Origin of the sequence: Natrinema amylolyticum (assembly GCF_020515625.1) — an archaeon.
GTDB lineage: Archaea > Halobacteriota > Halobacteria > Halobacteriales > Natrialbaceae > Natrinema > Natrinema amylolyticum.
The window spans coordinates 1,296,326-1,518,015 of sequence record NZ_JAIWPJ010000001.1; the positions used below are offsets into that span (position 1 = coordinate 1,296,326).

The window sequence follows — 221,690 nt, forward strand, 5'->3', positions numbered from 1 at the left end:
CTGCTTTCGTACTGGACATGGGCGGAAGTATCGGAGAGGAGGCGAACGCAGGTGTGAACATCGAGGTCGACGAGGCAAACAACGAGTCGACACTTGAAGTCACCTCGATGGGTAATTCGGATCAGGTCAAAATTCGTGGGAATGCAGTAAATGCTAGTAATCTCAGCGATGGTGCGCTGACCCTCAACCAGTCGGGAGATGTCCGGACCTATTCTCATGATGAGGGTAATCTTTTTGAGAGTGGTACTATCTCGGCCGTCGCAGTCATCAACGAGAGCGAGACAGAGACGCAGGTTGCGAGTGAGACCTACGACTTCACCAGTAGCTAACGGCCTCTCATAGTACTCCGTTTTTTCACACCAATGCTTAGCACATCGTATCGGCAAGATAGGGGTGTCTCGCCCGTGATCGGCGTGATCCTCATCGTTGCGATTACCGTCATCCTCGCGGCCATCATCGCCGGGTTTGTTATGGATCTCGGCAATTCGATCGGCGAGGATGAGGCACGGGCCGGCGTCGCGGTCGACGTCCATCATGATCCCCAAGAGATCGATATCCGCGTCGTGACGCTGGGGAACGCCGAGTACATCAATATCAGTGGCACGCCGTACACCAACCACGATAATAGCGGTCCGCTCGGCGATCGCAGCGATATGCGTGAGTTGACCGTCGGCGACGAGGTGACCATCGATCAGGACGACCTTGAGCCCGCGGGCCAGGAGGGGACCGTCACCGCCGTCGCAGTCAACGGTGACACTGAGACGCAGGTCGGTAGCGAGGACTATAACTTCACATAAGCGTGACAATCACCGGTATCGAGCCGGAACTCTACTTCTTGCCGTTGGTCGGGATACGAACAAGACAGGTTTAGCCAATGAGATAGATCCAGTTCTAAGACCTTTAGATATCGCTAGCTTTTTGACGAGTCCGGCGTCCTTCACTATCGTCAACGTGATGCTCTCCTCTTGGATCGACCTTTGACGACGCGGCTCGTCGTTTCGTATAGCGTTCTCATATCTTATAGAACTTAGAACGGACCACAGTTCAACGAAGTTGCTCCTATTTTCGAGCCTCGCATCACAGCGGTCGCTCTCTTACTCATTGTGTCGCGAAAAGTGGGACCGCCGAGAATTGAACTCGGGTCCTACGGACCCCATCCGCAGAGGATACCACTACCCCACGGTCCCGCACGTGGACCGATGGCCGTCTGCCGCTTAAGGGTGTCGTTTCGCGGTCGGCACGTCACTCGTTTTCGCACCCGCTCGAGACCGGCCGTCAGACCAGCACGCGCTCGAGATCGACCACAATACCGCTGTCGGCATCGACGGAGCCGGCCAGTTCGCCGAGACACACCGCCGCGCCGTTGGGCGTGTAACAGGCGACCAGCGCCCCCTGGTCGATCCCGTCGTCGGCCTCGAGCACGCCCGGGGCGTAGACGGGCGCGCCCTCGGCGACCTCGCGGGCCGCGTTCTCGGCAATGGTGACGCTCGGAATCCCCTCGAGAATCCGTTCGGCGGGGTCGACGACGTCGTACAGCGGTTCGGGATCCTCGTCCTCGAGCCAGAAACCGAGCGCATCGAGGAAGTCGTGGGCGCTGTGGAGCGTGCGGTCGTCGAACGGATCCGTCGCCGTGCGGCGCAGGTGACCCATGTGCCCACCGGTGCCGAGCGCCAGTCCGAGGTCGTGACACAGTTTGCGGACGTAGGTCCCGCTCTCGCAGCGAATCCGCAGAAGGAGTCGTCGGTCCTCGACCTCGAGCACCTCGAGATCGTAGAGTTCGCGCACGCGCAGGCGGCGCGAGACCGCGCTCTTGCGCGGGGGCTTCTGGTAGATCGGCCCTTCGAACTCGGCGACGACCGATTCGGCGTCGGCGGGGACCGGCGCGTGACACTCGAGGACGGCGACGTACTCCTTGCCGCCCTCGAGGAAGACCTGCGCGAGCCGGGTCGCGTCGCCGAGCATGACCGGGAGACAGCCGGTCACTTTCGGATCGAGCGTGCCCGCGTGGGCGGCGCGGTCGATCGTCGACTCGACGCCGCGCTCGGCCAGTGTCTCGACGACGGCGTCTCGAAGCCAGCCGCTGACTTGGTGGGACGACGGGCCGGGCGGCTTGTCGAGGTTGACGACGCCGAAGGTGAGCAACTCGGCGGGCGATCGCTCCGACGGTGGGCCACGGAGACGCATTAGAACTCGGTCTCGAGGTCGACGAGTGCCTTTCCTTCGTCGCCCTCGGGTGCGTAGCGCTCGACGGCAGTGACGAGCATGTCGAGGACGGCGTCGGGTTCCCAGCGGGCCGTGTTCACCGAGAGATCGTAGATCGTGAGATCCCGAATGTCGATGCCGTAGTACTCCTGGTAGCGCTGGGCCTCGCTGGCCTCGCGGGCTTTCGTCTCCTCAGTCGCACGCGCGGGCTCTTTGTCCTCGCGGTCGGCGATGCGCTCACCCCGAACCCGTGCCGGCGCGTCCAACCAGAAGCGGAAATCCGCCTGTTCCCCGGCCAGCCAGCCCGCGAGCCTGGACTCGAGGACCAGATCGTCTCCCTCGACGGCGATCTCGCGGAGCCGCCGATCGAGGTCGCGATCGATCTCGTCGTTCTCCTCGGCGAGCTTGTTGAACTCGAGGGGGGTGTAGCCGCGTTCGTCGGCCAGTTCCCGAAAGATGTCTCCGCCGCTGACGTGGTCGAGATCGAAGGCGTCGGCGAGCAACTCGGCGGTCGTGCTCTTCCCGCTTCCCGGCGGGCCGGAGACGGTAAGTAACATACTCCCTCTGCGAGGGGGCAGGTAAAATGGGTTTTGAATCGGGGAGCGCGGGCGACGGCCGTCTCTGGGCGGACGACCGATCCGCGAGCCCACGATCCCGCGAGCAAGCGGAGATCGGCGGCGGTGAGCCGATCAGGCGCTCGAGGGCGACATATCGATGTTCAGCGACTTGCGCAGCAGCTGGGAGAACCCCATCGAGCACAGGAAGTACCAGACAATCCAGGCCTGCATCGGACCGATCACCCCTTCCTGCCACTCGATCTCACCGACGAGGGGCATGACGACGGTCTGCTCTGCAGCGCCGATACTGCCCGTTCGGATCGTCCAGTACATCCAGAGGAACAGCGGGATGGTCAACAGCATGATCCAGACCATCGGGCGGAACTGCTCTTTGAACATCCCGAGGTTGTCCGCCATGGCCTCCATCTGTTCCTCGCGGGCGCGTTCGATCTCGTTCTCGAGGCGTTCGATCTCCGCCTCGCTCGCGCCGCGTTCCTCGGCGTCTTTCTTCTCCTGCCGGAGCTCCTTTTGCTCCTCCTGGACGGCCTGCATCCGCTCCTGGTACTTCCCCATGACCTCCGTGTTCATCAGGTTCGCCTGGAGCAGCGACGAGTAGAGGCCGGTGATCAGCGCGACCGAGAGGATCACGGCGTAGAACGGCAACGCCGCATCGAGCGGGCCGAGCACGGCGTTGACCGTCCCCCCGACGACGTTCTGAATCGAATCGAACCAGTAGCCGGGCATCAACAGGAGCGCGCCGACGCCGGCGAGCTTGTCCCACTGCGACCAGCTCGATTCGTCCTCGTCGATGTCGACGTCGGCACCGGCGCCGCTGTCACCATCACCGTCGAGAGCCCGGTCGAAGGCCTCGCGGTCGGCGATCTCGAACCCCTGGTCGCCGTCGACTAACACTCCTTTCTCGATCAGTCGCCCCCACTGGCCGCTCGTCAGGTCGTCGCTGACGTCGGCCCACTGGACCTCGCCGCCGTTCCTGTCGGCTTCCTCGCGGATCGCCTCGAGGGCGGTTGCCATCGAGGAGTCCTCGCTGACGAGGGCGTCGATCTTCTCGGCTGTACGCGTCATCTGCTTGTCCTAGGCGTCGTCCGGTATACAAGTGTTTTTCTTCGGTAGTCACAGCGTCCTCGGGACGCCCAGCGGTGACACGTCGTTCAAGCGGCCGAGGGTCAGTTCGCTGTCGACCGGACGGACCGGCTATCTCGCGCGATAGGGAACAGATACGTAATATTCGCTGTTATTGTATCGATATGAACTGTCTGATCGGTCGAACGGTTTATCATACGGAATCCCGAACTGCCAGTCGATATAAATGGGTTCACGACGCGATGGCGGAGCAGTTATACCGTCGAAACGGGGGGTAACTGCAGTAATCGGCCTCGTTCTCTTGATCGGGATGGTCGCGACCGTCAGCGTCGGTATCCTTCTCGTCGCGGGGGACACGATGACCAGTGCAGAACAGCGCTCGGAGAACGAACGCGTCCAGCAATCGTTCGTCGAGATGAGCCAGCAGATGTCGACGGTCTCGTCGAACAACGATATCTCCCGGACGATGGAGTTCGACGCCGGTGAACGCGGTGCAATCGTCAAGACGGATACCGGCACGATCAATATTTCCGGTCCGGGATTCGATAACACGATCACGATTCCGATTGGGGCTGTCGAGTACGAGGGCGACGACGGGACCCGCATATCCTATCAAGCGGGCGGTGTCTTCCGCGAGACCGGCAACGAAACGCGGGTCGTCTCCGCTCCGCCGGTGTACTACGACAGCAGGGATAATACGTTCTCGTTCCCGATTACCGAAGTTAACGACGATGCACAACTCGGTTCGGGCGAGGTGCGAATGTCCCATGAGAATACATCATCTTACGAAAATGTAACGTACATCGAACAGAGCACCGTGACGATCGAAATCACGAGCGAGTACTGCGTCGGCTGGGAGACGTACTTCCAAGGCCAGACCGCAAACGCAGAGGGGCAAGCGATCACGGAGCGGTGCGGAAACGATGACACGATGATCGTGGAACTCGGCCGGACCGAGGTCGAAGGCGACTTCAGTCAGGCGGTGTACGCCGGTGGCGGCGGGATCGAACTCGGCCACAACAACGCCGAGATCGACGGGAACGTCACGACCGACGGCGAGGTCCACGGGTCGGGCAATGTCACTGGAGACGAAATAGAAGAGAACCAGGAGCCGATTCCGTCGTTCGATAGCGTGATCGAGTCGAAGGTCGAAGACGCCGAGCGAGGAGAGGGCGAACCGATCGACCTCGGCGACAACGAGACGACGCTCGAGGGCGGAACGACCTACTACGATCCGGACGGATTCGACCTTCAGGACGATGTTACCGTCGATCTAGACGATGGAAACGTGACGCTCATCGTCGACGGTGATATGGGATTCACCGATAACGATCTCACGGTGGACACAACCGGTGCCGAAGATAATACCTCGTTCCAGGTGTTCGCGACCGGGAACATGTCCATGGATAACCAAGAAGTGTGTGTCAACGGCTGTGATTACAACTCGGGAGACTCCAAATCCCTGCAGATATACGGAACGTCGTCGATGCTCGTCCACGTCGGGACCGGGAACTCGAAATTCGAAGGGATCCTGTACGCTCCGCGTGACGAGAGCTATGCCGAGTCAGAGGGAATCGATCACTGTAGTCACGATGTGAACGGAACGGAACCGGACGTCTGTATCGACGGCGGTGGCGGGGCGGCCCAGATATACGGGACCATCATGGCGGGGCCGATGTACGTAGACAATAATTTCGAAATCGAACACGACGAGTCACTCACCGGTTTCGAACCGGACGTTCGACACGGCGTTTTGCCGCCGCGACTGACGTACCTCTCGATCGCGGTCCACGAACTCGACGTCAGAAATAGCTGAAACCGGGTTACGCGGCGTCTTCGATCGTTTCCTTCACGTCTTCCCACACATCATCGGGAGCCTGCTCACCGTCGATTCGCTCGAGGTCGCCCTGTTCCTCGTAGTACTCGATAACTGGCTCGGTGTTCTCGTGGAAGACTGAGAGCCGCTCTCTGACCGTCTCTTCGGTGTCGTCGTCCCGCTGGACCAGTCGCTCCTCGACCTCGGGGTCCTCGGGCGGGTTGTACTCGACGTGGTAGATGTCGCCCGTGTCGGGATCCATCCGACGGCCCGTTAGCCGGTGGACGAGTTCCTCCTCGCCGACGTCGAGGTAGAGGACGACGTCGAGGTCGGTCATGTCCTCGAGTTCCTCGGCCTGCTCTATGTTCCGCGGATAGCCATCGAGGACGAAGCCGTCGGCTTGACTGAGCGCTTCGTCGACGATGGCGTTGACGACCTCGTCGGGGACGAGTTCGCCCTGGTCCATGTACTCGCCCGGCGTGTCGTACTCGGTGTCCATGTCGGAGATGTCCATCTCCTTGTTGTTCCGGAGCGCGTCACCAGTGGTGATGTGGTCGACGTCGAACTCTTCGGTGATCTTTGCACTCTGGGTCCCCTTTCCCGCCCCGGGCGCACCCAGGATCAGGATTCGTGGCTGTGCCATACGCCACCGTTCAGGGGCGGCACATAAAGGCTTAAAGAATCGGGCACGTTCGTCCGATTATGACTCGATTCGATGCCGCCGAGCCCGCCGAGCGACGGAAACTCTACGTCGACGCCATCACCGCCCATCGCGAGCGCGGGAGCGCGTTTCTGACACTCGAGGTCGACGAGGGAGCGCTCGAGACGAACGATGAGACGGGGACCGAACGCGAGTCCGACAGCGAATCGGACGATGGATCCGCGGAAGCGGGCGTCCCGTGGGTTCAATTCGGTGACGGAACGATCAATCTCGACTGTACCGACGACGAGTTAGACGCCCTGAAAGCCGTCCTCGAGGAGTTCCCGGCGTTCAAAATCGACGACCTGATTCGACCCGAGGACGCAACGGGCGTCAACGTCCGAATCAGTGCGAAGGCCGATCAGAACCGGATCGCCCAGTTCGTCGACGACGTGTTCCTCGAGGTGTACGACCTGCCGGCGACGGTTCGCGTCTGGGCTGTCGACGTCTGACGAAAGCCCAACTGAAACGAATTACACCGATTTCGCGGTTGCCATCCGATCGGTCGGATACTGGCTCGATCTGCGGTCAGGAACATCCAGCCGTGCGGGCCCGGTCTCGAAAGAAGTCTGTCGAGGCCCGTGAGACCGATTCGGTCGTCTCGGTCGTGTCCGAGACGAATATATTCGGCACAAGATCCGCTTATCGGGCACACGTGTATTGGGTCCTACATGTGCCGGCCCGGACAGCGACAGAAAAAAGAGTACTGGGCCCAACGAGACAGTGATGGACCAACGAGACGGAAATCGGTCGATCAGTGAATCGAGACGGCGATCCGCCGTCCCGGAGACCGATAGACGGCGTCAGTCGGGCGGTTTCCAAATAGATAAGTGCCCCCAGCAATCAATCTCCGACATATAACCGGAGTTCAAAAGAGGTGAATACAATCATCAACCTACTGACTATCCCGATGCAAGGGACACGTGTCGACGTGTTCGAGCGGATCTTCCTGGTCTTCCTGGGACTCGGTGCGCTCGTCGGAATCGTCGTAGTCGCGTATACCTTGTACAACGCGTACAAGTACCGTGACACCGGCGAGGCCGGCGAGGATGAAGATCTGCCATCCGTCGGGGAGTTACCGACAGGCGGAAAGGGCGGTAAGAAACTGTTCCTCTCGTTCGGCATCAGCGCCGTCATCGTCATTTCGCTGGTGATCTGGACGTACGGGATGCTCCTGTACGTCGAAGATCCCGGTGACGGTGGCGATAGCGCGCAGGAAGAAGCGCTCAATGTCGAAGTGACCGGCGATAGCTTCGCTTGGTTCTTCGAGTACGACAACGGTATCGAATCGACAGCTACTCTCCGCGTCCCCGCCGGTGAGCAGGTCTGGATACAGTCGACGTCAGGTGACGTCTGGCACGCGTTCGGCATACCCGAGCAACGGGTAAAAGCCGACGCGATTCCGGGCGAATACGACGAAACCTGGTTCGAGACGAAGGAATCCGAAGCCGGCCAGCAACAGGAGATCAAGTGCTTCGAACTCTGCGGCGAGTACCACACCTCGATGGTCGGGACGCTCCAGATCATGGACTCCGACGAGTTCGACCAGTGGATGGACGACCAGCTGACGATGGAGTTCACGATCGAGGATCAAAACGAGTCCCGCGTGACCGAGGGCTACGAGCTCACTCTCGAGAGTCAGGAATCCGACTTCGAGGAGAGCTATACGGCCGACGAGTTCGAGAACGGCTCCATCGAGATCACCGACATCGAGCAGGGTGGCGAGTACAACGTGACGATCGAACCGACCGACGGTCAGTTCGAGCCGGTCGAAGATCAGTTCGACATGACCGGGCCGGTCAGCGAAACCTACCAGCTCGAGATGAACGCAACGGAAAGTACTGCCAATGAAAGCGAAACGAACGACGGAGGTGGGGCCTGATGAGTGACCTTCCGCCGATGCGGTCGGTCAAGCGCTGGTTGGTCACGACCAATCACAAGGACGTCGGCATTCTCTACATATCGACGGCGTTGTTCTTCCTCGTCTTCGGTGGCGTCCTCGCGCTGCTGTTCCGCACCCACCTGTGGGAAGCCGGCGGTACGGGGCTGCTCACGAACGACCAGTACTACCAGTCCGTCACTGCTCACGGACTCATAATGGTATTCTGGTTCCTGTCACCGGTTGCGAGCGGATTCGCGAATTACTTTGTGCCGCTTCAGATCGGCGCAAAAGACCTCGCGTTCCCCCGCCTGAACGCCCTGAGTTACTGGTTCTATCTGTTCTCGGGGATTCTGCTGGGGATCTCGTTCTTCCAGGGTGGCTCGTTCTCCGGCGGTTGGACGATGTACGCCCCGCTGAACGTGCCGACATATACGGGCGCGATGCAGGCAGTGACTGGCGGAAACGCGACGGTTCTCGCACTGACCCTGTTCGTCATCTCGATCACGATCGGGTCGGTGAACTTCCTCGTGACCATGCATCGGTCCCGTGCTGAAGGGCTCGGCCTGTGGAACATGCCGATGTTCTCCTGGTCGTGGCTGCTTACCGTCTGGATGATGCTGTTCGCGTTCGCGGCGCTGCTGGCAGCGCTCCTGTTGCTGTCGGTCGACCGCCTGTTCCTCACACAGTACTTCGCGACCGACCAGGGATCGGGCCTCCTGTGGGCGCACGTCTTCTGGTTCTTCGGTCATCCGGAGGTGTACATCGTCTTCTTCCCCGCGCTCGGGATCATGTTCGAAATCTTCCAGACGTTCACCGGGCGACGGCTCGTCGGCCGCAAGTGGGTCATCATCGCGATGGTCCTCGTCGCGGTGCAGTCGTTCCTCGTCTGGATGCACCACATGTTCCTGTCGACGATCAATCTCCCGATCAAGACGCTGTTCATGGCGACGACGATCGGGATTTCGCTGCCCTTCGACCTGATGGTCTTCTCGCTGATCTACACGATGGTCAAAGGGCGCGTTCGCTTTACCACGCCGTTCCTGTTCTCGCTGGGTGCGCTCGTGTTGTTCATCCTCGGCGGGATCACCGGCGTCTTCCTCGGTGCCGTCGTGCTCGACTACGAGTTCCGGGGCACCTACTGGGTCGTCGCTCACTTCCACTACGTGATGGTCTCCGGCGTCACCGCGCTGTTCGGCGGCCTCTACTACTGGTGGCCCAAGATCACCGGCAAGATGTACTCCGAGCGACTCGGGAAGCTCAGCTTCGCGGTCTACTTCCTCGGCTTCAACCTGCTGTACTTCCCGATGTTCCTCGCGTGGGAGACGCCACGCCGTGTCTTCCACTACGCCGAGAGCGCACAGATCTATCACCAGCTGGCGACCGTCGGGGCGTTCGTCCTCGGACTGGGTGTCCTTCTCGTGTTCGTCACGCTCGCGAAGAGTCTGATCACCGGCCCCGCTGCGCCGGACAATCCGTGGACCTACTCGCGAACCGCCGAGTGGGCGATTCCCTCGCCGCCGCCGCTCGAGAACTGGCCCGACCGACCCAGCTACGCCAGCGGCAAGCTCGAGTTCGTCGACGACGCCGCGACCGCGACCGACGGCGGTGTCGCACAGGAAGCCACCGCTCCGGCGGCCACGGCACACGAGGAGGAACACGCCGACCACGCCAGCATCTGGCCGCTCGGCATCGGTGCCGCGACCTTCACGTTCTTCCTCGGACTCAGCGGCATCACGCCGTACGTCTTCTCGTTCGTCGAGTCACACATCCACAGCGACGTCGGTAGCTTCGTGACCCTCGACTCGGCGCCCGCACAGAACGTCATCTATCCGGTCCTCGTGGTGCTCGGACTGGGAATGATGGCCGTCACGCTGTTCCAATTCGGTCGCGAGCAGTTCGACGCGCCCGAGATGGCCGTCGCCGAGCGCTGGCCGTTCGGCGGCGTCAGCAACGAGAAGATGGGCGTCTGGGTCTTCCTGGCCTCGGACGTCGTCGTCTTCGGTGCCGCGATCGGCGCGTACGTGTTCATGCGCATCCACATGGGATGGAGCAACTGGCACCTCGACTCGATCACCATGGCCGGCCTGTTCAACACGTACGTCCTGCTGACCTCGAGTTTCACGGTCATCCTCGCACACGTGATGGCCGAACGCGAGAACAAGAAGGGGCTGCTCGGCGCGCTGAGCGTGACGGTCCTGCTCGGACTCGTGTTCATGGGCGTCAAAGCCTTCGAGTACAGCAGCAAGTTCGCCAACGATCACTACTGGTTCAGCGGGATCGAGTACTCGATTTACTTCGTGACGACCGGCCTGCACGCGCTGCACGTCCTCCTCGGGCTGTTGATCGCGCTGTTCATGATCTACCGCGTCGTCTCGGTCGACGCCTACCTCGAGGATCACATGCCGGTCGAGTTCTTCGGGCTCTACTGGCACTTCGTCGACATCGTGTGGGTCTTCCTGTTCCCACTGTTCTACCTGATGTAGCGCTCCGCCGCTACACGGGCTTCCGTTTTCGTTCGGTTTGTGTTCTGGTCCGCGACCGATACCAGCGGATGGTGACCGACATCAGTCCTCTCGATCGAAGACGATACGGAGCGCGTTCCGTACTGGCAGGAGTGACACGTGCGTGACGTCGCCGATCAGTCGCGCTATCGTCGCCGCGCAGTGGCCGGAGTTCTCAGTCACTCGTTGTCGGACGAATAGCTGCGGTCCCGTCTCACCGACTCATCGGAGTCGGATCCGGTTTCGACGATATCTCGGTCGTCGTCGACGGATCTGACTGTCGCTACCGTCGACTCGGATCGGACGCGTCACCGCGTCCCGATTCGGTGCCGAGCCAAGAGAGTGAGAACCAGACTGACCGCGACGAGGACGACGCTGCCGGCGAGGACCGGAATCGGGAGTGGGCCGGATTCCTCGGTCGGGTCGGGATCGCTCGAATTCGCTACCGTCGGTTCGGTCGTTCCGCGGGCGGTAACGAGCGCGTCGGCGGCGACTCTGGCGTCGACGATCCCGTGCCCGTAGCGGGTATCGGTCGGTTCGCGGCTCCCGATCGTCGTCTCCCCAGTGGCCGCATTGCCCTCGGGCACTCGAGCCGTTTCGGTCAGCGTCGTCGTGATTTCGTCGGGAGAAGCGTCGGGCTCGACTGAGAGGAGTAACGCGGCCGTTCCGGAGACGTGGGGCGTCGCCATCGACGTTCCCGGCATCGACTGGTAGCCACCGCCCGGGGCGGCGCTCGTGACTGCAACGCCGGGTGCGACGACGTCGGGGACGACGTACGACGACGGCGCTCCCCAGTCGGTCGGCGCTCCCGTCCAGTCGGTTCGGTTGATCCGCTGTCCGCCGGAGAACGAGGGGACGACACCGGCTCGATCGACCGCGCCCACGCTGATCGTCTCGTAGACATTCCCGGGAGAGCCCGACGTTTCCGCTCCGTCGTTTCCGGTCGCCCCGACGACGACCGCGCCGCTCTCTCGCGCGTTTCGAACCGGATCGATAAAGGGCGCGTGTTTCCCGGTCGCACCGAGGCTCAGACTGATCACGTCGGCGTCCTCCCGAACGGCCCACTCCATACCGGCGACGACCTGCGCGAACGACCCGCTCGTCCCGCCCAATACGAGCCCGTGAAGCAACTCCGCCTCGGGCGCGACGCCGATCGCGGTACCGCTCGCCGATCCGCCGGTGACCGTTCCGCTGACGTGTGTTCCGTGCGTTCCCGTATCGTGTGGCGTCGAGCCCACGACGCGTCCGCCGGTCGCATCGAACTCCGCCCAGCCGCCGGGATAGGTCGGATCCGACGGATCGTCCGTCGCGAGTTCGAGGTCCGGGTGGCTGACGTCGACCCCGGTGTCGAGCACCGCGACCCGGACGCCCTCGCCCCGCGTGTCGTAGGCGTCCCAGACGGCGGACGCGTTCACCTGTGCGAGTCCGGTCGTCGTCGGTCGCTCACCGACCGCCGACGCGGCGGCTCCCGACGCCGTCGCGTTCACGCGATCCGGCGGCTCCGGAACGGACACCTCGAAGTTCTCGTGGACGGCCTCGACCGCGCCGAACCGTTCGAAGACCTCGTAGTCGACGGTATCGGTATCGACCTCGAGCAACACGGCATTGGTCAGCCAGAACGTCTCTTCGACCACTAGCCCGTCTCTCTCCCGTACGTACTCGAGGAGCGGCTCCTGCGTCGACTCGGCGTGGGTCTCGAGCCGGCGCTCCGCCGCGGTCTCGCTCGCGCTCGCAGGGATGCTCGCCTCCTCGAGCCGAACGACGACCTCGACGGTCGGTCCGTTCGTGGGAAGGTCGCCGTCGACGGTGATCGAGTCCTCGGCGGGTTCCTGCGTGACACCGACGACGCCCGCTCCGAGCGCGGCCGGGGCGAGAACTGAGATGGGCAGGAGACAGGCGACGAGGACGACGGTGAGGATGGGCACCGTTCCGTGGCGGTCTGACGGCATGATACGCGTACTGTGTAGTCGTGAAATAAAGACATTCTGGGGGCGACTGTCTGAGTGAGGCGATAGTCAGCCGCGACTGATCGTCCGCTATCCGTCGTGATCGCTGCGCGAATCGGCCTCAGCCCGCCCAGACCAGCGCGTAAATGAACGTAAACAGGAAATAGACGAGAAACACGGAGATGGCCGCCTTGAAGTGGAACGTGAACAGGTCGTACTCCTCGTCGCCACGTTCCTCGTCGAAGGCCTCGCGTTCGGCCTCGGAACACTCCTCGGCGTGATCGACGCCGACGTGGAACGTCACGTATCGCTCGGCTCGGAACGGCCGGCCGCAGTACGGACAGGTCGCGGCGGGCGTCTCCTCCGCGGGCACGTCGTACTCGCGCTCGAGCGCTCGATCGGTCGCCATTCGATCGCCCGTTGTGGTGGCGCGAAGAAGTGTTTGCCGGTCCGAGTCGCGAGCGACGATCGAGGCCCCGTCAGCTCGGGACGTAGGGAGGACTCATCGTCCCCTGCGAGACGAGGTAGAGGCTCACCATGGTGAAGAAGACCATGACGACGATGAGCGGATACTGGCTCCTGATCGCCTGGAGCTTGCCGGGGAACAGGTCGAAGGAAACGGTGTGAGCGACCCACACTGCGAGGACGTGTCCCAGCAGGATGCCGGCGATCTCGACGTAACCGAACCAGCCCGGCAGCGCGTATCGAGTCGGGTTCGGCGGCGGGTGCAACGGCATCGCCAGGGCGTCGAGCAGCGACGGCCACAGCGAGAGCCCGAACCCGACGTAGTGTGCGAGGTGATAGCCGGCGGCGATGGCGAGCAGCGGCGCGGCGAGTCTGTAGCCGAGATATCGGCGGGAGAGATACGTCTCGGCTCGCTCACGGGTTCGGTCGATGGCGGCCCAGTAGACCTTCCAGAACAGGCCGAACCCGCCCACGAGCAAGATGAGATAGACCAGCACCGGCGGCAGTCCGAGTCCGACCAGCGTTTCGACGGTCCAGACGCCCGCCGGCGTGACGATGAACCCACTGTAGGTCAGTTCCCAGACCAGCGCGAGCACGAACGCCACGAGCGACGTGTCCGTGATGAGATCCGGCTCGCTCAGCCGCGATCCGGGATATCGGAGTTCGAACCCGTCGTCGGTTCGCTGGATCGGTGCGACGGCTCCGTAGAGCCGAAACCACAGCGAGAGGGGGTCCCCGCGTCGGAACCACGTCGCCGGCGAAAACACGACCGCACCCGAGATCGTAAACAGCGAGTACATCGTCAGTACGAATATCAGTGCCTGGGGCGACGACGTTAGGGGCGCGACGACCTCGAGCCAGACGAAGGTCAACAGCGCGATGACGGCGGGCCAGGAGTCGTACGACGACGGATAGGATTCGTAGCCGTTCGGGAGCGCCTCGGCGATCCGTCGCCAGGGGTTGAGTGCGGGCCACGGGTTTCCGACGGCGTAGGCGACGATCGTCAGCAGCGCGCGTCCGCCGACGAACGTCACCAGAACGGCCGCGCTGACCAGTCCGATATTCGGCCCGCCGATGCCGGCTGCGAAGACGAGCGCGAGTCCGAGGAGCCCGATCACGCCCAACAGGAGCGAGCCCGCGGTCAGCAGCCGGTCGAGGGACGGCTCGAGCGCGTGGTCGTGATAGGAGCCGATCACGTCACGGTCGGTGACGAGCATCGTCAGCAGGGCCGAGGCACCGACGGCACCGCCACCGGTCGCGAGATAGAGCCACGTCGGGACGCTCACGTCGGCGCTTCCACCGAGGCCGGCGGCGACGTTGCTCGCGGCGACGACGCCGGCACTCGCCGCGAGGGAGACGAGGACGAACCCGAGGACGATACCGGTTCGGCGAGCGAGAGCCGACCGTTCACTCATTGGCGGCGATTCGTCCCGGCGACCCATCTACGTATCGCTTCAACACGGTTCCCGTCGGACGTTCGCATGAGGAAGGTATAAGTATCCGTCACCCACATTCCCCACTAATGGCGAGTCTACGGACGTACACCCTCATTTACGTTGCACTGATACTGCTGGCAACAGGGAAGTTCGTCTTCTTCCACTTCCCCGAGATATTCAACTACCAGATGGCAGTGGGCGGCACGATGATCCTGGCGGTGATCAAGGTGTCGCTGATCGCCGGCTACTTCCAGCACCTGAAAGACGAGCCGCGGTCGATCACCTACCTGATGCTCACCGCGGTGTTCATGGTGTTCCTGCTGACCCTCGCCGCGGGTTACTCGATCCAGTAATCCGCCTCGAGGATTCGACCGTCTCGCGGAGCAGTTCTCCACGTTTCTCGCCGTTTTCCGCATCCCATAGCGCCAGCTCTCCCGGCAATCCGCTGATCTTGGTAGTCGCCGTCTCGCTCGATCTCCGACAGGGCTCGCCCCCAGCCATCGCAAGCGAAAGCGACCGAAACGGCCCCGATCAGCTGCTCGTCACGCCCCGCTGAGAGCGATACGTCCATACGTGTGCAGTGGCTGGCTCACCGAACGAGCGCCCGTTTCTCGAGGACCTGTCGCTGTCAAGCGCGACAGTTTCTCCGCAGTGTCGGCGTCGTACGTCGTGTCCGAAGCCCGACGGTATCTCGCGGTGTTCGCCGTCTGATCACTACTCACCAATCCCTGTCGTCAATTCTACTGAGCGGGCGCTTGGAGACGTTTCACACGCTTCTACAGTACGTACAGATCCTCCTGTACGACCGATTCGGTCGACCGACCACTGGACTCGAGGGGGACTCTTCATAAACCCGTTCGACCGATGGGATCGGCGTGTGCGCTTCGATACCGGTCGTTCTAGACGGCGTTCGTTCGCGGGACTGAACCCTTACATCGGGCTCGAGAGGTCAACGGACGATGGCGATGGTGGTCACGAAACTGGGGCGGCCGACGATCCGAACATCTTCCGGTTGAGCGAAGCCACAGAACGAATTCCGGTCGGGCAGGAGCCACATGTCGTCGCGGGTTTCGATCGCTAACGCAGCAGCTTCCGGGTCCAACGAACGGAAAGAAAACGAGACCGAGTCGTTATTCGCTGCCGAACATCTGGCGCATCATCGGATGCATTTCCATCATCTGCTCCTCGGCGATCTCCTCGTACAGCTTGTACGTGATGGAGACGGCCAGCAGCAGCCCGGTTCCGGTCACGCCGCCGATGGTGCCGAGCATGTTCGCACAGACGGCCAGCAGGCCGACCAGCGCGCCGCCGATGACGGTCACTTGCGGGATGTACCGCTCCATGACCTTCTCGATGACGCCGACGTTCTGTCGGAAGCCGGGGATCTGCATCCCGGAGTTTTGGATCTGTTGTGCCGTCGATTCCGGACCCATGTCGGTGGTCTCCACCCAGAAGATGGCGAAGATCGCGCCACCGACGACCATGAAGGTGACGTCGATGCCGATCCGGATCATTACCTGCCACCACTCCTGGGTGACGGCGGACGTCCACCACATCCAGTCCTGTCGGGAGTAGATCGGGGCCACGTAGTAGAAGAACCCACTGACAGGATTACCCTGTTGGGAGTAGGTTCCGAGCCACCCGGGCATGTTACCCCACTGGCTGTTCAGGATCTGCCCCATGAACTGGACGTTCGCCTGCACTGCGCGAACGAGGATCATGGGCAGGACGCTCGCGTAGATGAGCTTCACGGGGAAGCGCCCGCGAGCACCCTTGACCCGGGCGTGGCTGAGCGGGATCTCGACGCGAACCGACTCCGCGTAGACGACGATCCCGAAGATCAACAGCGTCGTCACCAGCCCGATGAGGTTCCCCTCGGAGACTAACAGGGCATAGAGCCCTTCTCCGGAGGCGATCGACCCGATATCGACCTGTCCGGTCAGAATCTGGTACCAGCTATAGAAGAACCCTTCCGAGTTCGGCTGGATGAAACCGGTGACCAGACGCTGGCTCACGCCGGCGATGATGAACAGCCCGATCCCGCTGCCGACGCCCCATTTACTGACGACCTCGTCCATATAGAGGATGAGGATCCCGCCAATGAGGATCTGGGCGAACATCAGGACCTGGATCTGCGTCGCGGTGAGTGCGATCCCACCGAGTTGCATTGACGTCTGGGCTGGCAGGAAGCCCCCTCCCGGCGGACCGGAGAACACCATCGGGAGCCCGGTCAAGATGACCATCAGGATGACCAGCAGCTTCTGGAGACCCTGATAGAGGACCTGGTCCCGGGGATCGTCCGTGTCGAGTCCGAGTAGGTTCGCACCGCCGAGCAACTGTAAGACGATGCTCGCGGTGACGATCGGACCGATACCGACCTGTAGGACTGATCCGTGTGCTCCGGCGAGGATCGCACGGAACTCCCCGAAGAGGTCGCCCGTCCCGCCGGCCTGATAGCCGAGCAGCGTGATGCTCGTCAGGAAGAAGTACAACATCAGGATGCCGGCCGTCCACATCAGTTTGCGCTTGAAGGGGACGTGCCCCTCCGGACGGCGCACTGCTGGCATCCGCGTGAGGACCGGTTCAGCGGCTTCCTTCCATCCCATATGTTATTCCTCGTCCTGTTCAGCGTCGGCTTCAGCGTCGTCGTCCTCCTGGCCTCGCTCCGAGACAACTGCCTCGCCGCCGGCAGCCTCGAGCTTCTCCTCGGCCGTATCGGAGAACGCGTCCGCCGTTATCTCGAGCGTGTTCCGGACCTGACCGGAGCCGAGGACCTTGACGACGTCGACTTCGTGGCCGTCCTCGACGACGTCGCGTGCATCGAGTCGGTAGCCGTCGTCGGTCTCCTCGGCGAGGCCGTCAGCGACGTAGAGGATCGCGTCCTCGTCTAGCTTCTGGACGTCGATCTCCGCGACATCCTCGCGGATGTCGTGGGGTCGCGTGAAGCCGTGTTTGCCCTTCGGTTCGTAGTTGTGGAACTCGTGTTTGCTGCGCCCGGCACGGCCGCGGCCACCACGGTGGCCCGCACCGCGTCGATTCTTGTGTGAACCGCCGCTGTGGGTCCGCGATCCGCGCTGGCGTCGTTTTTTGCTCGTCATGGTTATCGCATCGATTCTAGGAGGTCGTTAATCTCCCCTGTTGTATGCTTTCCGAGTTGGCCGCCCTCAACGGTCGGCTTCTTGATACCGTCGTGACCTCCCCGCGGTGGGTGAAGTCGAAGGGTCGGTGACAGTCCCTCGTCACGAAGTGTCGTCTCCTCTGCCAGGAGCGCCTCGGCCAGTTCGCCGAAGCCGTCGTACTCCGTGTTGTCGGACAGCCACGCCTCGTCGACGTCCGACTGGTCGCCCTCGAGAGGCTCCGCTCGCTTCGCGAGCAGGGTCTCGAGCACGTCAGCATCGGGCTCGCCGACGGCGACGTAGTCGTTGACCTTCGCGATCATCCCCTCGTAGGCGTCGGTCTCGGGGACGAGCGCACAGTGGTTGACGTTGTGAATGTTGAGCATCGACAGGGTGTCCTGAACGTCTTCCTGTCGGTTCACTTCGCCGCGGATCTGGACGATCGCTTTCATTGGTCAGCCACCTCGGCTTCGTCCCGGTGCCGGTCGCTCCGTCGTCGCGGGTGACGCGACTGGGAGGCGTTTTCGAGCGCGTTGTAGGTCGCTTTCGCGAGATTGACCGTCGTTCGAGTGTTGCCGTGACTCTTTGTCCAGGCGTTCTCGATGCCGGCCAGCTCGAGGACGTGACGGACGGTGTCGCTGGCGGCCAGCCCCAGCCCTTCGGGGGCGGGGATGACTTCGACCTCGACGGAGCCGGCTTTGCCGGTCGTCCGTCGGGTCAGCGAGTGTGGCCGGTCCGAGCGGTCCTCCCAGGAGCCCGAACCGCGCGGGACCTGGATCATGTTCAGTTTCGCGATACCGATCGCCTTCTGGATGGCAGAGCCGACCTGATCGTCTCGGCCTTCGGCGTAGCCGATGAACCCATCGCGGTTGCCGACGGCGACGACACAGCGGAACTTCACGCGTCGTCCGGAGTCGGTCATCCGCTGGACCATGTTGATGTCCAGCACTTCGTCTTCCAGTCCGGGCAGGAGCTGGTCGACGAGTTCGGGTTCCTTCAGCGGCAGTCCAGAGTTGAGAGCGTCCTCCATCGTCTCGATTTCGCCCTCCTGGACCATCCGGCCGAGACGGGTAACGGGCTCCCATCCGCCGTCGTTGTAGTTGTTTCCACTCATTCGAGAATCGCCTCTCGTACCTCGTCGAAGTGTTCGGGGAGATCCGTCGCGTCGAACTCGCCGCTGTACAGCGGCTCGTCTAACTGTTCGGCGTACTCGGCGATGTGCTCGCCGCGCGTGCGCGACCAGTCCGCCAGTACGCTATCGTTGTGCGGGATCTCGAGGCCCGCGTCGATCGCGCCCTCCTGTACCGCGAACACCTTGTTGCCGGGCGTGGCCGTGTTGAGGCCGATGTCGAGGACCGCTTCCTCGAGACCGGCTTCGACGGCCCGCTGGCCGGCCAGCAGGCCAGTCAGATATGCCGCGGAAATGTTACTCGTGGGTGCGTCCCAGCCGTACTCCGCCAGATCGCTCGAGTGTGCACTCGCAAGCGTCTCGTCTCCCTGAGGTCCGGGAGTGATCAGCTGCGCCGTAGTATGCTTGTTACTCTTGCGAGCAACGAGGCGGGGCTTTCCCGATTTCAGCAGGCGCAACCTCTGGTGGTAGTCCGTCCGGACCTCACGGCGACGCCGCATCGGTACTTTGTATCGTGGTCCTGTCGCCATTATTGGTCACCGTAGTTTTCGTCGATGTAGTTCATCAGGTACCGGACGCTACGGAACTCCCCGCCGCCAGCCTTCTTGTAGAGCTCGCGGTACTGCGTGGGCGTCAGTTCGCCCTTGTCGCGGAGTTCGCGCAGCTTCCGTCGCTGTGCGCGAATCTTGTTCTGCCATTCGTCCTTCTCGTTCTGGCGTGCGCCCTTCTTGCCGCGTCGCTTGCCCTGGCCGTTCTGGTGGCCGTAGGCGCGCTTCGCGTTCCGTTCGCGGGCGCGGCCGCGAGAGTTGCCCGAGGCGTCGTCAGCCTGAATGCGACCCTCGTCGACGAGTTCTCGGATCTCGTCGCGCGTGATCGCTTCGGCGATGTCTCCCTGAGCCTCCGGATCGAACCAGACGCGGTTCTTACCGACGTCCATGACGTCGGCAGCCAGTCGCTTCTGTGCTGAGAGATCAGTCATTGGATTCCACCTCGACTTCCTCGTAGGTCGGGTTCAGGACGCGAACGTCCTGCTCTTCGGCGAGTTCTTCGATCCGCTCGCGCTTGCGCGCACCGACAGCGGATGCGATCCGAACCGCCTCACGAGAGCCGTCGACGCCCTCGAGGTCGTCCGTGTTCTCGACGTAGACTTCCTCGAAGCCGCTGGGGTGTTTGCCGCGGACTTCTTTGGGCGTGCGGTAGCCGGCCTCGACTTTCGGGCCCTTGCCCTTGACGCCGCGTCGCTGCTTGGACAGCTGACCGCGAGGTCGCCGCCACGATTTGGGCGTCCGCTTTTTCTTGTGGTAATCCTGCCGGTTGAACTGCGGTTTCCCTTCGCTCTTCCGACGGTTGAGGAGTCGTTCCTCCTTGTCGGAGAGCTCGGGCGTCTTCTCGGTCAGCCCGCGGGGCTGCAGTTCGGTCTCGACGTCTTCGTCGGGTTCCGCCTCCTCCTCGACCCCTTCGTCTTCGATCTCGGCCTCGGTCTCCTCGGTGACCTCGAGGTCACCGACGTCGGCCTTGATACGGGCGGCGAGTGCGTTCCCGACGCCGTCGGCCTCGGCGAGGTCGTCCTGATCGGCTTCCTTGACGTCCTGGATGGACTCGAAGCCGGCGTCACGCAGTGCGTCTGCCTTGCTCGCACCGACGCCGCTGATATCCTCAAGTTCCTGGGGTTCGTCGTCTGCCATCTATCAGGCACCTCCTTTCGCGGGTTTGTTGGTGATGTAGACCCCGTCCTGGAAGACGCGGGTGTCCTTGCCGCTGACCTTCGTCAGCTGCTCGATGTCCGCCGCCGTCTGTCCGACATCTTCCTTGCTGGGGCCGGACAGGACGATCTGCTCGTCGTCGACGGTGACCTCGGTCTCACCGTGGATAGTCGTTCGTCGCGGTGCCTTTTCGCCGAGGAAGTTCTCGATGACGACTTCCTCGCCCTCCACGCGGACCTGCATCGGGAAGTGAGAGTAGAAGACTTCCATCTCGTACTCCCAGCCCTCAGTCACGCCGTGGACGGCGTTTCGGATGTGGCTCTCGAAGGTGCCGACGGTCGAATTCGTCTTCGCGTCCTCGGCACCGCTCTCGATTACCACCTGATCGTCGTCCGCTTCGACGGTCACGTCAGGGTACCAGAGACGGCGCGTAATGGCGCCTTCCGGGCCCTCGACGGTGACGTCGAAACGGTCGACCTCGACGGTTACGTTCTCGGGGATTTCCAGTTCTACTCGCATGGTCAGTAGACGTATGCGATCACCTGACCCCCAATACCCTTCTCGCGAGCCTCGTAGTGGCTCATGATGCCACTGCTCGTCGTGACGACGAGGGCACCGAAGTCTCGAGCGGGGAGATAGCGCTTCTCCCACTTCTCGAAGTCCTCGGAACCAACGGCGTAGCGGGGCTTGATGGGGCCGCACTCGTTGATCGCTCCTTTCAATTCGATCTCGAACTGACCGGCTTTGCCGTCGTCGACGTACTCGAAGCCGTCGATGTACCCGCGGTCGTAGAAGACCTCGAGCACGCTGCCGATTTCGTTCGAGGCGGGCGTTACCTCGTGGGTGAGATGACCCACGCTCTCGGCGTTATCGAGTCCCGAGAGCGCGTTGCTGAGTGGATCGTTTCCGGTCATGTTATCGGTACTTCCTGAATCCCATGTCGCGGGCGATCTCGCGGAAACACTGCCGGCAGAGGTTGATGTCGTACTTCCCGACAAGCCCCTGCTCGCGGCCACAGCGCTGACAGGACTCGATCTGTCCCGTTCGCTTCGCCGCGTGCTCGCCCGTGTGGTCGTTTTCTTCTGTTTCGCTTTCACTCATCGTCTGTGCCCTCCACGGTCACGTCGAAGTTAGCCTCGAGGAAGCCGATGGCGTCCTCGGTAGTCAGTCGATGCTTCGACGGGATCGACCGAGTGGCCTTGTCGCGCTTGGCGATACGGTAGCCCGGACGCACCAGGTTGACAGTGACGTCCAGCCCGAAGATTCCGATGCTCGGGTCGTACTCCTGGCTCGGGAAGTCGGTGTGTTCCTCGACGCCGAAGCTGAAGTTACCCGTATTGTCGAACTGCGCCGCGGAAATTTCCGTCAGCGGCAGCGACTTGTCGAGAAATTCGTAGGCGTCGTCGTCGCGAAGAGTGACCTTCGCGCCGATCGGATCGCCCTGGCGAATTCCGAAGTCGGGTTCGGTTCGCTTGGCCTGGGTCCGGACGCTCTCCTGACCCGTGACCTCCTCGATGATATCCTCGGCCTTACCGAGCTCGCGACCGCCCTGGCCGACGCCCATGTGGACGACGACTTTTTCGACGCGCGGTTCGCGCATCTCGTGGAAGTCACCGGATTCGGCTTCACTCATCGTCCGCACCTCCAGCGCTCACGGTATCACCGTTCGCGTCTTCCGACGCGTCGGCGTCGCCCGTGAAGTTCTCGTCGATAACGACGACGTACTCTTCGACGGTTTCGAAGCCGCCGTCGTCCGTCGAGACGCCGACGCTGTTCGAGCCGCTGCCCGGCGTGATGTCGATCGCGTCGATCTCGCCGACCTTGCCACCGTGGTTGCCACGGACGGCCGTCACGAGCGCACCCTCCTCGTAGGGGAAGTGCGCGACGACGGACTTGTCGTCGTTGTCGATGACGATCGAGTCCTTCGAAGCGTACTCGTCGTCGACGATGACGTTCGTGCCGTCGTGCAGCGTCAGCTGGGTGTCGCCACCCGCCACTTGCTGTTTGTTCACGATCTTGCCGAGGCGGCTCCCCGCCGATTCCTCGTCGATCTCGGTCAGTGCGAGTCGACCACCCTCGTCGGGGAAGACGCGGTAGTACTCTCCGCGACCCGGGAACGCAACGATGTCGAACATGCCGATCGGGCGCTGTTCGTCGTTGATCGGGTCCCCGTTGATGAGGATCGAATCCTCGGAGAGGGCGTATCGTGCTTCCTTGCGCGAGTCCACGTAGCCGAGGACGTCCCGCAGGAGGACGACGAGCGGCACGCCGTCTTCACCGTGCGGTCCGGCGTCGGCCTTGACCGTGAAGGTCTCGGTCTTTCGCTCGACCGGCCAGGACTTCGGTACCGAGAGTCGTTTCTGGTGTTTCGTCATTCGCTATCACCTTCGAGACGCGCCTCGCGACGCTCGTCCTCGAGATCGAGCTCCGTGATCCGGACGTTCGAGGGGTCGAGCGGCCGCGGCACTTCCTCGCCGTCGGCCGTCTCGACGGTCACGTCCTCGACGTGGATGGTCCCATCCTCGAGGATTGCGCGCATGACCTCGCCTTCGTCGCCGGCGTGGTCGCCGCGCATGACCTCGACCGTGTCGCCCGCGTTGACGCGGGTTCGACGGGTGTCGTACTCCTCGCGGAGCTCGTCGGACAGCGTCGCGTGCAGCTGCTTCTGTCGCTCGTGCAGCGGCGCGTTTCTCGTCTGCGTTCGCTGTTTGTGTGGTTGTTCAGTCATATCTATACGATCATCGTCGCCGTACTGGCGATTGCTCCGAAGCGCTCTGCGACTTCGCGGGCGATCGGCCCCTTGATCTCCGTGCCGCGGGGCTCCTCGTTCTCGTCGATGATGACCGCCGCGTTGTCCTCGAACTTGAGCCGCGTGCCGTCGGGCCGGCGGATCGATTTCCGCTGGCGGACGACGACGGCCTCGAGGACCTGTCGGCGCATCTCCGGGGTACCCTTGGTGACCGAGACGGTCACCTTGTCACCGATCCCCGCCTTCGGCTGGCGGTTCTTGGTGCCGTGGTAGCCCGCGACGCTGATGACCTTCAGCTCACGCGCGCCGGTGTTGTCGGCACACGTGATCAGTGAGCCCTTCTTCAGGCCCTGCGTGACGTCGGCCTTCATCGCCTCCATCACTGATCACCCTCGTCTGCGGCCGCGGCGAGGTCCTCGTCGGAGAGCTCCGGCTCAGGCTCGGCCTGGCTCGTGAGCTCTGCGAGGTCCTCTGCAGTCGCTTCTTCGGTTACTTCGACGACCACGTGCGATTTCGTCTTCGACAGTGGTCGGGTCTCTGCGATCTTGACCGTGTCACCGACCGAGAGCGGCTCGAGCACGCCCGGAACGTGTGCCGGGATGCGCGAGCGTCGTTTCATGTGTCGGTCGTACTTCGGGACCGCCACATCGTACTCTCGCTCGACGACTACGGTCTTGTCCATGTCCGTCGAAACGACGGTCCCTTCGAGGATCTGCCCTCGAACGGAGAGTTCGCCGTAGAACGGACACTTTTCGTAGTCGTATTCCTCCGGGTTTTCCGGTTCCGGAGGGGTTTCAACGTCTAGTCCTATTGCCATGGTGAGTCACCACTCGTTTCCGTGCGTCGGGCGGGTCGTGAGAGCAGCCGCGATCCATCGACCGTAACGTAGGCTACGTCCTCGCCAGCAGCGCGACTGCGGTCCCGGGAGGGACCGTCGTCGCGACAGCCAGCGACATTGCCGCCGGCTCGGTCCGCCGAAGTGGATCGCTCCTCCCCAGCGGGTTGAGTATCGGCCAGTTTGGACGCAGTCCCCGATCCCTTCTCGAGATCGGCGGCGTCATCTGTGATCGCGAACTCGAACGTCGAGCCCGATTTCGGCACCATCACGACCCGAGACTCGCCGTCGTCACGAATCTCGATCGACAGGGTCTTCGTCGTCTCGATGACGACGCGGCCCGTCAGACCCACCCGTGAGGAGTCGTCACTCTCGACGACTCGGACGGGGAGCCCGTTGAGTTCGTGTCGCGGCAGCGTCTCGGGTGTCAGTGCCATTGGTGTGTGGTTGTGTTATTCGGCAGTCGCTTCTACGTCGTCCAGGTCGCCTTCCTCTCGCTGAATCGTCTTGATTCGCGCGATGGTGCGACCAAGTTCGCCGATACGGCCCGGATTCTCCGGAGCCCCACCGGCCGCGAGGACGGACTTCGCGTTCAGCAGCTCGGTCTCGAGCTCCTCGAGTTCCTCCTGCCGTTCGGCAGGCGTCATGTCGCGGATCTCTTCGACGTGGAGGATCGCCATCAGGCGTCACCTCCCTCGTCTGCGTCTGCCTCGTCTTCCATCTCTTCGACGAGTTCCTCGGCCTCCGCTTCGACGTCTTCCTCGAGCTCTTCGAGATCTTCTTCGACGTCTTCGTCGCCGCCGGGGACCTCGACCTCGTCGAACTCCTCGTCGGCGTCGGCCTCGACCTCTTCCTCGATGACCTCCTCGACGACGTCTTCGTCGAGGTCGGCCTCGGCGTCGGGCTCTGCGGCCTCGTCAGCCGCGGCCTCGGCATCCGCTTCGGCGGCCTCGGCCTCCTCGGGTTCGCCCTCGAGGAGTTCCTCGACGCCACCTTCCGCGTTGACTTCGACGGCGTCCGGAACGACTTCTTCCGGATCCATGTCCTCGTTGACCTCGAAGTCGTCGGGCAACTCGGCACCCGGCGGGATGATCTTCACGTCGACACCGATGGTGCCGAGTTTCATGACCGCGACGCCCTGGCCGTGGTCGACGACCTCCTCTGCGGGCTCGCCGTTGTGCTTGATGTAGCCGCGGTTGAACTTCTCGACGCGCGATCGCGCGCCGGTAACCTTCCCGGACAGGACGATCTCCGCGCCGAGCGCACCGGCTTCCATGATGCGGTCGATCGTCGTGTGACCGGCCTTCCGGAAGTACCAGCCGCGCTCGAGTGCGTTGGCCAGTCGGTCCGCGACGATCCGTGCGTTGAGGTCGGGTTCTTCGACCTCTTGGACGTCGATCTGGGGGTCCTCGAGGTTGAACTTCTCCTCGAGAGCCGTCGTGACCTTCCGGATGTTCTCGCCGCCTTTGCCGATGACCATCCCGGGCTTTTCGGCCTTGAGGACGATCTGGGTACCCATCGGCGTCTTGGCGACGTCCATACCACCGTAGCCCGCGCGGCCGAGTTCTTCTTGGAAGAACTCGTCGATCTGGGACCGCTGCAGGCCGTTTTCGATGAATTGGTGTTCGTCAGCCATTAGCTATCGTCCTCCTCGTCGGTGTCGGTCTCTTCGACGATGATCTCGACGTCGACCTGTGGCGTATTCCACGAGGACGCACGCCCCATCGCGCGGGGCTTGCGGCCTACGGACTCGCCGATCTTGTGAGCGGCGACGTGGACGATCTCCATGGATTCGCCGTCGAAGCCCTGATGATCCGCGTTGGCTTCGACGTTCTCGAGCAGATCGAGGAATTCCTTGGAGACCTTCTCCGGGTACTTGCCGGCGTCCCAGCCGTCGATGTCGGAGCGGTGTCCGGCACCGGCGTTGTGGGACTTAAACGGCACCGACTGGTTCTCGTCGATGACGTCTTGTAGGTACGCCTGGGCCTCGCCGACGGTTCGGCCCTTGAGTTCGCGTGCGACCTCTTTGCTGTGCTTGTTGCTCATGTGACGCTCCCGAAGCATCGCTTTCGCGGTGGCGTCGGGATCGGCGTCGACTGAGTAGTTGATTCCCATACGATGATCACTTCAGTGGGACGAACTTCGACGATCGGGTCGCGCCGATACCGGCCTGTCCGTGCTCGACGGAGGTCCGCGTCAGCTGGAACTCGCCGAGGTAGTGGCCGATCATTTCGGGCTCGACGCGAACGCGCTCGAACGCCTGTCCGTTGTAGACCTCGAAGGTCATGCCAACGAACTCCGGCAGGATCGGCATATCCCGCAGGTGCGTTCGGATCGGGTCGTTCGCCGTTTCTTCCTCGCCCTTCTCGCGGGCCTCCTCGAGAAGCTTCTCCTTCTCGACGGAGAGACCGCGTTGGATACTTCGCCGCTGACGTGCGGGGAGCAGTTCGACGACCTCGTCGAGCTCCAGTGCCTGCAGCTCCTCGAGCGTGTGGCCGCGGTAGGTGAACTCACCTTCACGGCCGGTTCGGTACTCCTGACTCATTTGTTGCCACCTCGACCGGTACTCCGGGAGGCGATGTCACCGACCTTCCGTCCCGGCGGGGCGTCCCGCGAGACGGACTTGGGTTTGCCGGGGTGTTGCCGGCCGCCGCCACCGAACGGGTGGTCGACGGCGTTCATGGCGACACCGCGGACGCGAGGCCACTTGGTGCCCCGGGACTTCATCTTGTGATACTTGTTCCCTGCCTTGACGAACGGCTTCTCCGTTCGGCCACCGCCGGCGACGACGCCGATCGTGGCACGACACTGCGGATCGAGGCGTTTGACCTCGCCGCTGGGAAGCTGGATGACCGCTGCGTTGCGGTCGTGGGTGATCAGGTCCGCGTTCGTTCCCGAGGCGCGTGCGAATCGACCGCCGTCGCCCGGGTTCGACTCGACGTTACAGACCGGCACTCCTTCGGGGATCTCCGCGAGCGGGAGCGTGTTACCGGGCTTGATCTCCGCGGTGACGCCGACCTGTAGCTCCTCGCCGACGGTGATACCTTCGGGGGCGAGGATGAGGCGCTGATCGCCGTCATCGAACTCGACGGCGGCGATCGGCGCGGATCGTGCCGGGTCGTGTTCGATGTCGACGATCGTCCCACGGACGAGGTCGTCGTCTTCTTCTTTCTTGTGTTCGAGGTCCGCCTTGTAGCGGTGCGAGGGGGCACGGAACGTGGAGGTCCCGCGACCGCGTCGTTGTCCTTGAATGCGTCGTCCCATTCTCAGAACACCCCGATTCGCGAAGCGACTTCCTGTGCGTCGTCCTCCTCGGAGAGGCGGACGATCGCTTTCTTTTTGCCGTTCATCGTTACCTGCGTGTTGATGTTCTCGACGGAGATCTCGAACCGCTCCTCGACCTCGTCCCGAATTTCGGGCTTGGTCGCGTCCGGGTTGACGACGAACTGGAGCTTGTTTTCGAAGTCCATGTCGTTCATCGCCTTCTCGGTCACGAGCGGGTGTTCGATGGCCGAACTCATCGGTCGGCCACCTCCTCGAGTGCGCTCTCGGTCCAGACCGTGAGTCGTCCCGGCTGTGCACCGGGCGCGAGATCCTCCGCGTTGACCTCAGCGGCCGTCGTCACGTCGGCACCCGCGAGGTTCCGGGCCGCACGGGACGGGCCGGTCTCGCTGGAGGTGACGAAGAGGATCGACGTCGGCGTCTTGTACTTGCGGCCACGGGCTTTCCCCTGACCGGAACGGACGCTGCGACCCTCGTCGGCGCGTTCGATGTCGTCCGCGAGGCCGGCTGCCTCGAGGAATTCGACGACCTCCTGTGTCTTATGGAGGTCCTCGAACTCGTCGTCGACGACGACGGGGGTCTCGACGTCTTCATCGAACTCGTGGCCGCGATCGGCGACGAGTTCGGCGTCGGTCGTCGCAGCGATGGCGCTGCGGACGGCCAGTTTCTTTGCTTTCGTGTTGATCGATTCGGACTGGTCTTTCTCGGCTTTCGGCGGGTGTGCCTTTCGCCCTTTGACGGCCTGAGGAACGCGGCGAGCGCGACCCTCCTGCCGTGGGACGTGGGCCATACCGCGGCCGCTACCGAACGATTCGGCCGGCGTTCGAAGGCCGGCGAACTCGTCGGCACCGTAGTCCTGTTTTCGGTTTGCCTGTGCGGCGCGAACGGCACGAGCGATCAGGTCCGGGCGGTACTGGGTCTCGAAGACCGCCGGGAGCTCGATCGTGTCCGCGTCCGAGCCGTCCAGGTTTCGTACTGTTGCGTCCATGTGTTATCCCTGGTTGGATGCGGTGGAGACGTAGCGCACCTCGGGATCGAGGCGCGGCTGGTCTCCGGGTCGGATCGCCGGGCGGAAGCGTACGAGACGCTGCTGTGGCCCGGGGAGCGAGCCCTTGATCAACGCGTGTGGTCCGTCGACCTCGCCGTAATTGACGAAGCCGCCGTCGACCGTCGCGTCTGCACCGTCGCCGATGTCGACGAGGCGCTTGTTCAGTTCCGTCCGCTGATGGTAGCCCATCTGGCCCTGCTGCGGGACCGTCGAGCGGACGCGGGACGGGTTCCAGGGGCCGAGGTTACCGATGCGGCGACGCCAGCCCTGCCGGGCGTGTTTGCCCTTGCGTTTCTGGACGCCCCATCGCTTGACGGGGCCTTGGGTCCCTTTGCCTTTCGTGACGCCGCTCGCGTCGACGTACTCGCCGGCGCGGAACACGTCGTTCATGACGTGTTCGCCGCCGTCCTCGATGATCTCGAGGGCGAAATCGACGCGGTCGTCGACGGAGCCGCCGCCGACGCGCGTTTCCATCACGTCCGGTTTCTTCTTGGGCACCGAGGGAACGTCCCCCGGAACCGTGTGGGTGATGACGCGGACGTCATCGACGCGACCCTCCTCGTGGAGTCCACGGAGCTCGTCCGTGGCGGCGTCGGTGTCGTACCCGTCACCGGGAAGGTCCAGAACGCGATCGAGTTCGGGAACGAACTCGTCGGTCCAGACCTCGGTTATCGGCTTCATACCGTACGGCGTGTCTTCGTACGCTCGCAGAGCGACGGCGCGCATCGGCGGCGTCTCCACGATCGTCACAGGGACGGTCTCTTCCATCCCTTCGGTCGGCGAGTTCGCTTTATCGTCGACCATGACGACGTGGGTCATGCCGGCCTTGTAGCCCGCGAAGCCCTGAAGCGTCGGCTGTCCGTCGTCGTCCGGCCACGAGTTGAAGCGTGGGACCTCGCTGGTCGCACGCTTTCGTGGGCCGAACCCGAGTGAGCCTTTGCGTGGTGTATTTGCTTGTGGCATTCTATCACTCTCTCAGTGAGAGGGGAGCGAGCGTCGCGAACAGAGCCTCCTCCGTTCGCACGACCTCGCTTCCCTGATCCGGAACCGTGTTTAGCCAGAGGTCGAACCCCGGATCGGCAGTGGGTTCGACTCCGTTATCGGCCGCGTCGTCCCGGTTGGACGACGGTTCGACTGCGTCGCCTTGTCCGGACGACGCTTCGATGGCCGATTCCTCGATTTCGAGGATAGCCGGCAGCCCTCTCTCGGGCGCGCCGAAGGCGACGGTCATCCCGTCGCGCTCGGTACGTCCGGCCAGCGTCTCGAGCCGCCCGACGGTGAGCTCTTCACCGAATCGGGAGGCCGCGATACGGACGCCGGCGTCCTCACGGCCGAGTGCTGCCTGCAGGTCCGTCTGCTCGATCGAAAGTCCCGGGAGGGGATCATCGACGAGCTTCGCCCGGACCGGTCGTCGCGAAGAGATCCTGACGGTCACGCGCTCCCCCTCTTCGACCGCCATTTTCGGCGGTACGTTGAGGGAGATCGGGTGTTGCAGTCCGCAATTGACCCGGACGCGCCCTTCAGGTCCGACCTCGGTCACGATTCCTTGTCTTGACGACCCCGAACCGGTAGATTCGGAGCCGGTCTGTGACATGGCGCGGAGCGGCGGCAAGACGCCCGCGTACTCCAGTTCGTCCCGCATCCCCCATGCCTCGTTGCGGAGGTATGGAGGCGTTGCGGCGTATCGCAACACGGTTTGTACGAACCCGCCGTCGAACTGCCCGGTTTCGCCATCCCGATCGGGATAGACGACCAGGCGATCAGCCCGGAAGATCGTCGCCGCGCGGGCGACGTATCCGAGCTTTCGGGTAGCCTCGCGTTTGTCTTCGGCTTCCCGACTGATCGACGACGGCACGAGCACGCTGACAGTCATGCCGAGACGCTTCGACGCCGCGTCACTAGACTGTAGCGATATATTGCGGAGAGGGTCTTAAAAGAATAGCGGATTCGATTCCGGCTGACAACGCCTCACACCCTCGAATTCGTGCCGAACAGACACACACTCACTCACGGTAACTTATCGCAGACGGCCTCCAGGAAGAGGCGGTTGATGTTGCCGGGTCACACCGTCGCCTGCCGGCTCGATCGCTCGAGAATCGGCATGCCGCAGCATGCCGATGCCGGTTCGATTCGCAACCCTTATACACCTATCCGGTGGTAGATATGAGTGCAGCAGGGCGCTGGTAGTGTAGTGGTATCACGTGACCTTGCCATGGTCACAACCTGGGTTCAAATCCCAGCCAGCGCACTTCTACGGCGAACAACTTCGGCGAGCACCGCGTAGCGTGTGCTCGCCATCCGTGAGCCGTAACTTCGTACTGGATTTGAACGAGAGAAGACGCAGCCCGCACAGCGAACGGAGTGAGCGAGCAGGACCGTCTTCGCGTTGTTCAAATCCCAGCCAGCGCATTTCTCCGAACACAACGTCACGAGCGACGCGATAACTGTATCTCGAGGAATCTTCGACCCCTCGAGCAGTCGCCGTTTCGCGCTGACGACCGGGAAATGAGCGTCGCGAACAGTCAGCGCACTTCTCCGAGATCAATTCCAACGCACACCGCTCGAGGTGCTTGCCAGCTGTACAGTCTTTCCTCAAGCCGTACCGATAATATCGAGTCAGCGGCTGCGGCTCCGCGTCGTCCGTAACCGCGAGCAGCGAATCGATTCGCACGGACGGGATCGAGGCGAGCGTCTCGCTCGAGCTTCGTCATTTATAAATAGATGTGGTGCTATCGTCCAGTTACACTCGAGACAGAGTGTGACGGCGCAGCACCGATCGAACGCGCTGGTAGTGTAGTGGTATCACGTGACCTTGCCATGGTCACAACCTGGGTTCAAATCCCAGCCAGCGCATTTCTGTCGCGAACAAATCCGTGAGCGACAGAATCGTTCTGGATTTGAACGAGAGAAGACGCAGCCCGCACAGTGAACGAAGTGAGCGAGCAGGACCGTCTTCGCGTTGTTCAAATCCCAGCCAGCGCATTTCTCCGAACACAACGTCACGAGCGTTGCGTAGCAACGCGAGTAATCGTGTTCGGAGGCATCGTTCTAGATTTGAATCAGACCGAGGTTCTGCGAGCGCAGCGAGCAGGTTCTCGGGCGTAGTTCAAATCCCAGCCAGCGCAGTTCTCCGAACACAACATCACGAGCGTTGCATAGCGACGCCGCGAGTCGAAATCGTCTCGAGCCAGAACGCGAACCGTAACTACCAATCGACGAACCCGGCTCGCCTCGAGTTAATCGATAGTGACGACTTCCGGTCCGCTTTCCGACTGCCCGCTCTCGTCGGCGAGATCCTCGAGAGCGAGCTTCAGGTTCCACTTGTTGGCCTTCCAGAAGGCGTCGAAGACGACGCCGAGGACAGGGACGGAGCCGATAACGGTGTCGACGCCGATGTTCGCGAGCATGCGAAGCAGCGTCGACTGGGAGACGCCCAGACGGGCGGATTCGACGACGAGATACAGCGAGACGGCTGCAGCAGCGGTGTCTCCGGCTCCGGGGAGGATCCCGACGATCGGATCGATTCCGATCCTGAAGTCCGTTCCCGGGACCCGAGCGCCTTCGTCGAGGGCGTGGGCGACGACGTGCATGCGCTTGATCGCCGCCTCGTCGACGGCGGCGGGGAGGTCGTTCTTGAGCGCCTCGAGTTCCGAACTGCTGTCGCTTGAACCGGTAGCCATATTTGTTCGATTGGGCGCGTGCGTGGATAAGCGCGCGGGCGGCCGTGGCAAGCGGCTGACCGATCGACCGTCGTTCGTTCCGGCCCGCCTCGGGCGTTGCCGGGCGAGAGCGCCGACCAGCGGGGGAGAAATCGCTGGTTGCGTCACAAAAGCTCGTATTATCCTGAACGTGCCCGACGACGATCCGCTGAATCGCGAAATGATCGACCGTGAATGACTACGCGACCAGCATTTACCAAATGAATTCATTTTAACTCGAATTTCACGTACGAATACTGTTTCCGGCGACGAGTGGCTTTTATAGCGTGGGTAACTACAGTCTAATACACGATTGAACGATCAGATATAGCAATGCAGACGGAACTCTCACCCGCAGACGGTACCGACGATCTCCAGTACGACCAGCCCAACGACCGCTACGTCTTCCACCACGACCCCGACGGGACCGCGACGATCACGACGACGATCGTCCACGCGCTCGCGTCGATCGCGGACACCGACGTCTCGCAGGGCGAGTTCTCGCTCTACGACAGCGTCGATCCGGACGCGCTCGACCGCATCTTCAGCAAGAAGGCGGACGGGACCGAGCGAACGGGCGGCCACATCGCCTTCACCGCCCTGGAACACGAGGTGTACGTCTACGCGAACGGCGACGTCATCATCTACCCGCCCGCCGAGACGCCCCGGACGCCGACCACGAACTGACGCGGAGGCAGTCACACGCCGCTCGCAGTCGTCCTGATCGTTTTTCTCCGACCGCTTCGCGATCGACCCGCGAGCGACGCGGCCGTCTCGACCCGTGAACTGCGCTGCTGCCGCCGGAAAAACGGTCTACATGACACGGCTTTAGGTTCCTGCCGCTCGTCAGTGACCGCTATGACGGTAGTCGCACTACTGAGCGTCGCACCGGTGATCGAGGACAGTATGGCCGGCGAGGTCGCGAAAGCGGTCGAGGCACTCGAGGAGCACGACGTCACGTACGAGACGAACCCGATGGGGACGGTGATCGAAGCCGAGACGACCGACGAACTCTTCGCGGCCGCACAGGCGGCCCACGACGCCGTCGACGGCGATCGAGTGAGTACGGTTCTGAAGATCGACGACAAACGGACGCGAGACGTCGACGCGTCGGAGAAGGTCGAGGCCGTCGAAGAGCACCTCGGTCGGCCGGCGACGAATCGCGACGAGTAGCGGTCGCGACGTGCGAGCCGGCTCGCGTCGCTACCCCGCGCCGGCGTCCTCGCTCGGCGGTCGCCCGTCGCAGACGGGCAAGTCTCACCTCGTCGGAGCCCGTTGTCCGACGTGGAACAAGCCACGCCCGCAGTCACCGACATGTCCTGGATGGCTGTGAACGGAACGTGGCCGAAGCGCTCGAGGCGCTCGAGGGAGTCACAGCGTACGTGTAGATCGGGAACTCGAGGAGGGACGAGTCGAGGGTCGACGCGGCGTCGCTGGCGGGGACGATCGAAGGTGCGGGCTATACCGTCGGCGAGTAGAGAGATGACCCGTGTCTGACACCGGTCAGACGCCAACGGACAAACGGTTTTACCACGGAGGCTGAACCACGGTGCATGGAAAGTCTCAATCGCATGGCGATCGAGCTGGTCGACGAGGCCCTCGACTACGCCGAGGAGTTGAATATCGGCGGTTACGACCTCGAAAACGATGCGACGGTACTCGACTTCGGGCTCGAGTTCGACGGCGGGATCGAGGCCGGACTGTTGCTGACCGAGATACAGACCGCGGGAATGGCGACGCCGAGCTACGAACTGGGTGAGCTCGGCGACGCCTCGATCCCCTACGTCGAGCTATCGACGGACCAGCCGGCGCTCTCGCTGCTCTGTTCGCAGAAGGCGGGCTGGGAAGTGATGACCGAGGACTTCGAAGGCCTCGGGAGCGGTCCCGCCCGGGCACTGGTGGCCGAAGAGGACGAGTTCCGCCGCATCGGCTACACCGACGCCTTCGACCTGACGGCGCTGGCCATCGAGACGGACATGGATCCGACCGAATCCGTGGCCGAACACGTCGCCGATCGCGCCGAGGTCGAGACGAGCAGTGTCTTCCTGCTCGCCTATCCGACCGCGAGCCTCGCCGGGAGCATTACGAACGCCGCTCGCACCGCCGAACTCGCGACGTTCCGGCTCTCCGAACTCGGCTACGATCCCCGCGATATCGTCTCGGCGACGGGGAAGGCACCAGTCGCGCCCGTCGCGGGCGACGAGCGAACGGCCATCGCCCGGACGAACGACGCGATCGCGTACGGCGGCCGAGCACATCTCACCGTCCGAGAGGACGCCGATATCTTCGATTCGGTCCCGTCGACCGCCGCCGAGGATCACGGCCGGCCGTTCAGCGAGGTCTTCGACGACCTCGACTGGGATTTCTCGGAGGTCCCCTCGGACCTCTTCGCGCCCGCCGCCGTGACGATCGACGTGATCGGCGGTCCGACGTACGTCCACGGCGAGACGGACGAGGAGCTGCTCGTCGACTCCTTTGGCCTGTAGTCGTCTCGTTCGAGCCGGTTTCCGATCCGCCAGCGGACCGCACGTCCTCGAGACGGTCCGACGAGCCCTTTCCCCGCGACCGCTGTCGGCGGCTCGTTCACGTTTCTGCGCGCTCGAGGTTCGCGGTGGAGAAAACGGGAACGGGAGATCGGGTTATCGACTCGCGCATGCGTAGGCGCGAGACGATCGATTAGCAGCTATTCGTCGGCGAGGCGGCCGGGCGTCCACTCGGCGTCGAGTTCCGCGTGCGTGTACGGTTTGGCGTCCTCGCCGGCGTAGGTGGCGACGAGCTGGCCGTCGCCCTCGAGGTGGTACTTGTAGGTGGTCAGCCCCTCAAGGCCGACGGGACCGCGGGCGTGGATCTTCCCGGTACTGATGCCGACCTCGGCACCGAGGCCGAACCGGTAGCCGTCTGCGAAGCGGGTCGAGGCGTTGTGGAAGACGCTCGCGGAGTCGATGCTGCGCATGAACGCGCTCGCGCGGTCGGCGTCCTCGGTGACGATCGACTCCGTGTGCTTCGAGCCGTGGGTCGTGACGTGATCGATCGCTGTCTCGAGCGAGTCGACGACTCGGATCGAGACGATCAGGTCGCCGTACTCGGTGTCCCAGTCGGCATCCGTCGCGGCGTTCACGTCGACGATCTCGCGGGTCGTTTCGTCGCCGCGGATCTCGACGTCGGCGGTCTCGTAGCGGTCAGCGATCGCCGGCAGGAACTCCCCGGCGACGTCCTCGTGGACCAGCAGCGTCTCGACGGCGTTACAGACGGCCGGGTACTGGACTTTGGCGTCGAACGCGATGTCTTCGGCCATCGAGAGATCGGCCTCGTCGTCGACGTAGACGTGACAGATGCCCTCCGTGTGGCCGAGAACGGGAATGCTCGTGTTGTCCTGAATGTAACTCACGAACTCGGAGCTCCCTCTGGGCATGAGGAGGTCGATCGAATCGTCCATCTCGAGGAGGGCGTCGACGTCTTCGCGGGCCTCGATGTGCTGGGCCCAGCCGTCCGGAACGCCGGCCTCGGACGCGGCGTCCTCGATGATCTCGAAGAGGATTCGGTTCGAGTGCAGCGCCTCGCTGCCGCCCTTGAGGATCACCGCGTTGCCCGACTTCAAGCCGAGCGCGGCGATCTGGACGAGCGCGTCGGGGCGAGACTCGAAGACCGTCCCGACGACGCCGATCGGAACGGCGACCTTGTACAGTTCGAGGTCCTCGTCGAGTTCCCGTGCGGAGAGCGTCTTTCCGAGCGGGTCCTCCTGCTCGGCGACGCTGCGGACCATCTCGGCGATGCTCTCGATTTTCGACTCCGAGAGCTTCAGCCGATCGACCAGTGCCTGCGTGTACTCGCCCTCCTCGAGCAGTCGTTCGCCCTCCTCGACGTCCCGCTCGTTTTCCGCGAGGATCTCGTCGGTGCGGGCTTCGATCGCGTCGGCGATCTCCCGAAGCGCCCCGCTTCGCTCCTCGTCGGAGAGTTTCGCGAGCTCGAGAGCCGCGGTCTGTGCCTCCTCGACGTCGTTTTCGATATCGGTTTCAGTCATCGCTCACACCGTTGATAGGGACGAATATGGTCCCCACGGGCTTGGCAGTAGCGATCTTCTCGAGGACGTCGGGTTCGGTGGACTTCGCGATGACGGCGGGCACCCCGTGCTCGCTGACATCGCGTGCGCCCTCGACTTTCGTCTGGATACCGCCGAACCCGTCGGAGGTCGTCTCGCTGATGATCTCCTGGACCGTGTCGTAGTTCGTGCCGACCGCTTCGATGCGCTCGGCGTCGGAATCGTGCTTCGGGTTGCCGGTGTAGACGCCGCCGACGTCGGTCAGCGTGACCAGCAGGTCCGCGTCGACGCCCATCGTCGCTGCCGCCGAGAGCATGTCGTTGTCACCGATCCGGAGCTCCTCGGTCGCGACGGCGTCGTTCTCGTTGATGATCGGGACGACGCCCCAGTCCAGCAACGTCTCGACGGTGTTTCGGAAGTTCGTGAATCGCTCGGGGTTCTCGAGGTCGTGCTGGGTCAGCAGGAGCTGGGCCACCTTCCGATCGTACCGCCCGAAGCTCTCGGTGTAGCGGTGCATGAGGGTGCTCTGGCCGACGGTCGAGAGGGCCTGGGTCTCCTCGAGGGTTTCGCTGCCCTGTTCGATCCGCCCCGTCCCGGCCCCGACCGCGCCCGACGAGACGAGGATCACCTGCTTGCCCCGCGAGAGGAGGTCCTCGATGTCGTCGACCAGTTTGTCGAGTTTCCCGTCGTCCAGGTTGGAGTCCCCGTCGGTCAGGGAGTTCGTCCCGGCCTTGACGATCACGCGGTCGGCGTCGGCCGCGAGCTGTCGCGCCTCCGCGACGGCCGACTCTTCGAGTCCCTTACTCATTGTTGAATTCGGCCGCCAGTTCCGCAGAGCGTTCTTCGGCCGCCGCCACCGCCTCGGCGACGTCCGCCTCGGCGTCGCTGTCCCAGAGGACTTCCATGCCTTCGATGGTCGTCCCGTTGGGCGAACAGACGGCGTCGATCAGTTCCTCGACGTTCCGGTCCGACCGGAGGACGGTCTCGGCCGCGCCCTTGAACGTCTGTGCGGCCAGCGTCTCGGCGTCGTCCGGCTCGAGGCCGCCCTCGACGCCCGCGTCGGCCATCGCCTGAATGAGATAGAAGACGAAGGCGGGGCCGCTCCCGTTGACTGCGGTCGCGATGTCCATCTTCGCCTCGTCGATCTCGGCGAACTCGCCGACGTCGTCGAGCAGTTCCCGTACCTCGTCGGTGACGCCCTCGGCGGTCACGGCCGCCGCCATGTCGCCCGTCTCGGCCGCGAGGTTCGGCATGATCCGGACGACGTTCGCGTCGGTCCGCGCTTCGACGAAGTCGGTAGAGACGCCCGCAGCGATAGAGACCAGCGTCTGCTCCGGCGAGAGATCGAGATCGTCCAGTACCGCGCCGACGATGTCCGGTTTCACCGCGACGATAACCACGTCCGACTCGGCCGCTTCCGATACGTCCGACGTCGTGTGGTCGACGTAGTCGGCGACCGACTCGAGTGCGTCGGGATCGAGATCACACGCGATTACCGTGTGGTTCCCGGCCCGCCAGAGGCCCTTGATCAGGGCGCTCCCCATGTTGCCACATCCGATAACGCTCGTCTGTACCATCTTGTCTAGGGTGAGGAACCGAGGCGGACATACCAACTTTGGTTTCGGTCGGCCCGGCGAGTCGACCGAGACAGCGTGACACGCACTGCGGAGGCAGGTCAGCGATCGCTCGAGCGGTACGGTCAGACGAACCCGAGGACTACGGACGTGATCGCCTCGACGATCGTCTCCCAGACCGAAACGCCCGTGACGAGCTGCAACACCGTGTCGAGCCCGAAGAAGAGGAAGATTCCCGCGCCGGCGAGGTGGGCCAGCCTGGCATCGAAGCGGTGGGAGAACGTGTGGAAGAAGTAGGCGTTGGCTGCACTCACGGGAACGATCGCGAGCATTTCGCCGGCCCAGATCGCAGGGTGGGCGCCGTACTGGACGGCGAGCCCGATAGTGACGAGCTGGGTCTTGTCACCGAACTCCCCGACGGCCATCAGGGCGAAGATGGGAACGAACCCGCGGAGATACGACGGGACGTCGACCCCGAGGACCGAGATATCGATTTCGTCGGCCGTCGCCGCGCCGCCGTTCGTCGCGGCCGGTCGCCGACTCGTCTCGGGCGCCGACCTGACGAGCAGCGCCGCGAAGAGCAAGAACAGCCCCGCCGTGATCGCATCGAGGTACACGGTCGGGAGGACGCCCTGGATCGCCGCACCGAAGGCTATCTCGAGGGCCGTCCAGCCGGCGAAGGCGCTCCCCGCGGCGGCGACCACGATCCAGGGGTCGAATCGAGTCGCGAGACCCGCGATGATGAACTGGACCTTCTCCCCGGGGAGCACCGTTAGCTGCAGGACGAACGCGGCGACGAGGACCTCGAGCCAGCCAGTCATACGTAGAGAGCGGTGGGAGAGCGACGTCGTTCAGTCACGCCACCGAGTACGCCGTGGTTTAGCCCCGTCTAATGTATACATGTTATGGACTAACCCGAGGGAGAGTTGACGATACGGGCCGTAACCGAATGATGATTACTCGTTTGGCTTAATTAGGAGCGGAAACTGAGTCAGATCGGGCGGAACCATTGTCGTCCATCGGAGGGGAAATGACGCCCAGTCTCCGCCGGAGAGAACCGACTCGATCGAGCGGACCGCGGCCGAGGTCGAGGTCGAGGCCGTCACTCCATCGGGGAGACGTCGGTGACCGTGCCGACGCCCTTACTGCGACCCTCGCGGAAGACGAACTTCTGGCCTTCCTCGACGAGGTACGGACGGAACTTGAACCGGACGGTGCTCTTGCCCGTATCGCCCGGCAGGAGGCGGCCGTTCTCGGGATAGAAGGCGGCGGCCTCGCCGATCGTCTCGAGGTGGACGACGGGCTCGTACCCCTCACCGATGCGGGTGGGGTGGTTGAGGACCATGACTTCGGCCTCGAACTCGCGGACCGGCTCGGGGTCGGCGTCGCGGGGGAGCAAGACCATGCCGCGCTCGATGGCGCTCTCCTTGATCCCCTTGAGGGCGATCCCCACGATCCGGCCGGCCTGGGCCTTGTCGACGCGGTGGTAGTGCATCTCGATCGAGCGGACCTCGACCTCCTGGAAGCGACCGTCCGACATCGGGCCGATCAGGAGTTCGTCGCCAGCTTCGACCTCACCGGACATCACCGTCCCCGAGGCGACCGCGCCGACGCCGGTCACCGAGTAGCTCCGGTCGACGTACATCCGGAACTCGCCGGTGTCCTGTGACGTCTTCGGAAGCCGGTCGAACAGTTCGTCCAGCGTCTCGAGGCCGTCCATCGTGATCGCGCTGGTTTCGACGATCGGAACCACGCGCTCGTTGATCTCCTCGACGGCGGCGTCGACGCCGTGGCGGCTGACCCGCAGCGGCGACTTGTCGACCTCCCGCAAGAGGCGTTCGACCTCGCGTTCGACCTCCTCGATGCGCTCCTCGTCGACGGTGTCGGTCTTTGTGATCGCGACGATCGTTGGGAGGTCGGTGGCAAGCAGGACGCCGAGGTGTTCGCGCGTGGTGCGCGTGGGGCCGTCGTCGGCGGCGACGACCAGCAGCCCGTAGTCGAGTTTCTGCCCGACGAGACCGCGGATCGTCGTCCGGAGCCACGGCTCGTGACCGACGGTGTCGACGAACGAGACGAGTCTCTCGGCCTCTTGGACGACTTCAGCGCGATCGGCCTTGCGATTCGGATTCCGGACCCGGACCGGCCCCTCGTCGTCGAAACCGTAGACGGCGTAGGACAGGTCGGCGGAGAGGCCGCGCTCGACCTCGTGGGGCTGAACGTCGAGGAACGCGCGGGTCGCACCGTCCCCGTCGTCCGGTTTGCCCGTCACCAGCGAGCCGACGAGCGTACTCTTCCCGTGGTCGACGTGGCCGGCGGTCCCGACGACGACGTGTTCGTCGTCCGTCTCGAGGACGCCGCCCTCGCGGACCTGCGCGACCCCGACGAGTCCCTCGTTGATGCCCCAGGTCTGGACGTCCTCGATGTGTGCGTCGGCCTCCTCCGCGAGGAGGGAGAGGACGTCCATCGTCTCGGAGAACGTGTCGGGATCGACGCCGGCGAGGCCGCCGTCGTCGGTGACGCCGACGACGTACGTCGCCTCGCCGTCGCCCGAAAGGAGTCGATGTCGGAGTTGCGCGGCCAGGCTCTCCCGCCGTCCACCCTCGAGGTGGACGTCTCGTGACAGTCGTTCCTTGAACTCGACGTTGCCACCGTCCTGTTCGCCACGGTCCAGGGCTCGCTCGAGGAGAGCCCGGTCACGGCTCATATCCCCTGGTAGTGGGGCACACGGCAAAAGGCTTCCCGTGTATTGACAATGTTTCCCATAGTATAACTGCCGAGCCGGAGAAAACTACGTCGCCGGCCGCTCTCCCGATGCTGTGGCTGAGTACCGCCGTCGCGTTCCCTCTCCCGTGCGCCACAGTTCTGGGTCGACGGGCCGGTTCGAACGTGCCGGGCTCGCTTTCAAGCCCCTCGAGCCCGTTTCTCGAGACATGAGTGTCAGCGGCCTCTGTCAGATCTGCGAATCCCGTCCCGCACAGGAACGGTGTTCCAACTGCGGCACGCTCGCGTGCGAGGTCCACTTCGAGGACAGCATGGAGCTGTGTGCCGACTGCGCCTCGCAGGCCCAGCCGGGCCCCGGGAACGACGACGTCGAGATCAACCGGTTCTGAGTCGACCGACCGCGACTGCATCGACCGCGAACGCACTCGATATCGTGACCTCCATCCGCGACCTGCTCGGCGAGGCACTCGGCGTCGGCGAGACCTATCGCCTCCGGCTCGAAGAGCGCGACGGAACGCTCGTTGCCGAGCATCCGAACGACGCCAGTCCGATGGACGTCGCCGTCGTCGAGGGGCTGGACCGGCTCGCGGAGCGGCCGCCGACGGAGCCGGTGACGGTTGAGATCGTCGGTCGGGTCGTCGACGGCCGGATCGCGGCGCGGGTCATCAATGCGGAACGCGAGGCGAAGTCATCCTCGTGACAGCGGGTCGGAGAGAACAGTCGCTCCCGATTTCGTATTCAAATCCGCCTGTGAAGAGGTCGAAGCCGTCGGGACCGTGTCCCATCGATTCCCTCCGTGCCTCGTCGGCCGCCAGAAACCACGGGACGCCTCCATGGGTCGTCCCGATCGGGACTTCCGTCCGTGGCTGTGCCCGACTCGAACCCGGGATTTTTATTCCATTTCTCGTGTTAATTACTATGTTCTTCACTCGGCGGCATTTTATTGGAAGCGCTACACTTCTGCTTGGAATCGCCGGTTGTAGCGGTTCCACCGACGATACCCCGCTCCAAGAGCTATATCTCGAGGTATTGAATCTGACGGATGAGCCACACACGTTCCACTTCGTGCTTGAATCGGACGACGGGCTCGGGCAGTGGCAGGATTTCGAACTCGATGCTGACGCTCTCCGAGAAGTCGTTATCGAGCCCGAAACGGACCGCGAATGGTCGGGATATCAGGTAGTTACGAGCGATAAGCGGGCATCCGGATCACTACTCGGACAGGGAGACGAACAGACTTGCCTGCAACTCAACTGCCGGATCACAGACGACGATATCTCGTCTACGATGTCGACGGATCGCCCGCTGTGTAACTCGTAATCGGGCCGGTCCTGAATACTTGTATTATCCACCCACTGCACTTGTCGTGCAACAATGTAACGTCGAAATTCTGATTAGGATCGATCGTCACGGATCAATCGAATCTTCTCCTCAAACCATCGCCGGGACCGCTACCGGTACTGATTCAGCCGCTTCTTGAGCCGCTTCGCCGCCTGGCCGCTCGCTCTCGCGAACTCCTCACCGTCGTCGTCTCGCGGCTCCGCCGCTCGACTGTTCGAGGCGCTTTGCGCCTCGCTATCTTCCCCCGCGAAGATGATTCCGCGCGAAGAGTTGACCAGCCCGACGCCGTCGGCCAGTCCGTACTCGACGGCCGCCTCCGCGTCGCCGCCCTGCGCGCCGATTCCGGGGACGAGGAAGGGGAGATCGGGCACCTGCTCGCGCAGTTCCTCGAGTTCTTCGGGCTGGGTCGCGCCGACGACGAGCCCGACGTTGTCGTTCTCGTTCCAGAGGTCCGCCAGCGCGGCCACGCGCTCGTAAACCGGTTCGCCCGTCTCGAGCTCGAGGTCCTGAATGTCGGCCCCGCCCGGGTTCGAGGTCCGACAGAGGACGAAGACGCCCGACTCCTCGTCGGCCAGAAACGGCTGCAGGGAGTCCCGGCCCATGTAGGGGTTGACCGTGATCGCGTCGGCCGTCTCGAGCAACTGCGCGTACTGTCGGGTCGTGTTCCCGATATCGGCGCGCTTGGCGTCCAACAGGACCGGCACGTCCTTTCCGTGGGCGTAGGCGATGGTTTCCTCCAGAGCGGCCCAGCCGTCGGGGTCCTCGTAGAAGGCCGCGTTCGGCTTGAAGACGGCGGCGTGTTCGTGCGTTGCGTCGATGATGCGGCGGTTGAACGCCCACCGCGGGAGATCGTGGTCCCGCAGGTGGTCCGGGATGCGCGACGGATCGGGATCGAGCCCGACCGAGACGACGCTGTCGACCGTTCGAATGCGGTCGTGCAGGCGGTCGAAGAAGTTCATGGCGGAACTGGCCCCGCAATGGTCGAAAAGGTTGCTATCCGGTCGGCGTCGATCAGCGGCCGATCGACCGCGGTCGCACTGCTGTCGCGAGCCGAACGTGTGCCACGGTACACCTACCCGTTCCAAATACTTTAGACATCAGTTACTTCGTCCGTATACTAGTTTATCACTGTATGAACCTTCGACAAAATGCAGCGTCGTTCTCGCGTCGACTTCAGGAGCAGGTCCGGTCGACGCTGACGGACGAACCGAAAACGGCGGGCGACGAGACCGCAGAGGGCGACCGCGGGGAAGCGGAGCGCGTCTCGAACGCGTTCGGCAATCTCTTCCACTGCTCGCGGTGTGGCGACGTCTATATCGCTACCGAGAAGCGCGTCTGTTCGGGCTGTGACGAGGAAGTCGAACAGGTGCGCTCGACGCTCGCGTGCAACGGTCGCTGACACCCTCGCGCCACGTTCCGCACATCACGTACCCCTCGCGCCCTACGGTCCTCGCGTCGCGGTTGCGCTCTCGATTCTCGTTACACCTCGAGGACTTCGATCAGGTTCCCCTCCGGGTCGCGCAGAAACATGATCGTGGTGCCGCTCTCGGTCGTTCGCGGTTCGCTGATCGTCGGCACGTCCTCGGGGAGATTCTCGGCGAAGGTCTCGAGGTCGTCGACCGAGAGGCCGACGTGCGACGCGCCTGGTTGATTGAGCCCCGCCGCCGGGGAGCCCCGCGCTTCGGGGTCGTACTCGACGAGTTCGATTCGAGTGCCGTTCGCCTCGAGGTGTGCGAAATCGGCGCTCGCATCCGCGACGCCGACGGCGTCGGCGAAGGCCTCGCCGCCGACGCTGAATCGATCGATGACCGAGAGGTCGAGCACGTCTCGGTAGAACGCGAGCGTCTCCTCGAGATCGGCGACGGTGATACCGACGTGGTGTGCGCTGAGATCCGTCATTCGTCCGATCGTACGAGCGCGCCCGAAAAACGCTTCCGTCTGGGCTCCGGTGGCGGCGGGGACGATCGCTCGAGATCGCCGATCGGTTGGACCGCCCGCATACTCCCGCCGTCTCGTTTTACGTCGTCCCCCGATAGGAGACCGCACGATGGTAGACGCAGCCGTAATCATTCTCGCGGGTACCGAATCGCAAGCCGATACCGGCCGCCTCGTCAACGGACTCGAAGCGGCCAGGGAGTTCGCGGAGACGGCCGGGGACGACTTGGCATTAATCTTCGACGGGGCAGGGACGCAGTGGATCGAGGAGCTCGAGGACGAGGACCACGAGTACCACGACCTCTATCGGTCGGTCCGCGACGAGGTCGCGGTCTGTGACTACTGCGCGGGAGCGTTCGGAGCGGACGAGGCCGTCGACGACGCCGGTCTCGTGCGCGTTGATGAGAACGAGGGACACCCGAGCGTTCGGTCGCTCGTCGACGACGGGTACGACGTACTCACGTTCTGACGGCCGCTCTCGAGCGCGAGTTCGACCCCTCGGGTCGGCCACGGATCACCCTCGCGGTCACGAGTCGGTCCCGATAGCGACGGTCGGCTCGCCAAGCCGAATCCCCATCGCCGGTGGACCGGCCGTCTCGTGTTCCCGGGCGTAACCGAGAGAGAGAGAGGGCGCTGTTGACGATCCCGGTGTGGCTGAACGCCTGCGGGAAGTGTCCGAGGTGCGCATCGGACTCCGGGTCGATCTCCTCCGCGATGAGTCCGAGTGGGTTCAGATAGGCCAGGAGCGACTCGAACCGAGATCGGGCCGCTTCGACGCGACCGGAGAGGGCGAGCGCGTTGACCAGCCGGCACGAGCAGCGGACGAAGGCACCCGAACGGCGTTAGTCCTCGAGGCCGAGATCCGGAAGCCCGTCCTCGATCTCGTCGCGGCGGTCTTCCAGCCACTCGGGGAGGACGAGGCGCTCGCCGAGCGACTCGAGGTCTTCGTCGACGGTGTAGCCCGGCTCCTTCGTGGCGAACTCGAAGAGCACGCCGCCGTGTTCGCGGACGTAGACCGACTCGAACCACTTGCGGTCGATGATCTCGGTGGGTCGGAGCCCCTGGCCCTGGAGCACGTCGCGCCACTCTGACTGGTCCTCGGCGGTCGTCCGGAACGCGACGTGGTGGACGGTGCCGGCACCGGGCTGGCCGCGGGGGGCCTGTGGCTCCTCGCAGATGTCGACGACGTATCCCAGGTCGCCGTCGCTCTCGTACCGCTGGCGGCTGCCGTCCGCATCGGTTTCGCTGTACCCCATCGTCTTCAGGACTCCCGCGGTTGGGTCGGCCGTCGCCAGCGACAGCGTCACGCCGAAGAAGCCTCGAATCGCGTGCTCGTCCGGAACCGGCCCCTCGGGCGGATCGCCGGCGGGTGCGTCGGACCGGGCGACGAGTTCGAGCGGCAGCCCGTCGGGGTCCTCGAAGGAGATGACGGTGTCGTCGAACCGGTCGGATACGTCGGCGTCGACGCCGGCGTCGGCCAGCCGGTCGGTCCAGAACTCGACCGATTCGTCCGGGATCAGAAACGCGACCGCGCTGGCCTGTCCGGTGCCGACCTGTCCGGGACGGGCGTCGGTGTACGGGAAGAACGTCATGCTCGTCCCCGGGCTCCCGCTGTGGTCGCCGTAAAACAGGTGATAGACCGATATATCGTCCTGATTGACGCTTCGTTTCACCAACCGGAGCCCGAGCGTCTCGGTGTAGAACTCGAGGTTGCGACGGGGATCGCTGCCGATGGCGGTCACGTGGTGGATGCCGGGAATATCAGCGGGCATGCACAGATGTATGCGATTCGCGCTGAATAATCCCAGGCCTGGAGTCGGAACGGAGGAGCGGACCGGAGACGGACGGGTCAGTCTCCGTCGAGGAACTCGCGAAGCCGGTCGCCGTAGGCGTCCGGCCGGTCGGCCATGACCCAGTGGGTCGCGTCGTCCAGCCCGACGAGTTCGGCGTCGTCGATATCGTCTGCCAGTCGCTCGGCGTAGGAAATCGCCTGAAACTCGTCGTCAGCGCCCCACAGCAGGAGCGTCCGAGCCGAAATGTCGCTCGGGTCGATCTCCGTCGTGTGGCTCGTGTTCGTTCCGATCGCGTTTCGCGAGAGCGAGACGACCGCTTCATCGGAGTCCCAGGGTGCGAGCATCCCGTCGATGAATTCCTCATCTGGCTCGCCGGTCAGGGTGTCCCGGAAGAGCCCCTCGAGCATCTCCTGTAGGTCGTCGACGCTCATCCCCTCGATCGTCGACGGTAGCCCGAGGTCGACGATCGTCTCGATCGGCCACGAGTCGTAGCTGACCGCGTTCGAGAGCACGAGGTTCTCGACCGCATCGGGATTGTGCGCGGCGTAGCGAAGCCCCACGCCGCCGCCGAGGTCGTGCCCGACGAACGAGAGCGGCTCGAGGCCCAGTTCCGCGACCAACCCGTCGATCATCACCTCCTGGGCCCGTATCGAGCGGTCGAACCCGTCGTGCATCGCGGAGTTCCCGTAGCCGACCATGTCCGGCGCGATCACGCGATAGTCGTCCGACAGTGGCGGTGCGACCTCGCGCCAGAGGAACGAGGAGGTCGGGATGCCGTGGCAAAACAGCACCGGCTCCCCGTCGCCCTCGTCGTAGTAGGCGACCTCGAGGTCGTGCTCGTCGACGGTGACGGTCGCCGTCTCCTGATTCTCGGCCCACGTCTCGTACTCCATACCGTGTCGCGCTGCCACGCCGAGGTCAAAAGAGGTTTCACCGGTCGGAATTCGGACGGGTTCGCGGAATCGGATTCGAGACCCGTCGGCGGGACGACCGGTCCGGTCGCCCCTCTCACGAACGGGGCTCTCGAGCGGACGGGTCCGCGAACCGATCGCCGTTGAGGGAGTAGATATGCTGTCTGGCGTCCGCAAAGGAGATCTGCGAGTCGACGAGGTCGTGCTCCTCGAGTTGCTTCAGCGCGTAGCGGACGGTCCGAGCGGGGAGCATCGTCTCCTCGGCGAGGCGGGACTGCGTCAGGCTACCTTCGTGGGCGAGGACCGTCAGCACGAGTTTGGCACTGGGCGGGGTGTCGTCGACGGCGTCGGGAGCGGTTTCCGCGGTGAGAACGACCTGATCACTCATATATCGGTCCTCTCGCCGCGGACTGCCTTTAATGATACCCTGCAATGTATCGCACTCACACACCCGCGGTAACAACTACCGTTCGAAAGAATCCCTCCGTTCGAAAGTGTCCGCGCGCGACCGACGAGAACACTACTCGCCGAACGGGTCTTCGTAGTCGTTCCGGATGAAGTAGCGAACCCAGTTACCGTAAGTGCGGTCGGTCGGATCGTCCGCGACCTGTTCGTAGCGGACCGTCCCTTCCTCGTCGACGACGTAGACGCCCGCGATGCCGGTGAGACCGTGGCTCGTCTCCTCGGTCCCGCTGTACTGATCGGCGACCTCGCCGTCCGGATCGGCCTGAAGCTGGATCTCGAGGTCGTAGCGGTCGCGCATCTCGGTGAGTCGCGGCAGGGTGTCGGTCACGACCGGCAGGACGTCGACGGTATCGTTGAACCAGAGGTCGTAGGAGACCTCGCTGAACGTCTGGAGCTGTTCCGCACAGAAGCTACACCAGTGGCCGCGGTTGATGATGACGATGGCCGGGCCCTCCTCGAGTCGGTCGGAGAGCGAAACCTCGTCGCCGGCGGTGCTCGGAAGCGTGAAGTCGGGCGCTTGCTCGCCTTCTAATCCCATACGCCGACGATGGCCCACAGCGGGGTATGTCTGGGGGCTGAATGTGGAAGCACGGGGCGACAGACGCCGGCCGCACACGGATATTTTGGAACTGCGCGGTGGAGGGCGTTCCCATGACGGACGACTCGACCGATCAGCGGGAGTACGACGTCGTCGTAATCGGTGGCGGACCGGCGGGGCTGACCGCCGGGCTCTACACCACCAGACTCGGCCACTCGACGGCCGTCGTCGAGCGTGGCGGCGGCCGCGCGGCGATGATGCAGGACGTCCACAACCTCGTCGGCGTCACGGAGGACGCGAGCGGGAACGAGTTCCTCGAGACGGGCCGCGAGCAACTCGAGTCCTACGGCTGTGACGTGGTCCGCGACTTCGTCTCGTCGGCCGGCGAGACGGACGACGAGCGGTTCCACGTCTGCGGCAACGACGCGGATTACGTCGCGGACTGCCTCGTCCTCGCGACGGGGTTCGACGACGTCCATCCCGATCCGCCGCTGCCGCGGACCGGCCGCGGACTCCACTACTGTCTGCACTGCGACGCGTACATGTTCGTCGACGAGCCGGTCTACGTGATGGGGAGCGGCGAGAGCGCGGCCCACGTCGCCGCGATCATGCTCAACTTCACCGACGACGTGGATCTGCTGACGCGGGGTGACGAGCCCGAGTGGAGCGACGAGACCGCGTCGATGCTCGAGGGCCATCCCATCGATATCGTCCGCGAGGAGGTTACCGGCGTCCGGAACGGCGAGGACGGCTGGCTCGAGGCCCTCGAGTTCGCCGACGGGTCGGTCCGGGAGTATAGGGGCGGATTCGGAATGTACGGCTCCGAGTATCACAACGGGCTGGCGGCGAATCTGGGCTGCGAGATCAACGACGACGGAACGGTCGCCGTCGACGACCACGGGCGGACGAGCGTCGACGGCGTCTTCGCGGTCGGCGACGTCACGCCGGGACACAATCAGGTCCCGATCGCGCTCGGCGAGGGCGCGAAGGCCGGCATCGCGATCCACTGGGAACTGCGAGAGTTCCCCCGCGAACTCGAGGAGACGGAGACGGCCGGCCCCGTCAGGGACGAGGAAGTGCCGGGGATTCCGGACGAACTGCTCGAGCAGGCCATCGAGTTCCACACCTACGATTGACCGAGTCGCTCGATCGGCGCTGTCGGCCCGGTCACTCCCAGAGGAAGTCGCTGGCGAGGCTGGGGAACACCGTCTCTCCGAAGTGGACGGTGAGGACGACGACGATCGGACCGAGGAACAGTCCCCACCAGCCGAACGCGAGCGTCCCGAGGAAGTAGCCGAGGAGGACCAGTCCCATGTGAACCCCGCTGCGGGCGGAGAGGAACGACCGCGCGAAGAAGTCGGGAATGGTGTCGACGACGACGAGCGTGAGGGCGAAGAAAGCGACCGGATGCCAGAGCGGCGTCGGCGTCGTCAGCGCGGCGACGAGGATAAGCAACCCGTAGGGGACGTAGACGATCTTCATCCCGACGGCCGGTATCAGCGTCCCGATCCCGATGAGCAGAGAGAGCAACACCGGTGTCCAGACGACGGGGCCGCCCGAGGCGAGGACGTTGAGGCCGTAGTACGTGATTGCGGCGGCGCTGGCCGCCACCAGAATAACCGCCAGGTTACTGAGGAAGATCGTCTCGAGGTCGTCGTCGACCGCCTGCGTGTACGAGACGATCTCGTCGTCGTGGTCGATGCTCTCGTAGAACCACTGGCGCAGCTTCCAGTCGTCCCGCAGGAGGTAGAAGAGGAAGGTGACCATGAGGAAGAACTTCGCGAGGATCGAGAAGACGGACGCGAGTATCGTTCGGAGACGCCCGACGACGCCCGGCAACCCCTCGCGGAGCGCGCTCGTGATCGAGCTAGCCGAGCCGGACGTGATCGCGTCTCGAAGGCGATCGATATTCCCCGCCCTGACGACTCCCAGGTACGGCTGGAAGAGCGACCGATACGCCTCGAGGTCGTTCGCGGCGAGGAGCTGGTTCAGCTCCCTGAGTCCGACGACGATCGCGTAGGCGACGACGGCGAGCATCGGCAGGATGACGAACAGTATCGTGGCCGTCGCCGTCACGTTCGGGTGGTCGATGACCCGATCGAGTCGGCGGTAGAGCGGCCGCGTCGCGTAGTACAGGAAGATCGCGAAGAGGAACGGTCCGACGTATCGAAAGAGAGCGAGTCCGATCAGCGCCGCGACGACCAGTCCGAGCACGACCCAGCCGACGCGCTTGCCGTCCCAGGCGTCGAAAACGGCCATGATCACTGCCACAGGAGCGTGCGGCAAAAACGTCTCCCACGCGAATCGAGACGGGTATTCACCCGTGACAGTCGCGTCGCTGTTTACGCGTACTCATCACCGATCGATCGGGAGGTGTCGGGGAGCGGAGCTCTCGTTTCGGTTCGTCACTCGCCGCTCGACTCGAGTTCGTCCGCGAGGTCGTGGAAACTCTCGATCGTCAGATCGGGATCCGTCTCGTACGGTCCCCAGATGGTGTCCTGGCGGTTGATCCAGACGCCCTGCATCCCGGCGTGGATCCCGCCGGGCACGTCCCACCAGCCGGCGGCCACGAACGCGATTTCCTCGATGGGCGTCCCGATCTCGTCGGCCGCGCGGCGGTACAGCTCGGGTTCGGGTTTGAACCGCTCGACCTCGTCGGCGCTGACCGTGTCTTCGATCAGATCGCCGAGGTCGGCGTACTCGAGCAGCGACTCGAGCATCTCCTCGCTCCCGTTCGAGACGATGTAGCAGTCGTAGCCCGCGTCGCGAAGCCGCTCGATACCGTCGTGGACGTCGTCGAAGACGGGCAGATCATGGTACGTCGAGAGGATCTCCTCGCGCTCGTCCTCGCTGACGTCGGCCCCGACCGTCTCGAGGGCGTACCGCAGCGCGTGACGATTCATCTCGTAGAACGAGTCGTACTCGTCGATGGCGTTGCCCACCATCGCGTAGGACAGCGACCGCTCGCGCCAGAGCTTCGCGACGAGTTCGGGGTCGCGGTCGTCGAGGTGCGCCGAGAGCGGTTCGGCGACGGCGGAGACGTCCACGAGCGTTCCGTAGGAGTCGAACGCGATCGTCTCGACCGCGTCGGGATCGAACGACATGGCTCGGCCTACCCGACCGCCGTCGAAATAGCTTGGCCCGGCACTGCGTCTCCGCGAGCGCAGTTCTCTCGGCCCTCGGGGACGGCGATTCGGACCGGACCGCTCGCCGGCACGGAACTGATAGGGCGTCCCGTGGACGGCACAGTATGGATCGAAGCGCACAGCTGTACGAGCGGGACGCGACCGGCTGGCAACGCGGCATGTACGAGGACATCGAGACGACCTTTCGCGCGCTGATCGTCAACTGGTTCTTCCGGACGCTGACGGCCAACGAGCCGGCCTTCGCGCGGTACATGTGGGGACAGCTCAAACCGCTCTTCCAGACGCGCGCGTTCGGGGACTACACCGTCTCGTACCGAGACGCCGTGCTCTCGGCGCTCGAGGACGGCTCCGCGGACCCGCCGCGCTACCGGCGCGCCGACCTCGAGGTTCAACCGGCGGAGTGGCGCGAACTCCGGGGACAGCTCGCGACGTTCGATATCGTTGCACCGCGACTCGCGCTCGCGTTCGCGGTCTGTGACCGGACGATGAACGGCGACCCGCTCGAGGCCGATCTGGACGACGCGGCCTCGACGGCTCCCCTCCCGCCGTGGCTCGACCGCGACCGCGGTCGGTCGGTGACGATGATCGACGCCGGCGGCGTTCCCGACGACCTCTCGGACACTATCGACGATATCCGCGATTTCCACGGCCTCGAGGGCGGACTGCCCAGCATCTACCGCTGTCTCGCGCAGTGGCCGGGGTATCTAGAGCCGGCGTGGACAGACCTCGAGCCGATCCTCGAGAGTGCGGCGTTCGAACGCGGCTGCGACGACGCCGACGCAGTCATCGACGCGCACCTCGCGGAACTTCCGTACGCGCCTCGGCTCTCGCCGACGGCGCTCGCGGACCGGGGGTTCGACGAGTCGACGATCGAGGAGCTTCGGGACTTCGTTCGGTCGTTCAATCGCGGGGCCATCGAAACGGTCCTGCCGGCCATCGCCATCTACGCCGCGACGCTCGACGCTGCCGGCGAGCGATCGCTCTGAGACGGCGCTCGAACGCCGTCACTCGACGACGGCTCGCACCTGGAGGTACTCGACGCGGATCGCGTTGTCCCCGAACCAGTCCTCAAGCGCGGCGACGGCGTCCCGACGGAGCGCGGCGCGCGCGTCGTCGTCGTCCATCCGCTGGAGCACCGGTGAGAGCGGGCCGGACTCCTCGGCGAACTCCCGCCAGAAGTGATGGGGCGTGGCGTACCGGAACTCGAGCAGCCGGCGCTGGAACGAACAGTCGGTGACGTCCGCGAACTGCTCGCGGACGAACTCGGGGTCGCCCCACTGGAGATGCGACCACGGATCGCTCGGCGGCTCCGTCACGTGCTCGGTCATGACCTCGGTGAGGTCCCCGACGACGCCGTTGGGCGACCACGCGGTGAAACAGACTCGACCGCCGGGTTTGGTCACGCGGCGGAGTTCTGCCCCGGCGCGGGTCGAGTCCGGCGCGAACACGTGGCCGAAGTTCGAGAGGACGACGTCGAACGCGTCGTCCGGTGCGGGGAGGGTCTCGGCGTCGCCGGTGAGCCAGCCGATGTCGTCGTAGCCGGCGAGGGTGGCGTTCTCGCGGGCGAGCTCGAGCATGTCGTGGGCGAGGTCGAGACCGACGACGTCGGCTCCGGCTCTGCGGGCGGTCAGCGCGGCGTTGCCCGTCCCGCAGCCGACGTCGAGGACGCGGTTACCGGGGTCGATGCCCGCGACGTTGACCAGCCGCGCGATGGCGGGCAGCATGTTCGGTGCCATCGCGGGATACCGGCCGGCCGACCAGACGTGTCTCGCGGATCGGTCGCCGGGCTCGGTGGAATCGCTCATACCACGTATCGAGTCGCCACGGACAAAAATCGGCGGTCGCTTGAGGAGACGCGTTCGGAACGCTCGCGGTAGCGGCGAGCGGTCGCTTTTGTGGCATGGCGCGCTAGTCCTCTCTACGATGGGGACCGCACAGGACCAGTTCGCCGTCGGCGGGATGAGCTGTTCGTTCTGCGCCGAGAGCATCCGGAAGGCGTACGACCGCACGGACGGCGTCGATGACGTCGACGTGAGCCTCGCCCACGAGGAGGTCCGCGTCCGGTACGACGACGGGGCGGTGAGCGAGGTCGAGTTGAAGGACACGCTGCGGGACCTCGGCTATACGATCCGCGATCCGGACAAACGAGAGCGGTTCCGAGAACAGCAGAACGAACTCGAGTCGGGCAAACGCAGACTCGCCCTCGCCGGCGGTGCGTCCGTCGTCACCGCCGCGCTGATGCTCTGGATGATCGTCGTGCGGGGCCGGTTCGAGTCGGCGTCGCTCGCGATGGATCTCGCGACGCTGGGCCTCGCGCTGGGGACGATGTTCGGCCCGGGACGATACATCCTCGAGAAGGCAACCCAGAGCCTTCGTCGCGGTATCTTCAATCAGCACGTCCTGCTCGAGGCCGGCGCGTTCGCCGGGCTGCTCGGCGGCGTCCTCGGACTGACGATCTTCCCCGACTTTCCGACGGTCCACTTCTTCGCCGTCTCGGTTTTCGTCACGACCTACCACGTCCTCTCGGAGTACACCAGCCTGCTCGTCCGCACCCGCGCGTCGCAGGCGGTACAGGACCTGCTCGATCTCCGGCCGGACACCGCTCGCCGCGTCGCGGACGACGGCACCGTCGATGAGGTCGCGGTCGACGACCTTGCGGTGGGCGACCGCGTTCGGATCAAGCCCGGCGAGAGCGTCCCCGTCGACGGCGTCGTCCTCGAGGGCCGGTCGGCCGTCGACGAGTCGGTGGCGACCGGCGAGTCGATCCCCGAGGAGAAGCGGCCGGGGGACGAGGTAATCGGCGGGAGCGTCACCCAGACCGGCACGCTCCTCGTCGAGGCGACCGCGACCGGCTCCGACGCGTTCCTGAACCGGGTCGCCCGCGAGATCGAGGCGGCCCGCGCGACGAAGCCCGGCATCGTCCGGCTCGCCGACCGCGTCCTTCGGTACTTCGTCCCCGGTGTCCTCCTGATCGCCGGGCTCTCGTTCCTGTTTTGGCTGGTCGTCCCCGCCGTCTGGCTGGGCGGCCCGTTCGGAACGGAACCGAACGTCCGGCGGGGTGCGTTCGCCGCGCTGGCGGTCCTCGTGCTCGGCTACCCCTGCGCGCTCGGAATGGCAACTCCGCTGGCGCTCATCCGTGGCGGCGGGGCGGCCGCGAATCGGGGCGTCCTGTTGCGGTCGGCCGACGCATTCCAGATCCTCCCCGACATCGATCGCGTCGTCCTCGACAAGACCGGGACCATCACGGTCGGCGAACCGTCGGTCGCCGAGATCGTCTCGCTCGCGACCGAGACCGACGAGGCGGACGTCCTCGCCGCGGCGGCGACCGCCGAGGCGTTCAGCGAACACCCGCTCGCGAACGCCGTGCTCGGGCGCGCAGACGAGCGCGGAGTCCGGTACGACGACCCCGAAACGTTCGACTCGGTGACCGGCAAAGGAGTCCGCGCCTCGGTCGACGGCGCGGACGTTCTGGTCGGAAAGCCCGACTGGCTCGCAGCCGAGGGGATCGACGTTTCCGGAGCGGCCGAGGAGGTCGAGCACCTCCAGAGTCGGGGGCTCACGGTGTCCGGAGTCACGCGCGCCGGCGAGCTGATCGGTCTGGTGGGTATCGGCGACGAGATCAAAGCGGACGCCGCGGCGACCGTCCGACGGCTGCGTGCGGCGGACATCACGCCCGTGATGATCACCGGCGACGACGAACGGACGGCCGAAGCGGTCGCCGACGACGTCGGTATCGAGCGCGTGATGGCCGACATTCTCCCCGACGAGAAACGCGACGAGATCGGTCGTCTCCAGGAGTCGGGCCACCGCGTGGCGATGGTCGGCGACGGGATCAACGACGCGCCGGCGCTCACGCAGGCCGACGTCGGGACCGCGATCGGTGCCGGAACCGACATCGCGATCGAATCGGCCGACGTCGTCCTCGTCGGCGAGCGCCTCGGTGGGGTGATGGACGCCTACGAGATCGGCCGAGAGAGCTACCGGAAGACGCGACAGAACCTCCTCGGAGCGTTCGCGTTCAACGGCGTCGGCGTCGCCGCGGCGACGACCGGACTCGTCCACCCGGTGTTCGCGATGATCGCGATGGTCCTGTCGGTCTCGGTCGTCCTCGCGAACAGCTTCGCCGGGCAGTTGCTCTCGGGAGAGGGAGTCAACGCGGCATTCGCCGTCCGCGAGGACCGATCGGCGGAGCGATCGACTGACGAGTCTTCGACAGCGGCGACGATCCCGGCGAGGGACCGCGAGAAGTGATCGGCGTCGTCACGCGGTGCCGGGGACTTCGTAGCCGGCCTCCCGAACGGCCGCGTGGAGGTCGTCCTCCGTGACGCCCTCGTCGACGACGACCTCGACGGTCTCGTTTTCGTGATCGGCCTCGACTCGAGAGACCGACTCGAGATTCGTCAGAGCGCTCTCGACGGTACGTTCGCAGCCGTCACAGGACATGCCGCTGACGGAAATCGTCTGTCGTTCCATGCCGGAGAAGTGGCGCTCGAGCCAAAAGACGGTTCCGCCGACGACGGCCGCGAGCGGTGCCCTCGTGCTCACGCGGGGTCCCCCGGACAACGTTTTGGGAACCGCGACCGTCTCTCGTCCCATGGCGCACACAGCCGTGATCGCCGGCGTCGGTCCCGGTCTCGGAGAATCGCTCGCGCGGAAATTCGTCGACGAAGGCTGTCGGGTCGGGCTGTTCGCCCGCTCGGCGGACTACCTCGAGGAACTGGCGTCCGATCTGGGCGACGACGCGCTCGCCGTTCCGACCGACATCACGGATCCCGAGGCGGTCGAGGCGGGCTTCCGGGCGGTTCGCGACGCGTTCGGCCCCGTCGACGTCCTGATCAATCACGCGAGCGGCGGTTCGTGGAAGGGGATCCGAGAAATCTCTCCCGACGAGTTCGAACGGGCGTGGCGGACGTCGGCCTACGGGGCCCTGCTGTGCTCACGGGAGGCCGTCGACGACATGCTGGACGACGGCGGGACGATCATCTTCACCGGCGCGACGTCGGCGGTCCGCGGCCGCGATGGCGCGCTCGGATTCAGCGCGGCCAAGTTCGCGGTTCGGGGGATGGCCGAGTCCATGGCTCGCGAACTCGGTCCCGAGGGCGTTCACGTGGCTCACGTCGTGATCGACGGCCAGATCGAGACGCCTCAGGTCCGAGAGTCGCAGCCCGATCGGGACGAGGACGAATACCTCGACCCGGACGCGATCGCCGACTCCTACTGGCACCTCGTCACCCAGGACCGGTCGGCGTGGACGCTCGAACTCGACGTGCGACCGCACGTCGAGGAGTTCTGACCGGCGACCGGATTCAACCACCTGATTCGGGGGGCACTCGGAACGGAACAGCGCTTATCCTCCGCGACGGAGATGGGACCGTATGACACGCGTCGCGCTGATCGCCCACGACGAGAAGAAGCCGGACCTCATCGACTTCGCACGGACCCACGAGTCGCAACTCCGAGCGTACGAACTGATCGCGACCGGAACCACGGGACGGCGACTGATGGACGAGACCGACCTCGAGGTAGAGCGCAAGGAATCGGGACCGCTCGGCGGCGACCTGATGATCGGCTCGGAGGTCGCGGAGGAGAAACTCGACGGCGTCGTCTTCCTTCGGGATCCGCTGCGAGCCCAGCCCCACGAGCCCGACATCTCGGCGCTGCTCCGGATCTGTGACGTCCACGACACGGCGCTCGCGACGAACCTCGCCTCCGCGGAGTTCCTCATCGAGGGACTGGCAGAGTAGACCGCCGCCCGTCGGCGAGACGAGTGCCGACCGAGCGGGGACGCTATTTAATACGTCGGCTTCGAACGTATTCGTATGACAGTCTACGAGAGCGACCTCCCCGGCGTCGGGAAGAAATTCGAGGTCGAACTCGATAACGGCGAGCGGCTCGTCATCGTGACGCACAATACGGGAAAACGAGAGGTCTATCTGAAGCCGGATGCGGACGCCGACAGCGAGAAACTGTTCGAGGCGTCCGACCGGCTCGCACGAAAGATCGGGACGATCCTCGAGGGGGCGTACTTCCAGCCGGTTCAGGCCGAACAGGTAGAGACGATGCTCTCCGAGGACACCTACCTCGAGTGGTACGGCGTCGCCGAGGGGGCCGAAGTCGCCGGCCAGAGCCTCGCCGAGGCGAACGTCCGCGATCGGACTGGCGTCTCCATCGTCGCCATCCAGCGCGGCGAGGAGTTGATCTCGCCGCCGACGCCGGAGACGGTCCTCGCGGTCGGCGACACGCTGGTCGTCATCGGCGACCGCGAGGACTGCGCCCAGTTCGAGGAACTGCTCGGAGCCGGTCTCGACGAGTGATCGCGACGACTGCTCCCGCTCGAGGTGAGGGCTAGTGGCGACTGAGACGGCCCTCGTCGACGTCGGTATCCTCTTTGCCGCGGTCGCTCTCGCCGGCGTCTGCTCGAGTCGGATCGATCAGTCGGTGATCCCGTTCTACATCATCACCGGCGTCCTGTTGGGATCGAACGTGCTGGGCGAACTGCCCGCGCTCGCGGGTAGCGAAGTCGGAATCGGCGCGGTCACCGTCACCGTTCCCGACGTGACGATCGGCGGCGTCGACGTGCTGGCGGCGCTCGGCGGGTTCGCGCTCGGCGAGACCGACTTCATCGTCGTCAGCGCGGAGATCGGGATCGTCCTCCTGTTGTTCTTCCTGGGCCTCGAGTTCAACCTGGATCGGCTGCTCGCGAGCAAGGACCGGATCGGGAAGGCGGGGAGCGTCGACCTCGCGATCAACTTCGGTATCGGACTGCTCTTCGGCTATCTCGTCTTCGGGGGTCTCCTCGCGGCCTTTCTCACCGCGGGCATCGTCTACATCTCCTCGAGCGCGATCATCACGAAGTCGCTGATCGATCTGGGCTGGATCGCCAACAACGAGTCCGAGCCGATGCTGGGGACGCTCGTCTACGAGGATCTCTTCATCGCCGTCTACCTGGCGATCGCGTCCGCGCTCATCCTCGGCGGCGGCGATATCGGTGAGGCGGCGGGCCAGATCGGCGTCGCGGTCGGCGTCATCCTCGCCCTGCTCGCGCTCGTCACCTTCGGGACCGACTTCTTCCAGCGCTTTCTCGACGTCGACACGAACGAGTTCATGGTCGTCCGCGCGCTCGGCGTCACGATCCTCGTCGCCGGCGCGGCGCTCGCGCTGGGGGTCAGCGAGGCCGTCGCCGCGTTCTTCGTCGGGATGGCGTTCGCGTCGACCGACCACGCCCACGATCTCGAGCGGCTACTCGAGCCGCTCCGGGACGCGTTCGCGGCGATCTTCTTCTTCTGGATCGGACTCGTCACCGATCCGGGTCTGTTCACTCTCTCGATCCTCGGAATGATCGCCGCCGCCGTCGTCGTGACGACGCCGACGAAGATCGTCAGCGGCTACCTCGGCGGGCGGATCTACGACCTCGACGATCGCCGATCGCTCCGCGTCGGATTCGGCATGGCCACGCGCGGCGAGTTCTCGCTGATCATCGCGAGCCTCGCGCTCTCCGGGGCCGGCACCGGCATCGCCGCGGAGACGGCACAGACGATCTACGCCTTTACGGTCGGCTACGTCCTCGTTATGAGCATCCTCGGGACGTCGCTCATGCAGTACTCCGACCGGCTCGAGCCCGTCGCCCTCTCGCTGCTCGAGCGGGGACGCAGCGGTATCCCGCGGCCGACCGAGGAGTGAGCGGGCACCGACGGGCCGGTCGGAAGGGATAGCTTCAACCGGCTCGAGCCCTCTGTCACAGCTATGCCACGAGCGGTCGTCTTCGATCTCGATTACACGCTCGCCGTTCCCCAACGGGATCGAACGACCATCCTCGAGGAGGCCACGGCCGCGACGGGCGCGCCCTCGCTCACCCGCGAGTCGTACCTCGAGGCTCACCGACGGAACCTCACCAGCGAGACGCGCGAGCCGATCTTCGCCGACCTGCTCGCGGACAGTGAGAGCGACACCGATCCGGCCGCCGTTGCGACGGCCTATCGCGAGACGATCGCTGAGGCCCTCGAGCCGCTGCCGGGCGTCGAAGCCATGCTCGCGGACCTCCGGGGCGAGTATCGGGTCGGCCTGCTCACGAACGGTCCCGTCCGCGCCCAGCGTGACAAACTCGAGACGCTGGGCTGGGAGGACGCCTTCGACGCCGCGCTCGTGACGGGCGAACTCGAGGCGGGAAAGCCGGATCCGCGCGCGTTCGAGGCGATCACCGGCGAACTGGGCGTCGACCCCGCTGACGCGGTCTACGTCGGCGACGAGGTCGAGGCCGATATTCGGGGCGCGACCGAGGCGGGGATGCGAGCGATTCAGGTGCTGCTCGCGGACGGTCCCGACCCCGATCCGCGGGCGGTCGCCCACGTCGAGCAGGCCGACGTCGCGACCGCGGTGCCGGACGTTCTCGCTGACCTCGAGTGAACCGAATCGGTTCTTAGTCCGTATCGGATCGCTCAGCCACCAAGTACGTCCGTCTCAGTCGCCGAGCTGTTCCGAAGCGACGGGCTCGAGGTCCGACGACTGCGCGGCGGTGGTGGCGGGAGCGGTGGATCCGAGGCGTCGAACGAGCGAGCTACTCACGAGCTGTTGGACGACGTGAAACGCGGTTATGCTGGCGATGATCGCTCCGCCGCCGAACACCGCGCCGACCATCACCGACACGCTCAGGTTTTTCATCGAACTGGCGAAGAGCACGGAGATGCAATCGTCGCTTCCCAGCCCGCGCGTGTACAACGCGAACGCGAGCCCCGCGCTGAGACACAGCGCCGCGACCGCGATACCGGCGACGAGCGCGAGTTGAACGAGGCCGACGGTGAGGGCGGAATCTCCGACGCCGACGTAGATCACGATGCCGAGCGTCGCGACCGAGAACCCGTCCAGTTGGCCCTCGGAAACGGTCCCGTTCGGAACGAGAGCCGCGAGGACGCCCGCACTCAAGACGATAGCACCGAGTTCGACGACCATCTCGGACGCGGAGAGCTCGACCGGCGAGTCGGCGAAGATCGCGATCGTGGTCGGCATCGCGAGGGGAGCGAGGACCATCGAACCGAGCACGATGACAGTCGCCAGGAGCGTGTTTCCGCCGCTCAAGCGCGTCCAGATGATCGAGCTGCCGGCGGCCAGCGGAGCCGACAGGACGATGAGGACGCCGAGCAAGACGTCCCCGGAGAGAACCAGCGCGGCGATCGGGTACAGCGCGATCGGCACGAGCAGGTAGAGACAGACGAGCGAGACGAGAACCGGAATCGAGAACGCCCGCGCCGAGACGTCGCCGAAACTGAACCCGTAAAACGCGGTGAAGATCAGTCCGGCGACGAGGACCGGAACTATCGGCTGCAACGGGGCGGCGAACGCGGGATACGTGACGCCGGCGAGCGTGGCGGCCAGGACGACGACAAGCGAACGCTGTGATCGAACGAAATTTCGGATGCGGCCCATTGGTCGGACGATAGCCGCGAATATTCGAAACGGGGAATATAGGTCTTTTCAAGCGGTTTCCGTTCTGATTCAACTGATGACATCTCTCGAACGGAGCGCGGGAATCCCGATCGCGAGAGGAAGTCACCGATACCGAACGCGAGTTCCGCGAGCGATTTCGATTAGCGAACCCGTCTTAGTCTACCGATCCGCTCGGCGTAGCGCGCGGCTCACGGTCTGTAAGACGTCCGTCGCTCGCTTCACCTCGGCTCCGCTCTCGACGAAGACGAGCGTTCTCGGCGGCCTCGTCGCCTTCGGCCGCACCCGAAGATCGGCGTCTGCCGCCGCTTCGGCCGCCGCGTCTTGACCTGCCTCGAACTCGAGGTGGGCCCTGTCGTCGTGGATGAAGACGCGAGCGAGCCGCTCGTCGCGGCGAGTGATATCGTAGGCGCGAGCGCCGTCGGCCGTCGGTTCGACGTCTCGATCGGCGTTGGTGACGGCGAACGACGCGAGTTCGCCGTCTTCACGGCCGTCGACTTCGCTCGAGAGGAGTTCGGCGATCCGGCGGCCGTCGGTGATCCGGTCCTCGACCATACCCGTCGGTCGGGACGGCGGAACTAACCGTCTTCGGTGTCGAGGACGGCCGCCCGGGCGACCGGCGCGAGGTCGTCGACGTCGATCCCCTCGCGGCGGGCGTAGACTACTGCGGCGGCCTCGATGGTCAGCCCGAGTTCCTGCTGGAGGGTGTTGATCGCACCGACGGCCTCGTGTTTCTCCATCCCTTCGGCGACCAGCGAATCGAGGACGCGTTCGAACGCCGAGCGCTCCCGCAGGAGGTCCTCGTCGGGGGTGAAGTCCTCCGGCACCGTCACCGCTGCGGGGTCGAACGTGACCGCGAGCCCGTCGTCGCCGCGCTCGAGGAGTCCCTCGCCCGTGGCGACGTCGATCAGCCGCTTGGCCTGATCGGGGGAGAACCAGTCCCGATCGAGCGAGAGGGCGACGACGAACTCGTTTTCCTTGAGGCGGCGCGTCCCGTTCTGGATGAACGGGGCGGCGACCGCGACGCGGAGGCTCATCGGAGACGACTTCCTCGAGCGGTGAGAAAACGATGGCGGTTCCGCCCGACCCGCGGTCGGTGCGGGCGGTCGGTGCAGTGCCGTCCGGCGATCAGTCGGAGGCGCGACCGCCGCCACCGCCGTTGCGATCGGCTCGAGACGGCGGCGGGAACTCGCCGGCGCTCGGGTCCGGCGTCTCGGGGAGGACGCAGCGGTCGGGTTCGCGGTTGACGTGACGGTACTGATCCGGTGCGTTGGCGAGCGGGTGAGCGGGGTTCTGATCGCTGTCGATCCGGGCGGCCCGCACCTCGTCGAACCCGCTGAGTCGGGCCCGAATCCCGCGCCAGTGGTACTCCGTCGCGGTCGGGACGGAGACGGGACGCGGCGATTTCCCGTCCGGATGCTGCGTCGCGAGGATGGCGCTGTTTACGTTGCTGGCGAGCGCGTCGTGGTCGATGAGGACGCCGACGTTGGCGTCTCGCGGCGCTCGCGCGGCGAGGACGTCGAGTCCGAGGTGGAGCGCTCGATACTCCGCGACGTTGTTGTCCGGCGGCGTGTCCGCGGTCGCGACGCGTGCGACGCGGGTGCCGTCGCGCGTTTCGATAACGGCCCCCAGCCCACCGCCCGATCCCCGGAAGGACCCGTCGGTCGCGACGTAGAAGTCACGGTGATGGGTGCGAGGAGGATGGGCGATGTGCGGCGTGGGCGACTCGTCGAACAGATCCCGCAGTGCGGACCGGCCGTGAGCGGCCATACCCATAGTATGCGATGTAGGTTTCTTAAAGTTATGCCAGTACTCGATTGCTGCGAGCGGGAACGGACGAGCGTTCCGGCGGTCGACGACGCCGCAGTGGACAGGAGCGTTGTGACGACCGACGGAATGGGGAAAGACGACCGACTTTGGACGAAATAACGCCTCAACGGGCAGAAACGAACATATCCCTCACCAACAACCAGTATATATAAATAATGTCATCGTATTCCATGGCGTATGCAGGGTGCTGACACGACACGACTCGACCGACGAACCCTCTTGAAGATCACGGGTGCCGCGGGGACGACGGGTCTGGCAGCGATGGGTGGCTGCCTCAGCGATCCGGGTAGCGACGACGAAACCAACGAGATCACGATCACGCTCTCGCAGTTCCCGGACACCATCGACCCGCTCGATCACATCACCGGGGACTACTTCGACGTGTACGATCACATCTACGAGCCGCTGTTCGACTTCGAACCCGGTGAGGGAATCTTCTCTCGCGTCGTCGAAGACTGGGAAGCCCAGGGCGACGGCTCGACCGAGCTCTCCCTCCGGGACGGCGTCGTCTTCCACAACGGCGACGATCTGACCGCGGAGGACGTCGCCTGGACGATCAATCGAACCGTCGATCCGGAGATGGGCGTTCCGAGCCCGATCGGAACCTACGGGCTGGGTTCGATCGAGGGTGCGAGCGCGATCGACGACACGACCGTCTCGGTCGAGTACTCCGCCGCACCCGGGCTCGCGGAGTTCGAGTTCGGGAACTACGCCAGAGCGATCGACAAGGAGTGGGCGATCGAGAACCACGACGCCGAAAACGACGCGATCTCCGGCTCCGATCCCGAGGACTTCAACGGGACGGGACCGTACGAGGTCGTCGACTTCACGTCCGGCGAGGAGATCGTCCTCGAGCGGTTCGACGACTACTGGGGCGACGAGCCACCGTTCGAGCGCGTGACGTTCAACGCGGACGGCGAATCCAGCGGCCGAGTGAACTCGCTCGAGACGGGAGAGACCGATCTCACGATCAACATCCTCCCGGAGGACGTCGATACGGTCCGGAGCGCCGACGGCGTCGAGATCAGACAGGTGACGAGCTTCCGGAACATCTTCTGTCCGATGAAGAACACGGTCGAGCCGTTCGACAGTCAGGAGTTCCGGCAGGCGATGAACTACGCCGTCGACAATCAGGAGATCGTCGACACGATCCTCAGCGGGTTCGGCGAACCGCGAGGCCAGCCCGTCGCGCCGGGGATCAACGGGTTCAACGACGACATCGAACCGTACGAACAGGACATCGGGATGGCCGAGAGCCTCGTCGAGGAGAGCGGCTACGGCGGCGTGGAGATCGAACTGACCGCGCCACAGGGGCGATACCTCAACGACGCCGACGTCGGCGAGACCGTCGCCGACCAGATCGATCAGCTCGAGAACGTCAGTTGCGAGTCGAACATCGTCGACTTCGGGGTCGTCTCGGACGCGAATCAGGCGGGGGTCGATCCCGACGGGTTCGAGATCCCGTTCTACATGATCGGGTGGGGGACCATCACCGGCGACACCGACTACGGTGTCCAGGGCTTCTTTACGATCCCGGATAACCCGAACCGGACGTTCGACGACGAAGAGCTCAGCGATGCGATCCTCGAGAGTCAGCAGATCGAGGACCCGGACGAGCGCCGACAGCAACTCGAGGAGGTCAATCAGATGGCTCACGAGAAGGCACCGTTCGTCTTCCTCCACACGCAGGAGAGCATCTACGGCGTCAGGGAGGACATCGAGTGGGAGCCGCGCGAGGACGAGACCGTCTACATCTGGGGCATGGAGACGTAACGGCGGACCACGCCCGAGAACGAAAGAGACGGTTCCGACCGTCCGATTCCATGATACGTCCACATGTCGATGGCTAAGTTTCTCACACGGCGGTTACTGCAGGGGATATTCGTCATCTGGGGAGTCGTAACGATCATGTTCGGACTCCGGGCGGTGGCGCCCGGCGATCCGGCGAACATGATGCTCGCGGAGGGTGCGACCCAGGAGCTGGTCGAACAGGTCAGACGCGAAGAGGGATTGAACGAGCCGGTCTACGTCCAGTACGTGGACTACGTACAGGGGCTGGTCACCGGTGACTTCGGGTACTCCTGGCAGTCGAACCGAGAAGTCGAGGCGATGGTCATCGAGCGCATCCCGGCGACGGTCGAACTGACGATCGCCGCGACGATCGTCGCACTCGTCATCGCGATCCCCCTGGGCGTGATTTCGGCGACGCGCCGGAACGAACCCGCCGACTACGGTGCCACGCTGTTCTCGCTGCTCGGCATCTCGACGCCGAACTTCTGGCTCGGGCTCATGCTGATCCTCGTGTTCGGCGTCTGGGCCGGTCTCTTGCCGACCGGTCGCCGGCCGGTCGGCTTCGGAGAGGCCGTGCTAACGCTCGTCCGGTACGGATCGGTCTACGATCTGCTCGTCTGGCTGAAACACATCGCACTCCCCGCGCTCACGCTCGGGACGTACTTCACGGCGCTCATCACCCGCCTCACCCGGAGCGGCATGGTCGACGAACTCGGCAAGCCCTACGTCACGGCGAGTCGGGCGAAGGGGCTCCCCTCGGTTCTCGTGCGGTACAAACACGTGCTGCGGAATACGATGATCCCGGTCATCACGGTCCTCGGGCTCCAGATGGGGACCCTGATGGGCGGTGCGGTCATCACGGAGACCGTGTTCAACTGGCCGGGTCTCGGACTCCGCCTCATCGACGCGCTCGGCACGCGAGACTGGCCGCTCATGCAGGGGATCGTGGTGTTCATCGCCGTCGCGTTCGTGACGATCAACATCGCCGTCGACGCCGTCTATAGCTATCTCGACCCACAGGTGAGCGAGGGATGATCTCGGACCGAATCAAATCGAACCTGGGACAGACGTTCAGGGAGAGCCTGCTGCCGAAGCTCGGCCTCCTGTTGCTGGCCTCGATCGTCTTCATGGCGGTGTTCGCACCGGTACTGGCCACCCACGATCCGACGCGGACAGGCTACTACGACGATCAGGGGGCGGAGTATCCGCCGCTGGGGCACGAATACACGACGTCGGTCTCAGACAGCGGCGATATCGCCGACGTGACGGTCGAGCCGACCACCGAACACGTACTCGGGACGAACAACGTCGGACAGGACGTCTACTCGCGGTTCCTCTACGGAGCTCGAGTCTCACTGCTCGTCGGCCTCCTCGGGACGGCGCTGGCGATGGCGATCGGCGTTCCGATCGGACTGACCGCGGGCTACTACGGCGGTCGCGTCGACGACGGGCTGATGCGTATCGCCGACACCATGCTCGCGTTCCCGGCGCTCGTACTCGCCCTGGCACTGATCGGCGTCTTCGGGGAGTCACCGGTCTACGTCCCCGACCCGATCGTGGCGCTCGGACTGGTCGAGGGGATGCCCGACTCGATTCCGATCCCGGGGACGGTCACGATCGTCGCCGGACTCGTCACCTGGGTCTGGTTCGCGCGCGTCGCCCGCGGCGAGGCGCTGTCGATCCGCAGCGAGGAGTACGTCAAGGCCGCGAAGAGCTTCGGGACGAGCGACAGGACGATCCTGATCAAACACGTGCTTCCGAACAGCCTCACGCCAATTATCGTCCTCGCGACGATTCAGGTCGCCGCCATCATCCTGCTCGAGGCCTCGCTGGCGTATCTCGGGTTCTCCGGGACGACGCTCTCGTGGGGCTACGAGATCGAGCGGGGACAGGACGTCCTGCGGACCCGACCGTGGGTCGCCATGGTGCCGGGGGTCGGGATCGTCTTGGCAGTGATCAGCGTCAATCTGCTCGGGGACTGGCTCCGCGACGCACTGGATCCGAACATCGAAGGAGAAGGCCGATGACAGGGAACATACTTCGCGTCTCCGACCTTTCGACGCGCTACTTCACGCAGGAGGGACAGGTAAACGCGGTCTCGTCACTCGATCTCGAGATCGAGCGCGGCGAGGTCTTCGGAATCGTCGGCGAGAGCGGCAGCGGGAAGAGCGTCACCGCCCGCTCGGTCATGGACCTGATCGAGCCGCCGGGCGAGATCACCGACGGCGAGATCCGCTACCGAAACGCCGACCTCGCCGGAGCGATCGCTGACGACCACCCGGACGCGGTCGACGGGGAGTTCGTGAAGCTGCTCGAGCTCCCCGATCGCGTCAGGCGATCGCTGCGGGGGACGTCGTTCAGCATGATCTTCCAGGACCCGGAGAGCAGTTTCAACCCGACGCTCACCGTCGGCGAACAGCTCGCAGAGGCCGTCGAGGTCCAGCGGCGGGCCAGCGCCACCCCGCGATCGACCCGTGCCAGAACCCAGTCCGAGGAGTACTCGCTGGGATCGCTGCTGCTCTCCAAACTACTCCCCTCGCGGGCGTACGTTAGCGAGGAGAGCCGCGAGCGGGCGATCGAACTGCTCGAGCTGGTCGGCATCCCGGATCCGGTCGAGCGAGTCGACGAGTACCCACACGAGTACTCCGGCGGGATGCTTCAGCGGGCGATGATCGCCCAGGCGCTGGCCGGCGAGCCGGACGTACTGATCGCCGACGAGCCGACGACGGCGCTCGACGTGACGATCCAGGCCCAGATTCTCGACTTGCTCGACGAGCTGCAGCGAGAGACCGAGATGACGATCCTGCTGATCACGCACAATCTCGGCGTCATCGCGCGCATGTGCGATCGAGTCGGCGTGATGTACGCCGGCGAGATCGTCGAGCGCGGGACCTTGGAGGACGTCTTCGACGAGCAGGTCCACCCCTATACCGAAGGGCTGCTCGGCTCGGTTCCCTCCCTCGAGGGGGGCGCGGCGCGACGTCGAGGGAACTCGGAGAGTTCCCGACCAGTGGAAGACGAAGTCTTCCAAGACGCCGCGGATAGTCGAGCGGCCGAGCCGCGAGACGACGCGGCCGGCCGGCTCCGGCCGATTCCGGGGAACGTCCCGAGCCTCCTCGATCACGAGATGGGCGACCGGTGTCACTTCGCCGATCGGTGCCCGAAAGCGATGGAGGACTGTCTCGAGCACCCGCCGGAGTATCCGGCCGACGGGAGTGATGACCACCGAGCGCGCTGTGTGCTCGCCGAAACGGAGTACGACGAGGACGCGGCGCTCCCGGACGGCTACTTCGACGAGGCGGAACGGCCGGCCGGAGACAAACACGCCGGGCCGGAGGAGCCCGAGACCGAGCCTCCCGAGGAGCGGTCACGGCCGCCGGCCGAGACCACCGGAGGTGAACACCAGTGAGCGCCGACGAGCCGCTCGTCCGCGTCGACGGCCTGCAGAAGTACTTCTGGGAGAACGACTCGCTGCTCGACCGCCTGCTGGGCGAGGATCCCGTCCCCGTCCGCGCCGTCGACGGCGTCAGCTTCGACATCTACGAGGGCGAGACCCTGGGGCTGGTCGGCGAGTCCGGCTGCGGGAAGTCGACGGCGGGGGAAACGCTGCTCCGCTTGCAGGACCCCACCGACGGTCGGGTCGAGTTCGACGGCGAAGCGGTCTACGACCTCAGCGGCGCCGCCCTCACCGATTTCCGCCGGAGCGCACAGGTCGTCTTTCAGGACCCCTTCTCGAGTCTCGATCCGCGGATGACGATCGGCGATATCGTCCGACAGCCCCTCGACGTCCACGAGGTCGGGACCGCGGACGAACGACGGGAGCGAGTCCGCGAGTTGCTCGAGCGCGTCGGGCTCTCGGCCGACCAGCTCGACCGCTACCCGCACGAGTTCTCCGGCGGCCAGCGCCAGCGGATCGGTATCGCGCGCGCGCTGGCCTTAGAGCCCGAGTTCGTCGTGCTCGACGAACCGACGTCGGCGCTGGACGTCTCCGTACAAGCACAGGTGCTGAACCTGCTCGACGACCTGCAGGCGGAGTTCGATCTCACGTACCTGCTGATCAGCCACGACCTCTCCGTGATCCGGCACGTCTGTGACCGCGTCGCCGTGATGTATCTCGGCGAGATCGTCGAGATCGGACCCGTCGGAGAGCTGTTCGAGGCGCCGAAACACCCCTACACGCGGGCCCTACTCGAGAGCGTGCCTCGGGCCTCGACCGAGGAGCGCGACCGCGATCGGGAGACGCTCGCCGGCGACGTGCCCTCGCCGCGGGATCCGCCGAGCGGCTGTCGGTTCCGGACCCGGTGTCCGCTGGTGATCCCGCCCGCGGACCTCGAGATCGAGCAGGCGACCTACCGCGAGCTCATGACGCTGCGCGAGCGGATCGAACGGCGCGACATTTCCCTCGAGTCCGTCGGCGACGGCGATCGGTTCGCGGTCGAGGACGGCGGCGTTCCGGAGGCCGACGTGCCGGCATTCGTCGCGGCGCTGCAGGACCGATTGCTCGACGTCGAACTGCCCGCGCGCCACGACGCGATCGTCGAGGACGCGCTCTCGGAACTGGCCGCTGGGAACTGGGAGGCGGCCGCAGCGCAGTTACGGACGGCCTACGAGAGCGTCTGCGAACGGAATCACCCCGGACTCGGTACCGGGGACCATCCGGTGGCCTGTCACTGCTACGGTGTGGCGAGCGATCGGACGGTCGATCCGGATTCGCTCTCGTGACGGCCACATACAGGATCTCGAAACAGTCCCGAAACGATCCATGAACGGCTTATTCGCCGAAATTACGGTTTTCCCGGCCCGTAGCGGGATCCTTCGAGATCGAGGTCGAATCGACCGGGTTGGAGACCCAATCTGTGTTGGCAGCAGGGGTAATACCACTGGGGGGCTTGGAAGAGATATGAACCAGACGAACGCCAGCCGGATGGAAGCGGCCTGTTCCCTCCTCGCCGAGTCCGAACGGCGGTTTCTGCTCTATCAACTCGCGGACGATCACACCGCGAACCTCGAGGACCTCGTCACGCAGGTCGCGGTTTGGGAGCTCGACGCCCGTCCGGAAACGATCGACAAGGACGTGAGACAGCGCGTCTACGTCTCGCTCGTCCACAACCACCTGCCGCGACTCGAGGACTACGATATCATCGAGTACGACCTGCGGAGCGGCGATATCGTGCTAGCGGAGGGATTCGACGACATCAAACCGCTGCTCGAGCAGTTCCGACAGACCGAGGAGAAACCCGAGATCCGCGAACGACCCCCGCTCTGAGCCGGCCGTCCGATCCGAAATCGGCCGCTGAATACTCTCCACATCCCGTCCTCTTCCGACGAGCGAGCCGCTGGCTCGCTCGACGCCGTATTCGGTCGAATCGAAACGCATAGGGGATCTCTATCGAGAGAGTCACTGTGAGCCGCTATCGAAACCTCGCGCTCTTCCTGACGCTCGCAACGCTGTGGGGATCCGCCTTCGTCGCGATCAGCGCCGGACTCTCCTACATCCCGCCGGTCCTGTTCGCAGCGTTGCGCTACGATATCGCCGGCCTCCTGATGCTCGGCTACGCGGTGTACGCCGTCGATAACTGGCTGCCTCGCGGCCGGGCGGAGTGGACGCAGGTCGCCGTCGGTGCCGTGCTCTTAATCGCGGCCTACCACGCCTTCCTGTTCATCGGACAGCAGAACACGACGGCCGCGGCGGCCGCGATCCTGGTGAGCCTCTCGCCCGTCCTGAGCACCGGGTTCGCGCGGCTGCTTGTCCCGTCGGACGCACTCTCGGTGGTCGGCGTCGTCGGCGTCGTCGTCGGCCTGCTCGGGGTCGGCGTCATCGTCCGCCCCGATCCGGCCAACCTCCTGGCCACCGACGCCGTGGCGAAGGGGCTCGTCTTCTGTGCCGCGACCGCGTTCGCCCTGGGCAGCGTCCTCACTCGCCGGCTCGACGCCTCGCTCCCGATCGAGACGATGGAGGCCTGGTCGATGCTCGGCGGTGCCGTCGTCATGCACCTCGTGAGCCTCGCGATCGGCGAGCCGTTCGAGCCGGCCGCGTGGACCCATCCCGAGGCGATCGGCGCGCTCGCGTACCTGTCGCTGGGCGCGAGTGCGGTCGGGTTCCTCATCTACTTCGACCTGCTCGAGCGGCTGGGCGCCGTCGAGATCAACATGGTCTCCTACGTCGCGCCGATCGTCACCGCGGTCGTCGGCTGGCTCTATCTCGGCGAAGTCGTCGACACTGCGACGCTCGCCGGGTTCGGCCTCATCGCCGTCGGCTTCCTCCTCGTCAAGCGGCGGGCGATCCGACGAGAGGTCGGCCACGTCCGGTCGCGCGGCTCGAGCGAGTGAGCCGCGCCGCTACCGGCGATGCGCGTGGCCGACGTAGAGGGCGACGAGGTTCCCGACGAGCAGGCCGATGAACAGACCGCCGTCGAGAGAGGACGAGAGGCCGGTCGCGAGCAGGGGGAGGTACAGAACCGGCATGGCGATCGCCGCCCAGAACCCCGCGGCACGAATCGGGGACGCGAGCCCCGGTGCCGCGCGCTCGAGCGCGCCGTGGTCGTCGTCGCGGCGGTCGCTCGGCGGGCTCGAATCGGCGGACCGCTGATCGGGGAGAGAGGGAGGGCTCGCCATCGAAATCACTGAGAGTACTTCCCTTGCCGGCGACGACGCAAATACCGGCCTCACCGTTTCGACCGATTCGGGCGAATTCAGCGGAATCGGACGGATTGAACGATCGGTTTCCTCCGAGAAAACGGTCGGTCGGCCCGCGAACCGCGACGGGACGGATCGCCGACGCGTTCGAACCGGCGTCCTCGTTCTCACATCTAACACGAAAACCGCCATCACTACCGTCGGACTCGGTGAATCACGCGCTGCTCGACTACTCGTTTCGGTCGTCGGTATCGGGTCCGCCGTCGGTTTCGATATCGAATCCGCCGGAGAAGTCGTCGGCCGAAGACTCGAGCACCACGGTCTCTCCGGCGGTCATGGAGTCGCCGATACCGACGGCCACGTCCTCGTGGTCGACCGCGGGCGGAAAGAGGAGGTCGACGCGGCTGCCGAAGGCGATGTGACCGATGCGGTCGCCGCGCGCGACCTCGTCGCCGCGCTCGGTGTAGGGGTGGATGCGGCGGGCGAACGCGCCAGCGATCAGCGTCACCTCGGCGTCCGAGTCGGGTTCGTCGGGGTGGGACGCGTTGACCGCATCGTCGGTGTCTGCGGTGGACGGAAGGTTCGACGAGTCGGTCTCGAGGCGGAGGTGAACGCGTTCGTTGCGGTCGGACTCCTTCGAGAACGCGGGTCGGTTCGCACCGGAGACGTGTTCGACGTCGGTGACGCGGCCGGCGAAGGGGGCGCGGACGACGTGGACGTGCCAGACGTTCATGAAGACGCCGAGCCGAACTCGGTCGCCCTCCTCGCGGAGGACGGAGACGGTACCGTCGGCCGGCGAGACGACGCCGGTCGGGGGCGGGGTGCGGTCGGGGTCGCGAAAGAAGGCGAGGGTGCCGGCACCGACCGCGAGGGCGACGAGGCTCGCGGTGACGCTAATGAAGATGGCGAACGGGGCAGCGAGCAGGGGAAGGATGGCGTACTTCCAGGCCCCCGGCGCGAAGTTCATAGCCGAATTGACGGGATCGAATCGTATGGCCGTTACGGAACGGTCGCTCGGAGCCGCTCGCGTATCGAACGGTCGCGCCGTCAGCGCGGAGTGCGGTCGGACGTCGACGGCACTCACTGACAATCGATCGTCATCGAGTGCGGTAATCGATCGCTGCACGGCCAGAGGGGGCTAGGCTGGGCGTACTGATCCGATAGCGATCGTCTTCCGCCGCCGACAGACATTTTCGCGACCGATCACCGATAGAGAAGGCAATTCAAATTGGGCGAACCGCCGTCCGAGCCGTCGACTCCGTCACTGCGAGGCGTCGGCCGGAATCGCGACGGTAAACGTCGCGCCCTCGCCGGGTTCGGAGTCGACTCGGATGCGACCGCCGTGGCGCTCGACGATGCGGCGACAGAGTGCGAGCCCGATGCCCGTCCCGTCGTACTCCTCGCGACTGTGGAGCCGCTGGAACACCCGGAAGACCCGATCCTGATCGTCGGGATCGATGCCGATTCCGTCGTCCGCGACCGATATCTCCCAGTTCCTGCCGTTGTGTCGGGCCTCGACGTGCACTCGCGGCGGCTCGTCCCCGCTGTACTCGATCGCGTTACTCAGGAGGTTCTGGAACAGCTGTCGGAGCTGTCGCGGGTCGCCCTGAATCTCGGGCAACGGCTCGGCGGTAATCTCGGCGTCGGTTCCCTCGATCATCACCTGTAGGTCGGTCAGGACGTCCTCGAGGACGGCGTCCAAGTCGACCGGTTCGAAGGGGTCGCCCTGCGAGTCGATCCGGGAGTACTCGAGCAGGCCGTCGATCATCTCGCGCATGCGTTCCGCGCCGTCGACGGCGTAGTCGATGAACTCCCGGCCGTCCGCGTCGAGGTCGTCGGCGTAGCGGCTCTCGATCAGTTGCAGGTAACTCGAGACCATCCGCAGGGGCTCTTGCAGGTCGTGGGAGGCGGCGTAGGCGAACTGCTCTAAGCGTTCGTTCGACGCCTCGAGATCGGCGACGGTCTCGTTGAGCCGGCGTTCGTACCGCTGGCGTTCGATCGCGGTCGCGAGGATCGTGGCGACGCTCTCGAGAAAGTCGATGTCGTGGTCGGCGAACTCCCGCCGGTCGGTGTCGTAGACGTCGAGGACGCCCCACGGATCGGTCGCCGGACCGATCGTGACGGTGATCCCGCTCCGGACGTCGCGATCGGCCGAAAGCGACGGTCCGTCGAACCGGCCGTCGGATTCGAAGTCCTCGATCACCACGGGGCCGTCGTCCGCCAGTGCGGCGGCCGCGATCGAATCCGCAGCGGACGTCGTCAGGTCGTCGACGTCGAGGCCGGTGTCGGCCCGGAGCCGGAGCACTTCGCCGTCGGGGCCCGCGTCGTGTTCGAAGACGGTCGCGTACGACGCGTCGAGCGCGGCCGCGACCAGTTCGGTCGCCTTCGCGAGCAGGTCGTCGGTATCGGCGCTCTCGAGGGCGTGCCGGCCGAGATACGAGACCGACTCGAGCTGGACGACCTTCTCGGACAGGGTGCGTTCGGCCTCCTTTCGGGGCGAGATGTCCCGGAAGAGGCCGACGAAATAGCGGTCGCCGTTGTACGTGAAGTCGTTGAGCGAGACGCCGAGGGGCACCTCGTGGCCGTCCGTGTGCTGGCCCGGCAATTCGACGTAGGTCCAGTTGATGTTCCGTTCGCCGGTCTCGAGGTAGCGCTGCAGCGCCGAGAGGTGGGTCTGGCGCAACCGTGGCGGGATGATCTTGACCTTACTCGAGCCGACGAGTTCGTCGGGATCGTAGCCGAGGATGCGTTCGACGGCGGGGTTGGCGTACTGGACGTCGCTGTTCGTATCGAGGACGATAATGCCGTCAGGGAGCGCGTCGGCGAGCGCCTCGAAGGTCCGCCCGTACGTGAGATCAGACTCGGATTTCACCGCTGACTGGGCCGTTCCCGTCCGGCGGCGGACGATACCGGTGAGAGCCGGCTGCTGGTCAGGTTCGGCTCCCCGCGGCCGTCGCTCGAGGTGGACGGTACAGGGGACGACGTCCGTCTTCGTTCGAATCGAAACCGGCACCGACGTCGGCGACGAATCGCCCTCGTCGAGGTCCGAAACGAGCGACTCGATCGTCGGTCCGTCGTCGAAAAGTGCATCGACCGATCGCTCGTCGAGTTCGGCTCGCGTGTAACCGGTCAACCGCGTGAATGCGTCGTTGACCGCATCGATCGTCCCCGTCGGCGTCGCTCGGAAGCACGCGACGTCCGCCGCCTCGAGCAGCGTCGCCATTCGGGTGGGAATCGAACCGGCGAGGGCTCCGTCCTCGGTCGCCGGCGGGTCATTTGACGGGCCGGATTCCATCGTCAGGGTTTGGCCAGTAGCGTAGATAAGGGCTGTGGAAGGAGTCACGTCCGATTTCTTTCAATTAGCGGCTCGACGGCCGGAATTTCAGGGTCGCCGGAATTCCGCGACCAGTGACGGGTGTGGTATCCGCGTCGTCAGTCCCAGAACGACTGGGTCCGCGCGTACTCTCGTTCTTTCGAGAGGATATCGCGGTAGAACTCGGCCTCGTCCTCGCGGAGCTTGTTGATGATCTGCGCGGCGTTGTGGGGACCGACCCCGCGGGCGGCCATGGCGATCACGGCCTGCTTCCCGTGACTCTGGACGAGACTCGCGGCACGGAACGCGCGTTCGGTCATCTGCCGTTGCTCCTCGTCTTTCTCTTGCGATCGGACCGCCTGCACGACCTCGTCGGCCCACGGATTCAGGGAGGCGATCCGGGTCGAGCCACACTCGGGGCACTCGGGTTGGTCAGGCACCCGCTTGACCTTCGTCTTCACCTTCCACTCCTTGCAGTGGGTACACAGCAGGATGACGCGGTCGTCCCGTATCCGCTCCTTGACCGTCTTGATGACGCTCGCGTCCGCATTTTCGGGCGCGAGCAGTTCCTTGCCGCCGGACGACCGACCGCCCAGTCCGATCGGTGTCCGCCCGCGGTGGGTCACCAGCTCGAGCTCGCCCGACTGGATCCCCTCGAGCACCCTGCTCGCGCGCTCGATATCGAGATCCTCGTGGAACACCTCTCGGATCGCCTCCTCGTACATCGGCGTGTCCTCGAGCGCCGAGAGTAACCGATCGTTCGAGATTCGACCGGAGCCCTGGTTCTGCCAGCGCTTGAGCGCGCCGAACTTCGCCGAGACCTGTGCGAGCCGGAACGCTAAGGCGTCGGAGCGCTTGAGCCCGAGTTCGACGATCGCCTCGACGTGGTCGGGGTCAGTCTCCTCGAGCACCTCGAGCACCTCGCTGGTCGCGATCGAGTTCGGCACCTCGAGTTCGATCCGGTAGGGATCGGTCTCGAGTCCGACGGACGAGCCCGCGCGCTGGCCCAGCAGCGCGGAGAGGATCCGGCCGAGCGTCTCATTAGCCGTGTGGCCGAACGGCGCGTTGAGCACGATCGTCCGCCCCTGTCGCTCGAGCACCAGTCGATCCGCCGTCGGCATCGGCGACTCGCTGTCGACCTGGGCCTCGAGTTGCTCGCAGGCCTCGGTCAGCGTGTACTCGTCGGCCGGGTAGCGATGGGCGAGTTCCCGACCGACCGCGGCGGCGTCGGCGCCGGCACTGAGCTGGGGCTCCGCGACGGCCCGAATCTCGCCGACCTCTCCCGCGACCGCGGCGGGGACGGGAATCTCCTGCCCGATCCAGGAGGGCACCTCGCCGGCGGGGTCCTCGATCGGGCTGACCTTGACGCGGGCCTCCTCGTCGTCGATCTCGGCGATCCGCCACATCTCGCCGCGCTGGATGAACACTTCGCCCGGCTGGGCGAAGTTGACGACGAACCGCTCGTCCAGGGTCCCGATCTGGCCCCCCGAGGCGATGTCGTGGACCTCGTAGGTCTCCTCGTCGGGGATCATCGAGAGGTTGGCGTAGACGTACTGCCAGGTGCCGCCGGTGGTCTCGATGCGGTCTTCGCCCTCGTCGAACCAGAGGATCCGGTTGCGGTCGAGTTCCCCGATGATTTCCCGGACCGTCGCCTCGGGCACGTTCCGGAACGGATAGGAGCGAGTGACCGTCTCGACGGCCTCGTCGACGTACGTATCACCGCGGCTCTGGACGATCGCCGGCAACTGGTTCGCGACCACGTCGAGGCTCCCCTCGTGGATCGCCGCCGGTTCGACCTCACCGTCGCGGGCCCGGCGCGCGATCGACAGCGCCTCGAAGGTGTCATCCGGTCGCGTCGTGACGATCGTCCCGCTCGAGACCTCGTCCTGGCGGTGGCCCGCGCGGCCGATCCGCTGGAGGAGTCGAGTGACCTGTCGCGGACTCTTGTACTGGATCACGTGGTCGACCTGTCCGACGTCGATCCCGAGCTCCATCGAAGAGGTACAGAGCAGGCCGTCGAGGTCGCCAGCCTTGAACCGGTCCTCGACGTCGATCCGGGCCTCCTTCGAGAGCGAGCCGTGGTGGACGCCGATCGGCAAGTCGAGTTCCTTGAACCGCGAGCCGAGCGCTTCGGCCGTCTGGCGCGTGTTGACGAAGATCAGGGTCGACTCGTTCGCCTCGACCAGATCGCGAATCAGTCGGACGTGACTCGCCGTGTCGGCTTCGGTCATGAGTTCGCCCGCCAACCGCTCGTCTTCCGCCGTGATTTCGGGCTCGCGGACCGTCACGTCGACGTTACTGCCGACGTCGATCTCCCGGATCTCGCAGGGGCGGCCGCCCGAGAGGAACTGGCCGACCTCCCCCGGGTCGCCGACGGTCGCCGAGAGGCCGATCCGCTGAAACCGTCCCGCGAGGTCGTGGAGCCGCTCGAGGCCGATCGCCAACTGCGCGCCCCGCTTCGAGGCCGCGAGCTCGTGGACCTCGTCGATCACGACGTGGGAGACGTCCGCCAGGGCCTCGCGCAGTCGCTCACCGGTGAGCATCGCCTGCACGGTCTCGGGCGTCGTGATCAACACGTCCGGCGGGTCTTCGGCCTGTTTCCCGCGCTGATACTGCGTTGTGTCGCCGTGGCGCACGTCGACCTCGAGGTCCAGATAGTCGCCCCACCACTCGAGGCGCTCGCGCATGTCGCGGTTCAAGGCCCGCAGCGGGGTGATATAGAGCGCGCCGAACCCCTCGGGCGGACCGTCCTCGGCGACCAAGTGGTCGAAGACGGGCAACATCGCCGTCTCGGTCTTGCCGCTCCCGGTGGGCGCGATCACGAGCGTGTTCTCGCCGGCCGACAGCGGCGGAATCGCCAGTCGCTGCGGTGCCGTCGGCCGCGAGAACCCGCGCTCCGAGAGCGCCCCGCGAACCGTCGCTCCGAGGTGCGTAAACGCCGCGACGTCCCCGTCAGTCATCGAAACGCGCTAGGAGCGAACGGCGGATAAGGGCCACGTTTCCGGTGAACTCGAGGGGGATCGCTCGAGTCGGCTCGCCGCGTTCGACGACCGCCGATTTCGGCGACAACCTCACTCCTCGGACTCGGCGTCGCCCTCGGAGTCCGCGTCGGTATCGACGTCGGCGTCGACAAGTTCGTCCGCGACGTCATCGTCGACCGCCATCTCGCCCGGTTCCGCCGGTTCGTCCTGAACGTCGGGCTCGGCGCGCTCGGCGATCTCCTCGTCCGAGCGATCCTCGTCGGTGTAGTCGGCGTTCGTCTCCGCCTCGTCGATCACGTCACCGGGGTGGCCCGTGTCGGCTTCGTCGACGTCGGTGTCGCCGTCCTCGTCCAGTCCCGTCACGTCGGAGTCGCCGCTGCCGCCCTCGTCCGTCTCCGTCGGCGACTCGACACCGGGTTCCTGTTCCGATTCTTCGCTTCGCGGTCCCTCGATAGATATCTGCGTGATATCGTCCGGGACGGTGCTACCGGCTCGATTCCGTATCGTATCGATCGAGCGATCGCCCGGGACGGCGTCGGCGGCTCGGCTCCGGAGTTCGTCGGGAACGACGCCTTCCATCTCGTCCCGCACCTCGTCGACCGACTGGACGGGTACGTCGTCCCGCGGCCCCAGTACTCGCAAGACGGCGTAGGTAAACGCGAGCAGGCCGACCGCGGTGAAGAGGTGTCTGACGAGCCGTCTTCCGCGTGAGGGGGCAGCCGTCGATCCCGATCCGGACGCCGCGTTCGATCGCTCGCGGGCGGGTGTTCGTAGTCGCATCACGACCCGTACGGGGCCGGTCGGCAAGTGGGTTCGGGGTGCGAAAGCCGGCACTGGTCGCGGCCCCGAGCCGGCGACTCGCGGTCAGGCCTCGAGGTGTTCGATCCGAGCGTAGCGGCCCGCTCGCCAGCCGGCGACGATCGCGACGACCGTGCCGACGACGAGCGCGAGCGCGAAGCCGCCGAGATAGACCTCGAGCGGCGTCTGCAGGAGGTTCTCGAAGCCGAGCACCGAGGCCGAGAACCGGTTCAGCCCGAGCACGGCCAGCGGCGTCGCCGCGAGGCCGGCGATCCCACCGACCAGACCGATGACGAGCCCCTGTGCGCCGATCGTGCCGGCGAGGACGCGCCGGGACAGCCCGATCGCCCGGAGCGCCGCGAGCTGTTCGCGCTGCTGGTGGGCCACGAGCGCGAACAGGTTCGCCGTCAGGACGACGCCGCCGACGACGGCGAGACCGACCAGCGTCGCGCCGCTCGCGAGGACGATCGTCCGCTCTTCGATCATCGACTCGACCTGTTCGTCGCTGGTTCGCACGTCGTACTCGGGGTACTCCTCGCTGAGGTCGCTCGCGACGGCGTCTCGGTCGGCGTCGTCCGCCACGTCCGCGGTGATGAACGTCGCCCGGTCGGTCCCCGACGTGCCGGCGACCGCTTGTAAGTCACCCAGCGGCATCGTCACCGTCGGCGAGCTCAGATACTGGGAGTAGTAGTCCGCGGTCCCGACGACGGTGAACTCGTGGGCCTCGGCCGTCTGCCTGCTCGTCCCGACGTAGATCGTGTCGCCGACGGAGACGTTCAGCGCGTCGGCGACGCGCGGGTCGATCACGATCTCGTTGGTCGTCGGCTCCTCGGGCGGGGGACTCGCGGCGGCCTCCTCGTCGACCGCGAACCCGCTCCCCGATCGGAAGTCGAACCCCTCGTGGGTCTGCTGGACGCCGACCGCGGGCCGGCGCTCCAGCTCCGAGGCGTTCGTTCCGATGTAGATGTCGTACATCGCGATCGGAGAGGCGGTCCGGACGTCGTCACGGGCGGTCATTTCGGCGGCCATCCCGTGGGAACCCACGATCGGGTTCTCGGTCCCGCTCGCGGCCGGATCGACCGGATCGCTCGTGACCCAGATGTCACGATTGGCTCGGTCCAGCCCCTCCTCTCCCTTCTCGACGACGCCGACGCCGAGGCTCGCCAGCACCGTCACCGAGAGCACGGCCAGCGCGACCGCGAGGACGGTCAGAACCGTTCGACCGGGCGACCGCCGGAGCTGTGCGACCGCGAGTCCGACGACGGCGCGAGTTCTGACGATCGCTCGTCCCAGCATTATCGGCCCACCTCCTCGAGGACGGACGTTCGCGCGGCCACGGCAAGCGGGTAGGGAACTGCGACCAGCCCCGCGACGAGCGCGACGACGATCGCGTACGGGACGAACGCCGGGTGGAAGTGGGCGACCGCGCCCGGTGCGACCGTCGCACCGGCGACGGCGTTGACGGCGACGATCCCGGCCATTCCGAGGCCGATACCGACGATCGATCCCACCAGCGTCGTGATCCCCGTCGACACCGCGACGACGGCGAGCCGGCTGTGTGTCGGGAAGCCGACCGACTCGAGGACGGCGAGAGTGCGACGGTCCTCGTCGACGGTCATCCCCATGGTCGTCGCGACGAACGACGCACAGATGGTCACGCCGACCAGCAGCGCGATCACGCTCGTCGCGAACGCCAGGCCGTCCTCGAACAGCGTCGACGGATCGGTGCCGCCGGCCACCTCGACCGCCGCGGCGGGGTAAGCGTCGACGGCGGCCGACTGCGCCGCCTCGGACTCGCCCCATATCAGCAGCCGATCGGCGAGTTCGCCGTTGTCGGCGCCCGAGAACGACTGGAGTTCGCTCAAGTGAACCAGCGCGATCGGCGCACCGTTACCGCCCGCCCCTCCGTCCGCGACGGCCGCCACCGTCACCGAGGGGGTCGCCTCGCCGGCCCGTTCCGTGCCGCCCATCGAGACGGAGAGTTCGTCGCCCTCGGTGGCATCGAGTCGCTCCGCGGCGGTCGGCGAGAGGACGAGCTCCCCGTTTCGCGGCCCGTCGTAGCTCCCGTTCGCGTAGTGTGAGTCGCCAGACTCCAGTTCCGTCGTCGGCAGTCCCGCGACGGTCCGCGACTCCTCGTCCGGCACGACACCGATCAGCCGGACGGTCCGGGGATCGCCGTCCGTCGACTCGAGTCGCGCCGTCTCGACTAACACCGGCGAGGCGTGCTCGACGCTGTCCCGCGACCGGATCGTCGCGGCCCGCTCGTTGGTCTCGCCGAGCCGCGGCCCCTCGACGCCGTCGACGGACGACAGCGTCCCGCTCTCCTCGGGCGTGACCCGGACGTCCGCGTCGTCCTCGGTCGCCGCGCCGCCGTCGGCGAGCGCCAGCGCGACGCCGGTCACGACGACCAGGAGCGCGATCGTCAGCGCGACGGCGGCGACCGTCGACGCGATCCGGCCCGTCGTCGTTCGCGTCGCGCGTCGCCACCACCTCGAGAGGGTCAGCCCGACGACCCCTCGCCAGCGCGTCCGACGCCGCGAATCGGCGTCCGCGGGCAGGTCGTCGGCCTCATCGGACATCGTCCACCCGTCCGTCACACAGCGTGACGACCCGGTCCGCGACGTCGAGCGTGGCCTCGTCGTGCGAGGCGACGACCACCGCTCGATCGCGTCCGACGTCGGTCAGTACCTCGAGCACGTCCCGCCCCGTCGCCGTGTCGAGTTCACCCGTCGGCTCGTCGGCGACGATCACGTCCGGGTCCGTCGACAGCGCCCGCGCAATCGCGACGCGCTGGCGCTCGCCGCCGCTGAGCTCGCCGGGCAGGTGCGTCGCCCGGTCGCCCAGCCCGACCGCCTCGAGCAACTCTGTCGCGCGGTCTCGGCGGGCGGCCCGCGGAACGCCCGACTGGACGAGCGGCAGCGCAACATTTGCGCGAGCGGAGAGCGACGGGAGGAGGTGGAAGCGCTGGAAGACGATGCCGATATGGCGTCGCCGCATCCGCGTTCGCTCCGCGTCGGACAGCGCCGCGAGGTCGGTTCCCCGGAGTTCGACGCTGCCCGCCGTCGGGACCAACAGCCCCGCGACCGCGTGTAATACCGTCGACTTCCCGCTCCCGCTCGGCCCCTCGAGGCCGACGATCGTCCCCGTCGGGACGTCGATGGAGACGTCCCGAAGCGCGGTCACCGTCCGCTCGTCCCCCGAGCGGAACCGCCCGCCCGTCGACCCGTACTCGTGGGTGACTCCCTCGAGGCGAACGGCCGTCGCCGATTCGCGTTCGTCCGCCCGATCCCTCACTGACGATCGCGAACCGTGTACTGATTGGTTGGACATTCGCAGCGGTCTCACTCCCAGCGGACGGCCCACCGACTCATTGTTTCGACCCGGTTACCCCTGTCAGACGGGCGTTACACGCCGTTCCGCGGGCCGTACAGGGACGCCGGTGGCACCGCGACGTTCGACTCAGTGTCTGTCCCGTCCGTCGGGCGGCGGTCGGCTGTTCGAGGTCCGTTCGACGGAGTAGGGACGGGTTGTCCTCGATCGGGCCCTGAAAGGTGCCCGTACAGGTTAGTATTCGGGTACGTTTGCGCGTCCTGTATTCGCGTTGAAAGGCTGTCCTCGCCGTCTCGAGTTCGAATGGTAACGGCCCGACCACTCACAGGTGATCGGTGACTAGGGGATTCAGGTGGCACCTCGAGTCCGTCGGAGAACAGATTCGCCCGCTCCGATTCGAACGGGACGAGACGTTCCCGTTTCACCGCGCACGACTTCCGAGTCCTCGTTCGCTCCGAGGACGGAGACGAGTCACTCTCCGATTCCCATCGAACCGGCTGGAAAACGAGTCCGCCTGCCACGATTTGAACACTGTAAGACGTGCTCGCTTCGCTCGCAGTGTTGGTCGTCGAAAAAGTCCGCCCTCCCCGATTTGAACGGGGGGCAAGTCGATCTACAGTCGACTGCTCTACCAGTCTGAGCTAAGGGCGGGCGCACTCAAACGTAGCCGCCGTGGTGCACATAAGGGTTATTATTCGAGGCGAGTCGTACGTGTCAGGAGACACGAACGGCAGCATGATTGATATAGCAGGCGTGATAACATAGAGGCAACTCGCTCATGAGCAAGATCACGTTCCGCGCCGACGACGACCTCGTCGAGCAACTCGAGGACTTGGAGATCTCCAAGAGCGAAGCGATGCGAGAGGCGCTGCGCTCGTATCTCGAGGGCGACGGGACCGCGCGGAGCGGCGGTGATCGGTCGGATCAGGGCGGCGGCGAGGAGGGTGCCATCGACGAACTGGTTCGGAAACGGGTCGACGAGCGACTCGAAACGCGATTGCGGGAACTCGGCCTCGATCGCGGGAGCTCGCGCGAACCGGCGGCCGACTCCCAGGACGTCAACGTCTCCATCTCGCTCGAGGGGGCGACGCGGTCCGACGAACGGGTTCGTGACGGACGAGTGCAGCTCGACGACGGGCGCACGCGTGAGACGACGCCGAGTCGGCCGACCGACGATACTGAGCCGACGCAGGCGCGCGGGCCGTCGGACACGCCGCCCGGCGACGGTGGCGTCCAGTGCAACCAGTGTGGCGACGAACTCGACGGCGATCACGTCTACTGTCCCAACTGCGGCGAAAAAGCATCGCGGCGGCTGTTCTGTGACTGCGGCGACGAGGTCCGGTCGGATTGGTCGTTCTGTCCCGGCTGCGGTCGTCGGACACCGGCGGCGGACGTCCTCGAGTCGGACAGTCACCAGTACTGATCAGTGTAAGACACTGAAAGTCCTGACCGACGAAAGTTTTATTATTCAGGCCGGACTTCCCATTATTCGCGTAAGACGGACTGTCTTACACTCATCGAAAAGACGGAAAATCGCCCGATGTCGGGCGGTTCCGTCGTAAGACACGCCGCGTCTGACAGGGGCGCGCCACCGTCTTACCCAACGGGGAATACAAACCATGGAGCGTGTGACACTGCGAATCCCGAAACAGCAGATCGAGGAAGTAGAACAATTAGTCGACTCGGGCGAATTCCCGAACCGAAGCGAGGCGATCCGATCGGCCGTCCGCGAGATGATCAACGAGCAACAGGACGGACCCAGTGAACAGTCCGGCAAGCGCAACTGGGCCAAGGTGTAACGATGCAGGATATCGTACAGGACGCCCTCGAGAACGCGGAGGAAGAGGCCCGCGATATGGACGCCTCGATGGACGACGACGAGTTCGGGGAGCCCCGAATCGTGATCGTTGGTGCGGGCGGTGCCGGTAACAACACCATCAACCGGCTGTACAACATTGGCGTCGACGGTGCAGACACCGTGGCGATCAACACGGACAAACAGCACCTCAAGATGATCGAGGCCGACACGAAGATCCTCGTCGGCAAATCGCTGACGAATGGACTCGGTGCCGGTGGCGATCCGTCGATGGGTGAGCGTGCGACCGAGATGGCCCAGGGCACGATCAAGGAAGTGCTGGGCGACGCGGACCTCGTCTTCGTGACCGCCGGCATGGGCGGTGGCACCGGCACGGGTGCCGCCCCCGTCGTCTCGAAGATCGCCAAAGAGCAGGGTGCGATCGTCGTCGGGATGGTCTCGACGCCGTTCAACGTCGAGCGCGCCCGCACGGTGAAAGCCGAGGAAGGGCTCGAGAAGTTGCGCGAGCAGGCCGACTCGATCATCGTACTGGACAACAACCGACTGCTCGATTACGTCCCGAACCTGCCGATCGGCAAGGCGTTCTCGGTGATGGACCAGATCATCGCCGAGACTGTCAAGGGCATCTCGGAGACGATCACCCAGCCGTCCCTGATCAATCTGGACTACGCGGACATGTCCACGATTATGAACCAGGGCGGCGTCGCGGTGATGCTCGTCGGCGAGACCCAAGACAAGAACAAGACCGACGAGGTCGTCAAGGACGCGATGAACCATCCGCTGCTCGACGTCGACTACCGCGGTGCGTCGGGCGGACTCGTCCACATCACCGGCGGCCCCGACCTCACGCTGAAAGAGGCCGAGGGGATCGCCGACAACATCACCGAGCGCCTCGAGGCCAGTGCGAACGTCATCTGGGGCGCCCGTATTCAGGAGGAGTACAAGGGCAAGGTGCGGGTCATGGCGATCATGACCGGCGTCCAGAGCGCCCAGGTGCTCGGCCCGACGACTCAGAAGCAGGCCGACAAGTCCCGCCAAAGCATCGAGGGCGTGACCGAGGCCGACTTCGACGCGAGCAAGAACGTCGACACCGGCGGCCCCGAGTTCGGCGCGCAGAGCGACGGCGGTCGCGACGAGGTCGACCGACAGAACGGCGTCGACGTCATCCGGTAATCGCGACGGGACCGGCGCGATACACACTTGACACACCACCGTCGCGCCGGTCACCGTTCGGTTTCGTCGGTCGCATTTTCTCACGGGCCGAATCGCGAGTGACGACGCTCGTCCCGACACGGTACCGACCGTGTCGGACACCTACCACTGGTGAACCGGCGAGTCATTTCACCGGGCTCACTGCTCGGCGGGAGGTCCGTTTACGACCGTATACGGCCGGGAATTCGATCCGGCAGACGGTCCGACGGCCGAATCCCGAGCGGCTGTAACCGATAGGTCGGTCGCTGGTCGGGATTCGAGCGTCCCCGAATGAAGGAGAGACCGAGAGCGCCGTCAGACGAGCGCCTCGAGCAGCGAGCACTTCCGACACACCTCTCGAGTCGTCGTCGACCCGCATTCGACGCACTCCTGCAGATCGGCGCCGTCGTCGCCGGCGTACTTCTCGGCGGCGATGTCCGCGAGTTCCTCGTATCCCGAGAGGATCGAGTGGCGAGTCCCGGGATGGTTCTCCTCGAGATCGTAGATAAGCTGCTGGATCTCGCCGCGGTAGGCCTCGCTGGCGTGGGGACACTCGGTGATGTGTGCTGGGAGGTCGTTGATGTGGGCGTAGAGGGCGACTTCCTTCTCGGGGACGTCCCGCAACGGCTTCGCCCGCGGGACGAACTCGTCTTGCTCCTCGCGCTCGGAGAGGGGGCCGAGGCTGGCGTCGAAGTGTTTCGCCATCTGTTCGACGTCGCCCTCGAGGATGTTCATGAGCGCGGTCTGTGCCTCGTCGTCGAGATTGTGGCCGGTCAGGAGGAGATCGGCGTCGTGTTCGTCGGCGTACTCCGAGAGGAGATCCCGGCGGAAGACGCCGCAGTAGGCGCAGGCGGCCATGTTTTCGGGGTCGTCCTCGACGACGTCGTCCATCCGGACGCCGAACTCCTCTTCGTAGCTGACGAGTTCGTGGCGGATCTCGAGGTCCTCGCAGAGCTCGACGCAGGCCTCGACCGATTTGTCGCGATAGCCCTCGATGCCCTCGTGAATCGTCAGCCCGACGAGTTCGATGCGGGGGTCCTCGGCGAACGTCTCGTGGAGGATCTGCGTGAGGACGACGCTGTCCTTGCCGCCCGAGAGGCCGATCACCCAGGTCTGGGGGTTCTCGGGCGTCACGTCGTGGGGGACGAGATCGTCCCGGCGGACCCGGCGACGCACCCGCTTCTCGACCGATTCGCGGAAGTGATCCGCACAGAGGTGTGCCCCGGAGTAGGCGGCGTGCATGACCGCCTCCTCGTCACAGCGGTTACAGTCCATTAGCGGTCCGTTGTCGGTCGCCGCCAATCACGGTTTCGTCTGGCGAAGGCGACCAGCAGCGTCTCACGACGATGTCTTACAATCGGTATGATTCGGTCAGACGCGGTCGTCGCCGCCTCGAGACGGCCGTTAGCGGCCGATCCCGATCGAGCCGGACCGTCCCCGCCGTCGTGTCATTCGAAACTACTTTCGGCGGTCCCGGAGACGCCGCGTGCATGGTGATCTACGACAGGTCGGCGTCGACGTCGGTCCGGGTGATCGACGAGTTCGACGGCGGCGTCGGCTGGCTCGCCCATCCCGACGAAGCGGGGATGCGCGCGAGTCACGCCCTGCTGGGCGACGGGGGCGACGTCTGGCTGTTCGATCCCTTAGCGGCACCCGGCATCGACGAGGAAATCGCGTCCCTGGGCGACGTGGCGGGCGTCGTCGTCTGCTCGGCCTACCACGCTCGCGACGCCGACCGGTTCGCTCGGCGGTTCGACGTTCCCGTCTTCGTTCCGCAATGGCTCGACCGAGTTTCCGAGCGGATCGACGCCCCGCTCGAGCGGTTCGACGGGGCGCTCGCGAACTCGGGATTCCGAGCGCGCGAGGCGAGCCCGGTACCGGGATGGTCCGAGGCGATCGTCTACCGGCGGTCCGACCCGACGCTGTACGTTCCGGACCTCCTCGGAACCGCGCCGCTGTATCTCACCGGTGACGAACGGCTCGCGGTCTACCTGCTCCTCCGGCCGGTCGTCCCGACCGCCGTCTTCGAGGGGATCGCCCCGGAACGGATCCTCCTCGGGCACGGAACCGGCGTTTTCACGGACGCCGCGAGCGCCCTCGCTGACGCACTCGCGACCGCACGGCGGCGATTCCCGCGCGCCCTACTTCAGGGCGGGCCGCAACTGCGTGCGCTGCTCGACGCGCTCTGAGCGGGGCGAGGATGGCAGTGGCAACGGTGCAATAGCGGTGGCGGCGGTGCGATGACGGCTGGCAGCGGTGGCGGCGGTGCGATGGTGCGCCGGATTCAGGCGGGGACCCGCTCTCGCTCCTCGACGGCGTCGGAGCCGTCCTCGAGGGCGTCGAGCAAGAGGTCGACGTACCGGTCGCGGGCGGCCGAGGAGAACAGTTCGTGGCCGCCGTTGTAGAGAACGACGTGTTCGGCGGGCACCCGCTCGCCGATCGGTCGGAGGCTGACGACGGGATCGCGCAGCGAGCAGAAGACGACCGCGTCGTGGTCGATCGTCAGGAGGTCGGCCTGCGCGCGGCGGGTCTCCCGGACGAACGCCGGCGAGACCCACGACGGCGTCGTTTCGATCTGGTGATCCGTCGTCCGTTCGCCCAGCGCCGCCGCGTCGAGGTCGCCGATCGGGAGACAGGGGAACGTCGTCGGGAGCTTCGAGACCGCGTCCAACACCGGTTCCGGGAATCCCTCGCCGTACCCCCACCACGGACTCAGGTAGACGTGATTGTCCGCGCCGTCTAAGGCCTGTGCGACGAGCGCGCCCGCGCTGTGGCCCAGTAGTTGGTACTCCTCAAGGTCGCGGACGTACTCGGCGACCGGCTCGAGCCAGTCGGCTTTGAAGTCCTCGATGTTCGTGGGGAGTTCGAACGCGTGGACCCGGTAGCCGGCCTCGGTCAACTGCCCGATGAGCCAACTGACGTTCTCGTGGGTCCAGCGGTTGCCCCAGCCCATGACGAAGACGAGTTCCTCGTCGCCGTCCTCGTTGAAGATCCGGTGTCGCATAGGTTTCCGTTCGCCGGGAACCGATAAAAAACCTGATCTCTCGACGCGGTGTTCGAGACGGTCACGCCGTCGTGGCGGTTCGGCTGCGACCGAGTCGGGCGCGAACCCGCGGAACCGCCGGCGGGCACACGACCGCCCACTGAGAAACGACTTTGCGCGTCGACGCCCAAGGGAGCGCAATGACTGGATTTGACCGCAGTGACGCGGTCGACCGCCTCGAGGGGATCGTCGATACTGTCGCGAACGAGCGGATGCCGGTGCCGGTCCGCGAGGTGTGGGCCTTCGGCGACGTCGCGCTCGGCCTCGATCCCGTCGAGCGCCTGGACGTCTACGTCACCAAGGACGTCCTGTTGCGCGACGACAGCGAGTCGACCGGCTCGAGCGCCGGGGGCGACTCGGACGAGCGGGATCCGAGCGCCCGGTTCCGCGAGTCCCACGGCATCGAGGGCGTCGGCAAGTCCGTTCGCGCGGACTGGGCGGCCGAGTTCCCCGAGTACCTCCGGGCCAACGCGAACGGCCACGCCGCGCCCGAACAGTGTCTGGCCGCGCACCTCCTCCCGGCGGACGAGCCCGTCCACCTCGAGGTCTGTAACTCGCCGTTCGAGGACAACGTTACCCAGCGTCTGCGCGGCGCGCAACTGCGCGAGGATTACACCCAGTTGCTCGACCCGCGCGGGGTCTGTCTCTGGGCCGAGGGCACCAGAAGCGACGAGGCGTTCCGGAAGCTCCGCGAGGGCGAACTGGCCCTGCCGACGCTGTCGGCCGCCCTCGAGATGCTCGGCATGGACGACGACAAGGCCGAGACGGCCGCACGGGAACTCCACGCGTGGCGCGAACGACAAGACGGCGTGACGGTTCGCGGCGACGTGGTCTGACGCCGCCGGGATCCGTCTCACGCGTTCTGTAGGTCCCGAACGATCGCGCGAACCCGCTCGAGCCGGTCTGCCACCGTGGCGCGATCGACGCGGACGACGCCGCTTCGGCGATCGTACTCGACCAGACCGGCCTCGTCCAGCTTCGGGAGGTGAACGTGGCGGAGTTCCGTCGCGACGCAGTGCTCGTCGGTGCTGTCCCCGTCGTCAGCGGCCGTTTCCGGGGCCCGCTCGACGACGTACTCGACGAGTTCCTCGTTCGTGACGACCTCCGTCTCCGTCCGCATCACGTACCGGCAGAGCGATCGGCGATGGGGATCGCTCAGTACCTCGAACGACGCGTCGATCGACTCCCCGGGCGGCGTTCCGTCCCTGTCATTCATTGTATACCAATGGACGGTTCCATCGGATAGGGGCGGCGCGGAAGTATTCACGTCCTTTATGAAGGATGGTGATTTTCCATGCAAATTCGAGCCAAAAGTAAGAAACCGTACTGCGACCTTCCGAGAGACAACCGCTAGTATGCTACTCGCTACGCTCCTGGTCGACTATCCCATCTTGCGTGACACGCTCTCGCAGGCGCCCGATATCGAACTCACGTGGGAACAATCGGATCTCACCGGAGACGGCGGCCATCAGATGCTCGTTTGGATCGACGGCGAGGGATTCGAGGCGTTCGACGCCGGCCTCGAAGCCGATCCGACCGTCACCGCGGCACCCCCCGTGGTCGAGTTCGACGGTCGTCGCCTCTATCAACTCTCGTTGACGTCCGACGGCCAGCGGATGAGCGTCTATCCGACCGTGATCGAAGAAGGCGGCGTCTTACACGAGGTGACCGCGACGCACGAGGGCTGGTACTTCCGCGTCGCCTTTCCGAGCGACGAGGCGCTCGAGCGATTTCACGCCTTCTTCGTGGAGCACGGTCTGGCGGTCGAAATTCGGGAACTGTACGACAAGAGCGAGTCGTCCGAGCCGGCGGGGTCGCGCTCGCAGTACGGGATAACGGACCGGCAGCGCGAGGCACTCGTCGCCGCCGTCGACACCGGCTATCTCGACATCCCGCGGTCCTGTTCGCTGGCCGAACTCGGCGAGCGACTGGATATCTCGCCGAACGCGACGTCGGAACGCTTCCGGCGCGGCGTCAAGCGACTCGTCGAGAACACGGTGTACCCGAGCGACCGATCGCCGTAACTCGCGGGTCACTCGTCCGGTTCGATACCGGGAACCGCGATCGCGTCCGGCGCCTCCGAGACGAGCCACGCCGGCACGACTCGAGTGAGGACGACCATTCCGGTCAGTTCGACGAGCGTCTGGGTGACGACGACCGCCGGGGCCAGCTCGTAGCCCGCGGGAAGGGCGAGCGCCAGCGGAAGGACGACCAGCGAATTTCGCGTCACGGCGGTAAAGACGAGCGCGCGGCTCTCGCCGGTATCCAATCGGAGGAGCCCGGCCACCGCTCGACCGAGCAGCGGCATGATGACGAGGAAGGCGACGTACACCGGGACGACTGCGGCGATCTGTTCGATCGAGCCCCGAACCCGGGGGAGCTGTGAGGCGATCACGACCAGCAGGGTCGCGCCCATCATCGGGACCGGGAACCACCCCATCGCGGCCTGCCACCGGCGGCCGGTTTTCGACCGCATCGCTCCCAGTTCGGTGAGCCACGCGAGCGCCAGCGGGAGGGCGATGAGCAGGAGAAACGCCTCGAGGAACGGTTCGGGCTCGACGACGGCGGCGATCCGACTTCCCATGAACAGCCAGAGGTAGACGGGCAAGAGGAGCAACTGCAGGGTCATCAGCGCCGGCGTCGCGGCAGTGATCTGCTCGGCATCTCCGCCGGCGAGGTCGGTGAACGCGATCACGTAGTCGATACAGGGCGTCAGCAACACCATGAACGCGCCGACGAGGACCACCGGCTCCCGCGGGAGAAATCGGGTGAGCCCGTAGACGACGACCGGGGCGACGAGGAAGTTCAGCCCGAGCGCGCCGGCCATGAACCGACCGTTCGTAAACGCCGCGCGAAACCGAACGAAGGGGATCTCGAGGAAGGTCACGTACAGTAACACCGCCAGAACGGGGGTGATGAGCCGCTCGAAGAGCGGCGCAGTCGCTGGTCGTCCCACCCCGATCCCGACGGCGAGCGCGACTGCGACCGCGTAGACGGCGATCTGGTGGCGTTGCAACCACTCCGTCGAGTGCATTATCGAGGGTAGGCGTGCGAATCGGAATAACGCAACGAAGTGACCGCCGATTTCGCAGCTCAGGGAACGTCGCTCCGTCGGAACCACTCCCCTGCCGCGACGAGGAGGGCGAGCGTCATCGCCGCGAGAATCCCCGCGCCGACGAGGTCGTAGCTCCCGTCGATCAACACCGCGTTCGGATCGTAGTACCGCATGGGAGCGATCGCGCCGATGACTTCGGCGTCGGTCCCGGTCAGGAGTGATTCGGACAGGAAGAGCGCGAACGTGACGCCGAGGGCGACTCGCTGTGCGATCGCCGCGCGGTCGAAGGCGACCGACGCGAGCAGGCCGATCCCGGCGCAGGCGAACAGATAGGGGATCGAGAGCAGGTGGACCGCGAGCACGTCCGCGGCGGCGAGGGGGTGGTCGATCAGTCGCGCGCCGACGTAGACGATGACCGGCGGCACGAGGTTCGCGCCGACGATCGGCACCGCCATCGCGGCGAACCGTTCGCCGACCACTCGAGACCGGGAGATCGGCATCGAGAGCAGAACGTCCATCCGACCGCGATCGACGTCGTCGGCGATCGTTCCCGCCGTGGCGTAGGCCAGATACAGACCCAGCATGATGATCCAGCCGAACGTGTAGAGTTCGAACGAGAGGAAACCGCCCAGACTCGCCATCGTCTGGACCCCCATCACCTGCAGGATCGGCTCCGGATAGGCCGCCAGCAGCTGGTCGAGGTCGACTTCGGCCTCGAAGGAGGGATAGACCCAGATGACCATCGCCGCGAGCAGGGAGAGCCCGATCGAGAGATAGAGACTGCCCCGGATCCGCCGGCGACCGTCGTACCGCGTCAGTTCAAACATCGCCATCACCCGTGTCGCCCTCGCTCTCGCCACCGGCAGCGGCCACGCGATCGCCCTGCTCGTCCCGGTCGGTCGTCGCCGAACCGCCGTAGAACCGCATGAAGACCTCCTCGAGCGGTGCTTCCTCGATCGACAGGTCGAGCAGTCGATACTCTCGGAGCGCCTCGAGCAGGGCGTTGACGTCGCCGGTGAACGTGAATGTATACTCGCTTCCCGTCCCGGCGTCCGTCGTCTCCGCCGCACCGACTGCGGTCTCGAGGTCGTGGACGCCGTCGATCTCGAGGGCCTCAGTCGGGATCGGTGCTGCCGTCCGCAGGCGAACGACTTTGCCGCTCCTGTCGAGCAGCGATTCCACCGGTTCGACGGCGACGAGTCGGCCGTTCCGGATGATACCGACGCGATCGCAGAGCCGTCGCACCTCGCTCAGGATGTGCGACGAAAAAAACACCGTCATCCCTTGCTCCCGTTCGGCCCGCAGGAACTCGTTGAATCGCTGTTGTAACAGCGGATCCAGCCCGCTCGTGGGCTCGTCTAAAATCACCAGATCGGGGTCGTGCATGAACGTCACCACCAGCCCCAGCTTCTGGACGTTCCCCCGCGAGTACTCCCGGACCTCGCGGTCCAGCGGCGGGTCGAACAGCTCGAGCAACTCGTCGCTGCGCTCGTCGCCCTTGATCGACGCGTGCAGGTCGATGATCTCCCGTCCGGTCGCGGTCTCGTCGAACGCCGGGTCGTCTGGAAGGTAGCCGAGCCGACGCTTGGCCTCGAGCAGTTGCTCCTCGTCGGTCACGTCCCGTCCGAGCAGTCGGGCCGTTCCGGCGGTCGGCGAGAGCAGTCCGAGCAGCGTCCGGATCGTCGTCGTTTTCCCCGCACCGTTCGGTCCGAGGTAGCCGAAGATCTCGCCGCGCTCGACGTCGAACGTGACGCCGTCGTTGGCGAGCACCTCGCCGTAGTCTTTCGTGAGGCTCTCGAGTTCGATCGCGGCCATACGTCCCCTTGGCGGGCTGATACCATTGCTGTGGCGGTCCACCGGCCGGTCGCGGATCGACGGACACGCTTATTCGATTTGGCGTGGTATCAATACGCACGGTTCGGCGACCGTGCCGACGGTGAATCGAACGGTGACAACGGCTCCGACACGCAACACACCGATCACGATGACAGCCACGACCGACTGGGCGGACCGATACCTCGAGCGAAAACTGAACGCACCGGTCCACGACGACGACGCGGCCGCGCTCGGCTTCGAACCCGAGGCCAGCGAGTACATGGACGATCTGTCGACGTTCGACCTCGCGGACCTGTCTCGCGACCGCCGCATCGAGTCCCTCGAGGCGACCGTCCGCGCGCTCGTCGACGCGATGGAGAGCGAAGACGGCGTCGCCGACCGCCGCTGTGGAATCCGCCGCGCCGTCGCCTACAGCGACGACGAACCGATCGTCGGCCTGATCGACGGCCTCGGCGAAGTGATTAGCCTCGACCGGGAGACGGCCGCACTCGTCGCGTTCGCATACCACCTCGAGCCGGACTCGCGGGCGGAAACCGGCGACTGAAGAGAACAGAGAACAGAGGCGGGAGTGGGGAGAGGAGGGGCCCGGCAACGGTCCACCCCCTCCCCCTCGAGCGGCGGGCTACGACTTCGGAACGCGGCCGACGGTGACGTAAAACGGCACTCGCTCGGTCCGCCGGTAGTCGCGGTCGCGCATCTGCTCGATCACGTCCCGCCCCATCTCGCGCCACGACCCGCGGAGGTCGTCGTACTCGCCTTCGGTCAGCGCGCCGGCGAGCAACGTCGCCCGATCGTCGGCCAGTCCGTCACCGGTCGCCTTGCGGCGGGCGGCCGTCAGCGCGCCGTCGCTGTACGGCGGCTCGACCGTCCGAACGTGGTCGTATCGGCGGGTTTCGAGCACCTCGAGTCCCGCCGCGTCGAACGCCTCGCGGGCGTCGTCCCCGAGCGCGACGTCCGTATTCACGCCGTCGAGATAGGCTCGCCGCGCGCGGCGCTCGAGGGCCCCCTCCGCGTCGACGCTCGAGTCGATCTCGACCGCGGCGTTGTCGGGCTCGACGGCCGCGACGAGGTCCGTCGAGACGCGCGCGAACTCGGTCAGCGCGGCCGCGGGCTCGGGCAGGTTGATCAGTAACGCCTGACAGACGACGAGATCGACGGTATCGTCGGGGAAGGGAAGCTGAAAGGCGTCGCCGGCGACGACCGGGACGTGCTCGCCCGCGGCCGCGAGCAGGTCCGGATCGGCGTCGCAGCCGATCACCTCGCCCGGCGACTCCGCTGCGAGGACGCGACTCAGCTCGCCGGTTCCACAGCCTACGTCCAGAATCCGGTCGCGAGACTCGAGGGCGAGCGGCTCGAGCGCGTCGCGGGAATCGCCCCACATCCCCTCGCGGGTCCGGCTAAGGTAGGATTCGGAGAACTCGCGCACGGCCGGTAGTACTGGCGTCTCGAGTAAAAACGGGTCGGTTTCTCGAACGCTCGAGGCGGGGCGGAGTTACCACCCTTTCCGGCGAACCCGTCCATTCGTTGTATTCTCGTCGCGTCGACGAGGCGGATCCGCTTCGCTCTTCTATCGCAAGCGATCGCCGAGGACCGTGCTCGGAGCGACGGGTCGCCGGTCACGATACCGGACGTCGCGTGCGCTCGCCGAGCGCGGCTCGCGTCCTTACAGTTGTACCGGCTCCGCCTGTCGGAGCTCTTTGACCTTCTCGATGTTCCACGCGAAGCCGCGGCCGTCCTCCGTCGGCGTCTCGAGCGCGAACGGAAGGTCCCGCAGACCGGGGTGGTTCACGATCGCTTTCATGCCGTCCTCGCCGATGTAGCCCTCGCCGATGTGGGCGTGTTCGTCCTTGTGAGTGCCCACGTCGTGTTTCGAGTCGTTGAGGTGGATGTACTCGAGGTACTCCAGTCCGACCTCGTCGTCGAAGCGGCCGACGGTCTCGTCGACCGCCTCGGGCGTCGTGAGATCGTTGCCCGCGACGAGCGTGTGAGCGGTATCGATGCAGATCCCGATGTCCGTCTCGGTGCGGTCGATGATCCCCGCGAGGTGCTCGAACTCGCCGCCGAGTTTCGTGCCGCTGCCCGCGTCGGACTCGATGAGAATCGTCACGTCCTCGGGCACCTCGAGTTCGTCGATCAGGCTCGCCGCGTTGTCGAGACCACCCTCGACGCCCGCGCCGGTGTGAGCCCCGAGGTGGACGTTTACGTACGGAATCCCGAGTCGCGCGGCGGCGTCGAGCTCCGCCTGCATGCTCTCCTTGGACTTCCGTCGGAGGTCGTCCTTGGGTGTACAGAGATTGACGAGATAGGCCGAGTGGATGACCCACGGCCCCTCGAGTCGCTCGTCGCTCTCCTCGCGAAAGCCCTCGGCGGCCTCGTCGCTGATCTCGGGTTGGGCCCAGACCTGCGGCGAGGTCGTGAATATCTGCCCGCAGTTGCCGCCGAAGGCGGTCTGGCGGTGGACCGCGTTGCGCAGATCGTCGTACGGCGGTGTTTCCTCGTCGGACGAGACGCGCGAACCGGAGATTGAAACGTGTGCGCCGACCTTCATCGTCATTGAATTCTCGTCAGTACCGGGCCGTGATAGGTATAACGGAGCGACTCGAATGTGGACGGCAGCTCCATATCTGGCCGATAGACGTGCGGTGGCGCGTGCTGTGCTACGGTTCGCCACTGGCGAACCGTCGCTCGAAGCCGCGCGAGGGATGAGCGAACGTAGTGAGCGAATCGGCTGGGGAGGACGTGGCGTTCCTAGTTGCCAGAAGCAGGTGTAGCCGTTTCCTCCACTATGAGTCAACCTGCCGGTTCAAAATCGATTACCAGTTCTTATACTGGAACCTAGGGATTCCCACACCCACCCCAGCCGATTCGCTCGGTCACGCTTCCCTCGCTCATCCCTCGCGCGGTGTTCTCCTGCGATTCACTGGTCGTTCATCGCAGGACAGCACGCGCCACCACGACAGTCACTCGAGTCACGCGACGAGCGATCGATCACTGATTGTCACCGTTCACCCGCCTCGAGCGCCTCCCGATCCCGAACCCACGCGTCGCTGCCGAATTTCCGCTCGGCGAGGTCCCGCGCGGCCTCGAGTTCGCCGTCCCGCCACGTCGATTCCTCGGCGTCACACCAGTCCCGCAGCGACTCGGCGATCGTCCCGACCGCTTCGTCCCGGTCGATCCCCGCCTCGTCGCGGATGCTCGTCACGCGATCAGTGAAGGTCGACTTCTCGAGATCGGTGTCGAAGACGCCGACGTGTTTCCGGGGCTCGAGAGCGTAGCTGATCGAGCCGTGCTGGATGACGACGTCGCGCTGGCGGTACTGAGCGTTGCCGCTGATCTTTTTCGCCTCGCTGCCCGCGTCCGCCGGCGCGACGATGTCGTGGGCCGGGTTGATGTCCCGCAGATAGCACGAGGGCTGGTAGATGGCGTCCTGCTCGGCCGATGCGAAGGCGGCGTCGACGCCCATTCGATCGAACGCCTCGAGGATCGGCTCGCAGAACAGTTCGTAACAGTCCATCAGGTTCCCCGGGACCTCGTCGGCGGGAGCGACGATCGTATACGAGATGTCGGCATAGCGGTCGTGATAGATCCCGCCGCCGCCGGTCTGCCGTCGCGTCACGTCGATCCCCTCCCGCTCGCAGAACTCCCAGTCGACCGTGTCGGCGTCCTGTCGATACCCCAGCGAGAGCGTGCTCGGCTCCCACGAGTACGTGCGGACGGTTCGAACGTCGTCCTCGAGCGCCGTTCGCGCGGCTATTTCCTCGATGGCCATCTGCGTTGCCCCGTCGCGGGGCTCGTCCCGGATCAGTCGCCAGTCCCGATCGGCCAGTGTCGTCATGTGCGAAGCCATGCGGACGAGGTGGAAAGTGATTCCGACGGACTCCCGATTCCGTATATCATTGGAGAGTTTATAACGGGCGAAACTGAACTCGAGAGACTCGAAGCGACGTCGGACCGCGAGCAGCGGCCGCGATCCGAGAGTGATCGCACCCGGCGCTACCGGTGGCCGGGCGTCACGCCGTTTTTACGTATACGCCGGCTACCCACGCCTATGGTGCGAAACGTCGCCGGGTTGCTCCCGGAACTCGACGAGGAAGACTTCTATCTCCTCTCGGGGGTCGAACAGGGGATGCGGTTCTCCGAGTGGGTCCAGCGCGAGAAGCTCCCGAAGTTCGCCAATATGACCGAAGAGGAGGTCGACTACCGGCTCGAGCGCTGTCTCAAGCGCGGGTTAGTCGAGAAGAAGACGATCCAGTACGAGGGCTATACCCTCCAGTTCGAGGGCTACGACGTCCTGGCCTTGCGAGCGCTCGTCGAGCAGGACACGATCTCGGAGTTCGGCTCGCCGCTGGGCGTCGGGAAGGAGAGCGACGTCTACGAGGTCAAGTCCTACAAGCCCCTCGCGCTGAAGTACCACCGCGAGGGGTATACGAACTTCCGAGAGGTCCACAAGGAACGCGACTACACCTCGGAGAACGACCACGTCTCCTGGATGTACACCGCCCGGAAGGCCGCCGAGCGCGAACACGACATCCTCGAGGAACTCTACCCCGACGTCGCGGTCCCCCAGCCGATCGGCCAGAACCGCCACGCCATCGTCATGGAGAAGATGGACGGCGTCGAGCTCTCGCAGACTCGACTCGAGGACGAGCAGGTGTTGGGCGTCCTCGAGCTGTTGCTCAGCGAAATCGCTCGCGCGTACGCGAACGGGTACGTCCACGCGGACATGAGCGAGTACAACGTCTTCGTCAACGAGGCGGGCGTGAAAGTATTCGACTGGCCCCAGGCCGTCCCGACCGATCACGAAAATGCCGGCGAGTTCCTCCGGCGCGACCTGACGAACATCGTGGGCTACTTCCGCCGCAAGTACCCCCAGCACGTCCCCGACGACCTCGCGAGCGACGACATCGCCGACTCGATCGAGAGCGAGTCGTTCGAGACGATCACCGAGTTCGTCGCTTGAAAGTCTGATCGAGGGCGTACAGCAGTCGACTCCTCACGGACGTCCGACCGCGGTCGCCGTCGACCGCGTTCCGTTTCGTTTCTCGAAGGTGTTCCGAGCGACCAGTGCTACTGAACCTCACGAAGGGGTGCGCTCGCGGACGTCTGACTCCTGCCTCGTCTTTGGCCGTGATCTCTGAGAGACCACGTATCGAGCGACTCGAGCACCGACGGGACGGAGGGACGTCGTCGGTCTCCATGCCTGGACTCGAGAATACTGCCCCTACTTCCGGTCAATAAACCATATTCCACTATATGAAATCGGAGATTGTGCGGTCGACTGCTCTCACTTCAGGGTGAGTACACCTGATGACGTCGAAGTCTTTCCCTTGGTCCCCGTTGACCGTCAGGAACACCGTGCCGTCGATGAGGGCGATACCACAGGGGACGCGCTCGTCGATACGATAGTAAACGGGGGAGTCAGCGATCGATTCGATCGTTTGCCATCTGTTCAGGAGATTCGCGTCAGTGAGCATCGTCTCGGCTACGTCCAAGTCGAAGACGACGGCGCCGTCGGGTTCATCACCGACCCGCAAAGCCTCTTCGAACGTGTGCAAGGAGAGGGAAAGAAACGTTCCGAGAAGCGCCTTCCGCGACGACGCGTTCCGAACGGCGTTCGCGACGGCGGCGGACATCGGGTCGGCCTCGTCGCCGGCCACCAGTTCGCCGTCGGCGAGATATCGGAGATCGAAGTCGAACCACGCCGTCGGAAGCGCGTCGATCACGTCGGGATATCGCTGCTCGACGGCAATCGTCTCGAGCAACCGATCGAAGTGGACGGACACCTCTCTGCCCGCGTTCGTGATCGCGTACTCGCCATCGGCGTGGTCCCGTTCGATCCACCCCCGATCCGTCAGATCGCTGAGCGTCCGACTGAGCGTTACTCGCGTCACATCGGTCCCCGCCGTCAACTCTTCACGCGTGCGCGCTCCGTCCGCGAGTAACTCGAGGACGCGGACCCTGTGTTTCGACCGCGCGAGAAACGCTGCCTCCTCGATGGCTTCGCTCGTCGATTCACTACAGCCCCGTGTCGTCGCTTCCGGAATTCGGTTCTCGCTCATCGTCTCCCCCGTTATCGACCCCGCCTTTAGGCCGAGCTAAAGACTGTCGTTCTCCGCTGGGGACTGTCGCGTCGACCGACGGATGGTGGACTTAATCTGACTCGCGTTCGTAGCCCCATATATGAGTGGTAATGACACGCACAGTCTCGACGGTGTCGGTATCTGGGGCGGCGGCGTCACCAGCGGACTGGTCGCCGGGATCGCCATGGGACTGGTCCTCCACTTGGGCGGCAGCCAGATCGAGTTGTTAGGCGGGCTCGCAACGGATCCCGGCACGGCGGTCGGCGTCGGCTGGACGATTCATCTCATGCTGAGCGTCGGGTTCGGGCTCCTGTTCGCCGCCATCGCCTCGAGGCGGGCAGTCCAGCAGTTGATCGACGACTTCAGCGATTACGTCATCGTGGGGCTCGTCTTCGGTGCGGTCCTCGGACTCTTCGCCGGCGGCGTCCTGTTCCCGCTGGCGATGGAGCGAGCCGGCGTGGCGACGTTGCCGCTCCCGTTCCTCCCGATTTCGGGGCCCACGGCGGAGCTGTTCAGCGCGCTCGTGTTCGGGTTCGGTCACCTCGTCTACGGACTAGTGCTGGGGTCCGTCTTCGCGACGATCAACGGGGTCACGCCGCGCGGCGTGCGCGATTTCGTCGCGATCCGATGACCCGTGATCGCGGCGGTCGATCGGCCGCTGCGTGACTCGCTGTCACGGCCGTTCGAGGAGTTCGAAGCCCTTATACTCGAGAGTTGGGAAGTGTGAGTAGACTCGCTGGTTCGCGGGCATCAGTGGGCACCTGTACGACGGCCGGTCACAGGTCGGGATGTGATCCGCGGGGCTCGGCCCCGGTCGGGATTGAACCAGCAAACGCCCGCGGGTGAATACAAATGGCAGAAAGCTTCTATTCCCACATCAAGGACGCATGGAAAGACCCCGACGACGGCAAGCTCGGGGAGCTGCAGTGGCAGCGCAAACAGGAATGGCGCGACCAGGGTGCGATCGAGCGAATCGATCGCCCGACGCGTCTCGACAAGGCACGCGAACTCGGCTACAAGGCCAAGCAGGGCATCATCGTGGCCCGGGTCTCGGTCCGGAAAGGGACCGCCCGGAAGCAGCGACACAAGGCCGGTCGGCGCTCGAAGCGCCAGGGTGTCAACCGCATCGGGCGGCGCAAGAACATCCAGCGTATCGGCGAAGAGCGCGTCTCCCGGAAGTACCCCAACATGCGGGTGCTCAACAGTTACTGGGTCGGTGAAGACGGCTCGCAGAAGTGGTTCGAGATGATCCTCGTCGATCCGAACCACCCCGCGATCGAGAACGACGACGATCTCAGCTGGATCTGCGACGACGACCACACGAACCGCGCGTTCCGCGGCCTCACCAACGCCGGCAAGTCCAACCGCGGTCTCAACAACCGCGGCAAGGGCGCGGAGAAGGTTCGTCCGTCCAACAACGGCGACCAGGGCCGCGCGAAGTAACACGCAGTCACCGCAGCCGATTTCACGCCGATTTTTCCGCGACGCGACTCGAGAGCACCGGCGCCACCGATCGCTGATACCGAACGACCGCGAGGCGTGCCATCGCCGAGACGGGCACTAAGTGTTCGACTGTGGTACCGTCCGTATGCCACGCTCGCAGGTCGCCACGTTCTCGATCGATCGCGTCGAGATACTCGACGAGGACGGCCGTGTCGACGAGTCGCTCGAGCCCGACGTCGATGACGACCGACTCCTCGAGTGGTATCGGACGATGAAACGGTCGCGACGACTCGACCGGCGGGTGATCGCCCTCCAGCGACGGGGCGAACTGGGGACGTTCGCGCCCGCGACGGGACAGGAGGCCGCTCAGGTCGGGAGTACCGCGGCCCTGAACGAGACCGACTGGACGGTGCCCGCGTTCCGTGAGCACCCCTCGGCGCTGGCCCGCGGGGGCTCCGCGCAGGCGATCATCGAGTACGCGATGGGGCTCGAGGAGGGCGGGGAGCCGCCCGAGGACGTGCCGATGATGCCGCCGTCGATCGCCGTGGGAACCCAACCGCTGCACGCGGCGGGGATCGGCTGGGCGGCGTCGATGAACGACGCCGATTCGGTCGCGCTCACCTACTTCGGAGACGGCGCCACGAGCGAGGGCGAGGTTTACGAGGCGATGAACCTGGCCGGCGTCTACGAGGCCCAGACGATCTTCTTCTGCCAGAACAACCAGTACGCGATCTCGACGCCGCTGTCGAAACAGACGCGAGCGGCGTCGCTCGCTCAGAAGGCCGTCGCCGCGGGCATCGAGCCGATTCAGGTCGACGGCAACGATATTCTGGGCGTCTACGCGGTGACGAAGGCGGCCAGAGAGCGCGCCCGCCGCGGCGTCCCGACGCTGATCGAGGCGACGACCTACCGGCGGGAGATGCATACGACGGCGGACGATCCGTCCGTCTACCGCACTACCGAGGAAGAGGAGTCGTGGGAGCCGCTCGACCCCATCCTGCGGTTCGAGCGCTACCTCCGCGATCGGGGGCTCCTCGACGACGAGACGGTCGACTCGATCGAGTCCGAGATCGAAGCCGATCTCGAGGAATCGCTCGAGGCGGCCCGGGAGACGGAGGCGAACGCCGACCCGGTCGACATGTTCGACAACGCGTACGCGGAGCGGCCGCCCTACCTCGAACGCCAGCGCGAAGCCTTCGTCGCGGACGATGGGTATACGGTCGCACCCACCGGGAGTCAGCGCAGTGATGGCGGATCGTCGGCGGCGGACGCGAGTTCCGGTGACGACGGCGGTGCCGACGGGACCACCGAGAGAACCGACGCGGACCTCGCGGACGCCGAGCGGCTGAACATGGTCGAGGCGATCCGCGGGACGCTCCGCGCCGAACTCGAGCGGGACGACGACGTGCTCGTCTACGGCCAGGACGTCGGCGTCGACGGCGGCGTCTTCCGCGCGACGCAGGGACTGCTCGACGCCTTCCCCGGCCGAGTTCACGACGCGCCGGTGGCCGAGGCGGGCATCGTCGGCCTCGGCGTCGGCCTCGCGGCGGCGGGCTACCGACCGGTCGCCGAGATCCAGTTCGCCGGGTTCACGTTTCAGGCCTTTTCGCAGATCCACCAGCATCTCTCGCGGATTCGGAGCCGCTCGCGCGGGCGGCTCACCTGTCCGATGGTGGTTCGCGCACCCTACGGCCTCGGCGTGTCGGCACTCGAGCACCACTCCGAGAGCTACGAGGCGGGCTACGCCCACGTTCCCGGGCTGAAAGTCGTGATTCCCTCGACGGCCAGGGACGCGGCCGGACTGCTGCGGTCTGCGATCCGCAGTCCCGATCCGGTCCTCTTCTTCGAACCCATGCCCCTGTACCGCGCGGCCAGGCGGTCGGTCCCCGACGAGACCGTGGTCCCGCTGGGCGAGGCACGGACGGTCGAGGAGGGAACCGACGCCACCGTCGTAGCGTGGGGGGCGATGGTCCCGGAAGTCGAGGACGCCGTCGCCGATCTCGCGGCCGACGTCGAGGTGATCGACCTGCGGACGATCAGCCCGATGGACACCGAGACCGTCCTCGAGTCGGTCCGGAAGACCGGTCGCTGCGTCATCGTTCACGAGGCCCCGCGGACGGGCGGGTTCGCCGGTGAGATCGCCGCCCGGATTTCCGACGAGGCCGTCTGGTACCTCGAGGCACCGATCGAGCGGGTGACGGGCTACGACGTCCCCGTCCCGCTCCCGGCCCGCGAGGACTCCTATCGGCCCGACCCGGACCGGATCCGAGCGTCGATCGAACGAGTGCTCGCCGCGTAAGGCCCGGTCCGCGGGGCTCAGAGGTGGACTTATTCCGGGGGCCGACGTACTGCCAGGCATGGCAAAACACGTTCTCGTGGCGGTCGACGATTCGACGCAGTCGACTGAAGCGCTCGAGTTCGCCTGTACGGAGTATCCGGAGGCGACGATCACCGCGCTCTACGTCCTCGATCCGGGCGACTTCTACGCGGTCAGCGGCGTCGAGGGGACCGCGATGGCGAATTACGACGAGATACAGGGCCACCACGAGGAGCGAGCCGAGGGAATCCTCGAGACGGCACGCGAGCAGGCGGCCGAGCACGGCGTCGAGATCGAAACGGAGCACGTCGTCGGCAGCGTCTCGCGGTCGATCGTCGACTACGCAGCCGAACACGGCGTCGATCACATCGTCGTCGGGAGTCACGGTCGGACGGGTGCGAGTCGAATTCTCCTGGGGAGCGTCGCGGAAACGGTCGCCCGCCGGTCGCCGGTGCCCGTGACGATCGTTCGATAGTCGGCTCGCTACCGGTGAGCGATCGCGGACCGGACGCGGCGCGATGAACGCGGCGACCGCTGTCCGTCTCGAGTCGGCTCGGGAAAAGACGTGACGCGTCGGTCAGATCAGGCCGAGACGGTCTGGCCTTCCCGCTCGCTTTCGGTCGAGCGCATGTCCAGATCGGCCATCAGGGCGTCGATGGCCTCCTCGGGATCGGTCTCGGAGTCGAAGACCCGATCGAATCCCATCTCGCGGAAGAACGTTCGTGTCTCCTCGAAGTCGTCCTGCCCGACGGCGAGGTTGCCACCGATGTAGGTCGTGACGTCAAGGCCGGACTCGGCGATTCGCCGGTGGAAGCCCTCACAGTCCTGCTTGGCGTGTCCGTAGAGCGAGGAGACGAGTACAGCCTCGGCGTCGTTGGCGGATGCGGCTTCGACGAACTCGTCCTGAGAGCTCTGGACTCCCAGGTTGACGACGTCGAATCCGGCTGCCTCCAGCGCCTGTTCCAGGATGGTGATCCCGACGACGTGAGCGTCGGATCCGATCACGCCGAGGATGACTGTCTTCGTCATGTGCGTACCACCACAAACTGGGGGGACCACCATAAACCTAATGATTAATAATGTGGCAATGGTTCGCACGGTCGCCGTCCCGCGATTACTCGACGTTTTTCGGTGGACGAGATCGCCGGTAAACCGTTCGTCTATCCGCGAGGGAAATCGTTGTCCGATCGTCACGGTACCGTGCGGAATGCGAGTCGGTCGTCAAACGGTCGTCAGCGCGCCGACCGACGCGTCGGTGCGCTCGCGGGCGCGCCGGATGCCGTCCTCGCCGGCCGCGATGAGCGCGAAGACGCCGGCGACATCGGCCTCGGCCGTGTTGGTGATGTCCAACAGGAGTTCCTGGGTCTCGCCCGACCGGATGAGATCGTCGACGACGAGCACCGACTCCCCTGGGGCGATGGCCGAGGCGGGCAGGTAGTAGGTGAGTTCGATGCCGGACTGCAGGCGCTGGCGAGCCTCGATGAACTCCTCGACGGCGGTCTCCTTGCTCTTCTTCGCGTAGGCACAGCGAACGCCGTAGTAGCTGGCGAGCGCGGCCGCGAGCGTGATCCCGTCGGTCGCGGCGGTGAGGACGACGTCCGGGCGATCGAAGTCGAACCCGTTGGCCACGACCGGCGCGGCCAGATCAAGGAACGGCTGGTCGAAGACGGTCGCGGAGTTGTCGACGTACCCCTCGTCGTCGACGCGGATGCGGGCGTCGAGTTCCTCGGCGAGCGCCTCGCGGCCGAGGTCCTCGACGACCTCACGTGCGCGGTCAGTGCCGGGGAGAACGTGCCCGTTGACGTATCGGTTGAGATCGCCCGCCGGGAGCCCCGTCGTCTCAGCGAGGTCGTCGTAGGTCCGCGTCTCCTTCAACATCCGCAACACGTCGACGGCCCGCAACTGGAGGGCCGCCTTCTCGGCTCTGTTCATACAGATATGCACGATTCCGCAACTATGGGTATTACGATCGGATTCACGCGATGGGATCCGCACGAACGTGGCTCGTTCGAGCGACACGCGACTCGAGCGGACAGTCTCGGACAGGAGAGCCGACGACCGAAAGTAGCGAGAACGGCGATGGCGAGGCCGTTACTGCAGGAAGTCGGGTTCGGTCCGCTGGTCCTCGATTTCGTCCTCGAGGTGTGCGCGGAACGCCTCGATCTCGACGTCGTACTCCTGGTCCTCGAAGCGGTCGCGGACCGAGATGTTGCCGTCCTCCTCCTCGTTGTCGCCGACGATGATCTGGTAGGGGACCCGGTCATCGTGGGCCGCGCGGATCTTCCGCTCGAGGGTCGAGTCGCGGCCGTCGACCTCGACGCGGAAGTCGTCGAACTCGTTTGCGACCCGATGGGCGTAGCCGAGGTTGTCGTCAGAGATGGGCAGCACGCGGACCTGCTCGGGCGCGAGCCAGAGCGGGAACCGGCCCTCGTAGTGCTCGATGAGCATCATGAAGAAGCGCTCGTAGCTGCCGTAGAGCGCGCGGTGGATCATCACGGGCTGGTGCTCTTCGTTGTCCTCACCGACGTAGTTCAGGTCGAACCGGTCGGGCATGTTGAAGTCCAGTTGGACCGTCGGTCCGTCCCACGAGCGGCCGATGGCGTCCTCGAACGCGAAGTCGATCTTCGGCCCGTAGAAGGCACCGTCGCCCTCCTCGATCTCGTACTCGTGGCCGTGGGAGTCGAGGACGCTCTCGAGTTGCTCCTCGGCGCGTTCCCAGATCTCGTCGCTGCCGACCGACTTCTCGGGGCGCGTGGCCAGGGCCATCTCGTACTCGAGGTCGAACGTGTCGAGCACCTCGGTGATCATGTCCATGATCTGCTCGACCTCCGACTTGATCTGCTCGGGGCGGACGAACAGGTGGCCGTCGTCGATGGTGAACGCCCAGACCCGCGAGAGACCCGATAACTCCCCGCGCTGCTCCTTGCGGTAGACCTTCCCGTTTTCCGCATAGCGAATGGGGAGGTCGCGGTAGCTCCAGGACTGATCCTGGAAGATGGCCGCGTGGCCGGGACAGTTCATCGGCTTCAGGCCAAACTCGTCGTCGCCCACGTCGAAGATGAACATGTCGTCCTGATAGTTCTCGTAGTGACCCGACCGATGCCAGAGGTCCGTCTTGAAGACGTGGGGCGTCTCGACGTAGTCGTAGCCCGCGTCAGTATTGAGGTTCTCGACGAAGTCCTCGAGTTCCTTGAGGACGGTCTTCCCGGCGGGGTGATAGAGCGGCAGGCCCGGCCCCGTCACGTCCTGGATCGAGAAGAGGTCCATCTCGTTGCCGATCCGGCGGTGATCGCGCTTCTTGGCCTCCTGCTTGCGCTCGAGGAAGTCCTCGAGATCGCCCTCGTCTTCGAAGGCGGTGCCGTAGATGCGCGTCTGCATCGTGTTGTCCTCGTCGCCGCGCCAGTAGGCGCCGGCGATTTCCAACAGCTCGACGACGCCGATCTCGCCCGTCGAGTCGACGTGGGGGCCGGCACAGAGGTCCTCCCACTCGCCCTGCGTGTAGAAGGAGACGGTATCGTTCTCGTCGGCGAACTCCTCGAGCAACTCGAGCTTGTAGGGTTCGTCGGCCAGTCGCTCTCGCGCCGCCTCGATCGAGACGTCCTCTCGCTCGATCTCGTAGTCCTCGGCGATGATCTCCTCGATCTCGTCCTCGAGCTCGGCGAGGTCCTCCTCGTCGATCTCGAGGTTGTCGAAGTCGTAGTAGAAGCCCTCGTCCGTCGGCGGGCCGATCGCGAGGTCGACGTCGTCGTAGTGGCGCTCGACGGCCTGGGCGAGACAGTGGGCCGCGGAGTGGCGCATGACGTCGAGGTACTCTTCGGACTGGTCCGTGACGATCTCGAGTTCGGCGCCGTCGTAGACCGGCTCCTCCTTGGCGACGAGTTCGCCGTCGAGTTTGCCGGCGACCGTATCGCTCCCGAGACCGGGGCCGATCTCGTACGCGCAGTCCTCGACGGTCGCGTCGGCGTCGACTTCGAGTTCGGATCCGTCGGGCAGTACGACAGTTAACTGCTCCTGTGACTGGGAATCTGGTTCTGACATGGGTGTGACTGTGGTGAAAATCCCGGTGGCGTGTCCGCGCCGCGTCCCGCACACTGGCCGACTCGTGTCGACACAATACGCGGTAGGTGGGAATTAGAAACGGGCAAACGGCCCTGTAAAGCGGACACCTACCATCGTAGCTACGGGTACTTTCGAGTGGGATAAAAGCATTGTGATGGGGGCCGGCGAGGGAGGACGGCGTCGCTCGAGCGGACGACCGGAGACGGACCGCTGCGACGAGTCCAGACGCTCATTGCGCGGTCGACCCGAGGACGGTGAGCGCTCCCGTCAGTCGTGGGGGAACGCTGACTGCGAGAGGCTATTCGGCTCCTCACCGACGATCAGGTAATCGAACTCCGCTGGCGCTCGTTCCCGCTGCCCGTCTACCAGTTCGAGAAGGGGTCGCACGTCATCGAATCGCGGCCCCTTCGTGACGACGTGATCCTCTCGATCCCACTCGATGAAGCCGTACTCGGCCAGTTTCGGGAGGTGAACGTGGTGTTTCTCGAGCAATTTCTCGTCCGCTCCCGAAATCGAGCGCGAGTTCGAGAGGGTCTTCCGGAGGAGTTCGCCGTCGGCGTCCGCGACCGCTCGAGAAATGCCGGTCAGTTTTTCGATGTCCCGCCGATCGCGGGTCAGTAACTCGACCAGTAACCGTCGGCGATACCGAGCCGCTAACGCGTCGAATATCTCGTCGTCGTCGATGATCTCACCCGTATCGACCATGAACTGTTCCTCTCGGTTCCCACGTACGGGCTACTGTCTGTTAAAGCGCGAATATTTTCACACGGCGCTGCTGTTTTGATTAACTGAGAGACAGTCGGGCTATCGGTACCGATACCGCCGACGGACTCTCGAAACGGTTCGGCGACTCCGTCGATGGCGGTCGCTCGAGACCGGTCGTTACCGGTTCTCGAGCAGTTCGCTCGCGGTCACCAGCGATTCCATCTCGACGCCGGCGTCTTCGACGGTCTCGCGACCGCCCTCCTCGCGGTCGACGACGACCAGGGCCCGCTCGACGGTCGCGCCCGCCTCCCGGAGCGCCTCGACGGCCTCGACGAGGCTCGTTCCCGTGGTCACGATGTCCTCGACGACGACGACCTCCTCGCCGTCCTCGAGTCGGCCCTCGATCAGGTTCCCGGTGCCGTACTCCTTGCGTTGCTTGCGCGCGATGACGTAGGGGACGCCGGCCGCGACGCTGGTCGCGGCAGCGAGCGGTACGCCACCCAACGCGACGCCGCCGAGTTTGTCGTCGGGCGCGAGTCGCTCGGCGAAGGCCTCGGCGATGGACTCGAGGCAGTCGGGGTCGGTCTCGAAGAGGTACTTGTCGACGTAGTACTCGCTGGTGCCGCCGTGGGAGAGTTCGAACTCGCCGAACTTCACGGCCTCCGCGTCGCGGAGGGCGTCGATGAGGTCCTGATTCGTCATTGCTCGACAAGGCGCGCCGGACCGAAATAAGCGGTGTGGAACGGGACGCCGACGCGAGCGGAACGGGAGAACGCGCTCGCTCCGCGAGCGGTCGCCGGATCGGCGTTTGGGCCGTCGCGCGCCACTTCCGCTGCAGGTAGCTTTTTGGCTCCGCCGGTAAGTGTGTCGTATAATGACACTGTCCAGTGCGGACGAGCCCCATCCGGACGTGCAGGCGTTTCTCGAACTCTACGAATCGCTCGACACCCCGTCGTTCGACGAGGTCTCGGCCCAAGAGGCCCGCGAGATGTTCGACGAGATGCGGGTCACCGAGGAGCCCGACATCGAACTCGAGTCCGTCGAGGATCGAACGATCGACGGCCCCCGCGGCGACCTGCCGATCCGGATCTACGACCCCGGCACCGAGGGGGAGGACCGGCCGCTGCTCCTGTACTTCCACGGCGGCGGCTGGGTCATCGGCAATATCGACACCCACGACGGGGCCTGCCGCAAGCTCGCCGCCGACTCCGGCTATCCCGTCGTCAGCGTCGATTACGGACTCGCGCCCGAACACCCCTTCCCCGAGGGACTGCAGGACTGTTACGCCGCGCTCGAGTGGGCAGCCGACGCGGCCGACGAACTGAACGCCGATCCGGAGAGGCTCGTCGTGGCGGGCGACAGCGCCGGCGGCAACCTCGCGGCGGGCCTGTCGCTGCTCGTCCGGGACACGGGCGGGCCAGAGATCGCCTATCAACTGCTGATCTACCCCAGCACGGGGAAGGTGACCGAGACTGAGGCCTACGAGGAGAACGGCGAGGACTACTTCCTCACGAAAGACGATATGGCGTGGTTCCGCGGCCACCTCTTCGAGAGCGAGATCGATCAGGGGAACATCTACGCCATGCCTCAGCTCGCACACGACCTCTCGGAGCTGCCGCCGGCGACGGTCATCACCGCCGGCTTCGACCCGCTCCGAGACGACGGGGCGAACCTCGTCGAGCGACTCGAGGACGAGGGCGTCCCCGTCGCACACCACCACTACGACGACGTGATCCACGGGTTCTTCAACATGATCTCCGAGCCGGTGAATCTGGATCGGGCCCACGAGGCTTACGACGACGCCGTCGCCGATCTGCACGCGGCGTTCGAATAGTAGCCACTGACAGTCATTGCACATCTGATCGCACGACAGCGTTGCAATCAGTATGTAAATCGTTTCAGCGGCTACTCGAGGCGTCGCGGTCCGTCGAATCGCTCTCGTTCGGTCCGTCTCGAGAACGGATAAATCAGTCGGATTGCCGACTCGATTCGGAGAAACGCGACCGAGCGACGGTTACCACGGCTCGTTCTTCAGCCCGAGTTTGTACGCGATCACGTTCGTCGTCACGTGGAGGATCGGCGTCAGCACGACGACGACGAAGAGGACCTCGAGCGTGAACCACTCGCGGAACCACTCGAAATCCAGCAGGGCGACCAGCGGCAGCGAGACGACGACGAAGTCCAGTTGGTCGAGGCCGGGGAACATCGCCCCGCGCTGGCGGCCGCTTCGGCGTTTGAGAAACGACGCGAGGATGTCGCCGAGCATCGCGCCGCCGGCGAGGCCGAGTGCGGCCCGCGGCGTGAACGCGGGGATGGCGAAGCCGAGCGCGTCGCTGACGGTCGGCTCGAGGAGAGTGAGGACGGCCGCGAGCGCGAGGCCCGCCGCGATGCCCATCGCTGTGCCGCGCCAGGTCTTCCCGTCGCCCAGCACGCGCTTGTCTCCCCACGTCCGGCCGCCGTCGATGGGACGGCCGCCGCCGGCCAGCACCGCGGCGTTGTTAGGGACGTAGGCGGGCAACATCGCCCAGAACGCGATCACGATAGTCTCGAGGATTGCCATATCGGCCGGGACGAACCGGCGTGTCTTAACGGGCGGTGGTTCGCCGGAGGCGACTCGCGGGCGCTCGAGGCGTCCGCGTTCGGCCCTGCGCTGGGGCTGCCTCGCTCGTCGTCGACTCGACCTGCGCATTCATAAACAGTATCTGTAGACAATATACACGAAAAACTTTTAGCACTCCTGATCGATGCTCATCGTAGGACTCCTGTTATCATGCCACGAGAGCAGATCTTCGACGAGGCCGAGTACGAGCGGCGGGTCGCTCGGACGAAAGCGCGACTGCGCGAGGATGACCTCGACGCCATCGTCGTCGCCGATCCGGCGAACATGAACTACCTGACGGGGTACGACGGCTGGTCGTTTTACGTCCATCAGGCCGTCGTGGTCACCTCCGACCGGGACGAACCCGTCTGGATCGGTCGCGACATGGACGGCGGCGGTGCGCGGGCGACGACCCATCTCTCCGACGACAGCATCCGCGCCTACAGCGACGACCACGTCCACTCCCCCCACGACCTCCACCCGATGGACTACGTGGCGGGCGTCCTCGAGGAACTCGAGGTCGCGGACGGCCGGATCGGCCTCGAGATGGACGCCGCCTACTTCACCGCGAAATCGTACACGCGCCTCCAGCAAAACCTTCCAGAGGCCGAGTTCGAGGACGCGACGCTGCTGGTGGGCTGGGTCCGGATCAAGAAGTCCAAGCAGGAACTCGAGTACATGCGCGAGGCCGCGCGCATCTCCGAGAACGCGATGCGGGCCGGACTGGACACCATCGAGGAGGGGGTTCCGGAGTACGAGGCTGCGGCCGCGATCTACGAACAACTGATCACCGGGACCGAGGAGTACGGCGGTGACTACCCCTCGATCGTCCCGCTGATGCCGTCCGGCGACCACACCGGCACCCCGCACCTGACGTGGACCGACCGCGAGTTCGAAGACGGCGATCCGGTCATCATCGAACTCTCGGGCTGTCGCCACCGATATCACTCTCCACTGGCCCGGACGACGTTCGTCGGCGACCCGCCCGCGGAACTCCGGGAGACCGCCGAGATCGTCGTCGAGGGGCTCGAGGCGGCGCTCGACGCCGCCGAACCCGGCGTCACCTGCGAATCCGTCGAGAAGGCGTGGCGCGATACGATCGCGCAGTACGGCCTCGAGAAGGAGGACCGCATCGGCTACTCGATGGGGCTGGGCTACCCGCCGGACTGGGGCGAGCACACCGCGAGCATCCGTCCCGGCGACGAGACGGTGCTCGAGGAAGACATGACGTTCCACATGATCCCGGGCATCTGGACCGACGAGATCGGCATGGAGATCAGCGAGACGTTCCGCGTCACGAGCGACGGCGCGGAGACGCTGGCCGACTTCCCGCGGGAACTGTTCACGACGTAGTTCGGACCGACCCGTCCATAGCACGGCCGCCATACTACTGCCGCCGACACCACCACCATATGATGACCACACCACCATCCACAACGGAGAGCGAACCGGCGGACGAACCCGACTCCGCGCTGGTCACCGCCCGCCGCCAGTTAGAACGAGCCGCGACCCACGTCGACGTCGATCCCGGCGTGATCGAACGGCTGAAACATCCGACGCGGGTCCAGCAGGTATCGGTCCCCCTCGAGCGCGAGGACGGCTCAGTCGAGGTCTTTACGGGATACCGGGCCCAGCACGACGACGTTCGGGGCCCCTACAAGGGCGGTCTGCGCTACCACCCTGAAGTCAGCGCCGAGGAGTGTACCGGCCTCTCGATGTGGATGACGTGGAAGTGTGCGGTGATGGACCTCCCCTTCGGCGGCGGCAAGGGCGGGATCGCCGTCGATCCGAAGTCACTGACCGAGGACGAGACCGAGCGGCTCACCCGCCGGTTCGCCGAGGAACTGCGCGACGCGGTCGGCCCGACGAAGGACGTTCCCGCGCCCGACATGGGCACCGACGCCCAGACGATGGCCTGGTTCATGGACGCCTTCTCGATGCAACAGGGCGAGACGATCCCCGGTGTCGTCACCGGCAAGCCGCCGGTCATCGGCGGCTCCTACGGCCGCGAGGAGGCCCCCGGACGCTCGACCGCGATCGCCGCGCGCGAGGCCATCCAGTACGACGGCCGCGAGGTCTCGGAGACAACCGTCGCCGTCCAGGGCTTCGGCAGCGTCGGTGCGAACGCCGCCCGCCTGCTCGAGGACTGGGGCGCGACCGTCGTCGCCGTCTCGGACGTCAACGGCGCGATCTACGATCCCGACGGCCTCGACACGCACGCGATTCCGACCCACGAGGAAGAGCCCGAAGCGGTGCTCGAACACCAGGCCCCGGAGACGCTGTCCAACGAGGCGATCCTCGAACTCGACGTCGACGTGGTGATCCCCGCGGCCGTCGGCAACGTCATCACCGCGGACAACGCCGACGCGATCGACGCCGACATCGTCGTCGAAGGCGCGAACGGCCCGACGACGTTCGCCGCCGACACCATCTTGGAGGAGCGGGGCGTGACGGTGATTCCCGACATCCTCGCGAACGCCGGCGGCGTCACCGTCTCCTACTTCGAGTGGCTTCAGGACATCAACCGCCGCCAGTGGTCCCTCGAGCGCGTCAACGAGGAACTCGAGGAACAGATGCTCGAGGCGTGGGACGACGTCCGCGCGGAGGTCGACGCCGAGGGACTGACGTGGCGCGACGCCGCCTACGTGGTCGCGCTGTCTCGGATCGCGGAGGCGAAGGAGACGCGCGGGCTCTGGCCGTAGCCGGTTCCGGCCAACGCGAGACGATCCGACCGATTTCTCGACGGATGCGAGCGGGCGAAGGAAAGGGCTCATGATCCAGCAGTCGTATGATCCGATAATGGCGCCGTGGAAGCGGATCTTCGCGAGCGGGCTGATTCTCATCGGGCCGATACTCGTCACGCTGTACGTCATCTACCGCGCCTACGCGATCGTGACCGGCGTCACGCCGGCGGTCGTGCTCGAGCCCGAGATGCTGACCGGCTACATCGGTCACGAGCCGACTCGCGTTCTCATCGTCCGCGCCCTCCAGATCGCCGTCTCACTGAGCACCTTTCTGCTGGTGACGATCGCGATCGGGGTCCTGACCCGAACGACGATCGGCGAACTCTTCGCGCGAAGTATCGACGGTATCGCGAACCGCGTTCCGGGGCTTCGCGTCGTCTACAACGCGTCGAAGATCGCCGCCGAAACGACGATCGGCGAGGACCAGGCGCTGCAGGAATCGGTCAGCGTCGAGAGCTGGGACGGCACGCAGATGCCGGCCTTCAAGACCGGACACACGACCAACGACGGCCGCGTGGTGCTCTTCATTCCGACGGCACCGAACGTCTCCTCGGGGTTCGTCGTCGAAGCCGAGGCGGACCGGATCACCGAAACGGACGAGAGCGTCGAAGAGACGCTCGCTCGAGTCCTGAGCGGCGGGTTCGGTGAGTCGAAACATCCCCAGAAGACGGGTCCGACTGACCCGATCGACGCATCCGGCGATCGTTCGACCGACGACGAGTGATGGGGTCGCAGACTATCGCGAGGGTGCAGCGGTCCGACGGGCGTTACTCGTCGGCGCTCGCGTCGGTCGCGTAGAGTCGCCGGTCGTCGTACTCGGCGCGCGGGTCCACGGCGGGACGGTCGTCGAACGCGAGTCGTCCGTCGCCAGCTCAGGTGTGGCTCGAGTCGGATCCGGGCCGGTAGACGGCGTTTTCGATCTCGTCACCCGACTCGAGCGCCGCGACGTTGCGCGCGACGATGTCGGCCAGTCGTTCCCAGTGTTTCGGCGTGTGACCGCCGGTGTGGGGCGTGAGCAGACAGTTCTCGAGGTCCCAGAGTTCGTGATCGCTCGGCAGCGGTTCGGGGTCGGTGACGTCGAGTGCGGCCCCGCGGATGCCCTCGAACTGCAGCGCCGAGACGAGCGCATCGGTGTCGACGATACCGCCGCGGGCCACGTTGACGACGACCGCGTTCGGTGGGAGCGTCGCCAGTTCGTCCTCGCCCACGAGCCCGCGCGTCAGGTCGTTGAGCGGGCACGCGAGGACGACGTAGTCGCTCCGCGAAAAGGCCTCGTGGATATCGTCCTCGTCGAAGCCGAGCACCTCGTCGGTCGGGCCGCCCTTCTCCGGCGTATAGCGGACCCCGATCGTCTCGACCTCGAACCCCTCGAGGCGCTTTACGACCGCCTGGCCGATCGAGCCGAGGCCGACGACCGTGACGGTGCTGTCGGTGAACTCGTGCGACTGGAAGTGTCGCCACTCGCCGTTCTCCTTGCGCCGCCAGCCCTCGTGAAGCCGGCGCGCGAAGACGAGCATGTTGCCGATCGTCTGTTCGGCGATGCCGGGAGCGTGGATGCCGCCCGCGTTCGTCACCGTGACGCCGTGCTCCGCGAGGGCGTCCATCGGCACGTGGTCGGTGCCGGCGAAGGTACACGCGAACAGCTCGAGTCGGTCGGCGCGCTCGAGGAGGTCCGCATCGATCGTGATACCGGTGGCGACCCGCGCTTTCGGCACGAGTTCGCGCTCTGCGCTCGGCGTCCGCGCGAGCGCGACGGTGTGATCGGGCAGCCGCTCGCGCAGCGTTTCGGCGTACGACTCCATCGACAGCCCTTCCGTCCCCTCTCGGAGGACGACGACGTCCGGATCCGTCTCTGAATGTGCACTCATGGGAGAGTCTCTGCGTCGGAGTGACGCGTTGCCCTACGATTGTCACCGGCCTCCTTATCCTTTTTGTGTAACCGGTGTAAACACTGGTTGTGTATAATTAAGTCGCTGGGGCGCGTCAGTGACTCGCATGACCGAACCGATACGGGACCGACTCGTCAGCCTCCGGCGCAGCTTCCACCGTCACCCCGAGCCCGCGTGGCGCGAGTTCCTCACGACGGCCCGCCTCGTCGAGGAGATCAGGGCCATCGGCGTCGACGAACTGGCCGTCGGCCCCGACGCCTACGACCCCGCCGATCGGATGGCCGTCACCGACGACGACCTCGAACCGTGGGTCGAACGCGCCCGCGAGCGCGGCGCGGACGAGGCCCTGCTCGAGCGGATGACCGGCGGGAACACAGGTGCGGTCGCCGTGCTCGAGCGCGGCGAGGGGCCGGCGATCGGGCTGCGCGTCGACATCGACGGGCTGTTCATCGAGGAATCGACCGCCGCGGACCACGATCCCGCGACCGAGGGCTTTCGCTCCGAGATCGACGGGACGATGCACGCCTGCGGCCACGACGTCCACATGACCTGGGGGCTCGCCGTCCTCGAGGCGATCGCCGAGAGCGATTTCTCGGGACGGCTGGTTGTCTTCTTCCAGCCCGCCGAGGAGACCGGCGGCGGGGGTTGTCCGATGGCGAGAAGCGAGTTCGCGGACGGGCTGGACTACCTACTGGCGGTCCACGTCGGCCTCGACCACCCGACCGGCGAGGTGGTGGCCGGGATCGAGAAACCGCTGGCGATGTGCCACGTCGACGTGACGATAGAAGGAACCTCCGCGCACGCGGGCAAGGCCCCGAACGAGGGGGCAAACGCGATGCACGCTATGGGGACCGGAATCGTGAACGCCTACGGCATCCCCCGCCACAGCGACGGGATGACGCGGGTGAACGTCGGGAAGGCCGAGGCCGGGACGGCGAGCAACGTCATCGCCGAACGCGCCGCCATGGAGGCCGAAGCGCGGGGCGAGACGACCGAACTGATGGAGTACATGAAGCGCCGCCTCGAGCGCACGATGAAATCGGCCGCGACGATGCACGGCTGCCGAGCCGAGGTCGACGTGGTCAGCGAGTCGCCCCGAGCCGACAGCGACGCCGAACTGCAGGCGCTGGTGAGCGAGGTCGCCGACGGCGTCGCGGGCATCGAACGCGTGCTGCCGGCCGCCGACTTCGGCGCGAGCGAGGACGCGACCTTCCTGATGGAACGCGTCCAGGAGGAGGGCGGGCTGGCGACGTACACGATCATCGGCACCGACCACCCGACCAGCCATCACACGCCGACGTTCGACGTCGACGAGCGCAGTCTCCGGCACGGCGTCGACGTTCTGGTCGGGACGATCCGAGAGCTCGAGGCCCGGCATCCGGTTCCACAGGTCGACGAGAGAGCGGGCGTCGAACGCGCGGAGACCGGGGAATGAGCAGGCCCCGCGTCACTCTCGAGGACATCGAGGCGGCCCGAGAGCGCATCGCGGACGTCGTCCACCGGACGCCGCTGGACACCTCGCGGACGTTCGCCGAGATGAGCGGTGCGGCCTCGGTCGGGCTCAAACTCGAGAACGTCCAGCGGACGGGCTCGTTCAAGATACGCGGGGCGTACAACAGGATGGCGCAGCTCTCGGACGCGGAGCGCGAGGCCGGCGTCATCTCCTCGAGCGCCGGTAACCACGCCCAGGGCGTGGCGCTGGCCGGCGACCTGCTCGATATCGACACGACGATCGTCGTCCCCGAGGTGACGCCGGCGGCGAAGATCGAAGCGACGCGGGGGTACGGTGCTGCCGTGGTCGTCGAGGGCGACATCTACGAGCGCTCCTACGAGTACGCCATAGAGCGCGCCGACGAGACCGGTGAGACGTTTGTCCACCCCTTCGACGACGAGGCCGTCGTCGCCGGACAGGGAACGATCGGTCTGGAGTTGCTCGAGCAATACCCCGAGATCGACACCGTGCTGGTCGCGATCGGCGGCGGCGGGCTCATCTCTGGGATCGGAACGGTCCTCAAAGCCGCCGAACGCGATATTCGGGTCATCGGCGTCCAGCCCGAAGGTGCCGCTCACGCAAAGCCCTCGCTCGAGGCCGGCGAGATCCGCGAACTCCCGGACGTCGACACCGTCGCGGAGGGGATCGCGGACACCCGAATGCTCGAGACGACCTTCGAAATCGCTCGCGAGGTGGTCGACGACGTCGTCAGCGTGAGCGATCGGGAGATCGCCGCCGCCGTGACGCTGCTGGCCGAGCGCGCGAAGACCGTCGCCGAGAGCGCCGGGGCCGCGCCGCTGGCCGCTGCGCTTTCGGACGATTCGGGGCTGGATCTCGAGGGGGACCACGTCGGCGTCGTCGTCTCGGGCGGAAACGTGAACCTCACCGAGCACGCCGAACTGACGCGAACCGGCCTGCACGAACTCGAGCGCTATACCGACGCGAGACTCGCGCTCGAGGGCTGGCCGACGGCAGTGGGCGAGGTGGTCGATACCGTCGAAGCGGAAGGTGCCGAACTGGACGTCCTCGAGCGGGCCCGTCGAACGGCAGCCGACGAGCCGAATCGGGTTCCGGTGATGATCGGCCTCGAGGGGAGCGGCCCCGAGCATCTCGTGGGCGTTCTCGAGGCGCTGGACGCGCTCGAGGGGGTGTCGGTCCTCGAGCGCTCGTTCGACTGATCGTCTCGAGCATACAGTCGGCGCGCTGAACCGCGACGGAGTCGCGGTTCGACTACCGCGAGGGATGAGTGAGCGACCAGAGGGAGCGAACGAATCGGCTGGGGAGGGCGTGGAATTCACAGTTGCCACGATGAGAGAGTACCGACAGTCAGGGCTCGGATTATGCGATAATAGACGGGAACACTGCTCGCACTGGCGGCTAGGAATTCCACACCCTCCCCAACCGATTTGCTCAGTCACTTCGTTCCCTCGCTCATCCCTCGCACGACTTTGGACCGGGGTTCGCTGTCGGCTCACCACGGTCCAGCGCGCGCCACCGCACATGGTTTCGCCGGAATGGTAGACGATACAGTACTGAAACGATATCCGTTTACAGACTCGAGCGAACGCGGAAGCGAAACTCGAGAACCCGGAAGCGAAATGAGACGGACTCAGTCCGCGACTTTCGCGCTCGGGCTGACGGCCTCGATCGCCTCGAGGAAGATGTTGATCCCCAGTTCGATCTCGCGCTCGGTCGAGTCCAGCGGCGGGAGCAGTCGGATGGTCTTCTTGCCACAGCCGAGGGTGAGTAGGCCGCGCTCGAGGGCAGCCTCGACCACGGCGCTCCGCCGTTCGGGGGTGTCGAACTCGACGGCGAGCATCAGGCCCTTGCCACGGACGTCCGCGACGGAGTCGGGGGCGTCGTCGCGCAGGAGTTCCTTCGCCTGCTCGCCCCGCCGGGTGGCGTTCTCGAGCAGATCGTACTCGTCGATGGCCTCGAGCGTGAACGCGCCCATCATCGAGCCGAGCATGTCGCCGCCGCCGAAGGTCGATCCCAGCCGGTTCTTCTCGCTGGGGAAGACCTCCGAGCGGGAGATCGTCGCGCCGACGCGCAGCGCCTTCGCGCTGGCGATGACGTCGGGTTCGATGGGGTAATGATCGGAGGCCCAGATCTCGCCGGTCCGGCCGACGCCGGACTGGATCTCGTCGACGACCAGCGGGATGTCGTACTCGTCGGTGACGTCGGCGACTTCCCGCATGAACGCCTCGCTGGGGAACCGGTAGCCGCCGACGCCCTGGATCGGCTCGAGCGCGAGGAAGGCGATCTCGTCGGGGTTGACGTGGCCGCCCTCGGGCGCGAGCATGTTCCGGAGCTGCGAGCCGCCGCCCGCGAAGAAGCCGCAGTCGCAGCTGTCTGCGTCACAGCCCCGATCCGCGCAGAAGGGGACCGTCTCGATCCCGCTGATCTCGGGGTAGTGGCGCGTGTAGACCTCCTTGGACTTCGTCAGCGACAGGGTCCCGAGGGTGCGGCCGTGGAAGCTGCCCGCGAAGGCGACGCCGTACTTCGACGGCGCACGGTGGTCGTGGGTGATCTTCATCGCGTTCTCCATCGCCTCCGCGCCGGAGTTCGAGAGGAAGACGGTGTCCATCCCGTACTGACTCGAGACCTCGGTGAGTTTCTTCATGAGGTGACTCGAGCCGGGAACGTCGGCCTCGTCGGGATTCGGACCGGAGCCGAAGTACATGTCCTGACCCGCGATCTTCATCGGTTCGACGAGGTCGAACTCGCGGACCTTGTCGAGGACTTTCGGGTTGTTGTAACCCAGCGGTGCCGCGCCGATGTGGCAGGTGAAGTCGAGGAGAACGTTTCCGTCGACGTCCGTCACGAACGGCCCGTCGGCCGCCCGCGTCACGTCCCAGACGAAGTCGTGAGAGTACTCGCTGGGTGCGGAGTACTCCTGGTGGAAGTCGACCCACTGCTGCGCGTTCGGACCCGGAAGCGCGTCCGCGTCGGGTTCCGCCGTGTCCCTATCCATACACAGTTTATGTATACCTCGTACATTAAAACTTGTTATAGATTGTGTCAGCGAAACCGAGTGCGGGCGATCTGAACGCGATCGGACTCGAGCGAACCGCGAGAAAAGCAGGACAGCATGACGATCGAGGAAGAATATCGTGCCTCGATCAGTGTCGGACGGTCCGCGACGGATCGCGGACGCAGTCGTCCGATTCAGTCGTCGTCGGATTCGACGGTGCCGGGAGGCCCGGACGGTGATTCGGGCTCCGTTTTCTGACTCGAGCCCCAGATCTTGGTCTCGTCTTGGAGCAACACCCGGCCGTGCGTCGCACTGAAGTGTTTGATCAGTCCGAGCATGGCCAAGAGGCAGACGAAAGCGAACGGACCGCCGGTGATGATCGCCGCCGACTGCAGGGCGTCGACGCCGCCGAGGATCATCAGGATCGCGGCGGTCATCCCGAGCACGACGCCCCAGAAGATCCGGTTGATGTTCGACGGGCTCGCCTTTCCGCCAGTGGTCATCATCGAGACGGCGAGCGTCGAGGAGTCCGCCGACGTGATGAAGAACGTCGTGACGAGGAGCATGAACGCGACCATGAACACCGTCCCGAGCGGGAACGCGTCGAACATGATGAAGCCGGTCGTTTCGGCGCCGAGTTCGAACGCCATCACCTCACTGAAGTCGGCGATCCCGTTGTGCTGCATCCAGATGGCCGTTCCGCCGAGCGAGATGAACCACGGAATCGTCGCGGCCGAGGTCGCGACGATACCGGTGAACGCGACCTCGCGGACGCTTCGGCCGCGGGAAATGCGCGCGATGAACAGTCCCGCGAACGGAGACCACGAGAGCGCCCACGCCCAGTAGAAGACGGTCCACGTGTTCGCCCACTCGGTACCGCCTTCGACGCCGGCACCGGTAAAGAGACTCATCGAGACGAAGTCGGTGATCATCCCGCCGATCGCCTGCGTCCCGAGCAGGACCAGGAAGATCGACGGCCCGACGACAAAGGTCGCGACCAGCAGGATGACGAAGAGGATCATGTTGAAGTTCGAGAGCCGACGGATCCCCTTGTCGACCCCGAGCACCATCGAGAGGGTGAACAGGAGCGTCATCGTCGTCACCACGGCGATGATCCCGGCGTTCCCCAGGTCGATTCCCCACTGGTAGTTGAGACCGCTGACGAACTGGCTTCCGATGAAGCCCAGCGACGTCGCGACGCCGCCGATGGTCGCGAAGACGGCGAGGATGTCGACGATCTTCGCGACCGGACCGTCTAGATTCTCTTTCCCGAGGATCGGCGTGAGCGCCGAGGACACTCGGAGGGGGACGCCGTCGTAGTTGTACGCGAAGTAGCCGATCGCGATCCCCATGATCGTGAACACAGCCAGCTGGGGCAGCGCCCAGTGGAAGAGCGTCTGTTGTACGGCGACGCTCATCGCCGGACCGGACTGACTGCCGACGTCGAACAGCGGCGACGGGTTGTCGTAGTAGAACAGCGCCTCGGTCGGCCCCCAGAACACGACGCCCGCCGCGAAGCCCGCGGAGTACAACATCGCGAAGAACGAGAGGAAGCTGTACTCCGGCGGATCGTCACCGAACCTGATCTTCCCCCACGGACCGACGATCAGGAACAGCAGGAAGAGGACGATCGCAAACACGATCGCCAGCAACGCCCAGTTCAGGTACTCGAGCATCGCCGTATTGAGCGTCGAAATAGTGTTCTCGACGAGACTCTGGTTGATGAAGAACGTCGCGATCACGCCGACGGTCAACAGCGCCCCGAACGCGAAGACGATCGGGTCGATCTCCTCGAGGAACACGTCGACCGCTCCCTTCTCGGCGTCGCTCATCCCGTCTCACCTCCCGAAACTGGGCGACAGTTCCCTGATTCCCCGCCTCTCCACCGACCGTTCGCCATGCTGCATGATGGCATACCCCTACCATTGACGGCGTATACAATAAGTGTTTCTCACCTTCCGAAAATATCCACAAATTCCGTGTATTGTACATTTCCTCATCACGGTGAAGTATGCACTCGATTTCTTCCCAAATGTATTTTGATATGCCTATAAATTATACATTCAGACAATAGACTGACGATTGGAGAGATTTCTGTAGATAGTACGACGGACAGCAACTGGGTACGTAGCGGTCAAACAGCGGATGGCGCGGACGGCGGGACCCGTAATCGACATCGATGCCCGACGGCTGAAAACGGAATTCGAGGGCGGTCGTCCTCGCGTCAGTTCGTCAGTTCCTCGAGCGTCTGCTCGCGGGATTCGGTGCTCTCGGTCACCCGCTCGGCGAACTCGTCGACCCGATCCTTGATCTCCTCGCGAGTATCGTCGGGTGAGAAGCCGTCGGACATCGTCAGCAGCCGCACGAACGCCCGGAGTTCCTCGTCAGTGAGTTCAGCGAACTCCTCGTTCTCGAGTTTGTCGACGACCTCGTCGACGTCGATCTGGCCGACCGGCTCGACGTTGAACTCGACGTTGACCATCCGGTAGTTCGAGCCGGCGAGTCGCTGTTCGGCCTTGCCGACGCCCTCGGAGAGCATGTCCTTGAACGGGGTGTGATACCCCATCGTCCCGAGGTGGAGGAAGGCGAGCATATCGGTGATTCCCTGGGTGTAGGCGTCGCGGTCCTCGTCGTCGGGATCGAAGACCGTCTCCCGGTCGCGCTCTTCCATGTACTCGAAGAGGATACTGAAATCCAGAATCGCGTTTCGGACGCGCCGCCGGATCCGATTTCGCTTCTGTTTCTTGGAGTGATCCGTGTAGTCCGTCTTTCGACCGAGCAGGAAGTCGCGGTCGGAGGGCGTGAGAATTCCGCGCGGGCGATCCGAGTCCGCCGCCATCCGCAACGACTCCGGCACGTCGTCCTGGCTCATACAGTGTACACGGAGAGCGCGCGAATTAACGTTTCTGATCCGGCGAACGTGATATTCGACGAACAGTTACCCGGACCGGACCGCCGTCTCACGGCCGTCGACGGGAGATTTCCGTCGCCGTCTCGGATAGCAGCGCTACCCCGATCTCGAGGCTCTCCTCGTCGATGTCGAACGTCGGCGTGTGGTGGCTGGTCGGATGGTCGGTGCCGACGAGGACGTAAGAGGCGAGGCCGCCGTCGTCTTGGACGCGTTCCATCAGATAGGTCACGTCCTCGCTCACGCCGAACTCCTCGCTCGAAATCACTCGCTCGATGCCCTCGACCTCCCACGCGACGTTTCCGACGAGGTCCCGCAGGGCGGGGTGGCTGTCGACGCGGGGCGACTCGCTGATCACTCGCGGCGCGACGTCGCAGTCGTGCATCTCCGCGGCGGCGTACAGCACCCGTTCGAGTTCCGTGCGCGTGTACTCCATCAGTGAGGTGGTCTCGCCGCGGACCTCGGCCTCGATCGCGACCTCCTCGGCGATGACGTTGCTGGCGGTACCGCCCTCGATACGGCCGACGTTCACCCGCGTCATCCCCTCGCTGTGGCGGGGGATGGCGTACGCGTTCTGGATCGCGGTCGCCGCGGCCTGCATCGCGTTCGCCCCCTCGTTCGGGGCCTTCCCCGCGTGGGCGCTCGCGCCCTCGAAGGTCGCGGTCAGGTGCGCCATCGCCAGCGGTTTCTCGATCCCCGCGACGATCTCGCCCGTGGGATGGTCCAGCCCGACGTGGATCGCGAGCAGGTAGTCGACATCGCTCAGGTAGCCGCTCTCGGCCATCGCCTTCCCACCCCCCGAGATCTCCTCGGCGGGCTGGAAGAACACCTTCAGCGTCCCCGAAAAGTCGCTCTCCTTCACCGCCTCGAGCGTGCCGAGCGCTATCGCGAGGTGGGCGTCGTGGCCGCAGGCGTGCATGTAGCCCTCGTGTTCGGAGCGAAAGCCCTCCGCTGCCGGCCGGTGATCGCTCTCGTCGGACTCCCGCATCGAGATCGCATCGAGATCGACGCGCAGCCCGATGCAGGGACCACTCCCCTGCTCGAGGGTCGCGATGACCCCTGTGTGCCCGCCAGCGGTGCGCTCGAGGACGTCGGATCGAACGCCGGCCTCGCGCGCCCGCTCGAGCCAGGGCTCGAGGTCGGCGTCGGACGGAACGGCCATCCGCGCGTCGGTCGCCAGGGCCTCGCGGCCGACGGCGATCTCGTCGACGCCGATCCGCTCGAGTTCCTCGACGACGCGGCCGGTCGTCCGAAACTCGCGCCAGCCGGGTTCGGGGTGGCGGTGAAACGCCCGCCGGAGATCGCTCAGTCTGGTTCGCACGTCGTAGGACATTATTGCCGGTTCTACGCGCGCGAGACACTTAACCATAGTCAATAATCGTATACCGATTACGCACGATCGATGGATGGCATCGGGGATCGAATGCGGTCGATTCGGGCTCGAGTCACCGAAACCGAGGACCGATCGATCGACCGGCACTCACGGAGGGCCGAAGGGGCGGGCGCTCAGGAGCAAGCGGTATCGCTCCGTCAGCGTATAGTCCGATTACCGACCGTAAACCCGGGCGTGATTTCGGTGGCCACCGAACCTCGAACGGCGTCCGCGAACCGACCGCCGGCAGTCGGTTCGCGGCTCGAACTCAGCCACCGTCGCTCGAGCGACGGTCGGCGTCCGCCAAATTCGAGCGGGAATTTATGCGGTACCGAGTCGAGAGCGCTCGTACACATGTCGACGCTTCCACCGTGGATCGAGGATCGGATCGATCCGGAGCCGAGCCGCGCGCTCACACAGCGCCGCGTCGTCGAGGCGATGCTGACAGCGGACCGCCCATTTTTTCTCGGCAGTCCGGCTCCGCGCGCGAATCGGGCCGGACGTCAGCGAGGAACAGGTCCGGAATCGACTCGCGGAACTCCGCGAACGCGACGTCGTCGCCGCCGAGACGGTTCCGGCGGCGACGACTCTCTACTATATCGACCGTCCGAGAGGGGCCGAACCGCGCCACCCGGACGAACCGCGGGCTCGGTCGCCGGCGAACCCACTCGATCGACTCTCGGCGAGGGACTTCCTGTTGCTCCGAGAGCCGGACGCGATCGGGACGCTCGTCCTCGCGGGCTATCAGCTCAGTCTGGTGTTGTTCACGCTCGGGACCGTCCTGGCCGCCGCCGGTCTCGAGGCACCGATTCACAGCGACCACGCCCTCTGGACCGCCGCGCTGAATCTGCTCTTGCTCTGTGTCGCGATTCGGCTCGCCGAACGAACCGCGCGCCGACTCCGCTCGCGGCGCGACGGTTCCTGACTCGAGTCCACGCAGCGGACGCGTCGAACGCGTGCCCGCTCCGAGAAGGGAGTCAGTCGCTCGTTCAATCAGTGACTACCCGTTTCGCGGGCGCAAAGCCGCGTTTGGCGCCCGCAAAATCCATCTGGGGGTTTAATTTATCCCCCGTCGATTGCTCTTTCAACGATGGCGACCCTCCCGACGTGGATCGATGAACGGATCGATCCGACGCTCGACAAGAAACTCACCCAACGACATGTCGTCGAGGTCATGATCGAGTCCGATCGCCCGTTCTTTTCGATCCAGCAGCTCCGGTCCCGCGTCAGCCCGACCGTCAGCAAGGAGACCGTGCGGAATCGGCTCGACGAACTCCGTGAGATCGACGTCGTCGCCGCGGAGACGTATCCCGAGACGATCACGCTGTACTACGTCAACCGCCCGGAATCGGCGTGGCCGCTCTCGCCGGAGGGCAAACGCGCGCTCGATCACGACTCGCCCCTCGAGACCCTGTCGCTGGCGGACTTCGTTCGACTCCGGAACCCGGCCGGCATCAGGACGCTGGTGCTGGCGGGCTTCCAGCTCAGCCTGGTGCTGTTCTGCGTCGGCGTCGGGATGATCGTCCTGTCGATGGACGCCCCTGTCGAGGCGAGTCACGGACTGCTGGCGGCCGCCGGCAACCTCTTCGTCGCCTGTCTGGTCCTCCTCGGTGCCGAGCGCCTCGCTCGAACGATCCGCGACGACGGCGTCAGCGGCGCCGTTCCGACGTCCGACCGGTCCGATCCGAAGTAACGCGCTCCGACCCGACAACAGCCGACCACATTCGAAACCATGTCAACGAACCCGTCACCGACCGACTCGTCCACGACCGAGCCCGGCCCGTCGATCCTCGCGGAGCGGACGCTCCTGGGGATCTTCGTCCATTTCATCGCGATACTGCCGCTCGTCGGACTGATCGCTACCGTCGTCATTTACGCGGTCTCGAATCACGAGTTCACGCGAGCCAACGCTCGGAACGCGCTCGACTGGCACCTGTTCGTCAGTGGCTCGTTCCTCGCGACGTTCGTCCTCGTGTTCGGACTGGACGCACTGTTCGAGTACGTCTCACTCCCGGGGATAGTCGAAACTGTCGTCTTCCTCCCAGTCTTCGCACTGGCGTTCGTCGCGATCTTCCTCGGATTCCTCAGCGTCTTCGTCTGGATCGTCGCGATGGCGAAAGCTATCTTCGGCGAGGCATGGCGCTACCCGTTCGTCCCCGAACTGGTGTGATCGAGCCGGCCTCTCTCAACCGTCGTACCTAGCCGAGGTACGCGATGGCGTCGAGTTCGACGCGGACGTCCTCGGGGAGCCGCGAGACCTCGACACAGACTCGAGCCGGCGGCTCCTCGCCGAACCGTGCGCCGTAGGCCGCGTTGACCCGCTCGTAGTCCGCGAGGTCGGTCAGGTAGACGGTCACTTTGACCACGTCGGCGAGGCCGTCACCGCCGGCGTCCGCGACGACGGCGGCGATGTTATCGAGCACCCGATCCGTCTGTGCTTCGATGTCGCCCGCGACGACCTCGCCCGTGTCGGGATCGACCGGGCCGTAGCCGGAGACGTAACACGTGTCGCCGGCGCGAACCCCCTGCGAATAGGGGTTGTCGGTACTCGGTGCGCCGTCGGTCTCGATGGAATCGATATCGGACATAGACGTTCGGCTCGAGTATCAGGCCGCTCGTTTCGCTTCCTCGGTCACGTCTTCGATCGCCTCGACGACGACGTCGAGCGCCGTCTCGGCCAGCTCGCGGGTGAGCACCAGCGGCGGCAGGAACCGGAGCACGTTGCCGTGGCGGCCGGCGGTCCAGATCAGGACGCCGCGCTCGAAGCAGTACTGCTGGATCGCGTCGACGAGGTCGCCGTCGGGGGTGCCGTCGGCGTCGACGAACTCCGCGCCGATGAACAGGCCCTTGCCGCGGATGTCGGCGAGCCGGTCGTTGCCCTCGCCGGCTTCGCGGAGCCGACCCTGGATGTACTCCCCGAGATCGCGAGCGTGCGCGAGCAGGTCGTGATCCTGAATGTACTCGATGGCGCGGGTGCCGGCGCGCATGCCGACGACGTGCCCGCGGTAGGTGCCGGCGTGGTCGCCCGGCCCCCACGTATCCAGGTCCTCGTGGTACATCGTCGCCGACAGCGGGAAGCCGACGCCGCCCAGCGCCTTCGCGCTCGTCATCGCGTCGGGGGCGACGCCGTCCCAGTCGCTGGCCCACCACTGCCCGGTGCGGCCGAGGCCGCTCTGGATCTCGTCGAAGACGAGCGTCACGTCGTTGTCGTCGGCGATATCGCGCAGTCCCTGCAGGAAGCCCGCCGGCGGCGTGACGATTCCGCCCTCGCCCTGAATGGGTTCGACGATGATACCCGCGGGGTTCGCGAGCCCGCCGTAGGGGTCCTCGACGATGGCCTGCACCTCCTCGAGCGCGTGGTCGACGGCGTCCTCAGGAGTCTTGTCCTGCCGGAAGGGATGGGGGTACGGCGCGTGGACGACGTCCGAGAGCAGCGGCGTGTAGTGCTCTTTGAACTTCTTGTTCGACGTGACGCTCATCGCGCCGGTCGTCGCGCCGTGGTAGGCACCGCGGAACGCGATCAGGCCGTCGCCGCCGGTGTTATACTTGGACAGTTTGATCGACGCCTCGATGGCGTCGCTGCCGGTCGGACCGCCGAAGACGACCTTGTTCTGGCCCCGCAGACCGTCGGGTGCGATCTCGTCTAACTTCTCGATGAGTTCGAGCCGCGCCTCGGTCGGGAAGTCGACCGTGTGGACGAACTTGTCGGCCTGCTCGTGGACCGCCTCGAGCACGTAGGGGTTCGAGTGACCGACGTTCAACACGCCGATCCCCGCGAAGAGGTCGATGTAGGTGTTGCCGTCCGCGTCGCGGACCGTCGCACCCTTCCCTTCCTCGAAGGCGATCGGGATATCGTCCGGATACGCGACCGCGCTACTGTCGATTTCCCGCTGTTTCTCGAGCAAGGCCCGCGTGTTCGGCCCGGGAACGGCGTCGACGGTCGGTGCGTCCTCGAAGTGGAGTTCGTCTATCGGCGGTCCTGCGGTCATACGTATGGGCAGGTGAAACAATTATAAATAATTTGTCCACGATATTCATACAGACCGTATACAGTTACTGAACACAGTCGAAGTCTCGATCGCTCGAGACGAGAGAGCGAGCCGAGACGAGACGGCGGTCTCGTCGGCGTCGCGCGTCGTTCAGTAGTCCGTCGCGGCTCCGGTTCCGACCAATGGAATCCACTCGTTCTCAGCGATCGTCAATACAGTGCCAGAAAACTATGGATTCGACAGTGTAATCAGGGAGTTTATCACCGTCTCCGACTCAAATCCGAGTCAATGAACGCCCGATGTCGCGCGAGCGGTCCGCCGAGAGGGTCGGTATCGAACGCGACCAGCCGACGGAAGCAGCGGCCGAAACGGCGCTGCGAGGGCCCGCTTTCCGGCGAGATCGACGAAACGACGACGGTTCTCGAGACCGACGGAACCGGGGACAGCGGTGGTGTCCCCGTATGAGCGCCGACGAGGAACTCGCGAAGGACCTCGGTCTGCTCTCGGCGATCGCGATCGGTATCGGCACGATGATCGGAGCCGGAATCTTCGTGCTACCGGGCACCGCTGTCGCTCGAGCGGGACCGCTGGCGGCGCTCACCTTCGTCATCGGCGGCGTCACCGCGCTGTTTACGGCGCTGTCGGCCTCCGAACTGGGAACGGCGATGCCCAAATCCGGTGGGGCTTACTTCTACATCAATCGCGCGCTCGGCCCGCTTTTCGGGTCGATCAGTGGCTGGGCTAACTGGCTCGGGCTCGCCTTCGCGTCCGCGTTCTACATGTACGGGTTCGGCGAGTACGTCAACCAGCTCGTGGGCGCGCCGGCCCTCGCGCTCGGCCCGATGACGATCTCGGCGGCCCAGACGATCGGGCTCGTCGGCGCGGCGCTGTTCATCGCCATCAACTACATGGGTGCCAAAGAGACCGGCGGCCTCCAGATCGGGATCGTACTCACGCTGCTCGCCATTCTCGGCGTCTTCACGATCGTCGGGCTCCTGAACGCGGACCTCGAGTCGTTGCGGCCGCTCGCACCCGAAGGGACGCCCGGCGAGGTGCTCCCGGTGACCGCCATCGTCTTCGTCTCCTATCTCGGCTTCGTCCAGATCACCTCCGTCGCCGAGGAAATCAAGGACCCCGGCCGGAACCTCCCGCTCGCGGTCATCGGCTCGGTCGTCATCGTCACCGTCGTCTACGCCCTGTTCCTCCTCGTATTGCTCGCGGCGGTTCCGAACGAACTCGTGGCGAACAACGAGACGGCCGTCGTCGAGGCCGCCGAACTGCTCTTCGGCCAGTACAGCGTCTTCGGATTCAGCCTGGGCGCGCTCGGCTGGGGACTGTTGCTGCTCGGCGGCCTCCTGGCGACGGCCTCGAGCGCGAACGCGTCCATCCTCTCGTCGTCGCGGATCAACTTCGCGATGGGACGGGAAAAGATCCTCTCGCCGTCGGTCAACGAGATCCATCCGCGCTTCGGGACGCCGTACAAGTCGATTCTGATCACCGGCGCGCTCATCATCGCCTTCCTCCTGTTCGGGAACCTCGAGATCCTGTCGACGGCCGGCTCGGTGCTGCACCTGATCGTCTACGGGCTGTTGAACATCGCACTGATCGTCATGCGGGAGGCCGAGCCTGCGGACTACGATCCCGACTTCGAGGTGCCGCTGTATCCGTTCGTCCCGATTATCGGAACGATCTCCTCGTTCGCGCTGATCGTGTACATCGAACCGTTCGTCATCTACCTCTCGGCGGGGCTCGTCGTCTTCGCGGCCATCTGGTACCTGCTGTACGCCCGCCAGCGCGTCGAGAGTGCCGGCGTCTTCGCCGGCTGGATCCTCGACCGGTCCGAGAAAATGCCCGACGCCGCAGTGGCCGCGGCCGATTCGGTCCGCCCCGACGCCGCCAAGACGCCCGCCGCGGGCACGAACGGCGGCGACTTCCGCGTGATGGTCCCCCTCTCGAACCCCCGCACCGAGAAGGATCTCATCACGCTCGCCGGCGCGATTGCGACCCAGCGCGGCGGCACGGTCCACGCGGTCCACATCGTCCAGGTCCCGGACCAGACGCCGCTCGGACGCGCCGAGGAGACCGACCGGATCGACGCCGAGTCACGGAAGCTCCTCGAGCAGGCCCGCGCCGACGTCGAGACGTTCGGCGTCCCCGTCGAAACGCACACGGTGCTCTCCCATCGCTCGTTCGAGGAGGTGTTCGACGCCGCGCGCACCTTCGAGGCCGATCAGGTCGTCATGGGCTGGGGGCCGACCTCCCACGGCCGCGCCGAGTCGCGCATCGACGAGCTGACCCACGACCTCCCCTGTGACTTCCTGATGCTGAAAGGGCGGGAGTTCGATCCCAGCCGGATCCTGTTGCCGACGGCCGGCGGCCCGGACTCGGTGCTGGGCGCGGACGTCGTCCGACTGCTCCGCGACGAATTCGACTCCCGCGTGACACTCCTGCACGCCCTCTCCGCGGACGAGTCTCGGGCGGACGGCGAGCGGTTCCTCGAGGAGTGGGCCGCCGAGAACGGGCTGGCCGACGCCGAACTGATCGTCGACGACCGAGACGTCGAAACCGCCATCGACGACGCCGCGACGGACGCGACGCTGGTCGTGATCGGCGCGACCGAGCGCGGCCTGCTGTCGCGGGTCGTCCGAGGCTCGCTAGTCCTCGACGTCCTCGATGACGTCGACTGTTCGGTGTTGCTCGCCGAGACCGCCCGCGAACGGACCATGCGCGAACGGCTGCTGGGGATCGAGGAAGAGTAACCGCCCCGCCGTTCTCGCAGGCCGTCCGAACCCGCTCGAGAAACGGAGGAACAGCCTTACGCGTGGCGACCAGTATATCTGATATGATCCCGCCCATCGCGAACCGGTTCGTCGCGGGGGAATCTCCTGCGAAAGCGCTCGAGCACGTCCGTCGGTTGAACGAGCGCGACGTGAAGGCGATCGTCAATCTCCTCGGCGAACACTACGACGACCGCGACCCCGTCGAAGCCGACGCCGCCGAGTATCGGCGGCTCGTCGCCGATATCGCGGGCTCGGGGCTCGAGGCCTGCATCTCCGTCAAGCCCTCGCAACTGGGCCTGGATCTCGGCGAGGACGTCTTCCGGACGGAACTGGCGGCGATCGTCGACGCGGCGGCCGATCACGACGTCTTCGTCTGGGTCGATATGGAGGACCACACGACGACCGACGCGACGCTGGACGCGTTCGAGGCGCTCGCCCGCGACCACGGGGGCGGCGTCGGGATCTGCGTCCAGGCCAACCTCCGACGGACGCGAGCGGACGTCAGACGCCTCGCCGACGTCCCCGGCAAGGTCCGCTTCGTAAAGGGCGCCTACGATCCCCCGGCCGACGTGGCCTACACGGATTCCGCGCGGATCGACCGGGAGTATCGAGACCTACTCGAGTACGCGTTCGAACACTATGACGGCGGGATCGGGGTGGGGAGCCACGATCCGGCGATGATCGAGCGCGCGAAAGCGCTCCACGAGCGCCACGGCACCGCGTTCGAGATCCAGATGCTCATGGGCGTCCGCGAGGACGCCCAGTACGAACTGGCCGACGAGTACGAGGTCTGGCAGTACGTCCCCTACGGCGACCGCTGGAAGTCCTACTTCTACCGGCGGGTCATGGAGCGACGAGAGAACCTCCGGTTCGCACTCCGCGCCGTTCTCAGCGGCTGAACGGACCGCTCTCGAGTCTCGATTTCGAGCGACGAACGCGGGCTGATCGAGCCGGCACGCTCGCGTCCGTGCCCGCTGGTCGGGATCAAAGGATAGTATAAAGGCAAACGGATCCATCGTGGTGGACATATGACGACGACGCTCGGAACCGCGAGCGCGGGGCCCGGCGAGATCGATACGGGCCGTCTCGAGATCGGGGAGACGCGAGACGGGAGCCCGTTCGGGCTGCCGGTCGCCGTGGTGAACGGCGCGGCTGCGGGGAAGACCCTCTATATGCAGGCGGCCAGTGACGGCGACGAACTCAACGGCGTCGGCGTCGTCCAGCGCGTCGTGCCGCGACTCGATCCCGCCGAGCTCTCGGGGACGATCCTCATCGTCGGAATCGTCAACTATCACGCGTTCCAGGTCGCCGAACACCGCAACCCGATCGACGACACGAAGATGAATCGCGCCTACCCCGGCAACGCGAGCGGCACCTCGAGCGAGCGGATCGCGGCCGCGACGTTCGACGCCGCGACCAGGGCGGACCTGATCCTCGACCTCCATCAGGGATCGACTAGTCGGATGCTAGACGAGGTCCGCGTCCGCTGTGGCAAGCGCCACCGGCTCCACGACCAGTGTCTCGAACTCGCGAAGGCCTTCGGCTGCGGCTACGTGCTCGACCAGAAGGGCCCGGACGGTCAACTGGCCCGCGCGGCTCCTGACGACGGTATCCCGACCGTCGACCCGGAACTCGGCGGGGCCGTCGGCTGGGACGAGGAGAGCATCCGAAAGGGCGTCGCGGGCGTGTTTAACGTCCTCCGGTACTACAACTTCCTCGAGGGAGACCAGCCGCTCGAGTCCCAGACCCGCGCCAGAGGGTTCGAGCAGTACGGCGCACCGGCGGGTGGGCTCGTGACCATGCACAAGGACCTCGGCGACCGAGTCCGGCCCGGCGAGACGGTGTTCGAAGTGACGACTCCCTTTGGGGACCCGAAAGCCGAGGTGACGGCCGACGGCGAGGGGATCCTCTGGCGGGCGCGGCGACTCCCGCAGGTCGCGACCGGCGAGTACGTCTGCTCGGTCGGGACCGACGTCGGTGAGTACTGAGATGGCCTCGGATCTGAGCTGTCCCGACTGCGGGACCGTCTACGAGGCCGGGCCGGACGAACCGTGGCGCTGTGGCTGCGGCCGCGCACTGGAGTTCACCGAGCGCCCGCACCCGCAAGGCGATCCGCTCCCGCTGCACAGCCTCGATACCAGCGAGGGGCTGTGGACGTTCTTCGAGTTCCTCCCGATCGAACAGCACGTCACCTTCTACGAGGGCTTCACGCCGACGGTCGAGGCCCCCGACTGGAACGCGCAGTTCAAACTCGAGTACGTCTTCCCGACGGGCTCGTTCAAGGACCGGGGCGCGACGACGACCCTCTCGCGGGCCGTCGAACTCGGCGTCGAGAAGGTCATCGAGGACTCCTCGGGCAACGCGGGCGCGTCGATCGCGACCTACGCGGCCCGTGCCGGCCTCGACGCGGACATCTACGTTCCGGCGGACGTCAAGCAGTCCAAGCTGATGGCGATCCAGCGGGCCGACGCCCGCCCGGTTCGAATCGAGGGGACCCGAGAGGACGTGACCGCGGCCTGTGTCAAGGCCGTCGAAGGCGACGCGAGCGGTGACGAGACGACCGACGAAGACGGTGTTCCGTATCAGACGGGCGAAGGCTGGTACGCCAGCCACGCCTGGAATCCGGCCTTCTACGCCGGAACGATGACATTCGCGTTCGAGGTGGCCGCCCAGCAGGGGTGGACCGTCCCCGATGCCGTCGTCCTCCCGATCGGTCACGGCACGCTCTTCCTCGGCGCGTATCGGGGCTTTTCCCTGCTCAACGAGGCCGGCATCGTCGACGGGATGCCCCGCCTGCTGGGCGCACAGGCGGCCGGCTATGCGCCGATCGTCGCCGCGCTCGGCGGCGATACGACCGACGAGGACGGCGAACGGACGGCCATCGCCGACGGCATCCAGATCACCGAACCCGCCCGCGGGACCGAGATCGTCGACGCGATCGCGGCGACCGACGGCGACGCGATCGCGCTCGGCGACGACCCGATCGAGACCGCACTGGATCGGCTCCACCGCAACGGCTTTTACGTCGAGCCCACCTGTGCGGTCGCACCGGCGGCGCTCGAGCGGTACCGCGAGGACGGCGTCATCGACGCCGACGACGACGTCGTCGTGCCGCTGACCGGCAGCGGATTGAAAACCCTATGACGGTTCGGTTCTGAAACGTCGATAGATGGTCAGCCGACCGCCGACGTTCTGTCCCGACTGCGGCACCCGCCTCGAGTCGATCACGTTCGATAGTCGCGAGCGCATGCGCTGTCCGAACTGCGACGCGATCGTCTGGCACAACCCGGTCCCCTGTGCCGGCGTCGCGGTCGTCGATCGATCGGGGCCAGAGCCGGCCGTGCTCTGCGTCGAACGCGGCGTCCCGCCCGGGGTCGGCGAGTGGACGATCCCCGGCGGCCACATGGAGATCGGCGAGGAGCCCCCCGAAGCGGCCGCACGTGAACTCCGCGAGGAGACCGGTGTCGCCGTTGATCCCGCCGACCTCGAGATTCTGAGCGCGTCGACGATGCCGCCTCGGGCGGGCAAACACGTTGTGACGGTCCACTACGTGGCCGACCGCGCCGACGCCGAGGGGGAGCCGGACGCGGGCAGCGACGCGACGGACGCGCGGTTCTGGACGCCGGCCGAATTCGACACGTCCGACGAGACCTTTCGACCGGTCCACGAGGAGCGGTTCCGCGAGGCCGCCGCACTGCTCGAGTGATCTCGGTTCCGTAGTCCAATTGAAACGAAGCAGCCGATTTCGGTACGGACGGCCGCCAGTGAAGCGATCGCTCTCGTGAAGAGCGGGGAGCAGCGTAGCGCGTTCTCCGTCGACGGCGGACCAAAGTGACTTCGGCCGACGGTCCCAAGGGCGACCATGAGCGAGGACGCCGCGGACACACTCGCGGTCGAGGACGTCGTCGAGTACTGCCGCACCCAGGCCGGCCTGCTCTCGGGCAGCGTCGCGACGATGGGCGAGGAGGCAGACGACCTCCTCGACGAGATCGATCAGGAGATGGCCGAGATCCGGTCGCGCCTCGAGGCGCTGCCCGACGAAGTCGAGGCGACCGAAACGCCCTCGACCGCGGACGTGCCGGACGCCGGCGAGGTCGACGTCGCGGCGATCGAGGAGTTACAGGAGGAACTCGAGGAGAAACAACTCCTCGTCGAGGCGAAGCAGGCACGAATGCAGGCGTTTCAGGCGCTGGCCGCCGACTACTCCGAACTGGCCGAAGAGCTGTCGTCGACGGTCGACGACGGCGAGGAGGCGCTGACTCGCGTCATCGAGTTCGAAGCCGACGCCGACGCGCCGGTCTACTTCGACGAACGGGAGACGATGGTCGAGGCGGCTGCGTCGGCCGATTCAGGGACCGAATAGTCGGTTTGAGCGGAACTAAGGCCGTCGGCAATACCGCTGTTCCCCTCATCTTCGACGCCCGATCCGCGATAGTGATACTCACCCAAATCCTCATTATCGATCGTGTTGTACGGCCGACACATGGCGATCGACTACGGCGACCGCGAGACGTCCTACGAGCTCTACCGGAAGGGGAAACGAGAGGGCACCTGGGACCCTGACGAGTACGATCTCGAGCGGGACCGAGAGGACTGGTCCCGATTCTCCGAGGCCGAACAGCACCGGTTCCTCGCGACGTGTTCGGGGTTCTACGACGGTGAGGAGGACGTGACGCGGACGCTCGCGCCGTATATGATGGCGCTGGACGCGCTGCCGAACGAGGAGATGCCGTTCGATACCGTTCAAGAGGAGATGTTCTTAGCCCAGCAGGTGTACGAGGAGGCGAAGCACACCGACTTCTTCAGCCGCTACTTCGAGGAGGTCTTCGGCACGCAGGAGACGGCTCCGTACCGCGAGGGCGGGTATCAGGAGCAGGGGTACAGCACGGACGATCTCTACGACACCGCGGACGACCTCGTGGCGGCGATCGAAGGCGGTGATCGGACCGAACTCGTCTACGCGCTCGGCGAAGCGTACCTGAACTACATGGGGATCGTCGAGGCACAGCTCGCCCGCGGCGGCTATCTCAGTTTCGACCAGATGATCGAACTGAAAGCCGAGGCGATGGGACGGGACGTCGTCCTCGAGTCGTTCCAGGCGGCGATCGGCAAGGTCCGACAGGACGAGACCCGACACATCGAGAACGGACGGTGGGTCATGAAGCAACTCGCCGAAGCCGAACCCGACATCGTCGCGGACGTCTACGAACCGCGCATCGAGGAGTACGTCGAGAACCGGCTGCTCGCCGATCCCGTCTACGACGAGCAGCCGTTCGACGGATACGACCAGCGGCAGATCGGCGAGCAACTCGTCCGGTACCTCCAGGACACCGTCGATTACGTCGGTGCCGATCGATTCGAACGGTACGGCGACGTACAGGCCGCCTTACAGGAGCGACGGGCCGCCGACTGACGCGTCGCCGAGGATCGCGATTTCCTCCGCCGAATCACCTATAGCGCCTCGAGCAGCGCGTCCACGTCCCCCTCGCTGTTGAACGCGTGGACCGACGCGCGGACCGCCTCCGGGGTCGGTAACGGTCGAACGACGATTCCCCGGTCGGCGAGCCGGTCGACGGTTCCCTCGGGGTCGTCGGCGGCGATCGTCACTAGTCCGGACTCGTACTCTGGGGGACTCAGCAGTCGGTCGTCCGGAACGCCGTCTTTGAGCCGGTCGGTGAGCGTCTCGATTCGCCGTTGAATCGTCTCGAGACCGACGTCTTCGACCACGTCGATCGCTTCCGTGAGCCCGGCGTACGGAGCGGGGCTCGCGGTGCCGACCTCGAACCGTCGCGCTCCCGCCGCGTACCGATAGTCGCTGGCGTTCTCGTCGTCGACGCTGCGGTAGCCGATCGCGGCGGGGACGAGGTCTCGCTCGACTCCCTCGCGAACGTACAGGAACCCGGCACCGAAGGGGCCGAGCAGCCACTTGTGTCCCGCCGCCACGACGAAGTCGGCGTCCCACTCGCGGACGTCGACTGGAACCTGTCCGGGCGACTGCACGGCGTCGACCAGTGCCAGCGCGCCGGCGTCGTGGGCGATGTCGACGACCGCTCGGATCGGCAGTCGCGTCCCGTGGGTCCAGGTGAGCGAACTCACGCAGAACAGCGTCGCGCCTTCGGCCGCCGCTTTCACGTCCGCGAGATCGAGGCGTCCGTCCACGGTCTCGAGGACCCGCACTTCGACGCCGTGCTCGCGCTCGAGGCGCTGCCACGGCAGGATCCCCGCCGAATGCTCGAGGTCGGTCCGGACGACGACGTCGTCCTCGCTCCAGTCGAACGCGCCCGCGACTCGGTTGATCCCGTCGGTCGTGCTCTGGGTGAGCGCGATCTCGCCCGGCTCGGCCCCGATCAGGTCGGCGACGGCCGTCCGCGCCTCGTCGTAGACGTCGAACGCCGCGGGATACATCCCCTCCGCCGCGGGTACCTCGTACTCGTGGTGCTCGAGCGCCGATTCGGCCGCTGCGACGACTCGGCGGGGACTCGGCCCGCCGGCACCCCAGTTGCAGTAGACGCCCGACTCGAGGGCCGGCATCGCCTCGCGTATCTCGATCGGATCCATCGCGTGGTCATTCGTCAGGTTCCGTGTTCGTTCTGGCGGTTAGCCATCGCGGCAGCCCCAGTGGGTGACGAGCGGTCGTCCCGCGGACGTATATAAACGCCCACGATATACGGGGAACGGCCGATTCGCTTACCGATTCTCGGGAATCGTCGATACGATTGAACGTATGTCTACCCTACGAGTAACTGAGGAGAAGAACAATGACCCAATCCCAACTCAACCGACGGCACGTACTGCAGGCGATCGGGGCGACCGGCGCGCTGGCGGTGGCCGGCTGTCTCGGTGGCGACACGGAGGAGAACAGTGCTGGAACCGACGAGCCGGCGGCTGAGGAGGGACTGCCGGCGGCGAAAACGGCCGACGTCGACCGGATCGCCCGGGATCCGACGGACATTCCCCCACCGGTCGACTGGGACGAGCCCCGCGAACACGACGTCACGATCCGGACCGAGCGGGTGACCGCCGAGATCGAGCCGGGGGTCACCTTCGACTACATGACCTTCGAAGGGCAGGTCCCGGGCCCGATGGTCCGGGTCCGGCGCGGCGACCGGGTGAACCTCACCTTCGAGGTGCCCGAGGACCTGAACGTGGCCGCCCACAACATGGACTTCCACGCGGTCTACGGCCCCGGCGGCGGCGCCGACGCGACCACGATCGCGCCCGGCGACGACCCCACCCAGATCAGCTTCACCGCTGACTACGCGGGGGTGTTCATCTACCACTGTGCGATCCCGAACATGGACCAGCACATCAGCAGTGGGATGTTCGGCTCGATCCTCGTCGAGCCCGAGGACGGCCTCCCCGAGGTCGACACCGAGTACTACCTCGGCCAGCACGAGATCTACACCGACGGCGACGTCGGCGAGAAAGGCCACCACGGCTTCGACTTCGACGCCATGCTCGCCGAACAGCCGACCTACGTCGTGTTCAACGGCCAGGCCTACGGATTCGCCCCCGACGGCGGCCAGCCGATGCAGGCCGAGACCGGTGAAACCGCACGGGTGTACTTCGCCAACGGCGGCCCGAACCTGCTGAGCTCGCTCCACCCGATCGGGAACGTCTGGAGCCGCTACTACCGCGATGGCGACCTCCTGACCGAACCCGAGCGCAATATCGAAACCGCACCCGTCGCGCCGGGGACGACGGCCGCCGCCGAGATGGAGTTCCCGGTGCCCGGGCCGGTCAAGATCGTCGACCACGCGCTGACCCGCGCGGCCCGCCGCGGCGCGCTCGGCGTCATCGACGTCAGCGGCGAGCCCACCCGAGACGTCTACGACGAAGATCCGTGAGCGGGACTGACCCGCTTCGAATCGATTTTTCCACCCGTATTGAGACTGAGACAGCCGAAACCGTCCAGTACGGTGGGGAACGGCCCGCGTCTGTCGCGAACGCTCCGAGAACGCGACTGCCACTGCCGTTCCGCTGCACCGTCCGCGCAGGTCGTCTACCGGTGCCCGATCTCGTCTGCTGGGAAGCGGACGGTGAACGCCGGTGCCTTCCCGACTACCGGAAACGGGGCTGTATACTTATACCGGTTCGGCCGCCAGTTTCACCCGATGGTGTTCGCCCCGATTCCGTCGATTGCGTTCGATACCAGTGACCCGGCCGCGACGGTCGCGATCGGACGGCTGTTCGCGTATCTCGCGATGGGTATCGCAGCGGTGGTGTTGCTCTACTACGCGACGATCTACGTCCGCGAGGTCTTGGCCGTCGAGGCTCGAACCGAGCAGTGGTATCTCCTGATCGGGATCGGTGCGGCGATCGTCTACGCCGTCGCCGGTGTCGCCTCGCTATTGCTCGAGCCCGATTGGATCCGCCGGTTCGTCGACGGTGCGGTCCTGTTCTTTATCCTCTTTCTCGCGCTGGCGATCCGCGCGATGTACCACGAGCAGCCGGCCGGCGGCGATCGCTCCCGATTAATGCCCGCGTGGGCCGACTACGTCGTTATCGTCGGCTTCGTGGCCGCCTGGTGGGGCACCTTCCTCGTCGAGACCGCCGCGACTCGGCTGGTCGTCGCGGTCGGCTGGGTCGTCACCTCCGCGTGGGCGGTGCTCTACGGGGTTCAGGCCGTCCGCGTCCACGAGGGGACGACGTTCGCCGCGCTGACCCGCCACCTGCTGCCGGCGATCGTCTGCGTCGCGGCGATCGTGTTCGTCGATCTGGTGACGAGTTACGCGACCGGCTACGGCGCGCTCGCCGACGCCGCCTGGCTCGTCGGGACGTCGCTCGTCGCCGCCTTCCTGTTCGACACCGCCGTCGCGATCCGCCAGCAAGGGGGCGAACTCGAGCGGCTCTACGACTGGACGACCTGGCGCGAACAGTCGCTCGACGAGGGGTCACTCGAGTGAGGATCGAGACGGTCTGTGAGCCGCGCTTGGGCGGCGTCAGTTCGCTGCTGAATGCGGTAACTGAGCGGTATCGAACCAGAACAGTTCTAGCATTCGAACGAGCCGATCGAATCCGGCCGTGTCGTTCGGTTTCGAAACGTGCGCGTTCGCGTTCCGCTCGTACGACTTCGCGACCGTTTCGGCGTCGTCCGCTCTCGACATGGCGACGACGGGAATGGATCGCACGTCCGGATCCGTTTTCAGTTTCGAAACCAACTCGTAGCTCCGTTCGGCCGGCAGATCGAGTCCGAGGAGAACGAAATCGGGAATCGGAGAGTCCGCACGCGTGCCGCGCTGGTAGATGCAGTCGAGAGCGGCGTCTCTGTCGGCGGCGACCTGAACCGAACGGACGGCATCGATGTCGTCGAATCGGTCCCGGAAGCGGCGTGCATCGTCTGGGTCGGGTTCCACCACCAGCACAGTGTACGTCAGCCGACGGGTGGGGTCTCGATTCATGTTGGAAGTCTCTGCCACCCTCGAGTCGCGCTGTAGATAAAAGCCTCACTACCCGTATAAGCGTATTGCAAATATCGAACTCCGTTTCTCACGCTCCACTAGTGAATAAATGAGGAGATATCTGATCGAGAACTAGTCGTTCCCTTCGAACTGGAACCCGGTATACGGATCGGACTCCTGTTTCCAGATGAGGTGTTCCCGGTCGATCGAGAGACCGACTTCGTCCAATCGATAGGCGATATCGGTAATCGTCTGCTTGTCGGGCGCTGCAGCCGTGACGTAGACGTTCATACTGCCGGTCATGAGCGTCGTCACCCCGACTACGCCGGGCATCCGATGGGCTTTCGCCGCGAGCGTTTCCCGTTCACTGACGCGAGCCGTACAGACGAACAGGTAGTGGTGCTGGACGCCGGCTCAGTCGTAGTTTACGTCGGCGCTATACCCGTCGATAACGCCCGCTGCTTCGAGCTTATCGATTCGATTTCGGACGGTGTTGTCCGCGACGTTCACCGCCTCGGCGATGGCCGTGATCGGCCGTCTCGCGTTCTGCTGTAACTGATGGAGGATCTCTCGATCGATCGCATCGAGTGGTTCGTGACTCATATTTCACCGTCGCTCGTCCCGTACGACCGCGGCCCGCAACGACCGCCGGACGGCCGTGCGAGATCAGCGTTCACAGCGGTCGGATTTGGGGCCGCCGATGTCACCTAGAGTTCGCCCCGCAGGACCACTTCGTTGTCGACCCGCTGGAGCATGTCCTCGGTGACGACGTAGTCTTCCTCGCCTTCCCCCTCCCAGCCGACGGAGGCGAGTACCTGCTCCGCCAGGCTGGGGTTCGGGTCGACGTAGGCCCTGTCGTTTTCGACTTTCGCGACGATGCCGAGTTCCTTTCCCTCGACGTCGACGACCGTCTTGCCGACCGCGTCGTCGGTCAGTGGCGCTGTCATAGTCGTTCCCTACCGCGACCACCCGGGTAAACGAACGGCCGTCCCGTGCCGGTGTCCGTCCGAGCCCGTCCCGATTACCGCCGGCCGCTCCACGGCGGCCGATTTCGGCTGCACACGCGTCCCGGGACTATTTGTCGCTGGCTCCCGACGATACAGCCGACGCGTTCGACCCGTTCCGATCGCGCCGCGACTCCCACTCCGACCATGACACACACGCTCGAGATCAGCGACGACCTGAAGGACCGACTCGACAGCCACTGCGAGGAGGGCCAGTCCCCCGAGGAACTCATCGAGGAACTGGTCTCGATGTACGAGACCGAAGGGGCGTTCCTACAGGAAGGCTACTCCGAGTGAGGGGACGGGGGTCGAGTACCCCGATTTCCGCAGCACTTTCGAGACGGACGAGAAGCGATTGACGACGTCGCTCGCGTTCGCGGAGACGATCATAGCGGGTCAGCGACGAGACCGAGAGCCGCGTCACCGGTGCACCGCAATTCCGCGACCATCGACTCGCCTCGCTGACCGCCGATTCCGTTCGCCGACCGCGCTCCCGTTCGCGAATCTTCGAGTCGCCCCCGGTCGACTGAATGTGATAGAGGATGACACTCAAGTAGTTGGTTCCCGTATCGATCGGTATGCACCTGCTGGTCGCGCTCGACGACTCCGACCCGGGGTGGGAAGCGCTCGACTTCGCGTGTACGGAACATCCCGACGACGAGCTCACGGTCGTCCACGCCGTCGATCCGACCGACAGCGGCTACGGCGAGGTGGCACACCTCGGCCCGGACGTGTTGCTCGAGCGCCAGCAGGAGGCCGCCCAAGAACTGCTCGCGGAAGCCGAGGACCGCGCGGCCGACCACGGTTGCACGCTCGAGACGGAGACGATCGTCGGCCAGCCGTCCGACGCCGTCGTCGACTACGCCGCGGCCAACGACGTGGACCGGATCATCGTCGGCAGTCACGGTCGAACCGGGTTCTCGAGGGTGTTGTTGGGCAGCGTCGCGGAACGAATCGCTCGACAAGCCCCGGTCCCGGTGACGATCGTCCGTTAGCGGTCGGTTCGACTCGTTCGACTTCGGACCTCGAGTACGATGGAGCGTCCTACACGCTCTCACTGACGAAAACGGTCGACCGGGCGCTGACGGAAGCCGAATTCCGGATCGAAGCGGCGACGACGCCGTCCGACGACTTCCTGACCTGGCTCCGATCCGAATACCGGTTCGATCTGACCGGGCTCGCGGAGGACGAGCGGACAATCGGCACCGAGGCGATCGCTCGAGTCTGGTTCGCCCATCGACCGACGTCCACGGCGTCGCGATTCCGGTCAGCCGTCGCCCGTGACGAGCAGTCGTCGATCACCGCCTCGAGTCGCTCTCGACTGGCCCCGTTCGATCTGTCTGGGAGACGGAGTGTCACGCGATACCGACGCTGTACTCGCGGTCGCACGCTCTCCAAGCGTCAGGGCCGGTACTCAAGGGATTCCGCCGCGTACCGGCGACCGTAACAGGACAAACTAATTAAGGTCCACCACAGTCTGGATTACATGAACGACCGCTACGACGTAGTCATCGCCGGTGCCGGTCCCGCCGGCGCACAGTGTGCCCGCGATCTCGCCGCCAGAGGGTACGACGTCGTCGTCCTCGAGACCGAGGCCGAGGACGAGTTCCCGCGCCAGAGTAACAAGTCTACCGCGGGGACGTTCCACTCCATGATGGCCGCCTTCGGCATCCCCGACGACGTCGTGATGCAGTACACCGACAGCGTCGTCCTCGAGTCGCCGACCGAACACTTCGTTCGCGACCAGACCGGCGCGGTCCTGGAGTTCGCGGACTTCAAACGCTATCTGGTGAAAGACGGCCGCGACGACGGTGCCGAGTACCGGTTCGACGCTCGCGTCACCGCGCCGATCATGGAGAACGGCGAGATCGTCGGCGTCACCTACAACGGCGACGAGGAGGTCTACGGCGACATCGTCATCGACGCGACGGGCCCGAGCGCACCCATCGCGAAGAAACTCGGCATCGTCGATCTCAAGCGCGAGAACCACGCCATCGGCATCGAGTACGAGTTCGAGGGGATCGACATCGACCGCCCCGGCTTCGCGGACCTGCGCGACGCCATGATGTTGCGACTGGACCACGAGATCGCTCCCGGCGGCTACTCCTGGATCTTCCACACGGGCGAGGACACCGCCAAGGTCGGCCTCTGTTACATCCAGAACGGCAGCCACGACCGGTACAGTCGCGACGATTTCACCATCGACGACTACCTCTCTCACTGGCTCGAGACGGATCCGCGGTTCCGGAACGCCGAACCGATCGAGGGCAAACAGCACCGCGGCTCGGCCCACATTCAGGAGCCGACGGACCTCCACACCGATCGGTTCATGGCGATCGGCGACACCGTCCCGACCCTCGACCCGCTCTGGGGCGAAGGGATCAACAAGTGCATGCAGTCCGGTCGAGCGGCTGCCGCCACCGCCGATAGCGTCCTCAAACACGACGGCGTCGAGCCGACCGCCGAGAACCTCGAGGTCTACGACACGCTCTGGCACCGCGACGTCGCGCCCAACGCCAAGAGCCGGCTGCTCATGACGCAGCTCCTCTATCTCGCACCGAACGAGCGCTACGATGACCTCATGCGGGACCTCCAGCGGCTCGACGACGACACGCTGGCCGAGGCGAACAAGGGTAACGTCCGTGCCATCGCGAGACTGCTCGAGCCCGGAGACGTCCCGTTGCTCGTCGACCTCGCGAAACAGCGGCTGGACTTCGATCTCGGCTCCCTGCTGTAGGGTCCCGTCGACCGTGCTCTCAGGCGAGAAACTGTGCCTCGAAGGACCGGACGCTCTCGTCGGTGCCGACGAGCACGACGTCGTCGCCCTCCTCGAAGACGAACGTCGCCGGATCGAACTCGGATATCGTCTCGCCGTTCCTGACTGCGGCGACGACCGTCCCTCCCGTCCGGGAGCGAACGTCGGCGTCGACGACCGTCCGCCCGGCCAGCCGCCCGGCGGGGAGTTTCACGACGTCGATCTGTCTGTCGACGGCCAGTACGTCTTCGTCCTCGAAGACCGTCGAGGCGAGCATCCGTCCGCTGACGGTGGCCAGTGACTGCACGTAGTCGGCGCCCGCCCGGTACAGTTTCCGGACGTTGTCGGCGTCGTTCGCCCGGACGACGATGTCGATCGACGGGTTCAGGTCGCGGACGACGAGCGTCGCGAAGACGGCCGTCGTATCGTCGTCGAGGGTGACGATCACGGCCGACGCGTCGTCGACGCCGGCCTCGCGGACTGCGTCCGGATCGCGAGCGTCACCGACGACGTCGACGCCCGCCTTGTCGGCGCTGTCGAGGACGGTCACCCGCGTGTTCGTCTCGGCGAGCGCGTCGCCCGCCGCCGCGCCCGCTTCCCCGTAGCCCGCGATCACGACGTGCTGGGCCGAGAACGGCTGGACCGTCGACGCCGCCTCCGCCCGTAACTCGTCGATCCGACCCGGTTCGCCCGCGACGAGGAGTCGCGTCCCCGCGTCGAGTTCGCGGTCGGGCGGAATCGGACTCTCGAACTCGCCCTCGACCCAGGCACCGATCCCGTCCACGCCGAAGCGCTCCCGCAGCCGGACCTCGCCGGCGGTGCGACCGGCCAGATCGCTCCCCTCGGCGATCGAGAGCTCCACTAACTCCAGGTCGTCGCCGATCTCGATCCCCTCGTCGACCGCGGTCGTCACGGCCGTCGGAACCCGGTGGGCGACGCTCTCGCCGAGCAACTGGCGCGGCGAGAGCACCTCGTCCGCGCCCGCGATCCGGTGGTACTCCCCGAGCCGCCGGTCTTCGACCAGCGTCACGATCCGGACGTCCGGGTTCGCCTCGCGCGCCGAGAGGACGATGCTCGCGTTCACGTCGTCGGCCGCGTCGGCCACGACCGCCGTCGCCCGCTCGATGCCGGCGTTCTCGAGGGTCGCCATCGATTCCGGATCCCCGTAGACGACGCGGTACTCGTCCTCGTGTAACGCCCTCGCCGTCTCCTCGTCGGATTCGACGACGACGTACTCCTCGCCGCGGGACTCGAGTTCCTCGATGAACGCCTCGCCACGCGATGTGTACTCACCGAGGATGACGTGGTCCTCGACGTCGGGTGCGGCCGTCGGGGCCGTCGTCGCGAGCGCGTTTCGGAGCCACGGGACGGCGAAGACGTCGACCCCCGTCAGGATCAGCCCGATGCCCGTGAGTTGCAGCGCGATCATCAGCAGGTTCATCTGGGGTGTCGCCCACCCCGCGTCCTCGCCGTATCCGGTCGTGGTATACGTCTGGAAGACGATCTCGAGCGACCGGTAGAGCGGCTGCGGATCGTTCTCCCACGTCGCCATCCCGTAGTTGTAGAGTAACGTCGAGATGACGGTCGTTACGACTACCAGCCCGAGATAGTAGCCGGTACGACGGGATCGCCACAGTGACATATCCGAATTATTCGACGGACGGCTGTTGACGGTACCGGTCGGCGGGGTCGGTGATGGTCCCTCACCGCCCCGCTCCCCTCATACGACGGTGTCAATCGCGACGAAACGGCTATAGACGCTGCCTCCGCCGCCGATTTATGTCTTCGAGTCCACTTTCCGACGGATGGCGCTCCTCGAGAATCTCGCGCTGGTGTTCGTTGCTGGACTCATTACGGCGCTGGCGACCGGGCTCGGCGCGCTCCCGTTTTTCTTTTTCGAGGGGATCAGCGACCGCCGAAACGTCGTTCTCTGGGGGCTCTCCTCGGGAATCATGGTCTCGGCGTCGCTGTTCGGCCTCGTCGAGGAGGGGCTGGCCGAGGGGACGCCCCTCGAGATCGCGATCGGGATGGCGGCCGGCGTCGCGCTCGTGGTCATCGCCCACGACGTACTTCTGGACGCCGATATCGATCCGAAGCGGTACGAAGAGGCCGATTTCAAGAAGCTCGTCCTCATTCTCGGGATTCTGACCGTCCACAGTTTCCCGGAGGGCGTGGCCATCGGCGTCTCCTTCGCCGATCTCGGTCTCGAGGGCGGCACCCAGTTTCTCGGCTTTACCATCCCGGTACTGGCGATCTTCATGACGATCGCGATCTCGATCCACAACGTTCCGGAGGGGACCGCGATCTCGATCCCCCTGCGCTCGATGGACGTCGCGAACTGGAAGCTCGTCTGGTGGGCCGTCTTCTCGAGCCTGCCACAGCCGATCGGGGCCGTCCTCGCGTTCGGCTTCGTCCGCTACGCGCGGGAGTTCCTGCCATACGGCTTCGGCTTCGCCGCCGGTGCGATGATCTATCTCGTGCTCACGGAGTTCGTCCCCGAGGCGCTCGAGATCGGCGAGCGACTTCCACGGGGCGGGAAGCCGGAACTCGCGGGCGGTATCGTCGTCGGGATTCTGGTCATGGTACCGCTGACGTTCGTGTGAGCGGCGTCCTCGCGTCCGCAGACGGGATCGGACTCACTCGAGCACCCGTCCGTGTTCGTCGATCTCCCCCGCGACGATCCGGGTCGAGGAGATCCGCTCGCCGTCGGCGGCGTAGACGTAGGGCGCGACGATCCCGGACAGCGGCTCGAAGCCCCGCTCGCGTCGCCGGTCGTTGATCGCCTCGAGTTCGGGGGCCGTCTCGGGGGAGACCACCAGCGCGTCGATCGACGGCTCGTCGGTCGCGATGCCGTACTCGCTCTCGAGAGTGCGGACCTCGACGTCGCGGTCCCACTCGTCGAGCGCGGCGATTTCCGCGGTCACGGTTCGCGTTCGCTCCTCGAGCGACGGAACGGGGCGGGGTTCGTGACGCGTCTCGACCGCCAGTTCGTCGCTGGTCAGTGCGACCACCACGCCGTCCTCGCCGAACCGGAGCGCGTGCTCGAAGAGGGCCCGATGACCGTCGTGGAGCGGCCCGAACGTGCCGGCGACTGCGACTCGCATACGCGACTCGAGGGCGGGTACCCGGTTAAGTATGGTGTGGAATATCACTGATTGCGCGGGACCCGAGCCGAACGTCGCGTTCAGGCGTTTCCGGGTCGGGAACGCTCCCCGAGGAGCTCGGCGGTCGTCGCCACCTCGGCGAACTCCCCCTCGAGGTGGGCCATAGCCGTGCGGTGGACCGTCCCCGCGTCGAACGTCTCGCCGTCGAACGTCCGCTCGAAGGTCGCCGTCGCGTCGCTGACGAGGATCGGGTCGAAGCCGAGGTTCTCCGCCATCCGCGTACTCGTCGAGACGCAGTGGTCCGTCGTGAGCCCGCCGATCACGAGCGTTTCGAGGCCCCGTTCGCGGAGTCGCTCCTCGAGGTTCGTTCCGATGAACGCGCTGTTGACCGATTTGACGATCGTCGCCTCGCCCTCGAGCGGTTCCGTCTCCGATTTGAACGCGAATCCCGACCGGTCGCCGCGAAGCGGCGAGTCGGGCTCCGTCGAATCGTGACGAACGTGAACGATCGGACGATCGGTCTCGCGCCAGCGCTCGAGCAGGCGAGCCGCGTTCGCTTCGGCGTCGGAGTTGTTTCGGTCGCCCCACGAGGGGGCGTCGAACCCACGCTGGAAGTCGATCAAAATGAGGGCCGCATCGGATTCGATGTCACTCACGATAGAACCACCTCGTTCGATTCTCGCGTCCGATCACCGGTCTCACGGGTCGGCGAACGATCGCGAGCGAAGTATATCGATCGGTCCTCGAGCGCTCACTTCCACCGACGGTTTCGCGACGACGTGATATCGACGCCGCGACCGTAGTAACAGATCGGTGACCCCGCGGGACGTTCGAACCCGTTCGCCTCGAAGAGCGTGTTCGTCCCGATATCGACGGCTACCTCCCGCAGCCTCCATCGCTCGTGGTCGATGTCGGCGTAGCGAAGGGTCCCGTCTCGAGCCGTCGTGTAGTAGCGGTAGTGTTCGGTGAGAAACGCCGCCAGCGAGCCGGGTTCGGGGACGAACGGATCGCCGATCGGCTCGTAAGTCCCCGCGAACCGGGCGGGAGCCGCGCCCGGATGACGGCGCTCGCTCGTAAACGCGATACCGCGGTCGGTCTCGGTTATCTCCACGTCGGCGTAGTAGTATGGGAGCCGGTGGAAGAGACGCGCGCCGACCACCCCGAGGACACCCTCCGCGTCGAGACTGAAGAAGTAGACGCCGGACTCGCCGTCCCGGCTGACGTACGTCCGGAGGTTGAGTTCGGGGAGTTCGACGCCGACGCTCGCGGGGAGTCCCCGCGGGCGAACGTCGACGTTCAGATACGGAACGACCGACAGCCACGCCCGGCCGTCGTAGGTCTCGACGGTGAGGCTATCCGGGAGTCGCTCCGCCACGACTGCGGGATCGACGGGCCAGTTGGCGAAGAGCAGGTGTCGCCACCCCATCGCGATCGGGAGAACCATACCGTGAGCAGGGGCCGACGGCGGGAAAAGCCGTAGCCAAACAGCGTCGACGGCTCACACCGTCTCGGGCACCCAGCCGCCGTCGACCTCGAGGTTCTACACCCACCTTTTTACTGCGTCGGGGGTTCTCGCTTCGCACGGCGCACGTCGCTCGAAACCCGCTCCTCGCAAAAATCTGGACCAAAAACTACCCGCGGCGCGATGCGCCGCGGTTCGATCGGCTCACACCGACTCGGGCAACCAGCCGCCGTCGACCTCGATATTTTCGCCGCTGACGTACTCGCTGTCCGGATCGAGGAAGAAGTACAGCGGCGCGATCAGGTCCTCGAAGCTCGCGGGCCGATCGCGGGGCAGTTCCTCGGGGAACTCGTCGGAGTTCTCCACGACGTAGGGCGAGACGGCGTTGACGGTGATCCCGTCGTCCTGCGTGTCCGCCGCGAGCATGCGCGTGAACATCAATACGCCCGCCTTCGCGACGAAGTAGGGGAAGTTCTTCGGGCTGACCATGGCCCGCTCGCTCGAGGCGTAGCCGATATTCACGATTCGGCCGTAGTCGGCCTCTCGCATCCCGGGTAGCGCTCGCTTCGAACAGAGGTAGGTCCCGTTGAGGTTGGTCTCGAGGACGCGGTTCCAGTCCTCGAACTCGAGGTCGACCCAGTGGGCGGGCGCGAAGTCGCCGACGTTGTTGACCAGTACGTCGACGCCGCCGAGTTCGGCCTCGACGGCCGCGAAGAGGCCGTCGACGCTGTCGGGATCCGTCACGTCGCCCTGGATCGTCATCGCCGCCTCCGCACCGCGTTCGCGGGCCTCGTCGGCCGCCTCGCGTGCGGCGTCGGCGCTCGTGTGGTAGTGAACCGCCGTCCGCGCGCCGCAGTCGGCCGTCGCGAGCAGGAGTTCGCGACCGACGCCTTTGGCGCTCCCCGTGACGAGTACCGTCTGTCCTGCGAGATCGGGTCCCTCCATGCAGTGGCAGTCGGCGACGGCGTGGAAAAATCGCCCGGAAATCGGGTCTCGATCGCATCGCTGCGACGGCGGATTCCGTGACCCGCGGATTTACGGCGGTGCACGATCAATCCGTCATCTATGCTAGACACAGTGTTACTCGCCGTCGGCCCCGGCGACGCCGACCGCAGCGCTCAACTGGCCGAAGCCGTCCTCGAGGTAGCGAAACCGTCCGATGCGACCGTCGTCCTCGCACACGTCTTTACCAGCAGCGAGTACGACGACGTGATCGACCGCCTCGAGTTCGATCCCGACGTAGACGAGATCGATCCCGATGCAGTGGCGGCGCGCCACGCGACGATCCACGACCTGCAAGCGATCCTCGACGAACACGACGTCGACTACGAGGTCCGGGGCGCGGTCGGCGAACACGGACCGACGATCGTCGATCTGGCGGCCAGCACCGGCGCGGATCGGGTCGTCGTCGGCGGGCGACGCCGGTCGCCGACCGGCAAAGCGGTCTTCGGCTCGACGGCACAGGAGGTGTTGCTGTCGGCACCGTGTCCCGTCACGTTCGTCCGACACGACGAAGCGGCGGACTGATCCGATCGACGCGTTCGAACGGTGATACCACCGGATGGTCGGCGGTGCCGCGATAGCGACGCGACCGTCCGATCGGCGCGATTTCCGCAATACTGCGACGACGAGAATACTTAAGCGGGTGGCCCCACCACTGTGACGGTATGGCAATCGATACGATACTCCTCGCAGTCGGCCCGATGGACTCAGTGCGCGCACCGGAACTCGCCGAGACGGCGCTCGAGATCGCCGAGCCGCTCGGTGCGACGGTCGTGATCGGCCACGCCTTCACCAAAGAGGAGTACGAGGATATCTACGACGACCTCGGATTCGATGCCCGCGTCGACGACGTCGACCCCGACGAGGTCGCCGCCCAGCGCGCGCCGGTGCCCGAACTGGCCGACCGCTTCGAGGAGGCCGGCGTCGAGTACGAGATCAAGGGCGCGCTCGGCGAAGTCAGTACGAAAGTCGTCGACATGGCGATCGACGTCGATGCGGACCGCATGATCGTCGGCGGACGACGGCGCTCGCCGGCCGAAAAGGCCGTTCTCGGCTCCGTCTCACAGGAAATTATCCTGCAGGCGCCCTGTCCGGTCACCTACTTCCGCGACCTCGACGTGATGGAATAGCGACGACGCGCCGCTCTCGAATCCCGCGCTCCGTCTCTGCCTCTCTCGTTCGACTGCGTCATCTCAGTCCCGCTCGTCAGCGCGTCGTTTCCACTTCCGTTCCTGTCGGCGCTCGCGGACGTGGCGCTCGCCGTCGGCCAGTTCCCGTCGGACCCGTCGCTCGAGCGATCGCGTCTCCGCCAACAGCGTCCCCTGAAAGTCCTCGAGGACGTCGTAGGACCAGCGCTCCTCGTCGACGACGCCGTGGGGAAGCAGTTCGGTTCGAATCGCGTCCGCGAACTCGTCGTGACCGGTCGCCCTGAGCAACTCCTCGGCCCGATAGAGGTGATCCATCCCGTGGCCCGTCGCGTGGTGAAACTCGAGCAGACAGCCCTGTGCCCGCTGGACCCACTCGAGGCCGAGTTCGACCTCGTGGAGGGCCTCACATTCCGTGTCGGACAGCGTTGGGTTCGGCTCGGCAGACGCCTCCGAATCTGGACGGGTATCGTCGGTGGCCATACACTGAATTATGTTATACTGTACCATACGTGTGTCGCCGACCGCTCGCTGTCGGGCAGCTACCGGGTCCGTAACGTATCGAAATTGCTACTCGTTGCCGAGTATAATCTGGGTAGTTAAGTACGGCCGCGGTCGTCCCTTAGGATAGAATGGTCTACTATGCGGGCGTCGATCTCGGCGCGACTAACGTCCGGGCCATCGTCGCCGAGGCCGACGGGACGACGATCGGCGTGAGTCGCCGATCCACACCACGCGGCCCGACGGGTATCGACGTGACGGAAGGGGTCCTTCGAACGCTTCGCGAGGCGTGTGGCGACGCCGGGATCGATCCCGAGCGAATCGCCGCCACCGGAATCGGTTCGATCGGTCCGTTCGACCTCGCAGAGGGAGCGGTGATCGATCCCGCCAACCTCCCCGACTCGATCGACCGGATCCCACTGACGGGACCGATCGCGAAACTGATCGACAGCGAGGACGTCCACCTCCACAACGACACCGCCGCGGGCGTCATCGGCGAGCGCTTTCACGCCGCCAGCAACCCGGACGACATGGCCTACATCACCATCTCCTCGGGGATCGGTGCCGGCGTCTGCTGTGACGGGTCCGTGATGAGCGGCTGGGACGGCAACGTCGGCGAGGTCGGCCACTGCGTCGTCGACCCGCAGGGTCGCCTGACCTGTGGTTGCGGCCGCGACGGCCACTGGGAGGCCTACTGCTCCGGCAATGCCATCCCCGACTACGCCCGGCTGCTCGCCGAGGACGACCCGACGATCTCGACGAGCCTCCCGCTCGAGGGGTCGGACTTCACGGCGAAGGACGTCTTCGAGCTGGCCGGCGAGGACGAACTGGCCGATTACGTCATCGAGCAACTCGCCCACTGGAACGCCATCGGCGTGACCAACATCGTCCACTCCTTCGCGCCGATCGTCGTCTCCTTCGGCGGCGCGGTCGCCCTACACAACGAGGAGCTCGTCGTCGATCCCATCCGCGAGCGCGTCTCGGAGATGGTGATGACAAACGTCCCCGAGATCCGCGTCACCGATCTCGGCGACGACGTCGTCGTCGAAGGCGCGCTGGCGAGCGCCCTGACCGAGGGGACCGGGGACCGACGACGACTGCGGGGCTGACCCGCTCGCGGCCCGGCCGGCGTCCGGACTGCGAGACTCGGCGAGGCTCGCATACTGGCTCTCCGCCGAGTAGCGTCTGCGCCTCGAGTGACCACCTCTATATACCTGCGCTCCGCTGGCGTAATTATGGAGCGGAGAGCGTTCCTTCGAGCGAGTGGTGCCGGCCTCGCCCTGTCCTGTCCGACCGCAGCGGCGGCGTCCCGATCGAGCGGTGGGGTCGTTCAGGAGGCGTACGAACCGCTCGGTCAGGTCCCCGTTACCGGTGCGGCGGAGGCCGTCGTCGGCGACGACGGCGAGACCGCGTACGTCGCTGCGACCACCGGGTTCGCATGCGTCGACGTGAGCGATCCCGCTGATCCGACGGTTCTCGCCGAGGAGCGCGACATCGAAATCGGCGGCGGTATCCTGTCCGAGGTCCTCGACGTGACCGTCGACGGTGATCGACTGATCGCCGCGGGCCCGGCGAATCCCGGCTTTTCGACGATGGGGTTTCGGTGCTACGACGTGAGCGATCCCGCAAACCCCGTCTCGACCGGCGCACGCGAGACCGGGTACCACATTCACAACTGCTATCTCGAGGACGATCTCCTGTTCGTCCCCGCGAACACGGGCGATCAGAACCCGCTCGTGATTTTCGACGTCGGGGGCGACGAAATTACACAACTCGGCTACTGGTCCCTGCTGGAACACGAATCCGGCTGGCGAGACGTCTACTGGCTCGCCCGCTACCTGCACGACGTCTACGTTCGGGACGAAACCGCCTACCTCCCCTACTGGAACGCCGGAACCTATCTGATCGACGTCAGCGATCCGAACGACCCCGGCTACGTCTCCCACGTCTCGGACACCACGCTCGCGGAGCAACGCGAGATCGGCGGCCAGGAGGCCGTCTACGGGCTACCGGGCAACGATCACTACGCTGCGATCGACGACACCGGCGAGTTGCTGGCGGTCGGCCGGGAGGCCTGGGCGACCGGTGGCGAGGACCCCGATCGGCCGGGCGGAATCGATCTCTACGACATAAGTGATCCCGAACGACCGGCGCACCGAGGGTCGATCGATCCACCGCGAACGACCGATGAGTCCCGCAGCGGCGGCATGTGGACGACGTCGCACAACTTCGAGCTTCGGGACGGGCGACTCTACTCGTCGTGGTACCGGGCGGGCGTGAAGATCCACGACGTCTCCGACCCCACTGCCCCCGAACAGCTCGCCTGGTGGCGCGATCCCGGAACGACGGGGTTCTGGACCGCACGCGTCGCCGAGCCCGGGGAAACGTTCATCGCGAGCAGCACGGAGGCGATCCCGAACACGTCCATCGAGGGCGCACTCTACACGTTCCCGATCGAGGCCGGCGAACAGGCCGACCCGCCGTCGCTTCGGGACCCCGCCGACTGGGGAACGGACGGCAACGAAACGGCCGAAAGCGACGGTTCGAACGGAGACGAGGACGGATCCGGAGCCGATAGCGGAGACGGCAGTGCGAACGGCAACGAGGACGGAAGCGAATCCGGCGAGAACGAGACCGGGGACGCCGACGACTCGATCCCCGGATTCACCGGCGTCGCCGGCCTCCTCGGTGGCGGGATCGCCCTCGAGCGGCTGCGCCGACGCGGAAACGTTCAGGATTAATTCGGCTGATTTCGACCGCGCAACCGAACTTATTCACCGTTCGAGTGCCTAGCATGGCGCATGACTGATTCCGAGGACGAGCCGTCCCTGAAAGAACGCGTCGAGCAGTTCATGGCGCGCGAGATGCCGATCATCCAGATGCACGGCGGGACCAGCGCGGTGCGGGCGGCCGATCCCGAGACCGGCGAGGTCATCATCGAACTCGGCGGCGGCTGTAAGGGCTGTTCGGTCAGTGACGTGACGACGGGCAACATCGAGGCCGAACTCATCACGTGGCCCGAGATCGACGAGGTCACCGTGCGTGTCCCCGACGCGCGCGACAGTCTCGGCGGCCCCGATCAGCCGGAATCGATCATGGGCGTCGACCGGACCGAGGGCGGCCGCGGCGACTGGGGATCGTCGAATCCGGGAAAAGATCACCTCTGAGGAGCCTTCGAACCCGTTCCCGTTCAGGAGCCCATACTGTGTGACCCTCGTTGACAGGGACGGATAGTTTTGGGAAGTCCTATATCCTTTTACGCGCCCGTTACGGACATCAGATATCATGACGAGTAGATGCCTACAAGCAGGAGGTGTCGGCGATGGGTAACGCACCCGAGGCCGGCGACGACCCTGACGCCGAAACCGACGGCGGCCTCCGAGCCTATACCGTCCGGCTCGAGCTCGTCGACGAACCCGGCGAGTTGCTTCGCACGCTCGCTCCCATCGCCGACAACGGCGGAAATCTGTTGAGTATCCACCACGAGCGCGGCAACATCACGCCCCGCGGCCACATCCCCGTCGAGGTCGATCTGGAGTGTCCGCCCGACCGGTTCGACGACATCGTCGAGGGGCTCCGCGACGCCGGCGTGAACGTCATTCAGGCCGGTGCGGAGCACTACGGCGAGGAGATCAACGTCGTGTTGATCGGCCACCTCGTCGACACCGACCTGTCGAACACCCTCTCGCGCATCGAGGACGAGGCCGAGGCTGTCGTGCTAGACCTCTCGCTCGCCGCGCCCGAGGGGACCGGCGATATCTCGAGCGCACGCGCCCGACTCGCGATCGACTCCGGCCGATCCGAGGAGGCGCTCGCGGCTATCAACTCGATCGGCACGGACAAGGAACTGACCGTCGTCGAACCCCTACTCGGAGGTGACGCCTGATGAAACTCGCAATTCTCGGTGCCGGTGACGTCGGCCGCTCGGTCGCCGACCTCGCCGGCGAATACGGCCACGAGGTCGTCGCACTGGCCGATTCTACCACTGCCGCGATCGATCCCGACGGGATCGACGTCGACCAGACCCTCGAGCGCAAGGTCGGCGGCGAGGCCGTCGGTCCCAGCGACCCTGACGACATCTTCGACACCGAGTACGACGTGCTGGTCGAAGCGACGCCGACGACGCTCGGCGACGCCGAACCCGGCTTCACGCACGTTTCACGTGCGCTCGAGGCCGACCGCCACGTCGTGCTAGCGAACAAGGGCCCGGTCGCCGAGCGCTACGAGGAACTCCGCGCGCTCGAGGCCGAGCACGCGGGCTCGATTCGATTCGAGGCGACCGTCGGCGGCGCGATTCCGGTCCTCTCGACGATCGAGGACTGCACGCCACAGGCTGTCACCGCGGTCCGGGGCGTGCTCAACGGCACTGCGAACTTCATCCTCACCCGGATGGCCGCCGAGGGACTGGACTACGAGCACGTCCTCGCGGAGGCCCAAGACCTGGGCGTCGCCGAGGCCGACCCGACGTTCGACGTCGATGGCACCGACGCCGCGCTCAAGTTCGTCATCCTCGCGAACGTGCTCGCTGACGGCGGGTTCGCGCTCGAGGACGCGACGGTCGACGGGATTCAGAACATTCCGGGCAGCGCGCTCGATCTCGCCGCCGAGGACGGCCGCACGATTCGACTCATCGGCGAGGCGACCCGCGACGGCATCCGCGTCGAGCCGCGACTCGTCCCCGAGAACGGCCCGCTGGCCGTGACCGGCACGCGAAACATCGTCCAGATCGAAACGCGAAACGCAGGCTCACTGCACTCGAGCGGCCGCGGTGCCGGCGGTCCGGAAACGGCGACGGCAGTGCTCTCGGACGTCGGTCGGCTGCCGCCGCTCTGAGAACGGTCGGCTGCTTCTGTGACTCGCTCCGATTCTCGTCTCGGTCGAATGCCGCCTCTCGTCTGTCCGTCGCACCTCGGTGTGATCGACCGCAACCGAGACCGGACCCGTCGGATGGGGTCTCCTCTGCCGAGGCTCCTCTGTCGGACGAGACCGTCGACGGAATGCGCGTCGGAATTTCGGTGTTCTCTGGCGAGTACTCTCCGTTCGCGCGGCCGGTTCTCACCGGCAATCGGCGTCTCTCGAACGTTCCGTGGCGTGTGAATGCTAGCCAAACCGCAAGACGGCGTCGGGATCACCAGAATACGCTTTCGAAATGGTTTTAACCGCAACGAGCCAAAGGGACCGATATAAGCGCCTCTGCGCGTGAGCTACAACAATGAGCGACCAACACCAGAACCTGGCCATCATCGGTCACGTTGACCACGGGAAAAGTACGCTCGTGGGACGACTCCTCTACGAGACGGGGAGCGTACCCGAGCACGTCATCGAACAGCACCGCGAAGAAGCGGAAGAGAAGGGCAAGGGCGGCTTCGAGTTCGCCTACGTCATGGACAACCTCGCCGAGGAGCGAGAGCGTGGTGTCACCATCGACATCGCCCACCAAGAGTTCTCCACCGACGAGTACGACTTCACCATCGTCGACTGTCCGGGTCACCGCGACTTCGTGAAGAACATGATCACGGGCGCATCCCAGGCGGACAACGCCGTCCTCGTCGTCGCCGCTGACGACGGTGTCGCGCCCCAGACCCAGGAGCACGTTTTCCTGGCTCGAACCCTCGGTATCGACGAACTCATCATCGGCATCAACAAGATGGACATCGTCGACTACAAAGAGTCGACGTACGATGAGGTCGTCGAGGAAGTCAACCAGCTGCTCAAGCAGGTCCAGTTCAACACCGAGGACGCCTCGTTCATCCCGATCTCGGCGTTCGAAGGCGACAACATCGCCGAGGAGTCCGACAACACGCCGTGGTACGACGGTGAAATCCTGCTCGAGGCCCTGAACAACCTGCCGGAGCCGGAGCCACCGACGGACGCACCGCTCCGACTCCCGATTCAGGACGTCTACACCATCTCCGGTATCGGTACCGTCCCCGTCGGACGTATCGAGACCGGTCTCCTGAACACCGGCGACAACGTCTCCTTCCAGCCCAGCGACGTGGGCGGCGAGGTCAAGACGATCGAGATGCACCACGAAGAGGTGCCCAAAGCAGAGCCCGGTGACAACGTCGGATTCAACGTCCGCGGCATCGGCAAGGACGACATCCGCCGCGGTGACGTCTGTGGCCCCGCCGACGACCCGCCGAGCGTCGCCGAGACGTTCCAGGCGCAGATCGTCGTCATGCAGCACCCCAGCGTGATCACGGCCGGTTACACGCCGGTCTTCCACGCCCACACCGCACAGGTCGCCTGTACGATCGAGTCCATCGACAAGAAGATGGACCCCTCGAGCGGCGAGGTCGCCGAGGAGAACCCCGACTTCATCCAGTCGGGCGACGCTGCCGTGGTCACCATCCGACCGCAAAAGCCCCTCAGCATCGAGCCGTCCAGCGAGATCCCCGAGCTCGGGAGCTTCGCCATCCGCGACATGGGTCAGACCATCGCCGCCGGAAAGGTCCTCGAAGTTCACGAGAAAGAATAAATGCAGCAAGCACGCGTTCGACTCGCGGGCACGAGTCCAGACGACCTCGACGATATCTGTGACGACGTCCGCGAGATCGCGAACAACACCGGCGTCAACCTGAGCGGTCCGATCCCGCTGCCGACGAAGACCCTCGAGGTGCCGACCCGGAAATCGCCCGACGGCGAGGGCACTGCGACGTGGGAGCACTGGGAGATGCGCGTTCACAAGCGCCTGATCGATCTGGACGCCGACGAACGCGCACTCCGACAGCTCATGCGCATTCAGGTGCCGAACGACGTCTCGATCGAGATCGTCCTCGAAGACTAACCGCGTATCGAGGCCGTTCCGATCGACTCGGATACGAGTTATTTACCCGTTTTTGCGGCCATCAGACGCTATTCGGCGAGCGATAGCTGCGCGACTCCGAACAGGACAAGTGTTTCTCCGTCTCACTCAGGAGAGAACGATTCTACCGCCCGCATGCCTGCGAATCGAACTCGGCTGCAGGTAACGTGGCCAGTCCCTCGCCACCACGATCTGGCCCAGTCGAGCCCTCGGCAGCGGTCGCACCACCGGTGAGTGACGGGACTTTTGGCGCTCGCTGTCGCAGTCGTCCGTATGGCGAGGCGCTTGCGGTCACGAACGCGGTCCGAACTCGACGTGCGATCCGATGCCGATGGCGACGGCGGGGCAGCGACGGGCTCGGGAAGCCCTATTCTCGAGGTGCTCGTCGTCTTCGCCGTCGTCTTCGTCGCGCAGGGGATCACCACGTTCGCGGGAGTGATGGGTACCTTCTTCGTCCTCGCGCCGCCGCTGACGACCAACCCGTGGACGGTCGTGACGAGCGTCTACGCCCACAGCGGGCTGGGTCATCTCGTCTCGAACACGATCGCGCTGATCGTCTTCGGCTGGCCGGTCGCGCGGGCCACGACGCGACTCCGCTTTCACGCGTTCTTCGCGATCACGGGCGCGATTGCGGGGGTTTCTCAGGTCGTTCTGACGGGCGTCCTCGCGGCGATGCCGTTCGTCCCCGTCGCGCCGACGTCCGTCCTCGGGGCCAGCGGTGCTGTCTTCGCCCTGCTGGGGTATCTCGTCGCGTCGAACCGCCTCTCGACGGGCCTGGCCTCGTTCGTGGCCGTCCCGAACTGGCTGGCGCTGCTCGTTTTCGTCGGCCTCGCGGTCGCGGTCACCCTCGCCACCGCCTCGCCCGGCGTCGCGCTGATCGCCCACTTCACCGGATTCCTGGTCGGGGCCGCCGGCGGCCGCGCTCGCGTCCTGGCCGTCGGCTCGAGCGCTCGGTAGAGACGGCCATATAGTTCTCAGACGACTGTGTAGCGGCGACTTACCGATATTCGGCCATCTCTCTCAGTTACGATCGTTCGACTCACGATTGTACTATTCGCATCCGTCGATCGGCGAGACAGTTCGGGGATAGTCCCCGTGGTGCCGTGTCTCGAGCCGTCCCCGAAACACAAGCTACAAATAGAAACCGGGGTTAGGAACGTGCGAGGGCTCGTAGATCAGTGGTAGATCGCTTCCTTCGCAAGGAAGAGGCCCCGGGTTCAAATCCCGGCGAGTCCATCCGTAAAAAAGTCGGTTCCGAAGGTGCCGAATTCGGTGCTCTCGGCCGCTTTTTCACCCCGATTTCTCGTCACACCCATCGTATAGAGCGATGGGTCTCGTCGGGAGTTCAGCACTGTCAGTGCTGCACCCCCTCACCGTCTACCGGTGAGACGAGTAAATCGGGGTGGTTCGCGTGAAGTCGCTGGACGAACTTCTCGCCGATATCGATCCGGATGAACTCGAGAGTCGGGTGTGGACTCATCCGGAGCCACGTACCTCTCGAGAGTTCACGTGTCCGGAGTGTGAAGCGCGCTGTACCCGGTTGATCAACAAGGACGGGGAGGCCGGCCATGCGAGAGGGTGTTCCCGTCGGATGCAACGGACGGGCTCACAGCGTGTTCCGCCTGTACTCACCGATGGCGGGGAGGTGGACCGATGACGGACGTATTCGTCCGTGCCAGCCGGCTGTACAACGTAGAAACGAGGAGCGTTGTTGTCCATCCCGCCCATCAGGCAACCGATGACGAGGTTCGCCGGGCCCTCGAGATTCGAGGTGAATCGGCGTGACGGTCACAGTGCAGCAGACCGGACTCGGCTACGAATACGTCCGGTGCCGTGTGGGTGACGACGACTCGACGGCGTACATTCACCAGCTGGTCGCCTGTCTCGACAACGATCCGAGCGACGTGTTCGGTGACGAGTTCGACGTTCACCACTGCAACCACATTCCGTGGGATAACCGGCCCGAGAACGTCGTTCTCGAGGAAGCGTACGACCACCGTTGCGCGCACCTGGAGGGACGACCGCCGGCATGACCGAGGACCTGACAGCCTTCGGTCTTGAGCCGCAGGACTCGTCTGACGAACTATCGGAAGCGGAATCGGAAACCGATTCGGAGCCGGTCTGGCCGGAGTGCGACGACTGCGACTACGTTGGGCCGGAAGTGAAGTGCCGACTCGGCCAATCGATCCCGCTCTGTACCGCGTGTTTCGCGGAGCGCGAGGGACTACTATGAAGGCCGTCGAACTGGCCTTCCACGAGTTCGCCGCGAACTACCTGTTCGCCGACCACGCGCTGAAGCCGTTCTTCGCGTGCGATTCGCGGGTCAAGGACGGTGGTGGATCGCAGGTCGCTGAGTTCGAGATCGGGAGCGAGCGCTGGGTTGTCAAACTGTACTATCAGGACAGCGGTATCGTGCATCCCGGTCCGGAGAATCCACAGGGAACGACGTTCAAGATCAACGAAATACGCGAGTTCCGGTTTTCCGTCTCGCGGCATCCGGAAGAGGACCCGGTCAGCGAACAGTCGTTCAACGCGCACCTCGTCCCGCGCTGGCAGGGCATGGAGATCGAGAACGACCAGGGCGAGCGCTCGGAGTACAGCGTTCCCGAGTCGATCACCGAAGCCGTGAACGTCAAGATCAACGGGTCAAATATCGATTTTCGCCGGTACCACGAACTGCTGTGCCGCGCCGCTGAGTCCGTCGGAATTCATCGGCGGTACTTCGATCGGCCCCACCTGTTCAGCAACGTACAGGACGCCGAGCGGTACGTTCGTCTGGATAGTGACCGCTCCGGACCAGTCCACGCTCGAGACGGTCCTATCGCCAGTATGGCACACTTGCTCGAGAACGACCGAGACGGGTATCGGAAACTCGTGCAGAACGAACGCGACGAGAAGGGCCGCCACTTGCCTGGCTACTATCACACGGTCACACTCGGCCCGAGACGAGTCGCTGAGGCGTTCCCGAGCCACACGTTTCCCCGTGAGGTGAAACACTACTACAGCCGCGAGGCTGCCGGGATGGACGACGACGAGACGCTGGCGAACCCGAAGCTCGGTGCGTCGTATCAGGTGAGTCGATGGGACGAGACGATCGGAGTCACCGACGACGACCTCGAGGACCTGATAGCGCAGCTGGACGAGACAGTATGTTCGGTGATGGCCGATGCTGGCCTTCCGGTTCACCCTGCGGACGACGATCGTGGCGATGGGCATGGGCCGTTCGTTGCTGACGCCTACTTCGATCCGACCGAGAAGCAGGAGGTGAACGTCATCTCACTGGATCTCACCCGTATACGCGAAACCCAAGAGAGCGTTGTCGTGAAACACCTCTCAGATGGACTCTCGCCTGTCGAATGGGACGCTTTGGAGACGTTAGTCACCGACGGGGGCCAGGTGTCACCTCAGGATATCGCTGAGGAACACGGTCGCCACGTCGATAGCGTACGTCGGGCACTGAAACGGATTCCCGAGTTAGTCGAGTCCGAATACGGTTCGGTCTCGCTTCGCTCGAACCATGTCGCCGAGATAGTCCACGACGCGGTTCAGCAAGCGCGTGATGCAACCCGGCGAGCCGTCGAGGCCGGAGCAAAGGCGATCGAGGCAGCCGAGCGCGGGATCGACGAGACGACGAGCGCGCTGGTTGCGTGGTGCGCGAAGCACGGAGTCGATGTTGATGACCGGCAAGAGGCTCGAGTGATGTTCCGGCTTCAGGACATCGAGAATGTCGAGGGCCGTCTGAAGGAAGCCTACCGCCTGTGGACGGAAGCCGGGAAGGACCCTGCTCGTTTCCGCTCGGCACAGGTCGATCTCGGCGAGCGCGGTAAGAGCGCGGCCTGGCGCTGGCTGTAGCGGGCGGTCGGCCAGTGGCAACACTCTTCTAAATACCTTATTTCGACGTTTTCAGTGCGTAATAGCCGTATCTGGAGTCCGGCCAGCGCGCGCCGCGGGGTGGCCGGGGACAAGCCCCGGCCACACCTGACGGGGAACCACGACGGGGGCCGTCGGGTTCCCCGTTAGGGGTGTGGCTAAGGCCACTTCATCAAAATACACCGCACCGCCCCACGCCAACTGAGAGGTATCTCCTCTGCCTCAGAACCGTACAGAATTTTGCGTTTCGGGCTTCGAGGCGAAATAGACCAATCTATTCATTGCCACCATCATCCGTGCGATCTAACCATGATAATACCTCAGATGGAAAGTGGAAAACTGCGTATTCTCCAAATCTACCTAGATATAAAGCGAAAGTTGAGATCACCCAAACTATAATGGTTGGTGATGTCCCTAACTCATAATTAAATTGGTTTAAAATGAAGAATATCATAGTAGCTGCTAGGAGTGAAGATGCGAAATATTCGAGGAACTCTTGCGGAGCATGGTCAAGAATAGATGTCCTCTTCGAACCAGGACCATGCTGTGAGTGATTTTTGTCGGGCATTACTCTAACTCGTATTCTTTGTCTGTGTCCTCAATTGCACTATTGTCGGCCTTACTACTTTGACTTTCCTCACCCTTTCCGTTAGTTCCAGATTCCGTATTCGACTGCCTATTTATCCCTACTTCCTCCTCTACTTCAATGAGTCTCTGATATATCCTAGTGAGATATTCTTTATTCTCCCTTATTTCTTCAGAGAGTGAATCTCCATCTTCTATATTTGTCTGCTGGATCTCCTGCTCCAATTCTTCCAAACGGGATTCTATGCCGGTGAGATCTCTCTGACCCTTCTGATTATGATCTATCTGTTTGATTCTCCTCTCTAGTGTGTCCAAATGAGACTCTATATCCGAAAGTCTCTTCCTGTCTTCAAAATTATATAGATTACTTTGCCTGTGATCTAACAGAACCCTTCCACTGTCAGACTGTCTCCGGCCTCTTTGATCTTGTTCTATTTTTTCTTCGACAGATTTTGTGAGTTTCTCCTCAATATTTTCTTGTCCCTTTTTATATTGTAGATATAAGGCACCGTTGAGAAGTAATGAGAAGAAGAGAACCATCACAAGGAGCATTATCGGATGAGTTATCAGAAATTGGGCGAACTCTACCACTAAGGAAGATATAACGGCCTGAAAAATCATAAAAAATGTCCCAAATAGCAGTTTTAGTGGTAATGAAACTGACTCATGCGAGTTTAGCCAATAACGTCCAAAGAAAGTGTTCTCCTTCAACTCTTCCTGGACGATTTGCTTAACCCGATTCTTCTCATCCGGTTCATCTGCCATTTTGATGGCCTAGTTGAATTGAACTGCGTACTCCTCAATTATATAGTATTGGGGATGGGATTCCATTTGTTTTCATCCTTCCGAGGCCGCCAGGGGTTGTGCGTCGATAGAATCCGATTCCCGAATATGCACACGAGACGCGAATCCTCGTGTGCATATCTCGAGTTGGGCTACTAGTGAGAACGGCATTCATCTCTGAATGGGCGACAAGTTCCGTCGATTTGGGGCAGAATGGGCCGTTCAGTGAGTCGAAAAAACTAGGAGATACCGGGTCGTGTGTACGAGCATGAGAATTCGGACCGACGGAGATTACGCGTACCGACGAGATGCCATCGAACGCGCAGCGGACTTCTACGACTGCAACAAGACGAAAGCAGTTGTGAGCGCCTGTGACGATGTTCCGAAGTTCGTACAGGCTGCTCGTCAGGTACTCAAGCGGGACGACCTTACGCTCGAGCAGCGCCGAGAGATCGCTGAGACACTGTCAACGCGAGCAATGAGCTTCGAGGTTACTACCGATATCGCCGTCGACACTGATTAGAAAATCGCGTCGATCGAGACCTTCGCCTGTTGTGTCCCTCGGTGCGATCCACCTCCGTGCCAGGAGAGTCGCGGGAGCTGTGACGAGTGTTTCCGCTTGAGTTTGAGAACCTTGAACGGAGACGGTCTGTAGACGCCGAAGACGTAATAGCCATCGTGACGCCGGAGCTTCCGATGATACTTCTCGTAGATCTTGAAGTTGCCAGCTCCACCATCGGCGTGCTCGAGACGTGTACTCTTAATTTCGACCGGCTTCCCGTTCTGCATGAGCGCATCGTGCCACGGCGATCGGGATAGCTCGAGTCGGTATTCATCGACGACTCGTTTCTCGACTGCGGTACCGAACTTATTGGATCTGTGACTTGGCATCGGTGAATCTCTCGCGCGTATTATATATAGTTCGAGCCCTGGCCGAAATTCGTGCTAACATCGCCCATACTTCTTCATTCATCGCCCATCGTGCGGGTTCCCCTTACTATACGGGACGGGGTTGGTAGTTGTTGGAGCGCATTGGAGGCCGACGCTGTCATGCGATCGCCTGCTGAATCTCTCCAACTACTTCGCCATGTTCTCCATCCTGATACTCGTTCCACCGTCGGCGGACCCATTCGGCAGAATACTCTCCGTACAGGCGCTTATTCGCGATATCTCCGTTTGACGGCGGATCATCCGGATTCCTCGTCTTTTCCTGAACTACGGTCCATATCGCCAACTCCCGAAATGCGTCGTCTCGAGCGATATGGCTACTGTTTCCGTCAATTTCGTCGTCCTGTCCGTCGTCCCACGACCACGGTGCCGGATCTTTGTCGTTGGGACTCCACTTCGAGTCGGGCCAGCCTTCGATCTGGGGAGTGATCGGTTGCTTTGGATTCCGATTTGTGATCGTTTCGTAGAACCGCGCCTGCTTTTTCGACTCCTTGTGGAGAACCATGCAGAGTTCTCGAACGGCCGGATGCAGGTCTTTCCCGTCGTGACCGATAATGATGATAGCACCGCCGAACTTGCGGATCTTGTAGACGAGAGTCGCTAACTTCGTCCCCGTTTCCCATCCGTCCTTTCCGCCGCCACTGGCCTGCGATGACGCTTCGTCAAATAGGAACAGGACCGGTGAGACGTTCTCGGCAAGAACGTCGTCCATATCGGCGTACACGCGGTCTTTCAGGTCTGCCCAGTTGTCCACCCAGATGATCGACTCGTCTTCGCTCGCGAGCGTTCGGATGTTCGTGATAACGTAGGCATCGTCATGTCCTTCGTCTCGCTGTTGCTCGAGCCAATGACGGGCCGCGAGACAGCCGGCACTGGTCTTTCCGCTGCCCGGCTCGCCGTACTCGTAGAGCCGTAGGTGCCGGTCCGAGACGATATCCCGGATTCGTTCGATATCGTGCCAGCCGCTCACGTCGATCTCGTCCGACTGACTGCCGACGTGGTGCCGGACCTTCGCCATCTCGCCCTGCTCGAGCCGCCGGCTGAATGTCTCGGTCTCGTGGTATCTCAGACGGTCCTGGTATAGGTCAGTTTCCTCGAGCGAGTCGGGCCACTCGCTGTCGATCCACCCGCGAGAGTATGCGCGTTCGTACGCCCGGCTGAGTGCCGTCAGGTGCCGCCTCGTCTTACTATCCGAGACGATGGCCGCGTGCTGTTCAACGTGTTCGTTCGACCGCTTGTGACGGCCGTCCTTCCAGTCCTTGCTCTCCGACGCTGCCCACTCGCCGTTACTGTCGCTCTCACTCATCGGGCTGCCCTCCGTCCGTCGCTGCCGCCCGTCCACCCTCGGGACGGAGATCGTCCATCGCATCGTCAACCGAGTCGGCTACCTCGAGATCTAGCGCTCGCTCTCGAGGAGTTCGGTCGTCCTGAGCGGGAGCATCCGGCAGGTCCTTCACGTCCGACTCCATGTCTTCGATTTCTTCGATAATCTCGACGCCTGGCACGAGGTCGCTTTGCTCGTGTTCCGCGATTTCGGTCATAATCGTTGCGTCGTGTACGTCGGTGATCTTCTCCGAGACGTTCCGTTTCAGGTGCGCGTACCGGCGCTTGAGCGACTGATGATGGTCGAATATCGTATCCACTCGACTCGCGTTGACCCACGCCTCGGCCGGCTCGAGCGTGGTCTGGTCCGCGCCGCGCACTTCGATTTCGCCGATTTCCTCGTACCACTCGAACCGAGTCACCACGTAGTCGAACTTCCCTTCCGGCGGCTCGAGCGCGGACATCTCGACTTCGCTCCGGTCGTCCCACACGTCCGGCTTGACCTTCTTGCCGTCGTAGAGTCCGGTTTTCTCGGTCTGAGTCCCTGCCGTGCCGGGGTCTGCGATACCGACGTATACCCAGTTCGGACCGGGGTAGAGGTACCGAGCAATCCGCATCCCGGCCATGTACGTCGGGATAGCCAGCAGGAACGCGGATATCGAGAAGTGAACGGCTGAGGCCGGCGGCTTCGGGACCTTCGGCGTCCACACTGCAAGGATAACCAGCGTCGCGAGGAACATCACCGACAGCGGGATCTTGTATTCCGCTATCAGGTACACGAGACGGTCTCGGTTGCTCACGAACGTCGGCATCGGCTGAGGTTGGTCCGTCATTCTACCGTCTCCACATCGCCGTGTTCCTCGTTTCTGACCTTGTACGCGGCCGCTCCCATCATCGCGACGGCTGTGAACGCACCGCCGAACCATCCCGACGGTGATCCCGTCCGATGGAACGGCGTTTCAGAGTCCACTATCCCCGTCGAAAGGACCGTGTACGTCCCGTTATCGATCGATTCCGAGGTTGTGATCGATACGCCAGCCTTCCCGGCCGTCGGTTTGACGGGAAGTTTCACTTCGCTGGTCCCCTTCGGTATCTGCTTCTCCTTGATCCGTCCCTGACTCGCTCCCTCCTCGAATTGCCGCGCCTCAGTCACTGTAACGGTCTTACTCTGGTCTGACTCGAATTCGATGTAGATCATTTCTTCCTCGCTATCGTACCGCCACTCGAGGACGCGGAGATTCTGGTCTACTTCGGCCACATACGTCGTGTTCTCCGCGTTTTCGCTCGTTTCTCTCGTCTGATTCCACGTTGCGCCGTTTCCGGGGTTCTCCGGTGCGTCCTGTGCGGTCACTGGCCCAACGCCCATGCCCATCGCCACGATCGCGACGACCGCGAGCCCGAACACTATCCGCCGTCCTGAGAGATGCTGAAAAATCATTGATCGTGAGTGTTAGGGTCCGAGCGAGTCGAACACATCCGTTACCAGACCCGCGAGGATCGCCACGATGACGATTGCGACGACGAGTGCGGCCGCCGTCTGTTGGCTCGCGGAATCGCCGCCGAGATTGGGCCAGCCGATACCGGCCCCACCCCCGTTAGAGTCGCCGTATGTCGTCGTGATTGCGTCTCGCTCGGCGTCGGCCTTCTGGATCGTCTCCTGATACTCGGTTGCATCGAAGGTGCCGTAGTCGGGTCGATCGGTGAGGCTGGTCTGATTCACCTCGTTGCCATCCCCGTCGGTCATTTTCGTGATCGTCATATTCCCCCGATAGAAAGTCACGTCTGAGGCATTGCCTCCATCCTTTCCTGTTACCATCCGTTGGGTCCCGTTGAGGTTAGAGACATCGTACGTTTCTCCCGTCTGGAACCCACCCGCGGGCGTCTCAGCGGAGTACAGCAGTCCCTCGTAGGTGGCGTTGACGCTGTTGTATTCATACGTGACTTCGCCGGTGCTATCGTTGACGACCCGGTTTTCGTGCGTTGCTCCCTCGAAATCGACTACCATTGTCGAATCGAGCGAGGTCCGATTCATATCAAGGACCGACCGCAGCGCGTACTGGTAGCGCTCGTCGGTCACGTTCGCGTCGCCACTCAGATGGCGGACCATGCCCTCTGCACCGCGCAGTTCGTTGGGTTCGATCTCGCCGTTATCCATCGCGGTGTAGAACTCCTGAGCGGTGCCGGATTCGTAATTTGAGACGACAGTATCCGACTGCTGCTCAAGTTCCTCGAATCGATCACGGAAGACTCGGTAATCGTAGATCGTTTTCGACTCCAGCGAGCCTGTGTTTAGCAGATGGAACGTCGGACGCCACTCTCGGCGATCCGCATCGTCGGACGTGTACCCTTCGAGATACTGCTCGTAGGTCCCTTTAGTTTCGTTGGCGTAGGACTTCTCAAAGTAGTTGGGAGTAATCGTCTCTGCGTTATTGTTTGCATCATTGAATTTGATCTTCGGGACCGCCACAGTGTGCGTACTCCCGTTCGCAACCGAAACCGAGACATTGCCCGTATCGGCCGCTGGACGGGAGGTACCCCATGACGAGAAGATATGCACAAACCCGTTATTGATGCCGCTTTCGGTCTGAGAGACGTTCGCGTAATAGGCTATCTGTTCGGCGTGTACAGCCGATTCCTCAAGCAGACTAATCTGTAACCGAGCGTAGTAGTCATTTATTGCAGCCTGAGCATTTGCATCGGCTACCGCTGGATCTTCGTTATTCTGGTACGCCGTCGCGATCGCGTTCCGCGCCTCCATCGACGCGATCGTTCCGGTATCCTGCAGGTAATTCTTGTACAGCCGATTTGACGCATCCTGTGACGATTTGATTCCCGTCGCTCCGACGTGAATATCTTGCTCGATTGCGGCTGCGTCCTGGCTGGTATCGACAGAGCCGAAGACATCTTCTGCTGTCTGACAGGCCCGAGGGGCGACAAACCGGGTCATCGATCCACAGTTCTCTTTGACCTCGATCGAGCCGCCATCGTCAGACTGAGCCGCGGCCGGCGCGGTCGCCGCGATCGGCGCGAGCATCGAGCCGACCAGCAGCGCCGCGAGCAGGACGACCCTGACCCGTTGCCCGACCGTGGGCTGTGGGCTTTGGGCCGCCATTCAGAGTCCCCCCGTCGCGAGTAGCAGCGCGATCATCCCGAGCTCGTACACGGCGATCGCCGAGACGATCCCGACGCCGACCGTGACTAATCCGTCCTCGAGCAGGTTGCCGGGTGATTTGATTTCCGTCATCGTGATCACTCCGTGTACGACGTCCAGACTGCCCCGACACAGATTGCGAGGTAGAGGATCAGTCGGTACATATCTGGTTGGAATAGCGTTGCGAAGAACGGAATGAGCGCGTACAGGACGGGACTCGCGAAGACGAATCCCATCGTGTACGTTTCCGCTTGTGAGTAGTTCGTGCCGTCGAACTCGTTACTCCAGACGATCCACGCGAACGAGAGAATCGTCAGGACGAGCGCCACCGAGATCTCCGTGCTGCCGTACGACCAGAACGCTTGCGAGAAGTCGTACCCGCCGAAGACCTTGATTGACCACGTCCAGATGCCTAACACCATCCCGGCTGTAATCGGGAGGATTACCAACGACAGCATGTCGATGCCGTCGAACCTGTCTGTTGCCATAGTGCAAGCGAAAACGTTCCGGAACTGAGTGATAAAGGCCCGTTTTGAGAGATACAGCCGCTCTAACGTATGATATTGGGGATCTATCGATCTAGTATCGAATACAGGTAAACAAAAACAGTCGCAAGAACACCGGCACAAGCAGCGAAACCTAAGAACAAGGCGTCAGACCAATCTTTCAAAAACGGAGATGCAGCGTTATACAAGGGATCTCCTTTTTCGATTGTAGAGGAACGGGCTAAGGCGCTCATTCCCTCTACCCCGACGAAACCAATAGCAGAGACGATTATAAGAATAATAATTCCATGTGATAGATCTCCACCTCGTCCATTCATATATCCTACACCATACTACATCTCAATAGTTAAATCGAATGTATTAGTTGGGCGGTGGATTGGCTTGTATTCATGGCTGAAATCGGATTAGTGAGTTGCACGAAAACGAAACTCGAACAACCAGCTCCCCCTGGGAAGCTATATTCCCCATCGACGTTATTCAGCAAGGCTCAGCAGTATTGCGAACAGAACCACGACGACTGGTATATTCTCTCGGCAAAGCACCACCTACTCGAGCCGGACGGTCCACCGATCAAACCGTACGACGAGACGCTTACTGGCGCTCGAGTCGGTCGAAAACGGGAGTGGGCGAAGGAGGCGTTCGATCAACTCGAGTCAGCCGGGTTGCTTGAGTCCGATACTACTCTCGTCTTTCACGCGGGGAAAGCGTACTACGAGGAACTCTTGCCTATGCTTGAGGAGACCGAGGTGACGACTCGATTCCCAGTGGAGGGTTTGATGATAGGTGAGCGACTCGGATGGTACAATGAGCAGATATGAACAGGATGGATCTCACCACGACAATTGGTTAAATTCGAGTACCTCATTGAAACGGGAAAGTACCGCGAACAAGTTGGCCTAAGATCCCTACTGATAGTACTCAGTGATTTTCTATCCCTCATCAGTCTCCTCTTCAAGAACACCTAGTCTTTCTAAAGAATCAACTACTTGCTCTATTTCTCCCTCTGATTGTGTCATCGTCCCAAATTCCAGAAGGTACTGGAAATCGCTCATATCATACTCGTCCCAGTGTTCAAGATATAGAGTCAACAATCCGTCTAAAAGCACTTTAGCAGCATCTCTGTGCCGTTCCAAGATTCTAGCGTCGGGCCAGTCATGTGTGAGCATATTCCGAGTAGTATCTAGCTCATTGATTGCTTCCTCAGTTTTTGAGGGAAGCCCATTCTCAAACTCTCCTACGAAGTGTAGAGCAAACACTGCACGCTTGACGATCTCCTCATTGTCCAGTCCCTCTTTGCCTGCGAGGTGTTCGATACCCCGCCAGAAGTCGAAAAACGACCTCCGAAAGACAGGTTCGGTGATACCATCCTGGAATAATATGAGGGTATTTGCAATCAGTTCCTGAATTCCGCTTAGTTCATCTCTTTGCTTGTAGAATCCAGGTAAGGAGTCGAAATCTTCGATGTTAGGCATGAACGTACGGTCTGCAAGGCCTCCTCGGTAGTCATAATCAAGTGCGTAGTAACGTTCAAACTCATCGCCAGAAAAGGCGAGAAAAACAAAGGGCGACTGAAGATGGGACCAGCGGTCTCGGGGTGCTCGACCGGACCCTGCCGGCCGTGGCATACTAATCCCCCATTTGTGATGGATAAAGTTGATCTCTGCCATTAGGAGTTGGAGAGTGTCTTGAACCTCGTAGATTGCGTATCGTGCGTCTCGAGCAGGGAAGATAACACGCCAATAGGACCACGAAAATCGATCGGGATCATTGGGATTCTCTTCGTAGAACGATTCGAAGTTCGATGACTGGTTTTTTATTGCCGGTTGAAGGTATTTTTCCTGCCATTCCTCATATTTGATCAGTTCAAGATTTGTTTCTCCTATATCTATCTCATCTGGCATCGATCCTAGTACCTGTAGATTGAGGGGAAATACAATTTGGTAGTCGTTCGGTGGGTTGCCAAGGACTTCTGAGAATACTACTTGCTTCTGGTTCTCAAACTCTTTTTTGAGATCAAGATCTTCATCGGTTGTCTCAATAGTCTTCCCGAGTCTCAGTAGAATATCCTGAACAAGTTCTACTACGCCATGTTCGGACAGACGATGCCTATCATTGTCCAGATTGAGATCTTCTGAAACGGATATTACCCGCCGACGAAATTCTTTTTCTTTGCCGAGCTCGATTCTATATTCCCCGTTTCTTGGATCTTTCCACACCCGGTCTACGGCTTCCCGTACGTCCTCCATCGAGATTTCAGACATGAATATTCAAATTAGATGTGCCTGCGGGGTCATTATAATTCTATGTCATTATGCAACGCTATTGCCGTCGCCCGACGAGACCGCGGTGACGACTCGATTCCCAGTAGAGGGTTTGATGATAGGTGAGCGACTCGGATGGTACAACGAACGGATATGAACGAGACAGGTTTGTACGACGACGACTGGTTAGGCCTTGAGTGGAGCCCGTGGCTCTCTCTCGATCGAGAAGACGGAGACCTGAGCACCATTTCAAGTGATCCCGGATTGTACCGAGTGCGCCACCAGGAACAGGATGGCCTCGAGTACATCGGCGAAACGGGACGAAGTACGCGCGGACGGGTAGGCTCGCTCGCTCGAGGGACCTACGCCGAAGAAATGCCGTATCGAGATCCCCATACCGCTGCACCGTGTCTGTGGGCAGTTCGAGATCGATACGGGCCGGAATTCGAGGTTTCGTATTCGGTCCCGCCGGAGGCAGAAGACAAGCAGGAGCGGAAGGCGATCGAAGCCGCATTGATCGCCATCGCTCGTCGAGAGATGGGCGAGAGTCCAACGGCGAACTTCGGCCGAATCATCGACGGCTACAAGCAGTCGAGTTACAACAAAGACGGCATCGTCGGTGGGCCGCTACCGGAGGGAGAGACGGAACCGAACTGCGAGGGTGGGCGCGGGCCGGTCCCGTGGGAGAACGCCGACGCCGTGACCGATCCGAACTGGATGGGTCTCGAGTGGTCCGAACCGTATCTGCTTGACAACCGACTCGAGCCGGAACTGCCCGATAATGGTGTCTATCGGATCTGGTACGAGGGTGATACACCGCCTCTCGCGTATATCGGTGAAACCTCAGCGTTCACCGGACGGCTGCGACGCCACGAAGATACGTTCGGCAGTGAGGCGCTGTTTTCGGTTGCGACAGCAGATAGGCTTGAGGCAAAGCATAAACGAACAGAGATTGAAACCGAGTTAATTGGGAGTCACTATTTAAATACTTGCCAGTCTCCTCAACACCAATTTTAAGATCTCTTGTGTTTACGATTCGGGCTTGATCTTAGCTTCTTCAAGGTATTCGCTCTCTCCTGAATAGATCGGCTTCCCTTCGTATTCGATTAATAGTCGTTCTAACTTCGCGATCTGTTCTGCAGTATCATCAAGTATTTTTGCCGCCTCTATAACGAGTTCGTCCTTCCTCCCTCCATTAATACTCATGAACTTCTCCGTTAAATCATCCAGAGCATACTGCTTCGCAGTTGAATGATACTCTTCATTATGTTTATCCCTATCCTTCATTTCAGCCATATAGGTGCCAACTTGGGTACCCCCTCCTTTGTCCTTTCCATCTATATTTCAGCACAATCTCTCTCTATTTTATTCTCTATGTATTCTTCGAAAGAACAGTCCCGATCAGTTACTGGCCTCGGTGAGGTACTAATTGATATATCACTGACATGATCTGAGCCAAGTTGTAGATTATCAATATGGTATTGAGGATCAATCTCACCACTTAAAATACTATCATATGTGGAAGATAAGAGTTCATCAGAGGGGTCAATTCTTATCATTATATTCCCATTTTTCATCACATGGTTTACGGATTCGAATCGAAGATAGTCTAAGTACAATATTGTCCCCAACCAAAGTTGCAGAAGTAAATCCAAATCAGAATTGGTTAAAAACCGGAACCCCTTCGCCCATCCTTCCGCCACAAAACCCCAGTTCACTTGTCTACTATCCGACTTTTCCTCGTATCTAATATGAGCAGAGGTGATCTGTGACAAGGATGTGTAGCAGTACCACAAAGAACGTATCTCAGTAGACATCTTCTGTCCATTATCGGTTGTAGAGTGGTCAAGACCATGTGTCCAGTCAATATATTGCTCCGATATACCGTCTTCTTTCTTACTTAGTAGATCATCGAATGTCTCTGGTATTATTTTCATAGTTAATATAGAGTAATGAAACAGGTTATTTTGAGTAGAATCACGTGTCTCAATTGAGTTTGATGCCTCTATAGCCAAAACTCTAATTCCAGAACCCGCGGCTTTGAAACAGTCATTTTCAACTGCCTCAGCAATTACATTACCTGACTTTTCGATTGCATCTCCTCTAACTTCTTCGCTCGCTTTATCGAATTCTAAGGTGGAAATGACTTTTCCAAATCCTTGTAGGGAATATAAGGTAGTGGTCTCTAAGTTCTCTTTGGCCGCTGCTTTTCCGACTTTTTCAAGTGAAGATAGTCCGCTAGAGGATTCTTGTTGAAGTCCCGTATCAGCGGCCTTCTTTATGGTATTTGGCAGTCGATTAGCACAAAGCTCCTCTAGTGAGTTTTTCACTTGACCATCGTTATCTAATTCTGTAATATTTTCTTCTTTTATGAGATTTTCTGTAGACGATCCTATTATTCTTAGCCCGCGACATACTGCAGGAGTATCTTGATCTGTGATTGAAGAGTTGATAATTGAAACTGGTACCAAGTAAGGGTCATTTTTTGTTGAATCAGCCGCTTCCTCTGCTTTTTTAACAATGTCGTTTGGTTCAAGAGTCTCTTCAATCCTATCTAAGATTCCCTCTGGTGTAGTTTGTTCTAGAATCTTGTCGACAAAGTGGTATAGCGCAATAAATGCAAATCCTGCAAACCAACCAGAACCGAAGACAAGAAAACTCAGTGTTGTTTTTCCGACGATCTCGGAAACGTAGAGTGTAGAAAGTGAGAATAAAATCGATACACCAAATATTCCTATTGTTGTTTTGTATTCCTTATCTGACTTGAATAATCCTACCACTCTTGGAGAATACCTTGATGTCGATAATTGGACTGCAACAACAACAACAGAAAATACGATAGCAAAGATTGTTGTTTGTGCTGCTACCAGTGTAGTCAATATATCTGTACTAATCTCTGGTATTTTGTAATCTATGGTCGCCGATGCTAAGATCATGAAAATTCCCATAATAACCCATACAACTGCAATGTCTGATTTGAATTCCACCTTCATAACTAATTATATGTTCTATTCATATACTAATCTCTATCATTTATCATTTTTTCTCCTTTTTCAGTTATCCACCATGCACGCCCTTGTCCGATTTTTTTACTATCTAATCCCCCCCTTTCTTGCAACTCACGCAGCCGCTGATAAGTTCCAGTTTTTCCGATTGGAAGACTATGAGCTACTTCTGGAGCAGATAGCACTGGGTCCTCACTCTCTACAAAGACGGCCAATATTTCTGAATCAGAAACCGTCCGTTCTCTGCCAACCATTCCCTATTTCAGGGCTACTATCCAGCAACTATAGTCTATCTGTCAAAAGCTACTCTGGAGAAATTAGCTACGCCGGAATAATTAAATGGCCGAAGTTCAATTACAGGTTCAACGGAAGCTATACGCGGACCTGACTCTCACGGGTCCCGAAAGGTAGCGGACCGGTGTTTGGGCACCGGGTCCGCGAGAAGCTCCCGTAACCAAGCTACGGAAGCATGATCGACAACACACACGCGGGGTATAAACTCCCCGTTCGATGGACGCCATCTGGCACTTTCGGAAGTATCGGAAACGGCCCGGTTAGGCTTAATACTCAACGGAACAGACAGTCAGATCAACCGACGGACAGCAGCCGCGCACGCCCCAGCTCCTACACAGTGGCGTGCACGGTTCGTCCGCGGTCCCACAACAGTGAGACCATGCCCGAATGCACGCTACACCACGGTAAGAGTACCGAATTCAACCATTCCGTTAACAATCTCGAGGTGCGTCGATGAGCGACGACCTCGAGCCGATGACGCCGACTGAAGGTATCGAAGCGTTCCTTGCGCACCGGAAACCGAGCGTCGCGGAATCGACGTACTACAACAACCAGACGACGCTCGAGCAATTCACCGCATGGTGTTCGGACAACGAGATCGACAACCTGAACGACCTTACCGGTCGGGATCTGGCGCTGTTCGTCGCCCACCGCCGCGAGAAGGTGAAACCGATCACTCTCCAGAAGAACCTCAGTGCGATTCGAGAGTTCCTGGCGTGGGCCGCCGACATCGAGGCCGTCCCGGAGGGACTGAACGAGAAGGTCCACGCACCGGAGGTTCCCGATGGGTCCGAATCCCGGAGTATCAAGCTCGAACGCCCTCGAGCCGAGAAGATTCTGGAACACCTCGACCGGTACGAGTACGCGAGCCGGGATCACGTCATCATGGCGATCCTCTGGCGGACCGGGATGCGTCTCTCGGCGCTCCGGTCCATCGACCTCTCCGACCTGGAAGGCAATCAGTTCGCGATCTACCTCAAGCACCGGCCCGAGACGGATACGCCGCTGAAAAACAAGGACCGAAGCGAGCGGTGGGTATTCCTCGGTCCGGAGTGGTATAGCATCGTCTCGGAGTACATCAAGGTCAACCGGATCGATACGAACGACGATCACGGGCGTGAGCCGCTACTGACGACCAAACAAGGCCGTATCTCCGGTGGGTCGATCCGAAACACCGTCTACCGCTGTTGCCAGCCGTGTTTCGTCACGGACTGTCCGCACGATCGCGACCCCGAGACGTGCGAAGCGGTCGGAGCTGCGAATATTCCGTCTAAGTGCCCCTCGACGCGCTCACCCCACGCTATTCGTCGCGGTGCGATCACCGGCCACCTGCTCGAGGACGTGCCGCCGGAGATCGTCTCTGACCGGATGGACGTGTCTCTCGAGGTGCTGTACCAGCACTACGATGCGCGCCAGCCTGACGAGAAAATGGAGCAGCGACGCAAGTTCCTGGAGGGGGTCTGAATGTCGGTCACTGATTCACTCCGAACCCTACGTCCTCTGGTTAATTTCGAGGTTCCCGGCGAGTCCACTTCTTCACGTCGCTTCGCTCGTTCAGTCGTGGACTCGCCGAACATCGCAAACCCTTCGGGTTTGCTCAATCCCGACGAGTCCACTATTCTGCGCCGCGAGCAAATTCGCGAGCGGCGCGAATCGTCGTCGAAGGCGGGATTTGAAGCCCTATGAGTCATAGCCCGCGAGCGAGTGGAACGAGCGAGCAGGACCGTCTCATTTCGGGTTCAAATCCCTGCTCGGGGACAAGCCCCGGCCATATCATCAAAATACACCGCATCACTCCGACAGCGGCACGGAAAGTGAAATCACTCTGGAGACTGCGGACGAAAATCTCAGAACTCGCAGTCGTCGTTCTCCACGCACTGCTCGACCCAGTCCGGTGTCTCGAGGGTCGTCGGCTCCGGATCGGGGTCGTACTCGTACTCGACGTGGATGGAGCCGTCCGGCTCGCGCTGCAACAGGTACTCACCGTACGACGACGCTTGGGTCAAGGAGAGTTCGAGCGACATCGATCTGAGGACGTCCGTCTCCGGATCGGTCCGAACGTCGCCCCGCTCGGGATCAATGCGAGTCAACGAGCGGTTCAATTTCACCCACGCGGACGAGGGTTCGTACACGGCGTAGTCTCCGTCGCTCCCGTCCTCGACCTGGTCGTAGTTCAGAGACATCAGCGGTCGGGTGGTAATCGAGCGGGTGGAGCGGAGGTTGCCGCCGTCGTACGTCCCCTGGCCTTCCGTGACGAGGACCACGCGGTCCTCGTGGTGCCCGTAGTGAACGACGTCGTCGTCGGTCTCGAGGTCCGACCGGATCGACTCGCGGTCCTCGTCGGCGGTCGTCGTGTATTTCGTGTACACCCGACCGTCCTCGTAGAAATACTCCGTCGTCACCTGCTCGTACTCGTGCGTGACGTGAGCGGCGTCGGGTCCGAGGACCGTCGCCTCGTGGGCGACAAACAGCTCTCCGTCGACCCTGATCTCTCCCGAGGAGGCGGACTGTTCGGAATCGCCGTACTCGAATGGCACCTCCGTTGACGTTGTGTCCAGTGGAAAGAGGAACAGTGCCCCGACCCCGGCGACAAGGAGGGTGACGAGCACTCCGACAACGAGGTATTTGCGTTTCATTAGGGTTGCTTTTGAAGCCAATTGATTAATTATTTTGATGGCCGAGAACCAAAAATTGAATAGAAGATTGTGAACCGCCGTTTCGATTCAACTCTAGGGGCGTAATCACGCATGTTCGAAAGAAAAGAAGTTAAATCAACCCAATCAACAGCAGATATAAGTAACTAACAGTTAGAAACTATAATAGAAGCCACTCTCCGCGAGACGCAGGGGGCACGCAGCAAAATGCCCCGGGTGTTGCACCACCCGAGACGTGGCTTCCAAGCCAGCGAGGCTTCGAAAGCCATGATTCCGTACATTCTACCGGGATATAAACGTCCCGCACGACCGTCGAATCGCCCGACAGAAACACCTGCAATAGTCCTCGAGACCGCCACTACCCTCGAGCGGAGGTCGCAATGACGAACGACGCCTCGAGCGCGGGCGGTGAACCCGCGACCGAACGGGACTCAGACGCCTCGAGTGTGCTGCCGGACTGTCCGCGGGACCCGGACGCCTCGAGCGTGCTGCCGGACTGTCCGAGCTGTGGGGAGCCGATCATCACGACGACCGTCGTCGGGCCGACGGACGGCTACGCGGCCCCCTGTGGCTGTCGTGTATCGCCTGCTGCGCTCCCGAGTGCGGACGATGAGTAACGATTGCCTCGACGGGCACGGTGCCCGCAGGCGGGTCGGGTCGGACCAGCCGCCTCGAGTCGCCGAGACTCGAATCGGGCTCGAGAGCCTCTCTCAGCGGTCGTTTCACCCGTTCGTACGTTCTCCCACAAAACACATTGGGAGAACGTTGATTATTGTTTCACCGTACATTCTATATGCCTTTATGAATGACTTTCCGTCTCACGACACCTGTAGAGCCGATGGTGGCACCCCGTTCGTGACCGAACGGAAGTCCGATGAAACGACGGTAGAGGCCATTCTCCGGAGCATCGCCGCGATAACTGGCGTCGACGAAACCGACCTCGAACCCCTCTACGACGCCGTGGAGGTCGACGCGCTGGCGACGTTCGTCACCCACGCCGAACGACGCGACCGGTCGGTGCAAGTGTCGTTCGGATACGAGGGCTACACCGTCGTCGCCGACGGAGACGGATCGATACGGGTCGTCGACGATCCCCCGCAGAACCCGCTGATGGGATCTGACTGAGAGGGGCAGTATCGGTCCGGTCCGCACTTCTCCTAAGCACCGGTGAGAGTGAAATCGGGTTTGGTCCCGGAATCGAGCTTCTCAGCCACTATAGCCGGTAGCCCGACCTCGGCGAGTAGGATCGGGCACGTGCAGCGACGATCGAAACCGCTGCCTCGAGTGCCCGATTATCCGGTCGCTACCGGCCACGCGGCTGTGATCTCGAATCGGTTGGGTGTCGTTACCGTCATCGGCCCGGCGGAGAATGGACGGACTACCAAATAGGGAACCCCTCTTGACATCGGGCAATGGCACAGAAGACCGGCGGCAACCCTCGATCGAGACTCCATCGAATCGGGTCGCTGTTCTCGAATCGATACGGGCGATCCGCGCGGAACGAGGATTCGAGCCTCGAGGTGACCGTCGTCGACTCGATACGGGACGTGGGGAAAGCGCAGTGGAACGGGATCGTCGAGCGCTCGAGTCGCGGCAGCGTGTTTCACCGCTACGAGTGGCTCGACGCGATCGAGACGGGACTGGGCTATACGCCCCGCCACCTCGAGATCACCAAGGACGGGAACACGATCGGGGGGATGCCGAACTTCGTAGTCGAAATCGAGAAGACGCCGTTCAACCGGCTCTCGTCGCTGTATCCGGGCTTCGGCGGGCCGTTGCTCCCGACGGACACGAAGGAGTCCCTTGAGCGCGTAACCGAGGCCGTCCCGAAACTCTGTGGCGGACGGACGATCGTCCACCAGATCCGGGGGCTGGACATGAGCTATCTCCGGTATAACGACGCCTTCCAGTCCCAGGGTTATCAACCCTATCGGCGGGAGTGTCGGTTCCTGCTCGATCTCACCAAGGGCCACGACGAGATCCTCGCGGACATGAGCCGGACCCGGCGGCGGGGGATCGAACACGGCCGGGACGTGGACTACGAGGTCGTCGAGGAGGAGATCACTCGGGAGAATCTGCATCGATTCCATCGCACCTACGAACGCGTCATGGACCGCGTCGGCGGCGAGGTGTACCCGTTCTCGTTCTTCGAGGCGCTGCAAGGGATGGACGACAGACTCCTCTTGCTGACGATTCGGATCGACGGCGAGTACGCGGGCGGGATGCTCGAGTTGCTCGACGACGAACGCGACTCGATTCACGGCTTCTTCGCCGCCGTTCCGCAGGAGTACTTCGACGATCACGCCTCGGAACTGCTCTACGATCACGTCTTCCAGTGGGGGATCGACAACGGCTACGAGACCTACGACTTCGGGAGTACGAACACGGACTTCGAGGACGGCGTCTTCCGATTCAAGGAAGGGTTCGGTGGCCGGGCCGTCCCGGTCCTCGTTTGGGAGCGCGGCTGTAGCCCCCTCTGGCCGCTGGTAAAGGCGGGGCGGGCACTCTACTGGCCGTATTACACGTAATTCGTCCCGGCGGGTCAGTGGGTGCCAGCAGCCTACTCGCCGTGACGCGGCGTGACTGGCGATCTATCGAAAGCGAGCGGGAGAACCACTGCTTCTCGTCCGCACCCCCCCCCCCCATTTTACAGTGTAAAATCCACTTACGACGAGAGTTTGCTCGAGACGGGATCGACAGCTCTCTGCTGTCTCCGGGTTTTAAACAGCTTATTTTCGGCATATATTAAACCGTGAACAGTCACAACTGTTTTCTATCAGTATCCGTTATTTCCGTCCCATGCGATACGTGACATACGTTCTCACACCGGCACGGGGATACTTCGATGCGGGCGCAGAACGACTCCGCGAGCTGGGCGTCACGTTCGAGTCCATTCAGCACATCGATCGCCTCACCGACGGCACGATCATCACCCAAAAGGTAGTCCGCGGGGAGCGAGCGGCCGTCCGGAACGCGCTCAAGGAGACTGGGCCGACAGTCGCCGACTACCAGCTCACCGACGACGGCGAGAGGACGATCCTCCAGTTGCACTACCGACCGAGCGATCTCACGCGAGAGCTCCTCGCGATCCATCACCGACACGCGGTGTTGCTGGACTACCCCCTCGAGTACGCGGGACTGGAGAACCGGAGCCTTCGCGTCTCGGAGATCGGCCGCGAGGAGGCGTTGCGACGGGTCATCGAGGAGACGCGGGCGATCGTTGACGTCGAAATCGAGCGCCTCAGCGACTACGACCCGTCCGAGGCGCGTCCCTTCGCTGACCTGACGGACCGCCAGCGGGAGGTGCTTCGCGTCGCGGTCGAGGAGGGATATTACGAAGAGCCCCGTCAGGTGACTTACGAGGAGATCGCAGCCCGACTCGAGTGTTCCGCCGGGACCGTTGGCCAACACCTCCGTCGGATCGAAGCCCGACTCATGTCGACGCTTATCGCGGGCGACGATTCGCGGACCGACGCCGACCGTGAGCGAGGTCGGGCACCGACCGGCCCGTCCCGATAAGCGATGCTCACGTTCCAGCCTCCGTCCCGCGATCTCGAGCGGGCGGAGAGCGACCAGTGAAACCGAACCGCTGGCGCTCGACTGCGGCCGATCGCATGGCGAGCCAGCGGCTCCGTCGAACCAGTGAGAGATCAGTCACCGCCCTCGATACCGGATCGATGCGAGCAGTGACGCGAATGGCGACTTGTATCCGGTCGGCCATCGTGAGGACTCGTATGACCACCGTGGCCATCGCACTCCGAGATCGACTGCTCGTCTGTGCGGGCGAGGCGACCGATCCCGACGGCTGGACGACGGAGACGCGACTCGAGGGGCGCGACCTCGAGTGCGTCGCAGCGGTCCCCGACGCGCCGGCCCGTTACTACGTCGGGACCGTCGCGGACGGCCTGTTCCGAAGCACCGACGGCGGCGAGACGTTCGACCGGCTCGAGACCGAATTCGCGGCCGAGACCCGGGCACCGACGGACGGAACGGCGACCGGTGAGACCCACGAGAGCGATCGCGTGACGGCCGTGACGATTAGTCCGCACGACTCGCGGGTCGTCTACGCCGGCACGGAGCCCAGCCGGATCTACCGCTCGCGCGATGGCGGCGACTCGTGGACCCGCCTCGAGGGACTCACGGACCTGCCGTCTGAAGACGAGTGGTACTTCCCGCCGCGTCCGGACACCCACCACGTCCGCTGGCTCGAGGTCGATCCGGCCGACCCGGAGCGGCTGTACGTCGGAATCGAAGCGGGCGCGTTCGCGTACACGCCCGACGGCGGCGAGACCTGGCACGAGCGGCCGCCCGGATCGCGCCGGGACAACCACAGTCTGGCGACGCACCCGGATCGAGACGGGCGACTCTACGCCGCGGCCGGCGACGGCTACGCCGAGAGCGACGACGGCGGCGAGACGTGGCGACGGCCGCAGGCCGGCCTCGAGCACACCTACTGCTGGAGCGTCATCCCCGATCCCGGCGATCCGGAGCGGGTACTCGTCTCGAGCGCGCACGGCGCGTCGACGGCCCACATGACGAGTCGCGCGGAGTCGTACGTCTACCGCAAGGAGGGCGGAGAGGAGCACGCGGACGGCGAGGGCGACGTCTCCTGGGAGCGACTCGACGAGCTCGCTCTTCCGACCGGGGAGGGCGTCGTCCGAGCCGTGTTCGCGACGACTGGTGAACCCGGTCTCGTCTACGTCGTGACCAACCGGGGCCTCTTCGTGACGCATGATTTCGGCGATTCGTGGACCGAGATCGATATCGACCGGCCCGACGAGCTCGAGTCGCGGACGCCGCGCGGACTGGTCGCGCTCTCGTGAGTCGGTTCGATGGTGCCCCGGTTCGTTCGACGACCGATCCCGCCGAAGCGGGTGGGCCGCTTCGAAATCCTTTTAGGCGCTACACGGGGATAGTAAGGTAACTGAGTGATATCATGGACGTCGACATCATCTCCGAAACGGAGAACCCCATGTTGCATCGAACGGACGTGACCTTCGAACTCGTCCACGAGGACGCCACGCCCTCCCGTCTGCAGGTCCGCGACAGTCTCGCGGCGAAGCTGAACAAGGACGCCGACGAGGTCGTCATCCGCAAACTCGACACCAAGTTCGGAATGCGCAAGACCGTCGGACAGGCGAAGGTCTACGAGACCGACGACTACGCCCGCGAGGTCGAGCAAGACCACATGCTCGAGCGAAACAAGATCGGCGCTGACGAAGAGGCCGAAGCGGAGGAAGCATAAAATGGCGCGACACGAACTCTACGGCGACGACGGGAGCACCGAGGGCGAACTGTGCCCCCGCTGTGGCGACGTCTTCCTCGCCGATCACGGCGACCGCAAGCACTGCGGGAAGTGCAGCTACACCGAGTGGGAGTAACCCCCGACCGATGGGCGACGTGCCGAAGGCGGTTGTGGCACGTCGAACGCCGGTAGCAGCCGTTTTCATCCGTGACTGACACCTGCCGCATCCTCGGGATCGAAGGCACTGCCTGGGCCGCCAGCGCAGCGGTCTTCGACGCCGAGCGCAACGACGTGTTTATCGAGAGCGACGCCTACCAACCCGAGAGCGGCGGCATTCATCCCCGCGAAGCCGCCGAACACATGCACGAGGCCGTTCCGCGCGTCGTCGAACGGGCCCTCGAGCACGCCCGCGAGACCCACGACGGCCCAGCGACGGAGTCGCCGGTCGACGTCGACGAGCGAAGCTCGTCGGGCCAACAGGCTGCGCCTGTTGATGCCGTCGCCTTCTCCCGCGGCCCGGGACTCGGTCCCTGCCTCCGCATCGTCGGCACGGCCGCTCGAGCACTGAGTCAGGCCCTCGACGTGCCGCTGGTCGGCGTGAACCACATGGTGGCTCACCTCGAGATCGGTCGCCACACCTCCGGCTTCGACTCGCCGGTGTGTCTCAACGCCAGCGGGGCGAACGCGCATCTGCTGGCCTACCGCAACGGGCGCTATCGCGTGCTCGGCGAGACGATGGACACCGGCGTCGGCAACGCGATCGACAAGTTCACCCGCCACGTCGGCTGGTCTCACCCCGGTGGGCCGAAGGTCGAGGCGGCGGCCGAAGACGGCGACTACGTCGCCCTCCCCTACGTCGTCAAGGGGATGGACTTCTCCTTCTCGGGGATCATGAGCGCCGCCAAACAGGCCTACGACGATGACGTCCCGGTCGAGGACGTCTGCTACTCCCTGCAGGAGAATATTTTCGGCATGCTGACCGAAGTCTCCGAGCGCGCGCTCTCGCTGACGGGCAGCGACGAACTCGTGCTCGGCGGCGGCGTCGGCCAGAACGACCGCCTGCGCGAGATGTTAGGAGAGATGTGCGCCCAGCGCGGGGCCGAGTTCCACGCCCCCGAGCCCCGTTTCCTGCGGGACAACGCCGGCATGATCGCAGTACTGGGGGCCAAGATGTACGAGGCCGGCGATACCCTCGCGCTCGAGGACTCCCGCGTCGACCCCGACTTCCGGCCCGATCAGGTACCGGTCACGTGGCGCACGGACGAGCCCGAACTCGCGGCCGGCCGCGGTGAGACGACGGAGGGCGACCGGCAGGTCCGCGGGGCCGAAGCGCTCGTCGACATAGAGCCCGACGCCGGCCGCGTGACGAAACGTCGCGAGGTCAAGACCTACCGCCACCCCGAACTCGACGACCGGCTCCGCCGCGAGCGGACGACGCTCGAGGCCCGACTCACCAGTCTGGCCCGTCGCGAAGGGGTGCCGACGCCCGTGCTCTCGGACGTCGATCCGCGCGAGGCGCGCCTCGAACTCGAGTACGTCGGCGAGCGGGACCTACGAGCGGAGCTGACGACCGCGGGCGTCCGCGACGTCGGTCGGCATCTCGCGCGGCTCCACCGAGCCGGGTTCGTCCACGGCGATCCGACGACGCGGAATATCCGGGTAGGGCGCGCGGGAGGTGACGCCCCATCGAACGAGCAAGCGGCCGACGGCCACGAGCACGGGTCTGATCGGACGTTCCTCATCGACTTCGGGCTCGGCTACCACACCGACCACGTCGAGGACTACGCGATGGACCTCCACGTCTTCGACCAGAGCCTCGTCGGGACCGCCGACGACCCCGAGCCGCTCCGCGAGGCGGTCCGGGAGGGGTATCGCGAGGTCGGCGAGGAGCGCGTGCTCGAGCGCCTGCGAGACGTCGAGGGGCGCGGGCGATATCAATCGAACGGCGAGTAGCTCCCCGGTCGGCCGCCTGCGGGCGGCCGATTGCACCGATCGTCACAGCACACAATACTCTTATCAGGGGAGGACGTATCACCTGCCATGGCAGAGAAGCCGACTTCCGGTGAGATTCTTGGGGTCCCGTACAACTTCGAACGACCGAGCATCAGTCGCATGCTCTCGTCGTACTGGCAGCCCGGCGAAGGGATGCTCGTCGAGAAACCCTTCGGCGTCGGCTACACTCTGAACCTCGCCAACTGGCGCTCGTGGATCGTCGTCGCCGTCGCCGGCGCGCTCCTCTGGCAACAGGAGCAGGGCGCGTCCGAGGGCGGCGAGGACACCGCGGACGAACCCGTCGAGGTCATCGTCGACGACCAGGACGACTGAGATCGCACTGTTTTCGCCGTCGCGTCCTCGAGACCGAGAGCCGCGCCTCGAGCGGCTGCTGCGGAATCGCAGTTCGAGATTGTGACCCGGAGAGACCGAATCTTCTACTAGACGGAGTCGAAACACGGTGACACTATGCGAGACGAAGCGTACGACTTCGCGGTCGCTCGCGATGGAAGCGGTGATTTCGAGTCCGTCCAGGCCGCGATCGACGCGGTCCCCGACTTCCGGGACGCGGAGACGACGATCCTCGTCGAACGCGGGACCTACGAGGAGAAATTGGTGGTGCCGACGTCCAAGACGAACGTGACCCTCGTCGGTGCGGACCCCGAAGAGACGGTCCTCACCTACGACGACTACAACGGTAAGGAGAACCGCTTCGGCGAGGAGATGGGGACCACCGAGTCCTCGAGTTGCTTCCTCTTCGGCGACGACTTCACGGCGCGGGACCTCACGTTTCAGAACACGGCGGGCGCCGTGGGACAGGCCGTGGCCGTCCGGGTCGACGGCGACCGCGCCGTCTTCGAGAACTGCCGATTTCTGGGCCACCAGGACACCCTCTACACCCACGGCGAGGACAGCCGCCAGTACTACCGCGACTGCTATATCGAGGGGCGAGTCGACTTCATCTTCGGCTGGTCGACGGCCGTCTTCGAGGACTGCGAGATCTTCTGCACCGGCGACGAAGGCTACGTGACGGCCGCTTCGACGACCGAGGACACAGACTACGGCTACCTCTTCCGGGACTGCGAGATCACGGGCGACGCGCCCGCAGACTCCTTTTACCTGGGCCGGCCGTGGCGGCCGTACGCGCAGACGGTGTTTGCTCACTGCTATCTGGGCGACCACGTACGGCCCGAGGGGTGGCACAACTGGCGGGACCCCGACAAGGAGGAGACCGCCTTCTACGCCGAGTACGAGAACGAGAGCCCCGGCTTCGCGCCCGACGAGCGCGTCGACTGGGCCCACCAGTTGACCGACGAGGAGGCCGCCGCGTACACCCTCGAGACCGTCTTCGACGGCTGGGACCCGCTCGAGCGGCTCGCGGAGGCCGCGCGCTGATCGGGGTCAGCGGTCGACTTCGCCCATGATACAGTCGAGGCTCCCGATCGACGCGATCAGGTCGGCGACGTACTCACCGCGAGCGATCTCGGGCAGCGCGGAGAGGTTCGAGAAGCACGGGCTGCGGATCTTGAACCGCGCCGGCGCGTCGGTACCGTCCGCACGAATGTAGATCCCGAGTTCGCCCTTCGCCCCCTCGACGGCCCGATAGATCTCTGCGTCGGCGTCGGGTTTGAGCGTTCTGGGGACGTTGCGCTGGATCGCTCGCTCGTCCTCGGGCCAGTCCTCGAGCAGGTCCAGACACTGATCGACGATCTTCGCGGACTCCTCGATCTCCCGCAGTCGAACGAGCAGCCGAGAGTAGTTGTCGCCGTCGGGTTCGATGACGACGTCCCACTCGAGGTTCGAGTAGTAGCCGTAGGGATCGTCTCGCCGGAGGTCGTAGTCGATGCCGGAGCCGCGGGCGACGGGGCCGGTACAGCCGTATCGCTTCGCCGCGTCGGACGCTAAGACCCCGGTATCGACGCAGCGGCGCTGGAAGATCTCGTTGGTGACCAGCAGCTCGTGATACTCGTCGATCTTGGCGGGGAAGCTATCGAGCACGTCCCGGACGCCCGCGATGAACTCCCCGCGGGGTTCGGGCAGATCCCAGGCGACCCCGCCCAGCCGGAAGTAGTTGAACATCATCCGCTGGCCGGTCAGCTCCTCGAGCACGTCCAGGACGAGTTCGCGGTCGCGGATGGCGTACTGGAAGGCGGCGCAGAACTCGCCGACGATGTCCAGCGCGTAAGTGCCGACGGCGATGAAGTGGGAGGCCAGCCGCGAGAGTTCGGCTCCCATCGTTCGGATCACCTGCGCGTACTCGGGGACCTCGATGTCGGCCAAGTCCTCCGCGGCGCGGGCGTAGGCCCACTCGTTCAGGAGTCCCGAGGACACCCAGTCCCAGCGGTCCGGATAGGGCATGATCTGGTAGCGATAGGTGCTCTGCTGGCACATCTGTTCCTCACAGCGGTGGATGTAGCCGATGTCGGGGTCGACGTCGACGACCGTTTCGCCGTCCAGCACCGCCTTCACGTGGAGCACGCCGTGCGTCGACGGATGGTGCGGGCCGATGTTGAGAAACATCGTCTCCGACGCGGCGTCGTGCTCGTCGCCCGCGATGGGGTTGGCGTGCTCCGAGAGGGTGACGACCTGCGGTTGCTCCTGATCATAGGATCTCGAGAGGGGATGTCCCTGCCACGTTTCAGGGAGGAGGATCCGCCGCGGGTCGGGATGGTCCTCGTACTCGATCCCGACGAGGTCGTAGGCCTCGCGCTCGTGCCACTCCGCGGTCCGGTAGACCGGCGCGGCCGACTCGCTGACCGGATCGTCGACCGGCGTCGGGACGACGACGCTCACCTCGCGCATCGGATCGGCGTAGGACTTCAGGTGGTAGATCGTCTCGAACCGGTCCGGGTACTGTTGGGCCGTCACGCAGGAACAGTGGTCGAACCCCGCCTCGTCTCGCAGCGTCGCGAGGACGTCCCGAACCTCGTCCGGCCGGATCACGACCGCGGGCGCGTTCTCGTGGTCGTCCCGACCGAGGACCGCGTCGCCGAGCAGACTCTCGAGGTCGATCTCCCCCGCCGAATCCCTCGTCCCGGTCCCCCGGGACTCGAGCGTCGAACCTGGTGCCATACGCCGCTGTTCGGCGACGAGAGACGAGTCGATTCTGCGACAGCCACTAGGCTATTTATATACGCAGACCGGATCCTCCGGCCGTGAAGACGGTTCGGCTCACGCTGCGGTACGACGCCGAGACGATCCATCCGATGCACCGGTTCGTCGCCGAGAGCGACGCCTTCGACGCCTATCGGATGGTCCACGGCAACTTCGCCGGGGACGACGACAACGCCTTCATCTTCCACGTCGTCGGCGATCCGGACGTCTACGAGGCCGCGCTCGCGGACACCGGCCGGGTGAGCGAGTACGAACTCACGCGGACCGGCGATCGGACGTTCACCGTCTACGTGCGCGACGTGCCCGAGGGCGTCGACGAGCGCCTCCTCGAGCTCTTCACGGAGCGGAGTCTGGTCGTGCTGCCGCCGCTGGAGTACCGGTCGGACTGGACGGTTCGATTTTCCGTCGTCGGCGAGTCCGCCGACCTCCGGCGGGCGCTCGAGGGGATACCCGACGGCATCGAGACGACCGTCGACCGCGTCGGCGAGTACGACGGGGGCGACGCCGCGGTCGGCGCGCTGACGGCGCGCCAGCGGGAGACCCTGCGAGTGGCTCGCGACCTCGGATACTTCGACGTCCCACGATCGGCGAGCGTCGAGGACGTCGCCGCCGAACTCGACTGTGCGCCCGGGACGGCCGCCGAACACCTCCGGAAGGCGGAGGCGACCGTGATGGACGCCCTCGAGCTGTAGCGAGGGGCCGCTGTGGACGCGACCGCTACTCCGACACGTACGCCTCGAGCGGCAGTGCGAACGGGCAACCGACGCCTATTTTCCGTCCGCGGACGCCGCCTCGTACATGGCCATTCGATTCGTCACCGGCAACGAGGGGAAGGTCCGCGAGGCGCGGGACTACCTCTCCGGGATCGAGCCCGTCGAGCAGATCGAGTACGATTACACCGAGGTCCAGAGCGACTCGCTCGAGGAGATCGCGGCCCACGGTGCTCGGGAGGCGTTCGAGGAACTCGGAAGCGACGATCCGGTGCTCGTCGACGACGCGGGGCTGTTCGTCGACGCGCTGGGCGGGTTTCCGGGCCCGTACTCGGCGTACGTCGAGGACACCGTCGGCGTCGAGCGACTCTGGCGGCTCGCGAGCGAGGAGGAGAACCGGCGCGCGAAGTTCCGGACCGTCCTCGCGTACGCGGACGAGACCGGCACCGAGACGTTCGCGGGCTCGGTCGCGGGCACCCTCGTCGCGCCCCGCGGCGAGGGCGGGTTCGGCTACGACCCGATCTTCGAGTACAACGGGCAGACGATGGCCGAGATGAGTACCGAGGAGAAGAACGCGATTTCGCATCGCGGCCGCGCGCTGGCGACGTTCGCGGAGTGGTACGCCGGCCGCGACGAGTAGCGCGCCGAATCCCGATCGGCGTTAGTCGTCTCCTTCCGCAGTGGTTTCGACCGCGTCGTCGTCCGCCGCGAGCTGCGCTTCGGTGACCGTCTTCGCTTCGCTCTCGACGCTGACGCCCTCCCAGTCCTGATCCGCGTGGTAGCCCTCGCGCTCCTTCGCGCTCGGGGCGACGCGGATGAACTCGGCCTTCTCGCGGGCGTCCGGGATCGTCTCCCCGCCGCAGTAGGAGAGTCCCGACTGGATGCCGGCACAGAACTCGTCGACGACATCGCCGACCGGCCCCTTGTACGGGGTCAGGGCCTCGACGCCCTCGTCGGCGCGAACGTCGCTCTCCTTGTCGTCGCGGTTCTCGGCGGCCGTCGTGGTCGCCATCCCCCGCGAGCGTTTGTACCGCGCGCCGTCGACCTCGACGACCGCACCGGGCGCTTCCGCGGTGCCGGCCAACAGGCTCCCCAGCATCACGGTGTCGGCTCCCGCCATCAGGGCCTTGACCGCGTCGCCGGACGTTCGAATCCCGCCGTCGGCGCAGATCGTCACGTCGAGGTCCTCGGCCGCCGCTGCGCAGTCGTCAATGGCGGTCAACTGCGGGACGCCCGCGCCCGCCACCTTCCGGGTGGTACAGTGAGAGCCGGGCCCGATGCCGACCTTCACGCAGTCCGCGCCGGCGGCCGCGAGGTCCTCGACGCCGGCGGGCGTCGCGACGTTGCCGGCGACGAGGTCGATATCGGGGAACTCCGCTCGGAGCTCCTCGACGGCCTCGAGCGTCCGCTCGAGGTGCCCGTGGGCCACGTCGACGACGAGGGCGTCGACGCCGGCCTCGATCAGGGCGGCGCTGCGGCCAATGTAGTCTTCGTTGATACCCACCGCGGCGGCCACCTGCTCGTCGGCGTCGGTGACCCGCTCGACCTGGTCGGCCTGTTCGGCCGGCGTGAGAAAGCGGTGGATGACGCCGATCCCGCCGGCGCGCGAGAGTTCGACCGCCAGTTCGGCCTCCGTGACGGTGTCCATCGCGGCGGAGACCAGCGGTGCGTCCAGTTCGACGGTCGGCGTGAGCCGCGTCGAGAGGGCGACGTCGTCGCGGCTGTCGACCGGCGAGCGCTTCGGAACGAGGAGCACGTCACCGTAGCTCAATCCGATTCGTAGATCGTTCATTCCCCTCACCATTCACGCATCCCGGGCTGATAAGGGTCCCGTCTCGCATCGGCCCGCGAGGACGCCCTCCGCAGATCCGATATCGACTCGTCGCCGTGACTGCCGTCAGGCTCGCGGGTCCCGATCCGGGCCCGGATACTCGCCGCCCTCGACGACCTCGTACAGGCTCGCGGGGTCGAACAGGCGGGCGAACGCGTCCGGCGGACGGACGCTGACGGAGACGCGGGGCTGCAGGGTCAGGCCGGCCGCCGCCGACCGGAGCCGGTCGTCGTACGACAGCAGGTGGGCCGCCTCGCCCCGATAGGCCGACGCCAGTCCCGGATGGTCACCCTCAGGCTGGTCGACCGCGACGCGCTCGGCGTCGAGCCGTTCGCGGTGGTCCGCGGCGAGATCGGCGTCGGCCAGCGCCGTCACGAGGCGTTCCGTCTGCTCGAGCAGCGGGTCGCTGGCGACGAGGTCGACCCAGGAGTGGCGGCGGACGTGATCCAACGCCTCGCGCGCGTCGCCGCCGACGAGCAGATCCGCCGCGAGCACGTCGGCATCGGCGACGACGCGGGCGGGGTTCGGTTCGTCGCGTTCAGGCATCGCTCTCCTCCCGGATCGCCGCGAGTTCGTCTCGGATCGCCTCGCGGTCGCCGTCGTACTCCGCTCCGCGGTCGAACAGATCGGCCCAGCTTGCGCTCATCGATGGCGGTTGGGACTATGGGATCAAAGGTCGTCCGGCTCGTGGTCGCGACCGACCGCCCGAGACGCTCACGACCGCCGGGAGAGCAGCCAGAAGGCGACGGTGCCGAGGACGAACGCGACGCCGACGTTGCCGGCGAGGCCGACGACCCCGACGGCGGCGACGAGGGCGAGCGATCGGCGATCGTCGACGGGCGCGAACGCCGCGCGAGCCAACTCGAGCGCGACGACGACGAGCAGGACGCCCAGAATCGCCATCGGGAAGGCGGCGAGCACGGCTCCGGCGGCAACCAGCGCGAGCGCGAGGTAGCCGATCCCCAGTAGCACGTTCGCGCCGCCGGTTCGCGCGCCGAAGGCGTACTTCCCGGCGAGGCCGCCGCTGCCGTGGCACATCGGCACGCCGCCCAGCGGGATCGCCGCGAGGCAGGTGACGCCCATGCTCGTCGAGAGCGCGTCCGCCGAGATATCTCGGTCGTAGAGGTCGCCACAAAGCAGGGCGGTCGCGATCGCGGCGTTGCCGACCGTCATCCCGAGCTGGGCGACGGTCCCCTCGACGGCGGCCGTCGTCAGCGAGGGCGTCCCGGCGGGAAAGACCGCGAGTTCGGGCACCGACGCCGTCGGCACCCCCGCCGTCGCGACGGCCGCGACGCCGCCGATTCCGAGCACCACCAGCACGCTCGCCTGCCGGTAGCCCGCGAGCGCCAGCAGGCCGACCGCGACGAGCCCGCCCGCCGCCATCGGCAGGTTCCTGATCGAGAGGTCGACGGCCGCCTCGAGCAAGAGCAAGGCCACGGCGAGTTGCACGCCGCGGACGACTGGCTCGCCGACGACCCGCTGGAGCCGACCGACGAGCCCCAGTCGCCCGACGGCGAGGAGGACCCCGCCGGCGAGTAACCCGGCGGCGGCGAGTTCGGCGTAGGACAGCGCGCCGACGACCGCAAGCCCGATCAGCGCCTTCATCGGTTCGACCGAGAGCGGCAGCCCGTAGTACACTCCCCAGACGATCTGGAAGACGCCGAAGCCGACCAGGACGTGGGGCAACGAGACGCTCGTCGTCGCCCCTAACGCCACGAGCAGCGGCAGTACAGTAACCGAATCACCTAGCGCACCCGTGAGTTCGCTCGCGGAGAACTCGATGTCGGAATCGGTCCGGGATCGGAGCGAGTACGCCATCTATACCCGATATGAGACCACTATCCTTGACTCTTGGCAGTAACTCCTCACGGTTTGTTCCGACCTCGATTGAAACGTTTTTCAGTTACGTCGGCGAGACGGAGCCCGCCGAAGTCGTCGCTACCGAATCTCGCTCTCGCCGCGTCCGTCGCCGATCGTTTCCGGCGTCGACGTCGCGGTCGAGACCGCTTCCGGATCCACGTCGTCGGCCGTCCGCGCCTCGGGGAGGTCGTAGCCGCTCTCGGTGACGTAGCGCTCGAGCCGGGCGTTCAACTCGCCGGCCTGCTCGGTGAGGACGGTCGCGCTGCGGGCGACGTGGGAGAGGGCGTCGGCCTGCGCAGACGCTCGCCGGGCCGCTCTCGCGGAGGTCGCGGCCGTCCGATCGCTCGTCTCCGCGGCGGACTCGACCAGCACGACGACCTCCTCGGTCGCCGAAGCCTGCTCTTCGGTCGCCGCGGAGATCTCCTGGACGCCGTCGTTCGTCCGTCCGGCGAGATCGGCGATCCGCTCGAGCGCGTTCGCGGCGTCTTCGACGTCGGCGACGCTCCCCTCGATTCGGCCGCGGCTGGCGCGGACCTCGTCACCTGCGGACATCGCCCGCTGTTTGAGCCCCTCGAGTCGCTCCTCGACGGTCTGGACCGAATCGTAGACCTCTTCGGAGAGGTTCTGGATCTCGTCGGCGACCGCGCCGAACCCGTCGCCGTCGCTCCCGTCGGAGCGGGTGGCCTCGATGTTGGCGTTGAGCGCCAGCAGGTTCGTCTGCTCGGCGATGTCGCTGATCGATTCGACGAGCTCGTCGATCCGCTCGGCCTCGGCCTCGAGCCCTTCGATTTCCTCGAGCGTGCGCTCGGTCTCCGCGTCGATCACGCCCATGCCCTCGATCGCATCGGTCGCGGCCTCGCTCCCCTTCCGACCGACCCTGGCGGTCCTGTCCGCCGTGTCGGCGACCTCCGAGGCCGTGGCGGCGATCTCCTCGATCGTCGTCGAGAACGACTCCATCTCGGTCGCGACGGACCGCAACTGCTCGTTTTGCTCCCTGTTGTCCGAGACGACCTCGGTGAGCGCGTCGCTCGTGCGCTCGCCTTCGGCCCGCACCGTCTCCATGCTCGTCGTGAGTTCGCGGCTGTAGGTGACCACCTCGCCGGAGAACGACTTCAGCGTCCCGAAGGCGTCCTCGATCTCGTCGAGCATCGCGTTGGAGTTGCCGGCGAGTTCGTCGATCGCGTCGCGAGACCCGCCCCGGTCGAACCGCCGCGTGAGATCGCCCGCCGCGACCGCCCGCGTCGTCTCGGCGTGCGCCGCGACTGTGCTCTCGAGTTCGTCCAGCGAGCGGTCTGCGTGCTCGCCCGCCGCGAGCTGGTTCCGAATCGACGCGAGCGCGGCCTCGAGCCGCCCGAACTCGTCGTCCCGCTCAGTCGAAAAGGAGACGTCGTACTCCTCGTCCTCGAGGCGGGCCGTCCGCTCGGTCACGTCGGCGATCCCCTCGCGCAGTTCGTCGCGCTGGCGCGGTGCGGCCCGAACGTCCGAGACCGCGGCGATCGCAGCCGCCGCTCCACCGGTGGTGACGACGCCGGCGACGCCGACGCCGAGGACGGCGACGGTCAGTTCGCCGAGCGCGACCGCGGCGACGCCGACGACGAGCAGTCCCGCCACCGCTGCCGCGACGCCGAATCCGACCGGCCGCTCGGACTGAATCGCCGTCGGGAGCGACGACGCGCCGGCCTCTGTCGCAGCGGTCTCGGTGGGCTCAGTCATTCGTGCCCCCGTTCGGGGCGTCGGCCGTCGCGTCGGATTCGAACTCGAACCCGGACGTCGATTCGGCGTCGCCATCAGACCGGGAGTCGACCGCGACCGCAGCGTCGGCATCGGCGTCGGCTGCCACCGTCCGCCGGATGTCGAACACGCACGCGTCGTCTCCCTCGTGCATACAGGTCCACTCCTCGGCGACCAACTCCTCGTCGAAGCGCTCGGCGACCCCCTGAATCGCGCCGCGAGCGACGTCACACAGCCTCCGGTCCGAGTCGTAGGTGATCCGCACCCGGTTCTCGTCGATTCGCTCCGAGCGAATTCGGGGCGTCGTCAGCGTCGTCATGTCTCGCGTCCGCAGCGAGGTGTGGAACCGCTGGATGTTCGCGATGAGTTCCAGCCCGTTCCACTCGTCGTCGATGTGGAGATCGTAGGTCTCGAGCAGCGCCGGAACGACCCAGGTCCCGTACTGGGTGAGGATCGTTCGCGGGCTCTGATCCGTGAGTTCGCCGGCGGTCCGTGCGATCTCGTAGACGTCGCCGTCCGGATAGACGGTGACTGGCACGTAGACCTTCTCTTCGATGTCGGCCTCCTCCTGGATCGCGAGCCAGGCGTCCTCGCCGTAGGTGTCGACGACGAACGCCTGCAGCGTCTTCAGGATTATTCCGTGCATGATCCCCCGCTGTGTCCCGCCGGCCTGACGGTCACTGGTTCGGATATATCAGATTTCACGAGTAGTAACCCACCTTATGACTGTATTCGGTTACCCGTTCACCCTGCATTGTTGGGTACGGGATCGATCGTGCGAACGCCTGTCGCGGCCGCTCTCGAGGCGATCGAGCGGGAGTTCGTCACCGCCCGCTCGTGATTGCATCGACGAACCATCACGGATAAGGTCGCCGACTAGCATCGATCGATCGTGAGCGACCTCGGAAAAATCGATCGCGCGTTCTTCGACCGGCATATCGCCCCGAACCTCGGTGCAGACCGCGACGACGTCGCCGTCGGGCCCGCCCATGGTGTCGACTTCGGCGTCCTCGATATCGGCGGGCGAGCGCTGGTCACCGCCACCGATCCGCTGTCGATCCTTCCAGCAATCGGCCTCGAGCGGGCCGCACGGTTCGCCCTCGACCTCGTCCTCGCGGACGTAGCCGTCAGCGGCGTGGCCCCGTCGCATCTCTCGATCTGTTTCACGCTCCCCGAGGGGATGACCGACGACGAGTTCGCGACGGTCTGGGAGACGATCCACGCGGAGTGTACGGATCTCGGGGTCGCCGTCGTAACGGGCCACACGGCTCGTTACGGAGATATTTCGCATCCGTGGGTCGGCGCTGCTACCGCGATGGGCGTCGGCGACCACGACGATATCGTCAGGCCCGACGGTGCCCGTCCCGGCGACCGACTGCTCCTGACGAACGGCCCCGCCGTGGAATCGGTCGGCCTGCTGAGCACCCTCTTCGGCGATCGCATCGACCTTCCGGACGACGTGATCGCAGACGCACAGGAGCGCCTCGAGGAGGTCTTTTCGGTCCGCGACGCCCTCACGGCGGCCGCAGCGGGACCGGTGCGGGCGATGCACGACGTGACCGAGGGCGGCCTCGCCGGCGCGCTGAACGAGATGGCCGACGGCGCGGGCGTCCGATTCGCGGTCGACCGCGCGGCCGTCCCGATGCGCCCCGGCGTCCGCGCGGTCTGTGAGCACCTCGAGTTCGACCCCTGGGCCGCGACCAGTTGCGGTTCGCTCCTGCTCGCGGTCGATCCGAACGGCGTCGAGGACGTGCGCGCGGCGCTCGAGGACCGGGGCACGCCGGTCGCCGAAATCGGCCGCGTCGAGGCCGCCGGGGACGGAGGTGGTGAGGTGCTCGTCGACGGGGACCGGCTCGAGCATCCGACCGTCGATCCGTCGTGGGAGGCCTACGCTGCACTGGCGGACGAAGCGGCCGAATAGCGCGGTTCGCGACCGGTCCGGCGGTTCGCACTCGACAGCCTCGAGTGACCGCGCCCGGTCGTGAGCGGGAGCGCGTCGCGGAGGCACGCGACCGAACTGCTCGAGCGGCGAGACTCGCCGCCACAGAGACGGGGGACGACGATGTGGGCAAGCGATACCCGTCTCGAGGGAGTAGCAGCGTCGAGAGCGATGCGCGACCTCGAACCCCTGAAGGAGACGATCGTCGACGAACTCGAGCGGGAGCGACACACCCACAAGTCGCTCAGAAAGCGGGTCGCGGACGAGCACGAGTGCAGCGAAGAGGCCGCCAGTCGGGCGATATCGGCGCTCCACGACGCGGGCGTGATCAAACATGAACACGGGTTCTTCGAACTCACTACAGACCACTGACTGACTCTGCGTGCGCCGCTCCCCTGCAGGCGATTCTCAGCTTCGCTGACCATCATCGCTTAGTATAACCCGGGAATACGGTTCCGTATGCGAACACCAACACCCGATAGCCGGCCGGTCGCACTGACGATCGCGGGCAGCGACTCCGGCGGCGGCGCGGGAATCCAGGCCGACCTCGCGACGATGGCTGCACACGGCGTCTTCGGCACGTCGGCGATCACCGCCGTCACCGCCCAGAACACCCGCGGCGTCGAGTCCTCGCACGTCCTACCGACCGACGAGATCGAGGCCCAGATCGAGGCCGTCACGGACGACTTCGCGGTCGGCGCGGCGAAGACCGGGATGCTCGCGACGACCGACGTCATCGAGACCGTCACCGAGTACGCCCGCGAGTTCGAGTTCCCGCTGGTCGTCGACCCCGTGATGGTTGCGACCTCGGGCGACCGGCTGCTCGAGCCCGAAGCCGAGCGCGCCTACGAGGAGTTACTGGCCGGAGCGACGTTGGCGACGCCCAACGCCGACGAGGCGGAGGTGCTGACGGACATCGCGGTCACGGACGACGAGAGCGCGATCGAGGCAGGCGAGGCGATCCTCGAGACCGGCGTCGACGCCGTCCTCGTCAAGGGCGGCCACGTCCCCGGCGAGACGGTTCGCGACACGCTCGTCACCGGGGAGAGCGTCCGGACGTTCGAGCACCCGCGGGTCGGCACCGAGGCGACCCACGGCTCGGGCTGTACGCTCGGCTCGGCGATCGCGGCCCGACTCGCGAAGGGCGAACCGCTCGAGACGGCCGTCGAGGGTGCCACGGAGTTCCTCGCCCGCGCAGTCCGGTACTACTACGACGTCGGCGAGGGCCACGGCGCGGTCAATCACATGGTCTCGCTGCGAAACGAGGCCACCCGGGAGCTGACGGCCGAGGAAGTGCAAGCGGTCGTCGACCGGTTCGTCGACGCCGACGTCTCGGCGCTGGTCCCCGAGGTCGGGATGAACGTCGTCGGCGCGACGCCCTACGCCGAATCCGTCGCCGAGACCGCCGCCGTCGAGGGCCGAATCACGCGCACGCTCTCGGGTGTCCAGCCGAACCGCGGCGTTCGGTTCGGAGCCTCGAGCCACGTTGCCCGCTTCCTCCTCTCGGCGCGAGAGTTCGTCCCCGAGCTTCGGTTCGCGGTCAACTGTCGGTTCGACGCGGACATCGAGGCGGCGCTCGAAGCCCTCGAGTGGCCGGTCGCGGAGTACGACCGCGGCGAACAGCCCGACGAAGTCAAGGAGACGGAGGGGAGCACGATGGGCTGGGGTGCCCGGCAGGCGTTTGAGGGCCGCGACGAACCCCCCGTCGCCGTCGTCGACCGCGGGGAGGTCGGCAAGGAGGCGCTCGTCAAAATCGTCGCGAGCGATCCCGAGACGCTCGCCGATCGAACGCTGGCCCTCGACCGAGAGGTGACCGAATGAGCGCCGACGAGTCGGGATCGGCGACCGACCTCGACGTCGGCTACATCCTCCCGCAGTACGGCACCGAGATGGGAACGGTCCGGGACGCCGCGCGCGAGGCCGAATCGCTCGGCTACGACGCGGTCTGGCTCGAGGACCACTTCCAGTCGTGGATCGGCGACCCACGACAGGGGGTCCACGAGTGCTGGACGACGTTGAGCGCGGTCGCCGAGGCGACGGACCGCATTCGGCTCGGCACGCTGGTCACGAGTCAGTCCTACCGCCATCCCGCGCTGCTGGCGAAGATGGCGGCGCAGGTCGACCGCATCAGCGACGGCCGGCTCGAGCTCGGACTCGGCGGCGGCTGGTACGCGGACGAGTACGACCGCTTCGGCTACGAGTTCCGAGAGCCGCCGGCCGAGCGACTCCGTCGGCTCGCCGAGACCGTCGAAATCCTACAGGGACTGTGGACCGAGGAGACCTACAGCCACGACGGCGAGCACCTCGAGATCGATCTCGAGGAGGCGTTCTGCGAACCGCAGCCCGTACAGGAGCCTCATCCGCCGATCTGGATCGGGGGCGGCGGTGAGGAGTTCACCCTGCGCTACACCGCCGACCTGGCCGACGGCTGGAACTACGGCACCCTCGAGCCGGCGGGCTTCGCCGACAAACTCGACGTGCTCCGAGAGCACTGCGAGAGCGAGGATCGATACGAGGAGATCCGCAAGTCGGCCGAGCTGTTCGTCTTCGTCGGCGAGACGAGCGAGGCGGCCGAGGACAAGCGCGAGGCCTTCCGGAGCGAGTTCCTGCCCGCCGACGGGCCGAGCGAGCCCCGCGAGTTCTTCCTCTCGGGCTACCTCGAGACGGCCCCGACGGGGACGCCGACCGACGTGCGAGAGCGTCTCGCGGACTACGCCGATGCCGGCATCGAGGAGGTCATGCTCGCGGTTCCGGACGCGGCCGCCGACGGGGACGAGAGCCTGTCACTGCTGGCCGAGGAACTGCTCGCGTAGCCGGCTCGAGAACCGGCGGCTGTCTCGGCGACGGGTCTCTCGACGACACTCGTCTCTCGGCGACACTCATCTCTCGGCGGCCGCTTGAGGACCCGTTCGACGCGGCACGTGCGGTCGGTGAAGACGGCGGACCCGCCAGTCGCGGTATCGTTCCGACGACAGTCACCCGAACGTGACAGTAGTACTAACTCTCTGGCGTGAGTCGTGGTACCGTATGGGTAGCCCGCCGTCGTCGGCCGGTGGAACCAACGTCGAGGGAGAATCGCCGCGGATCGAGCCGACGGTCGAGACCGACGACGCGACGATCACCGACGACGCCGAACTCGAGCGGACGCTCGGGCTCTCCGGCGGGCTCGCCATCGGAATCGGGACGATGATCGGGGCCGGCATCTTCGTCTTTCCGGGGCTGGCGGCCGGGCAGGCCGGTCCCGCGGCGGCGGTATCGTTCGCCATCGGTGCGCTCGTCGCCCTGCTCGTCGCGTTGCCGACCTCCGAACTCGCGACGGCGATGCCGAAGAGCGGGGGCGGCTACTACTACATCTCTCGCGCGCTGGGCACGCTCGCGGGGACCGTCGTCGGGCTGTCGCTGTGGTTCGGGCTGGTGTTCGCGACGGCGTTTTACCTCGTCGGCTTCGGTTACTACGCCGTCGACACGCTCGCCGAACTCGGTGTCGCGGTCGGCGACGGCCTCGTCATCCCGCTGGCGCTGCTGTTCGGTGCGGGCTTTACCGTGTTGAACGTCACGGGGACGGAAAACGCGGCGAAACTGCAGAACGGTATCGTCGCGTTGCTGCTCTCGATTTTGACGTTCTTTCTCGCGTACGGCGGCCTCGACGCGGTGGGGCTCCTCGGCGAGCCGAGCGCCCCCGAGCGGTTCGCGCCGTTCGGCCCGATGCCCGTGCTGACGACCGCCGCGCTGGTGTTCACTTCGTATCTCGGCTTCGCCCAGGTGGCGACCGTCGCCGGGGAGATGAACGATCCCGGACGGAACCTGCCGCGTGCGATGGTCGGTTCCGTGCTCGTCGTCGGACTCCTCTACGTGGTGACCATCTTCATCGCGACGAGCGCGTTCGGGAGCGAGCGGCTGGCCGAATTCGGCGAGACGGCGATGGTCGAGGTCGGCCGCCACTATCTCGGCGCGGCCGGGGCGTTCGCGATCGTCTTCGGCGGCCTGCTCGCGACGATGTCGAGCGCCAACGCGTCGGTCCTCAGCACGTCTCGAGCCATCTACGCCGTCTCGAAGGACGCCCTGTTACCGCGGCGGGCGAGCCGCATCAACCTCCGGTACGGCACGCCGCACGTCGCGCTGGGGATGGCCGGCGGACCGATTCTCGTGCTGGTCGCGACCGGCCGCGTGGAACTGCTCGCGGAGGTCGCCTCGTTCCTCCATCTCGTCATGTACGGACTGATCTGCGTGGTGCTGCTCGTCCTGCGCCGAAACGAACCGGAGTGGTACGATCCCGACTTCCGGATCCCCGGCTACCCCGTCGTCCCGATACTCGGCGCGCTCACCAGTTTCGCCCTGATCGGCTTCATGCAACCCATCTCACAGCTCACCGGCATCGCGCTCATGGTCGCGGCCGCCGGGTGGTACGCCTATTACGCCCGGGACGTGAGCCTGAAGGGAGGGATCCAATGACACGCGTCCTCGTCCCGCTGGCGATCCTCGAGGGAGAATCGGTCTCTGCCGGACTGCCGACGCTGCTCGCGCCCGTGGACGTGACCGTGCTCGGATATCACGTTCTGCCCGAACAGACGCCGCCGGACCAGGCGCGATTGCAGTACGAAGACAGAGCGACGGACGCCCTCACCGACCTCGCGGCGGAGTTCGAGGCGGCCGGCGGGCGCGCCGATCATCGCCTCGTGTTCACCCACGACCGGGAGCGAACGATCGACCGAGTCGCCGCGGAGACCGGAGCGGACGCCTACGCCATCACGGGCGTCACCGGGCCGGTCGATCGGCTCCTCGTGACCCTGACAGGCGAGGTCGCCGCCGACCGGCTCTGCTCGGTCGTCGCCGAACTGGTCGGCGACCGCGGGATCGACGTCACGCTCTTTCTCGCGACCGACGACGAAGCCGGTGGCCGGGAATCGCTCGAGGCGGCCGCCGCGAGCCTCGCCGAACGCGGTATCGATGTCGAGACCGAACCCGCGGTCGGTGACCCCTCGCTCGAGGCGCTCGTCGAGGCCGCGGCCGGTCACGACGTGATCGTGATGGGTGATCAAGCTCCGTCGCTTCGGTCTCTCGTCTTCGGCGAGGCGGCCGACCGCGTCGCCGCCGAGTCGGTCGGCCCGGTGCTCGTCGTTCGATCCCTCGAGGAACGCGACGACGGGGCGGAACGCGGTGATCGTCTCTCAGACGCCGACCATAGCACGTCGCCATGACCAGTGACGGGACTCGCGATTGCTCTCTATAATTCGGTGGCGCTGTTCGGCAATGGAATCGAACTCTGACTGGTATTTCGCTACCTACTCCTGCGTACTTACCGCGATTTTCATGCCTAACTCTGAATAATGGAACTGGAGCATCAATTGCTGAGAACTTAACTCCGTTCGCTATTGAACGTTCTATCCGTTCCAAAGGGATAGTTCTGGAATTCAGTCTGTTGTGTCGTATTATTCGTTATCCTGTAGGTGACCGAGTAAGTGAACTCCTCCGATTCAGTCAGTTGCGATGAGTCGGTAACACCGCCACGACACTCTAACTGGACGTGAAACTCGTCTGTGCTACCGTTCGAGAGGGAAGTACAGTTGGTTATCACGTTTTCATCGTCATAGAGCCTGTGGTTATGGCTTGCAACGAGGTCGTTGTAGAACAGGCGCTCTTCGTACGTAGTAGTGTAGTCCACGACATTCGAGGAATTCAACGGAATCGGTTTCTCGGGACCAACGGGATAACTCTCAACATCCGAAACACCCCCACCCGGCGTATCAGGCTGAATCTGGAACACGGTGAACATCCCCGCTCCGACGAGAAGTACGACGGCAAGAAACCCGAATGAGATAACAAGCGACTCGCGTCCGGAGGCCATTTCGTAAACGAAAGAAGTCAATACACATATTATTTCTCCCCTCTCCCTAATTGCTTTTGGTAATTCCACATCTCACCTGTCTGAACGAGCCTTTCAAAGACAGTCCGAACGGAGACAGTCGTGCGACCAACCGCAGCGACGACTCGATCAGTTATTCACTGTTTTCTCCGTCGTCCGTCTCCTCGTCATCTGTTGACTCGAGGTACTCCCCGCGGATCACGAGGACCGGATCGACCGTTCGCTCGGCGAGCCGTTCGGCGCGGTCCCGGAAGACGAAGCGGCGGACCGACGGTCGGCTCTCGCCCGCGACGAGGAGGTCGTGCTCGGCCGCGGCCTCGAGGATGGCGTCCGTCGGCGAGCCGTCGACGACCACCGTGCGATCGATCCGATCCGCATCGACTCCCGCACCCACCAGTTCCGAGCGCGCCCGCTCGAGCAGTTCCGCGCCGTCATCCCGGCCCGCCTCGGCCGAGGCGACGTGAAAGAGGGTCACCTCGAGGTCCGTCCCGGCGAGGACCGTCGCGAGCAGTCGGGCGATGTGTTCGACGTTGACGTCACTCCGAAGGGCGACGAGCACCGTCTCGAGGACGGGCGCGGGATTGAGCAGCAGGACGGCGTCGCACGATTCGTCGACGGCGACACGTTCGAACGTCTTCAGCCGATCGTGGGTGAACGCGAGCCGCGACGTGACGTCACAGCCGGCGTCTTCGAACACCGTCCGGAGTTCGTCGAGTTCGGCCTGCGCGCGGTCACCGTACTGGTCGCGTGCCTGATCGGTCCCGGTCTGGTCGGGAAGCTCTCGATAGCCGAGCAGGACGACTGGAATCGAGGCGAACGCGTCGACGATCGTCCGCGGAACGGACTGGCCCTCGAGGACGTCGACCGGAATCAGCACGCGATGATCGCGAGGGTCTGGCATGGCTGTGGTCCGGTCGGTCCTCCCACGGGACGCGTGATATACCCCCGCCGGACGCGTCGGTTCGAGAACCGACACCTAATTTTCGGTGCGGCGATATCACGGCACATGGTCGAGAGTCCGTTCGACGTAGAAATCGAGGTCGGCGAAGTGATCGAAGCCGAACCGTTCCCCGAGGCCGAGAAGCCGGAGATGACGAAACTCTGGATCGACCTCGGCGACGAGGAGATCCAGTCCGCCGGCCAACTCGAGTACCACTACGACGCCGACGAACTCGTCGGTCGACAGGTGCTCTGTGCGACGACCCTCGGCTCGGTGCGGATCGCGGGCTTCAAATCCGAGGCGCTGACGGTCGGCGTCCCCAGCGAGGAGGGGTATCCCGTGCTGGTGTCGCCGGACGAAGACGTGCCGCTGGGCGGGACGTTGTACTAATATCGGGGTCGACCGACTCCCGCTCGGGCCGACCAATGACGGTCCCGAGTAGGGCTGCAGGGTCGATCCGATCCCGGCGTCGGCCGACCACTTTCACCGCGGATCCCGCAGGGTTTTTGTGATGGAAAGCCAGGCTCCGAGTATGACAGAGGCGACGGGGATCGTCGGAGAGTTCTTCTCCCTCAAAGAGGAAACCGACGCCGAGTTACTGGCGATGCAGTGTGGCGATTTCTACGAATTCTTCGGCGAGGACGCCGAGACCGTCAGTGACGAGCTCGATCTCAAGGTCTCCCAGAAGTCCTCTCACGGCTCGTCCTATCCCATGGCCGGCGTGCCGCTCGACGATCTGACGCCCTATCTCAAGGCCTTAGTCGAACGCGGCTACCGCGTCGCCGTCGCCGACCAGTACGAGACCGACTCCGGTCACGCCCGAGAGATCGTCCGCGTCGTGACGCCCGGCACGCTGCTCGAGACCAGCGACGCCGACGCGCAGTACCTCGCGGCGGTCGTCGACGGCGGGAGCGCCGGCGGCTCGAGCGGCGGTGACGCCGGGTACGGGCTCGCATTCGCCGACGTGACGACCGGTCGGTTCCTCGTCGCGGACGCCGACGATGCCGACGACGCACTGACGGAACTCTACCGGTTCGATCCGGTCGAAGTCCTGCCGGGGCCCGACGCGCGGACCGACGACGACCTATTGAACACCGTCCGCGAGCGGATCGACGCGACGCTGACGCTCCACGAGACCGAATCGTTCGCGCCCAAACGGGCGACACACGAGGTCCGCGAGCAGTTCGGCACCGAGACCGTCGACCGGCTCTCGGTCGGCGAGCCGACGCTCGCGGCGGCCGGCGCGATCCTCTCGTACGTCGCGGAGACCGGCGCGGGCGTGCTCGCCTCGATGACCCGCATCCAAGCCCACCACGGCGACGATCACGTCACGCTGGACGCGACCACTCAGCGAAACCTCGAGCTCACTGAGACGATGCAGGGCGAGCGCGACGGCTCGCTGTTCGCGACGATCGACCACACCGAGACCAGCGCCGGCGGCCGCCTCTTGAAGGAGTGGCTCCAGCGCCCGCGGCGCTCGCTCGAGACGCTCGAGCGGCGCCAGGAGAGCGTCGCCGCGCTCTCGACGGCGGCGCTCGCCCGCGACGAGATGCAGGACTCGCTCGGCGAGACCTACGATCTGGCGCGACTCGCGTCGAAGGCGACCCACGGCAGCGCGGACGCGCGGGACCTGCTCGCGGTCGGAGAGACACTCTCGGTCCTGCCCGCGCTGGCCGAGACGATCGAATCGAATCCGGATCTGGCCGACTCGCCGCTCTCCGAGATCGTCGACCGACCGGACCGGGACGCCGCACGAGAGTTACGGGAGACGCTCGAGGAAGCCATCGCCGAGGATCCGCCGTCGACCGTGACGCAGGGGGAACTCCTCCAGCGGGGGTACGACGACGAACTCGACGAGGTGATCGAGCGCCACGAGGCGATCAAGGAGTGGCTCGACACGCTCGCCGAGCGCGAGAAGGGGCAGTACGGGCTCTCGCACGTCACGGTCGACCGGAACAAGACCGACGGCTACTACATTCAGGTCGGCAAGTCCGCCGCCGACGGCGTTCCGGATCACTACGAGGAGATCAAGACGCTCAAGAACTCCAAGCGCTTCACCACCGACGAACTCGAGGAGAAGGAACGCGAAATCCTCCGGCTCGAGGAACGGCGCGGCGACCTCGAGTACGAACTCTTCGAGGAACTCCGCGACGAGGTCGCCGCGCGGGCCGAACTGCTGCAGGACGTCGGACGGGCGCTGGCGACGGTCGACGCGCTCGCGAGTCTGGCGACTCACGCGGCCGAAAACCGCTGGGTTCAGCCCGATCTCCATCGGGACGACCGCCTCGAGATCGAGCAGGGTCGGCACCCGGTCGTCGAGCAGACGACGGAGTTCGTGCCGAACGACGTCCGGATGAACGAGGATCGCAACTTTCTGGTCGTCACCGGACCCAACATGTCCGGGAAGTCGACCTACATGCGTCAGGTCGCCTGTATCGTCCTGTTGGCTCAGGTCGGCAGCTTCGTCCCCGCGAAGGAGGCCGAGATCGGGCTGGTCGACGGCATCTTCACCCGCGTCGGCGCACTCGACGAACTCGCACAGGGGCGCTCGACGTTCATGGTCGAGATGAGCGAACTCTCGAACATCCTCCACACCGCGACCGAGGAGTCGCTGGTCATCTTAGACGAGGTGGGCCGCGGAACGGCGACCTACGACGGGATTTCGATCGCCTGGGCCGCGACGGAGTACCTCCACAACGAGGTCAAGGCGAAGACCCTCTTCGCGACGCACTACCACGAACTGACCGGGCTCGCGGAGAACCTCCCCCGCGTCGCCAACGTCCACGTCGCGGCGGACGAACGCGACGGCGAGGTCACCTTTCTCCGGACCGTTCGCGACGGGCCGACGGATCGCTCCTACGGGATCCACGTCGCCGACCTCGCCGGCGTTCCCGACCCCGTCGTCGATCGCTCGAGAGATGTCTTAGAGCGCCTACGCGAGGAGAAGGCCATCGAGGCGAAGGGCGGGGGCTCGAGCGAGCCCGTTCAGGCCACGTTCGATCTGGGCAGCGGAACGATGCAGACACGAACGGCGGACCAGGGACAGTCCCAGACTCAGACGGCGTCGACCGACGGCGGTCCGACGGAGGCCGACTCCGACGGGCAGTCGATCGATCCCGAGACCGAGGCCGTCCTCGAGGACTTCGAGTCGATCGACGTGAACACGACGCCGCCGATCGAACTCGTCTCGAAAGTCCAGGAGCTCCAGGAGCGACTCGAGGAGTGACCGCGTGCGACGGCGGTCAGCTCACCGCTCGAACCCGCCGAACCCGCGGCATCGGTAACGAACGGTAGTGTCTCGCCGCCCACTTAGCTACCGGTTGACACACCACGTTTCCGGTGAACGCTGACCGCTGATGCCGGAACGGCCCGGTCGCCGTGATCCAACGTCAGCCCGCGGTTTCGCTGCGTCGACCGCGGAGATCCGTCCGCTCGGTCGGACGCGAATCCGGCGGCGGCCACCTTCACTTTCACTGCGCTTGGCTCCCCCTTACGTTCGAGCCGTGCGTTTCAGAGATACGGCGATCGCGTCGCGCACGAGGACCGTACCGCGACGGGAGACCCCGGTCGGCGTACCACGGATCGTTCCCGTGGCGGGGCTTCGGGCGACCGGCTGATACACACCATGTCCGACGAAACCACCACCACGAACGACGGATCGGCGAGCAAGTACGCCGGCAATCCGGACGGCGAGCGATTCACGAAGATCCACGGGGCCGAGTACGATCGCGTCAACGAGTTCCTCAGGGAGCGGACCGCGTTTACCGCGCGCGAGTGGGCGATCGCCCGCGCCTGTCAGGACTTCCGCACGCCGACCGGCGTGCCGATGCAAACGGTCGGCGAGAACCTCCCCGATCTGATCCCGTTCATGGAGGACACGTACTCGGGGCAGTCCGTCAGCAGCGCGAAGCATCGGTTCAACGAAAAGGTACAGAAAGCGGCGAACACGATGATGTACGGCGCACTCTCCGGGTTCTATACGGCCGACGAACTCGACGCGATCCTCTACGAGGCCGTCGAGACCGCAAAGCTCCTGATCGAAACCGAGGGCGGCACGATCGACCTCGAGACCGAACAGCGCGTCGAGACCCAACTCGCCGAGTACATGAACGAGGTTCGCGAGACGAGCCGAGCGGTCTCGGCCGAGCTCGCCCACGAGACCGACGAGAGCGACACTGACGAGAGCGAGTCCGAAGACCGCGGAGCCGAAGCGGGCGAGACCCGAGACGGAGCGGGCGAAGCGAGCGAGGACTGAGCGACTGCTCGAGCGACGAACTTGAGAGTGAGACCGCGCGTAGCCGTGCCCTCGGCCCCCTCTCGGTCAGGAGATCGTCCGGGACCCGACCGCGATCAGCACCGCTCGCCCAAGTCCCGCCAGTCGTACCAATCGCGGAGATCGAGTTCGATCTCGAGGCCACAGCCCTCGCAGTAGAACGCGACGGTTCGATACCCCGGTTGGAACTCCTCCCATTCGCCGTGGTCGTCGCACTCGATTCGAATTCCGCGTTCCGCCCCGTCGGGGACGTCGACAGTGTAGGTGCTCATGGTTGGGGGAAACTCCGTCTCCGAATTCGACGGTGGTCTCGACTATCGGACGGTCCTTAGCTCTTTCACCGATTCGCGGGACGAATCGGATCGGCGCAGGTCGATCCGAACGGGACGGGTCGGCCGCGTCCGGCTACCCGTGAACGGAGCCGGTCGACTCCCGGTCGTTGCTGTCGGCGGGGCCCGCTTCGGGGTGGTACTCCCCGATCACGACGTTCACCGCTACGCCGACGAGGAGGACGAACGAGGTCCCGTAGAGCCAGATGAGCAGGAGGATGACCGCACCGAACGTGTCGAACGTTCCGACGGTGTTCACGAGGTCCGCGTAGACGCCGAACAGCGCCTCGAGGACGACCCAGCCCGCGGCGGCGATGAGGGTCCCGGGAAGGGCCTCTCGAGCCGAGACGTCCGGTTCGGGGAAGACGTAGTAGATGGGGAAGAACGCGACGACCAGGCCACAGAACAGGACGAGCGGAGTCACCGCGACGACGACAGGATGGTTCACCGTCGCCAGCGTCGCCGTCGCGAAACTGACGCCGGTGGTGGCGATCACGATGGCGAGGAAGACCACGATACCGTCGGCGAACTTGCCCGAAACGGAGCGCTCTCCCTCGCCGTACAGTTCGTCGAACGCGGTGTTCAACCCCCGGAAGATGCGCAGCATTCCCCACAGCAGCGAGACGATCCCGATGAGCGACGCCCCGGCCCGCTTGGACGCGTGGGTCAACGCCTCGTAGACGAGCCCCTGGCCGGCGGGACTGAGGTGGTCTCGGGCCACCGCGACGATCTGCTCGGTCAGGTACTCGTTGCCGACCGCGCCGGCGACGATAAAGAGGAGGAGCAAGAGCGGCAGCAGGGAGAGGAACGCGGCGTGGGCGATGCTCCCCGCCATGAACGTCACGTTGTGCTCATCGACGACGGCCACCACGTCTCGAGCGACGGATCGGATCCGTCGCGAGTCCATACCGTCCGGACGGCTGCGGTCACGAAAAGGGCGGCGCTGGCAGTCGCCGTCATCGGCGACGGCGGTCCGATCGACCGCCACCGGTAGAATTTTGAGTCGATAGGGCACTCGTTAGCACGATGCACGAAGCAGACTTCGACGTCGCGGGGCAGACCGCGATCGTCACCGGCGCGAGCCAGGGAATCGGACAGGCGATCGCGGAGACGCTCGCGGCGAACGGCGCGAACGTCGCGATCTGTTCGCGGTCGATGGACCGCGTGGGACCGGTCGCCGAGGGGATCGACGAGGCCGACGACGCGGGCGACGCCATCGCCGTCGAGTGCAACGTCCGCGAGCGCGAGCAGGTCCAGGCCCTCGTCGACGAGACCGTCGACGAGTTCGGCGATATCGACATCCTCGTGAACAACGCCGGCGGGGAGTTCGTCGCGCCGTTCGAGGACATCTCCGAAAACGGCTGGAAGACCATCGTCGACCTCAACCTCAACAGCACCGTTCACTGCACGCAACTCGCCGGCGAAGTCATGCGCGAGGGATCGGGCGGCGTCATCATCAATCTCTCGAGCGTGAACGGCCAGCACGCCGCGCCCGGCGAGAGCCACTACGGCGCGTCGAAGGCGGCGATCATCCGACTCACCGAAACGCTGGCCGTCGAATGGGCCGAGGACGGCATCCGCGTCAACTGCATCGCGCCCGGCCTGATCCAGACGCCCGGCGTGGCAGAGACGCTCGGCATCGACAGCGAGGACATGCCGCCCCGCGAGGAGACCGATCGCCGCATCGGCCACGCCGAGGAGATCGCCGACGCCGTCCAGTTCCTCTCGAGCCCCGCCGCCTCGTTCATGAACGGCGAGACGATCACCGTCAAGGGCGTCCCGCGGGCCGGCAACTCGATGTCGCAGGACCTCGGCCTCGAGGACTGAGGGCTTCGGGATTTCAGCCTCTGTTCAGGTGTCAGCCGCCGGCGGATCGGTCCGGGCGTCACGCCGGTAGCACGAACGGGCAACGAATATGTCGACCGCCTACCAAGTACGGCCGATGGCGACTCCTGCGAAACCCGGCATCGACGTGGTTGCAGCCGTCGGCCTGTACGTCGCGGCGGTCGCGGTCGGCCTCGTCGCGCTCGGTGGGGTCGCTGCGGGGGCCTCGAGCGACGGTCTCGTGGCGCTGCTCCCGACCGCGTTCACCGCCGGCTTGCTCTGTGGGACCACCGTTGCGCGCCTCACCGCCGACGCCGTGGTCCGACTCGGTGTCTGGCGGTGGCGGACCATCGCTTGCTGGGTACCCGCGTCGCTCGTCGCGGGCGGTGCCGTCGTCCTCTCGGCGACCAACGCGGTCTCACGGGACTGGCGGCTGCTATTGCTCGGTGTCGCGTCGGGCGCGGTCGTCCTCTCGGGCTGGCTACTGTCGCGGACGACACACGACGCCTACGTCGGCGCGGCGATCGACGACCGCGACGACGCGCTCGCGAGCTGGACGTGGTATCAGTCCGGGACCCACGCGTTCCTGATCGCGCTCGGCGTCGTCCTGTTCGGGGTCGGGACGGGGGCCTCGATCGTCGTCGGCACGCCCTCGTACCGGTTCTTCCTCCCCTCGATCGTACTGGTCGTCCTCGGGTGGGCACCGACGCTCTCAGTCCCGAACCCGGGCGGCGACGACCTGACGCTGTTCTCGGTATCCGGGCTCGAACACGCCCGCGCCGACGTTCGCGCCTATCCCGACGGCATCGTCGTCGAACCCCGACTGCTCCCGTCGTACAGGCAGTTCGTTCCGTGGGACCGGATCGCCGACGTGCGAACGACCGAGGATCGGCTCGTCCTCGAGCACCGGTGGCGACCGGCCATTCGCTGTGATCGGTCGGCGATCGAGGACGTCGAGACCGTTCGCGACGCGATCGAGCGGGCGCGGCGGGGGACGGCCGATTCCCAAACCACAATTTAACACCGCTCGAACTCGAGCGAACACCATGTACGGACCACGGACGACGACCGACGGGAGCGCAACCCGGACGCCATCGAGTACGCACGACGGGGCCGGAAGCCGACCGGTACCGACGCCGCCGTGATCGAATCCAGCAATGACTACCGACCTACCCCAGGACGACACCGATATTCACCAGTTAGACGAGGACACCGTCACCCGCATCGCCGCCGGCGAGGTCGTCGAGCGACCCGCGAGCGCGGTGAAGGAACTCGTTGAGAACAGCTTAGATGCCGACGCCGACAGCGTCGACGTCACCGTCGAGGAGGGCGGGAGGGAACTGATCCGGGTCGCGGACGACGGGCGGGGCATGTCCGAGGCCGACATCCGCGCGGCCGTCCGCGAACACACGACCAGCAAGATCGACGGGCTCGAGGACCTCGAGTCGGGCGTCGCGACGCTGGGATTCCGCGGCGAGGCGCTGCACACCATCGGGTCGGTGTCGCGAATGACCATCCGCTCGCGGCCCCGCGACGGGGACGGCGCGGGGACGGAACTCGTCTACGAGGGCGGCGACGTCGTCTCGGTCGAGCCGACGGGCTGTCCGGCGGGGACGACCGTCGAAATCGAGGATCTGTTCTACAACACGCCCGCTCGCCGGAAGTTCCTCAAGACGACCGCGACCGAGTTCGCCCACGTCAATCGCGTCGTCACGCGCTACGCGCTCGCGAACCCCGATGTGGCGGTCACGCTGACCCACGACGGCCGCGAAGTGTTTTCGACGACGGGCCAGGGCGACCTCCAAGCCGCCGTCCTGTCGGTCTACGGCCGCGAGGTCGCCTCGGCGATGATCCCCGTCGAGGCCGACGGCGACGAACTCCCGCCGGGGCCGCTCGACGCCGTCTCGGGGCTGGTCTCCCACCCCGAGACCAACCGCTCGAGCCGAGACTATCTCGCGACCTACGTCAACGGCCGCGCCGTGACCGCCGACGCCGTCCGCGAGGGGATCATGGGTGCCTACGGCACGCAACTGGGCGGCGACCGCTACCCGTTCGTCACCCTCTTCCTCGAGGTTCCCGGCGACGCGGTAGACGTGAACGTCCACCCGCGCAAGCGGGAGGTCCGCTTCGACGACGACGACGCGGTCCGGCGACAGGTCGACGCCGCGGTCGAGAGCGCCCTGCTCGAGCACGGTCTGCTCCGATCGCGCGCGCCCCGCGGTCGGTCGGCACCGGGCGAGGCGCGAGTCGAGCCCGGGGATCGCGGGATCGAGGATGAGTCGTCCGGGGAGTCCGCGACCCTCGAAACCGGCGTCGAGGCGGCGTCGACCGCCGACGAATCGAGCGACTCGGAGGACGCGGTCACGGCCTCGGAGTCGGACCGCGAGACGGGCGATCGGCCACCGGCTGAGAGTACTGCGAACGCGGGTTCGGGGGCCGACTCGGGCGGCTCGGACGCCGCCGTCGACGAGCGATCCGCGAGCCCGCACGGCTCCTCGAGTCGCCCGGACGAACCGTCGACGAACGCGACGGCGGCAAGCGCCGAGCCGGAACCGGAGGCGGCCAGTGACGTCACGACCGATTCGACGGCGACCAGTAGTGACGTCGCGGCCGAGTCGACGGGAGGGGGAGCCGGCTCGAGTCGGGCCGATTCGGAGCGAAACGCCGACTCGACCGTAGGCCGGGATCGTGATTCGGGTTCCGGGCGCAAGTTCGACGCCGCGACCGACCAGCGGACGCTGACCGGCGAGACCGCGACGGGCGAAGAGACCGAGTTCGACTCGCTGCCCGCCCTGCGGGTGCTCGGCCAGCTCCGCGACACCTATCTGGTCTGCGAGGCCCCCGACGGCCTCGTCCTGATCGACCAGCACGCCGCCGACGAGCGGGTCAACTACGAGCGCCTGCAGGCGGCGTTCGCGGACGACCCGACCGCACAGGCGCTCGCCGACCCCGTCGAACTCGAGCTGACCGCGGCCGAGGCGGAGGCCTTCGAACACTACAGCGAGGCGCTCTCGCGGCTCGGCTTCTACGCCGACCGCGTCGACGACCGGACCGTCGCGGTGACCACCGTGCCCGCGGTGCTCGAGGAGACGCTCGAGCCCGAACGGTTGCGGGACGTGCTCGCCTCCTTCGTCGAGGGCGACCGCGAGGCCGGTGCCGAGACGGTCGACGCGCTGGCCGACGAGTTCCTCGGCGATCTGGCCTGTTACCCGTCGATCACTGGGAACACGTCGCTGACGGAGGGGTCGGTCGTCGACCTGCTGGCGGCGTTAGACGACTGCGAGAATCCCTACTCCTGCCCGCACGGGCGACCGGTGATCGTCCGGTTCGACGAGGGGGAGATCGAGGATCGCTTCGAGCGGGACTATCCCGGCCACGGCGGGTAGGCCGCCGCTCGAGGACCGTTGCCGTTCTCGGGACTGACGGTTCCCCTGTCTCTCTCGCCGTCCGTTACTCGCTGCTCGCGCCCTCGAGGCTCGGCCCGTCCGGGTCCGGAGTCGTCGCGCGATCGCGCCTGTAGAGCCAGATCGTACAGCCGAAGGCGATCACGCCGGCGACGGTGGCGATCCCGAACGCGATCCGGTAGCCGGTCTCCGAGTACACCCGGACGCCGCCGACGAGGTCGCCGGTCCAGTGGGCGTCCAGCGCCCGCCCCATCAGCGTCGGGAGGATCGCCGCGCCGAAGAAGGCCGCGGCGTTGGCCGTCCCGGTCGAGATCCCGCTCGCGCTGCTGGGGTGTCGCTCTTGTACGACCGAGTAGCCTAAGACGAACGCCCCCAGCATGATCCCGGCGAGCAGGAACACCGCACCGACGACCGGCAGCGGCGGGTTCCCGACGATCGCGATCAGGGCGAGACAGCAGACGTAACACGCGCCGCCGGCGACCATCAGCTCGATTCTGGCCTCGAGGCGGTCCGACAGCCAGCCGACCGCGGGCGGGCCGATCATCAGGCCGACGCCGCCTAGCAGCGTGAGCGTCGAGGCCGCGGTCACCGAGACGTCGTAGGTCTGGACGACGTAGGGCACGCCCCACAGGCCGAAGAGCGTGATGTTCACGCCGGTCGCGCAGAACAGCATGACGCTGACGACCCAGATCCAGCGGTCGCCGAGGACGGTCGAGAGGTGCCCCTTCAGCTGGGCGTTCGTGAGTATCTCCTGGCCCGGCACGCCCTCGATGCGGTCGAATCCGGCGTCGACGGGGGAGTTCCGGACGAGCGCGAACACGACGACGGCCATCGCGAGACCGGCGACCCCGAGTCCGGCGACCGTCGATCGCCAGCCGAACGCATCGACCGCGAGCGCGAGCGGCGTCGTCGCGAAGACGCCGCCGAAGCCGGCGACGGCGAAGGTCGCGCCGCTCATCGTCGCGAACTCGTCGTCGCGGTACCAGTTGGCACAGAAGCGGAGGATACAGACGAAGATCACGCTCCCGCCGAGGCCGACCAGCCCGCGGGCGAGCGTCGCCGCGAGGTAGCCGTCGGCGAACGCGAACCAGACGACGCCGACGTTCATCACCGCCGCCCCGACCGTGGCCGTCAGCCGGGGCCCGATTCGATCGGCGAGGACGCCCGACGGGATCTGCATCACCGCATAGACCCAGAAGAAGACGGCATGCAGCGTGCCGAGCTGTGCGCCGGTCGTCCCGAACGCCGCCATGAGGTGCTCGGAGAGCACCGCCGTCGAGAGGCGATTGACGTTGACCAGCAGGAAGAGGACCCCCATCACCGCCCACAGGATCCACCGCCGCCGGAGCGGATCGCGCCACAGTCGCATGGTAACACGACTCTTCCGCGGAGCACCGAAAAGCTTCACCAACCGGAAAGAGCGGGGTCGATGCACGAGGGCGTCTCGTCGGTGCAAGCCGTCGCTTGGCAGTACAGGTGATGATACCCTCGAGACGAACCGGTGTCGGCACTGGTAGGTGACTCGAGGTCCACCGTCCACCCATGACGAGCCTGCGAGAACTCGACGGCTCGAGCGCCGGCGGCCAGTTCCTTCGGACCGCGCTCGCGCTGTCGGTCCTCGAGAACGAGTCGGTTCGCCTCGAGAACGTCCGCGGCGACCGGTCGACGCCCGGGCTCCGCCATCAACATCTGGCGGTCCTCGAGACGATGGCGGAGCTCTGTGACGCCGACGTGTCGGGTGCCGAACTGGGTGCGGAGACGGTCGAATTCGAGCCGGGACTCGAGTCCGCCGACGGACCGGAGCGCGGCACGCTCGAGGGCGGAGCGTACGCCGTCGACATCGGAACCGCCGGCAGCGCGACGCTGCTGTGCAACGCCTTGCTTCCGCTGGCGACGGTCCTCGAGTCCCCGCTGTCGGTGACGGTTACCGGGGGGACTGACGTGGCGTGGTCGCCGCCGCTGGACTACCTCCGCCACGTGAAGTTCCCGCTACTTCGCCGCTTCGGCATCGAAGCCACTTGCGAGGTCGATCGTCGCGGGTTCTATCCCGACGGCGGCGGCGAGCTTACACTTCGGCTCGAGCCCTCGCGCCTCGAGCGGATCGAGATCGTCGAGCGGGGACCGCTCGAGGGGCTCCGACTCTACTCGACCGAATCGGAGTCGCTGGCGGACCGCGACGTCGCATACCGACAGGCCGAGGGAGCGCTCGAGCGGCTGGATCGGGAGCCGTCGCTCGAACTCGCGGAGCGGCGCGAAATCACGGCGGACAGTCCCTCTCCGGGCTCCGCGCTGGTGCTTCGCATCGATCACGGAACCGGCATCGCCGGCTTCTCCGCCCTCGGCGAGCGCGGCACGCCCGCGGAGCGCGTCGGCGAAGACGCCGCGGACGCCGCGAACCGGTTTCTCGAGGGAGCGGCCCCGGTCGACCGGCACATGGCCGACCAGTTGCTCGTGTTCCTCGCGCTCGCTGGCGGTCGCATACGCGTCCCCACCGTGACTGAGCACGTCGAAACGCGGTGTGAACTACTCGAGGACTTCGGAGCGAAAATCGAACTCGAAGCCGACGGCGAGACGACGATCGTCTCGATCCCGTCACCGCTCCGCGGTGGCGAGTAGCGTCTCGGAAGCGGTCGGACGGATTTCGCGGTGACGAGTAGCGTCTCGGAAGCGGTCGGACGGATTTCGCGGTGACGAGAGCGAGTCCGGTTCCGCTCCGTCTCCAGTACTGGATCGGGTCGGCGCAATAGGCCACGGGGGCGGCTCCGCTAACGAGTACTCGCTGGCGATTTCTCCCCATCACCGCGGCCCGTCGGGCGCTGTCGGGCGGCGGTAACCGCCACAACTTATAGCAGCGCCGTCCGTTGGCTCGAGTATGGCCGACAGAGTGACTGCCGTACACCGCAGATCGATCCGGGGTGTCGAACCGTGAGTCAGAGCGACATCGTCACCTTCGGAGAGACGATGCTCCGGTTGTCGCCGCCGGACAGCGAACGGCTCGAGAACGCCGACGAGTTCGAGGTTCGGGCCGCCGGAGCCGAGAGCAACGTCGCCATCGCGGCGAGTCGGCTGGGCGCGTCGGCGACCTGGATGTCGAAAGTACCCGAGACGGCGCTCGGACGCCGGATCGTCGGCGAGCTCCGCGGATACGGCATCGAGACCGACATCGTCTGGAGCCACCGGGGCCGACAGGGGACCTACTACCTCGAGCACGCGGGCAAACCGCGCGGGACGAACGTGATCTACGACCGGGACGACACCGCCGTCTCGACGGCGGAGGCCCGCGAGTTCGACATCGATCGGATTCAGGACGCGCAGGTCTTCTTTACCACCGGAATCACGCCTGCGCTCTCCTCCACGCTCCGGGATACGACGTTGAATCTGCTCAAGGCGGCCCGCAAGGGCGGGACGACGACCGCCTTCGACTTCAACTACCGGCGAAAGCTCTGGTCGCCCGACGAGGCCAAAGAGACGCTGACGAAGCTGTTCCCCGGGATCGACGTTCTCATCATCGCCGCTCGCGACGCGCGAACGGTCCTCGGCTTCGAGGGCGACCCGCGACAGCTCGCCCACAAGCTCGGCTCGCAGTACGATTTCACGACCGTCGTCGTCACCCGCGGCTCGGAGGGCGCGGTCGGCTGGCACGACAGCATCGTCCACGATCACGACGCCTACGAGACCGATACCGTCGATCCGATCGGCACCGGGGACGCCTTCTCCGGCGCGTTCATCGCTCGCCGACTCGACGGCGACGACGTACCGACCGCCCTCGAGTACGCCGCGGCGACCGCGTCGCTCAAGCGGACGATCCCCGGCGACATCGCGCTCGTCACCGCGGACGAGGTCGAGAGCGTCGTCAAAGATCAGGGCGAAGAGATCTCGCGGTAATTCCCGCGAGTCGTCTCAACTAGTAGACGCGTTCCGAGGCGGTCGCGGCGACGATTGGACGGGTTTGCCAGAAGCTGTTTTATAGACCAGTCAAAAGCAGTGAGTGTAATGAAGCGTGGAACCACACTACTGGTCGCACTGCTCGTGGTCATGAGTACGGTGACGATGGCCGCGGCCGCCGGTGCGACGACGACGCAGGTAGAATCGGAGACGACCACCCAGACCGAAACCGAGGCGAATACGACCGCCGACAGCGACTCGAGCGGCGAACTCGACTCCAGTACGCAGGTCGACTCGGAGACGAGCACTGAATCGAACACGTCGAGCGAAACGGAGTCGACCACTCAATCAGAGTCGGAAACGAGCGCCGACGGCGAGTCCGACTCGAGTCTCGAGGGCGAGGCGGAAGCCGAGACCTCCGTCGACGGGGAATCCGAGACGACCGTCGACGACGGCTCGAACACGACCGCGGACGTGGAGTCGGAAACGTCCGTCGAGGCCGAGGCTGAGGCTGAGGTCGACGCCGAGACCGATACCACGAGTGAGTCCGAATCGGACGAGACGACTGACGACGAGTCGAACGAAACGAGCGAATCGGACTCGGACGAGACGACTGACGACGAGTCGAACGAAACGAGCGAATCGGACTCGGACGAGACGACCGACGACGAGTCGAACGGGACCGCGGAGGGTGACGCCTACGCGGGCACTCACGTCGGGTTCGACGTGCAGGGCGACGCGATCACCGACTACCGCGTCGACGGCGACCGGCCGTTCGCGTCCGTCACCGTCCGGTCCCAGAGCGAGGCCGAATCCGAGGCGACGCTCGAGACCGGCGCGGAACTGTCAGTGGCGACGCAGACGGAGACGAGCGCGCAGGCCCGGACCGAGAGCAACGCGACGGTATCGGCCCACGATACGCGACACGGGACGCTGGTCGTCGAGAGCGGCAACGAGTCCCAGTCCGTCGAGGCCGAGCTCGGGGCCAGCGCCGAGGCCCGCGACGAGGGCGACCGCGTCGTCGTCGAGACCGAGGACCGCGAGGGCGTCTTCCTCGTCGCCGGCGACGGCGACGTGACCGTCACCGCCGAGGGCAACGTGTCGGCGTCGCTGAGCGAGAACGCGACGCTCGCGTTCCGCTCCTACGAGGCGGGCGAACGCGACGAGAGCGACGAATACGAGGAGTCGCTGATCGCCGAGGGCGACGCCGCCGTCGAAGCGACCGCCGAGCACCGCAACGGCGAGAGTGTCACGAGCGCCGTCACGTACGGCCAGGAGACCGCCGCGAACGCGAGCCAGAGCGCCGAAAATCGGGTCAACATCACCGTCGACCGCGCCACCCACGAGGGCACGGTCGTGATGACGACCGTCTCCGACGAAGCCGTCGGGAGCCTCGAGGACCTGTCGGTGACGATCGACGGCGAGGCCGCGGTCGAAGTCGACTCGAAGAGCGAGGTCGAAGGCGCGATCGGCAGCGACGAGACCCGATACACGGTCGTCCAGAACGCGCAGGCAGAAGGGCAGGCGACCGTTTACATCGGCGTCAACCACTTCTCCGAGCGGACGATGACGATCGCGGGTGCGACCGCCGATGACGGCAGTACGAGCGACGGCGACGATTCCGAGAGCAGTGAGGAGGACAGCGAGATCACCAGCGAGGACGCCGACGACGCGAGCGACAGCGTTCCCGGCTTCGGTGCCGGCGTCAGCGTCGTCGCGATCTCGACCGCCGGACTACTCGCTCGCGTCCGGAACTAGTCGGTAGCACCAGTTTCCGATCACTGCTCGGTTCCACTTTTCGACGGCACTCGACGCGAGCGCAGCGACGGAGAACGGCAGGAAAGGATCTCCGGCTGTCGGTGGGCCGTGTACCGTAATTGTGGTTTTCGGGGAATCGTCATAGAGACACCACTTCTCGCTGTACTGTACCGTTCTCTCACTCTCGTTCGTTGCGTAGTCGCGTGTCCGCTGACGGTGCGTGAGTGAACTGAGCGCTGTCACACCATCGAGACAGCGGTCCGACCGGCCGAGACTATCCGATGCAGCGATAGACTATGCGTGTCGTTGGGACCTCACGAAACCGGAGACGGGGCCGCGCGATCGCTCCGGTCGCGTACGTGATTCGCACGCACAATTGGACGGCTCTGTCAGAAGGGCCTTTATGTCCCACTGTCACCGGACGAGTGCAATGAATCGAATCACAGTCGTTGCACTCGCCTTCCTCGTCACGACGGCGGCCCTCCCGGCCGCCGCGGTCGGCGCGGGTGCGAGCGCAGCATCGCCCTCCCAACAGAGCGACGGCAGCGCCGACGCGAGCGCCTACGCGGGCACTCACGTCGCCTTCGACGCCTCGAGCAACGCCCTCGTCGACTACCGCGTCGACGGCGAGCAGGTGTTCGAGAACGTGACCGTCGCGTCCCAGAGCGACCACCACAGTCGAACCGATCTCGGTTCGAACGTCGGGCTCGACGCCGTGGCGAACCTCTCCGGACTCGGACTCGACCTCCGAGCCCAGTCCGAGACGCGCGCCGAGATCGCAACTGAGGGATCCGCGTCGATGACCGCTCACGACAGTGAGCGCGGGATCCTGACCGTCGACGCCGGAACCGAGGCCCAGTACGTCGAAGTGGACCTCGCCGATAACAGTACGGCCACCGCCGAAAGCGACGACCGCGTCGTCGTCAACGGCAGCGAACGCACCGGTGCGTTCGTCGTGGTCGGCGACGGCGAGGTGGCCGTCACCGAGAACAGAACCGTGACCGCGGACCTCGAGAGCGACTCGACGCTGGTCTTCCGCTCGTACGCCGAGGGCGAGCGCGACGAGAACGCCGCCGAACAGGAGCGACTGATCGCCAACGGGACGGCGACCGCCGAACTCTACGCCGAGGAGCGCGACGGCGAGCGCGTCGCCGACGTCGCGACCTACGGCCAGGACATCGCGGTGAACGCGTCCGAAGAGAGCCGAGACCGCCTCGAGATGTCGATCGAACGCGCCCAGCACGAGGGAACGGTCGTCATCACGAGCGTCTCCGAGGCCGCCGTCGCCGGTGCCGAGAGCGCCGACGATCTCGCGGTGACCGTCGACGGCGAGGCCGCCGCACGGGCCTCGTCCTACAGCGAACTCGAGGGCGGTATCGGCGAGGAACCCCGCTACATGGTGACCCAATCGAGCGACGCGGCGGCCGCCGCCGACGTGCTCGTGGCGATCGACCACTTCTCGGAGCGAGACGTGGTCGTCCAGAGCGCCGACGGGAGCGGTGACGACGGCGGGAGCGACGGTGACGGCGAGGGCGAAGACAGCGTCCCCGGCTTCGGCGTCGGCGCGTCGCTGGTCGCCCTGCTGATCGGTACCGCCGCCCGCCTCCGACGGTAACGAACCGCCCTTCGGTCTTTCCGCGTTTTCGATCGCCGTCGGATAGCCGCACCGAATGACCGTCTTTTCGCGTTACTATCGCGTTTTTGCGTCAGTATCGAGCCCCGCACTCCGAGAGGCGTTGCGATCGTTGAGTTCGTGGACCGAGCACGGTATACGGGTGACTCGAGTCCAGTGGCCCAGTCGTCAGTGTCCTGACGACACGTCATCGGTACCGTCGCGGTCCGAACACGAGCGACGACGAAAGGGAACGGAAGCGAGAGAATTACGGCAGGCGGACTGTGGTGGAGTCCCGTTCGGGAAAACGGTGTGGGTGGGTGGACGGGTCCGCTCGCCGTCGAATCGTTCGGTGATCTAACCCATAATACTACTCATAAATTCGTCCAAAGGAGGCCGTCCCGGCACGAGACCCGCGACGCTACGGCCGCTCCGCGCCGAATTCATCGCACAGCGAACGTACCGGATCGATGACGGTCGGCCGTCGCTTTTTGAGGGGCGCTGTGATACCATCTACTGTGACTCGAGACGTCCGACGAGCGACGGTCGACGACGTCTGGGCCGTCCATCAGGTCGCACGCGAGAGCTGGCACGCCGTCTACGACGACGTTCTCGGCCCGCAGACAGTTGACGACGTCGTCGACGAGTGGTACGCGATCGGCGACCTCGAGTCGTCGATTACGGAGGCGAGCGGCCGCGACGACGCGGCGTTCCTCGTCTCGACGGAGTCGCCCGCGAACGGCTCCGGGATCGGAACGAAGTATTACGGCTTCGGACACGCCGTCCCCTGGCCGGAGGATCCGTCGGTCGCGTTTCTCGCCCGGCTCTACGTCCGACCCGACGACTGGAACGACGGGGTCGGAACCGCGCTGCTCGATACCCTCGAGCGACAGTTCGCGACGGAGTTCGATCGCCTCCGGTTGGCCGTCCTCGCCGCCAACGACGTCGGCATCTCGTTCTACGAATCTCGGGGATTCGACCGCGTCGGGACTCGAGAGTCAGATCTGGCGGCGGGGCTCGAGGAACACGTCTACGAGAAACCGGTTTCGGGCGGAGACTAACCCGATCGGACGGAGGGGCGGCCGAACCGGTCCAAACCGTTACCCGTCCGGTCATTGTATTGGTCTCACATGACAACCGGAGCGACGTTCGATTCCGCCGGCGTTCGTCTCGCGTACGACGATCTGGTTCCCGACGGCGACGGGACGGCCGCGCCGATCGTTCTCGTCCACGGCTTCGCCTCGAGTCGGTACGGCAACTGGCACGACCGAGGCTGGGACGACGCGCTGCTCGAGGCCGGCCGGCGCGTCATCGCGCTCGACTGTCGAGGCCACGGCGAGAGCGAGCGACCGCACGACCCCGCCGCCTACGAGACCGACGTGATGGCAGCGGACGTGGTCCGCCTCTTGGACCACCTCGAGATCGAGCGGGCCGACCTACTGGGGTACTCGATGGGGGGTCGGATCGGTACCGAGGCACTGTATCGCCACCCGGAGCGGTTCAACGCCGGCGTCCTGGCCGGTATCGGCACGGCGACGCTCGAGCCGAGCGACGCCGGCGACCGGATCGCGGACGGACTGCTGGCCGACGATCCGGACGACGTCACCGATCCGGTCGGGAAGCGGTTCCGAACCTTCGCGGAGACGACCGACAACGACCTCGCAGCGCTCGCGGCCTGCGCCCGGACGCGAACGGTGCCCGCCGGCTGGGACGAGATCGCACAGGTCGAGCACCCGGTGCTGATCGTCGCGGGCGAACGCGACGATATCGCGGGCGATCCGAACGAACTCGCGGCCGGCTTTCCGAACGGCGAGGCCGTCGTCGTCGACGACGCCGACCACCTGACGACCGTCCCGGACGAGCAGTTTACCGACGCAGTGCTCGAGTTTCTCAAGCGAGAAGGGTTGTAGCTCGAGTGCGCTCTACTTGCCCTCTTCCATACGGGATGGATGGTCCATTTGTAGCGGTGGCCGATGACTCGAGTTCGCTGCTCACACTGGCAACAGTGATTTCCATTCCCTCCCCAGCCGATTTCTACTCACGGGCCTTCGGCCCGTTCGTATGGTTCGCGGGACCGTCGGTCCCGCGCTAACGCTCGCACTGCTCGCTCATCCACAGGAAGACGCTTCGCGTCTTCCACGCCTTCGTTCACTCCGTTCACGAAGACCTCGTACGGCTTCGGATCACGGTTCCCTTCGCGGTCACCGTGATCCAGCGCGCGCCACCGCACGTGGTTCGATCGAGCAGAAAAATCGGACGATTACCGGCCGCTATAGCGTTTTCTCGGCTTCGCTCTCGTCAACGACTTCGATTCCGCGGTTGTTGACCGCCATCGGATCGAGGCCGACCTCCTGCAGGAAGTTCTTGTACTCGCGCTCGCACTGCTCTGCGTCTTTCTGCTTGTCGCTGGCGCGATCGCAGAGTTCGACGAGGTTCTCGGGAACGTCGTTCTGGTAGACGATCCAGTGGTTGATCAGGTCGGAGAGCCGCCGAATGGGGCTCGTGAAGTGGCCATAGATCTCGAAGTTCAGCGCGTGGTGGCCGCCGAAGGGGTCGTTCATGTACCGCGCTCGGGGCATCACCTTCATCACCGCCCACTGGATCTTGTCCAGCTGGCGGCCGGGCGCTTCCTCGAGCGTCGCGTTGACGGCCTTCCGCGGGTCGTCCCAGGTGCTGCCGGGGATCGAGACGCCGTCTAAGTCCTGAATCTCCCGCAGCGCTTCGGACCACTCGTCGGGGCTGGGCTGGGGGTGCACTCGGTACATGGCCGAGACGCCGCGGTTCCACATGAGCTCGTGCGTGACGGCCTTGTTGGCCTTCAGCATGCACTCCTCGATGATGGTGTGGGCGCGGTCGCGACTCGGGTTCAGGACGAGCGAGCCGTCCTCCTTGCGCTGTTCGTGCATCTGCTCGGCGAGGTCGTAGACCAGCGCGTTCTCGTCGTGGAGCGGCGCGTCGGGGTCCTCGAGGCGGCTCTCGGCCTCCGCGTAGGTGAGTCGCTCGTCGGACTCGATGACCGACTTGTAGATCTCGATGTTCTCGTAGCCCAAATTCTCCTTGTCGAGGTGCATCTCGACGGTGTGGGCCAGTCGGTCCTCGTTGGGAACCAGCGAGCAGACCGTCTCGGCGAGCACCGGCGGCAGCATGTGGACCGTGTAGCCGGGGAGATAGACCGTGTTGCCCCGTTCGACGGCCTCGTCCCACATCGCCGTGTCCGGGTTGACGTAGTGGGTCACGTCGGCGATGTGGACCCAGAGGACGTACTCGTCGTCGCGTTCCTCGATCGAGAGCGCGTCGTCGAAGTCCTGGGCGTCGATCGGGTCCGTCGTCCACGTCGTCAGATCCCGCAGATCCTGCCGCTCGTCGATCTCGTCTTCGATTTCGGCCGTCACACCCTCCGTTCGGGCCTCGGCCTCCTCCAAGACTTCCGGCGGGAACTCGTCGCGGAGCTCGAACTTCTCGAATAACTCCTCGCGCTTGTTCTCGAGATGGCGCGCGAGATCCTCCGAGACCTCGACGGGTCCCTGACCTTCCACGGTCCCGGCTTCGGCCTGTGCGTCGTCACTCATGACGAGGGCTACGCACGTGAGAGTGAAAGTCGTGTCGGGATGGGAACCAGGCTATCGCTCGCGTTCCTCGAGCGGACCGTAACGCTCCTCGACCGTCGAGAGATAGCTCTCGAGAAAGACGTCTCGGTCCCGTTCGCCGGCCTCGAGCTCGACAAGCAGCCCCTCGAGTTCGTCGCGAGGGTGATGACAGAGGTCGCTGTGGCAGGACTTACAG

231 protein-coding genes, 5 tRNA genes and 1 pseudogene (2 of these 237 running past the window's edge) are annotated in these 221,690 nt (G+C 64.9%); 114 read left to right on the forward strand and 123 right to left on the reverse strand.

Annotated elements, in window-relative coordinates; all coding sequences use genetic code 11:
• Together LDH66_RS06350 and LDH66_RS06355 are read left to right on the forward strand one after the other, a co-directional pair.
• On the forward strand, positions 1–329 hold the 3' portion of the coding sequence (locus tag LDH66_RS06350) for a type IV pilin domain-containing protein (protein ID WP_226480221.1). The gene continues 118 nt to the left of window position 1, outside the view; 329 of the gene's 447 nt are visible here — the last part of the coding sequence; its start codon lies off the left edge, out of view; it ends in the stop codon at positions 327–329.
• Positions 330–362: 33 nt separating this feature from the next.
• Positions 363–797: a type IV pilin domain-containing protein gene (locus LDH66_RS06355; RefSeq protein WP_226480222.1), complete on the forward strand. Its 435-nt coding sequence runs from the start codon at positions 363–365 to the stop codon at positions 795–797.
• A 319-nt stretch (positions 798–1,116) separates the two neighbouring features.
• Here LDH66_RS06355 and LDH66_RS06360 read toward each other — a convergent pair.
• The 4 genes from LDH66_RS06360 to LDH66_RS06375 all read right to left on the reverse strand — a co-directional run bounded on the left by LDH66_RS06360 (position 1,117) and on the right by LDH66_RS06375 (position 3,842).
• Positions 1,117–1,187, reverse strand: a tRNA-Pro gene (locus LDH66_RS06360).
• Between the two features lie 88 nt (positions 1,188–1,275).
• On the reverse strand, positions 1,276–2,184 hold the full coding sequence (locus LDH66_RS06365; RefSeq protein WP_226480223.1) for an RNA-guided pseudouridylation complex pseudouridine synthase subunit Cbf5: 909 nt from the start codon (positions 2,182–2,184) through the stop codon (positions 1,276–1,278).
• On the reverse strand, positions 2,184–2,759 hold the full coding sequence (gene cmk, locus LDH66_RS06370; RefSeq protein ID WP_226480224.1) for a (d)CMP kinase: 576 nt from the start codon (positions 2,757–2,759) through the stop codon (positions 2,184–2,186). The genes LDH66_RS06365 and cmk overlap by 1 nt, the downstream gene beginning before the upstream one ends.
• 132 nt (positions 2,760–2,891) lie before the next feature.
• Complete coding sequence (locus LDH66_RS06375; protein WP_226480225.1) at positions 2,892–3,842, reverse strand: DUF106 domain-containing protein; 951 nt, start codon at positions 3,840–3,842, stop codon at positions 2,892–2,894.
• A gap of 244 nt (positions 3,843–4,086) precedes the next feature.
• Here LDH66_RS06375 and LDH66_RS06380 point away from each other — a divergent pair, with 244 nt between their 5' ends.
• Positions 4,087–5,676 carry a DUF7289 family protein gene (locus LDH66_RS06380; RefSeq protein ID WP_425492891.1) on the forward strand — a complete coding sequence of 530 codons (1,590 nt, stop codon included), beginning with the start codon at positions 4,087–4,089 and terminating at the stop codon, positions 5,674–5,676.
• Positions 5,677–5,683: 7 nt separating this feature from the next.
• Here LDH66_RS06380 and LDH66_RS06385 read toward each other — a convergent pair whose 3' ends face one another.
• Entirely contained in the window at positions 5,684–6,319 is a 636-nt protein-coding gene (locus tag LDH66_RS06385) for an adenylate kinase (RefSeq protein ID WP_226480227.1), read from the reverse strand.
• A gap of 59 nt (positions 6,320–6,378) precedes the next feature.
• Here LDH66_RS06385 and LDH66_RS06390 point away from each other — a divergent pair, with 59 nt between their 5' ends.
• The 3 genes from LDH66_RS06390 to LDH66_RS06400 all read left to right on the forward strand — a co-directional run bounded on the left by LDH66_RS06390 (position 6,379) and on the right by LDH66_RS06400 (position 10,741).
• On the forward strand, positions 6,379–6,828 hold the full coding sequence (locus LDH66_RS06390) for a DUF7975 family protein (RefSeq protein WP_226480228.1): 450 nt from the start codon (positions 6,379–6,381) through the stop codon (positions 6,826–6,828).
• Positions 6,829–7,286: 458 nt separating this feature from the next.
• Positions 7,287–8,258, forward strand: a complete 972-nt coding sequence (gene coxB / locus LDH66_RS06395) for a cytochrome c oxidase subunit II (RefSeq protein WP_226480229.1) — start codon at positions 7,287–7,289, stop codon at positions 8,256–8,258.
• Positions 8,258–10,741, forward strand: coding sequence for a cbb3-type cytochrome c oxidase subunit I (locus tag LDH66_RS06400; protein WP_226480230.1), 2,484 nt, complete (start codon positions 8,258–8,260; stop codon positions 10,739–10,741). Before coxB ends, LDH66_RS06400 begins: the two co-directional genes overlap by 1 nt.
• A gap of 326 nt (positions 10,742–11,067) precedes the next feature.
• Here LDH66_RS06400 and LDH66_RS06405 read toward each other — a convergent pair whose 3' ends face one another.
• The 3 genes from LDH66_RS06405 to LDH66_RS06415 form a co-directional block, all read right to left on the reverse strand.
• Complete coding sequence (locus LDH66_RS06405; protein WP_226480231.1) at positions 11,068–12,708, reverse strand: S8 family serine peptidase; 1,641 nt, start codon at positions 12,706–12,708, stop codon at positions 11,068–11,070.
• Positions 12,709–12,826: 118 nt separating this feature from the next.
• A complete protein-coding gene (locus LDH66_RS06410) occupies positions 12,827–13,114 on the reverse strand; it encodes a DUF7410 domain-containing protein (protein WP_226480232.1) in 288 nt (95 codons plus the stop codon).
• Between the two features lie 70 nt (positions 13,115–13,184).
• Positions 13,185–14,612, reverse strand: a complete 1,428-nt coding sequence (locus LDH66_RS06415; RefSeq protein WP_226480233.1) for a hypothetical protein — start codon at positions 14,610–14,612, stop codon at positions 13,185–13,187.
• 80 nt (positions 14,613–14,692) lie between these two features.
• On the opposite strand from LDH66_RS06415, the gene LDH66_RS06420 reads away from it, so the two are divergent.
• Positions 14,693–14,959 carry a cytochrome C oxidase subunit IV family protein gene (locus LDH66_RS06420; protein WP_226480234.1) on the forward strand — a complete coding sequence of 89 codons (267 nt, stop codon included), beginning with the start codon at positions 14,693–14,695 and terminating at the stop codon, positions 14,957–14,959.
• 777 nt (positions 14,960–15,736) lie between these two features.
• Here LDH66_RS06420 and secY read toward each other — a convergent pair.
• From secY to LDH66_RS06545, 25 genes are read right to left on the reverse strand one after another with little or no spacing between them, the layout of a single operon-like run.
• Positions 15,737–17,212 carry a preprotein translocase subunit SecY gene (gene secY, locus LDH66_RS06425; RefSeq protein WP_226480235.1) on the reverse strand — a complete coding sequence of 492 codons (1,476 nt, stop codon included), beginning with the start codon at positions 17,210–17,212 and terminating at the stop codon, positions 15,737–15,739.
• A gap of 3 nt (positions 17,213–17,215) precedes the next feature.
• Positions 17,216–17,704, reverse strand: a complete 489-nt coding sequence (locus tag LDH66_RS06430) for an uL15m family ribosomal protein (RefSeq protein ID WP_226480236.1) — start codon at positions 17,702–17,704, stop codon at positions 17,216–17,218.
• Between the two features lie 2 nt (positions 17,705–17,706).
• The gene (rpmD, locus tag LDH66_RS06435) at positions 17,707–18,174 is read right to left on the reverse strand and encodes a 50S ribosomal protein L30 (RefSeq protein WP_226480237.1); all 468 of its coding nucleotides are present in this window, start codon (positions 18,172–18,174) and stop codon (positions 17,707–17,709) included.
• A complete protein-coding gene (locus LDH66_RS06440) occupies positions 18,171–18,836 on the reverse strand; it encodes a 30S ribosomal protein S5 (RefSeq protein WP_226480238.1) in 666 nt (221 codons plus the stop codon). The genes rpmD and LDH66_RS06440 overlap by 4 nt, the downstream gene beginning before the upstream one ends.
• Positions 18,833–19,381 carry a 50S ribosomal protein L18 gene (locus LDH66_RS06445; RefSeq protein WP_226480239.1) on the reverse strand — a complete coding sequence of 183 codons (549 nt, stop codon included), beginning with the start codon at positions 19,379–19,381 and terminating at the stop codon, positions 18,833–18,835. The genes LDH66_RS06440 and LDH66_RS06445 overlap by 4 nt, the downstream gene beginning before the upstream one ends.
• A complete protein-coding gene (locus LDH66_RS06450) occupies positions 19,381–19,830 on the reverse strand; it encodes a 50S ribosomal protein L19e (RefSeq protein WP_226480240.1) in 450 nt (149 codons plus the stop codon). Before LDH66_RS06450 ends, LDH66_RS06445 begins: the two co-directional genes overlap by 1 nt.
• Positions 19,823–20,536 (reverse strand): 50S ribosomal protein L32e, encoded by a 714-nt coding sequence (locus LDH66_RS06455; protein WP_226480241.1) that lies wholly within the window; start codon positions 20,534–20,536, stop codon positions 19,823–19,825. Before LDH66_RS06455 ends, LDH66_RS06450 begins: the two co-directional genes overlap by 8 nt.
• Positions 20,537–20,539: 3 nt before the next feature.
• Positions 20,540–21,073 (reverse strand): 50S ribosomal protein L6, encoded by a 534-nt coding sequence (locus tag LDH66_RS06460; RefSeq protein ID WP_226480242.1) that lies wholly within the window; start codon positions 21,071–21,073, stop codon positions 20,540–20,542.
• A 2-nt stretch (positions 21,074–21,075) separates the two neighbouring features.
• On the reverse strand, positions 21,076–21,468 hold the full coding sequence (locus LDH66_RS06465) for a 30S ribosomal protein S8 (protein WP_226480243.1): 393 nt from the start codon (positions 21,466–21,468) through the stop codon (positions 21,076–21,078).
• A 1-nt stretch (position 21,469) separates the two neighbouring features.
• The gene (locus LDH66_RS06470; protein WP_222917632.1) at positions 21,470–21,655 is read right to left on the reverse strand and encodes a 30S ribosomal protein S14; all 186 of its coding nucleotides are present in this window, start codon (positions 21,653–21,655) and stop codon (positions 21,470–21,472) included.
• A complete protein-coding gene (locus LDH66_RS06475) occupies positions 21,648–22,187 on the reverse strand; it encodes a 50S ribosomal protein L5 (RefSeq protein ID WP_226480244.1) in 540 nt (179 codons plus the stop codon). Before LDH66_RS06475 ends, LDH66_RS06470 begins: the two co-directional genes overlap by 8 nt.
• Positions 22,180–22,929 carry a 30S ribosomal protein S4e gene (locus LDH66_RS06480; RefSeq protein ID WP_226480245.1) on the reverse strand — a complete coding sequence of 250 codons (750 nt, stop codon included), beginning with the start codon at positions 22,927–22,929 and terminating at the stop codon, positions 22,180–22,182. The genes LDH66_RS06475 and LDH66_RS06480 overlap by 8 nt, the downstream gene beginning before the upstream one ends.
• Positions 22,926–23,282, reverse strand: coding sequence for a 50S ribosomal protein L24 (rplX, locus tag LDH66_RS06485; RefSeq protein WP_097378329.1), 357 nt, complete (start codon positions 23,280–23,282; stop codon positions 22,926–22,928). The genes LDH66_RS06480 and rplX overlap by 4 nt, the downstream gene beginning before the upstream one ends.
• Before the next feature lie 2 nt (positions 23,283–23,284).
• Entirely contained in the window at positions 23,285–23,683 is a 399-nt protein-coding gene (locus tag LDH66_RS06490; RefSeq protein ID WP_006430978.1) for a 50S ribosomal protein L14, read from the reverse strand.
• The gene (locus tag LDH66_RS06495) at positions 23,683–24,120 is read right to left on the reverse strand and encodes a 30S ribosomal protein S17 (protein ID WP_222917622.1); all 438 of its coding nucleotides are present in this window, start codon (positions 24,118–24,120) and stop codon (positions 23,683–23,685) included. Before LDH66_RS06495 ends, LDH66_RS06490 begins: the two co-directional genes overlap by 1 nt.
• Positions 24,111–24,575 (reverse strand): ribonuclease P protein component 1, encoded by a 465-nt coding sequence (locus LDH66_RS06500; protein WP_226480246.1) that lies wholly within the window; start codon positions 24,573–24,575, stop codon positions 24,111–24,113. The genes LDH66_RS06495 and LDH66_RS06500 overlap by 10 nt, the downstream gene beginning before the upstream one ends.
• Positions 24,576–24,590: 15 nt before the next feature.
• Positions 24,591–24,818 carry a 50S ribosomal protein L29 gene (rpmC, locus tag LDH66_RS06505; protein WP_226480247.1) on the reverse strand — a complete coding sequence of 76 codons (228 nt, stop codon included), beginning with the start codon at positions 24,816–24,818 and terminating at the stop codon, positions 24,591–24,593.
• Positions 24,818–25,774: a 30S ribosomal protein S3 gene (locus LDH66_RS06510; protein WP_226480248.1), complete on the reverse strand. Its 957-nt coding sequence runs from the start codon at positions 25,772–25,774 to the stop codon at positions 24,818–24,820. The genes rpmC and LDH66_RS06510 overlap by 1 nt, the downstream gene beginning before the upstream one ends.
• The gene (locus LDH66_RS06515; RefSeq protein WP_226480249.1) at positions 25,774–26,253 is read right to left on the reverse strand and encodes a 50S ribosomal protein L22; all 480 of its coding nucleotides are present in this window, start codon (positions 26,251–26,253) and stop codon (positions 25,774–25,776) included. The genes LDH66_RS06510 and LDH66_RS06515 overlap by 1 nt, the downstream gene beginning before the upstream one ends.
• Positions 26,254–26,260: 7 nt before the next feature.
• On the reverse strand, positions 26,261–26,683 hold the full coding sequence (locus LDH66_RS06520) for a 30S ribosomal protein S19 (protein WP_222917609.1): 423 nt from the start codon (positions 26,681–26,683) through the stop codon (positions 26,261–26,263).
• Positions 26,680–27,402, reverse strand: a complete 723-nt coding sequence (locus LDH66_RS06525) for a 50S ribosomal protein L2 (protein ID WP_226480250.1) — start codon at positions 27,400–27,402, stop codon at positions 26,680–26,682. Before LDH66_RS06525 ends, LDH66_RS06520 begins: the two co-directional genes overlap by 4 nt.
• Before the next feature lie 2 nt (positions 27,403–27,404).
• Positions 27,405–27,659 (reverse strand): 50S ribosomal protein L23, encoded by a 255-nt coding sequence (locus tag LDH66_RS06530; protein ID WP_006651018.1) that lies wholly within the window; start codon positions 27,657–27,659, stop codon positions 27,405–27,407.
• Positions 27,656–28,408 carry a 50S ribosomal protein L4 gene (gene rpl4p, locus LDH66_RS06535; protein ID WP_226480251.1) on the reverse strand — a complete coding sequence of 251 codons (753 nt, stop codon included), beginning with the start codon at positions 28,406–28,408 and terminating at the stop codon, positions 27,656–27,658. Before rpl4p ends, LDH66_RS06530 begins: the two co-directional genes overlap by 4 nt.
• Before the next feature lie 3 nt (positions 28,409–28,411).
• Complete coding sequence (locus LDH66_RS06540; RefSeq protein WP_226480252.1) at positions 28,412–29,431, reverse strand: 50S ribosomal protein L3; 1,020 nt, start codon at positions 29,429–29,431, stop codon at positions 28,412–28,414.
• A 4-nt stretch (positions 29,432–29,435) separates the two neighbouring features.
• A complete protein-coding gene (locus LDH66_RS06545; protein WP_226480253.1) occupies positions 29,436–30,341 on the reverse strand; it encodes an RNA methyltransferase in 906 nt (301 codons plus the stop codon).
• 304 nt (positions 30,342–30,645) lie between these two features.
• Between LDH66_RS06545 and LDH66_RS06550 the strand changes: the two genes are divergently transcribed.
• Both LDH66_RS06550 and LDH66_RS06555 read left to right on the forward strand, forming a co-directional pair.
• Positions 30,646–30,716: transfer RNA gene (locus tag LDH66_RS06550), tRNA-Gly, on the forward strand.
• Between the two features lie 534 nt (positions 30,717–31,250).
• Positions 31,251–31,321, forward strand: a tRNA-Gly gene (locus LDH66_RS06555).
• A 383-nt stretch (positions 31,322–31,704) separates the two neighbouring features.
• Here the strand turns inward: LDH66_RS06555 and LDH66_RS06560 are convergent.
• Entirely contained in the window at positions 31,705–32,148 is a 444-nt protein-coding gene (locus LDH66_RS06560) for a DUF4112 domain-containing protein (protein WP_226480254.1), read from the reverse strand.
• 351 nt (positions 32,149–32,499) lie between these two features.
• On the opposite strand from LDH66_RS06560, the gene LDH66_RS06565 reads away from it, so the two are divergent.
• The 3 genes from LDH66_RS06565 (at position 32,500) to mch (ending at position 34,652) form a co-directional block, all read left to right on the forward strand.
• Positions 32,500–32,853 carry a HalOD1 output domain-containing protein gene (locus tag LDH66_RS06565; protein ID WP_226480255.1) on the forward strand — a complete coding sequence of 118 codons (354 nt, stop codon included), beginning with the start codon at positions 32,500–32,502 and terminating at the stop codon, positions 32,851–32,853.
• Positions 32,854–33,024: 171 nt separating this feature from the next.
• The gene (locus LDH66_RS06570) at positions 33,025–33,339 is read left to right on the forward strand and encodes an MTH1187 family thiamine-binding protein (protein ID WP_226480256.1); all 315 of its coding nucleotides are present in this window, start codon (positions 33,025–33,027) and stop codon (positions 33,337–33,339) included.
• A 380-nt stretch (positions 33,340–33,719) separates the two neighbouring features.
• Positions 33,720–34,652 carry a methenyltetrahydromethanopterin cyclohydrolase gene (mch, locus tag LDH66_RS06575; RefSeq protein ID WP_226480257.1) on the forward strand — a complete coding sequence of 311 codons (933 nt, stop codon included), beginning with the start codon at positions 33,720–33,722 and terminating at the stop codon, positions 34,650–34,652.
• 197 nt (positions 34,653–34,849) lie between these two features.
• Here the strand turns inward: mch and LDH66_RS06580 are convergent, their stop codons facing one another.
• From LDH66_RS06580 to LDH66_RS06600, 5 genes are all read right to left on the reverse strand, one after another.
• Positions 34,850–36,187 (reverse strand): glutamate-5-semialdehyde dehydrogenase, encoded by a 1,338-nt coding sequence (locus LDH66_RS06580; protein WP_226480258.1) that lies wholly within the window; start codon positions 36,185–36,187, stop codon positions 34,850–34,852.
• The gene (proB, locus tag LDH66_RS06585; protein WP_226480259.1) at positions 36,180–37,013 is read right to left on the reverse strand and encodes a glutamate 5-kinase; all 834 of its coding nucleotides are present in this window, start codon (positions 37,011–37,013) and stop codon (positions 36,180–36,182) included. Before proB ends, LDH66_RS06580 begins: the two co-directional genes overlap by 8 nt.
• A complete protein-coding gene (gene proC / locus LDH66_RS06590) occupies positions 37,006–37,782 on the reverse strand; it encodes a pyrroline-5-carboxylate reductase (RefSeq protein WP_226480260.1) in 777 nt (258 codons plus the stop codon). Before proC ends, proB begins: the two co-directional genes overlap by 8 nt.
• Positions 37,783–37,904: 122 nt before the next feature.
• A complete protein-coding gene (locus tag LDH66_RS06595; RefSeq protein WP_226480261.1) occupies positions 37,905–38,600 on the reverse strand; it encodes a TMEM165/GDT1 family protein in 696 nt (231 codons plus the stop codon).
• A gap of 281 nt (positions 38,601–38,881) precedes the next feature.
• Positions 38,882–40,483 (reverse strand): GTPBP1 family GTP-binding protein, encoded by a 1,602-nt coding sequence (locus LDH66_RS06600; RefSeq protein ID WP_226480262.1) that lies wholly within the window; start codon positions 40,481–40,483, stop codon positions 38,882–38,884.
• 226 nt (positions 40,484–40,709) lie between these two features.
• Here LDH66_RS06600 and LDH66_RS06605 point away from each other — a divergent pair, with 226 nt between their 5' ends.
• The 3 genes from LDH66_RS06605 to LDH66_RS06615 all read left to right on the forward strand — a co-directional run bounded on the left by LDH66_RS06605 (position 40,710) and on the right by LDH66_RS06615 (position 41,820).
• On the forward strand, positions 40,710–40,889 hold the full coding sequence (locus LDH66_RS06605; protein WP_226480263.1) for a hypothetical protein: 180 nt from the start codon (positions 40,710–40,712) through the stop codon (positions 40,887–40,889).
• Between the two features lie 44 nt (positions 40,890–40,933).
• Complete coding sequence (locus LDH66_RS06610; RefSeq protein ID WP_226480264.1) at positions 40,934–41,200, forward strand: hypothetical protein; 267 nt, start codon at positions 40,934–40,936, stop codon at positions 41,198–41,200.
• Between the two features lie 218 nt (positions 41,201–41,418).
• Positions 41,419–41,820, forward strand: a complete 402-nt coding sequence (locus LDH66_RS06615; protein WP_226480265.1) for a hypothetical protein — start codon at positions 41,419–41,421, stop codon at positions 41,818–41,820.
• 131 nt (positions 41,821–41,951) lie between these two features.
• On the opposite strand, the gene pyrF is transcribed toward LDH66_RS06615, so the two are convergent.
• The gene (gene pyrF, locus LDH66_RS06620; RefSeq protein WP_226480266.1) at positions 41,952–42,800 is read right to left on the reverse strand and encodes an orotidine-5'-phosphate decarboxylase; all 849 of its coding nucleotides are present in this window, start codon (positions 42,798–42,800) and stop codon (positions 41,952–41,954) included.
• A gap of 173 nt (positions 42,801–42,973) precedes the next feature.
• Here pyrF and LDH66_RS06625 point away from each other — a divergent pair, with 173 nt between their 5' ends.
• Complete coding sequence (locus tag LDH66_RS06625) at positions 42,974–43,240, forward strand: hypothetical protein (RefSeq protein ID WP_226480267.1); 267 nt, start codon at positions 42,974–42,976, stop codon at positions 43,238–43,240.
• A gap of 80 nt (positions 43,241–43,320) precedes the next feature.
• Here the strand turns inward: LDH66_RS06625 and LDH66_RS06630 are convergent, their stop codons facing one another.
• Complete coding sequence (locus LDH66_RS06630; protein WP_226480268.1) at positions 43,321–43,740, reverse strand: VOC family protein; 420 nt, start codon at positions 43,738–43,740, stop codon at positions 43,321–43,323.
• A gap of 148 nt (positions 43,741–43,888) precedes the next feature.
• Here LDH66_RS06630 and LDH66_RS06635 point away from each other — a divergent pair, with 148 nt between their 5' ends.
• Positions 43,889–44,245, forward strand: a complete 357-nt coding sequence (locus tag LDH66_RS06635) for a DsrE family protein (protein ID WP_226480269.1) — start codon at positions 43,889–43,891, stop codon at positions 44,243–44,245.
• Positions 44,246–44,302: 57 nt separating this feature from the next.
• Here the strand turns inward: LDH66_RS06635 and LDH66_RS23255 are convergent.
• From LDH66_RS23255 to LDH66_RS06655, 5 genes and pseudogenes are all read right to left on the reverse strand, one after another.
• Positions 44,303–44,609 (reverse strand): annotated as a pseudogene (locus LDH66_RS23255) (glycoside hydrolase family 15 protein); the annotation flags it as partial.
• Between the two features lie 9 nt (positions 44,610–44,618).
• A complete protein-coding gene (locus LDH66_RS06640) occupies positions 44,619–45,548 on the reverse strand; it encodes a ring-cleaving dioxygenase (protein WP_226480270.1) in 930 nt (309 codons plus the stop codon).
• Between the two features lie 77 nt (positions 45,549–45,625).
• Positions 45,626–46,462 (reverse strand): alpha/beta fold hydrolase, encoded by an 837-nt coding sequence (locus LDH66_RS06645; RefSeq protein ID WP_226480271.1) that lies wholly within the window; start codon positions 46,460–46,462, stop codon positions 45,626–45,628.
• 115 nt (positions 46,463–46,577) lie between these two features.
• Entirely contained in the window at positions 46,578–46,868 is a 291-nt protein-coding gene (locus tag LDH66_RS06650; protein ID WP_226480272.1) for a MarR family transcriptional regulator, read from the reverse strand.
• 132 nt (positions 46,869–47,000) lie between these two features.
• Entirely contained in the window at positions 47,001–47,483 is a 483-nt protein-coding gene (locus LDH66_RS06655; protein ID WP_226480273.1) for a peroxiredoxin family protein, read from the reverse strand.
• Positions 47,484–47,596: 113 nt separating this feature from the next.
• On the opposite strand from LDH66_RS06655, the gene LDH66_RS06660 reads away from it, so the two are divergent.
• Positions 47,597–48,619: an NAD(P)/FAD-dependent oxidoreductase gene (locus LDH66_RS06660; protein WP_226480274.1), complete on the forward strand. Its 1,023-nt coding sequence runs from the start codon at positions 47,597–47,599 to the stop codon at positions 48,617–48,619.
• Between the two features lie 31 nt (positions 48,620–48,650).
• On the opposite strand, the gene LDH66_RS06665 is transcribed toward LDH66_RS06660, so the two are convergent.
• Both LDH66_RS06665 and LDH66_RS06670 read right to left on the reverse strand, forming a co-directional pair.
• The gene (locus LDH66_RS06665; protein WP_226480275.1) at positions 48,651–49,742 is read right to left on the reverse strand and encodes an AI-2E family transporter; all 1,092 of its coding nucleotides are present in this window, start codon (positions 49,740–49,742) and stop codon (positions 48,651–48,653) included.
• Positions 49,743–49,888: 146 nt separating this feature from the next.
• Entirely contained in the window at positions 49,889–50,587 is a 699-nt protein-coding gene (locus LDH66_RS06670; RefSeq protein WP_226480276.1) for a haloacid dehalogenase type II, read from the reverse strand.
• Between the two features lie 146 nt (positions 50,588–50,733).
• Here LDH66_RS06670 and LDH66_RS06675 point away from each other — a divergent pair, with 146 nt between their 5' ends.
• Positions 50,734–51,615, forward strand: a complete 882-nt coding sequence (locus LDH66_RS06675; RefSeq protein ID WP_226480277.1) for a halocarboxylic acid dehydrogenase DehI family protein — start codon at positions 50,734–50,736, stop codon at positions 51,613–51,615.
• A gap of 18 nt (positions 51,616–51,633) precedes the next feature.
• On the opposite strand, the gene LDH66_RS06680 is transcribed toward LDH66_RS06675, so the two are convergent.
• Complete coding sequence (locus LDH66_RS06680) at positions 51,634–52,434, reverse strand: class I SAM-dependent methyltransferase (RefSeq protein ID WP_226480278.1); 801 nt, start codon at positions 52,432–52,434, stop codon at positions 51,634–51,636.
• 118 nt (positions 52,435–52,552) lie between these two features.
• On the opposite strand from LDH66_RS06680, the gene LDH66_RS06685 reads away from it, so the two are divergent.
• A complete protein-coding gene (locus LDH66_RS06685) occupies positions 52,553–54,880 on the forward strand; it encodes a heavy metal translocating P-type ATPase (RefSeq protein ID WP_226480279.1) in 2,328 nt (775 codons plus the stop codon).
• A gap of 9 nt (positions 54,881–54,889) precedes the next feature.
• Here the strand turns inward: LDH66_RS06685 and LDH66_RS06690 are convergent, their stop codons facing one another.
• Positions 54,890–55,174 carry a heavy-metal-associated domain-containing protein gene (locus LDH66_RS06690; RefSeq protein ID WP_226480280.1) on the reverse strand — a complete coding sequence of 95 codons (285 nt, stop codon included), beginning with the start codon at positions 55,172–55,174 and terminating at the stop codon, positions 54,890–54,892.
• A 49-nt stretch (positions 55,175–55,223) separates the two neighbouring features.
• Here LDH66_RS06690 and LDH66_RS06695 point away from each other — a divergent pair, with 49 nt between their 5' ends.
• The 5 genes from LDH66_RS06695 to LDH66_RS06715 all read left to right on the forward strand — a co-directional run bounded on the left by LDH66_RS06695 (position 55,224) and on the right by LDH66_RS06715 (position 59,032).
• Positions 55,224–55,922: an SDR family NAD(P)-dependent oxidoreductase gene (locus tag LDH66_RS06695; RefSeq protein WP_226480281.1), complete on the forward strand. Its 699-nt coding sequence runs from the start codon at positions 55,224–55,226 to the stop codon at positions 55,920–55,922.
• A gap of 82 nt (positions 55,923–56,004) precedes the next feature.
• On the forward strand, positions 56,005–56,373 hold the full coding sequence (locus LDH66_RS06700; RefSeq protein WP_226480282.1) for a methylglyoxal synthase: 369 nt from the start codon (positions 56,005–56,007) through the stop codon (positions 56,371–56,373).
• A gap of 75 nt (positions 56,374–56,448) precedes the next feature.
• A complete protein-coding gene (locus LDH66_RS06705; RefSeq protein ID WP_226480283.1) occupies positions 56,449–56,943 on the forward strand; it encodes a cation:proton antiporter regulatory subunit in 495 nt (164 codons plus the stop codon).
• A 34-nt stretch (positions 56,944–56,977) separates the two neighbouring features.
• A complete protein-coding gene (locus tag LDH66_RS06710) occupies positions 56,978–58,309 on the forward strand; it encodes a cation:proton antiporter (protein WP_226480284.1) in 1,332 nt (443 codons plus the stop codon).
• Positions 58,310–58,372: 63 nt separating this feature from the next.
• Positions 58,373–59,032 (forward strand): HAD family hydrolase, encoded by a 660-nt coding sequence (locus tag LDH66_RS06715; RefSeq protein WP_226480285.1) that lies wholly within the window; start codon positions 58,373–58,375, stop codon positions 59,030–59,032.
• A 54-nt stretch (positions 59,033–59,086) separates the two neighbouring features.
• On the opposite strand, the gene LDH66_RS06720 is transcribed toward LDH66_RS06715, so the two are convergent.
• From LDH66_RS06720 to LDH66_RS06735, 4 genes are all read right to left on the reverse strand, one after another.
• A complete protein-coding gene (locus tag LDH66_RS06720; RefSeq protein ID WP_226480286.1) occupies positions 59,087–60,049 on the reverse strand; it encodes a bile acid:sodium symporter family protein in 963 nt (320 codons plus the stop codon).
• A gap of 180 nt (positions 60,050–60,229) precedes the next feature.
• Complete coding sequence (locus tag LDH66_RS06725; RefSeq protein WP_226480287.1) at positions 60,230–60,622, reverse strand: DUF7993 family protein; 393 nt, start codon at positions 60,620–60,622, stop codon at positions 60,230–60,232.
• 23 nt (positions 60,623–60,645) lie between these two features.
• Positions 60,646–61,104: a DUF2240 family protein gene (locus tag LDH66_RS06730; RefSeq protein ID WP_226480288.1), complete on the reverse strand. Its 459-nt coding sequence runs from the start codon at positions 61,102–61,104 to the stop codon at positions 60,646–60,648.
• A gap of 91 nt (positions 61,105–61,195) precedes the next feature.
• Entirely contained in the window at positions 61,196–61,837 is a 642-nt protein-coding gene (locus tag LDH66_RS06735) for a ribonuclease H family protein (RefSeq protein ID WP_226480289.1), read from the reverse strand.
• 237 nt (positions 61,838–62,074) lie between these two features.
• Between LDH66_RS06735 and LDH66_RS06740 the strand changes: the two genes are divergently transcribed.
• From LDH66_RS06740 to LDH66_RS06770, 7 genes are all read left to right on the forward strand, one after another.
• On the forward strand, positions 62,075–63,670 hold the full coding sequence (locus LDH66_RS06740; protein WP_226480290.1) for an ABC transporter substrate-binding protein: 1,596 nt from the start codon (positions 62,075–62,077) through the stop codon (positions 63,668–63,670).
• Positions 63,671–63,733: 63 nt separating this feature from the next.
• The gene (locus LDH66_RS06745) at positions 63,734–64,723 is read left to right on the forward strand and encodes an ABC transporter permease (RefSeq protein WP_226480291.1); all 990 of its coding nucleotides are present in this window, start codon (positions 63,734–63,736) and stop codon (positions 64,721–64,723) included.
• Positions 64,720–65,715, forward strand: coding sequence for an ABC transporter permease (locus LDH66_RS06750; RefSeq protein ID WP_226480292.1), 996 nt, complete (start codon positions 64,720–64,722; stop codon positions 65,713–65,715). The genes LDH66_RS06745 and LDH66_RS06750 overlap by 4 nt, the downstream gene beginning before the upstream one ends.
• The gene (locus LDH66_RS06755; protein ID WP_226480293.1) at positions 65,712–67,097 is read left to right on the forward strand and encodes an ABC transporter ATP-binding protein; all 1,386 of its coding nucleotides are present in this window, start codon (positions 65,712–65,714) and stop codon (positions 67,095–67,097) included. The genes LDH66_RS06750 and LDH66_RS06755 overlap by 4 nt, the downstream gene beginning before the upstream one ends.
• The gene (locus LDH66_RS06760; protein ID WP_226480294.1) at positions 67,094–68,410 is read left to right on the forward strand and encodes an ABC transporter ATP-binding protein; all 1,317 of its coding nucleotides are present in this window, start codon (positions 67,094–67,096) and stop codon (positions 68,408–68,410) included. Before LDH66_RS06755 ends, LDH66_RS06760 begins: the two co-directional genes overlap by 4 nt.
• Before the next feature lie 178 nt (positions 68,411–68,588).
• Entirely contained in the window at positions 68,589–68,954 is a 366-nt protein-coding gene (locus LDH66_RS06765) for a DUF7344 domain-containing protein (protein WP_226480295.1), read from the forward strand.
• 137 nt (positions 68,955–69,091) lie between these two features.
• The gene (locus LDH66_RS06770) at positions 69,092–70,018 is read left to right on the forward strand and encodes a DMT family transporter (RefSeq protein WP_226480296.1); all 927 of its coding nucleotides are present in this window, start codon (positions 69,092–69,094) and stop codon (positions 70,016–70,018) included.
• A gap of 9 nt (positions 70,019–70,027) precedes the next feature.
• Here LDH66_RS06770 and LDH66_RS06775 read toward each other — a convergent pair whose 3' ends face one another.
• The 9 genes from LDH66_RS06775 to LDH66_RS06815 form a co-directional block, all read right to left on the reverse strand.
• A complete protein-coding gene (locus LDH66_RS06775) occupies positions 70,028–70,303 on the reverse strand; it encodes a DUF8028 family protein (protein ID WP_226480297.1) in 276 nt (91 codons plus the stop codon).
• Between the two features lie 250 nt (positions 70,304–70,553).
• Entirely contained in the window at positions 70,554–71,291 is a 738-nt protein-coding gene (locus LDH66_RS06780; protein ID WP_226480298.1) for a protein sorting system archaetidylserine decarboxylase, read from the reverse strand.
• A gap of 294 nt (positions 71,292–71,585) precedes the next feature.
• On the reverse strand, positions 71,586–73,619 hold the full coding sequence (locus tag LDH66_RS06785; RefSeq protein WP_226480299.1) for a PAS domain-containing sensor histidine kinase: 2,034 nt from the start codon (positions 73,617–73,619) through the stop codon (positions 71,586–71,588).
• Between the two features lie 137 nt (positions 73,620–73,756).
• Positions 73,757–76,597 carry a DEAD/DEAH box helicase gene (locus LDH66_RS06790; protein ID WP_226480300.1) on the reverse strand — a complete coding sequence of 947 codons (2,841 nt, stop codon included), beginning with the start codon at positions 76,595–76,597 and terminating at the stop codon, positions 73,757–73,759.
• Positions 76,598–76,708: 111 nt separating this feature from the next.
• On the reverse strand, positions 76,709–77,398 hold the full coding sequence (locus tag LDH66_RS06795; RefSeq protein ID WP_226480301.1) for an ICP22 family protein: 690 nt from the start codon (positions 77,396–77,398) through the stop codon (positions 76,709–76,711).
• A gap of 84 nt (positions 77,399–77,482) precedes the next feature.
• Positions 77,483–78,712 (reverse strand): ABC transporter permease, encoded by a 1,230-nt coding sequence (locus LDH66_RS06800; RefSeq protein WP_226480302.1) that lies wholly within the window; start codon positions 78,710–78,712, stop codon positions 77,483–77,485.
• Positions 78,712–79,995, reverse strand: a complete 1,284-nt coding sequence (locus LDH66_RS06805) for an ABC transporter permease (RefSeq protein WP_226480303.1) — start codon at positions 79,993–79,995, stop codon at positions 78,712–78,714. Before LDH66_RS06805 ends, LDH66_RS06800 begins: the two co-directional genes overlap by 1 nt.
• The gene (locus LDH66_RS06810) at positions 79,985–80,746 is read right to left on the reverse strand and encodes an ABC transporter ATP-binding protein (protein WP_226480304.1); all 762 of its coding nucleotides are present in this window, start codon (positions 80,744–80,746) and stop codon (positions 79,985–79,987) included. The genes LDH66_RS06805 and LDH66_RS06810 overlap by 11 nt, the downstream gene beginning before the upstream one ends.
• A gap of 577 nt (positions 80,747–81,323) precedes the next feature.
• Positions 81,324–81,397 (reverse strand) — tRNA-Tyr (locus tag LDH66_RS06815).
• A 127-nt stretch (positions 81,398–81,524) separates the two neighbouring features.
• On the opposite strand from LDH66_RS06815, the gene LDH66_RS06820 reads away from it, so the two are divergent.
• The 3 genes from LDH66_RS06820 to ftsZ all read left to right on the forward strand — a co-directional run bounded on the left by LDH66_RS06820 (position 81,525) and on the right by ftsZ (position 83,735).
• Positions 81,525–82,169, forward strand: a complete 645-nt coding sequence (locus LDH66_RS06820) for a double zinc ribbon domain-containing protein (protein ID WP_226480305.1) — start codon at positions 81,525–81,527, stop codon at positions 82,167–82,169.
• 196 nt (positions 82,170–82,365) lie between these two features.
• Entirely contained in the window at positions 82,366–82,545 is a 180-nt protein-coding gene (locus tag LDH66_RS06825; protein ID WP_006185704.1) for a ribbon-helix-helix domain-containing protein, read from the forward strand.
• 2 nt (positions 82,546–82,547) lie between these two features.
• Complete coding sequence (gene ftsZ, locus LDH66_RS06830; RefSeq protein WP_226480306.1) at positions 82,548–83,735, forward strand: cell division protein FtsZ; 1,188 nt, start codon at positions 82,548–82,550, stop codon at positions 83,733–83,735.
• A gap of 333 nt (positions 83,736–84,068) precedes the next feature.
• Here the strand turns inward: ftsZ and ncsA are convergent, their stop codons facing one another.
• Positions 84,069–85,028: a tRNA 2-thiolation protein NcsA gene (ncsA, locus tag LDH66_RS06835; RefSeq protein ID WP_226480307.1), complete on the reverse strand. Its 960-nt coding sequence runs from the start codon at positions 85,026–85,028 to the stop codon at positions 84,069–84,071.
• A 215-nt stretch (positions 85,029–85,243) separates the two neighbouring features.
• Between ncsA and LDH66_RS06840 the strand changes: the two genes are divergently transcribed.
• Positions 85,244–85,942: a hypothetical protein gene (locus tag LDH66_RS06840; RefSeq protein ID WP_226480308.1), complete on the forward strand. Its 699-nt coding sequence runs from the start codon at positions 85,244–85,246 to the stop codon at positions 85,940–85,942.
• 95 nt (positions 85,943–86,037) lie between these two features.
• Here LDH66_RS06840 and LDH66_RS06845 read toward each other — a convergent pair whose 3' ends face one another.
• Positions 86,038–86,757: an alpha/beta fold hydrolase gene (locus LDH66_RS06845; protein ID WP_226480309.1), complete on the reverse strand. Its 720-nt coding sequence runs from the start codon at positions 86,755–86,757 to the stop codon at positions 86,038–86,040.
• Between the two features lie 179 nt (positions 86,758–86,936).
• Between LDH66_RS06845 and LDH66_RS06850 the strand changes: the two genes are divergently transcribed.
• Positions 86,937–87,632, forward strand: coding sequence for a DUF7095 family protein (locus LDH66_RS06850; protein ID WP_226480310.1), 696 nt, complete (start codon positions 86,937–86,939; stop codon positions 87,630–87,632).
• Positions 87,633–87,649: 17 nt separating this feature from the next.
• On the opposite strand, the gene LDH66_RS06855 is transcribed toward LDH66_RS06850, so the two are convergent.
• Positions 87,650–88,012 carry a DUF7344 domain-containing protein gene (locus LDH66_RS06855; protein ID WP_226480311.1) on the reverse strand — a complete coding sequence of 121 codons (363 nt, stop codon included), beginning with the start codon at positions 88,010–88,012 and terminating at the stop codon, positions 87,650–87,652.
• A 139-nt stretch (positions 88,013–88,151) separates the two neighbouring features.
• Between LDH66_RS06855 and LDH66_RS06860 the strand changes: the two genes are divergently transcribed.
• The gene (locus LDH66_RS06860) at positions 88,152–88,820 is read left to right on the forward strand and encodes a helix-turn-helix domain-containing protein (RefSeq protein ID WP_226480312.1); all 669 of its coding nucleotides are present in this window, start codon (positions 88,152–88,154) and stop codon (positions 88,818–88,820) included.
• An 8-nt stretch (positions 88,821–88,828) separates the two neighbouring features.
• On the opposite strand, the gene LDH66_RS06865 is transcribed toward LDH66_RS06860, so the two are convergent.
• Genes LDH66_RS06865 through LDH66_RS06875 form a run of 3 tightly spaced genes read right to left on the reverse strand, consistent with a single transcriptional unit; the run spans position 88,829 to position 91,666 of the window.
• The gene (locus LDH66_RS06865) at positions 88,829–89,830 is read right to left on the reverse strand and encodes an arsenic resistance protein (protein ID WP_226480313.1); all 1,002 of its coding nucleotides are present in this window, start codon (positions 89,828–89,830) and stop codon (positions 88,829–88,831) included.
• A 59-nt stretch (positions 89,831–89,889) separates the two neighbouring features.
• Complete coding sequence (locus tag LDH66_RS06870) at positions 89,890–90,678, reverse strand: ABC transporter permease (protein ID WP_226480951.1); 789 nt, start codon at positions 90,676–90,678, stop codon at positions 89,890–89,892.
• Complete coding sequence (locus tag LDH66_RS06875; protein ID WP_226480314.1) at positions 90,671–91,666, reverse strand: ABC transporter ATP-binding protein; 996 nt, start codon at positions 91,664–91,666, stop codon at positions 90,671–90,673. The genes LDH66_RS06870 and LDH66_RS06875 overlap by 8 nt, the downstream gene beginning before the upstream one ends.
• 169 nt (positions 91,667–91,835) lie before the next feature.
• Here LDH66_RS06875 and LDH66_RS06880 point away from each other — a divergent pair, with 169 nt between their 5' ends.
• Complete coding sequence (locus LDH66_RS06880; RefSeq protein ID WP_226480315.1) at positions 91,836–92,231, forward strand: hypothetical protein; 396 nt, start codon at positions 91,836–91,838, stop codon at positions 92,229–92,231.
• Between the two features lie 78 nt (positions 92,232–92,309).
• Here LDH66_RS06880 and LDH66_RS06885 read toward each other — a convergent pair whose 3' ends face one another.
• The 3 genes from LDH66_RS06885 to LDH66_RS06895 form a co-directional block, all read right to left on the reverse strand.
• The gene (locus tag LDH66_RS06885; RefSeq protein WP_226480316.1) at positions 92,310–93,113 is read right to left on the reverse strand and encodes a class I SAM-dependent methyltransferase; all 804 of its coding nucleotides are present in this window, start codon (positions 93,111–93,113) and stop codon (positions 92,310–92,312) included.
• A 237-nt stretch (positions 93,114–93,350) separates the two neighbouring features.
• Positions 93,351–94,235 (reverse strand): deoxyribonuclease IV, encoded by an 885-nt coding sequence (locus LDH66_RS06890; RefSeq protein WP_226480952.1) that lies wholly within the window; start codon positions 94,233–94,235, stop codon positions 93,351–93,353.
• Between the two features lie 450 nt (positions 94,236–94,685).
• Positions 94,686–95,522 carry a lipoate--protein ligase family protein gene (locus LDH66_RS06895; protein ID WP_226480317.1) on the reverse strand — a complete coding sequence of 279 codons (837 nt, stop codon included), beginning with the start codon at positions 95,520–95,522 and terminating at the stop codon, positions 94,686–94,688.
• Between the two features lie 213 nt (positions 95,523–95,735).
• On the opposite strand from LDH66_RS06895, the gene LDH66_RS06900 reads away from it, so the two are divergent.
• Positions 95,736–96,647 carry a serine/threonine-protein kinase RIO2 gene (locus LDH66_RS06900; protein WP_226480318.1) on the forward strand — a complete coding sequence of 304 codons (912 nt, stop codon included), beginning with the start codon at positions 95,736–95,738 and terminating at the stop codon, positions 96,645–96,647.
• 289 nt (positions 96,648–96,936) lie between these two features.
• On the opposite strand, the gene LDH66_RS06905 is transcribed toward LDH66_RS06900, so the two are convergent.
• A complete protein-coding gene (locus LDH66_RS06905; RefSeq protein WP_226480319.1) occupies positions 96,937–97,746 on the reverse strand; it encodes a helix-turn-helix transcriptional regulator in 810 nt (269 codons plus the stop codon).
• 121 nt (positions 97,747–97,867) lie between these two features.
• Between LDH66_RS06905 and LDH66_RS06910 the strand changes: the two genes are divergently transcribed.
• The 4 genes from LDH66_RS06910 (at position 97,868) to LDH66_RS06930 (ending at position 102,002) form a co-directional block, all read left to right on the forward strand.
• Positions 97,868–98,398, forward strand: a complete 531-nt coding sequence (locus LDH66_RS06910) for a hypothetical protein (RefSeq protein WP_226480320.1) — start codon at positions 97,868–97,870, stop codon at positions 98,396–98,398.
• Positions 98,399–98,619: 221 nt separating this feature from the next.
• Positions 98,620–99,210, forward strand: a complete 591-nt coding sequence (locus tag LDH66_RS06915) for a 50S ribosomal protein L15e (RefSeq protein ID WP_226480321.1) — start codon at positions 98,620–98,622, stop codon at positions 99,208–99,210.
• Between the two features lie 145 nt (positions 99,211–99,355).
• A complete protein-coding gene (gene pdhA, locus LDH66_RS23260) occupies positions 99,356–101,509 on the forward strand; it encodes a pyruvate dehydrogenase (acetyl-transferring) E1 component subunit alpha (protein WP_425492894.1) in 2,154 nt (717 codons plus the stop codon).
• 58 nt (positions 101,510–101,567) lie between these two features.
• Positions 101,568–102,002 (forward strand): universal stress protein, encoded by a 435-nt coding sequence (locus LDH66_RS06930; RefSeq protein WP_226480322.1) that lies wholly within the window; start codon positions 101,568–101,570, stop codon positions 102,000–102,002.
• A gap of 107 nt (positions 102,003–102,109) precedes the next feature.
• Here LDH66_RS06930 and glmS read toward each other — a convergent pair whose 3' ends face one another.
• The 5 genes from glmS to pyrE all read right to left on the reverse strand — a co-directional run bounded on the left by glmS (position 102,110) and on the right by pyrE (position 106,993).
• Positions 102,110–102,556 carry a methylaspartate mutase subunit S gene (gene glmS / locus LDH66_RS06935; RefSeq protein ID WP_226480323.1) on the reverse strand — a complete coding sequence of 149 codons (447 nt, stop codon included), beginning with the start codon at positions 102,554–102,556 and terminating at the stop codon, positions 102,110–102,112.
• A 192-nt stretch (positions 102,557–102,748) separates the two neighbouring features.
• Positions 102,749–103,459 (reverse strand): phosphoribosyltransferase family protein, encoded by a 711-nt coding sequence (locus LDH66_RS06940; RefSeq protein WP_226480324.1) that lies wholly within the window; start codon positions 103,457–103,459, stop codon positions 102,749–102,751.
• Positions 103,460–103,618: 159 nt separating this feature from the next.
• Positions 103,619–105,565, reverse strand: coding sequence for a threonine--tRNA ligase (thrS, locus tag LDH66_RS06945; protein ID WP_226480325.1), 1,947 nt, complete (start codon positions 105,563–105,565; stop codon positions 103,619–103,621).
• Between the two features lie 288 nt (positions 105,566–105,853).
• On the reverse strand, positions 105,854–106,291 hold the full coding sequence (locus LDH66_RS06950; RefSeq protein WP_226480326.1) for a DUF7344 domain-containing protein: 438 nt from the start codon (positions 106,289–106,291) through the stop codon (positions 105,854–105,856).
• Between the two features lie 177 nt (positions 106,292–106,468).
• On the reverse strand, positions 106,469–106,993 hold the full coding sequence (gene pyrE, locus LDH66_RS06955) for an orotate phosphoribosyltransferase (protein WP_226480327.1): 525 nt from the start codon (positions 106,991–106,993) through the stop codon (positions 106,469–106,471).
• Positions 106,994–107,165: 172 nt separating this feature from the next.
• Between pyrE and LDH66_RS06960 the strand changes: the two genes are divergently transcribed.
• The gene (locus LDH66_RS06960; protein ID WP_226480328.1) at positions 107,166–108,125 is read left to right on the forward strand and encodes an alpha/beta hydrolase; all 960 of its coding nucleotides are present in this window, start codon (positions 107,166–107,168) and stop codon (positions 108,123–108,125) included.
• A 180-nt stretch (positions 108,126–108,305) separates the two neighbouring features.
• On the opposite strand, the gene LDH66_RS06965 is transcribed toward LDH66_RS06960, so the two are convergent.
• Positions 108,306–108,851: a CDP-2,3-bis-(O-geranylgeranyl)-sn-glycerol synthase gene (locus LDH66_RS06965; RefSeq protein WP_226480329.1), complete on the reverse strand. Its 546-nt coding sequence runs from the start codon at positions 108,849–108,851 to the stop codon at positions 108,306–108,308.
• Between the two features lie 210 nt (positions 108,852–109,061).
• Between LDH66_RS06965 and LDH66_RS06970 the strand changes: the two genes are divergently transcribed.
• The 3 genes from LDH66_RS06970 (at position 109,062) to LDH66_RS06980 (ending at position 112,358) form a co-directional block, all read left to right on the forward strand.
• Complete coding sequence (locus LDH66_RS06970) at positions 109,062–110,243, forward strand: M24 family metallopeptidase (RefSeq protein WP_226480330.1); 1,182 nt, start codon at positions 109,062–109,064, stop codon at positions 110,241–110,243.
• A gap of 62 nt (positions 110,244–110,305) precedes the next feature.
• A complete protein-coding gene (gdhB, locus tag LDH66_RS06975) occupies positions 110,306–111,592 on the forward strand; it encodes a glutamate dehydrogenase GdhB (RefSeq protein WP_226480331.1) in 1,287 nt (428 codons plus the stop codon).
• 97 nt (positions 111,593–111,689) lie between these two features.
• Positions 111,690–112,358 carry a DUF502 domain-containing protein gene (locus tag LDH66_RS06980; RefSeq protein ID WP_226480332.1) on the forward strand — a complete coding sequence of 223 codons (669 nt, stop codon included), beginning with the start codon at positions 111,690–111,692 and terminating at the stop codon, positions 112,356–112,358.
• Positions 112,359–112,506: 148 nt separating this feature from the next.
• Here LDH66_RS06980 and LDH66_RS06985 read toward each other — a convergent pair whose 3' ends face one another.
• Complete coding sequence (locus LDH66_RS06985) at positions 112,507–113,502, reverse strand: NAD(P)-dependent oxidoreductase (RefSeq protein WP_226480333.1); 996 nt, start codon at positions 113,500–113,502, stop codon at positions 112,507–112,509.
• Between the two features lie 127 nt (positions 113,503–113,629).
• Between LDH66_RS06985 and LDH66_RS06990 the strand changes: the two genes are divergently transcribed.
• Together LDH66_RS06990 and ilvA are read left to right on the forward strand one after the other, a co-directional pair.
• On the forward strand, positions 113,630–114,958 hold the full coding sequence (locus LDH66_RS06990) for an amidohydrolase (protein ID WP_226480334.1): 1,329 nt from the start codon (positions 113,630–113,632) through the stop codon (positions 114,956–114,958).
• On the forward strand, positions 114,955–116,193 hold the full coding sequence (gene ilvA / locus LDH66_RS06995; RefSeq protein ID WP_226480335.1) for a threonine ammonia-lyase: 1,239 nt from the start codon (positions 114,955–114,957) through the stop codon (positions 116,191–116,193). Before LDH66_RS06990 ends, ilvA begins: the two co-directional genes overlap by 4 nt.
• Before the next feature lie 431 nt (positions 116,194–116,624).
• Here the strand turns inward: ilvA and LDH66_RS07000 are convergent, their stop codons facing one another.
• From LDH66_RS07000 to LDH66_RS07015, 4 genes are all read right to left on the reverse strand, one after another.
• Positions 116,625–117,989: an aminotransferase class III-fold pyridoxal phosphate-dependent enzyme gene (locus tag LDH66_RS07000; protein WP_226480336.1), complete on the reverse strand. Its 1,365-nt coding sequence runs from the start codon at positions 117,987–117,989 to the stop codon at positions 116,625–116,627.
• Between the two features lie 194 nt (positions 117,990–118,183).
• A complete protein-coding gene (locus tag LDH66_RS07005; RefSeq protein WP_226480337.1) occupies positions 118,184–119,821 on the reverse strand; it encodes a BCCT family transporter in 1,638 nt (545 codons plus the stop codon).
• Positions 119,822–120,213: 392 nt separating this feature from the next.
• Positions 120,214–120,861, reverse strand: a complete 648-nt coding sequence (locus LDH66_RS07010) for a DUF8102 family protein (protein WP_226480338.1) — start codon at positions 120,859–120,861, stop codon at positions 120,214–120,216.
• Positions 120,862–120,949: 88 nt separating this feature from the next.
• Positions 120,950–122,230, reverse strand: coding sequence for an amidohydrolase (locus LDH66_RS07015; RefSeq protein WP_226480339.1), 1,281 nt, complete (start codon positions 122,228–122,230; stop codon positions 120,950–120,952).
• Positions 122,231–122,966: 736 nt separating this feature from the next.
• On the opposite strand from LDH66_RS07015, the gene LDH66_RS23100 reads away from it, so the two are divergent.
• The 3 genes from LDH66_RS23100 (at position 122,967) to LDH66_RS07030 (ending at position 124,439) form a co-directional block, all read left to right on the forward strand.
• On the forward strand, positions 122,967–123,194 hold the full coding sequence (locus LDH66_RS23100; protein ID WP_319004345.1) for a hypothetical protein: 228 nt from the start codon (positions 122,967–122,969) through the stop codon (positions 123,192–123,194).
• Positions 123,195–123,359: 165 nt separating this feature from the next.
• Positions 123,360–123,962: a hypothetical protein gene (locus tag LDH66_RS07025; protein WP_226480340.1), complete on the forward strand. Its 603-nt coding sequence runs from the start codon at positions 123,360–123,362 to the stop codon at positions 123,960–123,962.
• A gap of 39 nt (positions 123,963–124,001) precedes the next feature.
• Positions 124,002–124,439 carry a magnetosome magnetite crystal formation protein family gene (locus LDH66_RS07030; RefSeq protein WP_226480341.1) on the forward strand — a complete coding sequence of 146 codons (438 nt, stop codon included), beginning with the start codon at positions 124,002–124,004 and terminating at the stop codon, positions 124,437–124,439.
• A gap of 28 nt (positions 124,440–124,467) precedes the next feature.
• Here the strand turns inward: LDH66_RS07030 and LDH66_RS07035 are convergent, their stop codons facing one another.
• Entirely contained in the window at positions 124,468–124,857 is a 390-nt protein-coding gene (locus LDH66_RS07035) for a Rid family detoxifying hydrolase (protein ID WP_226480342.1), read from the reverse strand.
• An 18-nt stretch (positions 124,858–124,875) separates the two neighbouring features.
• On the reverse strand, positions 124,876–126,258 hold the full coding sequence (locus tag LDH66_RS07040) for an aspartate aminotransferase family protein (RefSeq protein WP_226480343.1): 1,383 nt from the start codon (positions 126,256–126,258) through the stop codon (positions 124,876–124,878).
• Between the two features lie 461 nt (positions 126,259–126,719).
• Here LDH66_RS07040 and LDH66_RS07045 point away from each other — a divergent pair, with 461 nt between their 5' ends.
• The 7 genes from LDH66_RS07045 to LDH66_RS07075 all read left to right on the forward strand — a co-directional run bounded on the left by LDH66_RS07045 (position 126,720) and on the right by LDH66_RS07075 (position 134,451).
• Positions 126,720–129,017 carry an amino acid permease gene (locus LDH66_RS07045; protein WP_226480344.1) on the forward strand — a complete coding sequence of 766 codons (2,298 nt, stop codon included), beginning with the start codon at positions 126,720–126,722 and terminating at the stop codon, positions 129,015–129,017.
• An 83-nt stretch (positions 129,018–129,100) separates the two neighbouring features.
• Entirely contained in the window at positions 129,101–129,937 is an 837-nt protein-coding gene (locus tag LDH66_RS07050) for a proline dehydrogenase family protein (RefSeq protein ID WP_226480345.1), read from the forward strand.
• A 129-nt stretch (positions 129,938–130,066) separates the two neighbouring features.
• A complete protein-coding gene (locus tag LDH66_RS07055) occupies positions 130,067–131,026 on the forward strand; it encodes a succinylglutamate desuccinylase/aspartoacylase family protein (RefSeq protein WP_226480346.1) in 960 nt (319 codons plus the stop codon).
• A gap of 1 nt (position 131,027) precedes the next feature.
• Positions 131,028–132,182, forward strand: coding sequence for a pyridoxal-phosphate dependent enzyme (locus LDH66_RS07060; protein ID WP_226480347.1), 1,155 nt, complete (start codon positions 131,028–131,030; stop codon positions 132,180–132,182).
• 25 nt (positions 132,183–132,207) lie between these two features.
• The gene (locus tag LDH66_RS07065) at positions 132,208–132,744 is read left to right on the forward strand and encodes an NUDIX domain-containing protein (protein ID WP_226480348.1); all 537 of its coding nucleotides are present in this window, start codon (positions 132,208–132,210) and stop codon (positions 132,742–132,744) included.
• A 156-nt stretch (positions 132,745–132,900) separates the two neighbouring features.
• A complete protein-coding gene (locus tag LDH66_RS07070) occupies positions 132,901–133,401 on the forward strand; it encodes a hypothetical protein (RefSeq protein ID WP_226480349.1) in 501 nt (166 codons plus the stop codon).
• Between the two features lie 120 nt (positions 133,402–133,521).
• On the forward strand, positions 133,522–134,451 hold the full coding sequence (locus LDH66_RS07075) for a ferritin family protein (RefSeq protein WP_226480350.1): 930 nt from the start codon (positions 133,522–133,524) through the stop codon (positions 134,449–134,451).
• Between the two features lie 38 nt (positions 134,452–134,489).
• Here the strand turns inward: LDH66_RS07075 and LDH66_RS07080 are convergent, their stop codons facing one another.
• Entirely contained in the window at positions 134,490–135,596 is a 1,107-nt protein-coding gene (locus LDH66_RS07080) for an aminotransferase class V-fold PLP-dependent enzyme (protein WP_226480351.1), read from the reverse strand.
• Between the two features lie 200 nt (positions 135,597–135,796).
• Between LDH66_RS07080 and nirK the strand changes: the two genes are divergently transcribed.
• Positions 135,797–136,885: a copper-containing nitrite reductase gene (nirK, locus tag LDH66_RS07085; RefSeq protein WP_226480352.1), complete on the forward strand. Its 1,089-nt coding sequence runs from the start codon at positions 135,797–135,799 to the stop codon at positions 136,883–136,885.
• A 267-nt stretch (positions 136,886–137,152) separates the two neighbouring features.
• The gene (locus LDH66_RS07090) at positions 137,153–137,944 is read left to right on the forward strand and encodes a hypothetical protein (protein WP_226480353.1); all 792 of its coding nucleotides are present in this window, start codon (positions 137,153–137,155) and stop codon (positions 137,942–137,944) included.
• A 36-nt stretch (positions 137,945–137,980) separates the two neighbouring features.
• Here the strand turns inward: LDH66_RS07090 and LDH66_RS07095 are convergent, their stop codons facing one another.
• The 4 genes from LDH66_RS07095 to LDH66_RS07110 form a co-directional block, all read right to left on the reverse strand.
• Positions 137,981–138,439, reverse strand: a complete 459-nt coding sequence (locus tag LDH66_RS07095) for a response regulator (protein ID WP_226480354.1) — start codon at positions 138,437–138,439, stop codon at positions 137,981–137,983.
• A 132-nt stretch (positions 138,440–138,571) separates the two neighbouring features.
• The gene (locus tag LDH66_RS07100) at positions 138,572–138,772 is read right to left on the reverse strand and encodes a hypothetical protein (protein WP_226480355.1); all 201 of its coding nucleotides are present in this window, start codon (positions 138,770–138,772) and stop codon (positions 138,572–138,574) included.
• 81 nt (positions 138,773–138,853) lie between these two features.
• The gene (locus LDH66_RS07105; RefSeq protein WP_226480356.1) at positions 138,854–139,042 is read right to left on the reverse strand and encodes an Lrp/AsnC family transcriptional regulator; all 189 of its coding nucleotides are present in this window, start codon (positions 139,040–139,042) and stop codon (positions 138,854–138,856) included.
• A gap of 104 nt (positions 139,043–139,146) precedes the next feature.
• The gene (locus LDH66_RS07110) at positions 139,147–139,386 is read right to left on the reverse strand and encodes a hypothetical protein (protein WP_226480357.1); all 240 of its coding nucleotides are present in this window, start codon (positions 139,384–139,386) and stop codon (positions 139,147–139,149) included.
• A gap of 204 nt (positions 139,387–139,590) precedes the next feature.
• Between LDH66_RS07110 and LDH66_RS07115 the strand changes: the two genes are divergently transcribed.
• The 3 genes from LDH66_RS07115 to LDH66_RS07125 all read left to right on the forward strand — a co-directional run bounded on the left by LDH66_RS07115 (position 139,591) and on the right by LDH66_RS07125 (position 142,180).
• Positions 139,591–139,740 carry a DUF7557 family protein gene (locus LDH66_RS07115; protein WP_226480358.1) on the forward strand — a complete coding sequence of 50 codons (150 nt, stop codon included), beginning with the start codon at positions 139,591–139,593 and terminating at the stop codon, positions 139,738–139,740.
• Between the two features lie 281 nt (positions 139,741–140,021).
• Positions 140,022–140,438: a universal stress protein gene (locus LDH66_RS07120; protein WP_226480359.1), complete on the forward strand. Its 417-nt coding sequence runs from the start codon at positions 140,022–140,024 to the stop codon at positions 140,436–140,438.
• 491 nt (positions 140,439–140,929) lie between these two features.
• Positions 140,930–142,180, forward strand: a complete 1,251-nt coding sequence (locus tag LDH66_RS07125; protein WP_226480360.1) for a digeranylgeranylglycerophospholipid reductase — start codon at positions 140,930–140,932, stop codon at positions 142,178–142,180.
• Positions 142,181–142,199: 19 nt separating this feature from the next.
• On the opposite strand, the gene LDH66_RS07130 is transcribed toward LDH66_RS07125, so the two are convergent.
• A complete protein-coding gene (locus LDH66_RS07130) occupies positions 142,200–143,840 on the reverse strand; it encodes a potassium channel family protein (protein WP_226480361.1) in 1,641 nt (546 codons plus the stop codon).
• A 163-nt stretch (positions 143,841–144,003) separates the two neighbouring features.
• Here LDH66_RS07130 and LDH66_RS07135 point away from each other — a divergent pair, with 163 nt between their 5' ends.
• Positions 144,004–144,801, forward strand: a complete 798-nt coding sequence (locus tag LDH66_RS07135) for a ZIP family metal transporter (protein ID WP_226480362.1) — start codon at positions 144,004–144,006, stop codon at positions 144,799–144,801.
• Between the two features lie 33 nt (positions 144,802–144,834).
• On the opposite strand, the gene LDH66_RS07140 is transcribed toward LDH66_RS07135, so the two are convergent.
• From LDH66_RS07140 to LDH66_RS07155, 4 genes are all read right to left on the reverse strand, one after another.
• Positions 144,835–145,302, reverse strand: coding sequence for a phosphopantetheine adenylyltransferase (locus LDH66_RS07140; RefSeq protein ID WP_226480363.1), 468 nt, complete (start codon positions 145,300–145,302; stop codon positions 144,835–144,837).
• Between the two features lie 80 nt (positions 145,303–145,382).
• On the reverse strand, positions 145,383–145,958 hold the full coding sequence (locus tag LDH66_RS07145) for a cysteine hydrolase family protein (protein ID WP_226480364.1): 576 nt from the start codon (positions 145,956–145,958) through the stop codon (positions 145,383–145,385).
• Between the two features lie 95 nt (positions 145,959–146,053).
• A complete protein-coding gene (locus LDH66_RS07150; protein ID WP_226480365.1) occupies positions 146,054–146,746 on the reverse strand; it encodes a YqjF family protein in 693 nt (230 codons plus the stop codon).
• A gap of 222 nt (positions 146,747–146,968) precedes the next feature.
• Positions 146,969–147,709 carry an SDR family NAD(P)-dependent oxidoreductase gene (locus LDH66_RS07155; RefSeq protein WP_226480366.1) on the reverse strand — a complete coding sequence of 247 codons (741 nt, stop codon included), beginning with the start codon at positions 147,707–147,709 and terminating at the stop codon, positions 146,969–146,971.
• 120 nt (positions 147,710–147,829) lie between these two features.
• Here LDH66_RS07155 and LDH66_RS07160 point away from each other — a divergent pair, with 120 nt between their 5' ends.
• Both LDH66_RS07160 and LDH66_RS07165 read left to right on the forward strand, forming a co-directional pair.
• Positions 147,830–148,291, forward strand: a complete 462-nt coding sequence (locus LDH66_RS07160) for a universal stress protein (RefSeq protein ID WP_226480367.1) — start codon at positions 147,830–147,832, stop codon at positions 148,289–148,291.
• Positions 148,292–148,431: 140 nt separating this feature from the next.
• Positions 148,432–148,896 carry a universal stress protein gene (locus LDH66_RS07165; protein WP_226480368.1) on the forward strand — a complete coding sequence of 155 codons (465 nt, stop codon included), beginning with the start codon at positions 148,432–148,434 and terminating at the stop codon, positions 148,894–148,896.
• Between the two features lie 63 nt (positions 148,897–148,959).
• Here LDH66_RS07165 and LDH66_RS07170 read toward each other — a convergent pair whose 3' ends face one another.
• Positions 148,960–149,394, reverse strand: coding sequence for a hypothetical protein (locus LDH66_RS07170; RefSeq protein WP_226480369.1), 435 nt, complete (start codon positions 149,392–149,394; stop codon positions 148,960–148,962).
• Positions 149,395–149,543: 149 nt separating this feature from the next.
• On the opposite strand from LDH66_RS07170, the gene LDH66_RS07175 reads away from it, so the two are divergent.
• The 9 genes from LDH66_RS07175 (at position 149,544) to LDH66_RS07215 (ending at position 157,453) form a co-directional block, all read left to right on the forward strand.
• Complete coding sequence (locus LDH66_RS07175; RefSeq protein ID WP_226480370.1) at positions 149,544–150,521, forward strand: ROK family protein; 978 nt, start codon at positions 149,544–149,546, stop codon at positions 150,519–150,521.
• A 126-nt stretch (positions 150,522–150,647) separates the two neighbouring features.
• Positions 150,648–152,153, forward strand: coding sequence for an LVIVD repeat-containing protein (locus LDH66_RS07180; protein ID WP_226480371.1), 1,506 nt, complete (start codon positions 150,648–150,650; stop codon positions 152,151–152,153).
• A 60-nt stretch (positions 152,154–152,213) separates the two neighbouring features.
• The gene (locus tag LDH66_RS07185; protein ID WP_226480372.1) at positions 152,214–152,579 is read left to right on the forward strand and encodes a NifU family protein; all 366 of its coding nucleotides are present in this window, start codon (positions 152,214–152,216) and stop codon (positions 152,577–152,579) included.
• 155 nt (positions 152,580–152,734) lie between these two features.
• Entirely contained in the window at positions 152,735–153,298 is a 564-nt protein-coding gene (locus LDH66_RS07190) for an amino acid-binding protein (protein WP_226480373.1), read from the forward strand.
• Positions 153,298–154,245, forward strand: a complete 948-nt coding sequence (locus tag LDH66_RS07195; RefSeq protein ID WP_226480374.1) for a homoserine dehydrogenase — start codon at positions 153,298–153,300, stop codon at positions 154,243–154,245. The genes LDH66_RS07190 and LDH66_RS07195 overlap by 1 nt, the downstream gene beginning before the upstream one ends.
• A gap of 379 nt (positions 154,246–154,624) precedes the next feature.
• Complete coding sequence (gene tuf / locus LDH66_RS07200; protein WP_226480375.1) at positions 154,625–155,890, forward strand: translation elongation factor EF-1 subunit alpha; 1,266 nt, start codon at positions 154,625–154,627, stop codon at positions 155,888–155,890.
• Positions 155,891–156,199 carry a 30S ribosomal protein S10 gene (gene rpsJ, locus LDH66_RS07205; protein ID WP_004215311.1) on the forward strand — a complete coding sequence of 103 codons (309 nt, stop codon included), beginning with the start codon at positions 155,891–155,893 and terminating at the stop codon, positions 156,197–156,199.
• A gap of 291 nt (positions 156,200–156,490) precedes the next feature.
• Positions 156,491–157,174, forward strand: coding sequence for a rhomboid family intramembrane serine protease (locus tag LDH66_RS07210; RefSeq protein ID WP_226480376.1), 684 nt, complete (start codon positions 156,491–156,493; stop codon positions 157,172–157,174).
• 207 nt (positions 157,175–157,381) lie between these two features.
• Positions 157,382–157,453, forward strand: a tRNA-Ala gene (locus tag LDH66_RS07215).
• A 118-nt stretch (positions 157,454–157,571) separates the two neighbouring features.
• Here the strand turns inward: LDH66_RS07215 and LDH66_RS22885 are convergent.
• Positions 157,572–157,697 (reverse strand): hypothetical protein, encoded by a 126-nt coding sequence (locus LDH66_RS22885; protein ID WP_264182219.1) that lies wholly within the window; start codon positions 157,695–157,697, stop codon positions 157,572–157,574.
• A gap of 173 nt (positions 157,698–157,870) precedes the next feature.
• Between LDH66_RS22885 and LDH66_RS22890 the strand changes: the two genes are divergently transcribed.
• The 3 genes from LDH66_RS22890 (at position 157,871) to LDH66_RS07225 (ending at position 160,069) form a co-directional block, all read left to right on the forward strand.
• A complete protein-coding gene (locus LDH66_RS22890; protein WP_264182220.1) occupies positions 157,871–158,002 on the forward strand; it encodes a hypothetical protein in 132 nt (43 codons plus the stop codon).
• A complete protein-coding gene (locus LDH66_RS07220; RefSeq protein ID WP_226480377.1) occupies positions 157,999–158,250 on the forward strand; it encodes a hypothetical protein in 252 nt (83 codons plus the stop codon). The genes LDH66_RS22890 and LDH66_RS07220 overlap by 4 nt, the downstream gene beginning before the upstream one ends.
• Positions 158,251–158,446: 196 nt before the next feature.
• Positions 158,447–160,069: a MarR family transcriptional regulator gene (locus LDH66_RS07225; protein ID WP_226480378.1), complete on the forward strand. Its 1,623-nt coding sequence runs from the start codon at positions 158,447–158,449 to the stop codon at positions 160,067–160,069.
• Between the two features lie 585 nt (positions 160,070–160,654).
• Here LDH66_RS07225 and LDH66_RS07230 read toward each other — a convergent pair.
• Positions 160,655–161,437 carry a hypothetical protein gene (locus LDH66_RS07230; RefSeq protein WP_226480379.1) on the reverse strand — a complete coding sequence of 261 codons (783 nt, stop codon included), beginning with the start codon at positions 161,435–161,437 and terminating at the stop codon, positions 160,655–160,657.
• 286 nt (positions 161,438–161,723) lie between these two features.
• Between LDH66_RS07230 and LDH66_RS07235 the strand changes: the two genes are divergently transcribed.
• A complete protein-coding gene (locus tag LDH66_RS07235) occupies positions 161,724–161,978 on the forward strand; it encodes a DUF7692 domain-containing protein (RefSeq protein ID WP_207269668.1) in 255 nt (84 codons plus the stop codon).
• Here LDH66_RS07235 and LDH66_RS07240 read toward each other — a convergent pair.
• The 7 genes from LDH66_RS07240 to LDH66_RS07265 form a co-directional block, all read right to left on the reverse strand.
• Entirely contained in the window at positions 161,975–162,346 is a 372-nt protein-coding gene (locus tag LDH66_RS07240; RefSeq protein ID WP_226480380.1) for a PD-(D/E)XK family putative nuclease, read from the reverse strand. The two genes, LDH66_RS07235 and LDH66_RS07240, sit on opposite strands and share 4 nt — an antisense overlap.
• 157 nt (positions 162,347–162,503) lie before the next feature.
• Complete coding sequence (locus LDH66_RS07245; RefSeq protein WP_226480381.1) at positions 162,504–163,709, reverse strand: ATP-binding protein; 1,206 nt, start codon at positions 163,707–163,709, stop codon at positions 162,504–162,506.
• Positions 163,702–164,559 (reverse strand): hypothetical protein, encoded by an 858-nt coding sequence (locus LDH66_RS07250; RefSeq protein ID WP_226480382.1) that lies wholly within the window; start codon positions 164,557–164,559, stop codon positions 163,702–163,704. Before LDH66_RS07250 ends, LDH66_RS07245 begins: the two co-directional genes overlap by 8 nt.
• A complete protein-coding gene (locus LDH66_RS07255; RefSeq protein WP_226480383.1) occupies positions 164,556–165,131 on the reverse strand; it encodes a DUF8063 family protein in 576 nt (191 codons plus the stop codon). The genes LDH66_RS07250 and LDH66_RS07255 overlap by 4 nt, the downstream gene beginning before the upstream one ends.
• 45 nt (positions 165,132–165,176) lie before the next feature.
• Positions 165,177–166,760, reverse strand: a complete 1,584-nt coding sequence (locus LDH66_RS07260; RefSeq protein ID WP_226480384.1) for an Env/VP5 family phage fusion protein — start codon at positions 166,758–166,760, stop codon at positions 165,177–165,179.
• 78 nt (positions 166,761–166,838) lie between these two features.
• Positions 166,839–166,970: a hypothetical protein gene (locus LDH66_RS22895; protein WP_264182221.1), complete on the reverse strand. Its 132-nt coding sequence runs from the start codon at positions 166,968–166,970 to the stop codon at positions 166,839–166,841.
• Positions 166,971–166,975: 5 nt separating this feature from the next.
• Positions 166,976–167,365 (reverse strand): DUF8023 family protein, encoded by a 390-nt coding sequence (locus LDH66_RS07265; RefSeq protein ID WP_226480385.1) that lies wholly within the window; start codon positions 167,363–167,365, stop codon positions 166,976–166,978.
• A gap of 407 nt (positions 167,366–167,772) precedes the next feature.
• Here LDH66_RS07265 and LDH66_RS07270 point away from each other — a divergent pair, with 407 nt between their 5' ends.
• Positions 167,773–168,201 (forward strand): DUF6884 domain-containing protein, encoded by a 429-nt coding sequence (locus tag LDH66_RS07270; RefSeq protein WP_226480386.1) that lies wholly within the window; start codon positions 167,773–167,775, stop codon positions 168,199–168,201.
• Positions 168,202–168,312: 111 nt separating this feature from the next.
• Here LDH66_RS07270 and LDH66_RS07275 read toward each other — a convergent pair whose 3' ends face one another.
• Positions 168,313–169,629 (reverse strand): hypothetical protein, encoded by a 1,317-nt coding sequence (locus LDH66_RS07275; RefSeq protein ID WP_226480387.1) that lies wholly within the window; start codon positions 169,627–169,629, stop codon positions 168,313–168,315.
• A gap of 150 nt (positions 169,630–169,779) precedes the next feature.
• Between LDH66_RS07275 and LDH66_RS07280 the strand changes: the two genes are divergently transcribed.
• Complete coding sequence (locus LDH66_RS07280) at positions 169,780–170,661, forward strand: GIY-YIG nuclease family protein (RefSeq protein WP_226480388.1); 882 nt, start codon at positions 169,780–169,782, stop codon at positions 170,659–170,661.
• 12 nt (positions 170,662–170,673) lie between these two features.
• Here the strand turns inward: LDH66_RS07280 and LDH66_RS07285 are convergent, their stop codons facing one another.
• Together LDH66_RS07285 and LDH66_RS07290 are read right to left on the reverse strand one after the other, a co-directional pair.
• The gene (locus tag LDH66_RS07285; protein ID WP_226480389.1) at positions 170,674–170,940 is read right to left on the reverse strand and encodes a hypothetical protein; all 267 of its coding nucleotides are present in this window, start codon (positions 170,938–170,940) and stop codon (positions 170,674–170,676) included.
• 41 nt (positions 170,941–170,981) lie between these two features.
• Complete coding sequence (locus LDH66_RS07290) at positions 170,982–172,637, reverse strand: DUF2254 family protein (RefSeq protein ID WP_226480390.1); 1,656 nt, start codon at positions 172,635–172,637, stop codon at positions 170,982–170,984.
• Between the two features lie 759 nt (positions 172,638–173,396).
• Between LDH66_RS07290 and LDH66_RS07295 the strand changes: the two genes are divergently transcribed.
• The gene (locus LDH66_RS07295) at positions 173,397–174,407 is read left to right on the forward strand and encodes a tyrosine-type recombinase/integrase (RefSeq protein ID WP_226480391.1); all 1,011 of its coding nucleotides are present in this window, start codon (positions 173,397–173,399) and stop codon (positions 174,405–174,407) included.
• A gap of 383 nt (positions 174,408–174,790) precedes the next feature.
• Here the strand turns inward: LDH66_RS07295 and LDH66_RS07300 are convergent, their stop codons facing one another.
• On the reverse strand, positions 174,791–175,579 hold the full coding sequence (locus tag LDH66_RS07300; RefSeq protein ID WP_226480392.1) for a hypothetical protein: 789 nt from the start codon (positions 175,577–175,579) through the stop codon (positions 174,791–174,793).
• Between the two features lie 398 nt (positions 175,580–175,977).
• Here LDH66_RS07300 and LDH66_RS07305 point away from each other — a divergent pair, with 398 nt between their 5' ends.
• The 10 genes from LDH66_RS07305 to LDH66_RS07350 all read left to right on the forward strand — a co-directional run bounded on the left by LDH66_RS07305 (position 175,978) and on the right by LDH66_RS07350 (position 184,229).
• Positions 175,978–176,214, forward strand: coding sequence for a hypothetical protein (locus LDH66_RS07305; RefSeq protein WP_226480393.1), 237 nt, complete (start codon positions 175,978–175,980; stop codon positions 176,212–176,214).
• A 184-nt stretch (positions 176,215–176,398) separates the two neighbouring features.
• Entirely contained in the window at positions 176,399–176,722 is a 324-nt protein-coding gene (locus LDH66_RS07310; RefSeq protein WP_226480394.1) for a HalOD1 output domain-containing protein, read from the forward strand.
• A 287-nt stretch (positions 176,723–177,009) separates the two neighbouring features.
• Positions 177,010–178,125 carry a lipid II:glycine glycyltransferase FemX gene (locus LDH66_RS07315; protein WP_226480395.1) on the forward strand — a complete coding sequence of 372 codons (1,116 nt, stop codon included), beginning with the start codon at positions 177,010–177,012 and terminating at the stop codon, positions 178,123–178,125.
• 271 nt (positions 178,126–178,396) lie between these two features.
• Positions 178,397–179,116, forward strand: a complete 720-nt coding sequence (locus LDH66_RS07320; protein WP_226480396.1) for a helix-turn-helix domain-containing protein — start codon at positions 178,397–178,399, stop codon at positions 179,114–179,116.
• Between the two features lie 215 nt (positions 179,117–179,331).
• Positions 179,332–180,420, forward strand: a complete 1,089-nt coding sequence (locus LDH66_RS07325; protein WP_226480397.1) for a WD40/YVTN/BNR-like repeat-containing protein — start codon at positions 179,332–179,334, stop codon at positions 180,418–180,420.
• 113 nt (positions 180,421–180,533) lie between these two features.
• Positions 180,534–180,842: a 30S ribosomal protein S24e gene (locus tag LDH66_RS07330; RefSeq protein WP_007110613.1), complete on the forward strand. Its 309-nt coding sequence runs from the start codon at positions 180,534–180,536 to the stop codon at positions 180,840–180,842.
• Between the two features lies 1 nt (position 180,843).
• Positions 180,844–180,978: a 30S ribosomal protein S27ae gene (locus tag LDH66_RS07335; RefSeq protein WP_222917139.1), complete on the forward strand. Its 135-nt coding sequence runs from the start codon at positions 180,844–180,846 to the stop codon at positions 180,976–180,978.
• 71 nt (positions 180,979–181,049) lie between these two features.
• Positions 181,050–182,795 carry a bifunctional N(6)-L-threonylcarbamoyladenine synthase/serine/threonine protein kinase gene (locus LDH66_RS07340; RefSeq protein ID WP_226480398.1) on the forward strand — a complete coding sequence of 582 codons (1,746 nt, stop codon included), beginning with the start codon at positions 181,050–181,052 and terminating at the stop codon, positions 182,793–182,795.
• Positions 182,796–182,882: 87 nt separating this feature from the next.
• A complete protein-coding gene (locus LDH66_RS07345) occupies positions 182,883–183,167 on the forward strand; it encodes a DUF5808 domain-containing protein (protein WP_226480399.1) in 285 nt (94 codons plus the stop codon).
• 135 nt (positions 183,168–183,302) lie between these two features.
• A complete protein-coding gene (locus LDH66_RS07350) occupies positions 183,303–184,229 on the forward strand; it encodes a pectinesterase family protein (protein ID WP_226480400.1) in 927 nt (308 codons plus the stop codon).
• Positions 184,230–184,235: 6 nt separating this feature from the next.
• On the opposite strand, the gene LDH66_RS07355 is transcribed toward LDH66_RS07350, so the two are convergent.
• The gene (locus LDH66_RS07355; protein ID WP_226480401.1) at positions 184,236–185,906 is read right to left on the reverse strand and encodes an NADH-quinone oxidoreductase subunit D; all 1,671 of its coding nucleotides are present in this window, start codon (positions 185,904–185,906) and stop codon (positions 184,236–184,238) included.
• A gap of 83 nt (positions 185,907–185,989) precedes the next feature.
• On the opposite strand from LDH66_RS07355, the gene LDH66_RS07360 reads away from it, so the two are divergent.
• Both LDH66_RS07360 and LDH66_RS07365 read left to right on the forward strand, forming a co-directional pair.
• Positions 185,990–186,640: a helix-turn-helix domain-containing protein gene (locus tag LDH66_RS07360; protein WP_226480402.1), complete on the forward strand. Its 651-nt coding sequence runs from the start codon at positions 185,990–185,992 to the stop codon at positions 186,638–186,640.
• A gap of 106 nt (positions 186,641–186,746) precedes the next feature.
• Positions 186,747–187,298 carry an XTP/dITP diphosphatase gene (locus LDH66_RS07365; protein ID WP_226480403.1) on the forward strand — a complete coding sequence of 184 codons (552 nt, stop codon included), beginning with the start codon at positions 186,747–186,749 and terminating at the stop codon, positions 187,296–187,298.
• A gap of 21 nt (positions 187,299–187,319) precedes the next feature.
• Here the strand turns inward: LDH66_RS07365 and LDH66_RS07370 are convergent, their stop codons facing one another.
• The 5 genes from LDH66_RS07370 to LDH66_RS07390 form a co-directional block, all read right to left on the reverse strand.
• A complete protein-coding gene (locus tag LDH66_RS07370; RefSeq protein WP_226480404.1) occupies positions 187,320–188,450 on the reverse strand; it encodes a guanosine monophosphate reductase in 1,131 nt (376 codons plus the stop codon).
• A gap of 105 nt (positions 188,451–188,555) precedes the next feature.
• Positions 188,556–189,035, reverse strand: a complete 480-nt coding sequence (locus LDH66_RS07375) for a DUF7384 family protein (protein WP_226480405.1) — start codon at positions 189,033–189,035, stop codon at positions 188,556–188,558.
• Positions 189,036–189,203: 168 nt separating this feature from the next.
• Positions 189,204–190,307 (reverse strand): putative sulfate/molybdate transporter, encoded by a 1,104-nt coding sequence (locus LDH66_RS07380; RefSeq protein ID WP_226480406.1) that lies wholly within the window; start codon positions 190,305–190,307, stop codon positions 189,204–189,206.
• 120 nt (positions 190,308–190,427) lie between these two features.
• Positions 190,428–192,062, reverse strand: coding sequence for a methyl-accepting chemotaxis protein (locus LDH66_RS07385; protein WP_226480407.1), 1,635 nt, complete (start codon positions 192,060–192,062; stop codon positions 190,428–190,430).
• Complete coding sequence (locus LDH66_RS07390) at positions 192,055–192,726, reverse strand: heme NO-binding domain-containing protein (protein WP_226480408.1); 672 nt, start codon at positions 192,724–192,726, stop codon at positions 192,055–192,057. The genes LDH66_RS07385 and LDH66_RS07390 overlap by 8 nt, the downstream gene beginning before the upstream one ends.
• A 246-nt stretch (positions 192,727–192,972) precedes the next feature.
• On the opposite strand from LDH66_RS07390, the gene LDH66_RS07395 reads away from it, so the two are divergent.
• The 6 genes from LDH66_RS07395 (at position 192,973) to LDH66_RS07420 (ending at position 199,217) form a co-directional block, all read left to right on the forward strand.
• Positions 192,973–194,001, forward strand: coding sequence for a HypE family hydrogenase expression/formation protein (locus LDH66_RS07395; protein ID WP_226480409.1), 1,029 nt, complete (start codon positions 192,973–192,975; stop codon positions 193,999–194,001).
• A gap of 189 nt (positions 194,002–194,190) precedes the next feature.
• The gene (locus tag LDH66_RS07400) at positions 194,191–194,391 is read left to right on the forward strand and encodes a hypothetical protein (RefSeq protein ID WP_226480410.1); all 201 of its coding nucleotides are present in this window, start codon (positions 194,191–194,193) and stop codon (positions 194,389–194,391) included.
• 87 nt (positions 194,392–194,478) lie between these two features.
• Complete coding sequence (gene thiD / locus LDH66_RS07405) at positions 194,479–195,840, forward strand: bifunctional hydroxymethylpyrimidine kinase/phosphomethylpyrimidine kinase (protein ID WP_226480411.1); 1,362 nt, start codon at positions 194,479–194,481, stop codon at positions 195,838–195,840.
• A complete protein-coding gene (locus LDH66_RS07410; protein ID WP_226480412.1) occupies positions 195,837–196,832 on the forward strand; it encodes a TIGR03560 family F420-dependent LLM class oxidoreductase in 996 nt (331 codons plus the stop codon). The genes thiD and LDH66_RS07410 overlap by 4 nt, the downstream gene beginning before the upstream one ends.
• Positions 196,833–197,046: 214 nt before the next feature.
• Entirely contained in the window at positions 197,047–198,471 is a 1,425-nt protein-coding gene (locus LDH66_RS07415; protein ID WP_226480413.1) for an APC family permease, read from the forward strand.
• Positions 198,468–199,217 (forward strand): universal stress protein, encoded by a 750-nt coding sequence (locus LDH66_RS07420; RefSeq protein ID WP_226480414.1) that lies wholly within the window; start codon positions 198,468–198,470, stop codon positions 199,215–199,217. The genes LDH66_RS07415 and LDH66_RS07420 overlap by 4 nt, the downstream gene beginning before the upstream one ends.
• 158 nt (positions 199,218–199,375) lie before the next feature.
• Here LDH66_RS07420 and LDH66_RS07425 read toward each other — a convergent pair whose 3' ends face one another.
• Together LDH66_RS07425 and LDH66_RS07430 are read right to left on the reverse strand one after the other, a co-directional pair.
• Positions 199,376–199,933, reverse strand: coding sequence for a hypothetical protein (locus LDH66_RS07425; protein ID WP_226480415.1), 558 nt, complete (start codon positions 199,931–199,933; stop codon positions 199,376–199,378).
• Between the two features lie 82 nt (positions 199,934–200,015).
• On the reverse strand, positions 200,016–200,783 hold the full coding sequence (locus LDH66_RS07430) for a universal stress protein (protein WP_226480416.1): 768 nt from the start codon (positions 200,781–200,783) through the stop codon (positions 200,016–200,018).
• A gap of 105 nt (positions 200,784–200,888) precedes the next feature.
• Here LDH66_RS07430 and LDH66_RS07435 point away from each other — a divergent pair, with 105 nt between their 5' ends.
• The 3 genes from LDH66_RS07435 to LDH66_RS07445 all read left to right on the forward strand — a co-directional run bounded on the left by LDH66_RS07435 (position 200,889) and on the right by LDH66_RS07445 (position 205,077).
• A complete protein-coding gene (locus LDH66_RS07435; protein WP_226480417.1) occupies positions 200,889–201,212 on the forward strand; it encodes a tRNA-binding protein in 324 nt (107 codons plus the stop codon).
• A 142-nt stretch (positions 201,213–201,354) separates the two neighbouring features.
• Positions 201,355–204,048 carry a DNA mismatch repair protein MutS gene (mutS, locus tag LDH66_RS07440; protein ID WP_226480418.1) on the forward strand — a complete coding sequence of 898 codons (2,694 nt, stop codon included), beginning with the start codon at positions 201,355–201,357 and terminating at the stop codon, positions 204,046–204,048.
• Between the two features lie 399 nt (positions 204,049–204,447).
• Positions 204,448–205,077 carry a DUF5806 family protein gene (locus LDH66_RS07445; RefSeq protein ID WP_226480419.1) on the forward strand — a complete coding sequence of 210 codons (630 nt, stop codon included), beginning with the start codon at positions 204,448–204,450 and terminating at the stop codon, positions 205,075–205,077.
• A gap of 95 nt (positions 205,078–205,172) precedes the next feature.
• Here LDH66_RS07445 and LDH66_RS07450 read toward each other — a convergent pair whose 3' ends face one another.
• Positions 205,173–205,367 carry a hypothetical protein gene (locus tag LDH66_RS07450; protein WP_226480420.1) on the reverse strand — a complete coding sequence of 65 codons (195 nt, stop codon included), beginning with the start codon at positions 205,365–205,367 and terminating at the stop codon, positions 205,173–205,175.
• Between the two features lie 133 nt (positions 205,368–205,500).
• Positions 205,501–206,331: a YihY/virulence factor BrkB family protein gene (locus LDH66_RS07455; RefSeq protein WP_226480421.1), complete on the reverse strand. Its 831-nt coding sequence runs from the start codon at positions 206,329–206,331 to the stop codon at positions 205,501–205,503.
• Between the two features lie 119 nt (positions 206,332–206,450).
• Between LDH66_RS07455 and LDH66_RS07460 the strand changes: the two genes are divergently transcribed.
• From LDH66_RS07460 to mutL, 3 genes are all read left to right on the forward strand, one after another.
• Positions 206,451–207,251 (forward strand): SDR family NAD(P)-dependent oxidoreductase, encoded by an 801-nt coding sequence (locus LDH66_RS07460; RefSeq protein ID WP_226480422.1) that lies wholly within the window; start codon positions 206,451–206,453, stop codon positions 207,249–207,251.
• 115 nt (positions 207,252–207,366) lie between these two features.
• Positions 207,367–208,269 carry a hypothetical protein gene (locus LDH66_RS07465; RefSeq protein ID WP_226480423.1) on the forward strand — a complete coding sequence of 301 codons (903 nt, stop codon included), beginning with the start codon at positions 207,367–207,369 and terminating at the stop codon, positions 208,267–208,269.
• A gap of 136 nt (positions 208,270–208,405) precedes the next feature.
• Complete coding sequence (mutL, locus tag LDH66_RS07470) at positions 208,406–210,634, forward strand: DNA mismatch repair endonuclease MutL (protein WP_226480424.1); 2,229 nt, start codon at positions 208,406–208,408, stop codon at positions 210,632–210,634.
• Between the two features lie 64 nt (positions 210,635–210,698).
• Here the strand turns inward: mutL and LDH66_RS07475 are convergent, their stop codons facing one another.
• Positions 210,699–212,021: an MFS transporter gene (locus tag LDH66_RS07475; protein WP_226480425.1), complete on the reverse strand. Its 1,323-nt coding sequence runs from the start codon at positions 212,019–212,021 to the stop codon at positions 210,699–210,701.
• Positions 212,022–212,194: 173 nt separating this feature from the next.
• Between LDH66_RS07475 and rtcA the strand changes: the two genes are divergently transcribed.
• The 6 genes from rtcA to LDH66_RS07505 all read left to right on the forward strand — a co-directional run bounded on the left by rtcA (position 212,195) and on the right by LDH66_RS07505 (position 219,817).
• A complete protein-coding gene (rtcA, locus tag LDH66_RS07480; protein ID WP_226480426.1) occupies positions 212,195–213,268 on the forward strand; it encodes an RNA 3'-terminal phosphate cyclase in 1,074 nt (357 codons plus the stop codon).
• A gap of 309 nt (positions 213,269–213,577) precedes the next feature.
• Complete coding sequence (gene kdgK1 / locus LDH66_RS07485; RefSeq protein WP_226480427.1) at positions 213,578–214,537, forward strand: bifunctional 2-dehydro-3-deoxygluconokinase/2-dehydro-3-deoxygalactonokinase; 960 nt, start codon at positions 213,578–213,580, stop codon at positions 214,535–214,537.
• Positions 214,538–214,645: 108 nt separating this feature from the next.
• Positions 214,646–216,295: a PGF-CTERM sorting domain-containing protein gene (locus tag LDH66_RS07490; RefSeq protein ID WP_226480428.1), complete on the forward strand. Its 1,650-nt coding sequence runs from the start codon at positions 214,646–214,648 to the stop codon at positions 216,293–216,295.
• Positions 216,296–216,725: 430 nt separating this feature from the next.
• Complete coding sequence (locus LDH66_RS07495) at positions 216,726–217,910, forward strand: hypothetical protein (protein ID WP_226480429.1); 1,185 nt, start codon at positions 216,726–216,728, stop codon at positions 217,908–217,910.
• A 515-nt stretch (positions 217,911–218,425) separates the two neighbouring features.
• Positions 218,426–218,968, forward strand: coding sequence for a GNAT family N-acetyltransferase (locus LDH66_RS07500; protein WP_226480430.1), 543 nt, complete (start codon positions 218,426–218,428; stop codon positions 218,966–218,968).
• A 69-nt stretch (positions 218,969–219,037) separates the two neighbouring features.
• Positions 219,038–219,817: an alpha/beta fold hydrolase gene (locus LDH66_RS07505; RefSeq protein WP_226480431.1), complete on the forward strand. Its 780-nt coding sequence runs from the start codon at positions 219,038–219,040 to the stop codon at positions 219,815–219,817.
• A gap of 360 nt (positions 219,818–220,177) precedes the next feature.
• Here LDH66_RS07505 and LDH66_RS07510 read toward each other — a convergent pair whose 3' ends face one another.
• Positions 220,178–221,476: an RNB domain-containing ribonuclease gene (locus LDH66_RS07510; protein WP_226480432.1), complete on the reverse strand. Its 1,299-nt coding sequence runs from the start codon at positions 221,474–221,476 to the stop codon at positions 220,178–220,180.
• Between the two features lie 51 nt (positions 221,477–221,527).
• Positions 221,528–221,690, reverse strand: partial view of a DUF7562 family protein gene (locus LDH66_RS07515; protein ID WP_226480433.1) — the 3' portion only. The gene runs 134 nt beyond the window's last position; 163 of the gene's 297 nt are visible here — the last part of the coding sequence; its start codon lies off the right edge, out of view; its stop codon occupies positions 221,528–221,530.

Bases quoted from the DNA above. Each gene is read 5' to 3' on its own strand.
- LDH66_RS06355 (WP_226480222.1), top strand. From the start codon at position 363: ATGCTTAGCACATCGTATCGGCAAGATAGGGGTGTCTCGCCCGTGATC.
- LDH66_RS06365 (WP_226480223.1), bottom strand. From the start codon at position 2,184: ATGCGTCTCCGTGGCCCACCGTCGGAGCGATCGCCCGCCGAGTTGCTC.
- cmk (WP_226480224.1), bottom strand. From the start codon at position 2,759: ATGTTACTTACCGTCTCCGGCCCGCCGGGAAGCGGGAAGAGCACGACC.
- LDH66_RS06375 (WP_226480225.1), bottom strand. From the start codon at position 3,842: ATGACGCGTACAGCCGAGAAGATCGACGCCCTCGTCAGCGAGGACTCC.
- LDH66_RS06380 (WP_425492891.1), top strand. From the start codon at position 4,087: ATGGGTTCACGACGCGATGGCGGAGCAGTTATACCGTCGAAACGGGGG.
- LDH66_RS06385 (WP_226480227.1), bottom strand. From the start codon at position 6,319: ATGGCACAGCCACGAATCCTGATCCTGGGTGCGCCCGGGGCGGGAAAG.
- LDH66_RS06390 (WP_226480228.1), top strand. From the start codon at position 6,379: ATGACTCGATTCGATGCCGCCGAGCCCGCCGAGCGACGGAAACTCTAC.
- coxB (WP_226480229.1), top strand. From the start codon at position 7,287: ATGCAAGGGACACGTGTCGACGTGTTCGAGCGGATCTTCCTGGTCTTC.
- LDH66_RS06400 (WP_226480230.1), top strand. From the start codon at position 8,258: ATGAGTGACCTTCCGCCGATGCGGTCGGTCAAGCGCTGGTTGGTCACG.
- LDH66_RS06405 (WP_226480231.1), bottom strand. From the start codon at position 12,708: ATGCCGTCAGACCGCCACGGAACGGTGCCCATCCTCACCGTCGTCCTC.
- LDH66_RS06410 (WP_226480232.1), bottom strand. From the start codon at position 13,114: ATGGCGACCGATCGAGCGCTCGAGCGCGAGTACGACGTGCCCGCGGAG.
- LDH66_RS06415 (WP_226480233.1), bottom strand. From the start codon at position 14,612: ATGGGTCGCCGGGACGAATCGCCGCCAATGAGTGAACGGTCGGCTCTC.
- LDH66_RS06420 (WP_226480234.1), top strand. From the start codon at position 14,693: ATGGCGAGTCTACGGACGTACACCCTCATTTACGTTGCACTGATACTG.
- secY (WP_226480235.1), bottom strand. From the start codon at position 17,212: ATGGGATGGAAGGAAGCCGCTGAACCGGTCCTCACGCGGATGCCAGCA.
- LDH66_RS06430 (WP_226480236.1), bottom strand. From the start codon at position 17,704: ATGACGAGCAAAAAACGACGCCAGCGCGGATCGCGGACCCACAGCGGC.
- rpmD (WP_226480237.1), bottom strand. From the start codon at position 18,174: ATGAAAGCGATCGTCCAGATCCGCGGCGAAGTGAACCGACAGGAAGAC.
- LDH66_RS06440 (WP_226480238.1), bottom strand. From the start codon at position 18,836: ATGAGTGGAAACAACTACAACGACGGCGGATGGGAGCCCGTTACCCGT.
- LDH66_RS06445 (WP_226480239.1), bottom strand. From the start codon at position 19,381: ATGGCGACAGGACCACGATACAAAGTACCGATGCGGCGTCGCCGTGAG.
- LDH66_RS06450 (WP_226480240.1), bottom strand. From the start codon at position 19,830: ATGACTGATCTCTCAGCACAGAAGCGACTGGCTGCCGACGTCATGGAC.
- LDH66_RS06455 (WP_226480241.1), bottom strand. From the start codon at position 20,536: ATGGCAGACGACGAACCCCAGGAACTTGAGGATATCAGCGGCGTCGGT.
- LDH66_RS06460 (WP_226480242.1), bottom strand. From the start codon at position 21,073: ATGCGAGTAGAACTGGAAATCCCCGAGAACGTAACCGTCGAGGTCGAC.
- LDH66_RS06465 (WP_226480243.1), bottom strand. From the start codon at position 21,468: ATGACCGGAAACGATCCACTCAGCAACGCGCTCTCGGGACTCGATAAC.
- LDH66_RS06470 (WP_222917632.1), bottom strand. From the start codon at position 21,655: ATGAGTGAAAGCGAAACAGAAGAAAACGACCACACGGGCGAGCACGCG.
- LDH66_RS06475 (WP_226480244.1), bottom strand. From the start codon at position 22,187: ATGAGTGAAGCCGAATCCGGTGACTTCCACGAGATGCGCGAACCGCGC.
- LDH66_RS06480 (WP_226480245.1), bottom strand. From the start codon at position 22,929: ATGACGAAACACCAGAAACGACTCTCGGTACCGAAGTCCTGGCCGGTC.
- rplX (WP_097378329.1), bottom strand. From the start codon at position 23,282: ATGACTGAACAACCACACAAACAGCGAACGCAGACGAGAAACGCGCCG.
- LDH66_RS06490 (WP_006430978.1), bottom strand. From the start codon at position 23,683: ATGGAGGCGATGAAGGCCGACGTCACGCAGGGCCTGAAGAAGGGCTCA.
- LDH66_RS06495 (WP_222917622.1), bottom strand. From the start codon at position 24,120: ATGGCAATAGGACTAGACGTTGAAACCCCTCCGGAACCGGAAAACCCG.
- LDH66_RS06500 (WP_226480246.1), bottom strand. From the start codon at position 24,575: ATGGCACTGACACCCGAGACGCTGCCGCGACACGAACTCAACGGGCTC.
- rpmC (WP_226480247.1), bottom strand. From the start codon at position 24,818: ATGGCGATCCTCCACGTCGAAGAGATCCGCGACATGACGCCTGCCGAA.
- LDH66_RS06510 (WP_226480248.1), bottom strand. From the start codon at position 25,774: ATGGCTGACGAACACCAATTCATCGAAAACGGCCTGCAGCGGTCCCAG.
- LDH66_RS06515 (WP_226480249.1), bottom strand. From the start codon at position 26,253: ATGGGAATCAACTACTCAGTCGACGCCGATCCCGACGCCACCGCGAAA.
- LDH66_RS06520 (WP_222917609.1), bottom strand. From the start codon at position 26,683: ATGAGTCAGGAGTACCGAACCGGCCGTGAAGGTGAGTTCACCTACCGC.
- LDH66_RS06525 (WP_226480250.1), bottom strand. From the start codon at position 27,402: ATGGGACGACGCATTCAAGGACAACGACGCGGTCGCGGGACCTCCACG.
- LDH66_RS06530 (WP_006651018.1), bottom strand. From the start codon at position 27,659: ATGAGTTCGGCCATCGAACACCCGCTCGTGACCGAGAAGGCGATGAAC.
- rpl4p (WP_226480251.1), bottom strand. From the start codon at position 28,408: ATGGACGCAACAGTACGAAACCTGGACGGCTCGGACGCGGACACGATC.
- LDH66_RS06540 (WP_226480252.1), bottom strand. From the start codon at position 29,431: ATGCCACAAGCAAATACACCACGCAAAGGCTCACTCGGGTTCGGCCCA.
- LDH66_RS06545 (WP_226480253.1), bottom strand. From the start codon at position 30,341: ATGACTGTCAGCGTGCTCGTGCCGTCGTCGATCAGTCGGGAAGCCGAA.
- LDH66_RS06560 (WP_226480254.1), bottom strand. From the start codon at position 32,148: ATGGCTACCGGTTCAAGCGACAGCAGTTCGGAACTCGAGGCGCTCAAG.
- LDH66_RS06565 (WP_226480255.1), top strand. From the start codon at position 32,500: ATGCAGACGGAACTCTCACCCGCAGACGGTACCGACGATCTCCAGTAC.
- LDH66_RS06570 (WP_226480256.1), top strand. From the start codon at position 33,025: ATGACGGTAGTCGCACTACTGAGCGTCGCACCGGTGATCGAGGACAGT.
- mch (WP_226480257.1), top strand. From the start codon at position 33,720: ATGGAAAGTCTCAATCGCATGGCGATCGAGCTGGTCGACGAGGCCCTC.
- LDH66_RS06580 (WP_226480258.1), bottom strand. From the start codon at position 36,187: ATGACTGAAACCGATATCGAAAACGACGTCGAGGAGGCACAGACCGCG.
- proB (WP_226480259.1), bottom strand. From the start codon at position 37,013: ATGAGTAAGGGACTCGAAGAGTCGGCCGTCGCGGAGGCGCGACAGCTC.
- proC (WP_226480260.1), bottom strand. From the start codon at position 37,782: ATGGTACAGACGAGCGTTATCGGATGTGGCAACATGGGGAGCGCCCTG.
- LDH66_RS06595 (WP_226480261.1), bottom strand. From the start codon at position 38,600: ATGACTGGCTGGCTCGAGGTCCTCGTCGCCGCGTTCGTCCTGCAGCTA.
- LDH66_RS06600 (WP_226480262.1), bottom strand. From the start codon at position 40,483: ATGAGCCGTGACCGGGCTCTCCTCGAGCGAGCCCTGGACCGTGGCGAA.
- LDH66_RS06605 (WP_226480263.1), top strand. From the start codon at position 40,710: ATGAGTGTCAGCGGCCTCTGTCAGATCTGCGAATCCCGTCCCGCACAG.
- LDH66_RS06615 (WP_226480265.1), top strand. From the start codon at position 41,419: ATGTTCTTCACTCGGCGGCATTTTATTGGAAGCGCTACACTTCTGCTT.
- pyrF (WP_226480266.1), bottom strand. From the start codon at position 42,800: ATGAACTTCTTCGACCGCCTGCACGACCGCATTCGAACGGTCGACAGC.
- LDH66_RS06625 (WP_226480267.1), top strand. From the start codon at position 42,974: ATGAACCTTCGACAAAATGCAGCGTCGTTCTCGCGTCGACTTCAGGAG.
- LDH66_RS06630 (WP_226480268.1), bottom strand. From the start codon at position 43,740: ATGACGGATCTCAGCGCACACCACGTCGGTATCACCGTCGCCGATCTC.
- LDH66_RS06635 (WP_226480269.1), top strand. From the start codon at position 43,889: ATGGTAGACGCAGCCGTAATCATTCTCGCGGGTACCGAATCGCAAGCC.
- LDH66_RS06640 (WP_226480270.1), bottom strand. From the start codon at position 45,548: ATGCCCGCTGATATTCCCGGCATCCACCACGTGACCGCCATCGGCAGC.
- LDH66_RS06645 (WP_226480271.1), bottom strand. From the start codon at position 46,462: ATGGAGTACGAGACGTGGGCCGAGAATCAGGAGACGGCGACCGTCACC.
- LDH66_RS06650 (WP_226480272.1), bottom strand. From the start codon at position 46,868: ATGAGTGATCAGGTCGTTCTCACCGCGGAAACCGCTCCCGACGCCGTC.
- LDH66_RS06655 (WP_226480273.1), bottom strand. From the start codon at position 47,483: ATGGGATTAGAAGGCGAGCAAGCGCCCGACTTCACGCTTCCGAGCACC.
- LDH66_RS06660 (WP_226480274.1), top strand. From the start codon at position 47,597: ATGACGGACGACTCGACCGATCAGCGGGAGTACGACGTCGTCGTAATC.
- LDH66_RS06665 (WP_226480275.1), bottom strand. From the start codon at position 49,742: ATGGCCGTTTTCGACGCCTGGGACGGCAAGCGCGTCGGCTGGGTCGTG.
- LDH66_RS06670 (WP_226480276.1), bottom strand. From the start codon at position 50,587: ATGTCGTTCGATCCCGACGCGGTCGAGACGATCGCGTTCGACTCCTAC.
- LDH66_RS06675 (WP_226480277.1), top strand. From the start codon at position 50,734: ATGGATCGAAGCGCACAGCTGTACGAGCGGGACGCGACCGGCTGGCAA.
- LDH66_RS06680 (WP_226480278.1), bottom strand. From the start codon at position 52,434: ATGAGCGATTCCACCGAGCCCGGCGACCGATCCGCGAGACACGTCTGG.
- LDH66_RS06685 (WP_226480279.1), top strand. From the start codon at position 52,553: ATGGGGACCGCACAGGACCAGTTCGCCGTCGGCGGGATGAGCTGTTCG.
- LDH66_RS06695 (WP_226480281.1), top strand. From the start codon at position 55,224: ATGGCGCACACAGCCGTGATCGCCGGCGTCGGTCCCGGTCTCGGAGAA.
- LDH66_RS06700 (WP_226480282.1), top strand. From the start codon at position 56,005: ATGACACGCGTCGCGCTGATCGCCCACGACGAGAAGAAGCCGGACCTC.
- LDH66_RS06705 (WP_226480283.1), top strand. From the start codon at position 56,449: ATGACAGTCTACGAGAGCGACCTCCCCGGCGTCGGGAAGAAATTCGAG.
- LDH66_RS06715 (WP_226480285.1), top strand. From the start codon at position 58,373: ATGCCACGAGCGGTCGTCTTCGATCTCGATTACACGCTCGCCGTTCCC.
- LDH66_RS06720 (WP_226480286.1), bottom strand. From the start codon at position 60,049: ATGGGCCGCATCCGAAATTTCGTTCGATCACAGCGTTCGCTTGTCGTC.
- LDH66_RS06725 (WP_226480287.1), bottom strand. From the start codon at position 60,622: ATGGTCGAGGACCGGATCACCGACGGCCGCCGGATCGCCGAACTCCTC.
- LDH66_RS06730 (WP_226480288.1), bottom strand. From the start codon at position 61,104: ATGAGCCTCCGCGTCGCGGTCGCCGCCCCGTTCATCCAGAACGGGACG.
- LDH66_RS06735 (WP_226480289.1), bottom strand. From the start codon at position 61,837: ATGGCCGCTCACGGCCGGTCCGCACTGCGGGATCTGTTCGACGAGTCG.
- LDH66_RS06740 (WP_226480290.1), top strand. From the start codon at position 62,075: ATGCAGGGTGCTGACACGACACGACTCGACCGACGAACCCTCTTGAAG.
- LDH66_RS06745 (WP_226480291.1), top strand. From the start codon at position 63,734: ATGTCGATGGCTAAGTTTCTCACACGGCGGTTACTGCAGGGGATATTC.
- LDH66_RS06750 (WP_226480292.1), top strand. From the start codon at position 64,720: ATGATCTCGGACCGAATCAAATCGAACCTGGGACAGACGTTCAGGGAG.
- LDH66_RS06755 (WP_226480293.1), top strand. From the start codon at position 65,712: ATGACAGGGAACATACTTCGCGTCTCCGACCTTTCGACGCGCTACTTC.
- LDH66_RS06765 (WP_226480295.1), top strand. From the start codon at position 68,589: ATGAACCAGACGAACGCCAGCCGGATGGAAGCGGCCTGTTCCCTCCTC.
- LDH66_RS06775 (WP_226480297.1), bottom strand. From the start codon at position 70,303: ATGGCGAGCCCTCCCTCTCTCCCCGATCAGCGGTCCGCCGATTCGAGC.
- LDH66_RS06780 (WP_226480298.1), bottom strand. From the start codon at position 71,291: ATGAACTTCGCGCCGGGGGCCTGGAAGTACGCCATCCTTCCCCTGCTC.
- LDH66_RS06785 (WP_226480299.1), bottom strand. From the start codon at position 73,619: ATGGAATCCGGCCCGTCAAATGACCCGCCGGCGACCGAGGACGGAGCC.
- LDH66_RS06790 (WP_226480300.1), bottom strand. From the start codon at position 76,597: ATGACTGACGGGGACGTCGCGGCGTTTACGCACCTCGGAGCGACGGTT.
- LDH66_RS06795 (WP_226480301.1), bottom strand. From the start codon at position 77,398: ATGCGACTACGAACACCCGCCCGCGAGCGATCGAACGCGGCGTCCGGA.
- LDH66_RS06800 (WP_226480302.1), bottom strand. From the start codon at position 78,712: ATGCTGGGACGAGCGATCGTCAGAACTCGCGCCGTCGTCGGACTCGCG.
- LDH66_RS06805 (WP_226480303.1), bottom strand. From the start codon at position 79,995: ATGTCCGATGAGGCCGACGACCTGCCCGCGGACGCCGATTCGCGGCGT.
- LDH66_RS06810 (WP_226480304.1), bottom strand. From the start codon at position 80,746: ATGTCCAACCAATCAGTACACGGTTCGCGATCGTCAGTGAGGGATCGG.
- LDH66_RS06820 (WP_226480305.1), top strand. From the start codon at position 81,525: ATGAGCAAGATCACGTTCCGCGCCGACGACGACCTCGTCGAGCAACTC.
- LDH66_RS06825 (WP_006185704.1), top strand. From the start codon at position 82,366: ATGGAGCGTGTGACACTGCGAATCCCGAAACAGCAGATCGAGGAAGTA.
- ftsZ (WP_226480306.1), top strand. From the start codon at position 82,548: ATGCAGGATATCGTACAGGACGCCCTCGAGAACGCGGAGGAAGAGGCC.
- ncsA (WP_226480307.1), bottom strand. From the start codon at position 85,028: ATGGACTGTAACCGCTGTGACGAGGAGGCGGTCATGCACGCCGCCTAC.
- LDH66_RS06840 (WP_226480308.1), top strand. From the start codon at position 85,244: ATGGTGATCTACGACAGGTCGGCGTCGACGTCGGTCCGGGTGATCGAC.
- LDH66_RS06845 (WP_226480309.1), bottom strand. From the start codon at position 86,757: ATGCGACACCGGATCTTCAACGAGGACGGCGACGAGGAACTCGTCTTC.
- LDH66_RS06850 (WP_226480310.1), top strand. From the start codon at position 86,937: ATGACTGGATTTGACCGCAGTGACGCGGTCGACCGCCTCGAGGGGATC.
- LDH66_RS06855 (WP_226480311.1), bottom strand. From the start codon at position 88,012: ATGAATGACAGGGACGGAACGCCGCCCGGGGAGTCGATCGACGCGTCG.
- LDH66_RS06860 (WP_226480312.1), top strand. From the start codon at position 88,152: ATGCTACTCGCTACGCTCCTGGTCGACTATCCCATCTTGCGTGACACG.
- LDH66_RS06865 (WP_226480313.1), bottom strand. From the start codon at position 89,830: ATGCACTCGACGGAGTGGTTGCAACGCCACCAGATCGCCGTCTACGCG.
- LDH66_RS06870 (WP_226480951.1), bottom strand. From the start codon at position 90,678: ATGTTTGAACTGACGCGGTACGACGGTCGCCGGCGGATCCGGGGCAGT.
- LDH66_RS06875 (WP_226480314.1), bottom strand. From the start codon at position 91,666: ATGGCCGCGATCGAACTCGAGAGCCTCACGAAAGACTACGGCGAGGTG.
- LDH66_RS06880 (WP_226480315.1), top strand. From the start codon at position 91,836: ATGACAGCCACGACCGACTGGGCGGACCGATACCTCGAGCGAAAACTG.
- LDH66_RS06890 (WP_226480952.1), bottom strand. From the start codon at position 94,235: ATGAAGGTCGGCGCACACGTTTCAATCTCCGGTTCGCGCGTCTCGTCC.
- LDH66_RS06895 (WP_226480317.1), bottom strand. From the start codon at position 95,522: ATGACGACACTGGCCGATCGGGACTGGCGACTGATCCGGGACGAGCCC.
- LDH66_RS06900 (WP_226480318.1), top strand. From the start codon at position 95,736: ATGGTGCGAAACGTCGCCGGGTTGCTCCCGGAACTCGACGAGGAAGAC.
- LDH66_RS06905 (WP_226480319.1), bottom strand. From the start codon at position 97,746: ATGAGCGAGAACCGAATTCCGGAAGCGACGACACGGGGCTGTAGTGAA.
- LDH66_RS06910 (WP_226480320.1), top strand. From the start codon at position 97,868: ATGAGTGGTAATGACACGCACAGTCTCGACGGTGTCGGTATCTGGGGC.
- LDH66_RS06915 (WP_226480321.1), top strand. From the start codon at position 98,620: ATGGCAGAAAGCTTCTATTCCCACATCAAGGACGCATGGAAAGACCCC.
- pdhA (WP_425492894.1), top strand. From the start codon at position 99,356: ATGCCACGCTCGCAGGTCGCCACGTTCTCGATCGATCGCGTCGAGATA.
- LDH66_RS06930 (WP_226480322.1), top strand. From the start codon at position 101,568: ATGGCAAAACACGTTCTCGTGGCGGTCGACGATTCGACGCAGTCGACT.
- glmS (WP_226480323.1), bottom strand. From the start codon at position 102,556: ATGACGAAGACAGTCATCCTCGGCGTGATCGGATCCGACGCTCACGTC.
- LDH66_RS06940 (WP_226480324.1), bottom strand. From the start codon at position 103,459: ATGAACAGAGCCGAGAAGGCGGCCCTCCAGTTGCGGGCCGTCGACGTG.
- thrS (WP_226480325.1), bottom strand. From the start codon at position 105,565: ATGTCAGAACCAGATTCCCAGTCACAGGAGCAGTTAACTGTCGTACTG.
- LDH66_RS06950 (WP_226480326.1), bottom strand. From the start codon at position 106,291: ATGGTCGATACGGGTGAGATCATCGACGACGACGAGATATTCGACGCG.
- pyrE (WP_226480327.1), bottom strand. From the start codon at position 106,993: ATGACGAATCAGGACCTCATCGACGCCCTCCGCGACGCGGAGGCCGTG.
- LDH66_RS06960 (WP_226480328.1), top strand. From the start codon at position 107,166: ATGACACTGTCCAGTGCGGACGAGCCCCATCCGGACGTGCAGGCGTTT.
- LDH66_RS06965 (WP_226480329.1), bottom strand. From the start codon at position 108,851: ATGGCAATCCTCGAGACTATCGTGATCGCGTTCTGGGCGATGTTGCCC.
- LDH66_RS06970 (WP_226480330.1), top strand. From the start codon at position 109,062: ATGCCACGAGAGCAGATCTTCGACGAGGCCGAGTACGAGCGGCGGGTC.
- gdhB (WP_226480331.1), top strand. From the start codon at position 110,306: ATGACCACACCACCATCCACAACGGAGAGCGAACCGGCGGACGAACCC.
- LDH66_RS06980 (WP_226480332.1), top strand. From the start codon at position 111,690: ATGGCGCCGTGGAAGCGGATCTTCGCGAGCGGGCTGATTCTCATCGGG.
- LDH66_RS06985 (WP_226480333.1), bottom strand. From the start codon at position 113,502: ATGAGTGCACATTCAGAGACGGATCCGGACGTCGTCGTCCTCCGAGAG.
- LDH66_RS06990 (WP_226480334.1), top strand. From the start codon at position 113,630: ATGACCGAACCGATACGGGACCGACTCGTCAGCCTCCGGCGCAGCTTC.
- ilvA (WP_226480335.1), top strand. From the start codon at position 114,955: ATGAGCAGGCCCCGCGTCACTCTCGAGGACATCGAGGCGGCCCGAGAG.
- LDH66_RS07000 (WP_226480336.1), bottom strand. From the start codon at position 117,989: ATGGATAGGGACACGGCGGAACCCGACGCGGACGCGCTTCCGGGTCCG.
- LDH66_RS07005 (WP_226480337.1), bottom strand. From the start codon at position 119,821: ATGAGCGACGCCGAGAAGGGAGCGGTCGACGTGTTCCTCGAGGAGATC.
- LDH66_RS07010 (WP_226480338.1), bottom strand. From the start codon at position 120,861: ATGAGCCAGGACGACGTGCCGGAGTCGTTGCGGATGGCGGCGGACTCG.
- LDH66_RS07015 (WP_226480339.1), bottom strand. From the start codon at position 122,230: ATGTCCTACGACGTGCGAACCAGACTGAGCGATCTCCGGCGGGCGTTT.
- LDH66_RS07025 (WP_226480340.1), top strand. From the start codon at position 123,360: ATGGCGACCCTCCCGACGTGGATCGATGAACGGATCGATCCGACGCTC.
- LDH66_RS07030 (WP_226480341.1), top strand. From the start codon at position 124,002: ATGTCAACGAACCCGTCACCGACCGACTCGTCCACGACCGAGCCCGGC.
- LDH66_RS07035 (WP_226480342.1), bottom strand. From the start codon at position 124,857: ATGTCCGATATCGATTCCATCGAGACCGACGGCGCACCGAGTACCGAC.
- LDH66_RS07040 (WP_226480343.1), bottom strand. From the start codon at position 126,258: ATGACCGCAGGACCGCCGATAGACGAACTCCACTTCGAGGACGCACCG.
- LDH66_RS07045 (WP_226480344.1), top strand. From the start codon at position 126,720: ATGAGCGCCGACGAGGAACTCGCGAAGGACCTCGGTCTGCTCTCGGCG.
- LDH66_RS07050 (WP_226480345.1), top strand. From the start codon at position 129,101: ATGATCCCGCCCATCGCGAACCGGTTCGTCGCGGGGGAATCTCCTGCG.
- LDH66_RS07055 (WP_226480346.1), top strand. From the start codon at position 130,067: ATGACGACGACGCTCGGAACCGCGAGCGCGGGGCCCGGCGAGATCGAT.
- LDH66_RS07060 (WP_226480347.1), top strand. From the start codon at position 131,028: ATGGCCTCGGATCTGAGCTGTCCCGACTGCGGGACCGTCTACGAGGCC.
- LDH66_RS07065 (WP_226480348.1), top strand. From the start codon at position 132,208: ATGGTCAGCCGACCGCCGACGTTCTGTCCCGACTGCGGCACCCGCCTC.
- LDH66_RS07070 (WP_226480349.1), top strand. From the start codon at position 132,901: ATGAGCGAGGACGCCGCGGACACACTCGCGGTCGAGGACGTCGTCGAG.
- LDH66_RS07075 (WP_226480350.1), top strand. From the start codon at position 133,522: ATGGCGATCGACTACGGCGACCGCGAGACGTCCTACGAGCTCTACCGG.
- LDH66_RS07080 (WP_226480351.1), bottom strand. From the start codon at position 135,596: ATGGATCCGATCGAGATACGCGAGGCGATGCCGGCCCTCGAGTCGGGC.
- nirK (WP_226480352.1), top strand. From the start codon at position 135,797: ATGACCCAATCCCAACTCAACCGACGGCACGTACTGCAGGCGATCGGG.
- LDH66_RS07090 (WP_226480353.1), top strand. From the start codon at position 137,153: ATGGTGTTCGCCCCGATTCCGTCGATTGCGTTCGATACCAGTGACCCG.
- LDH66_RS07095 (WP_226480354.1), bottom strand. From the start codon at position 138,439: ATGAATCGAGACCCCACCCGTCGGCTGACGTACACTGTGCTGGTGGTG.
- LDH66_RS07100 (WP_226480355.1), bottom strand. From the start codon at position 138,772: ATGCCCGGCGTAGTCGGGGTGACGACGCTCATGACCGGCAGTATGAAC.
- LDH66_RS07105 (WP_226480356.1), bottom strand. From the start codon at position 139,042: ATGAGTCACGAACCACTCGATGCGATCGATCGAGAGATCCTCCATCAG.
- LDH66_RS07110 (WP_226480357.1), bottom strand. From the start codon at position 139,386: ATGACAGCGCCACTGACCGACGACGCGGTCGGCAAGACGGTCGTCGAC.
- LDH66_RS07115 (WP_226480358.1), top strand. From the start codon at position 139,591: ATGACACACACGCTCGAGATCAGCGACGACCTGAAGGACCGACTCGAC.
- LDH66_RS07120 (WP_226480359.1), top strand. From the start codon at position 140,022: ATGCACCTGCTGGTCGCGCTCGACGACTCCGACCCGGGGTGGGAAGCG.
- LDH66_RS07125 (WP_226480360.1), top strand. From the start codon at position 140,930: ATGAACGACCGCTACGACGTAGTCATCGCCGGTGCCGGTCCCGCCGGC.
- LDH66_RS07130 (WP_226480361.1), bottom strand. From the start codon at position 143,840: ATGTCACTGTGGCGATCCCGTCGTACCGGCTACTATCTCGGGCTGGTA.
- LDH66_RS07135 (WP_226480362.1), top strand. From the start codon at position 144,004: ATGGCGCTCCTCGAGAATCTCGCGCTGGTGTTCGTTGCTGGACTCATT.
- LDH66_RS07140 (WP_226480363.1), bottom strand. From the start codon at position 145,302: ATGCGAGTCGCAGTCGCCGGCACGTTCGGGCCGCTCCACGACGGTCAT.
- LDH66_RS07150 (WP_226480365.1), bottom strand. From the start codon at position 146,746: ATGGTTCTCCCGATCGCGATGGGGTGGCGACACCTGCTCTTCGCCAAC.
- LDH66_RS07155 (WP_226480366.1), bottom strand. From the start codon at position 147,709: ATGGAGGGACCCGATCTCGCAGGACAGACGGTACTCGTCACGGGGAGC.
- LDH66_RS07160 (WP_226480367.1), top strand. From the start codon at position 147,830: ATGCTAGACACAGTGTTACTCGCCGTCGGCCCCGGCGACGCCGACCGC.
- LDH66_RS07165 (WP_226480368.1), top strand. From the start codon at position 148,432: ATGGCAATCGATACGATACTCCTCGCAGTCGGCCCGATGGACTCAGTG.
- LDH66_RS07170 (WP_226480369.1), bottom strand. From the start codon at position 149,394: ATGGCCACCGACGATACCCGTCCAGATTCGGAGGCGTCTGCCGAGCCG.
- LDH66_RS07175 (WP_226480370.1), top strand. From the start codon at position 149,544: ATGGTCTACTATGCGGGCGTCGATCTCGGCGCGACTAACGTCCGGGCC.
- LDH66_RS07180 (WP_226480371.1), top strand. From the start codon at position 150,648: ATGGAGCGGAGAGCGTTCCTTCGAGCGAGTGGTGCCGGCCTCGCCCTG.
- LDH66_RS07185 (WP_226480372.1), top strand. From the start codon at position 152,214: ATGACTGATTCCGAGGACGAGCCGTCCCTGAAAGAACGCGTCGAGCAG.
- LDH66_RS07190 (WP_226480373.1), top strand. From the start codon at position 152,735: ATGGGTAACGCACCCGAGGCCGGCGACGACCCTGACGCCGAAACCGAC.
- LDH66_RS07195 (WP_226480374.1), top strand. From the start codon at position 153,298: ATGAAACTCGCAATTCTCGGTGCCGGTGACGTCGGCCGCTCGGTCGCC.
- tuf (WP_226480375.1), top strand. From the start codon at position 154,625: ATGAGCGACCAACACCAGAACCTGGCCATCATCGGTCACGTTGACCAC.
- rpsJ (WP_004215311.1), top strand. From the start codon at position 155,891: ATGCAGCAAGCACGCGTTCGACTCGCGGGCACGAGTCCAGACGACCTC.
- LDH66_RS07210 (WP_226480376.1), top strand. From the start codon at position 156,491: ATGGCGAGGCGCTTGCGGTCACGAACGCGGTCCGAACTCGACGTGCGA.
- LDH66_RS22885 (WP_264182219.1), bottom strand. From the start codon at position 157,697: ATGAGTCCACACCCGACTCTCGAGTTCATCCGGATCGATATCGGCGAG.
- LDH66_RS22890 (WP_264182220.1), top strand. From the start codon at position 157,871: ATGACGGACGTATTCGTCCGTGCCAGCCGGCTGTACAACGTAGAAACG.
- LDH66_RS07225 (WP_226480378.1), top strand. From the start codon at position 158,447: ATGAAGGCCGTCGAACTGGCCTTCCACGAGTTCGCCGCGAACTACCTG.
- LDH66_RS07230 (WP_226480379.1), bottom strand. From the start codon at position 161,437: ATGGCAGATGAACCGGATGAGAAGAATCGGGTTAAGCAAATCGTCCAG.
- LDH66_RS07235 (WP_207269668.1), top strand. From the start codon at position 161,724: ATGAGAATTCGGACCGACGGAGATTACGCGTACCGACGAGATGCCATC.
- LDH66_RS07240 (WP_226480380.1), bottom strand. From the start codon at position 162,346: ATGCCAAGTCACAGATCCAATAAGTTCGGTACCGCAGTCGAGAAACGA.
- LDH66_RS07245 (WP_226480381.1), bottom strand. From the start codon at position 163,709: ATGAGTGAGAGCGACAGTAACGGCGAGTGGGCAGCGTCGGAGAGCAAG.
- LDH66_RS07250 (WP_226480382.1), bottom strand. From the start codon at position 164,559: ATGACGGACCAACCTCAGCCGATGCCGACGTTCGTGAGCAACCGAGAC.
- LDH66_RS07260 (WP_226480384.1), bottom strand. From the start codon at position 166,760: ATGCTCGCGCCGATCGCGGCGACCGCGCCGGCCGCGGCTCAGTCTGAC.
- LDH66_RS22895 (WP_264182221.1), bottom strand. From the start codon at position 166,970: ATGACGGAAATCAAATCACCCGGCAACCTGCTCGAGGACGGATTAGTC.
- LDH66_RS07265 (WP_226480385.1), bottom strand. From the start codon at position 167,365: ATGGCAACAGACAGGTTCGACGGCATCGACATGCTGTCGTTGGTAATC.
- LDH66_RS07270 (WP_226480386.1), top strand. From the start codon at position 167,773: ATGGCTGAAATCGGATTAGTGAGTTGCACGAAAACGAAACTCGAACAA.
- LDH66_RS07275 (WP_226480387.1), bottom strand. From the start codon at position 169,629: ATGGAGGACGTACGGGAAGCCGTAGACCGGGTGTGGAAAGATCCAAGA.
- LDH66_RS07280 (WP_226480388.1), top strand. From the start codon at position 169,780: ATGGTACAACGAACGGATATGAACGAGACAGGTTTGTACGACGACGAC.
- LDH66_RS07285 (WP_226480389.1), bottom strand. From the start codon at position 170,940: ATGGCTGAAATGAAGGATAGGGATAAACATAATGAAGAGTATCATTCA.
- LDH66_RS07290 (WP_226480390.1), bottom strand. From the start codon at position 172,637: ATGAAGGTGGAATTCAAATCAGACATTGCAGTTGTATGGGTTATTATG.
- LDH66_RS07295 (WP_226480391.1), top strand. From the start codon at position 173,397: ATGAGCGACGACCTCGAGCCGATGACGCCGACTGAAGGTATCGAAGCG.
- LDH66_RS07300 (WP_226480392.1), bottom strand. From the start codon at position 175,579: ATGAAACGCAAATACCTCGTTGTCGGAGTGCTCGTCACCCTCCTTGTC.
- LDH66_RS07305 (WP_226480393.1), top strand. From the start codon at position 175,978: ATGACGAACGACGCCTCGAGCGCGGGCGGTGAACCCGCGACCGAACGG.
- LDH66_RS07310 (WP_226480394.1), top strand. From the start codon at position 176,399: ATGAATGACTTTCCGTCTCACGACACCTGTAGAGCCGATGGTGGCACC.
- LDH66_RS07315 (WP_226480395.1), top strand. From the start codon at position 177,010: ATGGCACAGAAGACCGGCGGCAACCCTCGATCGAGACTCCATCGAATC.
- LDH66_RS07320 (WP_226480396.1), top strand. From the start codon at position 178,397: ATGCGATACGTGACATACGTTCTCACACCGGCACGGGGATACTTCGAT.
- LDH66_RS07325 (WP_226480397.1), top strand. From the start codon at position 179,332: ATGACCACCGTGGCCATCGCACTCCGAGATCGACTGCTCGTCTGTGCG.
- LDH66_RS07330 (WP_007110613.1), top strand. From the start codon at position 180,534: ATGGACGTCGACATCATCTCCGAAACGGAGAACCCCATGTTGCATCGA.
- LDH66_RS07335 (WP_222917139.1), top strand. From the start codon at position 180,844: ATGGCGCGACACGAACTCTACGGCGACGACGGGAGCACCGAGGGCGAA.
- LDH66_RS07345 (WP_226480399.1), top strand. From the start codon at position 182,883: ATGGCAGAGAAGCCGACTTCCGGTGAGATTCTTGGGGTCCCGTACAAC.
- LDH66_RS07350 (WP_226480400.1), top strand. From the start codon at position 183,303: ATGCGAGACGAAGCGTACGACTTCGCGGTCGCTCGCGATGGAAGCGGT.
- LDH66_RS07355 (WP_226480401.1), bottom strand. From the start codon at position 185,906: ATGGCACCAGGTTCGACGCTCGAGTCCCGGGGGACCGGGACGAGGGAT.
- LDH66_RS07365 (WP_226480403.1), top strand. From the start codon at position 186,747: ATGGCCATTCGATTCGTCACCGGCAACGAGGGGAAGGTCCGCGAGGCG.
- LDH66_RS07370 (WP_226480404.1), bottom strand. From the start codon at position 188,450: ATGAACGATCTACGAATCGGATTGAGCTACGGTGACGTGCTCCTCGTT.
- LDH66_RS07375 (WP_226480405.1), bottom strand. From the start codon at position 189,035: ATGCCTGAACGCGACGAACCGAACCCCGCCCGCGTCGTCGCCGATGCC.
- LDH66_RS07380 (WP_226480406.1), bottom strand. From the start codon at position 190,307: ATGGCGTACTCGCTCCGATCCCGGACCGATTCCGACATCGAGTTCTCC.
- LDH66_RS07385 (WP_226480407.1), bottom strand. From the start codon at position 192,062: ATGACTGAGCCCACCGAGACCGCTGCGACAGAGGCCGGCGCGTCGTCG.
- LDH66_RS07390 (WP_226480408.1), bottom strand. From the start codon at position 192,726: ATGCACGGAATAATCCTGAAGACGCTGCAGGCGTTCGTCGTCGACACC.
- LDH66_RS07400 (WP_226480410.1), top strand. From the start codon at position 194,191: ATGCGCGACCTCGAACCCCTGAAGGAGACGATCGTCGACGAACTCGAG.
- thiD (WP_226480411.1), top strand. From the start codon at position 194,479: ATGCGAACACCAACACCCGATAGCCGGCCGGTCGCACTGACGATCGCG.
- LDH66_RS07410 (WP_226480412.1), top strand. From the start codon at position 195,837: ATGAGCGCCGACGAGTCGGGATCGGCGACCGACCTCGACGTCGGCTAC.
- LDH66_RS07415 (WP_226480413.1), top strand. From the start codon at position 197,047: ATGGGTAGCCCGCCGTCGTCGGCCGGTGGAACCAACGTCGAGGGAGAA.
- LDH66_RS07420 (WP_226480414.1), top strand. From the start codon at position 198,468: ATGACACGCGTCCTCGTCCCGCTGGCGATCCTCGAGGGAGAATCGGTC.
- LDH66_RS07430 (WP_226480416.1), bottom strand. From the start codon at position 200,783: ATGCCAGACCCTCGCGATCATCGCGTGCTGATTCCGGTCGACGTCCTC.
- LDH66_RS07435 (WP_226480417.1), top strand. From the start codon at position 200,889: ATGGTCGAGAGTCCGTTCGACGTAGAAATCGAGGTCGGCGAAGTGATC.
- mutS (WP_226480418.1), top strand. From the start codon at position 201,355: ATGACAGAGGCGACGGGGATCGTCGGAGAGTTCTTCTCCCTCAAAGAG.
- LDH66_RS07445 (WP_226480419.1), top strand. From the start codon at position 204,448: ATGTCCGACGAAACCACCACCACGAACGACGGATCGGCGAGCAAGTAC.
- LDH66_RS07450 (WP_226480420.1), bottom strand. From the start codon at position 205,367: ATGAGCACCTACACTGTCGACGTCCCCGACGGGGCGGAACGCGGAATT.
- LDH66_RS07455 (WP_226480421.1), bottom strand. From the start codon at position 206,331: ATGGACTCGCGACGGATCCGATCCGTCGCTCGAGACGTGGTGGCCGTC.
- LDH66_RS07460 (WP_226480422.1), top strand. From the start codon at position 206,451: ATGCACGAAGCAGACTTCGACGTCGCGGGGCAGACCGCGATCGTCACC.
- LDH66_RS07465 (WP_226480423.1), top strand. From the start codon at position 207,367: ATGGCGACTCCTGCGAAACCCGGCATCGACGTGGTTGCAGCCGTCGGC.
- mutL (WP_226480424.1), top strand. From the start codon at position 208,406: ATGACTACCGACCTACCCCAGGACGACACCGATATTCACCAGTTAGAC.
- LDH66_RS07475 (WP_226480425.1), bottom strand. From the start codon at position 212,021: ATGCGACTGTGGCGCGATCCGCTCCGGCGGCGGTGGATCCTGTGGGCG.
- rtcA (WP_226480426.1), top strand. From the start codon at position 212,195: ATGACGAGCCTGCGAGAACTCGACGGCTCGAGCGCCGGCGGCCAGTTC.
- LDH66_RS07490 (WP_226480428.1), top strand. From the start codon at position 214,646: ATGAAGCGTGGAACCACACTACTGGTCGCACTGCTCGTGGTCATGAGT.
- LDH66_RS07495 (WP_226480429.1), top strand. From the start codon at position 216,726: ATGAATCGAATCACAGTCGTTGCACTCGCCTTCCTCGTCACGACGGCG.
- LDH66_RS07505 (WP_226480431.1), top strand. From the start codon at position 219,038: ATGACAACCGGAGCGACGTTCGATTCCGCCGGCGTTCGTCTCGCGTAC.
- LDH66_RS07510 (WP_226480432.1), bottom strand. From the start codon at position 221,476: ATGAGTGACGACGCACAGGCCGAAGCCGGGACCGTGGAAGGTCAGGGA.